Origin of the sequence: Comamonas sp. UBA7528, assembly GCF_002479375.1 — a bacterium.
Classification (GTDB): Bacteria; Pseudomonadota; Gammaproteobacteria; order Burkholderiales; family Burkholderiaceae_C; genus Comamonas.
On record NZ_DLMU01000009.1, the window covers coordinates 1 to 230,686 of the forward strand.

Below are 230,686 nucleotides of genomic sequence, written 5' to 3' on the forward strand. Positions count from 1 at the left end.
GTTCTACAACCCCATCCGCAGACATTCGTCTGCGGATGGCCTGTCTCCGATAGAGTTCGAGAGGCGCAATTCTGTGAGGCTTGCAGCTATCTAAAAAAAGCTGGTCGATTCAATCACAGCAGCCTGGGCAAGCCTTTGATCGAGCTGGTCTATCTGCGCGTGTCCCAAATCAATGGCTGCGCCTTCTGCCTGGAGATGCATGCCAAGGCGTTGCGCGCCGGAGGCATGGCACAGGCCAAGCTCGACAGCCTGGCCGGCTGGCGGGTCAGCGGCCAGTTCGATGCCAGGGAACGCGCGGCACTGGGCTGGACGGAATCCCTGGTCGATGTGGCCCACACCCACGCACCGGACTCCGACTTTGCATCGCTGCAGCCACACTTCAGCGATACCGAGATTTCCGACCTGAGCTTTGCGATTGCGCTGATGAGCGCTTTCAACCGCTTGGCCATCGGCATGCGCCAGTAGTAAATAGTCAGCGCACCTTCTTGTCCATGGGTGTGCTGCGGGAGCCAAACCCCGGTGCACAAAAGGCCGTGCAGTGCACGGTCTGCTCCCCAGCAAAAGCGAAAGCGGCTTGCGCGCAGACCCCATCTCCACACAGTGGACGGCATCGTGGCGGCCCATAGGGGCAGCCACCAAAATTCGTGCCCCTGCGCCGCGCGAAGTAGTTCTATTGCTTGGCTTTTACCCGGTCTTTCCCAACAGCAAGGTTCCGACGAAGGTGCCCCTACTCCGGCTCCTCGCCCTGATCCAGGCTCTCGGGCTGACCAGCCCGGGGGGCGGGCCCTGAACCTCTTCGCTGCCACACAGGCGGCATGGGTGCATGGGGCCTCCCTTATTTGAAATCCCGGCTCTCGGTGGCCAGCCGGCCGAGCAAATGCGACAAGTCGGCCATGCGCTCTGCGATCAGATTGCACACCGGCCCCTGGCGCTGCCATATCCCCTCCACCGCCAGCAGGCGCGAGCCCACCAGCACCTGCCGATACGCATCGCGCACGTCGCGCCAGACGATGACCTGGGTGCAACCATGCTCGTCCTCCAGCGACACAAAGACGGTCCCGTTGGCGGTCCCTGGCTGCTGCCGCAAAGTCACGATGCCTGCAGTCCGAACCCGCTGGCCGTTGGATAGACGGCGCAACTCCTGCGAGGTTTTGACCTTCCACCGCTCCATCTTGGGTCGCAGCAGCCGCATGGGATGGCTGCGCAGAGTGAGGCCCGTGGAGGCATAGTCCCAGACCACTTCTTCGCCCTCTGGCGCCTCAGGCAGCGCCAGCAAGGCTTCATCGAAGCGAGCCTCCTCCAGGAGCTCAGGCGCGGCATGCAAGGCCGCGGCCTCCCACACCTGCTGGCGGCGGTGTCCCGACAAGCTGGCCAGGGCCCCTGCTGCGGCCAGGCACTTCATCTCCTGCTGGTCCATGTGCGTGCGCCGGGCCAGTGCTTCGGCGCTGTCGAAAGGAGCCTTGCGGCGGTTCTCCTCGATGCGCCGGGCACTGGTGCGGCCCAGGCCCGAGATCATGCGCAGGCCCAGCCGGACTGCCGGCTGCAGCTTGCCGGTCTCTTCCAGCGTGCAGTCCACATCGCTGTGCATCACGTCCACGGGCCGTACTTCAACCCCGTGGCGGCGTGCATCCTGCGTCAACTGGCTGGCTGAATAGAACCCCATTGGCTGGCTGTTGAGAATGGCCGCCAGGAAGGCCGCAGGCTCGTGGCGCTTGATCCAGCTGGACGCATAGACCAGCAGTGCAAAGCTGGCGGCGTGACTTTCCGGGAAGCCGTATTCCGAAAAGCCCTTGATTTGCTCGAAGATGGATTCGGCAAAGTCGCGTTCGTAACCGCGCTCGGTCATCCCTTGCACGATCCTGTCGTAGTACTTCTCCAGCCCCCCTTTGCGCTTCCAGGCCGCCATGGCCCGGCGCAGGCCATCGGCCTCGCCAGGGCTGAAACCGGCGGCCAGCATGGCGATCTGCATGACCTGCTCCTGGAACACCGGCACTCCCAGCGTACGGCCCAGCGCCTCCTTCAAGGCCTCGCTCGGGTAGACCACCGGGTCCTTGCCCTGGCGCCGGCGCAGATAGGGGTGGACCATGCCGCCCTGGATGGGGCCCGGCCGCACCAGCGCCACTTCCACCACCAGGTCGTAGAACTTGCGCGGGCGCAACCGGGGCAGCATGGACATCTGCGCCCTGCTCTCGATCTGGAACACACCGATGGTGTCGGCGCGACAGATCATGTCGTAGGTGGCCGAATCCTCTGGCGGGATGTCCTGCATCGTGAACGCGCAGCCTCGGCGCTGACCGATGAAGTCCAGGGCCCGGCGGATCGCCGACAGCATGCCCAGGGCCAGTACGTCCACTTTGAGCAGCCCTGCAGCGTCCAGATCATCCTTGTCCCACTCGATGACCGTGCGGTCGTCCATGGATGCGTTCTCCACAGGCACCATACGGCACAGCAGGCCGCGCGTGAGCACAAAACCGCCGGTGTGCTGGGACAGGTGGCGTGGGAACCCGATCAACTGTTCGGTCAACGCGACCAACTGCTGCACGGCCAGGGAGCCCGCATCCATGCCCAGCTCTGCAAAACGCTCCTGCCGGATGCTGCGTCCATCGAACCACTGCTGTCCCTTGGCGATGGCGTCCACCACATCGAGATCAAAGCCCAGGGCCTTGCCCACATCCCGGATTGCAGAACGCGGCCGGTAGGAAATCACGGCCGCAGCCAGGGCCGCGCGGTCGCGGCCGTACTTCGCATAGAGGTACTGGATCACCTCTTCGCGACGCTGGTGCTCGAAGTCGATGTCAATGTCCGGGGGCTCATTGCGCTCCTTGGAAATAAAGCGCTCGAACAGCACGGAAGTGCGATCCGGGTCCACCTCGGTCACCCCCAGGCAGTAACACACCGCGCTGTTGGCGGCCGAACCGCGGCCCTGGCACAAAATGCCGCGCGAGCGCGCGAAGACCACAATGTCGTAGACGGTCAGGAAATACTGCTCGTACTTCAGCTCGCAGATCAGACCCAACTCGTAGGCGATCTGGCGTTGGACTTTCTCGGGGATGCCCGCAGGCCAGCGCCGGCCCGCGCCGTCATAGGTTGCCTGGCGCAGGTAGCTGGCCGCCGTGTGCCCTGCAGGCACCACTTCATCGGGGTACTGGTACTGGAGTTCGTTCAGGCTGAAGCTGCAGCGCGCCACCACGGCCAGGGTCTGGGCCAGCAGTTCCGCCGGAAAGGTCTGGGCCAGGCGCAGGCGGCTGCGCAGGTGGCGCTCGGCGCTGCGCTGCAGGGCGTAGCCGCATTCGGTCAGCGGCTTGCCCATGCGGGTGGCGGTCAGCACATCCTGCAGCGGTTTGCGCGAGCGCACATGCATGTGCACGTCGCCCACGGCCACCAGGGGCACGGCGGTCAGTGCCGCCAGCGCGCGCATGCGGTGCAGCCACAGCTCATCGTCCAGGCGCCGTACCAGGTCCACGCCGATCCAGCAGCGGCCCGTGAAGTGGGTCAGCGTCCAGCGGCCCATGGCCTCCAGTTGCGCATCGGTGGCCTTGCGCTCCGGGCACAGCAGCACCAAGCAGTCTTGCAGCTCCTGGCCGGTGATGCAGCCCAAGTCCAGGCGGTAAGTGCCTTTGTCCGAAGCGCGCCGCAGCTTGGTGATGAACTGGCACAGATTGCCGTAGCCGTTGAGGTTCTGGGCCAGCACCACCAAGGTGAAAGGCGCTTCGCCGGCATCGCGTGGCTGGATGCAGAACTGGGCGCCCAGCAGCAGGGTCAGGCCTTGCTGTCTGGCAGCCACATGGGCGCGCACGATACCTGCCAAGGAACATTCGTCGGTAATGGCCAAAGCACTGTAGCCCAGTTCCTTGGCGCGCTCCACCAATTCCTCCGGGCGGCTGGCACCCCGCAGAAAGGTGAAATTGGAGATGCAACGCAGCTCGGCATACACGGGAAGGACGTGTTGCATGCCGCCTCAGGCGTAGTGCCCATGCAGGAACCAGGCGGTCTCATCGCCGGCCAGGCGTGCCTGGAAAATCCACAGCAGCCCCGCATGCTCGCTGCGCGCGAGCCAATAGTCGCGCTGCACATTCAACGGCATCTCCCCGCTGTCCACCTGGTCGCGGTGCCACCAGCCACCTTCCACACGGTCCGGTCCCAGCAGCAGTTGCAGGGCGCCCTGGTAGACGGGCCTGTTGGCGCGCTCGACGAGACGCAAAGGTGTGCCCAGCATCCAGGTCGGTTGCGGCAGCTCGCACACCAGCTCCGGTTTGCTGGGGCGGCGCTGCTCGGCCGATAGCCACTGCTGCATCCATTCGGGCCTGTGGTCCGCAGACAGCACGGGCCGGCGCACAGCATCGTTGCCCAGCCGTGCCTGAATGCGTTCCAGAGCCAGCTTGATGGAGGAGCCTTTGCCCGCCGCCTCGGGAATCAGTGACCGGCTCTCTTCCACGATGGGCTCTACCTCGGTGGCCAGCAGCTCCAGATCGCCCATTGGCGCCAGAAGCTCAACCCGGGCCAGGTGCTCGGACAGCAGGCGCGAGAAGTGGTCGACGTTCTGTGTAGGCTCTGCCGTGCGGATGGTCAGCTCTCCGCTGCTGCCTACATCCCGTGTGCGCATGACATCGTGGCACCAGCGCAGCGTGAAGGCTGTCGCACCCAGTTGGCGGGCCTTCAGCCAACCCGCCATCTGCACAAGCAGACGCCGCACCCCGAACAACATGGCCGGCGCCAGTTCCACCCGCGACATCAGCTCCAGGCGCGTATGGAAAGCGTCCGGAGCCTCCACCCACCCATAGGTTTCAGGGCGCAGGCCATAGGCCTGGTCCATGGCTTCCAACAGGGCTTTGTCGAATCGGCGCACGATGCCTGCGCGCGGCAGGGCACGCACCTGGCCCAAGGTCCGGCACCCGACCCGCGCCAATGTCGGTTGGTGGCGCTTCACCGCTGTGATGCACTCCAGCAACAGCCGGTCCAGCAGCCGTTCCAAAGGCGCGGAAAATCCGTCGATACCCTTCTGGCGCGCAAAGGCCAGAGCGGCCATGCCGGTGGGCGCCCAGGCCACACTGGCACCGAGATCCCGGGCACCCTCTTCCACCAGGGCGTGCAGGCTTGTGACACCCCCAAACAAACGCAAACTGGCTTCCACTTCAATCAAGACCGCTTCCTCGTGCAAGGCCACGCGCGGCGTGAACTGGAGGGCCCAGACGGCAAGCTGCACAGAGTCAATGGGTGAGGTGGTGTCCGGAAGCTGTATGGGAATCAGAGCGGCCCAATGCATGAAACACCTCCTTCTGCAGCCCCCCTGGCGCCTGAAGTTCGCGCATGCGGGGGGGGATCACGGAATCCAGGTTGCCGGGGATCGCCTGCAGGTGCAGCACCTCGGTACACACCGCACCCCGGCGCTTCCGGATGCACACATCCAGATTCCAACTGGTACCCAGGGACAGCGATACCCGCAGCGGAGCTGCCGAGGCCTCGCCCATAGCCGTTTCCGGGCGAACCAGGAACACAGGGGCATCGCAATGGATGGCATGAACTTGCAGGCGGCGGATCTGCTCTTGGCGGGCCTGGGGCAGCCAGGCAATGACAGCACCAGCAGGCTCAGATTTCAGCAGCTGTTCTGTGACCCACAGACGCTCCTGCGCTCCCTTGGCGTCAATCCAGACCAACTGTTCGGGAGGCAGGCCCAGCTGGGCCAACCCCATCGCATGGGGAATCTGGGGCGGCGCGACAAGGTAGATACGCGCCCCCTTGTCTGCCAGCAGCCCTGGCAAGGCGGGACCCAGAAGCCGCCATTCGCACACCGCCGCTTGCGGCTGCAGCAGCTCGCACAGGCTGGCTGTGGGCCAGCCCTGTCCTGGCAGGGCTTTGTCCAGTGTTGCGTAGCCTGTGGGTACGGTCCGGCTGGCACCGGTGCTGACCTCGTTTCCACACCACAGCGCGTGTGCGATATGCGCAGGCAGCGTCCCCCGGTCAAAGCCGGGAGCCAGCAAAAGGCGAGCGGGTTTGGCGTAGTTCATGGCAAATGCTGTTTATACATACAGTATATTGAAATTTGCCTGCCAGTTGACGAGGGCGTTGAGGGGACATGGAAAGAACTTGGTACTGCTTCGCTTTCCGGAGCAGCTTGGCCTGCCCCAACCGGCCGTGGACCCGGCACGGAGAGCGACGCCACATTGCCCAAACCTGATGTGCTCTCGGGGGCATTGGTCCCCCCGCGGCCACGCACCCGCCCATGAAAAAGGCCGTGCAATGCACGGCCTGGTGGGGGTGAAGCAAGGGGCAGCCCCTTGCTGAAGCTAAAGCGGCTTACTCGATGATCACCACTTCCACGCGACGGGCTTCGTCGTTGCTGCCATCGGCCTGAGTCACTTCGGGCTTGCGCAGTTCCACATTGCCGGCGACCACGCCCTGGGCAATGATGGCCTGCTGCACGGCCTGTGCACGGCGCTTAGCCAGTTCGGCGTTCACTGCGGCGTTGCCGGTGGCGTCGTGGTAGCCCGACACCGCCAGCTTCTTGCCGCGCTGGGCGGCGATACGCACCACATCGGCCAGGGCTTCGTCGGCACCAGCGGCCAGCTCGGCGCTGCCGGTGGCAAAGTAGAACTTGACTACGCCTTCTTCCACGCGGATGTAGGCGCCGTCACCTTGCTGCACGGCACCCGCCGCCAGGGCCGGCGGTGTGCTTTGGCTGGCCACCGCAGAATCCACCACGGCCGGAGCAGCCGCAGTGGGCGCGCCCTTGGCTCCGGTGACCGAGCGGTACACCACCGCGCCGACGACGGTGCCGACCACCAGAAGCACCAGGGCAAAAATGATGCCGAGGGCAAAGCGCTGTTGGCTGTCGTCGTCCGATGTATTGAAGGCCATGAAATTCTCCAGAGGATGTTGTGTGTGATCGTGCGTTCTTGCAGCCCGAATGCGGTGCATGGCAGAGCCTGTCCAGCCTGCCGCAGCCACTCGGCCCGCTTGCGGGGGCCCATTCTAGAGGGAGTGCCGCCTACATATGTAGTGCGCCTGTAGCCGCTTCGTGTCCATCCAGTGGGTTTTGCTCTAGCATCACAGCCATGTCCGAAGTCCCTACTCTTCTGCCCACCGCTCCAAACCGTGATCCACGCACTTTTTTGGAGCGCACGCTGCAGCAATGGGGCGGAGAGCAGGATTTGTGGGTATTCGGCTACGGCAGCCTGATCTGGCGGCCCGAATTTGACTTCGCCGAACGGCGCGATGCCAAGGTGCACGGCTGGCACCGTGCGCTGAAGATGTGGAGCCGCATCAACCGCGGCACGCCCGAACGCCCCGGTCTGGTGTTTGCCATGCTGCCCGGAGGCAGTTGCCAGGGCGCGGCGTTCCGCATTCCTGCCCGGCAGGGGCATGAGACCCTGCATGCGCTGTGGCAGCGCGAGATGCCGCTGGCCACCTACGACCCACGCTGGTTGCAGTGCAGCACCCCTGAGGGCCCGGTGCGTGCCCTGGCCTTCACCCTGTCGCGGCACAGCCCCAGCTACTGCGGCACGCTGCCCCCCGAGCAGTACCAGCGCATCTTTGCCGAATCCGCCGGCATCTACGGCACCACGCGCGACTATGCCCTGGCCACCTACGACGGTCTGCAGGCCATGGGCATCCGCGACCGCGCGCTGGAACAGGTGCTGCACTGGGGCAAAGCCTGGGAAGACCACCAGCCCCCGGCCCCGCAGCAGGCCCGCACAGGGCACCAGCCCCGGGGGCGCTGAACGCCCACGGTTTCCCCATGGCGGGCATGGAGGGTTCTGTAGCGCTCCCCCCCTGACAACCCGCAGCCCACACCGCGGCCAGTGCAGGCCCCAGCACCGCGGCGGCGGCATATGCCATCTTGATGCGCATCAAACCCCGGGGCATCCCATCGGACAGCGCCCGGGCTGCGGCCGATAATCCGCAGCATGTCTGACACCCCCACTTCCGCTTCCGACGGCGCAGCCGACACCACCCAGGCCGACGCCGCGACCGCCGTAGCCGACACGCCCGTGCGCAAGCCACGCCTGGTACGCTGGCTCATCGGCCTGCCGGTGGCCTTCTTTGCCATCCTGATGGCCATGGGTTATCTGTTCAACACGCCCGAAACCGAAGACCGCTGGGTCGCGCGCGAAACCATCCGCCTGTGCTGGAAGGAAGTACAGAAACCGCCCAAGGAAGGCAAGCCAGTGCATTTCACCCAGCAATCCGAATGCGAGAAACTGGAATTCGACTTCAAAACCCAATATGGGGAAAACCCCTGATTCAAGGGCATGAAGGCGGGCGATCCGCTAGGCAGCATGCCGTTGCCGGCCGGTGGTGAAGTTGCAGCTTGTGCACCGCAGCATAAAACACCGTTCCGTAGTGTGGAAGCTGATGCTAAACTCAAGTCTTATACAAGAGTTGGGTTTGTGATCGCAGACCCGCTCTTGTGGTGCGCTACACAGATAGCGAGCCGGGCCTACCCGCTCGGTGCCAATACGCCACGCGCGCAGGCGCGGTTTTTGAACCCTAGACAACAGACCACAACATGTCTTCATCCTCCAAGATCATCTACACACTGACTGATGAAGCACCGATGCTGGCAACGTATTCGTTGCTGCCCATCGTGCAGGCGTTCACGCGCTCCGCTGGCATTGACGTCGAAACCCGCGACATCTCGCTGTCCGGCCGCATCCTGGCCCTGTTCCCCGAGCTGCTCAAGCCCGAGCAACGCATCGCCAATGACCTGGCCGAACTGGGCGAACTGGCCAAGAAGCCCGAAGCCAACATCATCAAGCTGCCGAACATCTCGGCCTCCATTCCCCAGCTCAAGGCCGCCATCAAGGAACTGCAAGGCAAGGGCTACGCCCTGCCCGACTACCCTGATGCGCCCGCCAATGACGTGGAAAAAGACGCCAAGGCCCGTTACGACAAGGTCAAGGGCTCGGCCGTGAACCCCGTGCTGCGCGAAGGCAACTCCGACCGCCGCGCACCGCTGTCGGTCAAGAACTACGCCCGCAAGCACCCCCACAAGATGGGCGCCTGGACAGCCGACAACAAGGCCCACGTGTCCCACATGGACGGTGGCGACTTCTACGGCAGCGAAAAGTCCACCGTGGTGGCCAACGCCGGCAATGTGCGCATCGAGCTGGCCACCGCCGCCGGTGCCACCAACGTCCTCAAGGCCACCACCAAGGTGCTGGCCGGTGAAGTGATCGACGCCTCCGTCATCAGCAAGAAGGCCCTGCGCAGCTTCCTGGCCGCACAGGTGCAAGACGCCAAGGACCAGGGCGTGCTGTTCTCCGCCCACCTGAAGGCCACCATGATGAAGGTCTCCGACCCCATCATCTTCGGCCACGTGGTCTACGCCTACTACGGCCCCGTGCTGGACAAGCACGCCGCTGCGCTGGCCGAGATCGGCTTCAACGCCAACAACGGCATCGGCGACCTGTACGCCCGCCTGGACAAGCTGTCCGAAGCCAAGCGCACGGAAATCGAAGCCGACCTGAAGGCACTGGCCGCAGACCGCCCCGCCCTGGCCATGGTCAACAGCGACAAGGGCATCACCTGCCTGCACGTGCCTTCCGACGTGATCGTTGACGCCTCCATGCCAGCCATGATCCGCGATTCCGGCGGCATGTGGAACGCCGAAGGCAAGCTGCAGGCCGCCAAGGCCGTCATCCCTGACCGCTGCTATGCCGGCGTCTACCAGACCGTCATCGACGACTGCAAGAAGCACGGCGCGCTGGACCCTGTCACCATGGGCACCGTGCCCAACGTGGGCCTGATGGCACAAGCCGCCGAAGAGTACGGCAGCCACGACAAGACCTTTGAAATCGCCGAAGCCGGCACCGTGCGCGTGGTGGACGACGCCGGTACCGTGCTGCTGGAGCAAGCTGTCGAAGCCGGTGACATCTTCCGCATGTGCCAGGCCAAGGACGCCCCCATCCGCGACTGGGTCAAGCTGGCCGTCACCCGCGCCCGCGCCTCCGGCATGCCCGCCGTGTTCTGGCTGGACGAAAACCGCGCCCACGACGCACAGCTGATCCAGAAGGTCACCACCTACCTGAAGGACCACGATCTGTCCGGCCTGGACATCCAGATCATGTCGCCCGTCAAGGCCACCCAGTTCTCGCTGGACCGCATCCGCAAGGGCCAGGACACCATCTCCGTCACCGGCAACGTGCTGCGCGACTACCTGACCGACCTGTTCCCCATCCTGGAACTGGGCACCTCGGCCAAGATGCTGTCCATCGTGCCCCTGATGAACGGCGGCGGCCTGTTTGAAACCGGTGCCGGCGGCTCCGCCCCCAAGCACGTGCAGCAGTTCGTGGAAGAAGGCTTCCTGCGCTGGGACTCGCTGGGTGAATTCATGGCCCTGGCCGCTTCGCTGGAACACCTGGCCGGCTTTGCCCAGAACCCCAAGGCCCAAGTGCTGGCCGACGCCCTGGACGCTGCCACCGGCCGCTTCCTGGACGAAAACAAGAGCCCCTCGCGCAAGCCTGGCGCCGGCATCGACAACCGCGGCAGCCACTTCTACCTGGCCTCGTTCTGGGCCCAGGAACTGGCCAAGCAAGGCAAGGACGCCGAGCTGCAAGCCGTGTTCAAGCACGTGGCGGAATCCATGGTGACCAATGAAGCCCAGATCGTCGAAGAGCTGAACGCCGTACAAGGCAAGCCTTCGGACATCGACGGCTACTACCGTCCCGACGAAGCCAAGACCGGCACCGCCATGCGTCCCAGCGCCACGCTGAACGCCATCGTCGACAAGCTGGCCTAAAGCCAGGTCTGCGCCCCGCCCTGTACAGGGGCGGTGGCGACTGCTACCAAAAACCGGCCGTCCCTTTGCGGGGGCGGCCGGTTTTTGTATGTCCGGGTCATCGCATCGGTCTGGCCTGCGCACAGTGCAGCCATCGTCAGGACTCTCGTGTGACGCGAATGCATGCGCCATGCACATGCACCACCGTGAGGCACAGAACTTGCTGCCTTCACACTAAAGCACTGCACGCCCCACCATGACTTCTAGCTTGGATTACCTGATTGCCGTTCGCCGCTGTGAAATGGGCGAACTGGAGCAACTGCTGCACACCAGCACCCTGGTGCGCCAGCTGGGTGCGCTCATCCATGCGCTGCAGGCCGAGCGCGGCCTGTCCAACATCGTGCTGGCCAGTGGTGGGCAGCGCGGTGCCAGCGTTCGGCTGGCGCAGATCCAGACAGCGGACCGCTGCACCGCACAGCTGCACCAGGCGCTGGTGCAGCTCGATCTGAATGCCTTCCAAGGCGGTCACGGCGCGCGGCTGTTCAACCATATCGCCTATGTGCTGCAGGGGCTGGACGCCTTGCCCGCGCTGCGCCAGCAGGTCAGCGCGCTGGCGCTGGCGCCCGATGCCGCCACCGCGGCCTATATCCGCCTGATCGCAGGCCTGCTGGCCGTGGTCTTCGAGGCGGCCGACAGTGCCACCGAGCCCGGCATTTCCCGCCTGCTGGTGGCCATGTTCCACTTCATGCAAGGCAAGGAACTGGCCGGCCAGGAGCGTGCCACCGGGGCCGCGGCCTTTGGCAGCGGCCGCAGCCAGGCCGCGCGCCAGCAGCACTGGCTGCATCTGATCGACGCGCAGGAGCGCTGCTTCCAGGTGTTTGCCGATTGCGCTCCCGCCACGCCATTGGCGCTGTGGGAAAAGATCCAGCACCACAACCCCGAGCTGCTGGTGATCGAGCGCATGCGCCGCATGGGCTGTACCGCCGCCACCGGCCAGGCGCTCGATGCCGAGCTGAGCACGCCCTGGTTCGAAGCCTGCACGGCCCGCATGGATGCCTTGTATGCCATCGAAGGGCAGCTGGCCGACGAGCTGCAGCAACGCTGCACCACACAGCTGCAGGCGGCCCGACAGGCGCCGGAGCCGCGGGCACTGTTGCAGCGCAGCGCCGGTGCAGGTGACGCCCCTGCCGTGCCCGACGGCCTGCCGGATTTCTTCCATGCACCAGCCCCCGAAGCCACGCTGCAACTGGGCAACAGCCTGGCACCGCAGCTGGGCCAGTCGGTGTTGAGCCTGGTACAGGAACAATCCCAGCGGCTGCAAGCCATGCAGGCCGAGCTGGAAACCGTGCGCTCCGCCCTGACCGAACGCAAGACGCTGGAACGCGCCAAAGGCCTGCTGATGGCGCACCGCCAGCTCAGCGAGAGCGAAGCACACAAGCTGCTGCGCCAGACCGCCATGAACCAGAACCGCCGCCTGATCGATGTGGCCGAGGCTGTGCTGGCAATGGCCGATCTGCTGCCGCCAGCGCAAGGCTGATCCGCGCGCACGCAAAGCCACACGCACCAACACACAGCAGCAACTGTGGCTGCCATCCTGCTGCAGCGCACCAAAACCGCGCTTCCTCCCGCGGAGATGCGCACTGCAAAGCACATCTCCGTGCCCCAGAGGCCCTGCTTCCCTGGGAGAACCGCCCGCCGGCAAGCTGGCACGGTTTCTGCATTCCTTGGCAGTGAATCCCGGCCAACGGCGGTCTGGAATCAGCCCCCACACACAGGACAACGGCGTCCCCATCCCCTGCACACCGCAGACGGATCGGGACGCCTTTGTGTTTTGCAGGTCTGGAAACAGCCTTTTGTGGGATCCGTCGTTCCGTTGAAAAAGCATTCGCCCCACGCACTGGAAGGAGCCGAACCATGGCACAGCACACCCCGGATACCGCTTGCACTCCCTTGTCCACCCCGACAGACACCATGGAAGCGGGCAGTCGCCGCCAGTTTCTGCGCCAGGCCGGCGGCATCGCCGCAGGCGCCGCCCTGTACACCCAGCTGGGCCACGGCGGCGTATGGGCCGCCGGATCGGACGCCCCGGAGAAGAAAGAGGTGAAGATCGGCTTCATCCCGCTGACGGACTGCGCCAGCGTGGTCATGGCCTCGGTGCTGGGGCTGGACCAGAAGTACGGCGTCAAGATCATCCCCACCAAGGAAGCCAGCTGGGCCGGCGTGCGTGACAAACTGGTCAACGGCGAGCTGGACTTTGCCCATGTGCTCTACGGCCTGGTCTACGGGCTGCACCTGGGGGTGAGCGGCCCCAAGAAAGAGATGGCGGTGCTGATGACGCTCAACCAGAACGGCCAGGCCATCACCTTGTCCAAGAAGCTGGCGGACAAAGGCGCGGTGGATGCCGCCAGCCTGGCCAAGCTGATGGCCAGCGACAAGCGCGAATACACCTTTGCCCAGACCTTCCCCACCGGCACCCATGCCATGTGGCTCTATTACTGGCTGGCATCGGCCGGGATCGATCCGCTCAAGGACGCCAAGGTCATCACCGTGCCGCCGCCGCAGATGGTGGCCAACATGCGCATTGGCAATATGGATGGCTTCTGCGTGGGCGAACCCTGGGGCCACCGCGCCATCATGGACAACATCGGCATCACGGCCGTGACCACGCAGGACATCTGGCAGGGCCACCCTGAAAAAGTGCTGGGCACCACAGCCGAGTTCGCACAGAAAAACCCCAACACGGCCCGCGCCGTGATGATGGCCATTCTGGAAGCCGGCCGATGGATCGACGCCAGCCTGCAGAATAAGCTGAAGATGGCCGAGACCATTGCCGGCAAAGCCTATGTGAACACCAGTGTGGACGCCATCAACCAGCGCATCCTGGGCCGCTACCAGAACGGCCTGGGCAAGACCTGGGACGACCCGAATCACATGAAGTTCTTTGCCGACGGCGCGGTGAACTACCCCTACCTCAGCGATGGCATGTGGTTCCTGACCCAGCACAAGCGCTGGGGCCTGCTCAAGAGCCACCCTGATTACCTGGCCGTGGCCAAGCAGATCAACCGCATCGACCTGTACAGCCAGGCCGCCACGCAGCTGAAGGTGAACGTGCCCAAGGACAGCATGCGCAGCAGCAAGCTGATCGACGGCGTGGTGTGGGACGGCAAGGACCCGCCAAGTACGCCGACAGCTTCAAGGTCAAGGCCTGAGCCACTGCCCCCTTCATTGATTTTTCAGGAGAAGCACCATGGTCAGTGCCATTTTTCATTCACCGCGCGGTGATGCAGCGCCGCCCCAGGGCGCCATCGCTGCCGTGGCCGCCAACGACGCTACCCACGGCTCCTCTGCCACGGCAAATACAGGCACCGCTGCCGGGGCCAATCCCCCTGCCGCCAGCGCCACGCCGGCCCCACCTTCACGCCTGCGCCAGCAGTTGACGGCACTGGCGCAGACCGTGCTGCCTCCCGTCATGGGCCTGGCCCTGCTGGTGGGCCTGTGGTCGCTGGTGTCGGGAGGCACAGGCCAGGCCATTCCCGGCCCGCTGGAAACCTGGCAGCAGGCGGTCGAAGTCTTCAGTGACCCGTTCTATCGCAACGGCCCGAATGACCAGGGGGTGGGCTGGAACGTGCTGGCCTCGCTGCAGCGCGTGGGCCTGGGCTTCGGGCTGGCGGCGCTGGTGGGGATTCCGCTGGGCTTTGTGATCGGGCGCTTCCGCTTTCTGTCCCGCATGTGCAACCCGCTGATCAGCCTGCTGCGCCCGGTCTCGCCGCTGGCCTGGCTGCCAATTGGTCTGTTGGTCTTCAAAGGTGCCAACCCCGCTGCCATCTGGACCATCTTCATCTGTTCCATCTGGCCAATGGTCATCAACACCGCGGTGGGCGTGCAGCGCGTCCCCCAGGACTACATGAACGTGGCCCGCGTGCTGAACCTGAGCGAATGGAAGATCGCCACCACCATCTTGTTTCCCTCGGTGCTCCCCTATCTGCTGACCGGTGTGCGCCTCGCCGTAGGCACGGCCTGGCTGGTCATCGTGGCCGCCGAAATGCTGACTGGCGGCGTGGGCATCGGCTTCTGGGTCTGGGACGAGTGGAACAACCTGAACGTCAAGAACATCATCATCGCCATCTTTGTGATCGGCATCGTGGGCCTGCTGCTGGAGTGGGCGCTGGTGAAACTGGCTTCGGCCTTTACGTTTGAAGAGGTGAAAGCATGAACCACCCCACCCTGCACAACCCGTCGCTCTCCACCAAGTTCATCCAGATCCAGGGCGTGGAGCAGACCTTCACCACGACCAAAGGGCTGTTCCCTGCGCTGCGCGACATCAACCTGAACATTGCCAGGGGCGAGTTCGTGAGCCTGATCGGCCACTCTGGCTGCGGCAAATCCACCTTGCTGAACCTGATTGCCGGGCTGACCACGCCCACCGCCGGCAACCTGCTGTGCGCCAACAAGGAAATCAAAGGCCCAGGTCCCGAGCGCGCCGTGGTGTTCCAGAACCATTCGCTGCTGCCCTGGCTGACCTGCCATGCCAACGTCCATCTGGCCGTGGAGCGAGTGTTCGGAAAACAGGAAACCAAGGCCCAGCTCCAGGCCCGCACTGCGGCCGCGCTGGAACTGGTGGGACTGAGCCACGCGGCGCACAAGCGGCCGGGCGAGATTTCCGGCGGCATGAAGCAGCGCGTGGGCATTGCCCGGGCACTGTCCATGGAACCCCAGGTGCTGCTGATGGACGAACCTTTTGGGGCACTGGACGCCCTCACCCGCGCAAAATTGCAGGACGAGTTGCTGGACATCGTGGCCCGCACCCGTAGCACCGTGGTCATGGTGACCCATGATGTGGACGAGGCGGTGCTGCTGTCCGACCAGATCGTGATGCTCACCAACGGCCCCGCTGCCACCATTGGCGAGGTGCTGAAGGTGCCGCTGGCACGCCCGCGCAACCGCGTGGCACTGGCCGAAGACCGGGACTACCAGCACTGCCGCAAGGCGGTGATCGATTTTCTCTATACCCGCCAGGGCCATGTAGAAAAAGCGGCCTGACCCGTCCGCAGACACAGGGCGCCGCAGGCGTGCACTGCGGTGGTCCACGGCACACGCTGAACGCACCACCACGGTGCGTTGCAACACCGGGTGAAGCACCCGCTGCCTGGCAGGTTCCTGGCGCCAGCTGGCACAGAACCTGCTTGAAATGGACAAGGCCACCGTTGGCCCGCAGACCTGCTATGCAATGGCGCACAGAAGGTCGCACAAGACAAAGGCGTCTTTTCCCCGCAGCACCCCGCTGCCCGGAAAGGACGCCTTTTTTGTTTTCGAACCTGGAATGAAGCAACCACCCACGGGGGCACGATGAAAAAATCCCAACTGGTTCTGGTAGGCAACGGCATGGCCGGTGTGCGCGCGCTGGAAGAGCTGCTGAAGATTGCACCGGATCTGTATCAGATCACGGTCTTCGGCGCCGAGCCCCATCCCAACTACAACCGCATACTGCTCTCGCCCGTACTGGCTGGCGAACAGACGCTCGATGAAATCGTGCTGAACGACTGGGCCTGGTACCAGGAACACGGCATCCACCTGCACACCGGCTGCACGGTGACCGAGGTGGACCGGGTGCGCCGCGTGGTGCATGGTGTGGATGCGGCGGGCAACACCATCAGCGCTCCTTATGACCGCCTGGTGCTGGCTACCGGCTCCAACCCCTTCATCCTGCCGCTGCCCGGCCATGATCTGCAGGGCGTGCTGGCCTACCGCGACATCGCGGACACCCAGGCCATGATCGACGCGGCTGCCCGGTATCGCCATGCCGTGGTCATCGGTGGCGGCCTGCTGGGACTGGAAGCGGCCAACGGCTTGATGAAGCGCGGCATGCAGGTGACGGTGGTGCATGCCAGTGAATGGCTGATGGAGCGCCAGCTCGACGATGTGGCCGGCCGCATGCTGCAGCAGTCGCTGTCCGAGCGGGGCATGCAGTTCCTGATGCAGGCCCAGACCCAGGAGCTGCTGGCCAACGACACCGGCCGCGTGCGCGCCGTGCGCTTCAAGGATGGCAGCGAAGTCCCGGCTGACCTGGTGGTCATGGCCGTGGGCATCCGCCCCAACACCGCCCTGGCCCAGCGCATGCACCTGCATGTGGACCGCGGCATTGTGGTCAGCGACACGCTGCAGACCGTGACCGACCCGCGCATCTACGCGGTCGGCGAATGCGCCGCCCACCGGGGCGTGGCCTACGGTCTGGTCGCCCCGCTGTTCGAGCAGGGCAAGGTGCTGGCCAACCACCTGGCCGAATGGGGCATCGGGCGCTATCAAGGCTCGCTCACCTCCACCAAGCTCAAGGTCACCGGTATCGACCTGTTTTCGGCAGGCAACTTCCAGGGCGGTGCGGATACCGAGGAAATCGTGCTGCGCGACCCCTATGCCCCCGGCGGCGGCGTCTACAAGAAGCTGGTGATCCAGGGCGACAAGCTGGTGGGCGCCTGCCTGTATGGGGACACCGTGGATGGCAGCTGGTACTTCAAGCTGCTGCGCGAAGGCCGCTCGGTCGCCGACATCCGCGATCGGCTGATGTTTGGAGAGTCGAACATCGGCGACACCGGTCACGAAGGCCACAGCAAGGCATCGGCCATGGCCGACAGCGACGAGGTCTGCGGCTGCAACGGCGTGACCAAGGGCGCCATCTGCAAGGCGATCAAGGACAAAGGCCTATTCACGCTGGACGAGGTGCGCAAGCACACCAAGGCCAGTGCCAGCTGCGGCTCCTGCACCGGGCTGGTGGAACAGATCATCATGTTCACCGCCGGCGGCGACTATTCCAGCACGCCCAAGAGCAAAGCCGTGTGCGGCTGCACCGACCACGGCCACCAGGCGGTGCGCGACGCCATCACCCAGCATCACCTGCTGACCACGGATGCGGTCTTCCGCTTCATGGAATGGCGCACGCCCAATGGTTGTGCCACCTGCCGCCCGGCCGTGAACTACTACCTGATCAGCACCTGGCCCAAGCAGGCGCAGGACGACCCGCAAAGCCGCGCCATCAATGAGCGCAGCCACGCCAACATCCAGAAAGACGGTACCTACAGCGTGATTCCGCGCATGTGGGGCGGCGAAACCACGGCCGACGAGCTCCGCCGCATTGCCGATGCGGTGGACAAATACCAGATTCCTACGGTCAAGGTCACAGGCGGCCAGCGAATCGACCTGCTGGGCGTCAAGAAGGAAGATCTGCAGGCGGTGTGGAACGACATCGGCATGCCCAGCGGCCACGCCTATGCCAAGGCGCTGCGCACCGTCAAGACCTGCGTGGGCAGCGAATGGTGCCGCATGGGCACGCAGGACAGCACCCAGCTAGGCAAGGACCTGGAGCGGGCCATGTGGCGCATGTATGCGCCGCACAAGGTGAAGTTCGCCGTCAGCGGCTGCCCGCGCAACTGTGCGGAATCGGGCATCAAGGATGTGGGCATCATCGGTGTGGACAGCGGCTGGGAGATGCACATCGCCGGCAACGGCGGCATCAAGACCGAGGTGGCGCATTTCTTCACCAAGCTCAGAACGGCCGAAGAGGTGCTGGAGTACACGGGCGCCTTCATGCAGCTCTACCGCCTGGAAGGCTGGTACCTGGAGCGCACCGTGCACTACGTGAGTCGCGTGGGCCTGGACTACGTGAAGCAACGCATTCTGGAAGATGCCGCCGGCCGCAAAGCCCTGTGGGAGCAGCTGCAGTTCGCCCTGGATGGCGAACCCGACCCCTGGTTCGAGTTCGACAAGGCCCATGTGGATGCCCGCCAGTTCCAGCGCGTCATCCCCATCCTCCCGGCCCTGTCACCGCAGGCGGCCCCCACCCAGACCGCCAGCGTGTGATGCACCGCCCCGGCAGGCCTTCATGAATCCCCCATCTACACCAGCAGATCCGAAAGGAATAGCAATGACCACCTGGCAAGCCATCTGCGCCGTCCACGACATCCCCGTGCTGGGCGCGCGCCGCGTCGCCCGGCCCCAGGGGCTGGACGTGGCCTTGTTCCGCAATGCAGAGGACGAAATCTTCGCCCTGCTCGACCGCTGCCCGCACAAAGGGGGGCCGCTGTCACAGGGCATGGTGTTCGGCCGCAGTGTGGCCTGCCCGATGCACAACTGGACCATTGGCCTGTGCGACGGCCAGGCCGCGGCGCCCGACGAGGGCTGCACCCCCGCTTTTGCCGTGCAGGTGCGCGACGGCCAGGTGTTCATGGATGCGGCCGAGCTGGCCACCAAGGCCACCGACCTGACACGCCCCATTGCCGGACCGGCCCGCCGCTGCGGCCAGGCTGCCAGCAACGCCGCCTGAACACAGAGCCACTCTCAAGCACGGCGGCGTGTACAGGTCCAGCTGCACACGCCGCCCCACACACCGGAAAGCCCACGCCATGGCCGAAACCCGTTCCACCTGCCCGTACTGCGGCGTCGGCTGCGGTGTGATCATCCAGTCCAAAGGGTCGCAGATCACCGGTGTACGCGGCGACCCCCTGCACCCCGCCAACCACGGGCGCCTGTGTACCAAGGGCAGCACGCTGCACCTGACCGCTGCCCCTGCGCTGGCCAGGCAGACCCGTCTGCTGCAGCCGCTGCTGCGCGCCGGGCGCGGGCAGGCGCCCCAGCCCACAGACTGGGACACCGCACTGGACCTGGCGGCCAACCGCATGGCCAATACCGTGCAGCAGCACGGGCCGGATGCAGTGGCCATTTACGCCAGCGGCCAGTTGCTGACGGAAGACTATTACGTTTTCAACAAGCTGGCTAAAGGCCTGCTGGGCACCAACAACCTGGACACCAACTCCCGCCTGTGCATGAGCAGCGCCGTTGCGGGCTACAAAGCCACCTTGGGCGCCGATGCCCCGCCGGCCTGCTACGACGACCTGCAGCACGCCCGCTGTCTGTTCATCGTGGGCAGCAATGCGGCCTGGGCCCACCCCATCCTGTTCCGGCGCATCGAAGATGCCAAGGCCGCCAACCCACAGCTCAAGATCATCGTGGCCGATCCGCGCCGCACCGAGACAGCCGAGATCGCCGACCTTTTCCTGCCGCTGCAGCCCGGCACCGATGTGCAGCTGTTCCACGGCATGCTGCACGCCATGCTGTGGGAAGGCTGGCTGGACACGGACTACATTGCATGCCACACCAGCGGGTTCGATGCCCTCAAGGCCCTGGTGCGCGAAGCCACCCCCGAACGCGTGGCACGCGACTGCGGCCTGGACATGCAGGATGTGCTGCAGGCTGCGCGCTGGTTTGCACTGGGAGGAGAGGACGGCAGCACCACACCGCGCGCCCCCACGCTCAGCCTGTACTGCCAGGGCCTGAACCAGAGCAGCAGCGGCACCGCCAAGAACGCCGCACTGATCAACCTGCATCTGGCCACTGGCCAGATCGGCAAACCGGGTGCCGGCCCGCTGTCGCTGACCGGCCAGCCCAATGCCATGGGGGGACGCGAAGTGGGAGGCATGGCCAATTTGCTCAGCGCCCACCGCGATCTGGCCAATGCGCAGCACCGTGCCGAAGTGGCTGCCTTCTGGGGTGTGCCCAGCGTGCCGGCCAGTCCCGGCAAGACCGCCATCGAACTGTTTGAAGCCGCTGCCGACGGCCAGATCAAAGCCCTGTGGATCGCCTGCACCAACCCCGCTCACAGCCTGCCGGACCAGGCCACCGTGCGCCGCGCACTGGAGCGTGCGGAGTGGGTGATGCTGCAGGACGCATTCGCTACCACGGCCACCGCCGCCTACGCCGACCTGCTGCTGCCCGCCACCACCTGGGGGGAAAAGCTGGGCACCGTCACCAACAGCGAACGTCGCATCTCCCGTGTGCGCGCCGCCGTGCCGGCGCCGGGCCAGGCCCGCCACGACTGGCAGATTGCCACGCAGATCGCGCAGCGTATCGAGGCCCGCGTGCGCCCCGGCCAGCCCAGCCTGTTCGCCTATGACACCGGCGACGCCGCGGCAGGCGCCGAGCGGATCTGGAACGAGCACCGCGATAGCACGCGCGGGCGGGACCTGGACATCTCCGGCCTGTCCTGGCCACTGCTGGAATCCGCAGGCCCGCAGCAGTGGCCGCTGCCCGCCGGTGCGCAGGCTGGAACGGCACGCCTGTATGCCGACGGCATCTTTCCCACCGCCGACGGGCGCGCCCGCTTTGCCGCCCAGCCCTACCGCCCTGTCGCCGAGCAGCGCAGCGCGCGCTTTCCATTCAGCCTGAACACCGGCCGCCTGCGCGACCAGTGGCATGGCATGAGCCGCACAGGCCAACTGGGCCGCCTGTTTGCCCACCAGCCCGAACCCGTGCTGAACATGCACCCGCAGGACATGGAACGCAGCCGTCTGCAGCCCGGCCAACTGGTGGCAGTGCGCAGCCGCCATGGCCAGATCGTGCTGCCGGTGCAGGCCGATGCCGGCCTGGGTCTGTCCCAGGTCTACCTGCCCATGCACTGGGGCAGCGAGTACCTGAGCGGACGCGACGCCCAGGGCCAGGCCGTGGGGGGCGTGAACGCACTGACCACCCCTGCGTTCTGCCCCCAGTCCAAGCAGCCGGAGCTCAAGCATGCCGCTGTCAGCGTGCAGGCTGTGGATCTGCCCTGGAGCATGCTGGCCCGCGTCTGGCTGCCTCCGGAGCACGTCTTCACCGCACGCCAGCAACTGGCAGCCTTGCTCCCTGCGTTTGACTTCGCCAGCTGCGTGCCTTTTGGCGAAAACGGCGCACTGGAACAGGCCGCCGGCGCCCGCCAGGGCCTGCTGCTGCGCGCAGCATGCGCCACGGCGCCCGATGCGACCCTGTTGCAGCACGTCCGCCAACTGCTGCAGTTGGAGGGGCCGGAGCTGCTGCACTACGCCGATGCACAACGCGGCCACAGCCGCACCTTGCGCCTGCGCGCCGGCAGCGGGGACACTGCGGGCCAGACCTGGCTGGACGGCCTGCTGCTGTGCGGCGACACCCGTGCCGGCGGCTGGCTGTCGGCTTTGCTGGACGGCGATGCCCCGCTGCAACTGAGCAGCCGGACCTTGCTCAGCCCCGGTGCCGAGCCACCCAGCGGCCTGGCCAGTGCCCGCAGTGTGACGGTGTGCAGCTGCTGGGGCGTGGGTGAACACGCCATCACCCAGACCCTGCACGACTGCCGCGGCAGCGACGCCCAGCGCCTGGAACAGCTGCAAACCCAGCTGAAATGTGGCACCCAGTGCGGCTCCTGCCTGCCGCGGCTGCGCCAGCTGGTGCGCGACAGCGCTGCGCACGCCCTGCCCGCCTGACCACGCCTCCCCGATATCCCCTACCCGCCCAGGACACCCACAATGAACCGCTCCCGCACCACCACCATCGCCCCCCGCCCCGCCCTGACCGGCTGCTGCACCCTGGTGGGCGCTGGCCCGGGCGATCCGGAGCTGCTGACCATCAAGGCGCTCAAGGCCATCCAGGCGGCCACCTTGCTGCTGGTGGACGATCTGGTCTCCCCCGCCATCGTGGCCCATGCCGCGCCCTCGGCCCGCGTGGTGCATGTAGGCAAACGCGGCGGCTGCCAGAGCACGCCCCAGGCCTTCATAGAAAAACTGATGCTGATGGCGGTGCAGGAAGGAGAGAACGTAGTGCGCCTCAAAGGCGGCGATCCCTTCATCTTTGGCCGAGGCGGTGAGGAAGTGGAGCATCTGCGCGCCGCAGGCGTGGAGGTGCAGGTCATCAATGGCATCACGGCGGGGCTGGCGGGGCTGACCAGCCTGGGCGCGCCGCTGACCCACCGCGACCGGGCCCATGGCGTGGTGTTCATCACCGGCCACGCCAAGCCAGGAGACGCTGGCACCGACTGGCGCCAGCTGGCAACTACCGCCCAGGCGGCCAAGCTGACCCTGGTGGTCTATATGGGGGTGGCGGCTGCCGGGCAGATTGCGGCCGAGCTGTGCGCCGGCGGTCTTGCGGCCGACACTCCGGTGGCGGCCATCCAGCACGCCAGTCTGCCGCAGCAACGCCACGCTCTGACCTGCCTGGCCGACCTGCCCTCCACCCTGGCACGCGAACAGCTGGGCAGCCCCTGTGTGCTGGTAATTGGCGACGTGGTGCGCGGCGTGCAGGAGCTGGCGTTGACCCCGGCCTTGCCGCTGCAGGCCCTGGGCTGATGGAAAGGCAGGGGTATCCCCCTGTTTCGTGGCGGCCCGTGCACACCGCTGCGGCCAGCGCGCCCACTTCCGCTAATATGGCGTGCTGGCCCGGCCGGTTCCCCTCTTCCACACCGGCATCGGCTGCCCTCGCAGCCCCAGGGCTCTCATTTCATTGACCACCCACTCCCCCCGCAGAATGCCAAGCTACCAAGAGCTGCTCGACCAAAAAGAAGAACTGGACCGCCTGATTGCCCAGGCACAGAAGAAAGAATCCGCCGAAGCCCTGTCCACCGTGCGCCAGCTGATCAAGGAATTCGGCTTTACCGCACAGCAGGTCTTCCCCTGGGCCGAAGAGAAGAAGGCCAAGGTCGCCGTCAAGTACTACGACCCCAACACCGGCTCCAAATGGACGGGCCGCGGCAAGCCTCCCAGCTGGATTGCCGGCAAGGATTACAGCCAGTTCCTGCTGCCTACCCAACAGCCTGCGGAAACCAAGCCGGAAATCCTGCTCTGGTAACCCGGCCCTGCGCCTGATAGAACGGCTGCCTTCCCAGGCAGCCGTTTTTCATGGTGCGAGCCCTGCCATCCCGGATGGCCTGGCTCGCTTTTTTCGCCTTACTGCTTTTGCAGCATGTAGTCCACGGTCAGGTTCGCCAGCGCGCGCACGCCGTAGATCAGGCCGGACTCGTCCACATAGAAATGCGGCGAATGGTTGGGGGCCGCCTTGGCCGGTTCGGTCCCCTTCGGGGTCACGCCCAGGTTGAAGAACAGGCCCGGTGCTTCCTGCTGGTAGAACGAGAAGTCTTCCGATGCCGACGCCTTGGGCATCACCCCGTAGTTGCCGCTGCCGGCCACACGCTGCAGGGTGGGCGCCATCTGTGCCGTCAGATCGGGCGGGTTGACCACCGCGTTGTACAGCTCCACCACCTTCACCTTGGCCGTGGTGCCGGCACTTTCGGCAATGTTGGTGGCCGTGGTGCTGATGCGCTGGTGGATGTCTTTCTTCATGCCTTCGTCATAGGTACGCACGGTGCCGGTCATCGACACCGTATCCGGCACGATGTTCATGCGGTTGCCGCCGTGGAATGTGCCCACGGTGATCACCGCCGGTTCCAGCGCGATATTGGACTGGCGGCTGATGATGGTCTGCAGCCCCATCACGATCTGCGAACCGGTGACGATGGGGTCGATCCCCTGCCAGGGGCGAGCTCCATGGGTCTGTTTGCCCTGCACATCGATCCAGAACTGGTCGGCTGCGGCCATGGCCGGGCCTGGGCGCCAGGCAATCCAGCCGGCCGGATAGCTGCTCGAGACATGCAGGCCAAAGACAGCATCCACCTTGGGGTTCTGCATCACCCCTTCCTTGATCATCTGCTTGGCACCCCAGATCTTCTGTCCGTCGGGCTCGAAGGTAGCGGGCGTTTCTTCGGCCGGCTGGAAGATGAACTTCACGCTGCCTGGCAACTGGTCCTTCATGCCTGCCAGCACTTCGGCCGTGGCCATCAGGATCGCCACATGTGCGTCATGCCCGCAGGCGTGCATCACGTCCACTTCCTTGCCCAGGAACACGCCTTTGGCCTTGGAGGCGAACGGCACATCCACCTGCTCCTTTACCGGCAGGGCGTCCATGTCAGCACGCAACGCCACCACCGGGCCGGACTTGCCACCCTTGAGCAGCCCTACCACACCGGTCACTGCCACGCCGGTCTTCACCTCCATGCCCAGTTTGCGCAGGTGTGCAGCCACCAGAGCGGCGGTGCGGGTTTCCAGGTTGCCCATCTCAGGATGCTGGTGGATGTCACGGCGCCAGGCGATCAGTTGCTGCTCGATGGCCTTGGCACGGGTGTCGATCTGGGCCTGCAGGGCCTGTGCCGAGGGGTTGGAAGCAGCGGGTACAGCAGCAACTGGCGCCACGGGGCTTGCATTCTGGGCCTGCGCCAGCGGCGCGGCAGCCCACAAGCAGGCCGCCAGCAAGGCGGATGTGGCCGCAGCCACTGCGGTGCGCGGCCATGCCATGGAGGGGGAAGCAATCATTGGTGTCTCCTGTTGTTATGGGGTGTGTCTGCGTTGACCGGCCGGACCACAGCGGGCTGCGGCGGCGCAACATCCCACCATAGCGCGGGACCAGGCGCTCCCGCAGGACGCGCTGTCCGCCGCGCGACTGTCCCGTGCGCTGCACGCCTCCTCTGGGCAACGCAAGCCCCCCCTCATGGACTTACACGCTGGCAGGGGTCAACAGGAGATGTCGCTCCACCAGACCCGACGCACCCACAGTGCCGGCGCCAATGCCTGCGCATGAACATCCGCCCCTTCACCCACAAAAAAAAGGAACTCCGCAGCGTTCCTTTTTTGGGGGTGTGTCGGCAGTCGAAATTACACGTTCACCATCTGCTCGATGATCTCGTCGCCAAAGCGCGAGCAGCTGACCTGCTGGGCGCCGGCCATCAGGCGGGCAAAGTCATAGGTCACCTTCTTGCTCAGGATGGTGCGCTCCATGCCTTCGACAATCAGGTCGGCCGCCTCGGTCCAGCCCATGTGGCGCAGCATCATTTCGGCGCACAGGATCATGGAGCCGGGGTTCACATAATCCTTGCCGGCGTAGCGCGGTGCCGTGCCGTGGGTGGCTTCGAACATGGCGATGGTGCCGGACATGTTGGCACCGGGGGCAATGCCGATACCGCCCACCTGCGCTGCCAGCGCGTCCGAGATGTAGTCCCCGTTGAGGTTCATGGTGGCGATCACCGAGTACTCCACCGGCCGCAGCAGCACCTGCTGCAGGAAGGCGTCGGTGATGGAATCCTTGATGACGATGTCGGCGCCGGTGTTCGGGTTCTTCACACGCATCCAGGGGCCGCCATCGATAGGCTCCGCACCGAATTCCTTTTGTGCCAGGGCGTAGCCCCAGTCACGGAAAGCGCCTTCGGTGAACTTCATGATGTTGCCCTTGTGCACCAGGGTCACAGAAGGCTTGTCGTGGTCGATGGCGTACTGGATGGCCTTGCGCACCAGGCGCTCTGTGCCTTCGCGCGAGATGGGCTTGATGCCGATGCCCGATGTATCGGGGAAACGGATCTTCTGCACCCCCAGTTCCTTGTTCAGAAAATCGATCAGGCGCTGGGCGCGGTCGGACCCGGCTTCAAATTCGATCCCGGCATAGATGTCTTCCGAGTTCTCGCGGAAGATGACCATATTGGTTTTCTCGGGCTCGCGCACCGGCGACGGCACGCCACGGAAATGGCGCACCGGGCGCAGGCAGACGTACAGGTCCAGTTCCTGGCGCAGCGTGACATTCAGCGAGCGGATCCCTCCCCCCACCGGCGTGGTCAGCGGCCCCTTGATGGACACCGGATGGGTACGCACCGCCTCCATGGTCTCGGCCGGCAGCCACATGTCGGGGCCATACAGACCCACGGCTTTTTCGCCCGCATAGATTTCCATCCAGTGGATCTGGCGCTTGCCGCCATAGATCTGGGCCACGGCGGCATCCACAACCTTGCGCATCACCGGGCTCACGTCCACACCCACGCCGTCACCCTGGATAAAGGGGATGATGGGCTGGTCGGGCACATTCAGCGTCTGGTCGGCGTTGACGGTGATGTTCTGGCCAGCGGGTGGCACCTGGATGTGCTGGTAAGCAGTCATGTCGTGAAGGTCTCCGGATAATGTGATGCAGCGATTGCAAATGATTCTATCGACTGCACCCACGCTTTCGCGCGAACTGCCGACTTTGGCGTGGCACGGGGATGACAGTGCGCAAACCTGGCTGGCAGCACACTTGCCGCCCCCCCCCTGCACCATGGCGCACAATGTGGCGCATGTTGGCCGCCGCTTGGCGGAGTCCAGACTGTTTTTGACGAGAACCCTGATGCGCCATCCCGTCCCCTTGTTGATGTCCCCACTGCGCCGCCTGGGCGCGCTGTGCCTGCTGGTCCATGCCCTGGCCAGCCCGGCCCTGGCCCGCACCGAAGCGCCGGCGGCGCCCCAGGGCCAGCCCCAGATGAATCTGCCACGCACGGAAATGCACATCGGTATGTACCGTATCGATGCCCAGGTGGCCCACACCTACGACACGCGCCAGACCGGGCTGATGTACCGCCAGAGCATGCCCTCCCAGGAAGGCATGCTGTTTGTCTTTTCCCAGCCCGGCGTGCAGTGCTTCTGGATGCGCAACACCGTGCTGCCGCTAACGGCGGCCTTCGTCGCCGACGACGGCACCATTGTGAATCTGGAAGACATGAAACCCATGACCGAGACTTCGCACTGCTCGGCACGGCCGGTGCGCTTTGTGCTGGAGATGAACCAGGGCTGGTTTGCCCAGCGCGGGATCAAGGCGGGCACCAAGATTCTGGGTGAGGCCTTCCGCCCCTGACGTTCTGGAGGGACGTCCTCCATCTCCTTTTGCCACCAGCCAAAGGCCAGCGGTGGAGACGCCGCGCAAAGTCCCTGGTGAACCGAGCAAGCGCCGTGCGACAGACGTCAAGGGTCGGTCACCAAGCGCTGCGTGTGCCGCTCAGAACGATAGGACCTTTGGGCATGCGCACTCCGGTGCCGGGGTGCGCAAACAGGATGGTGCGCCCCCCCTCGGACAGCACGCGCTCGAACACAATGCTGCCATTGCGGTGCAGGTTGACCCACACACCCGGCTGGTGGTCGGACTCCTTGCGGCAAGGGTCACCATCCAGGTTCTGCCAGCCGTGCTCGGCGCACAGGCTGCGGGTCACTACATGGTGTGGCATGCGCCGCGAGGAATCGTGCTCCTGGTTCACCTGCAACCAGGAGGTCTGCAGGCATTCATGGGCCCCCTGCAAGGTGCTGCAGCGGGGCAAATGGGCAATGCGGGCAAACAATGCCTGCAACAAGAACTCGTACGAATGCCGCATGTCTGACCTCCCAGGGGCGGCTGCATCGTGGTGCTGCCGCTTTTTGTAAGCATTCTCTTACAGCCGAAATGCGATACCCTCAGCACACCCTCATATCCTTGGTACAGCAGGGGCATGGAGCACTTTCGTACAGATGGCATGAAGGGCATGAAGCAAAAAAGCCTCCTTTAGGAGGCTTTTTTGCTTCATCTTTGCTGCCCGAAAGCTGACCGGAGCGGGGACGCCAGGCGCCCCCTGCGGTGAGTCTGCGGACAGGCTAGCGTGCCATCAGGCCGCGAAGTTGGCTTCGGCAAACTTCCAGTTCACCAGCTTGTCGAAGAAGGTTTCGACAAACTTCGGACGGGCATTGCGGTAGTCGATGTAGTAAGCGTGTTCCCATACGTCCACGGTCAGCAATGCCTTGTCGCCGGTGGTCAGGGGGGTGCCGGCAGCGCCCATGTTGACGATGTCCACGGAACCGTCGGCCTTCTTCACCAGCCAGGTCCAGCCGGAACCGAAGTTGCCCACGGCCGAGGCCACGAAGGCCTTCTTGAAGTCGGCGTAGGAGCCCCACTTCTGGTTGATGGCATCTGCCAGAGCGCCGGTGGGCGCAGCACCGCCATTGGGGGTCATGCAGTTCCAGAAGAACGTGTGGTTCCAGATCTGGGCTGCCTGGTTGTAGATGCCGCCCGAAGACTTCTTGATCACGTCTTCCAGCTCCATGTTTTCAAACTCGGTGCCCACTTGCAGTTCGTTGAGCTTGACCACATACGCATTGTGGTGCTTGCCGTGGTGGTACTCCAGCGTTTCCTGGCTGTAAGCAGGAGCCAGGGCGTCGATCGCGTAAGGCAGTGGGGGCAGAGTGCGTTCCATGGTGGTGTTCCTCGTGGTTGGATGTTGTGGTGTTCTGCAAGCGCTGCCGCACCCAGGTGCATGCCAGACGCTTGACCGCAGCCGCGGCAAGGCTGGCATGGCTTTGATGCAGCGCAAACCAGCTTCAGCTCACTGTGCATTGTAGAAAGAAGCGCGACCCTGTTGCGGTATTCGCGCACACACGGTGCGCGTTTTGTGTTGCCGGGATGCATGGCATCGCCTGTTTTGCTCTACAGTGCGCGCCACCTTGTCCAGGCGGCGCCGGATCACAGCAGCTTGGGCTGTGTGACAGTCACATCGACGCTGCCATCCGACAGGTGTGCCTTGAGCGCTGCCCCCACAGGAGCGTCCTCCACCCGGGTGACCGCGCGGCCGGTGCTGTCGGTCAGCAGGCTGTAGCCGCGCTGCAGCACGCGGCGCGGGTCCAACAGGTCCAGGCGGTGTGCCAGCTGCGTCAGGTGCTGGCGGCGCTGCAGGAGCTGGCGCTGCAGCATAGGCATCAGATTGGCCTGCTGCGCCGCAACCACCTGTGTGTGCTGCTGAACCTGCAACAGCACCGCATGCCGCAACTGCTGACCCAGGCGCTCGCAGCGCAAGCGCTGCTGGGCCAGATTTCCCGAAGGGCGGCCCAGGCGCTGGGCCGCCAGATCCAGGCGCTGGCCCTGCCGGTCCAGCCAGCGTTCCATGCCGCCCTGCACACGCGATTCCAGCTGGTCCAGCGCGGCCAACCAGGCATCGCGCGGCTGGGCCACCAGCTCGGCAGCCGCCGTGGGCGTGGGCGCCCGCAGGTCGGCACAGAAGTCGGCAATGGTGAAATCGGTCTCGTGCCCCACGCCGCTGACCAGCGGCACCGGACTGCGCACCACAGTGCGGGCCAGCAGCTCGTCGTTGAAGGCCCACAGGTCTTCCATGGAGCCGCCGCCGCGCACCAGCAAGATCACATCAATCGGCGGCTCGCCGGCACGTGGATGCAAAGCCCGTGCGTAGAGCTGTTCCAAGGCCGCTACCAGCGAGGCTGGCGCCGCCGCTCCCTGCACCAGCGCCGGAGCCAGCACCACCGGGATGTGCGGCACACGCCGCTGCAAGGCCGTGGCCACGTCGTGCAACGCCGCCGCGCCGGGCGAAGTGACCAGGCCGATGCCGCGCGGCATCACCGGCAGCGGGCGCTTGCGGTCGGCATCGAACAGGCCCTCTCCCTCCAGCTGGGCCTTGAGGCGCAGGAACTGCTCGAACAAAGCCCCTTGCCCGGCACGCTGCAGGCTTTCGACGATCAGTTGCAGATCGCCACGCTGCTCGTACACGCCCAGGCGTCCGCGCAATTCCACCAACTCGCCGTCGCGTGGACTAAAGGCCAGGGAGCTGGCGGCGCGGCGAAACATGGCGCAGCGGATCTGGCCTACCGTGTCCTTGATCGAGAAATAGCAATGCCCACTGGCGGCACGGGAAAACCCGGTGATTTCTCCGCGCACTGTGACTGGATTGAAACGTGCTTCCAGCGCATCGGCCACCGCACGGCACAGTGCGCCCACGGACCAGACTGTAGGAGAAGCAGAGGGCTGATAAGGGTCAAACATGGCGCGGCCTCAACTTGCCAGCGGGGCAGAAAGTCGTGCATATCCACAGCGGAACACATTTGCCTTCTGGCCGATGTTTGCACAGAAATCTTCCATGAGCACTTGCAGAAACATCTCTAGTCAATTGAATTTAAATGGTTTTAAAAATTTTTCCGCAATGCAGCAGATTCACACAAGCTTCACATTGCCTGCGGCAGGTGTTCCGGGGCATCGCTTCCCCACAAAGTTATCCACAGCATTTTCTGTGCTATAGGCGCGCAGGCGAAACTTCCGCGGGCGTAAATGCCCGCTGCGGCGCGTAGGACGGGGCCGCACTGCGCCATAATGGCCCGCTGCTGCCCATCATGCGGAAAGAAGAAACCTTGCTCTCGATCATACAAGCCGCAGGCTGGCCGATCTGGCCCCTGATTGCCTGCTCCATTCTGGCCCTCGCCCTGATCATTGAACGCTTCCTGGCCTTGCGCGATGCCAAGGTCGCACCACCCCAGTTGCTGCAGGAAGCCATCTCCGTCACTCACAATGGCCTGCCCGGCGAGCAGACCGTCACCCAGTTGGCGCAGAACAGTGCCCTGGGCGAAGTGCTGGCCAGCAGCCTGCAGCTGCTCACGCGCAACCCCCATGCCAGCGATGAAGACGTGCGCGCCACGCTGGAAAACACCGGCCGTGCCGTGGCCCACCGCCTGGAAAAGTACCTGGGCGCGCTGGCCACCATCGCCTCGGCAGCGCCCCTGCTGGGGCTGCTGGGCACCGTGATCGGCATGATCGAGATCTTCGGCTCGCAGTCGGGCGGCGGCGCCGTAGGAGGCGGCAACCCGGCCCAGCTGGCACACGGCATCTCGATCGCGCTGTACAACACGGCCTTTGGCTTGATCGTGGCCATTCCCACCCTGATCTTCTGGCGCTATTTCCGTGCCCGCGTGGACAGCTTCCTGCTGAGCCTGGAGCTGTCGTCCGAACAGTTTGCACGCCATCTGGCACAGCTGCGCGCCTGAGCAGCGCCCTTACCGAAGCAAAGACCGCCCCATGGCACTGAACTTCCGCCCCCGCCGCACCGAAGAGCCGGAGATCAATCTGATCCCCTTCATCGATGTGCTGCTGGTGGTGCTCATCTTTCTGATGCTGTCCACCACCTACAGCCGCTTCACCGAGCTGCAGCTGACGCTGCCCGTGGCCGACGTGGAGCAGCAGCGCGACCGCCCGCGCGAGGTGCTGATCGCCGTCACTGCCGAAGGCAACTATGTGATCGGCAAGCAGGCGCTGGCCGATCGCAGCGTGGACGCTGTGGCAGCAGCCCTGCGCGAGGCCGCCAAAGCAGGCAGCGACAGCATCGTCATCATCAACGCCGACGCGGCGGCCCCCCATCAGGCCGTGGTGACGGTGATGGAGGCCGCACGCCGCGCCAGCCTGTCGCAGATCACGTTTGCCACGCAAACGTCTGCCGGAGCGAAGCGCTGAACGTGGCCCGCGCCTCCCTGGACGCACCACTGCGCCGCCTTGCTCTAGCCCTTCACGAATTCGTGCACATGGCATCCCCGGCACCATCCACTCCCTTATATCCAGGCAGCAGCGCCGGCGGCAGTGCCCGGCGCGCAGCCTGGCTGCGCCGCACCTGGCAGCGCCGCGGAGTGCTGGCCTGGACGCTGCGGCCGCTGTCGCTGCTGTACGGCGCCCTGGCCGCCCGCCAGCGCCGCAGCGATGCCGCCCATGCCGGGCACGCGGGGCTGCCCACCATCGTGGTCGGCAATGTGATTGCCGGCGGTGCGGGCAAGACACCAGTCACCCAGGCCATCGTCGGCCACCTCCAACGCAGTGGCTGGACGCCGGGCATCATCTCGCGCGGCTATGGCCGCAACACCCGGGATTGCCGTGCGGTGTTGCCGCAGTCCGCTCCCGAGGAGGTGGGCGACGAGCCCCTGCTGCTGGCGCGCAGCACCGGCGTGCCGGTGTTTGTGGCCCCACAGCGTCTGGACGCCGCCCGTGCGCTGCGCGCGGCACATCCGGAGGTGGACATCCTGGTGTGCGACGACGGCCTGCAGCACACGGCACTGGCCCGGGATGTGGAAATCTGCGTCTTCCACGATGGCGGCATCGGCAATGGCTGGCAGTTGCCGGCCGGGCCGCTGCGCGAGCCCTGGCCCCGCCCCGTGGATGCGGTGTTGCACACCGGTCCGGCGCCGGAACACACCCCGGCCAGCCAGCCGGTGTTCGCCATGCAACGGCAGTTAGCGCCCTACGCCCTGCGCTCCGATGGCCGCCATGTGCCGCTGGCACAGCTGACGGACCGCCCGCTGCACGCCCTCGCTGCCGTGGCCCGGCCCGAACGTTTCTTTGCCATGCTGCAAGACCAGGGTTTGCAGCTGGAACATGCCCAGGCCCTGCCCGATCACTACAATTTTGAGAGCTGGCAGCGGCCTGCGGATGCAGACGCGCTGTTGATCTGCACCGAAAAAGACGCCGTCAAGCTGTGGCCGCTGCAGCCCGACGCACTGGCCGTGCCGTTGGAGCTGGACATTCCACAGGCTTTTTTTGACCTGCTGGACCAGCGCCTGACCACCGCCCGCCTATCATCGGCAGCTGTCAACAGCCCCCGGCCCGCCGCGCCCTGAGCCCTTTTCGGCGCCTGGCAACGCACAGCGCCTGCCTCTTTTACCGAATAACGAAAGCACACGCCATGGATCCCAAACTGCTTGAACTGCTGGTCTGCCCTGTCACCAAGGGCCCGCTGCGCTACGACGCCGAGCGCAAGGAACTGGTCTCGCGCAGCGCCCGCCTGGCCTACCCGGTGCGCGACGGCATTCCCGTTCTCCTGGAAAACGAAGCCCGCACGCTGAGCGACGAAGAACTGGAAGCCTGAATTTCCCTGGAAAGCCCTGCCGCCATGTCTTCTGCCGCTCCGTTCACCGTCCTGATCCCGGCGCGCCTGGCCTCCAGCCGCCTGCCCAACAAGCCGCTGGCCGACATTGCCGGCCTGCCCATGGTGGTGCGCGTGGCACGCCAGGCTGCGCAAAGCGGCGCGACCCGCGTCGTGGTGGCCGGTGACAGCCCCGCCATCCTGCAGGCCTGCGCCGAACACGGCGTGCAGGCGGTGCTCACGCGCGAAGACCACCCCAGCGGCAGCGACCGCCTGGCCGAGGCCTGCACCGCGCTGGGCCTGGATGGCGACGACATCGTGGTCAACGTGCAAGGCGATGAGCCCCTGATCGATCCGGCATTGGTCGGCGCCGTGGCCCGCCTGTTGCAGGATCGCCCGCAGGCCAGCATGTCCACCGCAGCCCACCCCATCGAGGCCCTGGCGGACTACCAGAACCCTAATGTGGTGAAAGTGGTGTGCAATGCGGTGGGGCTGGCGCACTACTTCAGCCGCGCCCCCATTCCCCACCACCGCGACCAGAATGGCACCGCCTGGTGGCAGGCCGCGCAGACCGGTGCCAGCGCAGGCTATGGCCCACTGCGCCACATTGGAATTTACGCATACCGGGCAGGGTTTTTGCGCCAGTTTCCGCAGCTCACACCTGCTCCGACCGAGCAGGTGGAGGCGCTGGAGCAGCTGCGCGCGCTGTGGCACGGCCACCAGATCGCCGTGCATGTGACACAGCATGCGCCCGGCGCTGGCGTGGATACGCCCGAAGACCTGGAGCGCGTGCGCGCGCTGCTGGTCGGTCGCTGAACTGTCACAAAGCGCAAAATGAGAGCGGTTTATGCTCACATTTCAATGATTTGCATGCAAAAGCCTCTTCAAATCCTGTGAGCATCGGCATGCAAAGCTCTCATTTTTGCTTTTCCCGAAAAAAGTCTTCTACAAGATCGCAAGTCACTCTTGCACAAGACCAGCGGGCAGCCCGGCACCAGCTTGCTGGCGGCACGCCGTGCACCGCCTCGGTGCTGGCAGGCGCATGGCATGCCGTCAAGCGGTGCAGCCCCGAGCGCCGTGTAAGCGCCTGTCAGGTGCACGCGTGCTATCCTTGCCCGCGAAAAAACATATGCCGGTCCGCCATCCACCCAGCTTGAAGCTGGGTTTCTTGTGCCGGACCGCTGCCACGCTTTCATACATCCCGAGGAATTCCATGAAACTGATCTTGTTGGGCGCACCTGGCGCCGGCAAAGGCACGCAAGCCACTTTCATCTGCCAGAAATACGGCATTCCACAGATCTCCACCGGCGACATGCTGCGCGCCGCTGTCAAGGCCGGCACCCCCCTGGGCCTGGAAGCCAAGGCCGTGATGGACGCAGGCCAGCTGGTCAGCGACGACCTGATCATCAATCTGGTCAAGGAACGCATCGCTCAGGCTGACTGCGCCAACGGCTTCCTGTTTGACGGCTTCCCCCGCACCATCCCCCAGGCCGATGCCATGAAGGCCGCCGGCGTGAAGCTGGACTACGTGCTGGAAATCGACGTGCCGTTCGACGCCATCATTGAGCGCATGAGCGGCCGCCGCAGCCACCCCGCTTCGGGCCGCACCTACCACGTCAAGTTCAACCCGCCCAAGGTCGAAGGCAAGGACGACGTGACTGGCGAGCCCCTGGTGCAGCGCGAAGACGACAAGGAAGAAACCGTCAAGAAGCGCCTGGATGTGTACAGCAACCAGACCCGCCCCCTGGTGGACTACTACAGCAACTGGGCCAAGGCCGACGCCGCAGCAGCCCCCAAGTACCGTGCCATCAGCGGCACGGGCACCGTGGAAGAGATCACCGCCCGCGCACTGGGCGCCCTCGCCTCCTGATCACCCGGATCAGTGGCAGAACCGCTGCGCAGCCGACACCTGCACAGCGGCCAAAAGAAAAAAGGCTGGTGGCAACACCAGCCTTTTTTCATGTGCACACAATAGCTGCCAGCCTGGACTGCGGACACCTCCAGAGCCCGGTGCGTCAGGGCATGCTGTCCACCCGCCGGTCCTGCGCGCGCCCCGCATAAAACCGCATCTTCTCGACATACATGGCCTGGTCGGCGCGGTGCACCACCGCCTCCATGCTGGCACCTTCCCGCCCGCAGGCATGGCCCATGGCCAGATGGATGGTCTGTCCGGGGTAGAACTGGTTATTCAGCTCCAGCAGCGACAGAATGCGCTCCTGCATGGCCTGTGCGCCACGCTCGTCGCTGCCGGGCAGCAGCACCATGAATTCATCGCCGCCTATGCGGGCCGCGCAGGCCGGTGCATCTACCGCCTTGGTCAGCACCTCGCCGATGCGACGCAGCATGGCATCTCCTGCCGCGTGGCCGTGGTCGTCGTTCACGCCCTTGAGGCCATTCATGTCGATCGCAATCACCGACAGCGGCCAAGGCCCCTTGCGCGAAAGACGGTTGAGTTCTTCCGTATAGAAGGCCCGGTTGCGCAACTGGGTCAGCACATCGTGCTTACCCAGGTATTCCAGGTAGGACTCGGCCTTTTTGCGGGCCGTGATGTCAACCAGGGACAGCAGCACCAGGTCCCAGTTCCGGATGTGGCTGTTCATGATGGCGAATTCCATGTGGATGTGCAGCACATCGCCGGTCAGCGAATAGTTCACCACCTCGCGCTGCTGCACCAGCTTGCCATCCCACAGATCCTGTAGTTGCTCGGCAAAGGAGTCGTACATCTCCCCGCGAAACACCTGGGCCAGGTTGTGCAGCAAATTGGCTTTGCTGCTGGCGCCGAACATCTCCAATGTCTGCTGGTTCACGTCGATCACGCGGATTTCCTGCATGCAGCGGGTGACGAACTCAGGGTGCACCTTCAAGAACGTGCGGAAGTCGCGAATGCCACGCTCGCGCACCTCGTCCAGCAGTTGCTTGACCGCGCTGAAGTCCTCCACCCACAGCGAGACCGGGGAATGGGCAAACAGATCCCGCGCATACTGCTCGCTGGCCTGCAGACGCTGCGTGCTCATCACCTCGGCGGTGACGTCTTCCAGCGACACCAGCACACGGCTCCAGCTGTCTTCATAGCCGGGCAGCACGCGAAAACGCACCTGAATGTCCATGCGCCGGCCATCCAGCGCATAGTTCACCGAGCGGTTAGCAAAGCTCAGCTGTCCGTCCCACAGGGCCAGCAGTTCGGCGACGATGCTATCGTGCATATCGCCGCGAAATACCTCATCCAGGCGGTTTTGCAGCGTGGCCTGGTCAGGGGCCTTGAAAAGCTCCAGCGTGTACTGGTTGACGCGCAGCACCTGGAAGCACTGGCTGCACTGCTGCACACGCCGGGGGTCTTCGCGCAGAAACTGCTGCAAATCGGTGACGCCCGCGGCGCGCCATTGCGCGAACAACTGCTTGAGCCCGCTGTAATCCTCCATCCACAGGGATATGGGGGCGAGGTCAAACATGTCCTCAAAATCCAGGCCGCTCGCGAGAGAATTGGTCACCACTAACACCTCCGTGCGCGATTATTGCCTACCGCGCCGGGTGCACATTCCTCTTATCTACCGGTTGTAAGTTTTTGTGAGGATTTCGTGCGCAGCACACGACAGCCCCGTCCAGCCAGCGCTGTGGAGCGACGTGCAGACCCGGGCTGTGCGAGATCTGCTGCACCCGCCCGAACTTCGGGCTAACGGTCCGTGCGCGGCCAGCCCATCAACTCCAGCATCAGGCTGGTGCGCGCCTTCACGGCAGACAAGGCGCTGACACGACTGTCATCAGCGTCTTCGGCCTGCACAATGCGCCCGCGCTCGCAACGTGTGCTGCGGCGCACCGCCAGGCCCCGGCTTTGTGCCACTTCGAGTGCGGCATCCAGCGCTTGGTGGGTGGTACCGTTGCCCGTGCCAGCCACCACCAACCCGCGTACGCCAGCTTTGCACAGCGCTTGGACCACGGCCTGCATCACCGGGCCGCTGCAGCCTGCATGGCTCAACAGAATTTCCACCTGGGGCCATTCGGCAGGCGGGCGCAGCGCACCCACCGGCGGAATCTTCGGTGCCGACAGAGCAGCCCCGTCCACGGCGCCGGCCCAGCGCACCCGCCCCTCCTCCACCCAGCCCAGCGGGCCGCTGTCACCGCCGTCGAATGCATCCACCCGGTAGGGGTGCACCTTGCGCACCTGGCGGGCACTGAACACCATCCCAGCCACCACGGCCAGCACACCGCGCCCTGCAGCACAGGCATCGGCCACGCTGATCACCGCATCCCGCAGATTGCCCGGGCCATCGGCTGAAATGGCGCTGGCCGGACGCATGGCACAGGTCAGGACCACGGGCTTGGATGGCTGCAGCACACACTGCAGAAACCAGGCGGTTTCTTCCAGTGTGTCGGTGCCATGGGTGATGACAATGCCACCGACATCAGCGCGCTCCAGGAGCAGGCTGCAGCGCACGGCGAGCGCATGCCAGGTGGCGTGGTCCATGTCCTTGCTGTCCAGCTGGGCCACTTGTTCGGCCTGCAGTGGTGCATTTGCAACGCGCTCCAAATCCGGCACCGCCTGCAGCAGCTGCGCCACACCCAACTGGGCCGGACGGTAGCCCACATGGGCGCCCGCATGGTCTGCCACCCCGGCAATCGTGCCGCCGGTCCCCAGAATGACGATGGTCTTGCCACTTTCCACTTGCAGTCCTTTGCAAACTGGTCAAAAATACAGGTACTGGATGAACACACAGTATTCATCCCCACCGATCAAGGAATGCCCATGGACCACCCCAAGCTCACCCCCCGGCAGCAGCAGATTCTGGATCTGATCCAGTCTGCCATCAGCCGCACTGGCGCGCCCCCGACCCGGGCCGAGATCGCCAGCACACTGGGCTTCAAGTCGGCCAATGCCTCCGAGGAACACCTCAAGGCCCTGGCCCGCAAGGGCGTGATCGAGCTGGTCAGTGGCACATCACGCGGCATTCGCCTGTGTGTGGACACCGTGCGCAGCATCAACGCAGCCCGCGGCAACATCTTTGCACTACCTCTGACTGCCATGCAGCCGCTGCTGCTGCCGCTGGTGGGGCGCGTCGCTGCGGGATCGCCCATTTTGGCGCAAGAACACATCGACCAGACCTATTCGGTGGAGGCCAGCATGTTCGCCCACAAGCCCGACTACCTGCTGAAGGTGCGCGGCATGTCCATGCGGGACGCCGGCATCCTGGACGGCGACCTGCTGGCCGTCCAGTCCACGCGCGAGGCCCGCAATGGCCAGATCGTCGTGGCCCGCCTGGGTGACGACGTCACCGTCAAGCGCCTGCGCCGCACTGGCTCGCAGATCGAACTGCTGCCCGAAAACCCCGACTACCCCGTCATCCAGGTCAATCCTGAGGAGCCCTTCGCCATCGAAGGGCTGGCCGTAGGCCTGATCCGCAACTCGGCGCACATGTAAGCGCAGAGACTTTCGGTCTGGTCGCGCAGTGACGCCCTGGGCGTTGCCACCACTGCGCCAGGCCTTTGACAACGGAAGCGCCGCCCAGCCCGCTTTCGTCACCACTACAGCGCTCTCCCACGGCCCGCGCGGCCGTGCAGAGACTGCTTTGTCCTGAATTTCTCTCTCCAATCAGGTGTGTGCAGCCTGAGGGAGTAGGTTTGCCCGGAAAACTGCACGACAGAAAGCGAGCTCCTCCATGCGCCTGTTCACCACTACCAGCACCCCGGCCGGCTTCACCCTTACTGCCCCGTTGTCCATGCCTGCCCATCGCCGCTCAGTTCTGGGCGGTCGTCGTGCGGCAGCGTCTGCTGCATCCACCGCAGCATCCGGCGCCCGTGCGCAACGGAACACCCCGGATCCCGCGTTCACCACGCTCCGCTTGCTCGGCGTGAGCGGCAGTACAGCCAGCGCCAATGACAACCGCTATTTCAGCGTGGCCATGGACGACAAGGTACGCGTCCTGCGCCGTGATGTGGGCGATCGCGCCCGCATAGTGCTCAGCGGCCGCATGGCCGATGTCTGCGCCGCCCTGGAGCACATGAGCCGCGCCGAAACGGTGTCCCTGGCAGGCTGAAGCCGCATCCGCCCTGCGCCATGCCCGCATGGCTGCCGTGCGTCGTGGTCTGCGGCTGTGTACCTGCCCCCTCCCTGAGCACAGCGTCCTGCACTTGCTCTCTCAGGCTTGTACCCCACTTGCTGCGAGTACCACACTGCCGCATGCAGGAGGCACAATGGCGGGATGAGCCAGATTTCTGCAAACATCGCCGACCTGCGCAAGAGCTACGAGCGCGCAGAACTCAATGAAGAAGCGTCCAAAGCCGATCCCCTGGCGCAGTTCGACCAGTGGTTGCAGGAAGCCGTGAGCGCACAGGTGGCCGAACCCAATGCCATGACCGTCGCCACGGTCGGCAATGACCTGCGCCCCAGCACACGCATCGTGCTCATCAAGGGCTATGACGCACGCGGCATCGTCTGGTACACCAATTACGACAGCCGCAAAGGCAACGAGCTGGCGGGCAACCCGTTTGCGGCATTGCAGTTCCACTGGGTGGAGCTGGAGCGCGTGGTGCGCATCGAAGGCCGGGTCGAACGCGTCAGCGATGAAGAAAGCGACACCTACTTTCACAGCCGCCCGCTGGACTCCCGCATTGGCGCCTGGGCCAGCCCGCAAAGCCAGGTCATTTCCGGCCGCAGCGTACTGGTAACCAACGCAGCCAAATATGGCGCCCAGTTCCTGCTCAAGCCCCCGCGCCCCCCGCACTGGGGCGGCTTCCGTCTGGTGCCCGACCGCTGGGAATTCTGGCAGGGCCGCAAAAGCCGCTTGCATGACCGCTTGCGCTACCGCGCCGAAAGCGGGCCAGACGACAGCCTGGTCTGGGTGCGGGAGCGTCTTGCGCCCTGAATGGCGCTTTTTAGACCCAAACCGCTCAAGTCCCCGCCGCAGATGCCGATACAACACATATCGGTGTACGCGCCAAGTCTAGGTGGTGCCCCCAAGCCCCGGCGCTCGCGCACCCGGGGCTTTTTTCTGCGCCGAAGCCTGTGAGTAGCAGCCCTGTGCTCCTGCCACCAGGTACACCGCCGCGCACTCCCCCTGCTGCGACAGCGGGACGCCCGCTCGGCACTGATCTGGCCCTGGTGCCACGCGACCCAACGCACAGTTCAACGAAGCAATAAAGGGTCCGCACAGGCTACTGCGGCAGATGGACAAGGTCAAAGAGCAGCGCCCCCGGACCTGCCAAGGCCTGAATGCCAAGAATTTCCCGGAGACAGACAATGCCCTGCGGCATCTGGGCAAGCCAGTCATTTGATGATCAGCCGCCACCCAGAGTCGCCCATATCTCTTTGAGACGCGCTGCTTCCCATTGCAACACGGCTGCGCTGCAGCGCCACGGCCATCGCCGCCAAGGCTTGCGGTCACCTACCCCCAGCGCTGCAATACCGTCAGCACCACCGGCAGCGTGACCAGGGCCAGCGCGGTGGAAACCGCAATGCTGGCCGTGACTTCGTCCTCGCCCACTTCGTAGCGCTGGGTGAACAAAAACACATTGGCGCCCACGGGCAAGGCCGCGGCCAGCGCCATGGCGGCCATCGCCGGGCCGCGCAGACCCAGCAGCCAGGCACAGCCCAGGAAGACGGCGGGATGCACGATGGTCTTCACCACGGCAATGCGCAGCGCAGCAGTCAGATTGCCGTGCACCCGGCCATAGGCCAGCGTCACCCCCACCAGCAACAGCGACATCGGGCCCAGCGCCTGCCCCATCAGCTGCAGCGGCTTGTCCACCACCTCGGGCACCGGCAAGCCGGTCTGGGCGTAGAGCACGCCGGCAATGATGGGCAGCGGAATCGGGTGCAGGATGCTGTTCTTCACCGCCTGGGCAATCGTGCGGCCCATGCCGCGTGCGTCCGCTTGGCCTGCCCGGCTGGCCTGGCGCGCGGCGGCCAGTTCAAAAATGATGGTGCCGCTGGTCAGCAGCACCAGGGCATGCACGGAAATCAGGGTGAACAGCGTGACCAAGCCCTGCTCGCCATAGGCCAGGCCCATCAGCGGGATACCGATCATCACCGTGTTGCTGAAGGTATTGGCCAGCGCGCGCGCAGCGCCCAGCGTGGTGAAGCCCTGCACCAACATGGTGGCGGCAAACACCAGGGCCACAGCCAGAAAATACACCCCGATGGGAGCGAAATCCAGATCCGTCAGCTTCACCTGCATCATGGTGCGAAACAGCAATGCCGGCGTCAGCACATAGAACACCAGATTCGACAGATCCCGTACGGCGGCGTGGCGCACCCACTGCAGCTTGGCCAGGACGATGCCCAGGCCAATCATCAAAATCACAGGCAACAGGGCAGAGAAAGCGGGAGAGTTCACCAAAGATTCCTGAAAAACAACGCAGCAGCGCCCCGCCGAAAACCGCCAGGACCGACACAGTACCTTCACCGCATCTGCACAAAGCGTGCCGGCCGCAAAGTCGCAGTCTTCCCACGGAGCAATGCGCAAGCAACGCTACGGTGCTTGTGCTGCGGCCCGCATGATAGGCCACGGCAACCCCCTGCGAAGGCAGGATGCTTCGGGATCTGCAACCTTCGCGGCAGCCAGGGGTCCACGACTTCCCCGGACAGCCACAGCGACTTTGGCGACCTTACCGCCCAAACTGCGCATCATTCCTATTTATAATCATTGTTGATTTTTATCACCAACTCTCTTTCTGCCGTGCCGCCGCCTGCCCTGCTGACCACAGCGGCCTGAACGCAGCCTCTGCCCTTCTCTTCCATGTCCTCTCCCCAATCTCCCCGCACGGCCGGTGTGAGCTGCGCCGTGGCCGCTGCCGCCGCACTGGCCTGCCTGCCCGCCGCCGTCTACGCTCAATCCGCCGAACCCGTGGTGTCCACGCTGGACTCGGTCACCGTCACCGGCAACTGGCTGGACAACCCCAACCAGGAAAAGGTGCTGGAGCATGCCGGCGCCCGCACCATCGTCGACCAGCAGCGCATCGAGGAAAGCGGTTCCGCCAGCGTGCGTGATGTGCTGCGCCTGGTGCCCGGCGTGCAGGTGCAGGACAGCAACGGCACGGGGGGCAGCGATGTTTCGCTGAACATCGGCGTGCGCGGGCTGACCTCGCGCCTGTCGCCCCGCTCCTATGTGCTGATGGATGGCGTGCCCGTCTCCTACGCACCCTATGGCCAGCCCCAGCTGTCGCTGGCGCCGGTCTCGCTGGGCAATCTCAGCTCGGTGGACGTCATCCGTGGTGCAGGCTCGGTGCGTTTCGGGCCGCAGAATGTGGGCGGCATCATCAACTTCGTCACCCGCGCCATCCCCAAGGAATTTGAGGCCGATGCCAGCGTGGGCGCAGAGTTCTACAGCCACGGCGGCAACGTCAAGACCACGCCCAGCCTGTTTGTGGGCGGCACCAACGCGGCCGGCCTGGGCGGCGCGCTGCTCTACTCGGGCACGCACGGCAGCGGCTGGCGCGCGGGCAATGACAAGACCGACATCGACGATGTGCTGCTCAAGGGCAGCTACCGCCTGACGGGCCAGGACAATCTGACCGCCTCGCTGCACCACTTTGAAGGCAAGGGCCGCATGCCGGGCGGCCTGACCACGGCGCAGTACGCGGCCGACCCCTTCCAGAGCACGCGCAGCTACGACCAGTTCACCGGCCGCCGCACCGACGGCTCGCTCAAATACACCCACAACGACGGCCGCAACAACATCGAAGTGCTGGCCTATTACGTGGATTCCTTCCGTGGCAGCTACATCGAGCAGGAAAACGGCAGCCAGCGCCGCCTGACCGCGGCCCCTCGCAACTACAACTACCTGGGCCTGGAGCCGCGCTATTCACGCATCTTCGAAGCCGGCCCTGTGGTGCAGGAAGTCAGCGTGGGCTACCGCTACCTGAAGGAAAAAAGCTCCGAAGTGGCGCTGCGCACGGCCTACTACACCTCGGGCACTGAAGGCAATGCCATGGACCTGCCCATGAACGCGTACCAGAACAGCCATGGCGGCACCACGGCGCATGCCTTCTATATCGACGACCGCATCGATATCGGCAACTGGACCATCACGCCCGGCGTGCGTTTCGAGCGCATCCGTTCCTTCAACCACGTGAACAACCTGGGCGCAGGCGGAGTGGTGACCAGTGCCATCACCCCGGAATCCGAGGCCGATGAATGGCTGCCCACCCTGTCGGTGCTCTACCGCATGAACGACCGCTGGTCCGTGTTTGCCAACGCCGGCAAGTCCTTCGGGCCGCAGCAGTATGCGCAACTGGCGCAAAGTGACCGCGGCCTGCACCCCGAATCGGCCAAGACCTATGAGATCGGCACGCATTTCCAGGGCGAGCAATGGGGCGGCGAACTGACGCTGTTCAACATCGACTTCGACAAGGAATTGCTGCTGACCCGCGTCGGCGTGGACGGCATCTGGACCGACCTGGGTGCCACCCGCCACCGCGGCCTGGAATCGGCCCTGCGCTATGACTTCGGCAAGGCCTTCCCCGCCCTCAAGGGCCTGTCGGCCGGCATGACCTATACCTACACGCAGGCCTCTTCACAGGCCGGCGACTTTGCGGGCAAGGACCTGCCGCTGTACTCGCGCCACACGGCTTCGCTGTCGGCACGCTACAGCGTGGACCGCTGGACCTTCAACGCCGACCTGAACGCGCAGTCCAAGCAGCGCTCGCCAGGATCGGGTACGCAGTACATCACGCAGGAAGACGCCTCCGGCCGCCTGGGCGATGTGCCCGGCTATGCCACCGTCAACCTGCGCACCGGCTACCAGATGGGCAAGGAAGCCCACAACCTGCGCCTGGCTGTGGGGGTCAAGAACCTGTTCGACCGCCGCTACTACCTGCGCTCCACCGACAACAACGGCGGCAAGTACGTCGGCATGCCCCGCACGCTTTACGTGCAGGCCACGCTGCCGTTCTAAACCGGGGCTGCTGCAAGCATGACTGCACTGCGTTCTCTGTGGCTGCGGCTGCACCGCTGGCTGGCCCTGGGTCTGGGCTGGATACTGGTGCTGGCCGGCCTGACCGGCGCCCTGCTGGTGGTGGCCCAGCCGCTGGACCGCCGGCTGCATGCCGAGCTGTTCACCACCCCAGCGCCTTCCGGTACGGCAACACCCGCACCCACCTCCCTGGCGCCGCTGTACGCCCGCTTGCAGCAGGAATTTGGTGACAAAACCACGGTCAGCTTCCGCCTGCCCCAGCACCCCGGTGACAGCCTGTGGGCCACGGTGCGCGGCAGCTGGAGTGGCACGCTCTATCTCAACCCCTGGACCGGACTGGAACAAGGCCGGCGCAGCGCCACCGAAGGCTTTGCCAACACCCTGTTCAAGCTGCACAGCAGCCTGCTGCTGGAATCCACGGGCAAGGCCATCCTGGCCTGGGTGGCCCTGGCCTATCTGGTGCTGCTGGTCACCGGCCTGGTGCTGTGGTGGCCCCGGCACTGGGCCCAGGCCTGGCGCGTGGAACTGCACAAGAACCTGGCCCGCTTATTGTTCGATCTGCACCGGGTGGGCGGCGCCGCACTGGGCCTGCTGCTGGCCGTCTCCGTGGCCACCGGCGCCTACATGGCATGGCGCCCGCTGGGCGAGGTGATCAATGCCTTCACAGGTGCCAGCACCGTGGAGCCCCCCAAGCTGCCCAAGCTCCAGATGGATCCCGGCCCTCTGCCGTCGGTGGATGCGCTGCGGGAAACTGCACAACGCGCCCTGCCCGAGGGCCAGCTGCGCATGCTGCAGCTCCCTGCCGCGCCCACCAAACCGGTGCGGGTGCGCTTTCTGGTGCCGGGGGAACCTCACCCCAATGGCGTGAGTTCGGTCTGGATGGACCCGCGCACCGGCCAGGTGCTGGCAGTGCGGCGCTGGAACGAGGTCGATCCGGGCGCCGCCGCCGTGGCCGTGATCTACCCGCTGCACACCGGTGAGCTGGGCGGCTGGGCGCTGGAAACCGCCGTCGCCCTGGGCGGCCTGGTGCTGGCCGGCCTGGGTATTAGCGGCCTGTGGCTGTGGTGGAAGCGCCGCCAGGCTCGGCAACGTACCCAGAAGACCCAGGCAGCGGCTCAGCGCCTGCGGTCACAGGGCTGAGTCCACACAGCCATCGCCATAGGCAGCCCGCCGCTGCCATGTCCACGCACTCGCCACAGCGCCCCCTGAAGACAACGGCCATCCGCGTATCCGGATGGCCGCTGTCTTCAGGCCTGCAGGGCACCACCCAGCCCTTGCCCTGTCAGTTGGGTAATCAGCGCCCGCGCAGCGGCAGATTGCCGGCGGTGCGGCGCGTAGACCACCGAAAACGGCCGGCTGCGCCCGCGCAACTGGGGCAGCACTTCCACCAGACGGCCATCGGCGATGCGGCTGTGCACAATGAAGTCATAGCTCTGGCAGATGCCCATGCCCTGCTCTGCCAGTGAAACCACCCCCAGCACATCGTCCGACACCGTGACGGCGGCCTCGGGCAGCCATTCCACATCCTGGCCCTGCGCACGAAACACCCAGGGCGCCAACCTTCCGGTACGCGGCATCACAAAAGGCAGACAGCGGTGCTGCGGCAGATCGGCCAGCGTACGCGGCACCCCCATCTGCTGCAGATAGGCCGGTGCCGCCACCAGGCACAGCGGCGCATCCTCCAGCTTGCGCGCCACCAGACCGCTGTCCGGTAGCGGCCCCAGGCGGATCACCAAGTCAAAGCCTTCGGCCGCCAGATCCACATTGCGGTTGGTGATGTTCACCTCGATGCGCACCTGCGGGTACTGGGTCGTGAACGGCTGCAGCAGCGCCGGCAGCCGGTAATGGCCAAAACTGGTGGGCACGCTGATGCGCACACGGCCGGCCAGAGCCTCGGCGTCGCCCTGGGCATCGCGCTCTGCATCGTCCAGCAAGATGAAGGCCGCACGGACCTGTTCCAAATAGAGGCGTCCGGTGTCCGTCAAGCTCAGACGGCGGGTGGTGCGATGCAGCAACTGGTGGCCCAGCCGCGCCTCCAGCCGCGCCACGGCACGGCTGAGCACCGATGCCGTCGACGCCAGACTCACAGCGCCCGCCGTAAACGAGCCCTGCTCGGCCACCGCCACAAAGGCCTCTACATCCGCCACATGGTCAAAGCGTCGCGCCATTCATCTTGTCTTTCAAAGAACAAATCAAATTCCTGAAAGCTAGTTTATCTCCTTGAAAGCAATCAATACAGTCCATTCCATCGTTCACCAAGGATCAGCCATGCACACCATCCCCGTCCTTACAGCCGCCACAGCAGCCAGCTCTGCCTCGTCCGCCGGCCGCCCGGTCCTGTTCGTTCTGACCAGCCATGCCCGCAAAGGCCACACAGGCGAGCCCACCGGTTTTTACTTGGCCGAAGTCACCCACCCACTGCAGCAGCTGGAAACGGCAGGCATTCCAGTGGAATTTGCGTCCATCCAGGGTGGAGAGCCGCCGGTGGACGGCCTGGATCTGCAGGACAGCACCAACGCCCACTACTGGGCCGATGCGCAGTTCCGCCGCGCCATCCGCACCACCACACGCCTGGAGGATGTGGACCCCGCGCGCTATGCAGCCATCTTCTTTGCCGGCGGCCACGGAGCGATGTGGGACTTCGCGGACAACAGCGCCGTCCAACGCGTGGCGCGCGCCATCTATGAAGCCGGCGGTGCCGTGGCCGCCGTGTGCCATGGGCCGGCAGCACTGGTCAACGTCACCCTCAGTGACGGCAGCTATCTGGTGGCCGGCAAGCAAATGGCGGCCTTCACCGACAGCGAAGAGCGCGCCGTGCAGCTCGAACAGGTCGTGCCTTTTCTGCTGGCCAGCACGCTGGTGCAGCGCGGTGCCCAGCACCTGTCTGCCGCCGACTGGCAGCCCCAGGTGGTGACCGACGGCCGCCTGGTAACCGGGCAGAACCCGCAGTCGGCCACCGGCGTGGGCCAGGCCCTGCGCGATCTCATACAGGCGTGCTGAACTCGCGCGCTGATCCCATGCATGCCATTCCCCCGCATCCAGCTACCACGCTGCCCCGAAAGTCTTTCATGCCCCGCCACTCTCGTCTGCCGAGCACTGCCGCCATGGCCTTGCTGCTCCACATGTTTTCCATTGTTTCTGCCGTCCACGCAGCGGCACCGGACCAACCACCGACAGCCACCGCCACACTGGAACGCTGGCGCAGCTACAGCGGCGTGACCTGGGAGGCGACTGCGACTTCCCGCGCAGATGCTGTACCCGCACCATCGCCCCATTCCGTCGGCGCACCCATTGCCGGCATCCATTTCGACGGCCAGGGCCAGGCCTTTGTCAGCACACCGCGCCTGGTATCGGCCCAGGCTCCGGCCACCCTCAGCCGCCTGGACACCCTAGCCACCAGCGGCTCGGCGCGCCTCACGGCCTTTCCGTCCGTGTCTGCCAATGCCGTGCAGGCCGTGCCACAGCAGGCGCTGCGCAATGTGCTGGGCTTTTATGTGGACCAGCGCAACGGCTGGCTGTGGGCCCTGGACATGGGCTTTGTCGCCGGGGAAGCCCTGGCGCCCGAAGGGGCGCAGAAAGTGCTGGTCATCGACCTGGCCAGCGGCCAGACCGTGCGCCGCATTGCCCTGGATGGCGTGGCCGACCGCAGCGGCAGTTTCTTGAACGACATCGTGGTGGATGAAGCCCGGCGCGTGGCCTATATCTCCGACAGCGGGCTGCGCAGCGCGCCCCGGAACCAGGCCGCGCTGATCGTGGTGGACTTCGCCAGCGGCCAGGCCCGGCGCTTGCTGCACCGCCACCCAGCGCTGCTGCCCGAGCCCGGTGTACGGGTGTTTTCCCATGGCGAAGAAGTCTGGCCCGGCAATCCGCTGCAGCTGGGCATCAACGGAATTGCGCTGTCGCCCGACCAATCCACGCTGTACTGGACGGTGACCACTGGCCGCCACGCCTATGCCATTCCCACTGCCGCGTTGCACGACACCGCAGCCACCGATGCGCAGCGCGCCGCGCAGATCCAGAACCTGGGCGATGTGGGCGGCAATACCGACGGCATTGCCACCGACGCCCAGGGACTGCTCTACATCACCGATGTGACACGCAACGGCATCGTGCGCTACGACCCGCATCGCCGCAGCATGTCGCTGCTGGCGGCCGACGACGGCGTCCGCTGGCCGGATACTGCCACCCTCACGCCGGATGGCGACCTGCTCTTCACCGCCAGCAATCTGAACCAGCATTTCGCAGGCGCCGTGCAGCCCGGGCAGGAACGCTATGACCTGTGGCGGCTGAAACTCTCGCCCCACCGTTGAACGCAAACCACCGCTGCAGCTTCCCGATCAGTCTGGCCATAAAAAAAGCGGCGCCCAGCGCCGCTTTTTACACAAGGTGATCACCTCACCATTTATCGTCTTTCTCAGCTGCCGCAGGCGCAGCGCTTGGCTTCACAGGCGCTGCTTTCGCCGGGGCTGCCTGTGATTTGGTTGCCGAGGAAGATGCCCCAGCAGGGGCAGCGCTGGCAGAAGCAACAGCTTGCTTGAGTTCATTGCGCAACTGCAAACCACCTTCCGGAATGCCATCCAGATCGGTACGCATATTCTCCAGGTGCCCATAGGAAAGATTCGGAGTCACACGGTCAATGACCAACTCGCAGCAAGGCGACTCCATCCGTCCCAGACTTTGGCCGGTTTGTGGATCTTTCATCTCCTTGCCAATGACCGCCATGGCGTAACGTGCTCCTTCGCGGATGGATTGTCCGCCCTGGCTCAATACGACGTTCGTACCATCGCGTGCCACCACCATGACGGGAAAAGTCCGCTGCAAGATGGAGCCCACTATCGCCTTCGCCGCTTCATCGGTCATGTCTGCGAGCATCTTGTCGCCGTCCACACTGGCACCCAAGGTGGTCGCCGCACGGTCTGGCGCTGCGCCCCGCAGTGAGTCGGATACGGTGACCTGGCGTGTGGCCACATTCACCATCTTCTGCGACAAGGACCAGCCGCCTGAATAGCTCACCAGTTCGCGGTCGCTCGTCCGCAACTGGCGAGCGTGGCGGTTGTAGGCAAAGGTATTGACACGGGCACTCCACACCAGATCGGCACTGGCGGCCTGTGACAGCTTGGCCAGTTCGGCGCTGGGTGCTTGCCCGCTCGAAATCATGTCCAGCTCTTGCTCGATTTCGGGACTGAACTCACGGTCCAGCACCGCAAAACGACCTGTCTGCACAAGCGCATCACTGATGCGCTGACGCAATGCGGCAGCCACCTGGGCCGATGGCACGGAACGGTCCCCCATCGCCAGATGCTGCTGGCCAAACGTAACAGGACCGATCACCACCTTGAGCTTTTGCATGTCTGCAGAAGGCTTGAACTTGGCGATACTGGCTTCGATCGTGGCCTTGTAGAGCTTGGGCGGCAGCAGCGATGGCTCTTCCAGACTTACCACTTTCAGGTTCTGGATCACGCCACCAGATTTTTGCTGAACCAGTTCGGCAAATGCATTCGCGCGCAGCGAAGCGCTGTCCTGGTTCAAGCTGACATCCAAGCCATATTTGGCCGTGACACTCTCTGTTTGCACAACGGCACCGTTGACTTGCAGCAAAGCCATCTTCATGGCCTCGGCCATTGCTTCACCCGCAGTTTTTCCCAGTCCCGTGGCCGTGGTGCTCACGCTCTCGAGCTTGCCGACATCAGGGACAGTAGGCGCAACCGAACTGCTTGCGGGGGAACTGGTGGAGGCCGCCGTGGCATGTGTCTCTTCAGACTTTGGACCACAACCGGCAACCACCATCAGGGCCGACAGGGCCCCGATGAGGTAATAACGCATAACTGCTTTCTTCGGGTTCCGTCGTCAGTCAATCACAGCAGGCTGGTGGCTTCTGCCGGCACTTCAATGCCATTGCTCTTGGCGAAGTCCACAGCGTTCTTCAGCGCTTTCAAGACCTCGGTCGTGGAAGTGGGAAACTTGGTGACCACGTAGCTGGCAGCACCCAGGGAAGGCAGCTGCGTCAGCGGAGCGCTCTTCAAGCCATCACCCATGGCCGAGACATCCTTGCCCAGGCCGGTGTAGCGGACCACACCCTTGGCCAGGCTCAGCAGACCCTGGGTGTAAGTGGCCTTAGCTGCTGCATCCAGCGCAGGCTTTTCTGCCAGCTTGGCAGCGATTGCGCCGCCGGTATCCCCCACGGCAGTGGCGGCCTTGGACGCGGCATCCTTGTCAAAGGTCGAGCCCGACGCCAGTTGCTGCGCAACGGCTTCGGCATCGGCGGCGGTGGCCTTCAGGCCCAGAGCTTCGCCCATCTTGGAGTTGGCTTTGAGCACATCCACGTTGGCTGCCACGAAATTCTTCACCAAAGTGGTTTGCTGGCCACCCAGGTCCGCAGCCGGAGCGCTGGACTTGCTGCCGCCGAAGCTGGGAATGCCGAACTGTGCAGAGGCGGTGTAAGGGGTTGCCAGGCCTGCACACACCACAGCAACAGCAGTCAAAATTTTCTTCATTGCAATCTATCTCCTGAATCAAGAATCAAACAAACATCTGGGAAAAACAGAAATTAGCGCACACCCAGATTAGTGAGCTGGCTGGTGAGTTCGCGCGCCGCATTGTTGGCGGCAAGCTTGAGGGCGTTGTTGCGGGCTTCGTCCTCTGTCGGGCCTACACCGGCGTACTGCACCGGGCCGACGGAAGCCAGGGTGTCGGGAATGGGCTGGCTGATATCCAGCAGCTTGGCGTTGACGGTGACCGCCACACGCATCAAACCGGTGTTGCCATCGGTGTCGGCAAGCCCTACATCCAGCGTACCCAGTGCCACGTAGGGAATCTGTGCGGCACGCATGCCGCTGACCAGCGATGCCAAAGTGGCAGGCTTCAGGTCCATGCCGGACTTGTAGTCGTTTTCGACGGTGGCCACTTTGAACTTGCCGTCCGTATATGGCTCCACCATGGCAGCTTCAGACACCTTGAATCCCGCACGGGTGAAGTTGGAGGTGAAAACCTGCGTCAAATTGGCACTGGGCAACAAACGGAAGGTCGATTCGCTGGCGCGCCGCGTCGTGCTACCGCCCGTTTCGATCGACGCTGAACGCTGAAGAGAGCCGTTCACGGAAGTCGATGTGGACGCATTGGTCTGGATCTGGCCGCGACCAAAGGACTCCCCTTCCGAGCCCTTTTCGGAAACCTGGACGTTGCCCTTCAAATCGGCCTTCTGGTCTACACGCTTGTACACACGGTCGTCAAAGCTGCGGGTACTGTCCACCTGACGGGACACAAACATGAACGCCAGTGGCGACCGCGCTGCAGTGCCACCTTTGACCACGGCCGAATTCGATTTCACTGCATTGCGCAGGTTCGCCACGTTGAGCGCCACGCGCACGGCAACCGTGTATTGTTTTTTGTCCTTGTTTTCTTCTTCTGCCAACACCGTCGTGTCGAGAATGTAGCGATCTGGCGCAGCCAGAATTTTGTCGCGAATCGCATCGAAGTTCTCGGCCTCGGACTGACCCGCTTCCGCGTAATAGAACTCCACCGCTTTCAGCTGTGCTGCCGAAGTGGCACGCGCTTTATCGTCTGCAGACGCCGACCACCCTTGGTAGCTTACGGTGGCTTTCCCCTTGGCCTGCTGAACCTGGGCCCAGGAACTTCCAGCAAACAAGGCAATAGATGACCAGACCAATAATTTTTTGATTACTTGCATAAATTCATCAACTTGATAGTTTTCTCGATTTGGCTGTCAATATCAGAGGCAGAAGCAGCCGTCTTTATCCATGGATTGCTTTTCCCGGCAATGGCTTCCGAAAGCTTGACAAACATTCCATTGGCAGAATCATAGTACGCGGGGAAATCGTCGACATAGGTTTGCGAAGCCGGTACCACTTTGGTTTCACCATTCTTCAACGAAGTCTGCAAGTACACGGCACCGGAAACTGGCTCATGGATCCGAATATCAGCGTACGTGCCATAGACGTAGGAAGTTCCGCCAGCACTTTGGCTGAATTTTATTTTCTTGACGTTTTTAAAATCAACTTCGATTTCGTAATCCGGCTTCGGTAGCGTGAGATTGAAAACTTCTCCGTCCATGACTTGCATGGACATCACATTCCCTACGGCATAGCCTTTGGTATATGGAACCAGGGGCACGCCCACACGGGTGGAAATGGCCTCTGACACCAAATCAGCAGCCCAGGTTTCCTTGGCTCCGGGTGTCGACTTCAAGTAATCAGGCAGAACTGCGGCCATTTCGGCAGAGAGGCTGGCGCGGCTCACCTGCACATAGCGGCTCACTTGCTCTGGCAGTGTGGCGCCAGCCATTGCGCTGGCGTAACGGCCATAGATACCGAGCTTGTTGTCACTGCCCTCATAAACCAAACGCACGCGTTCCAGAATTTCCTGAGGACTGGGGTCGTGCTGGAAGTTGTCTACATAACCAAAGCTGATTGGATATGCGCGCACCACATTCATCGACTTGAAGTCGAAGAACAAGGCCTGACCTCGCAGCAGAATGAAAAGCTTGCGAATATTCCCAAAATGCTCCACCGAAACAGTTTCGGAGCTCATGACCAAAGAGGCGACCAGCGCTTGATCACTTCCCTTCAAATCCCCAACAGGCTGGGTGGATAAATTGAAATTCTTTGGCTTATTCACTGCAACGTACTCATACGTTCTTTTGAACAAGCTGCTTTTCGCCGCCTTCAATTGCTTGTCGTATTGCAACGAATAGGGAAACCGCTGCGCCAAACCTGCAGCCTCCCCAGCAAAAGCGACCCCTGCAAAAGCGACATCTTTTGTTTGGCCGATGGAGCTTTGCACCATGACCACCAATCCAAGTGCTACTCCCCAGCACTTGAACATCTTCAAAGCTTCCATTGATACCCCGCACTTATTTTTAGCCGCGAAGTATACATGCCCAGCTTCTCTCATACCCAATTTGGTGCAAGGAGCACGGCACCGAAAAAAGACTTCTCCCAAAAATCACATGTTTGTTAGTATTTACACTCGTTAAAATGTTTGGTGAAATTAGGCTAAAAATAAATTTAATTTATTCGCATGGATTGTCGCCTCCAAATCACCTCGCGGTACAACACAGCAAAACGTCCGCCGCGCTGATTCAGAAGCAGAGCGATGTCGGCGTCCATACCCACAGCATTGCCACCAGCTCTTTGCGCAGGTGCTCCACATGATCCATATGACCTCAACGACATCGTTCGATACGACCAGCACCGCGGCAGCGCATCTTTGCGGACTGCCTGCAATCTGACCCCGCATTTCGCAGGCATCGCGCAGCCCGGGCAGGAGCACTACGAACGGTGGCGCTTGCGCCTGCCAAAGGCTCTGCCTGCAGGCCCCGGAACGGCCAGCCGCACCACGGCCCGGGCGCGCAGGCTGGTTCGCCACACTCACCACTCGTGACCACGGCCGCCGGCATGTGTGGCGGCCGTGGTCAGCAACAGGCTCAGAAGTCCATCTTCACGCCCAGGGTGATGTTGCGCCCCATCAGCGGCGCTGCATCCTTAATGAAGCTGGTGTGCGCATAGGCCAGGCGGTTGGTCAGATTGCGCCCCTGCACGAACAACTCCAGCGGCTGGCCCTGTGGCGTGCGCAGGGTGTAGCTGACGCCCGCATGCAGCAGACCGTAGCCCGGCGTAGACGACTCCAGCGGTGCCACGCGCGACTGGCGCGCCGCCTGCACCCACTCCACATTGCCTTTCCAGCCCTGCCAGCTGGCCTGCAACTGGGCCCCCAGGCGGGCAGGCGGAATGCGTGGCAGACGCGTGCCATCGGCCCGCTCGGCCCGTACGGCATCGCCCCACAGACGCAGCGCCCAGGTGGCATTGAAACGGTGGCGCAGCTCGGCCTCCATTCCAGTGAAACGTGCATCCGCCTGGCTGTATTCCAGCAACTGGAAGCCGTCGTGCACATCCAGCGTGCGGCCATAGATATAGCCGTCCACCTGGTGGCGGTACAGACTTACGCCCCAGGTTGTGTCACCCGCCGTCTTGCGCAGGCCCAGGTCCCAGGCGCGGGAATTTTCCCGGCCCAGCTGGCTGTTGCCGCGTTCATAGGCGTTGGTGGCCAGGTGCACGCCGTCCGAGAACAGCTCTTCGGCCGTCGGCATGCGGCTGGCATGCGTGTAGCTCAAGCTGGCCTGCCATCCGGGCTGGAAGCGCCAGACCGTGCCCAGCGAGACCGAGCTGCCGCTGTGCTCTCGCTCTTCACCGGACTCCAGTGCGCGGATGCGCTGGCGGTCATGGCGCAAAGCACCCTGCAGTGTCCAGTCCCCCAGCTGGTAGCGCTCCAGCCAGAACATGCCCCAGCTGCGTGTGTCCGTGGGCTGTACCGTGGCCTCTTCCCCCTCCGTGCTGAAGCGGCGCTGGGCACTTTGCACCCCAAACACGCCGCTCAAGCCGGCCAGGCCCGGGATGGGCTGGTGCTCCACCTCCAGCCGCAGATCGTGGGCCCGGTTGCGGAACTTGGTGGCGACTTCGCCTTCGTCCAGTTCTTCGTGGCCATAGCGGGTCTGGCTGGCCGTCAGCCGCACCGCCGCAATGCCGGCCACGGGATTGCGCCAGGCACCACGCAGATCCCAGCGGTTGCTGCGCATGTCCACCGTGGGAATGTCGGCCCCATCGCCGTGGTCATGGTCATGGTCGTGGTCGTCATGGCAATGCAGGTGGTCGCTGTGGGCATGGCAATCCACATGCTCGTGGCCTGGCAATCCATAGCGCGCCTCCTGGCGCGTGTAGGCCAGGCCCAGGTAACCCTCGCTGCCCACCCAGCTCAGGCCCACGCTGCCGGTTTCTCCCTTGGAGAAACTCCCCCCCACGCGCGAGCCGCCGTCCCAGCCGCGGCCCACGCGGTATTCCTGGGCATTGCGGCCCATGCCTTCCACATGCACCACCAGCGGGCCCTGTCCACCGGTCAGCGCGAACGCGCCCGTCTTGCCACGGTCGGCCGAGCTGTAACGGGCCTGGGCGCTGCCCTGCACGCCGTTTTCCGGCGCCGCCGTAGGAATCTTGCCGTCCAGCACATTCACTACCCCGCCCACGGCACCGCCGTAGAGCAAGGCGGACGGGCCACGCAACACGTCGATCTGCTCGGCCAGCATGGAGTCGGCCATGACCGCATGGTCCGGGCTGACGTTGGAAGCGTCTTGCACCGCACTGCCGCCGCTGAGCACCTGCACGCGCGGTCCATCCATGCCGCGGATCACCGGGCGGCTGGCACCTGCGCCGAAATGCGTGGCCTGTACGCCAGGCTCGCTGGCCAAGGTCTCGCCCAATGTGGCGCTGCGGCGAGCTTCCAGCGCCTCGCCTTCCAGCACCTGGACTGGTGACGCCAGCGCCGATTGCTCCAGAGACCAGGAGCTAGAACGGATTTCCACTTCATGTAATGTAGATTCATTACCAGATGTGGGCTTTGCTGTCACCGCATCGGCGCCCTGCGCAGCCACAGCGGTGGACGCGGGTGCCACCGTGCTAGCTTCTGCGGATGGCGTCTGTGCCTGCGCAGCCGCGGTGCCTATCGCCAGGCACCAGCAGGCAAACGCCACGCTGCGCAAACGGCTGCGCCCTGTCCCCAGCGGCGCCGTCCAGGCAGGCTCGGCAACGGCTGCAGCCGTGGTGGATGAATGAGCCCGGGGCTGGGCCGAATGGGTGGATGCACTCAAAACGTTCATGGGGGAACTTTCCCTCTGCACTCCCCTGCTGCAGCGGCGCACAGCACCGTATGGCCTGCATGCACAGACCGACTGACTGCCGCAGTGGGAGCTCGCGCGGCCTTTCTCAGTCAGGCAGCGCTTTTCATATGGTCCGCAGTCCCATGCGCACTGCGTGCACACAAGCTGCTCTGCTTTTGAACGGTTCTGATCCAAGCCGTAGACCGGCGCGGCATGCGCGCTGCGCAACCAACAGGCGCAAGGGGCCGACAGCCGTCCTGGGGAGGCGGAACATGCGCCGCAGCACACGCCATCCACAGCAGGAACAGGCGTTGCGGATGCTTCCAGATGCACCAGTCGGATCAGAAACCAGGGGGCAGGTGCATCCCGGGCGGCCCCCGGGCCAGCGGAGCCCACCAGCGCTGGGAAGCCAGGGCATGCACTGGCGCAGCCAGAGAAACAGCGGTGGCCCAGCATGCGGGCAGCCAGGGAAGATAGGCAAGCGGCGCCTGGCCGTGCGCCAACTGGTCCAGCGCCTGGCAGTCCAGGCTGCCATGGTGACCAAACAGCGACTGCACGGTATGGGATACCCCATCCGGGGACGGTGCTGACAACGATGGTGCTGCCGTGGCAACGGCAGGCGCAAGGCCGGCACCAGGGATGTGCACCACCTGGTGCATGCGCGCCACCAGCGGTGCCAGGCACAGCGCCAGCAGCAGCCAGACTGCCAGCCAGCGGCGCAATGGCGGCGCTGCAGGGGTACCGCCCATGGAATGCGCGGCCTGTCGACGCATCACACGCCCTCCCATGTGCGCTGCCGCCTGGAGGTGGCACAACGCAGGAGCTCCCACGTGCACAGGCCCACAACCCCCTTTGACAGGGAGCACGGGCATCTGGCTCGGTAGGCAAGCATGCAGCGCATCACGCAGCGTTCATTCCACCCGCAGGCTCAATGGCTGTGGCGCATGCCGCAGTTCTTGCCCAGGGCCAGGCCTTTGCAGGCCAGTTGCAACTGCTTTTGGCACTGGTCTTCGCCTTTGCCGGCTTCCAGGCATTGGGCAGCCTGGGCATGGGCACGTGCCATGGCCTGGTGGCGCTCGATGTCTTCGCGCGTGTGTGCATCCAGCACCGGCTGGCCCGTGGTTGGCTTGGGGGGTGCTTCGGCCGTCACTGGCACAGGCTGTGGCGTGCGGGCGGCCGGCTGGGCCTGAACGCCCGCTGCCACCGTGCCGATGAGGGAAAAAACTGCGGCACAGGCCAGAAGACGGAATTGCATGGTGCTTCTTTCGGGAGAGGGGGTGGATGCCAGCGCAATGCCGGCCATGGAACTGGACTCAGGCGGCGCTGCACGGTGTGCACAGGCCTTGCAACTGCACAGCCTGCAGCTGCCCCACCGCGGCCTGCTCCAACGCAGCCGCCAGGGCCTGTACCGAAGCCTGTACGGCGGGCGCGGCGTTGTCCACGGGAAGATCCTGCGCACAGCGCAGGCAGTGAAACTGCACCGGCGCGCGCGGTGATACTGGCGCCGGCGCAGCGCCGACCTGGGCCCGCCCTGCATCGCTGCGCCATTGAAAGCGGGTGATGCGGTCATCCTCCACCCGGCGCTGCAGCAGCCCGGCCTGGGTCAGCCGGTCCAGTGCGCGAAACACAGTCACCCGGTTGACCGCCACACCCAGCCGGGCCAGCGCAGCCTCCACCTCGGCGGCCGACAGGCGGCTGGCAGCCTGGCTGCGCAGCAACGCCACCAGCGCACGCGTGGCACGGGTGGCCCGCATGCCGGGCGGCAAGGACAATTCCACGGAAGAAGCTGGGCGGGGCATGGGCACACTCAAGACACACTGCAATTGCAGCGGGGTTGCAATATTAACGCAATTCAATTGCAATACAGAGCATCCCCACCGGATTTCTGCCTTCGCCCTCGGCCAAGTTCTCTGCTGGTGCCACCCACTGCCAGCGGTAAGGTGACGCCCTCTCAGTCCGGCTTCACATAGCGGCCGAAGGTGGCCAGCAGCTTGTGCACCTTGGGTGCCACCACATAGGCGCAATAGCCCTGCTGCGGATTGCGGGCGAAATAATCCTGGTGGTAGGCCTCGGCCGGCCACCAGCTGCGCAGCGGCTCGACCTCGGTCACCACCGGCGCCCCGAAGGTCTTGTCCTGTCCGAATTCGCGCAGCAGATCCTGCACCACCTGCTCCTGCGCCGGGGTGGTCACATACACGCCGCTGCGGTACTGCGTGCCGACATCGTTGCCCTGGCGGTTGAGCGTGGTGGGATCGTGCGTGCCAAAAAAGATCTCCAGCACCTGGCGCAGACCAATCACCTGCGGGTCGAACACCAGTTTCACGGCCTCGGCATGGCCCGTCGTGCCCTCGCACACCTGCTCGTACCGTGGATGGTCCACATGGCCGTTGGCGTAGCCACTTTCCACATCGATCACGCCCTGCACTCGGTCGAACACGGCCTCGGTGCACCAGAAACAGCCACCGGCCAGATAAATGGTTTCAGTCATGCCGCTGTTGTACACCAGCCTCAGCCGGCCTCCAGGTCTTGCCCTGCATCAAGTACGGATTTGCCTGCCGCCACCGCCGCCGCGGCAGTGTTTGACAGCGGTGCGCTGCCTTGGCTACATTAATGACCAATCAGTCATTAACTGGATCCATACCCACCCATGCCCGACAGCAGCACCGACGCCCCACGCCGCAGCCGCCGCAAAGAAGCGCGTCCGGGTGAGTTGCTGGAAGCGGCGCTAACCCTGTTTCTGGAAAAAGGCTATGCCGCCACCCGCGTGGAGGCCGTAGCCGCCCGCGCCGGCGTGTCCAAGGGCACGCTGTTTCTGTACTTTCCCAGCAAGGAAGAGCTGTTCAAGGCCGTGGTGCGCCACAGCATCAGCGGCTGCTATGCCGACTGGCAGCTGGAGCTGGACCGCTACCAGGGCAGCAGCGCCGCCCTGCTGGCCCGGGCCTTCGAAGTCTGGTGGCAGCAGATCGCCAGCACCCAGGCCGGCGGCATCTGCCGCCTGATGTGGGCCGAGGCAGCACATTTTCCGGAACTGGCCGCGTTCTACCGCCACGAAGTAGATGAACCCGGCCACGCCATGCTCGAACGCATCCTGCAGCGCGGCATGGACAGCGGTGAATTTCGCCCCATGCCACTGGGCGAAGCCTTGTACCTGGTGCTGACGCCGATGACCTTCGTGATGCTGTGGCAACCCACGGGCACCGTGTGCCTGCCCATGGACCATGGGCTGACGCCACACAGCTATTTGCTTTCCCAATTTCGCAACTGCTTGCGCGGGCTGCTGCGCGAACCGGTGGAGGCCGACACCCTGCCCCTGCCACAGTTGCACTCCACTCCGCCCCTCCACACCACAGACATATGAGCTTGCTGCGCAGATCCTGGTTGCTTGGGGGCCTGATCGCCCTGGTCGTTCTGGCTCTGGGCTTCAGTGCCTGGCGGGCGGTGGTGGCCAAACGCCAGCAGCAGCAAGCCCTGCAGGCGCAGCAGCAAGCCCCCGCCGCCGTGCTGCAGGCCGGCGCAGCCGACTGGACCACGCTGCAGGTGCGCACATTGCCGCTGCAGGTCCCCGTCAGCGGCAGCCTGTCTGCGGTGGACAGCGCCCTGGTCAAAAGCCGCGTGGCCGGTGCGCTGCAGGACTTCACGCTGCGCGAAGGCGACAGCGTGCGCAAAGGCCAGGTGATCGCCCGTGTCGACGCCACCGACAGCGAGGCCCGCTACCGCCAGGCCCGGCTCCAGGCCGATGCCGCCCAGGCGCAGGAAGCCATCCAGTTGCGCCAGCACCAGAACAACCAGGCGCTGGTGGACCGGCAGTTCATCTCGCCCACCGCCCTGGCCACCTCCGAAGCCAGCCTGCAGGCAGCCCGTGCCAACACGGCCGCCGCCCGCGCTGCAGCCGATGCCGCACGCAAAACGCTGGACGACACCGTGCTGCGCAGCCCCATCGACGGGCAGATTGCCCGCCGCTTTGCCCAGGATGGCGAACGAGTGAACGTGGAAGCCCAGGTCGCCGAAGTGGTAAACCTGTCCGCGCTGGAACTGCAGGCTCCGCTGCCTCCCCAGGATTCGCTGCGGGTGCAGGTCGGCCAGACGGCCCTGCTGACGGTGGAAGGTGCCAGCACACCGGTCACGGCCCGGGTGGTGCGCATCAGCCCCAGCGCCCAGAGCGGCAGCCGCGCCGTGCCGGTCTACCTGCGCGTGCAGCCCGTGGCCGGCTTGCAACTGCGCTCCGGCCTGTTTGTGCAAGGGCTGATCGCCACCGGCACGGTACAGACCCTGGCCCTGCCATTGGATGCCGTGCGCAACGACCAGCCCCAGCCCTACATCCAGACCGTGGTGAACGGCGCCGTCGCACACCAGACCGTGCAGTTGGGCGCCCAGGCCCTGCCGGAAGGCACCGACAGCACCGCGCTGTGGGTGGCCGTCCAGGGCGCCAGCGCAGGCAGTGCCGTGCTGCGCGGCAGCATGGGGCCTTTGCCGGTGGGCACCCGCGTCCAGTTGCTACCGCCGGGCACGCCCGATGGGCCTGACGCAGCCTCAGCACCGGCTGCGGCCCCCTCCATCGCAACCACCGCGCCCGCACGCTGAAAGCCCGCCATGTGGTTCACCCGCGTCAGCCTGCGCAACCCGGTTTTCGCCACCATGGTGATGCTGGCCTTTGTGGTGCTGGGACTGTTCTCCTACCAGCGGCTCGCGGTGGACCAGTTCCCGGACATCGACTTCCCGGTCGTGGTGGTCACGGTGGAATATCCCGGTGCTTCGCCCGAGATCGTCGAAAGTGAAGTCACCCGCAAGATCGAGGAAGGCGTCAACACCATTGCCGGCATCAGTTCGCTCACCTCGCGCAGCTACCAGGGCCGCTCGGTGGTGATCGTCGAATTCCAGCTGTACGTGGACGGACGCCGCGCCGCCGAAGATGTGCGCGAAAAAGTGGCCTCCGTGCGCCCCACATTGCGCGACGAGGTCAAAGAACCGCGCGTGCTACGCTTTGACCCGGCCGACGCCGCCGTCTGGACGCTGGCCGTCCTGCCCGATGGCCCACAGCCACCCTCTCCCGTGCAACTGACCACCTGGGCCGACCAGGTGCTGAAAAAACGCCTGGAAAACGTGCGCGGCGTGGGTGCCGTCAACCTGGTGGGCGCCACCAAGCGCGAAATCAATATCTACCTGGACCCGGCGGCACTGGACGCCTATGGCATCACCCCGTCCCAGGTGGTGTCTGCCGTGCGCAGCGAAAACCAGGACCTGCCGGTGGGCGCCATCCGCTCGCTGCAGCAGGAACGGGTGGTGCAGATTGACGCCCGCGTGCGCAACCCCCAGGACTTTGTCGACCTGATCATCACCCGCAAGAACGGCGCCGCCATACGCCTGGGCCAGGTGGCGCGCGTGCACGACGGAGCGCAGGAGCTCGAATCGCTGGCGCTCTACAACGGCCAGCGCACCCTGCTGCTGTCGGTACAAAAAGCGCAGGAAGAAAACACCATTGCCGTGGTCAAGGGCCTGGACGCAGCGGTGCTGGCCATCCAGGCCGAGCTGCCGCCGGGCTTTCGCCTGGAAAAAGTCAGTGATTCGGCCCGTCCCATCCAGGTGGCCGTGGACAACGTGCGCCAGACCCTGATCGAAGGCGCCCTGCTGACGGTGCTGATCGTCTTCCTGTTCCTCAATTCCTGGCGCTCCACCGTCATCACCGGGCTGACACTGCCGATTGCGCTGATTGGCACCTTCTTCTTCATGCACGCCTTCGGCTTCACCATCAACATGATCACGCTGATGGCGCTGTCACTGTGCGTGGGCCTGCTGATCGACGATGCCATCGTGGTGCGCGAAAACATCGTGCGCCATGTGCAGATGGGCAAGACCCCTTTCCAGGCCGCGCTGGACGGCACCCAGGAGATCAGTCTGGCCGTGCTGGCCACCACCCTGTCCATCGTGGCCGTCTTCCTGCCGATCGGCTTCATGGAAGGCATCATCGGCAAGTTCTTCCACGAATTCGGCATCACCATCGTCGCGGCAGTGCTGATTTCGATGTTTGTCAGCTTCACGCTGGACCCCATGCTCTCCAGCATCTGGCACGACCCCAGCATCCACAGCGCCGGCCAGGGGCCGGACAAAAGCCTGTATGGCCGCACGCTGGGCCGTGTCACCCATGGCTTCGAACGCGCCACCGAAGAGCTGGCCCGGCTCTACCAGCGCATCCTGGGCTGGTCGCTGGCCCACAAGCTGTGGACACTGCTGCTGGCCCTGGGCATTTTCATCGGCTCCATCCTGCTGCTGCCGCTGCTGGGCACGGAATTCGTTCCCAAGGCGGACTTTTCGGAAACCACGGTCAAGTTCAGCACCCCCCAGGGCACGTCCCTGGAAGCCACCGAGGCCCGTGCCCACCAGGTGGAGCAAGCCATCCGCGCCCTGCCCGAAGTGCGCTACACCGTCACCACCATCAACAGCGGCAATGCCCCCAGCAAGAGCGACGCCTCCATCTACATCCGGCTGGTGGACCGCAAGCAGCGCAGCCGCAATGTGGAAGACATGGGCCGGACGCTGCGCCAGACGCTGCAGCAGATTCCGGGCATCACCGTCACCCATGTGGGCCTGCTGGACCCGGTGGGCGGTCAAAAGCAGATCGAGTTTTCCATCATGGGGGCCGACCTGACCGAACTGGACCGCCTGAACCAGCAACTGCTGCCCCAGTTGCGGCAGATCCCCGGTCTGGTGGACCTGGACAGCAGCCTCAAACCCGACCGCCCCATGGTGGACATCCAGGTGCGGCGCGATGCCGCGTCCGATCTGGGCCTGTCCGTGGGCAGCCTGGCCACCGCACTGCGCGTGCTGGTGGCCGGCGAAACCGTGGGCAACTGGCGCGCAGCCAACGACGAAACCTATGACGTCAACGTGCGCATGGCGCCCGATGCCCGCACCCAGCCCAGCGACCTGGCGCGCCTGCCGTTTGCCCTGGCGGGCACCGATGGCAGCACCCAGATCGTGCGCCTGAACCAGGTCGCACAGCTGGTGGACTCCACCGGCCCCGGGCAGATCAACCGGCGCGGGCTGGCGCGCGAAGTGCAATTCACCGCCAACGTCGCGCTGCGCTCGGCCGGGGAAGTCTCCGGCGACATCCGCCGCCTGATGGACAGCGCCGCCCTGCCGCCCGGCTACCGCTGGGAATTTGCCGGCTCCACCAAGAACATGAACGAATCCTTTGCCTATGCCCTGTCGGCACTGGCACTGGCCATCATCTTCATCTACATGATCCTGGCCAGCCAGTTCAAGAGCTTTGTGCAGCCGCTGGCGTTGATGACCTCGCTGCCGCTGACGCTGATCGGCGTGGCCCTGGCGCTGCTGATGTTCCGCTCCGCCATGTCCATGTTCTCCATCATCGGCGTGGTGATGCTGATGGGCCTGGTCACCAAGAACGCCATTTTGCTGGTGGACTTTGCCATCCGCGCACGTGCCCCCCACACCGGAGAGGACGGCCAGCCCCACCCCGGCATGCCGCGGGAAGAAGCCCTGCTCACCGCCGCCCGCGTGCGCCTGCGCCCCATTCTGATGACCACGCTGGCCATGGTGTTCGGCATGGTCCCGCTGGCTTTTGCCCTGTCCGAAGGCTCGGAACAGCGCGCCCCCATGGGCCAGGCGGTGATCGGGGGAGTCATCACCTCCTCCCTGCTGACCCTGGTCGTGGTGCCGGTGATGTACTGCTACATGGACGATCTGGCGAACTGGGTGCGCCGCAAGCTGGGCAATGCCCCGGCAAACCCCGCCCAGGAACCTTAGAATCGAAGATTTTGCGATATAGCCATCCCTTGTGGAGGAGACCCCCGATGACATTGCCCTATAACCGCCCGGTTGATACCTCTGACGCCAACGCTACGGCCCGCTTCCACATGGTCCAGCAACAGATCCGACCCTGGGTGGTGCAGGATGTGCGTGTGATCGAAGCTCTGGAAACCGTGCGCCGCGAAGACTTCGTGCCGCCGGCCTCGTACGAACTGGCCTTCATGGACGTGGAAATCCCCTTGGGCGTGGCAGGTCAGACCATGCTGTCGCCCAAGGTCGACGCCCGCATGGCCAACGACCTGGCCATCCAGGCCCATGAGCGCGTGCTGGAAATCGGCACCGGTTCCGGCTACAGCGCCGCCCTGCTGGGCAAGCTGGCCAAGGAAGTGGTGACCCTGGAAATCAACCCCGAACTGGCCGAGATGGCCCGCGAGAACCTGGAATCCGCCGGCGCCACCAACGTCACCGTGCGCGTGGCCGACGGCTCCAAGGACCTGCTGGCCGAAGGCCCGTTCGATGTGATCGTGCTCAGTGGCTCGGTGGAAGTGCTGCCCGAAGCCCTGCTGGACCACCTGAAAGACGGCGGCCGCCTGGGCGCCATCGTGGGCCAGTCGCCCATGATGCGCTTCACCCTGGTCAAGCGCCACGGCAACGAGCGCATCACTACCGAACCCTGGGACATGGTCGCTCCCCGTCTGTCCGGCTTTGCCACGGCAGAACGTTTTGTGTTCTGAGAAGAGTCAGACCTATGTTCACCCGCGTCTCTCCCACGCAATTGAACGACTGGCTGGCCCAGCACCCCGGGGATCCGCTTCCCCTGGTGCTGGATGTGCGCGAACCCTGGGAATTCCAGACCGCGCACGTCACCGCCGAAGGTTTTGAGCTGCTGAACCTGCCCATGGGGCAGATTCCGTCGCAACTGGCCGCGCTGGATCCCGAGCGTCCCACCGCCTGCCTGTGCCACCATGGCATGCGCAGCATGCAGGTGGCGATGTTCCTGGCGCAGCACGATTTCGGGCAGGTGGCCAACATCGAAGGCGGCATCGACGCCTGGTCCCTCCAGCGCGACCCCAGCGTACCGCGCTACTGACAGACTGCCTGCCTCCCGACCTGTTCGCCTTTTCCTGTCCCCCGCCCCATCCTGAGGAGCTCCATGGTTCGCAATTTCCGGCACTCTCTGACGCACTGCGCGACCTTGGCAACCCTGCTGGCGATGGGCCTGGCTGCAGCCCCTGCCAGTGCCCAGAGCCTGGTGGAAATGGTGGAACTGGCCCAGGGCTTTGATGCGCCCTGGCTGTCCAGCCGCGCCGCACTGGATGCGGCCGAACACAAGGGCGCCCAGGCCAAGTCCGGCCTGCTGCCCAGCGTAGGCGCCCAGGCCGGTGCCAACTACACCCGCACCGAGCTGCACCCCAACATTCCCGGCGTGCTGGGCAGTGCGCACCAGCAAAGTGCGGCCATCCAGGCCAGCCAGCCGCTGTACCGCCCTGCCAACACCATCGCCTACCGCCAGGGCCAGCGCAATGTGGAGCTGGCCCGCGCCCAGCTGGATGCCGCCACGCAAGACCTGCTGGTGCGCGTCAGCCAGGGCTACTTCGACGTATTGGCCGCCCAGGACACGCTGACCACGGTGCAGGCCCAAAAGCGCGCCGTGCGCGAGCAGCTGGAATTCGCCCAGCGCAATTTCGACATCGGCGCCGCCACCATCACCGACCAGCGCGAAGCCCAGGCCCGCCACGATCTGGTGGAGGCCCAGGAAATCGCCGCCACCAACGACCTGCAGGTCAAGCGCCTGGCGCTGGAGCAGCTGGTGGGGAAAAGCCCGCTGCAGCCCCGCCCCCTGGCCCAGCCCGTGCAGCTGCCCGCCGTGCAGCCAGCCACGGTGGCGCCCTGGGTGGAGCAGGCCGAAAACGACCAGCCCCTGGTACGCCAGGCACGTCTGGCCCTGGACATGGCCGAGCTGGAAACCCGCAAGGCCGAAACCGGCCACCTGCCCACTGTCGATCTGCAAGCCAGCTACGGCGTGCAGCGCAACCCGGATGGCACGACCACCATCCCCATCAAGAACCGCATCCACCAGGGCCAGGTGGGCGTGACGCTGAACATGCCGCTATTCGCTGGCTTTGCCGTGCAAAACCGCGTCAAGGAAACCCTGTCGCTGGAAGAAAAAGCCCGGGCAGACCTGGACAACGCCCGCCGCCAGAGTGCCCAGGCCACGCGCCAGGCGTTCTATGGCGTGCAATCGGGCACTGGCCAGGTCAAGGCGCTGGAAGCGGCCGTCGCCTCCAGCCAAAGCGCGCTCGAAGCCAACCAGCTTGGCTACCAGGTGGGTGTGCGCATCAATGTGGACGTGCTCAACGCCCAAAGCCAGCTTTACCAGGCCCAACGCGACCTGGCCCAGGCGCGCTACAACGTGCTGGTCGGCCAGCTCAAGCTGCGCCAGGCCGCCGGCCAGTTGCAGATGCAGGACATCCACGGCCTGAACCAGCTGATCGCCCGGCCCTGACGGCCGCAGCGGCCATGACCATGGCCCGCTGTGACACTGGCGGCACCACACGCTGATGTCAATCCAGTGCCCGCGCTGACTGTAGGTATGCCGCGTGGTTCACCACGCCCACACAGCCTGTCAACAACGCCGTCTCGATACGACAGTCCCCTTATTGGAGAAGGCTGCGCACCGTGCCGCAGCGGCCCCGCGTACGCCTTCAGCCCGGCACGCCGTGCGGCCAGGCCAACGCCAGCACGGCCTGTGCCGTGGCCTGGGCAGCGCCGCGGTGGGTGGCGGCAAAGGCCAGGGCCTGCTGCTGCATGGCCGCCAGTTGTGTGCCGTTCTGCACCAGCGCCGTGGCCTGCTGCACGGCCACCTCCATATCGTCCACCCGCAGTGCAGCACCGGCGCTACAGGCCTGCTCCGCCGCTTCGGCAAAGTTGAAGGTGTGCGGCCCCAGCAGCATGGGACAGCCGCAGGCCGCCGCTTCGATCAGGTTCTGACCGCCCAGGCGCTCAAAACTCCCTCCCAATAGACCGGCATGGGCCAGGGCGTAGTACAGCGGCATCTCTCCCATGCTGTCGCCCAGCCAGACATCGGCTGCGGCGGGGGCATGCGCGCTGCCCTCTCCGGTCCAGCGGCTGCGGTGCGACACCGTCAGCCCTGCCTGTTCAATCAATTGCTGCACTTCATCAAAGCGCTGGGGGTGGCGCGGCACGATCAGCCACTGCACTGGCATGCTTGCACCCTGCCCTTCGGCACGCAGGCGCTGCACGGCAGCCAGCCACAGCGCCTCTTCACCTTCGCGGCTGCTGGCCAGCAGCAGCACGGGCCGTTCGCTGGCCGCGCGCCAGACATGGCCCTGCGCCAGTTGCTGGGCATCCGGCACCGTATCGAACTTCACATTGCCAAAGACCCCGCTGACCTGCACGCCCAACTGGCGCAGGCGTGCAGCGTCATCCTCGGTCTGGGCCCAGATGGCGGCCAGCGACCGGTAGGCCGGCTGCGACAGCGCGGCCCAGCGCCGAGCGCCGGCCAGGGATTTGGCATTGAGCCGGGCATTGGCCAGCGCCACCGGCACGCCGGCTTCGCGGCAGGCGGCCAGCAGGTTCGGCCAGATCTCGGTTTCCATCAGCACGCCCGCCACCGGCTGGAACTGCCGCACAAAGCGGCGCGTGGCGCCCAGGCTGTCCCAGGGCTGCCAGACCTGGATGTCGCCAGGTCGCAGCAGTTTTTTCCCTTCCGCCCGGCCGGTGGCCGTGCCATGCGTGAGCAGCAGCTTCAAGCCTGGGTGCCGGGACCGCAGCGCCTGCAACAGAATGGCGGCAGCGCGGGTCTCGCCCAGGGAAACGGCATGCACCCACAGCCACTGCCCCCGGCCTTCGGCCCCCAGGTCGGCGGGCTGGTAGTGGCCGAAGCGTTCGGGAACGGCCTCGGCATAGCCGGGTTCCTGCTGGGCGCGGCGGCGCAACTTGCGCCGCAGCAAAGGCTGGGCTGCCCAGGTCAGGGCAGCGTACAGAGAGCGAACCAGGGTCACGGGCGGCTTCGGACGGTCAGAGACAGGACAGCGGGCGCACAGCCGCCCTCAGTGGGCCGACGCGCCCAGCTGGGCATCGGGCTTGACGCGGCGCAGCAGCGCCAGCATCTCGCCTTCGATGCGGTGCAGCGCCTCCTGCGTCTGGCCTTCAAAGCGCAACACCAGCACGGGCGTCGTGTTGCTGGCACGGATCAGGCCGAAACCGTCCGGCCAGTCCACACGCAGGCCATCGATGGTGCTGATCACTGCCGGGGCGCTGAAAGCGCTGGAAGCCAGCTGCTGCAGCTCGACGGACAGGCGGTGCGGTTCACCCTCCTCGCAGGCCACATTCAGCTCGGGGGTGGAGAAACTGGTGGGCAGCGCATTCAGCACCGCGCTGGGGTCGGCGCTCTTGCTCAGGATCTCCAGCAGGCGTGCGCCGGCATAGGTGCCATCGTCAAAGCCGTACCAGCGCTCCTTGAAGAAGATATGGCCGCTCATCTCGCCGCCCAGGGGCGAATCCACTTCCTTCATGCGGGCCTTGACCAGGGAGTGTCCGGTCTTCCACATCAGGGGCTCGCCGCCGGCCGCGCGAATGGCGGGCGCCAGGCGCTGCGAGCATTTCACGTCGAACAGAATCGTCCCGCCAGGCACGCGCGAGAGCACATCCTGTGCAAACAGCATCATCTGGCGGTCGGGGAAAATGGTCTGGCCATCCTTGGTCACAATGCCCAGGCGGTCGCCGTCGCCGTCAAAGGCCAGGCCCAGTTCCGCGTCGGTGTCGCGCAGCGCCTGCACCACATCGCGCAGGTTCTCGGGCTTGCTGGGGTCGGGATGGTGGTTGGGAAAATCGCCATCCACTTCCGAAAACAGCTCGATCACCTCGCAGCCCAGCGCGCGGAAGATACCCGGGGCGGACGCACCGGCAATGCCGTTGCCGCTGTCCACCACCACCTTCATGGGGCGCGCCAGCTTGGCATCGCCCACGATGCGGGCGCTGTAATCGGCCAGCACATCCACATGGCGGATGCTGCCACCGGGCTGCAGCTGCCAGGATTCGGCTTCCATGGTCCGGTGCAGGGCCTGGATTTCTTCGCCATAGATGGCCCGGCCGGCCAGCACCATCTTGAAACCGTTGTAATCCTTGGGATTGTGGCTACCAGTGACCTGGATGCCGCTTTCGCACAGCGTGGCCGCCGCAAAGTACAGCATGGGCGTGGTGCACATGCCGATATCGATCACGTGCAGACCGACATCCACCAGCCCTGCCATCAGCGCACCACTGAGCGCGGGACCGGACAGACGACCGTCACGGCCCACCGCCACGGTCTTCTGCCCCTCCGACAGCGCTGCCATGCCAAATGCACGGCCCAGTGCGCGGGCCACTTCCTCGTTCAGGGTACTGGGGACAATGCCCCGGATGTCATAGGCTTTGAAAATCGAAGGTGCTGCGTGCACGGTGGCGTCCTTGTATTTCGGTGCAGTTTGCCCCGCCCTGTCGGCGGGCTGCCGGGGCGGTAAAGCCCGGATTGTAGGCTGCGCGCCACAGCCCAGATCCCAAGCACCGGCCTGCAACACACTACATTTGGTTACCTGGGGCAAGCCCCGAGGGAAACCCCACCCAGATCAATGCATGATCGCGCGTCCACACCTACAGTCGCCCGCGTGACGCCCCAGGCGGCACACCACACAGAACGACAAGGCGAATGATGCAGCAGAGGGAGGAAGGCGCGATGTACACCTGCGCGCGAACCACGCGGAAGGCCCATCCATGAGCGCTTCCGACCGCAATCCACAACCCGTCCCCGCTGCCGCCGCGCGCGGTGCATCTGCGCTGTGGACTGCCCGCACGCTCTGGTCGCTGGCCATGGTGGCCGCCCTGCTCATCCCCTGGCTCTGGCATCTGCTGGGCCTGCCTTCCAGCCTGGGCCAGGTGCTGCGCCTGCCCGCACTGGACTGGTTGCACCTGTCCTGGCTGACGTCGCTGACGCTGATGGTGCTGGCCGCCCAGCGCCTGCTGCCGGCCGCTGCAGCCCACGCCCAGCATGGCGATGCGCATGCCACCCGCATGGATGCCCTGTCGGCGGCCTACCGCATGCTGCCCGACCCGGCCGGCATCACCCGCGTGGTCGATGGCCATTTTCTGGACGTGAACCCCGCGTTCTGCCAGATGATGGGGCTGCCGCTGGAGCAGGTCATAGGCCGAACCAACTACGAGCTGGAAATCTACGCCACCGCCCAGGAGCGACCGCGCCTGCTGGAGCACCTGAACCGCCATGGCTGTGTGGACCGGATGCCCATCTGCGTGCAAAGCCTGCCCCTGGGACGCACCGTGACCGGCCTGATCTCGGCACGCATCCTGCCCATTGCCGGCGAAGACTGCATGATGTTTGTCTTTCGCGACACCAGCGAAGAAAAACGCACCCACGAAGAACTGCATGCCGTCAACGGCCTGCTGCAGCAGGCGGGCCACCTGGCACAGCTGGGCGTATGGGAGGACACCAAAGGCTCGGGCCTGGTCTACTGGTCCGAGGTCTGCTATGACATCCATGGACTGCCCCGCAACGCGCCGCTGCCGCGGGAGTACATCAACACCTTTGTGGCTCCCGCCTGGCGCGGGCTGATGCGCGACAAGATCAAGCACTGCCTGCGCACCAAGAGCGACTGGAGCGCCGAGATCGAAATCATCCGTGCCGACGGCCGCATGGCCTGGATGCGTTCGCGCGGCGAGGTGATCCTGGACGCCCAGGGCCAGGTCACCGGCCTGCGCGGCGTGATGCAGGACATTGACGGTGCCAAGCGCATCCAGGAAAGTCTGCGCCAGTCCGAAGTCCGGTTTGAGCGCATCTTCGAGCTGGTCTCCACCCCCATGGCCCTGGCCCAGTGCCATGACGGCAGCTTCAAGACCATCAACACCGCCTGGGAAGACCTGTTCGGCTACACGCGCTACGAATGCATGGGCAAGAACGCCGAATCGCTGGGCCTGCTGCCCCCCGGGCGCTGGAAGGAAATGCCCCATGGCGACGCCGCCCACCAGGAAGCGCGCCTCACGGCCCGTGACGGCCGCCCGCTGACGGTGCTGTATTCGCTGCGCCGCACCCATTTCTTCGACGGCGACTACTGGCTGGTGTCGGTACTGGACATCACCGACCGCAAGGCCGAGGAAGAGCGCCTGCGCGAGAGCGAGGCCCTGATTGCGCTGACGCTGTCCGCCGCCGCGCTGGGCCGCTGGGACTGGAACCTGGCCACCGGCATGATCTCGGGCGACACCCAGTGGCGGCATCTGAACGGCATCGAATCCAACCACACGCCCGCCGCCCTGGACGGACGCATGGACCGGCACTGGACCGAGCTGCTGGCCACCAGCGACATTCCCAGCATCAATGCCGAGCTGCTGCGCCACATTGACGAGCCGGGGGATGCGCCGTTTGACGCCACCTGGCGCACCTCCGAGACCGAACCCGGCCGCTGGCTGCGCAGCGTGGGCAAGATCGTCGATGTGGACGGCCATGGCCGCCCCGTGCGCATGCTGGGAGTGACCCAGGACGTGACCCACCAGCGCGAACAGACCCATGTGCTGGAGCAGATGGCCCATTTCGACGCCCTGACCGGTCTGGCCAACCGCCTGCACCTGACGGCGCGCCTGAAAGACAGCACCCGCATTGCCCGCCATGACGCCGGCCAGCTGGGGGTGGTCTATATCGACCTGGACGGTTTCAAGCCCATCAACGACCGGCTGGGCCACGATGTCGGCGACCAGCTGCTGGTGCAGGTGGCCAAGCGCCTCAAAAGTGCGCTGCGCTCCCAGGACTGTGTGGCCCGCCTGGGCGGGGATGAATTCGTCATCCTGCTCAACGGGCTGGAAAGCCGACCACACTGCGAAGCCCTGCTGGAACGCATCATGCAGCGCCTGGCCGCCCCCTACATCCTGGGCGCAGACACGGCCCGCATCACGGCCAGCATGGGCTACACCCTCTACCCCGAGGACGATGCCGACGAAGACACGCTGCTGCGCCATGCCGACCAGGCCATGTACCAGGCCAAGCAGTCGGGACGCAACTGCGTGCGTGCCTTCGACTCCGTCACCGAACGCCAGATGCGCGCCCAGCAGGCCGACACCCTGCGCGTACGCGAAGGGCTGGAGCGCGGCGAATTCACACTCTATCTGCAGCCCAAGGTGGACATGGTGCGCAACCGCCTGGTGGGCGTGGAAGGACTGGCACGCTGGAACCACCCCACACGCGGCGTGCTGGCCCCCGGCGCCTTCCTGCCGCTGGTGGAAGGCTCTCCGCTGGACATCCCCTTCGGCGAATGGGCCGTGCGCGAGGCCATCCAGACCATTGCCCAGCTGCGCGCCCAGGGCCTGGAAGTGCCGGTCAGCGTCAACATCTCGGCAGGCCATCTGCAGCAGCCCGGGTTCGCGCACTGGCTGATCACCGAGCTGACCCTGCACCCCGAAGTTCCGGCCCGCCTGCTGGACCTGGAAATCACCGAAAGCGCGGCCTTGCAGGACATCACCCACGTGGCCAAGGAGCTGGAACAGCTGCGCGCCGTGGGCATCACGGTCTCTCTGGACGACTTTGGCACCGGCTACTGCTCGCTGACCTATCTGCGCCAGTTGCCGCTGGACACGCTCAAGATCGACCAGAGCTTTGTGCGCGACATGCTGGACGACCAGAGCAACCGCACCATCATTCAGGGCGTGGCCGGTCTGGCCGCCTCGTTCGGCTACCAGGTGATTGCCGAAGGCGTGGAAACACGGGAGCAAAGCCTGCTGCTGCAGACGATTGGCTGCGCGGTCGGCCAAGGTTACTTCTTTGCCCGCCCCATGCCGGCGGCGCAGCTGCCGCAGTGGCATGCGCTATGGCAGGCCAGCGCCATGGCGGCCGACACGCTTCCTGCCTGAAGCCCCCACGCTGCCTCCCTGCGCTCTCCACGCACCACCGCCTGCTGGGGTCATGGTGGGCACATGGCCCTGCAGGCGGTGGCAGATTCGCTGCGCCAGAGTAAGTCCAAAACGCAAGGTGCAGCGTGCACATGCATCCGGCAGGGGGATGGCCGGAGGAATTCCCCCCGTGCACAACGCGCCGCGCTGGCGCCATGGCCGCGACCATTGCAGACCTGCCGATAGAGTCCATGCACACCACCAGCAGGTGAAGCGCGACGTGCCCTGACAAAAAAGCCCCGGACGCAATGCCCGGGGCTGGCAAGGCGTCGCAGGCAACGCCAGAGTGCAAGGGAGTTTCAGCCCTGCTGGACCAATTCCTTGACCTGCTGCAATGCGCCCGGGTCTTCCATGGTCGTCAAATCGCCGGGGTCACGGTGCTCGGCCACGGCCTGCAGCGCGCGGCGCAGCAGCTTGCCGCTGCGCGTCTTGGGCAAGGTGGTGACAAACAGCACGCGCGACGGGCGGGCCACGGCCCCCAGCAGGCCGTCCACCTGCTTCATTACCTCGGCTTCCAGCTTGTTGCGCTGCTCGGCGGTTTCCACGCTGCGCGGGTCACGCACCACGGCAAAGGCCATGGCGGCCTGGCCCTTGAGCTTGTCGGCCACCCCCACCACCGCCACTTCGGCAATCGCCGGATGGCCGGAGATGCTCTCCTCGATCTCGCGGGTGCCCAGGCGGTGCCCGGCCACATTGATCACGTCATCGGTGCGCCCCAGGATGAAGTAATAGCCGTCGGCGTCGCGGATCCCCCAGTCGAAGGTGCTGTAGACCATGCGGCCGGGAATGCTCTTCCAGTAGGTGTTCACAAAGCGCTCGTCGTCACCCCACACGGTCTGCAAGCAGCCCGGTGGCAGCGGGCCTTCGATGGCCAGCACGCCCTTCTCATGGGCACCGGTCAGCTCCTGGCCCGTGGCCTCGTCGATCAGCTTGACGTTGTAGCCGTACACCGCCTTGCCGGGGCTGCCAAAGCGGCTGGTCTGCTTTTCCACGCCGTTGCACAGCGTCATGATGGGCCAGCCGGTCTCGGTCTGCCAGTAATTGTCCACAATGGGCACGCCGATGGCGCTGCTGATCCACTGCGCCGTGGGCTCGTCCAGCGGCTCGCCGGCCAGCCACAGCGCCTGCAGGCTGGACAGGTCGTACTTGGTCAGAAAGGAAGGATCCTGCTTTTTGAGCACCCGGATGGCCGTGGGCGCCGAGAACATGTGCGTGACCTTGTACTTCTCGACAATACTCCACCAGATGCCGGCGTCCGGGCGCACCGGCAGGCCTTCGTACAGCACCGTGGCCATGCCGGCAATCAGTGGAGCGTAAATGATGTAGCTGTGCCCCACCACCCAGCCGATGTCGCTGGTGCAGAAATAGGTATCGCCCGGCTTGCCGTGGAAGATGTGGTCCATGCTGGACGCCAGGGCTACGGTGTAGCCGCCGGTGTCGCGCTGCACCCCCTTGGGCTTGCCGGTGGTGCCGCTGGTGTACAGGATGTAGCTGGGGTCGGTGGACTGCACCCAGGTGCAGGGGACCTGGGCATCCAGGTGCAAGGCGCGCAGCGCGGCCCAGTCGTGGTCGCGGCCGGCCTGCATCTGCATGGGTGCCAGACCACGGTTGACCATCAGCACGGCAGCGGGCTTGTGGCTGCTCAGCTGCAGCGCCTCGTCCAGCAGCGGCTTGTAGGCCACCACACGGCCGCCGCGCGAGCCGGCATCGGTGCTGACAATGACCTTGGGCTGGGCGTCGTCAATGCGCGAGGCCAGCGAACCCGAGGCAAAGCCACCGAACACCACCGAGTGGATAGCTCCCAGGCGCACGCTGGCCAGCATGGCAAACACGGCCTCGGCCACCATCGGCATGTAGATCTGTACGCGGTCGCCCTTTTGCACGCCGAACGACTGCAGCACGGCAGCCATGCGCTGCACCTCGGCATGCAGCTCGCCATAGGTGTAGGTGCGCTCGGTATCGGTTTCGGTGGAAATGGCGATCAGCGCGGGCTGGTCCTGGAGCGCCGGCAGATGGCGGTCCAGCGCGTTGTGGCACAGATTGGTCACGCCATCGGGAAACCAGCGCGCAAACGGCGGGTTGCTGTAGTCCACCACTTCGGTGGGGGCAACTTTCCAGTCCACCAGCTTGGCCTGCTCGGCCCAGAAGGCATTGCGCTCGGTGTCGGAAATCGAGCGGGCGTGGAAATCTGCAAACGTGGTCATGGTTGTTGTCTCCTGCTTCGGGCGCCGCCTGCAGCAGGCGGCCTGTAGTTCTGCATTCATAATTATGAAAACACCCTCTTGCAGCCAACTGACACGCCAGCCGACAGGCTCGGAAAGCCACAACCGCAGCGAACCCGCCGCTGGCCCCTCTGTCCGGCACCTCCCCTGGTGGTTCAGCCGGAAACCGGGGGACGATCCACCATGGGCGGTCCGTGCCCCAAAACCGTGCAGCCTCGGCGGCTTGCGATGCGCCCCATCACCACGGACGCAAAAAACCGCCCCTCGGGGCGGTCTGGTGTGCAGGCAGCAGAGGCACCGCCGGGTCTTGGCGTCTGCCCAGCGATGGGTCTTACTTGACCAGCGCCAGCATGTCCTTGAACGCCGGGTGCTCGCAGCTGCGCAACCACTCGAATGCCACCATCTCCGTGGTCACCAGCTCGGCACCTGCGCCGGCCAGGCGGTCAAAGGCGGCATCGCGGTTGCGTTCGGTGCGCGAGCTGCAGGCATCGGTCACCACCCACACATCCATCTCTTCTTCCAGCAGCTCCAGCGCAGTCTGCATCAGGCAGACATGGGCTTCGCAGCCGGCGATGACAATGGTGCTGCGTTCCATCTCCGGCTGGGCCTGGACCGGCTTTTGCAGGTGCTTGGGCAGGCTGCGCGCATTGCGGCCTTGCTGGGGCTTGGCGGGCGGGCGCAGCCATTCGAGCAGGCCATCGGGCACGGCGCTGAAACTCATCTTCTGCAGCGTACGGTCGCACAGCTCCCGCACGGCAGGCACATTGCCGCCCAGGCGGCTGGGGTTCTGTTCGGTGCCGAACACCGGCACCTCCATCAGCCGTGCCAGCTGGGCCAGGCGCACGGCGTTGGCGGTGACCAGGGCGTGCTCGTGGATCACGGGCATCAGCTTCTCCTGGTAGTCCACCAACACCAGTTGGCAGTCGTCGGCATCAAGCAGCATGGTTCTTCCTTCTTTCACTCTCTATATAGGTATGCGTATGAAGCGGGCTAGCGCTTCAGCGATGGCCCCGATTGTCGCAGTTCGCCGCGCAGCTCTGCTGCAGGCTTCCCCTGCTCCGTATTCCCCTGCAAATTTTGCGGGCATGCAGATTGCTTGTCTCCACTGAATTTCGCGTCGATTCCAGCTTGTTTCATATCAAAAACAGATGTACAGGCTCCGAATCATGACTTTTATGCCTGTTGGCATGCAACATTCGTGTTACCCTCTGCCCCCATGTCCAAGTGGTTGCCTGTCCTCCTACTCGCCTGTGCCGGTGTCGGCGCACACGCCGCCCCCGCCTCAGACAGCGCCAGTTCCGATGAACTGGGCCGTTTTCTGTCGCAGCGCGGCTTTGTGTCGCAGATCCAGAACGCCGGCCACCAGGTCGCGGACAAGACCAGCCAGTTGCTGACCACCGCCATGGGCCTGATCGGTGTGCCCTACCGCCGTGGCGGCACCTCGGAAGACACCGGCTTCGATTGCAGCGGCTTTGTCCGTGCCATCTACCAGAAGACCGCCGGCCTGACCCTGCCGCGCCGTTCCGACGAACAGGCCGCCGCCACCGCCACCATCAAGAAACAAGACCTGAAGCCGGGTGATCTGGTGTTCTTCAACACCATGCGCCGCGCCTTCAGCCATGTCGGCATCTACGTCGGCGAAGGCAAGTTCATCCACGCTCCCCGCACCGGTGCCTCGGTGCGCGTCGAAAGCATGGAAAGCAAGTACTGGGCAACCCGTTTCAACGGTGCCCGCCGCGTGGAAACGCAGGACAGCAACACCGTGGCTGGCCTGGCACCGCAAAGCTGATACACGCAGGCAGGCTGCCCGGCAGGCCTTACAAAGAAAAAGGAGCTTCAAGCTCCTTTTCTTATGTCTGCAGCACGGGGCTGTGCGGCGGAGTATCGCATATTCGTTGCAGGCCATTGGCCTGCACTCAACGTGTGCACGTCGCTTCGGGCTGCGCCGTAGACAACACGGGCTTCAGCCCCCCGCCCTGCGCGGCCAGTGTGACCCGATTGCGGCCGCGTTCCTTGGAAGCATACAGTGCCGCATCGATGCGCTGCAGCAGGGACTCCTCCGCCTCCCCCAACTGCCAGATGCCAACCCCCAGGGAAATGCTGCAGTGACCCGCATTCGGCACCGAGTACCCCTGAACGGAACTCCGGATGCGTTCGGCCAGCTCCTGCGCCACCTCCAGCGTCACATCCGGCAGGATCACCAGAAACTCCTCCCCGCCCCAGCGCACCACATAGTCCGTGCTGCGCACCGACTGCAGCAGCACAGCAGCCACATTTTTCAGCACCAGGTCGCCGGTGCGATGGCCCCAGCTGTCATTGATGCGCTTGAAATGGTCCAGGTCACCCAGAATCAGGCCAAAGCCCTGACCGGACGCCAGGGCATGCATCTGGCAATGCTGCAACTCATACTCGCCGGCATGCCGGTTCAGCAAGCCCGTCAGCTTGTCGCGGGAGGCCTGCTCGCGCAAAACCGTCTCGCGCTGCACCTGTGGCGTGATGTCTTTGGAAACCCCCACATAGTGGCTGATCTCGCCTGCGCTGTCGTGCAAGGCGGCAATACTTTGCTCGGCGTAGTACAGGCTGCCGTTCTTGTGGCGGTTGATGAAGGTGCCGCGAAAACCCTCGCCCCGGAGCAGACAGGCTTGCAGCGCTTCATAGAACCCCGGCTCGTGCATGCCCGAGCGCAGCAGCATGGGGCTTTGCCCCAGCAGTTCGCTGCGGCCATAGCCCGTCAAGGCCTCACAGGCCTGGTTTGCATACACGATCACCCATGCCTCATCGGTGATCAGGATGGCGTCGTTCGATGCATTCAAGGCCTGCGCCAGCAGATTGCGCTCTTTGTCGGCCTGCACCCGCTCCGAGACATCGCGCTGTACCGAGACAAAATAGCGGATCTCCCCGGCCCCATCGCGCACCGGCGAGATGTTCCACTCCAGATGGTAGGCCTCGCCGTTCTTGCGGTAGTTGATGGCGGCCCCTTCGAAGAACACGCCCTGCTCCAGGCAATGGCGCAACCTGTCCAGCACCGCCCGGTCGGTCGCAGGTCCTTGCAGCATGCGCGGGGACTGGCCCAGCAGCTCGGCCTCGGAATACCCCGTCATCGCGCACAGCGCCGCATTGCAGTACACGATCACCGGTCCGCCGCCGCCGCGTTCGGCGTTGGTGATCATGACGGCGTTGAACGACTGCTCCAGGGCCACTTGCAGCAGATCGCTTTTGAAGGCGGGGAAAGTGTGCATACATCAATCACCAGACAGCTGTTGCCCAACCGGGCAGCACACTGTAAGCGCAATCCCACGCCTTGGCGATTTTTATGGCGAACGGCTGCTGCCGTCTCTGTGCAGGCAGCGCGGGCCGCTCAGACAACGCGCAGAGCCACCGCCTCGCGAGCCAGCGCAGTGATGCGGCGCCAGTCACCCTGCTCCATCGCCTCCACCGGCACCAGCCAGGAGCCACCGACGCAGACCACGTTATTCAGCGCCAGAAACTCCCGTGCATTGCCCGGCGAAATACCGCCCGTGGGGCAAAACCGCACATCGCCAAACGGCCCCTGCCAAGCTTTGAGCATGGCCGCGCCACCGGCCTGCACGGCGGGGAAGAATTTCAGTTCGTTGAAACCATCGGCCTGGGCGGCCATGATTTCGCCGCTGGTGGCCACGCCGGGCAACAGCGGCAGCTGGAGCTCCTGGCAGGCCCGGCCCAGCGCGCTGGTATAGCCCGGACTGACCGCGAAACGCGCACCCGCATTCGCACAGGCCTGCGCATCGCCCGCGCTGCGGACCGTGCCGGCGCCCACAATGGCCTCCGGCACCGCGCGCGCAATCGCCTCGATGCACGACAGCCCCTGGGGTGTGCGCAAAGTGACTTCCAGCACACGCACCCCACCCGCGACCAGGGCCTGGGCCATGGGCACGGCATGGGCAGGGTCGTTCAGCACGATGACCGGGATGACCGGGCCATCCTGCATCAGCTCCAAGGCAGTCAGTCGTTGTTGATCCATGTGCAGGCTCCCTCTTCTGCGCTGAGCGCATGGCGCCGGAATCCGGCAAACAGTTCGCGGCCGAATCCCCGGCCATTGGCGTGGCGCAGCGCCTGCGGCATGCTGGCCACGCTGCGCTGCTCCCACTCGTCTTCGCTCACCAGCACAGCCAGCGTGCCGGCCACGGCATCCAGGCGCACCAGATCCCCGTCGCGCATCCGTGCCAGCGGACCGCCCACACAGGCTTCCGGTGAGACATGGATGGCGGCGGGCACCTTGCCCGATGCGCCGCTCATGCGGCCGTCGGTCACCAGGGCCACCTGGTAGCCCTTGCCCTGGAGCACGGCCAGCGGTGGCGTGAGCTTGTGCAGCTCGGGCATGCCGTTGGCGCGCGGCCCCTGCCAGCGCACCACGCAGACCACGTCGCGGTCCAGCTCGCCGGCCTTGAAGGCCTGCTGCAAATCGTCCTGTGAATCGAACACGCGTGCAGGCGCCTCGATCACATGGCGGTTCTCCGGCACGGCGCTGACCTTGATCACGCTACGCCCCAGGTTGCCGGACAGCAGCTTCAAGCCGCCCGTGGCACTGAACGGTGCGTTGGCGGGACGCAGCACGGACAGGTCGCCGGACACGGCGGCCTCGTGCCATGCCAGCTGCCCGTCCTGCACGATGGGAATGCAGGCGAACGCCTTCAGGCCCGGCCCGCGCACGGTCAGCACATCGCCATGCATCAGCCCGGCCTGGAGCAGCTGGCCGATCACATAGCCCGGCCCACCTGCGGCCTGGAACTGGTTCACATCGGCACTGCCATTGGGATAGACGCGGGCCAGCAGCGGCACGACCGCCGACAGTTCGGCAAAGTCGTTCCAGTCGATGGTGATGCCCGCCGCACGCGCCACCGCCACCCAGTGGATCAGGTGGTTGGTCGACCCGCCCGTGGCCAGCAGGGCCACCATGGCATTGACGATGCAGCGCTCATCCACCACATGGCCGATGGGTGCGAAGCGCCGGTTCTTGCTGATGTCCAGCACCGTGCGCATGGCTTCGCGGGTGAGCAGTTCGCGCTGGTCATCGCCAGGGTTGATGAAGGCCGTACCCGGCACATGCAGCCCCATGGCTTCCAGCAGCATCTGGTTGCTGTTGGCGGTGCCGTAGAAAGTACAGGTCCCCTCGCCGTGGTAGGCAGCCGATTCGGCGGCCAGCAGCTCTTTGCGCCCCACCAGGCCCTGGGCAGCCTGCTCCCGGACCTTGGCCTTGTCGCCATTGGACAGGCCCGAGGTCATGGGACCCGCCGGTACGAAAACCGTCGGCAGGTGGCCAAAATGCAGGGCGCCGATCAACAGCCCCGGCACGATCTTGTCGCAGACACCCAGCATCAGCGCCGCATCGAACACATCGTGGGACAGCGCGATGGCAGCTCCCATGGCAATGGCGTCCCGGCTGAACAGACTCAGCTCCATGCCCGGCGCCCCCTGGGTCACGCCATCGCACATGGCCGGCACGCCGCCCGCCACCTGGGACGTCGCACCCAGTCTGCGGGCTTCGTCCTTGAGGATGTCTGGGTAGTGTGCCAGCGGCGCATGGGCCGACAGCACGTCGTTGTAGGCCGTGACGATGGCGACATTGGGCGCCTTTTCCTCCACGATGCGGATGCGGTCTCGGCCGGGAATGCCGGCAAAGGCATGGGCCACATTGGCACAGCCCATGGATTGGGCGCCAGGCGGCCTGGCGGCCATGGCGTCCACCTGTTCAAGGTAGGCGGCGCGCGACGTGGCGCTGCGCGCACGGATGCGGCGCGTGACCTGGTCGACAATGGGGTGGATGGTACTCATGCGTGGTTCCTGCGATGCGCTCGGTGGCGCCTCTTCTCTCGTTCATGGGTGTCCAGGACACGGCCCCCTGCCGCGTCCTGAACCACCCGGTGCGCCTTACTTGGCTGCGCGTGCCTGCTTGACGGCGGCCTGCACCTCGTCCCAGGTGCCTTGGCCCACGGTCTTGGCAATGCCGGTGTTCACCGCAGTGAGCTTGTCACGCATGCGGCCGGCTTCAGCGGCAGGCAGTTCGTTGACCTGCATGCCCTTGGCCTTGATGTCCGCCAGGGCCTTGGCGGCTTCCTCGCGGGTGTCCTTGCGCTCGAACTCGCGGCTCTTGACGGCGGCATCCTGCAGCACCTTCTTTTCGGCCGCGCTCAGGGTGTCCCACCACTTCTTGCTGACGGTGACGATCCAGGGGCTGTAGACGTGGTTGGAGACCGTCAGGTACTTCTGCACTTCATAGAACTTGCTGGACAGCACCGTGTTGAACGGATTTTCCTGGCCATCGACGGCCTTCGTCTCCAGCGCCGTGAACAGCTCGGAGAACGGCAGCGGCACGGCATTGGCCCCCAGGGCTTTGAAGCTGTCGAGGAACACATTGTTCTGCATCACACGCAGCTTGACGTCGGCCAGGTCTTCCAGCTTGGCAATGGGGCGCTTGTTATTGGTGAGATTGCGGAAACCATTCTCCCAGTACACCAGGCCCACCATGCCCTTGGGCTCCAGCGTGCCCTTGACCTTCTCACCCACGGGACCGTCGAGCACCACGTCAGCCTCCTTGACGTTGCTGAACAGGAAAGGCGTGTCCCACACCGCCATCTCCGGCGACAGACCGACCAGGGTGGCCGTGGAGCCCACCATCATCTCCTGTGCGCCGCCGATCAGCGCCTGCTGCATCTGCGTGTCCGAGCCCAGCGAGGCATTGCCGATGGCCCGCACCTTCATCTTGCCACCCGTCGCCTTCTCCACCTCCTTGGCAAAGAAACGGACCGCGCGGCCTTGGTTGGAGTCATCCACCAGGCCATAGCCGAAGCGCACGATGCGCGGCTTGAAGTCCTGGGCCAGGGCCTGGCCGGTAGCGGCCAGCGTGGTGACGGCGGCCATCAGGCTGGCCAGTGCAAAGGGAATACGCATGTTCATCTCCTTGGGTTATAGGTCGTCGGTGAAATGGGAAAGACGTCGTCAGTGCATCCAGCGCAACGGGGCCAGGATGATTTGGGGGAAGAGCACAAAAAGCACTGCCAGCAGCACGTAGACCATCAGGAACGGGTTGGTGCCTTTGATTACAGTCTCCATGCGCAGCCGGCCCACACCCGCAACCACGTTTTGCACCGTACCCACTGGCGGGGTGATCAGCCCGATACAGCCCACGTAGATGAACATGAAGCCGAAGTAGATGGGATCGATTCCGGCCTTGACCGCCAGCGGCGCACAGACGGGGCCGAAGATCAGGATGGTCGGCGTCAGGTCCATGGCGGTGCCCACCACCAGCAGGAACAGCATCATCGTGGCCATGAACAGCACCGGATTGCCCAGCAGGCCGGAGAAACTGTCTGCCAGCATATTGGGCAGGTCCGCCAGCGTGATCATGTAAGCCGTCACCGTGGCCGCGCCGCACAGGAACATCACCACGGCCGTGGTCTTGGCCGCGGCCAGGAAGACGGCGTACAGCCGGCCCCAGGTCATTTCGCGGTAGATCACCATGGACACGAACAGCGCATAGACCGCCGCCACCACGGCCGCTTCGGTGGGGGTGAACACACCGCCTTTGAGACCGCCCAGAATGATGACCGGCATCATCATGGCCCAGAAGCTCTGGGCCAAGGCTTTCAGGCGCAGCCCCCAGGGCATGCGCGGGCCCCGCGACAGGTCATATTTGCGGGCAATGGACCACCAGGCAAAGATCAGGAACAGGCCCATGATCAGACCCGGCACCACCCCGGACAAGAACAGCTTGCTGATCGAGGTGTTGGTGGTCACGCCATAGATCACAAAAGGCATGGACGGCGGGATGATGGGCGCGATGATGCCGCCCGATGCCAGCAGCCCGGCGCTGTAGCTGTCGGGGTACTTCTGGTCCCGCATCATGGGCAGCAGGATCGTGGCCAGCGCTGCGGTGTCGGCGATGGCCGAGCCGCTCATCGAGGCCAGCAACACCGCCGCGCCGATGGCCACATAACCCAGACCGCCTCGGATATGGCCTACGTAAGCGCGCGCCAGGTCGATGATGCGGCGCGACAGACCGCCCGCGTTCATCAGCTCGCCCGCCAGGATGAAGAAAGGCACGGCCAGCAGCGGAAAGTTGTCGAAACCGGCCTGCAGATTCTGCGCAAGCAACTGCGAATCGAAGAAATCCAGGTGCCACATCAGCGCCACGCCCGTGAGCACCAGCGCCTGGGCGATCGGCATGCCGATCACCATGCCGCCGATCAGCACCGCCAGAAAGATCAGGGTCACAACCATGGTGTGTACTCCTTACTCGACCGAAGTCTCGGCATGGTCTTCAGCCGGCGCACCGCGGCGCAGGTCGCGCAGGGTCACCGCGATCAGGCCCAGGGCCAGCACCAGGGTGGCCGCCGCGCCCAGCGCCAGCGGGTAGCCGAGCACCGTGCTGAAACTGTTCAGCCCAGCCTGGACCTGGTCCCAGGAGCCCGACAGCAGCAGGCCCATGCATGCCAGGACCAGCAACTGCGACAGCCAGAACAGCACCCTGCGTGCAGCAGGTCCCACGCGCGAGGTCACCAGGTCGAAACCCAGGTGGCTGCCTTCGAAGGCAGCGACGATGGCACCGATGGCCACCAGCCAGACAAAGAGCAGGCGCGAAATCTCTTCGTACGACACGATGCTGGTGTGAAACACATAGCGCAGCACCACATTGACGAAGACGGCAATGACCATGCCGGCCAGCGCCAGCACCATCAGTGCCTCGGCCAGCCGCTGAAGGCGCGGCTTGGGGCCGGCTGCGGGGGAATCTGTTTGCATGTGGGGTCTCTTGATGTTGTGTTTATGTTGTCAGGTGGTCAGTGCATGGGGCCGGCCCAGCCAGGTCCGGGTGCGTTGCACGATCTCGGCCAGCGGCAGCGTGGCATCCACGCAGAGCACGGCGCCCTCGCCTTCGGGACGCTCCAGGGTCGCAAACTGGTTGGCCACCAGTTCCGGCGAGAAAAAATGTCCGGAGCGATCCTGCACACGCTGCAGCGCGGTGTCGTAGCCCAGGTCCAGGAAAACAAAGCCCACCGCACCGCTCGGGCCGGCATCGCGCAGGCGGTCACGGTATTTGCGCTTGAGCGCCGAGCAGGTCAGCACCACACCGGGACCGGGCGTAGCAATGGCCGAGTCCAGCAGGCACGTCAGCGTGTCCAGCCAGCCGCTGCGGTCTTCGTCGGTCAAGGGCGTGCCGGCCTGCATCTTGCGAATGCTTTCTTCGGCGTGGTAGGCATCCCCTTCATGCAGCGTCCAGCCCAAGGCATGCGCCAGCGACTGGCCCACGCTGGACTTGCCGCAGCCGGAGACCCCCATGACGACCAGCGCCTGGGGATTGCTTTCTGGGTGATTGACTCGGATAGCGCTATCCATGATCTTGCAAAAAAAGACAGGCCAGGGCCTGCCTTGGATTTCGGTATTCTTCCCAGCCCGGCTGCGGGTTTACGCGCAGCAACCAAGGTCTCGGGATGATTTGGTTAGCGCTATCATAACCTTCACCCCGACAGCCTCCGACCTAGGACATTCCCTTGGCCCGACACCCTCCGCCCGCTTCCCCCCCCGCTTCTGCCGAGCCTGCCCACCACCGCACCCGGTCTTCGCGTGCCAGCGGCCGCGTCACGCTCAGCGATGTGGCCCAGGCTGTCGGCGTCAGCCCCATGACGGTCTCGCGCGCGCTGCGCGGCGAGCGCCGCGTGGACCCCGCACTGGTCGAGAAAATACGGACCAGCGCCACACAGATGGGCTATGTGCCGGACCCGGCTGCGCGCGCCTTGGCTTCGCAAAAAAGCGCCCAGGTGCTGGTATTGGTTCCCATGCTGTCCAACACCCTGTTCGTGGACCTGATCGAGGCCGTGCACAAGGAACTGTTCGCTGCGGGCTACCACGCCCTGATCGGCGTGACCCACTACGACCGGGCCGAGGAAGAGCAGCTGTTGCGCACCTACCTGCCCATGCGCCCTGCGGGCCTGCTGCTCACCGGCTTTGACCGCAGCCCCACCGCACGTGCACTGGTGGCCGCCAGCAAGGTCCCTTGCGTGCATCTGATGGAACTGGGAGATGGCTCCGGCACGCCCAGCGTCGGGTTTTCACAGGCCGATGCGGGCGCCACCATCACCCGGCATCTGATGGAACGCGGCCACAGGCGCATCGCCTTTTGCGCCGGCCAGCTGGATGCACGCGTGATGCAGCGCGCCACCGGCTACCGCCGTGCATTGCAGGAGGCCGGCCTGTACGACCCCTCTCTGGAATTGCTCTGGCCCCGCCCCACGTCCATGGCGCTCGGCGCAGAACTGCTGGACGCGGCGCTGCAGCTGGAGCCTTCCCCCGATGCCCTGTTCTTCTGCAACGACGACATTGCCCAGGGCGCCTTGCTGGAAGCCCTGCGCCGGGGACTGCAGGTGCCGCAGCAGATCGCTATTGCAGGGTTCAATGACCTGCCGGGCAGCGACCAGATGGTGCCCCCACTGACCACCATACGCACGCCGCGCAGCCATATCGGCACCGAAGGCGCACGCATGCTGCTGCAGCTCATACGGGGCGAAGCCGTGGACCACCCCAGCGTGGATCTGGGGTACGAACTGGTGGTGCGGCAAAGCAGCTGAGGCAGCCTGGCTGCACAGGCGGTACGCAGTGGCTGCGGCAGCGACTGCAGCCCGTCACGGGCGCCAAACACCACACCGTTGACCGGCCCCGGGTGCCGGACAGGACGACCGTTCACAGCGTTTGAATCAGGCGCTGCCTCAGTGCGTGCGCCGCATGGCTCAGCACGCGGTCCCGCCGCTGCAGCAGACCCAGGGTACGCCACACATCGGGAGCTGCCAGCGGCACTCCGCAGATGCGCAGATGGTCCTGGCGCAGAGCCAGCTGCGGCACCACTGCCAAGCCCAGGCCGGCCTCCACCAGGGCCAGAGCGCCAGTGACATGGTTGCACTCGTGCCAGGCCACGGGTTGTTCGGGCAGCCCGGCCATCACCTGGTCCAGCAAAAGCCGATTGCCGCTCGTGTGAGACACGGAGACCAGGCGCTTGCCCGCCAACTCCGCCCACTCCACCTGGCTGCGATCGGCCCAGGCGTGGTCGCGCGGCATGGCCAACACATAGCGCTCGCGCGTCAGCGCCTCGAAGCGCAGGGCAGGCTCCTGGCTGCCCGTGAAACTCAGGCCGAAATCCGCTTCTCCGCGCAACACCGCCTCCACCACCTGCTGCGCGCTTTCGTCCATCACACGTACCTGCACATCGGGCTGCTCCTGCGCGAAGGCCTTCAGTACGGGGGGCAGCAGACTGGTGGCTGCCGAAGGAATGCAGGCCACCGCCACACGGCCACGGCGCAGCTTCACCTGGTCGTCCACACGCTGCACGGCCTCATCCAGCATGGCCAGAGCTCGGCGTGCCTCCTGCAGGAACTCATGACCCACATCCGTCAGCGCCACATGCCGTGTGGTGCGCTCCAGCAACCGTACCCCCAGCACGGACTCCAGCCGCTCCACACGCCGGCTCAAGGCAGGGGGTGAAAGGAACAACGCCTCCGCAGCCAGGCGAAAACTGGCTTTCTCCGCCGTGGTCACGAAGGCGACCAGCTCTCCCATATCGAATTTGATGCTCTGCACGCAACAGTCCTTCCAAAAGTTGCAATTCACAGAATAACACCCGCTGCATAGGATGGCGCCCTTGAAAACGCTGGCACCGGCCAGCACGCAATGGAGACAAAAAATGTACCAACGCAGACTGGTCGCGGGCGGTGCCCTGGCAGCCGTTCTTTCCCTGGCCGCAGGCCCTGCACAAGCCCAGGCCTTTCCTCCCAAGAAGCCCGTGACCATGGTGGTCGGCTTCGCAGCCGGAGGCTCCGCCGACATTGCAGCGCGCGTCATCGCCAAGAAGCTGGGCGAGAACATCGGCCAGAGCGTGGTGGTGGAAAACAAACCCGGCGCGGGCGGCAACCTGGCGCATGCACAGGTGGCCAATGGCCCGTCCGATGGCTCGGTGCTGTTGTTTGGCTCCATCGGGCCGCTGAGCATCGCACCCCATTTCATGAAAACCGGCTACGACCCGCTCAAGGATCTGGCCCCCATCACCATGGGCGTGAACTTCCCTAACGTGCTGGTCGTGCCTGCCAGCACGGGCATCAAGACACTGGGCGAGTTCGTGGCAAAAGCCAGGCGGGAACCCGGCAAGCTCGACTTCGCGTCCACGGGACCGGGTTCCGCCTCGCACCTGGCCGGTGAACTGCTCAACGATGTCGCCAGGATAGACACCCTGCATGTGCCCTACAAGGGCGGCGCACCCGCCCTGCAGGACGTGCTGGGCAACCGGGTCACTTCCTTCTATGCAGCGCCGCCCACCGCCCTGCCCCACATCGAGTCCGGCAAGCTGATCCCGCTGGCCACCACGGGGCTCACGCGTCCGGCTTACCTGCCCAACGTGCCCACTGTGGCCGAGAGCTTTCCGGGCTTCAACGCCACCAACTGGTACGCCTTCGTGGCGTCTGCCAAGACCCCCAAGCCCCTGCTGGACCGCTGGAACACCGAGCTGGTCAAGGTGCTGAACACCCCCGAAGTACGCGACAACCTGCTCAAGCATGGCCAGACCGCCGCGCCTGGCAGCCGCGAGGAACTGGGACAGTTCATCGCCGCCGAACATGCCAAGTGGGGACGCATCATCCGCGAGCGAAAGATCACAGCCGACTGATTCCCGCGCCGGGCGGCCGCCACGGCCGCCATCCCGAACCCGACACACAAAAAATACAGGAGACACACCATGACCGCCATCGCCACCCACCACAACCCTTCTCACCTGCGCCGCCGCACCCTGGGCGCGCTGCTGGGTGTCGCCCTCTGCGCAGGCCTCGCCCTGAGCACCGCTGCGCCCGGTACGGCGCATGCGGACGAGATCCGCGTCGTGACCTCTGGCGGCTTCTCGGCCGCCTATGACCAACTGGTACCGCTGTACGAGCAAGCCACAGGGCACAAGGTCATCACCTCGCGCGGCGCTTCCATGGGCAACGCATCCGACTCCATTCCCAGCCGTCTGGCGCGCGGTGAGCAATTCGACGTGATCATCCTCGCGGATGCAGCCCTGGACCAGCTGGCCGCGCAAGGCAAGGTGGAAACCGGCAGCCGCGTGGACCTGGCACGCTCCATGATCGGCATGAGCGTGCGCAAGGGTACGCCCAAGCCGGACATCAGCACAGTGGGGGCGCTCACACAGACCCTGCTGGACGCCAGATCCATCGCCTACTCGGCCAGCGCCAGCGGCACCTATCTGGCCAACGAACTGTTTCCGCGCCTGGGTGTGGCCGAGCAGATCAAAGGCAAGGCCACCCGCATCCTCAGCGAGCGCGTCGGCGCGGTCGTGCTGCGCGGCGACGCCGAAATCGGCTTCCAGCAGGTCAGTGAACTGCTGCCGTTCAAGGAACTGGACTTCGTCGGTCCCTTGCCCGATGAAGTCCAGCAGCGGGTGTTCTTCTCCGCAGGCGTGGCCGTCGGTGCCCAAAGCCCCGCCACAGCACGCCACCTGATCAGCTTCCTTGCGGCACCGGCAGCAGCACCCATCGTGCGCAGCACCGGCATGGAGCCGGCAAAGAAGCCTTGACCACCTGAGCCGCCGCGCTGCTCCTGTTTGGCACGCGGGAGGGGCCCGTTTTCTCGGTACGGCGCTGCGCAGCCCGCACTAGGCCCTTGCCTGGTGTCTCTGGGTGGAGACGCGCCAGTCCATGTCAAAGGCCGCGGTGGCTGCACAGCGCCATCTGCCGATGCGCCCCGACGGGCCCAGCCGCGGCCCCCGCGCAGGGGCCAGCCCCCCTTTCATCCGTCTCGGCATACCGAGCTCCAGCATCCTTTGCAGCACGTCTGCGGCGACGGGGTAAACACGCCGTTGCCGTGTACCGCTGCCCGGCCCCTTCATTTTCATGTCCATGAACACCCCAACCCTGCTCCTGGCCACCCTGGCAATCGCACCGCTGTCGGCGCTTGCACAATCCAGCCTCACGATCTACGGCATTGCAGACACCGGAGTGCGCTACACCAGCGGCCTCACCGCGTCCAACGCCGCCAGTGCCGCCTCCAGCACCGCCGTTTCCAGCGGCGTCAACACCACCAGCCGTGTCGGCTTCCGTGGCCGCGAAGAGCTGGGCGGTGGCCTGTACGCCCTGATCAACCTGGAGACCGGGCTGAACCTCGACACCGGCACCCCCATCAGCTCCAACAAATTCTTTGACCGCGCGTCCATCGTGGGCCTGGGCGGAGGCTGGGGCCAGGTCACGGCCGGCCGCCAGACCAACCTGCTGGCAGACGCCATCAGCCCCGTCGATCCCGCTGGCATGCGCTTCGCCTCCTTCAACCCCAACATCGCCACCGCTGCGCTCAGCAGCCACGGACTGGGGGTGGAGTACGGCAGCGCAGGCTCAACCACTGGCTCCTACCGGCTGGACAACTCCCTCAAATACACCGGCCGCTTCAGCAGTCTCACCGCACGTGCCATGTACAGCTTTGGCGAAACCGCACAAGGTGGCGCAACCCGTTCCTCCACCGGCGCGGGCCTGGCCTATGGCACACCGACCTGGACGGTCTCAGGGGCCTACCAGCGCTTCCAGACAGCAGACCAATGGGCGTTGAAGGCGGCCACCCTGGGCGCCTCCTACCAATGGGAGCGCCTGCGTTTTGCACTGAACACAGCGCGCAGCGAGGCCCAGACGTCTGCCTCCAGCAGCCACACGGTGCAGCGCGTGCACTCTGTGGGAGTCACCTGGTCACCTCACCACACACTGGACCTGACGGCCTCCCTGTACCGCGTGGAGCGCGAGCGCAGCGGCTGGCGGCCGGACGGCTACCACCGCGCCCTGCTGTTTGCAGAATACAAGCTCTCGCACCGCAGCAAACTCTATGGAGAGCTGGACCGCACCCGCTGGAGCGGAAGATTCCAGGGCGGGCAGAACAAGGAGGCGGCGACGGGGATCACTGCGGGGCTGGTGCACAGCTTCTGAACGCAGTTGCAGCCACGGCCTGCGTCCGCAACTGCGATCGCAGCCGGGCATGCACTGCCCGCATGTACCGGTATCCACCCGGATGCCTGCCCCGGAATCCTGTCCAACCCCAGGAGAAAATCCTGGCTGTCGCTGATTTCACGGTAAAGGAGTGCCCTCGTCCCTTGTCACAGCAGCACGATGTCGTACTGCTCCTGGCCCATACCGTTTTCGGACTGCAGCGAAATGGGCTTGCCGATGAAATCCGACAGCCCCGCCAGATGCTGGCTTTCCTCGTCCAGGAACATGTCCACCACCTTGGCATTGGCCACGATGCGGAACTCCTTGGGATTGAACTGGCGCGCTTCGCGCAGGATTTCCCGCAGCACGTCGTAGCACACGCTGCGCACGGTCTTGACGCTGCCCTTGCCCATGCACTGCGGGCAGGGCTCGCACAGCATGTGCGCCAGCGATTCGCGGGTGCGCTTGCGCGTCATCTCCACCAGACCCAGCTGCGAAAAGCCCCCGGCCATGGTCTTGACCCGGTCGCGCCCCAGTTGCTTGCGGAACTCGGCCAACACCTCCTGCTGGTGCTCCTCGCGCACCATGTCGATGAAGTCCACGATGATGATGCCGCCCAGGTTGCGCAGGCGCAGTTGGCGGGCAATGGCCTGTGCCGCCTCCAGATTGGTCTTGAAGATCGTGTCGTCGAAGTTGCGCGCACCGACAAAGCCGCCGGTGTTGACGTCGATCGTGGTCAGCGCCTCGGTCTGGTCCACGATCAGATAGCCCCCGGATTTGAGGTCCACACGCCGGCCCAGCGCCTTGGCAATTTCCTCGTCCACGGAATACAGATCGAAGATCGGCCGCTCGCCCTTGTACAGCTGCAGCTTGGGGACCGAGCTGGGCATGTACTCCTTGCCAAAGCCCATCAACGCCGCAAACTGTTCCTGCGAATCGATGCGGATGCTCTGCGTCTGCTCCCCCACCAGATCGCGCAGCACCCGCTGCAGCAGATTCAGGTCCTGGTGCAGCACCGACATGGGCGGCAGGCGCACCGACGCATCCTTGATGCGTGCCCAGGTCTTGCGCAGGTAGGCAATGTCCTCGCCCAGCTCGCCATCACTGGCGTCTTCACCGTTGGTGCGCAGGATGAAGCCCCCGCCACCGCCTTTTTCCTTGGTTCCCACCAGGGCCTGCAGACGGCCGCGCAGCGCATCGCGCTCTTCCGAAGGTATTTTCTGCGACACGCCAATATGGTCGTCCTGCGGCAGGAACACCAGCAGCCGCCCGGCAATGCTGATCTGGGTGGACAGGCGCGCACCCTTGGTGCCAATGGGGTCCTTGATGACCTGCACCATGATGGACTGGCCTTCGAACACCTGCTTCTCGATCGGTACCGGCGGCTCGTTCTTGCGCGCGAACATGGGCGCATCACCGTTTTCCTGGCGGTGCCACACATCGGCCACATGCAGGAAGGCGGCGCGCTCCAGGCCGATGTCGATGAAGGCGGACTGCATGCCCGGCAGCACGCGCGACACCTTGCCCAGATAGACATTGCCCACCAGGCCGCGTTCCAGCGGGCGCTCGATGTGCAACTCCTGCACCGCGCCACCTTCGATGATGGCGACCCGGGTTTCCTGGGGCGACCAGTTGATCAGAATGTCTTGTTGCATGGGGAGGTAACTTCCAGGAAATCAGAACCAGATCCGCCGCACCGGCCATGTGCCAGACGCTGCAGCCAATCTCAAACAATGCGCCATCGTGCCGTTCAGAGCGGCCAGCCCGCCTGCCGCAGCAGCTGTGCGGTCTCGTACACCGGCAGACCCATGATGCCCGAATAGCTGCCCGCCATGTGCGCCACATGCGCCGCAGCCAGCCCCTGGATGCCGTAGCTGCCGGCCTTGCCCCTGGGCTCGCCGCTGGCCACATAGGCAGCGATCTGCGCGTCCGTCATGGCCGCGAACGTGACCTGCGAAATGGACAGCGCAGCCCGCCGCTGCCCACCGTCCTGCAACGCCACGGCAGTCAGCACCTCGTGCGTCTGGCCGGCCAGCTGGCGCAGCATCCGGGCCGCGTCGGCCGCATCAGCCGGCTTGCCCAGAATCTGCGTGCCCAGGGCCACCGTGGTGTCCGAACACAGAATCGGCGCCTGCGCCAGCTGCCGGCGCGCATGGCGTGCCACGGCAGCGTCAAGTTTCAGGCCGGTGACACGCACCACATAGTCACGCGGGGTTTCACCGGGCAGCAAGGCCTCGATGGCCTCGGCATCCTCGGCCACATCGCCCTGCACATTGGGCAGCAGCAAGACATGGCGCACCCCTATCTGCTCCAGCAACTGGCTGCGGCGCGGGCTTTGCGAGGCAAGGTAGAGATAAGGCAATGCAGTCATGGGCTTCAAGTGAAATTGGCAGCTTCATGGCACCACAGAAGCGCAAGAAGCTATTAAATCCATAGTACCACGCAGCCGACGGCATTGCATGTCAGGATGATCCCCGCCACGCCATGCACCGCAAGGGACGCCTGACATGGTCGGGCCATGCCTCCCCGCTCACCCATCTCCAGGCTGGCTGGTGCCCCTATTCCGACCCGGCAGGTGGCTTACCCCCTTCCCATCCGCCGCCACCTTGTGCAGCATCAAGCCCGGCAGAACACAAGCCGCTATGGTGGGTTTGCATTTTTTCAATCGCAACAGCCTTGTTCCTGCCATCAGCGGCACGGATAATAGACTCATTCAATAGCAAACAACTATTGAATTAACAAAATCGATTGCTAATGCCTTTAGGTATCTGCCGTCCCAGTCACGTTGAAACGGAGAACCCCATGACCACAGAATCCAAGTGCCCCTTCCATGCCGCCAACAGCGGCACCGTTGCGGAAGGTGGTGGCGCCAGCAACAAAGATTGGTGGCCCAATCAGTTGCGTGTGGACCTGCTGAACCAGCACTCCGCCAAGAGCAATCCCATGGGCGAGGACTTCCACTACGCCGACGAATTCAAGAAACTGGACTATGAAGCCGTCAAACGTGATCTGCGCACGCTGATGACCGATTCGCAGGACTGGTGGCCTGCCGACTTCGGCCACTACGGCCCGCAGTTCATCCGCATGGCATGGCATGCCGCCGGCACCTACCGCGTGCAGGACGGCCGCGGGGGTGCAGGCCGGGGTCAGCAGCGCTTTGCCCCGCTGAACAGCTGGCCCGACAACGTCAACATCGACAAGTCGCGGCGCCTGCTGTGGCCCATCAAGCAGAAGTACGGCAACAAGCTGTCCTGGGCCGACCTGATGATCCTGACCGGCAACGTCGCCCTGGAAACCATGGGCTTTCGCACCTTCGGTTTTGCCGGTGGCCGGGTCGACAGCTGGGAACCCGACCAGGACGTGTACTGGGGCGCCGAGAAGGAATGGCTGGCCACCAGCGACAAGCCCAACAGCCGCTACAGCGGTGACCGCGACCTGGAAAACCCGCTGGCCGCCGTGCAGATGGGCCTGATCTATGTAAACCCCGAAGGTCCGGACGGCAATGGCGACCCCATCTCCGCAGCCCGCGACATTCGCGACACCTTCGCCCGCATGGCGATGGACGATGAAGAAACCGTGGCCCTGATCGCCGGCGGCCACACCTTCGGCAAGACCCACGGCGCCGGCCCGGCAAGCCACGTGGGAGCCGATCCCGAAGCAGGCGCACTGGAAGCACAAGGACTGGGCTGGCACAGCAGCTACCAATCCGGCTCGGGCCGTGACGCCATCACCTCCGGCCTGGAAGTGACCTGGACCCAGACTCCCGCGCAGTGGAGCAACTTCTTCTTCGAAAACCTGTTCAAGTTCGAATGGGTCCAGGAAAAGAGCCCGGCCGGCGCCATCCAGTGGGTCGCCAAGGACGCTGGCGATGTCATCCCCGACGCGCACGGCGGGCCCAACAAGAAGCCCACCATGCTGACAACCGACCTGTCGCTGCGCCTGGATCCCGCCTACGAAAAGATCTCGCGCCGCTTCCTGGAGAACCCGCAGGCATTCGCCGAAGCCTTTGCCCGCGCCTGGTTCAAGCTGACCCACCGTGACATGGGCCCGCGTGCCCGCTACCTGGGCCCCGAAGTGCCGAAGGAAGAGCTGATCTGGCAGGACGTGATCCCCGCCGTCAAGCACCCGCTGGTGAACGACGCCGACATCGCCGCCCTCAAGTCCAAGCTGCTGGCCTCGGGCCTGACGGTATCGCAACTGGTGGGTACGGCCTGGGCTTCGGCCTCGACCTTCCGCGGCTCGGACAAGCGCGGCGGAGCCAACGGTGCCCGCATCCGCCTGGCCCCGCAAAAGGACTGGGCCGCCAACAACCCGGAGCAACTGGCCAGGGTGCTCGGCAAGCTCGAGGAAATCCAGCGCGAGTTCAACAAGGCCGCGGACGGCGACAAGCGCATCTCGCTGGCCGACCTGATCGTGCTCGCTGGTAACGCCGGTGTCGAACAGGCCGCTGCCGATGCCGGCGTGAAGGTCACCGTGCCCTTCCACCCCGGCCGCGGCGATGCCACTGCCGAGCAGACCGATACCGATTCGATCAAGTACCTGGAACCCAAGGCCGACGGCTTCCGCAACCACCTGCAAGGCCAGTTTGCCGCGCCGGCGGAAGCACTGCTGATCGACAAGGCCCAGTTGCTGACCTTGACAGCACCAGAGCTGACCGTGCTGATCGGTGGCCTGCGCAGCATCAACATCAACACCGACGGCAGCAGCACCGGCGTGCTGACCCAGACCCCCGGCAAGCTGACGAACGACTTCTTCGTCAACCTGCTGGACATGGGCACGCAGTGGAAAGCCACGCCGGACGGCCATTACGAAGGCGTGGACCGCAAGAGCGGCGCCCCCAAGTGGACCGGCAGCCGCGTGGACCTGGTGTTCGGCAGCAACTCCATCCTGCGCGCGCTGGCCGAGGTCTATGCGGAAAAGGGCAACGAGCAGAAGTTCTACCGGGACTTCGTCGCCGCCTGGGCCAAGGTCATGGACCTGGACCGCTTTGACCTGAAGAAGTGATCTGGCCAAGCGGTGATCTCTGGGTCGCTGGATCAATGGATCCAGTGCCCCCAGGATCCATGAAGGCAGTTCCCAGCTCCCGCCGGGGCCTTGCCCGCCACAAAAAAGCGCCCTCCAGGGGCGCTTTTTTGTGTCCCGTTGCAGGCCCTGCCTGCTGGCTCAATTCGGCAGTGGCTCGTCGTCCATCGGCGCCAGCTGGGCATGCAGGATGGTGAAGTACAGCGTCACATCGCCCTGTTGGTCGATGAAAGTGCCCATCGCGCGCTGCAGGCGGGCTGCAATGCACAGGCACTCGGTGGCTTCGGGGCGGCCGCCGGTGATGCGGGGCGTGGTCAGCAGCGCCAGGCCGTTGGCGCGGCCAAAGTCGTGCACCACTTCCAGCGCTTCGCCGTGCTGCTTGGGAATCGCCTCGTTGCCCCAGCTCCACAGAAAGCTGCCTTCGGCCTCGCTGGTGGTGCCCACCAGGCACACCGTGGCCACCACCTCGTGCAGCGGCCCCTGCAGCACCAGGGTGGCGGAATCCAGGTCCCAGCGGTACTCGGGCGCCCCCACCAGGCCCAGCTTGCGCGGCCATTCAGCATTGCGCGCCACCATCATCTCCACCGCTTCACGGCTCCATGCGGCCCAGTCGGTCGGGGTCTGTTCGGTAGTGGGGACTGCACTCATTCGCTCTATCCTGCGTATTTTCTGGAAGCCCCGGATTGTCGGCCAAGTCCCGGGCACTGCGGAAGGATGGGGTTTTCAACGCCTGCTTCAGCGCATGCTCCATGCCGCAGGGACGGCGGGCCGTCCTTGCGGGCGCGGCATCAGCCTGCGGAGCGCACCTCATCCGCCGCCACCGCACCGTCCCTGCGCAGCAGGTAGATGTCCATGATCCAGCCGTGCTCCTGGCGCGCCTGCTGGCGCCTGCTGCTGATGACCTGCTTCATGGCGGCCAGTGGCCCCTGCAGCAGGATCTGCTGCGGCATCCCCAGGTACGCCCCCCAGTAGATCACGGCGCCCGGCTCCGTCACCTGCTCGTAGGAACACTGGCCGTCCAGCATCACGACCAGGGTATCCACACCCTGCGGCCAGCCGTTCTCGCGCAGCTGGCGGCCGGTGGTCACCTGGAAGGGCGCGCCGATGGCATTGAGCGCAATGCCATGCGCGCTGCACAGCACCTGCATCGACGTGATGCCCGGCACCACCTGCACCTGCCCGGAGCCCAGCCCCAGGCGGGACGCAATCCGCAGCGTGCTGTCATACAGCGCAGGATCCCCCCAGACCAGCAAGGCCACGCGGCCCGTGCCCGCCGGCAGATGGGCATGCAGGCAGTCCTGCCAGCGCCGGGCAATCGCGTCATGCCACTCGTCCACCTGGCAGCCATAGTCCTCGCCCTGCTGCCGGCGCAGCGGCATGTCGAAGTGCGCTATGCGCGCGTCGCTGATGGACAGCTCCTGCAACAGCGCCAGGCGCACCTCCGCCAGCTCGGCCTTGTTGTCTTCCTTGTGCGGCAACAGAATCAGATCGGCCCCACGGATCGCATGTTCCGCTTCGCGCGTCAGGTGCCCGGGGTTGCCCGTGCCGATGCCCACCAGAAACAGCTGCAGCATCAGGCCCCCTCGGTGCCCACCGGAAAGCGGGGCTCATCGCCGCGCGGGCGGTAACGGCGGTCGTAATCGTTGGCATACAGGCGGCTCAGGCCGAAGTCCTGCTGGCTCAAGCTGGGGCCCACCAGCATCAGCGCGCTGCGTTGCAGGGCATTGCTCTGCGCCGCTGCGGCCAGTTCGCCCACCCGGGTGCGCACAATCAGCTCGTCCGGCCAGGAAGCGCGCCACACAATGGCCGCCGGGCAGTCCGCGCCATAGTGCTGCAGCAATTCCCGCTGTACCTCCTCGGCCACATGCACCGACAGGTGGATCGCCAGCACGGCACCCGTGGCCGCAAAGGCCGCCAGCGTTTCGCCGCTGGGCATGCTCGACGCCCGGCCCGAAGTGCGCGTCAGCACCACCGACTGGCAGGACCCCGGCAAGGTCAGCTCCGCTTCCAGCGCCGCCGCCACCGCGCTGAAAGCCGGCACGCCGGGCGTGACGGTATAGGGAATCTCCAGCGCCCGCAGGCTGCGCAACTGCTCGCCCATGGCCGACCAGATGCTCAGGTCGCCCGAATGCAGGCGCGCCACATCCTGCCCTTGTGCATGGGCCTGCTGCATCTCGGCCACGATCTCTTCCAGCGACAGCGGCGCCGTATTGACCAGGCGCACCCCTGGCGGGCAATGCGCCAGCAGCTCGGTCGGCACCAGCGAACCCGCATACAGGCAGACCGGGCAGGACGCCAGCAGATCGCGCCCGCGCACGGTAATCAGATCGGCAGCGCCAGGACCGGCGCCGATAAAGTGAACTGTCAAGAATGAACTCCGGTTGGGAAGGGAGGGGAAGACAGGCCGCCCGCGGCAATCGCCAAGGTGGCGCACCGGTCTTCGGAAACAATGCGGGGCACCAGCAAGCCGCCTGCGGCAGCTTCGCCCGAGGTGGGCGCGGCATGGGTTTGCGCGGCATGCAGGGCCAGGGCTTCGCACACGCTGCCGGTGCCAAAGCGCTGTGCCACGCGCGGCGACATCGACGGCGTGACGATGTGCGCAATCTCGGCGGCGTCCACCACCAGCCACTGCACCTGCGGCCAGCAACCAGCCACCCAGCGCTGCAAGGCCTGCCACGCGGGGGTGGCCAGCCGGGTCTTCAGCACCGCACAGCAAATGCCTTGTGGCGGCAGCGGCAGTGCCACCTGCTCCCAGCAGTTTGCAAACGACTGCGGCTGGGCATCGGACGTGAAGCCCCAGCCCATGCACCAGTGGGTGGCGTGGATCGCGTGCGTCACGGGCAGCTCCATGACCACTGCACCAGCGGACGGGCGGCATGCCAGGACTGCATGCTGCCCAGCGGCCGGGCCTCGCTCCACTGCAGCTGCAGCAGCTGACCGCCATGGCTGCGGTGCAGCTCCATCAGCAAGGCCTGGGTTTCCAGCGCCACGGCATTCACCACCAGACGCCAGGGATGCGCCAGCCGCGCGCGCAGCGCCTGGAAAAGCTCCAGCGTGAAACCACCACCGACGAACACGGCCTGCGGCTGGGGTTGCAAGCTGGCCAGCGCAGCCAGGGAATCCCCCTGCACCACCTGCAGTGCCACGGCATAGCGCGCAGCGTTGTGGGCAATATTGGCCACCCGCCCGGCATGCTGCTCCACGCACACGGCCGTGCCGCCGGCCAGACACCATTCCACGGCAACCGAACCCGATCCGGCTCCCAAATCCCACAGGCACTCCCCCGTGCGCGGGGCCAGCGCCGCCAGCGTCATGGCCCGCACCGGGCTTTTGGTGATCTGCCCATCATGCGCAAACGCATCGCATGCACGGCCGGCCACCTGCGGCAGACCCTGCCCGCCACGGGCCTCGAAAGCAGCCGCCACAGGCGCCACCAGCGGCTGCTCCATCAGTTGCGGCGCCAGCACGCTGGCCATGCCGGTGCGCACCGTCTGCGCATCGCTGCCGGCATTCGACACCAGCCACAGGGGGCTCTCGCCCCAGTCCTGCCCGGTCAGCCAGGCTGCCAGCCGGTGCGCTGCCGGCGCATCCCGCAGCAGGCAGATAAAACGTTCGCCCTGCGCCAACAACGGCGTCAGGCTCTCCAGGCTGCGGGCATGCAGGCCCAGGCAATGCACCTGCTCCTGCGACCAGCCCAGCTCGCCCGAAATCCACGAAAATGTCGACGGCTGCGGATGGTTGCGCCACTCGCCGCGCTCCAGGTGCCTCGCCACCGAAGCTCCGCCACCAAAGTGAAAGGGATCCCCCGACACCAGCATGGCGACCTTCTGCTGGCCGCGCAGTTCCAGCAACGGCGCCACGCTGAACGGCACCGGCCATGCGCGGCCACGCTCTCCCACCTGGGCCAGCGCCAGATGCCGCGGGCTGCCGAACACCACCGCGGCCTGCTCCAGGTCCTGCACGGCCGCAGCGCTCAGACTCTGCAGTCCCGAGGGATGAATCCCGATAATCGAAAGCCACGGATAGGCCATGACCCAAGTTCTCCTGTTAGGCGGCACTTTTGATGCCTACACACTGTCCACCCGGCTGCATGCAGCGGGCATTCCGGCCGTCTACTCCTACGCCGGCGCCACGCTGAGACGGCGCAGCTCTCCCCTGCCCACCCGCGTGGGTGGTTTTGGCGGCGTCCAGGGCCTGGTGGACTATCTGCAGCAGCACCGCATCAGCCATGTGATCGATGCCACCCACCCGTTTGCCGCGCAGATGAGCCGCAACGCCCTGGCAGCCTGCACGGCGGCAGGCGTTCCCCTGCTGTCGATGGAGCGCCTCGCCTGGTCCGCCCAGCCCCAGGACCGCTGGACGCCGGTGGCCGACATGGCGGCAGCGGCCCAGGCACTGCCACCGCAGTGCCGCAATGTGTTTCTGGCCATCGGCCGCAAGCAGCTCGCCGCTTTTGCCGGCCAGGCCAACACGCACCGCTTTGTGCTGCGGGTGGTCGACCGCCCAGAGGAGGCCCTGCCCCTGCCCGCCGCCAGTTACGACCTGGTGGTGGCGCGCGGCCCGTTTGCGCTGGCCGACGAAATCGCCCTGCTCCAGCGCCATGCCGTCGACTGCATCGTCAGCAAGAACGCCGGCGGCGCTGATACCTACGCCAAGATCGAAGCCGCCCGGGCGCTGCAGATCCCCGTGGTCATGGTGGACCGCCCGCTGCTGCCCGCTCGCACGCAGTGCCAGACGCCGCAGCAGGCCATGGACTGGCTGGCCGGCCAGCGCTGAGCGGCGGGCGCCGCCTTCAGCCATGCGCCGGCGCTCCATAGCTGCGCGGCGTGTAAACATGCCGACCCACCTGGCGAGTCAGGCTGTTGCCCACGATGACGACCGTGCGCATATCCGCCATGTCCGGCGTCACCTGCTGCAACTGGCACACCCGCAGGGTCTCGTCTGGCCGGCTGACATTGCGCGCAAAGCAGATCAGGCGCTCGGGCTCGCAGTGCGCGGTCAAAACCTTCAAAGCGCGCACAAAGCCCTGGGGCCGCGACTTGGAACAGGGGTTGTAGAACGCCATGGCAAAGTCGGCCTGTGCCGCCAGCCGGATCCGGCGCTCGATCACTTCGGCTGGCTTGAGGTTGTCCGACAGATTGATGGTGCAGAAATCATGGCCCAGCGGAGCACCCAATCTCGCGGCCGCCGCCAGCATGGCCGTGATGCCGGGCTGCACGTCCACCTCCACGGCCTCCCAGCGCAGCTGCTCCTCGGGGCTGGCGCCTTCCAGCACCTCGAACACGGCGCTGGCCATGGCAAACACGCCGGGGTCGCCGGACGAGAGCATCAGCACCTTCCTGCCCTCGGCCGCCACATTCAGCGCCTGGCGGGCGCGGTCCAGTTCTTCGCGGTTGTCGCTGGCATGCAGGCGCACATGCTCCAGCCCGCTCAGCCGCTCCACATAAGGGAAATAGCCAAAAGCATCGCTCGCACCGGCAATCGACTGCCGGGCCTGCTCCGTCAGCAGCGCCGCATCGCCGGGCCCCAGGCCCAGCACGCACAACTGCCCCGTGCCGGCGCCCTTGCCCGCATTCTGTGTGGCTTCCATCTCCATGCGGCTGCGCTCACATGTCATTGGCGGGGCGGCGGCCATTGCCGTGCACGATCACAATCGCAAAGTACGGGCAGCGCTCCGGCGCATCGCGCAGCGGCATCACCTGCTCGTCGCTCATGGTTCCGTTGATCACCAGCCACGCCTGGTCCAGCTTGCCCTGCTCCGTCAACAGCGAACGGATGCGGTTCAGATGGCGGCCGACCTTCATGATCACCAGCGCATCCGAGCGGGCCATGTGGGCGCGCAGCGGCTCATCGGGCAAGGTGGCCGGCAGCACGCTCATCACATCGTCGCCCCAGGTCATGGGCATGCCCGTGGCATGCCAACAGCCCACCATGCCGGGGATGCCGGGCAGCACCTCGACCGGCACCACGCCTTCCTGCTGCAAGCGCACATACAGGTGCATGAAGGAGCCGTAGAAAAACGGATCGCCCTCGCACAGCACGATCACATCCTCGCCGCGCGCCAGCTCGGTCAGGCGCGCTTGCCAGCCCAGATAGAAATCCGACAGCTGCGCGATATAGCGCGGGTCGTCGTGCGGGATCTCGGTGGTCAGCGGGTACTCCATCGGGTACTCCGTGACCTCGGCATGCAGCATGCCGTTGACCAGCTGCCGGGCCTTGCCCGGGTGGCCCCGCTTGCGGAAATAGGCGACATGGCGCGCATTGCGCAGCAGACGGTCCGCCTTTACGCTCATCATGTCCGGATCACCGGGGCCCAGGCCCACGCAGATAATTTTGCCGCTGTTCATCACGTGCTTCACTCCACCGCCGTCGCCAGCGCGTTGACGGCAGCCACCGTGATGGCAGAACCGCCCAGACGCCCCTGCACAATGGCGAAAGGAATCTGTCCCCATGCGCGCAGTGCATCCTTGGACTCGGCAGCACCCACAAAGCCCACGGGGCAGCCGATGATGGCTGCCGGACGCGGGCATGCCGGGTCCTCCAGCATGTTCAGCAGGTGGAACAGCGCGGTCGGCGCATTGCCGATGGCCACCACCGCGCCGTCCAGGTGTTCGCGCCACAGCTCCAGCGCGGCGGCACTGCGGGTATTGCCCATGGCCTGGGCCAGCCCGGGCGTGCGGGCATCCTGCAAGGTGCAGATGATGGCATTGTCGGCAGGCAGGCGCTTGCGCGTGATGCCTTCGCTGACCATGCGCGCATCGCACAGGATGGGGGCACCGCGCTGAAGTGCCGCTTCTGCGGCCTGCGCAAAATCTGCGGAGAAATGGATGTCCTGGGCCAGGCTCACCATGCCTGCGGCATGGATCATGCGGCAGGCCACCCGCTCCTCCAGGGGCGTGAAGCGGGCCAGATCGGCCTCGCTGCGGATGATGCGAAACGATTGCCGGTAAATCTCTTCACCGTGCATTTCATAGTGGTAGGTCATGAAGTAGTGTGTGGAGTTCTGCAGGCAGTGCCGACCCGGCCCGGTAAGGGAACTGGCCCCTGGGACGGTCAGGCTGCCCGGCAGAACCGGCATGGAGCCAGACCCCGTCCGTTGCGGACGGGCTGGCAAAAATCAGTGAGGTGGCATCGGACGACAGCGCGCAGAACTTGGCGCAGCCGCTGACGTGCAGATGCCCGCGCTCGGGCACGTGGGACGCCAACTGCAGCGCCATGTCCTGTGCCGGCACATGGGCCTGCGCACAGCGCGGGCTTCCGGTGCAGGCCGACACCCGCAGGCGGGCATCCGCGGCATCGGTCATCCAGTGCTGTGCATCCAGACGGGCAATGCACGACGGCGCGTCCGCCGACATCAGCAGCAGCGAACGCCAGGGCGTGACGCGGATTTCCGTGTCGGCCGCCAGGCTGGCCGCCAGTGCCTGCATCGCCAGGGCATCGATGCGCCCCAGCGGCACCCCCAGCACCCAACCTTGTGCCAGTGGGCCCGGCAGCACCGGCGCTGGGGCGGGCGGCTGCGCGCCCTGGCGCACTGCATCCTGCAAGAGCGTATCCAGCGGCAAAGACGACAGCAGCGCCGGCAGCCGGGTGGGCGGTTTACCGGAAACCGCCATCCGCGCACGGGCGAACCAGGTGGCCATGTGGATCGCGGCATCGACAAGCTGCTGCACATCGCCAAAGCGGTACCAGTCGGCGGCATCGCCCAATGCCAGGCCATAGCCGCCGCCGGCATCCGCCCAGACCCGCAGATCGGAGGCCACACCGCACAGGCTGCGCGCCGCATCGTCCACCAGCAAGCCGAACTTGCTGGGCAGCGCGGCCATGCCCTGGCGCTCCAGCACACTGGGGCACAAGCGCTCCACCACCGCACGGCCCAATAGCATGGCGAGCTGGTGGGTCCGGTCATGGGTCTCGTAAAAAGGGGTGCAATGCACGGGGGGCGCCAGATCGGCATCCGCATCCGCCGGAATCAGCCGGGCCGCGACCAGCTGCGCCAGCAGCGCAGGCAGGTCCGCATCCGCCACCCCGCGCAGCTGCACATTGCCCAGCCGGGTCAGCTCGATCTGGGGATGCGCCAGGGACAACGCCCAAGCCGCCAGCGCGGCCCACTGCGCCGCGCTGATGGAGGCGCAGACCGGGCGAACCCGGACAATCCAACCGTCTTCCGACCGCATGGGCTTCCATGCCGTGGGGCACCATCCCTGAACCTTGATGGAATCAGCCATGGTGCGTAGCGCCCCCATCCAGAGCCGCTGCCTGCACCGTCACACCCAGAAGCTCTCGCGCCATGCTGTATCCGCAGTCGGTCAGGCCGATACCCGGGCCGGACGATTGAAATCTGCAGAGGGGATGGAAGATGGAGGTGATTGGCAGCGCGGATGTGCGAGCCCATCAAGCCACATGCACTCCCGCTGCGCCTTGTTCACGCCAGGCCGGTCTCCGGACTTACAGAGCTCAACCCATGGGGGTTGACAGCTGGACGCGCCTTCCCGCTTGCGCAGTGGCTGTCATTGCAGCAAGCAATGACGGGCGTCCCCATTTCTCTGATTACCGTTGCGGGTGCAGTGCAGGAATGGTGGCGAACCACGCACCTGCTTCTCGTTTCATTTCCTTGCGCGCAGTGCGCGGCGAAACACCTGGGATCAGCGCAGATTTTACGCGATATCTGCCACCCTCCTGAAAACTCCACCCCAGTATCGGCCGTCGCTGATGCAACGCAGCAAATCACCGCTTTTTTCCGACGGCCACGGACTGCCGCGCCCACCACCAGTGCCTGCGGCGCTCAGCCGGCGCTGGCAAAAAGCTCCGCTCGTACCCACTCCCCGCGCCACATCGCCGCCAGCCGCTGGCAACGCCGCAGCGCCACCGCATCATTTTCAAAGTCGATGATGCAGCAACGGTCCACCCCCTCGGGGCGCACCGGCAGCGGGTCAAACCGCCCATCCGTCAGCAGCCAGACCGTGGCCCGGGTACCGGGCGGGCAGCGTCGCAGCGCGCCCTCCACGGCATCGACGGCAGGCTGGATCGGCGTTCCACCACCGCCGCGCAAGGGTGCAATCCAGTCGGCATTGAAGGCTCTGGCTTTCGCCGGCGGCTGCAGCCACCGTGCCTGTTCGCCCGCAAAGCCGATCACCGCCATATCGTCGCGATCGCGGTAGAACCGTTCGGTCAGGGCCAGCAAGCACCCTTTGGCCCAGGCCAGCTTTTCCCCGCGCAGCATGGACGCCGACAGATCCAGCAATACCAGGTGCAAAGTCTTGCTCCCCACGGGCCGGCGGCGAAAGCGCAGGTGCTCGGGCTGCAGTGTCCCGGCCCCCTTGGAGGCCAGCGTGGACACCCAGTCCAGACGCCGCCCGGCCGCCCCGTTCAGCCGCCCCTTGCGAGAGGTATTGCCACCGCGCCCCGCCTTGGCCTTTCCGGCCAGTCCCGCCACCGCGGAGCGCGTCAGGCTTTTTTTGGCGGCAAAGGCTTCAGCGCCTTGACCGTCTTCATCGCCACCAGTTGGGGGGGCGGCATGGCGCCCCAGGCATCGGCCGGGGTGCCATTGTCCGGCGACGGATCCGCCGATGGTGCCGCCCCGTTGCCGGACTGGCCGGACGGAGCACCGCCGGCTGCCTGCGAGGCAGGCGCCGGTGACGGAGGCGGCGCCTGCGCCTGTTCTTCGGAGGCCGGTGGCTGCGCCGGCTCGCCCGATGGGGGCGATGCAGGTGGCGCTGCCTGGGTACGCCGGTGGGCCAGCGCCAGTTCCGCCACCGCTTGCACATCTGCCGGCGTGACAGCACTGCGGCCGTGCAGCGCCGCATGGGCCCGTGCCGCGCGCAGCATCACCAGATCCGCCCGCACCCCTTCCACCCCAGCGTCCTGGCAGCGCTGGGCGACATCGTCGTGCACGGCATCGGTCCACGCCACAGCCGCCACGCGCTCGCGCGCCAGCTTCACCCGCTGCGCCAGATCGGATTGCGCCGCAGCGTGCTGCTCCACAAAGGCCTGCGGACTGGCATCGAACGCCATGCGCGTCTTGACAATGGCCTTGCGCACCGCGGCACTGGGCACATTCTCCAGCCGCACAAACAGCCCAAAGCGGTCCAGCAGCTGCGGGCGCAGTTGGCCCTCTTCCGGGTTCATGGTACCCACCAGGGTGATGCGCGCATCGTGCTGGTGCGACACGCCGTCGCGCTCCACCCGGTTGATGCCGCTGGCGCTCACGTCCAGCAGCAGGTCCACCAGCGCATCGGCCAGCAGATTCACCTCATCCACATACAGGATGCCGCCATGGGCACGCGCCAGCAATCCTGGGCGGAACACCACCGCACTGCGCTGCAGCGCGGCTTCCAGGTCCAGGGACCCGGCCAGCTGTTCCTCGGTCGCCCCCAGCGGCAGGTTCACAAAGCGGCCGGCCGGCAGCAAGGCGGCCAGCGCCCGCGCACTGGTCGACTTCGCCGTCCCGCGCGGGCCTTCCACCAGCACGCCGCCCAGCAACGGGTCCACGGCCGCCAGCAGCAAGGCCGTCTGCAGCTGCGGCTGCCCCTCGATGGCAGTGAACGGAAAGCCCGCCGCCTGCACGGACGGGGCGGATTCGGTGGACGAGATCATCGCTTCTCCAACAATTGTTCTGCGGCCAGCAACTGCTGCTCCAGCAGTGCCTGGTAGTCCCCGCTGTCTTCCCACAGACCCCGGTGGATGGCCTCCAGCAGCCGCTCGCACATGCCATGAAAGGCTGCGGGATTGTGCTGCTGCAAAAAGTCGCGCGTGGCGGCATCCGCCACAAAGGCATCGGTCACGCGCGCGTACTGGTCGTCGCGCACCACACGGGCCGTGGCGTCAAAGGCAAACAGATAGTCCACCGTGGCAGCCACCTCGAACGCACCTTTATAGCCATGGCGCTTGATGCCGTCGATCCACTTGGGGTTGGTGACGCGGGCGCGCACCACCCGGCTGATTTCTTCCTGCAGCGTGCGCATGCGCGGGGCATCCGGGTTGGCATGGTCGCCAAAGTACAGCGCCGGCTGCTGGCCGCGGAAATGCCGCACCGCCGCGGCCATGCCGCCTTGAAACTGGTAGTAATCGTCCGAATCCAGCAGATCGTGCTCGCGGTTGTCCTGGTTGTGCACCACCAGCTCGATCTCGCTCAGGCGCTGGACAAAGCGCTCCGGCAGCGCCGTCCCGTCGTCCTTCTGCCCATAGGCATAGGCCCCCCAGTTCCGGTAGGCCGTGGCCAGGTCTTCATCGCTGTCCCAGTTGCGGCCATCGATCAGCCCCTGCAGACCCGCGCCATAGCTGCCCGGCTTGGCACCGAACACGCGCAGCCCCGCCTGGTGGCGGGCCACCTCCTCGCTCAAGCCTTGCGCCTGCAGCTCGGCCGCCTCCTGCAGCACCCGTGCGCGAATGGGGTTGGTGTCGGCATCCTCGTCTTCCAGGCTGGCCACTTTCTGCACCGCGGCATCAAACAGGCGGATCACATTGGTGAAGGCATCCCGGAAGAAGCCGGACACCCGCAGGGTCACATCCACGCGCGGGCGGCCCAGCACGCTCATGGGCAGCACCTCGAAGTCGCTGACACGCCAGCTGCCATCCGCCCACTTGGGCCGCACGCCCAGCAAGGCAAAGGCCTGGGCAATATCGTCCCCTCCCGTGCGCATAGTGGCCGTCCCCCACACCGACAGGCCCAGTGCACGCGGGTAGTCGCCATGCTCCTGGGTGTAGCGCTCCACCAGCAACTGGGCGGATTTGAGCCCCAGCGTCCAGCTGGTGGGCGTCGGCACGGCGCGCGTGTCGACCGAGAAGAAATTGCGCCCCGTGGGCAGCACGTCCGGGCGGCCGCGCGAAGGCGCCCCGCTGGGACCGGCCGGCACAAAACGGCCTTCCAGCCCCCGGCACAGCTGCAGAATCTCCTGCGGGCCACAGGCCTGCAAGCGCACGCGCAGGTCGTGCTGCACCCGTTGCAGCACCTGCCGGGTCTGCTCCCAACCCGCCTCCAGATCCATGCCGGAAAGCCCGGGCTGCTCCAGCAACTGCAGCGCCAGCAGTTCCAGCCGCTCGCGGGTGTCGCCCGCATGGCGCCAGGCCTGGCCGTCCACCGCCGCCAGTTGCTGCGGGCGCGGCCCGGTCCAGGGTTGTTCCCAGGCCGCATCCAGCGGATCGAAAACCGTGCCCGGCAACAGATCGTGCGCCAGGGCGCGGATCAGGCTGTTGTTCGCCCCCTGGCCGTTGCCCACCGGGTGGCGGGCCAGTGCCAGCAGGGTATCCCGCTCCAGGCGCCCCTGCGGGGACTGGCCGAAGACATGCAGTCCGTCGCGGATCTGGCTTTCCTTGAGCTCGCACAGATAGGCATCGGTCTTGTTCAGCAACTGCTGCTCGTCCGCCTCGGTGCGGGGCGCAGCCACCCCCAGGTCCTGGTGCAGATCGTGCTGCACGATATGCGCCAGAATCTGCTGGCGCAGCAGCTGGGCGCGCCGGCGGTCCAGCGTCACCGCCTCGTAGTACTCGTCCACCATGCGCTCCAGGTCGCGCGTGGGGCCATAACTCTCGGCCCGCGTCAACGGCGGCATCAGGTGGTCCACGATCACCGCCTGCGCCCGGCGCTTGGCCTGCGCCCCCTCTCCCGGGTCGTTCACGATGAAGGGGTACAGGTGGGGCATGGGACCAAACGCCAGGTCCGGCCAGCAGGTCTGCGACAGCGCCACACTTTTGCCCGGCAGCCACTCCAGGTTGCCGTGCTTGCCCACATGCACCATGGCATCCGCCTGCCATGCGCTGCGCAGCCAGTGGTAGAAGGCCAGGTAGTAATGCGGCGGCACCAGATCGGGGTCGTGGTAGCTGGCCATGGGGTCCAGCTGGTAGCCGCGCGCCGGCTGAATGCCCACAAACACCTGCCCGCAGCGCAGTCCCGCCACCATGAAGCGCCCCTGGCGCAGCATGGGGTCGGACTCGGGCGGGCCCCAGCGCTGCACCACGGCCTGCTGGTTCTCCGGCGGCAGGCTGGCAAAGAATGCCTGGTAGCCGGCCAGGTCCAGGCTCTGCTGTGCAGGCCGCACACTCCAGGAATCGGGATCGTTGGTAATGCCTTGCTGCAGCTGCTGCATCAACGCATCGCCATCCGCGGGAATCTGGTCCAGCACATAGCCCTGCTGCTGCAGCGCCTGCAGGATGTGGATGACGGAAGCCGGCGTATCCAGCCCCACGCCGTTGCCCAGACGGCCTTCCTGCGTGGGGTAATTGGCCAGGATCAGGGCCAGGCGCTTGTCGGGATTGGCTTTGTGGCGCAAACGGCACCAGCGCTGCGCCAGCGCCACCACAAAATCCAGCCGCTCGGCATGGGCCTGGTACTGCACCACATCCGACTGCGTCAGCTCACTGCGGTGCGACAGCCCTTTGAAGCTGATGGCCCGCGTGATGATGCGGCCGTCCACCTCGGGCATCGCCACATGCATGGCAATGTCGCGCGGCTGCAGACCGTGCGCATCGTCCAGCCAGCTTTGCTGGTTGCTGCCGGACATGATGACCTGCAGCACCGGAATATCGCCCGCCAGCGCATGGTCGCCCGGTGTTTCCAGCGACGACTGCGCAAACGAGGTGGTGTTCAGGATCAGCGACACCTGGTGCGCACCGCACAGCTGGTGCAACAGGGCCAGGCTGGTCGCATCCTTGAGCGACAGCAGCGCCAGCGGCAGCGGGTTCATGCCCTGCGCCAGCAGCTGCTGGCACAGCTGGTGGAACACCTGCGTATTGCCCGACTGCAGGTGCGCGCGGTAGAACACCACCATGACCACGGGCGCGCCCACCTGCCACTGCAAAGGCCCCGGCTCCAGCCAGTGCGCGGCCGTCGCCGCGTCGTGGTCGGGATGGTAGACCGCAGCGGACGGCAGCGCGCGGGGCGCCAACGCTGGCTGCGCCCCCTTCAGAAAGCTGTGCCACAGATAGCGGAACATCTCGCGCGCATTGGCCAGCCCGCCTTCGCGCAGATAGCGCCAGATGCTGCGGCATTGCTCCACGGAGGCCGTGCTTTTTTGCAGCAGGTTCAGGTCTTCCGTCGTATCGCCGGAAAACATCACCAGCACAATGCCGTTCTGGCGGCACACCTCGCGGATGCGCTCCGTGCCATAGGGCCAGTAGCTCTCGCCGCCCAGGTGGTCGATCACGATCACGCGGGCATGCTGCAGCACCTCGTCGACATACAGGTCCACCGAGGCCGGCTGGCGCAAATGCATCAGATTGGCCAGCCGCACCGTCGGCAGGCGTTCGCCGTCCCGTCCCTGCTCCAGGCCCTGCTGCGCGGCGCTGGCCTGCAGCTGGCCATAGGCCTCGGCCAACAGGGCCAGCGTGGTGTCGGCCGCACTGAGCACCACCACATCGGCCGGCGACTGGCCCAGGCTGGAGACAAAGGCTTCGTCATCGACAAAGCCGCCGGGCTGGACGGCGAGCAAATGCATCAGAGCGCTCCGGCGGTCAGACCGTTCAACGCGGCGCGGATGCGGTCCTCTTCCAGATCATGGCCGATGAAGACCAGGTGGGTCTTGCGTGCCTCGTCATCGCGCCAGCGGCGGTCGAAATAGCTGTCAAAGCGCTTGCCCACGCCATGCATCACCAGGCGCATGGGCTTGCCTTCCAGGGACACAAAGCCCTTGACGCGGTAGACGGTGTTCTCGGCCACGATGTCGGCCAAGCATGCCAGCAGCGCATCCCGGTCCACCTCGGGCAGCTCGATCACCACGGAGTCGAACGCATCGTGGTCGTGCGCGTCGTGGTGGTGTTCCTCGCCTTCACCATGCTCGTGGTGGCCCACCCGCTCATGGATGCTCTCTTCCGAGGCACTGGACAGACCCAGCACCACCCCCAGGTCGATCTGGCCGTGCTCGGCCGCCACGATCTTCACCTGGGCCGGCACCTCCTCGCGCACGATGGCCTCCACCTTGGCGCGGTCCTGCGCGCTGGCCAGGTCCAGCTTGCTCAGCACCACCAGGTCGGCCGAGATCAGCTGGTCTTCAAACAGCTCGTGCAGCGGGGATTCGTGGTCCAGATTCGGATCCTGCTTGCGCTGGGCATCCACGGCCGCCGGGTTGGCCGCAAACTGTCCGGCAGCCGTCGCCGGCACATCCACCACCGTGATCACGGCGTCCACCGTGCAGGCGTTCTTGATTTCAGGCCAGTTGAATGCCTGCACCAGGGGCTTGGGCAGTGCCAGCCCGCTGGTTTCGATCAGGATGTGGTCAATATCGTCGCGCCGCGCAATCAGCTGGCGCATGACCGGGTAGAACTCTTCCTGCACGGTGCAGCACATGCAGCCGTTGGCCAGCTCGTAGAGCTGACCGCTTTGCGGGTTGGCTTCGTCTTCACAGCCGATGCCGCAGCCACGCAGAATCTCGCCATCGATCCCCAGTTCGCCGAACTCGTTGACGATCACCGCAATACGGCGGCCATTGGCGTTTTGCAGAATGTGGCGCAGCAGCGTGGTCTTGCCACTGCCCAGAAAGCCGGTAACGATGGTGGCGGGGATCTTGTGGTGCGTACTCATGGTCAAAAACTCCTGTGCTCCGAAGAAAAAAGAAAGCTGCGGCCTCAGTGCCCGCTGCCAGTGAAAGAGGTGCAGGCGCGAGGGGAGCGCAGTGCAGCAGCAGGCCCCGACGCGGCCATGCGGCAGTGGGCGCCCAGGCCGAACGGACGCTGCGCGGCACAGGTCAGAGGGTGAATACGTCCGCCTTGCCCGGCAGGCCGTGCCATGAAGGCCTTTGCAGCGAAGCGCGCAGCCATGCGCACGCCCTGCACAGACGTTGGGACAGGCATGCGCCGGGCATGCCGATGTGTGAACGGTTGAACCATGCTCTCCCCGAGCTGTCACGCGACAAAAAGCATGCGATGGGGAGGATGTGCGTGCGACAGACCTGGGTCGCACCAGAAGCAGGTGGAAAGGGCCGGTCAGCAAACAGCCCACACCCCGTGGCATACCACTGCAATCAAACAGGTCGGTATTCTGGCTCGCCGTCATACCGCCCACACGGCCTTCCCAGGTAGCGCACCCAGTGGCATCGACGTGTGGCGGTCAGGCTTACAGCAGCGGGGGCTGCGCCGGAATGCTTCCCACCCGAAGGCGAAGGTCACCGGACTTCCCGTTTCACCCGGCATGGGCTGTGCCATGCAGGGCTCCTGTTCAAAGCGCAAATTATAGGAGCGGCAACCCACCCTTCGCGCAACGGGGGCAGCTAAGTGGACACTGGAGCGGGCAGCGCAGGCGGCAGCAGGCACTGCATATGGATGGTCTGCCAGACCGGCTCGGCCTCGCGCTGCAGCACCGCAAACCCATTGCGTTCCCAGAACTCCAGCGCCCCCGGCAAAAAAGGGTGGGTGTGCAGATACAGCACCTGGACTCGGTGGGCCTGTGCATGGGCCTGCAGCGTGGCGAACAACGCCTGTGCCAGCCCTTGCCGCCGCCACGCCGGTGCCACAAACAGGCGCACCACCTCCACCACGGACTGCGGCCCGAAATCCAGCTGCGCAAACCGGCCATCGTAGGCACGGTAGGCGATGCTGCCCACCACAGCGTGCTGCGCATCACGGGCCGCCCACATCCGCCCGCCCCTGTCCCCGTATACCTGCGCGAAATGCCGCAGGTCCGCCGGCGTGTCCTGGGCAGACACACGTGCACCGAACATCTGCACGCGTGCGTCGCGCAGAAAGCCGTCCACCTCCTGCAGGCGCTCGACCGGCTGGATGGAAATCAGATGGGACAAGGACGGGGACAAAGACAGGGTCATGCCAGACTCGAAACCGCTATGCACACAAGCTGCGTCAGCGGGTACCGCTACAAAATCAGCTACATTACCCGAACTTTGGTTCCGCAAGGACATGCGCCGGCACACGCTGGCCGCATGAGGGAATCCAGTGCAGACCGCGCCCCTGGCGCCGCCCGCAAAATGGAACTGCCCCCGCAACTGTAGGCAATGAGCCCGCGACCGACACACCACTGAACGCCAGTTTGGGAAGGTGGTCGCGAGGCGCCGATCTGCCAGTCAGGAGACCTGCCCAAGCACCAACCATTCATTGCCGGCGGGGTGTCCGGGAAGTGAGCCATTTCTCGTGACTCTGTCGTTCCGGCACTCCAGGGGGCCGCACGCACAGCGTGGGTTGTGCCTTGTCTTCCAGTGATCCTTGCCCATCCTGGAAAGACGAGCCTGATGCTGATCCGAAGCCTTGCCTGCACCGCCCTGCTGGCCGCCACCTTCACTGCCTACGCCACGGACTACCCCCTGCAGGTGCAGAACTGCGGCCACACCGTCACCTTTGACAAGGCCCCCGCATCGGCCGTCACCATAGGCCAGGGCGGCACCGAGATGCTGTATGCGCTGGGCCTGGGCGACAAGGTGGCCGGCACCGCACTGTGGTTCAACCCGGTGCTGCCGCATTTCAAGGCCGTCAACGACAAGGTGCCGCGCCTGTCCGACAACATTCCCAGTTTCGAGTCGGTGATCGGCAAGCGCCCGGCGCTGGTCGTGTCGCAGTTCGAATGGATGGTCGGCAAGGACGGCGTGGTTGGCACCCGCGAGCAATTCCACGACCTGCGCATCGCCACCTACGCCATGCCCACCGATTGCGAAGGCAAGAACAACCTGGTGGGATCGGACGGCACACGCACGGCCGGCTACGACGTGAAGTCGCTGTACAAAAGCATTCACCAGCTGGCCCAGATCTTTGATGTGCAGGCGCGCGGCGACAGCCTGGTCAAGGACCTCGGCACACGCCAGGCCCAGGCCATCGCCAAGGTCAAGGCCTCGGGACTGCAGAACCTGTCGGCTGCGCTGTGGTTCTCCAGCTCCGATCTGGCGGCCGACCCTTACATGGCAGGCAAGAACGGGGTGGCCGGTTACATGATGCAGTCCATGGGCCTGCGCAATGTCGTCGGCTCCACCGAAGAATGGCCCACCGTGGGCTGGGAAACCATTGCCAAGGCCAACCCCTCCATTCTGATCATTGCCCGCATGGACCGTCGCCGCTTCCCTGCCGACGACTACCTGAAGAAGCTGGAATTCCTGAAGCAGGATCCAGTCACCCGCCACATGGATGCCGTCAAGAACCAGCGCATCGTCATCGTCGATGCGGATGCCCTGCAAGGCTCGATCCGCCAGGTGGACGGCATGGAGCAGATTGCCGAGGCCGTGCTCCGCCTGCAAGGCGCCACCAAGTAAGAAGGCAGTCCGCCCCGTGCAGCCCTGCACGGGATGGCGCGTATTTCCATGCACGCAGAGATTGCACGCCCCCGCACAGACGCCCACACCGCTGGCGCCAGGCTGCTGCGCACGGCCGGGGTGGTGGCGGCCGCCGCCGCCCTGCTGCTGACAGCGGTGGTGCTGGGCATTGCCATCGGCGAGACCGACATCTCTGCGCACACCGTCTTCCAGGTACTGGCCCACCAATTGCTGGGCCAGCCTCTCTCCGCCGTCGACCCCATCACCCAGGGCATTGTCTGGAACTACCGGCTGCCACGGGCGCTGGTGGCCGCCGGCTGCGGCGCGGGCCTGGCCATTTCCGGGGTGATCCTGCAGTCACTGCTGCGCAACGCGCTGGCCGAGCCGTATCTGCTGGGCATCTCGGCAGGCGCCTCCACCGGTGCGGTGCTGGTCACCGTGGCCGGCCTGGGTGCAGGCGCCATCTCCATGACCACCGGCGCCTTCTTCGGTGCCGTCTGCGCCTTTGCCCTGGTTGCCCTGCTGGCCCATGCCGCCGGCAACGGCGGATTGCGCAACAGCGGGCAGATCGTGCTGGCAGGCATTGCCGGATCACAGCTTTTCAACGCCCTGACCTCGCTGATCATCACCAAGTCCGGCAGCGCCGAACAGGCGCGCGGCATCATGTTCTGGTTGCTGGGCAGCCTCAGCGGCGTGCGCTGGCCGGATACGCTGCTGACCGCCACGGTCGCCGGCACCGGCACCTTACTGTGCCTGCTGCATGCCCGTGCGCTGGATGCCTTCACCTTCGGCAGCGAATCCGCTGCCGCACTGGGCATTCCGGTGCGCCGGGTGCAGCTGACACTGCTGCTGGCGGCCGCACTGATGACGGCCGTGATGGTCTCCATCGTGGGAGCCATCGGCTTTGTAGGGCTGGTGATACCCCATGCCGCGCGGCTGCTGGTCGGCGTCCGGCACCGCCGCCTGATTCCCGCCAGCGCACTGATTGGCGCAGTCTTTCTGATCGCCGCCGATGTCGTCTCGCGCACGCTGATCGCCGGCCAGGTCCTGCCCATCGGCGTCATCACGGCCCTGGTGGGCGCCCCCGTGTTTGCGGTCATCCTGCTCAAGTCACAGGGGCGCCGGACATGAAGACGCCCCCTGTACCCATGGCATCCACGCCGCCCGCCATTGCCCTCCAGGCGCACCAGCTTAGCTGGCATGCCCAGGGCACACCCATCGTGCAGAACGTCTCGCTGCAGGTGCACTGCGGGGAAATGCTGGGCCTGATCGGCCCCAACGGCTCGGGCAAATCCAGCCTGCTGCGCCTGCTGTCCGGCCTGCTGCGCCCGCAGACCGGTGAAGTGCGGCTCGGGGAGCAGGCCCTGCACCGGATGCCGCGCCGCAGCGTTGCCCGCCAACTGGCGCTGGTGGCGCAAAGCGCGCACACCCAGGATGCCATCACCGTCTGGGATGCGGTGGAGCTGGGGCGCACCCCCTGGCTGTCGGCACTGCAGCCGCTCTCTGCGCGGGACCGGGACATCGTGCACCACGCACTGGAAGCCGTGGGCCTGCAGGACAAGGCGCACCGCACCTGGCACACCCTCTCGGGCGGCGAGCGCCAACGCGCGCACATTGCCCGCGCCCTCGCGCAGCAACCCGAAGTGCTGCTGCTGGACGAACCCACCAACCACCTCGACGTCCACCAGCAACTGTCGCTGATGCAGCTGGTGCAGCACCTGCCCACCACCAAGGTGATTGCGCTGCATGACCTGAACCAGGCCCTGGCATGCGACCGGCTGGCAGTGATGCACCAGGGCCGGCTCGTGCACCTGGGCCATCCCGACGAAGTGCTCACGCCGGAACTGCTGCAGACCGTCTTCCAGGTACAGGCCCACAGCCTGACCGACCCCCTTGACGGCAGCCGCGTGCTGCGCCTGCGGCCGTTGACCACCCCCTTGCCCTGAAAGCCTTGCCCATGACCGCTTCCCTTGCCTCCCGTCTGGCCGCCCTGTCGCTGTGCTGCTGCGCCGCCAGCGGGGCCAGTGCCGAAACCTTCGAAGTCAAGATGCTCAACCGGGGGCCCCACGGCGCCATGGTCTACGAGCCCGAATTCATCCAGGCTGCTCCCGGCGACACCATCAAGTTCCTGGCAACCAGCAACGGCCACGACGCCGTCTCGATTGCCGGCATGGCACCGGCCGGCGCCACCGCGTTTCGGGGCAAGGTCAACGAAGAGATTGCCGTCACCCTGACCCAGCCCGGTCTGTATGGCATCAAGTGCCAGCCCCACTACGCCATGGGCATGGTCATGCTGGTGCGGGTGGGCGACGCTCCGCTCTCCCAATTGGTGGTGCCGCAGGACGTGCCGGAGCAAGCCCGCCAGCGCTTTGAAGGCATTGTCTCCCGCGCCACGGCCGCTGCCAGATAAACGCCGCAGGCATCCGCACGGCGCACCCATCGTTCACAACCCAGTCCATCCTCCTGCGCACGCTGCGCCGGCCACCATTCCCATCCATCCAGCCCCTCCATGCGCCGACCTACCGCTCCCCACCTTTTCAGCCTGGCCCTGCTCTGCACCACCGGCGCCGCCTGTGCCGGCGCCCAGGATGACGCCACCGGTTTCACCGAGGGCAGCAGCCTGACCATGCTCAACCGCGTGCTGAGCGAACAACTGGACTACCAAAAAGGAAGCACTTTCCGTGCAGCCAACGGGGTGCGCGGCCAGACCCAGGCCCGGGAATCGGGCTATGGACTGATGCTGAACTACCAGTCCGGCTACACACGCGGCCTGGTCGGCGTGGGGCTGGACGCCCACGCCTACGGAGCCCTCAACCTGGGCACCGAGGCAGACAGCGCGCGCGCCACGCCGCGCTACGTCGCCAAGGACGGCCAGGACATCGCCGACCGCTTTGGCCGCGCCGGTGCCGCCCTGAAGCTGCGGGTGTCTTCCACGGAACTGAAGCTGGGGGAGATGCGCACCAAGAACCCCATCTTCAGCTCCTCCGACACCCGCCTGCTGCCCGAAAGCAACCGGGGCTGGCAAATCACCAGCAGCGACATTGCCAATGTCACCTTGCAAGCCGGCCGCTTTACCCGCTGGGCGGACCGCAATGCCCGCAGCAATGGTGGCAAGCTGCTGGCCAACTATTCCGGCGTGAACGGCGACGCCTTCAGCTTTCTCGGCGGCGCCTGGAACACCCCGGTTCCCAATCTATCGCTCAGCAGCTACTACGGCCGCTATGAGGACCACTGGAACACCTGGTACCTGGGCAGCTTCTACAAGCTGCCGCTGGCAGACCAGCGCAGCCTCTCCTTCAACCTGAATGTCTACCGCAGCACCGACACCGGCAAGGCGCGGGCGGGCGACATCGCCACCACCACCTGGAGCCTGCTGGGCAGCTACGCCTTCGGCCCCCACAAGCTGGGCCTGGGCTACCAGAAGGTCAACGGCGACAACCCCTTCGACTATGTGAACCGGGGCTCCATCTGGCTGGACAACGCCATGCAGCTGTCCGACTTCAACGGCGCGCAGGAAGCCTCGTGGCAGCTCCAGTACCACGTGGACCTGGGCAGCCTCCTCACCCCTGGCCTGAGCGCCGGCGTGGCCTATACCCGGGGCTCCGGCGTCGACAACCGCCGCCTCAACAGCGTCTACGCCAACTACCTGGGCTATACCGGCACCGGCGGCAAACACTGGGAGCGCGATCTGGTGCTGCGCTACACCGTGCAGCAAGGCAGCGCCAAGGGCCTGTCGCTGCAGCTGCGTTATGGCGTGCACCGCACGAACAAGGCCCAGGGTGAAGCCAACATCGACCAGATCCGGCTGCAGGCGGAGATGCCGGTGACCATCTTCAAGTAAGGCCGTACGCTGGCCCGGGCTGGCGGCCAGCGCTCCCCGCACGGCTTGCCCTTTTCTGTTCATTTGAGATAATCAAACCATCCAAATGAGCAAAACCCCGCCATGACCCGTGCCACCCAGTCTGCCAGCCCTGCCTCCCCCAGGTCGCCCCGGACCGGCGCACCGGCCCGCGTCCCGGTGCGTGCGGCCACCCGCCGCACAGGCCCTCGGGCAGGCGCCGCCACGGGCCCGTATGCCGACGCGCTGGCCATGCCGGTGCAGGACCGCATTGCCGTCATCCGCCAGGGCCTGCGCGCCCAGGACGTGTCGGACATGGCGTCCGCCCTGCAGCTCAGCGTGGACCGCACCATCCACATCCTGGGCTTCCCCAAGTCCACGGTGCTGCGCAAGATCAAGGGCGCCGAGGTGCTGGACAGCGACCAGAGCGAACGCCTGTTCCAGATGCAGCGCCTCATCGGCATGGTGCAGCAGATGGTGCAGGACTATGGCGACCCCCAGGGCTTCGACGCCGGCCAATGGCTGGGCCAATGGCTGGAACAGGCCAACCCGGCACTGGGCGGGGACAAGCCCGCCAACTACCTGGACACCGCATCGGGCGTGGCGCTGGTGGAATCGCTGCTGCACCGCATGATCTCCGGCGCCTATGCCTGAGGCCGCCACCCCGCCGGTGTCGGTCTGGCGCATTGCCACCCAGGGCCCGGCCTGGAAAGCCACCGACCTGGATGGCAAAGGCATGGCCATCCATGGCGGGCGCTGGAACCGGCCCTCCGTGCCCATGGTGTACTGCGCCAGCTCCATCGCGCTGGCCTGCCTGGAAACCGTGGTGCACCTCAACGCCAGCGGCCTGCCCCTGCGCCGCTACCTGATCGAGGTGCAGATTCCCGCCGCCGTGTGGGCCACCGCCGAAACCGCCACGCCCCCGGCCCGCTGGAACGCACGCCCGGACAGCCCCAGTGCGGCCGACTACGGCTCCCGCTGGGCGCGCAGCCTGCGCAGCGCCGTGCTGCGCGTGCCCTCGGTCATCATTCCGCAGGAATTCAACTACCTGCTCAACCCTGCCCACCCGGATGCGGTCCGGATCACCGCCGTGGACCACGGGCGTTTTGTCTACGACGGGCGGCTGCTGGGCCGCTAGCCACAGTCCGTCTCCGCCTTCCGCCCACGGTCGCCCGTTCATGCCCGGATCGCTGCGACTGCGGCGCTTCACAACACTTGCTTGCGCCTTTTGCATATGCAGCGCATGGCCCGCCCCCGCAATACCGCTAGATTCCCAGGTGGGCGCCCTGTCCTTGAGCATGCCGGGCTGCGCCGGTGCGCACTCCGCCAGGACAGTCCCCGCCCCATCTGCAGGAAGGAACCACCCTGTGCTGCGCTTGCTCACCGCCTGCCTCGTCTCCCTGTGCCTGAGCACCGTCTACGGCTTTTTCCACGAAGCCGTCCGGCAAGACCCGTCCCACGCCACAAACGATGCGCAGCAAGCCCCGAACCAGCTGCTCGCGCAAGTGAAAGCCTTGGAAGAATCTCCCCTCTCCAGGGACATGGCCGCATGGGCCCGGCACGTGCCCGGCCCACCGCCCGAGGACCTGCTGCGCATCCATGAACTCGTGGACAGCCTGCGTGCCGACCCGCAGGCCGCCCGCCACACCTGGGCCGAATGGAAGCAGAAATACGCCGCCCTGTGCAAAGAGCGGATCGACCCGCACCTGCCAACCGAGCTGCAATGCGGTCAGGTCCATTAGCAGCAGTGCCGACACACGCCTTCTGGCACCGGTCGGCCCCGCCAGAACCTGTCCACTCGCCGGCCAGTGCGCGTCAGCGCTCTGGCAGCGCTGACGCAGCACATGGCGATCCAGCCAACCTGGCTCAGGCCTGCGGGCCCAGCTTGGCCAGCGCGGCCTTTTCCTTGACGGTGGATTCCTGGGCAAACTGCTTGTAGCGCGCGCTGTCCATGTAGATGGGCAGCATCTCGAAGCGCTGCAGCATGGCCTGGTAGCTCTCCATCTCCATGGCCTGCTTGAACGCGTCGTGCAACCGGGCCTGCACATCCTTGGGCAGGCCCTTGGGCGCCACCAGGCCAAAAGGCGAATACTGGGTGGTGGGCAGGCCCAGCTCGATCAGCGTGGGCGTCTTGGGCAGCGTGGGCAGGCGCTTTTCGGTCCACACGTTCAGCGCCACCATGCGGCCCTGGTCCACATAGGGAATCACGGCGCTGGTATCGGCCGCCACCATCACCTCGCCGGACATGGTGGCGCGCATCAGCTCGGCCGAGCCCTTGTAGGGCACATGCACCACTTCCAGGCCCAGTTGCTGGGCGATGATGGCCGACGTGACATGCGGCGAGGTGTAGGTGCCGGTGTTGCCAATGGTCAGCTTGCCGGGATGGGCCTTGGCCCAGGCCACCACGTCCTGCCAGCTCTTCAGGCCCGACTGGGTGCTGGCCACCATGCAGAACGCATAGCCGGTCACATTCAGGATGTAGCTCAGGTCTTCCACCGGGTTCCACTTCAGGCCGGTGGTGAAAGGCAGGCGCATCACACTCATCGGCAACTGGGCCAGGGTGTAGCCGTCGGCCTGGGTGGACTGCAGCTGGGCCGCAGGCAACGAGCCGGAGGCGCCCGGGCGGTTTTCCACAATGACGGGCTGGCCCAGCACCTTGCTCGCGTTCTCTGCCAGCTGCCGCATGGTCAGATCGGTCGGCCCCCCGGCCGGGAACGCCACCACCAGCTTGATGGCACGGGTGGGAAAGGGCTTGCTGGCCTGCGCCAGCGATGGAGCGGTGCCCAGCCAGGTGCCGGCCACGGCCGACACGCCCGCCTGCAGAGCGGTTCTGCGCGAGATACTCATTTTCTTTGTCTTCCTAATAGTTATTTGGTGACAAAGAGTGTAGAAATCGATACCGATTACGCAGTGACGCCTAGGCGACAAGACCTGCGTGAGCACCGGCTATCAGCACCCCGACAGTGCGCGAGGCTTCCACATGCAGGCCTCCCACACCAGAGGGTCAGCACGGAAGGCGGCGGTTTTCGCAGTTCCGCAGCAGGCATAAAGACGCCAGGACGCCATGGCGCCCTGGCGAATCTCAGTTGCCGATATGCACGGTCAGCGCCACCAGGCGCATCACAAAGGGCCGCACCACCATCACACAGCAGAAAGCCACCGGCATGGCCAGCATGTAGGCCTGCAGCACGCGCGACCAGTAACCGGCATCGAAACCACTTTGCACCCCGACGATGGTGGCGCACATCAGGAGCGCCATGATCAGCGACATGTAGAAGGCAAACACCACCGGCACAAAACGGCGGTGCAGTTTCCAGCGGGACGGGGTGGAAGACGAAGGAGTGGTCATGCGCATATTGATTGATTTAATCAACAAATTATCGCATTGAAATGTTGACTAAATCAACATTTATCCTGTTTTTACACCCCAACTGGCAACCAGGCTTCCATGCTGCCCGGCAGACACCTGCCGCTGCACTGGCACAGCGGTCGCGCTCTGCCTCTCTCAGGCCATCGCCGGCTCGGCCTGCAGGGCGCTGCAAAACGCTGGCACCTGGCTGACCCAGCCAAAGAAGGTCTCCACGTTGTACGCCGTGGCCTGCTGCATGCTGTCGCCCCCCAGCGCATGGGTGGCATCCTCCAGCAGCACGCTGAAATACTCCAGGTGGAAGGCGTCACGCAAGGTGCACTCCACGCACACATTGGTGGCAATGCCGGTCATGAACAGGGTGTTGATGCCCCGTGCACGCAGCACGCTGTCCAGCTGGCTGTGAAAGAAGCCGCTGTAGCGCACCTTGGGCACCACAATGTCTCCGGGCTGGGGCTGCATGCAGTCCATCAGCGCATAGTCCCAGCCGCCCTTGGCCAGGAACCGGCCCGCCAGTTCGGGCTTTCTGCGCATGGTCTTGAGCGCATTGCTCTTGTACCAGTTGGGCGATCCGGGGCCGCCCGCCTCCACATAGTCGGCGTCCCAGCCGTTTTGCAGAAACACCACCAGCATGCCCGCCGCGCGTGCGGCGCTGATGGCCTGCAGGATCTTGTCAGCCGCCGCCTGCGCGCCGGCCACGCTGAACCCCGCCTGGTCGACATAGCCGCCCGCCGAGGCATAGGCGTTCTGCATGTCCACCACGATCAGCGCGGACTGCGCCGCAGCAAACGCCACCGGCTCCGGCCGCGCTGGCAGCACGCACGGCGCCGGGCTGCCAGCGGCGCGCGGGGCGCCCACCGGGGTGGTGGAAGTCAAAGTCACATGCTGGAGGGTCATGGCAGGCATTCGCAAAGTGGAGGGAGAGATCAGCCTGCGCCGCTGCGGCCCAGGCCCTGCCCTGTGCATTGCACAAAACATACCTGCGGACTACGCGCCCGCTGCGCCCTGCAGCCGCCCGCGTCACCTGCAGGACAGCGCCGGCTTATCCATCCAACCTGCCTCGCATCCACCAATGGCGCACACATACCGCTATTTAAACAGGAGCATCCGGAGGGACACCAGGGAAACCGTCACCAGGCGCCAGACCGCCACCGCACAAGGCCCGTCCAGCGTGCCGCATGCCGCGCACTGGCGGCTGCGGGATTTCCACGAGGCCCAACTCCCCAAAACGGTGCGCCAGCACGCCAACAATGGCTGGGCCTGCTGCAAGGCAGGCGCATGACAAAACATCCCTCTCTCGGAGACACACCCCTATGCAACGCTTGCGCCCCACTGCCATGGCCCTCGCCGTGGCGCTGTCCACCACCTTGCTGGCGGGCAACGTCCTGGCCCAGGCCAAACCCACGGTGCAGTTCATCGCCACCGGCGGCACCATCGCCATGAAGATCGACCCGGTCAAGAACGCGCCGGTGCCGGCCATTTCCGGCGACGACCTGCTGGCCACCGTGCCCGATGTGGGCAAGTACGCCCAGATCCAGGTGAACAACCTGTCCAATGTGCCGTCGGACTATATGGACCCAGCGCGCTGGGTCCAGCTCAGCGCCGCCGTGCAGGCCGCACTGGCCCGGCCCGAAGTGGCGGGCGTGATCGTCTCCCACGGCACCGACACGCTGGAGGAAACCGCGTTCTGGCTGGACCTGACCGTGCAGTCGCCCAAGCCCATCGTGCTGATCGGCGCACAGCGCAATGCCTCGGTGTCGGACTTTGATGGCCCGCGCAACCTGCTCAACGCCGTGCGCATTGCCGTCGATCCGCAGTCGCAGAACAAGGGCGCCATGCTGGCGATGAACAACCAGATCAACGCCGCACGCTATGTGACCAAGACGCACACCGCCAATGTCGAAACCTTCCGCTCCGGCGAATACGGTTTCCTGGGCGAGGTCTACCCCGACCGCGTGATCTACGGCAGCGCGCCCGTGCGCCGCCAGCACATCGCCATCCAGGCCCAGACCATGCCCGAAGTGGAAATCTTCCCCATGTACGGCGGCGCCAACGGCCAGGCACTGCGCCAGGCCGTGGACCGGGGGGTCAAGGGCATCGTCATCGACGCGCTGGGCATGGGCAATATGAATGTCCCCATGCTGAACGCCGCCAAATACGCCATCGGCAAGGGCGTGCCCGTGGTGGTCACCACCCGCGTGCACAACGGCCGCGTCATGCCCAGCTACGGCTTTGAAGGCGGCGGCAAGACCTCCTTTGACGCCGGCGCCGTCATGGCCGGCGACCTGAAAGCACCCAAGGCACGCATTCTGCTGATGCTGGCCCTGCAATCCGGCCAGGCGCAGCGCGAACAGCTGCAGGCGCTGTTCGACCAGTAAGCCCCACGCGCACGGCTATCCCATCGCGGTCCACTGCGCCAAGGCCGCGATGGCAGCGATGGCAGCGATGGCAGCGATTGCGGCCATGCCGGTAGCGCCTGCGCGTGCAGACCCTCAGCCCCCCATGGCCCCGGCCATGAAAAAAGCCAGCGGCAGTGCGCTGGCTTTTTGGTTGGGATGGGGGGTTCCGGCAGACGGCGGTCCCTGCCCCTGCCCTCAGACTGCGGAGGCTGCCTTGGGCAGCTTGCCCTCGCGCAGCAGCGCGCCCACCAGTTCCACCCAGTAGCGCACGCCTAGCGGCAGATTGGCGTCGTTGAAGTCGTACTTGGGGTTGTGCAGCGAGGCACTGTCTTCCCCATTGCCCAGCCAGATGTAGACACCGGGGCATTCCTGGGCCATGAAGGAGAAATCCTCCGAAGCCATGCTCGGCACCATGTCGCGGCGCACCTTGCCATCGCCCAGCACGCCGTTCAACACCTCGGCACAGACTTCGGCGTGCTGCGGGTTGTTGATGGTGGCCGGGTAGCTCACGCGGTAATCCAGCTTCGCTTCCAGACCGTGCAGCGCGCAGGTCGCATTGATGGCATCGCGAAAACGCTGCTCGATGCGCGCGCGCTGGGCCATGTCAAAGCAGCGCACGGTGCCGCGCAGCTTGATGGCTTCGGGCATCACGTTGTAGGTGTCACCTGCGTTGAAGCTGGTCACGCTCAGCACGGCGGGCTTGTGCACCTCCTGCTCGCGGGCAATCAGCGCCGGCAACTGGGTCACCAACTGGCAGGCGGCCAGCAGCGCGTCCTTGCCCAGGTGGGGCATGGCGGCGTGGCAGCCTTTGCCGATCAGCGTGAGGTCAAAAATGTCGAATGCCGCCATCACGGCCGTGCTGTGGACCGCCGCCGTACCCACCGGCAGACCGGGCCAGTTGTGCATGCTGTAGACGGCCTCCATGGGAAAGCGCTGGAACAGCCCGTCCGCAATCATGGCGCGGGCACCGCCTTCGTTCTCTTCCGCAGGCTGGAAGATGAAGTGCACGGTGCCGGCAAAGTCCGGGTGGGCCGCCAGCGTCTTGGCCGCGCCCAGCAACATGCTGGTGTGGCCGTCGTGCCCGCAGGCGTGCATGCGGCCCGCGTGCTGCGAGGCATGCTCGCAGGTGTTCAGCTCGGTCACGTGCAGCGCGTCCATGTCGGCGCGCAGGCCGATGGACGGGCCAGCGCCAAGCGCCCCCTTCAGCACGGCCACCACCCCGGTGCCGGCCAGCCCGGTGTGCACTTCCAGGCCGAAGCTCGTCAGCAGCTCGGCCACGCGGGCACTGGTACGGTGCTCCTGGAAAGCGGTTTCCGGATGGCGGTGAAAGTCATGGCGCCAGGCTTGCAGCTCTTGCTGACCCGGCCATTGAATGGTTTGCATGCTCTGCTCCTGCGGTGCTTACAGCGTATGCACAAAGGTCTGGGCGATCATCGTCGCGGCCAGGAACACGCCGGCATTGGCCAGCAGCGACACCACCACAATGCGCCAGCCCAGGCGGCGGAAGGCCGGGATGTCCTTGGCCAGCGACAGGCCGGCAAAGGTCAGCATGGGGGTGATCATGGCCAGGAAGTTGATCTTGCCGGTCAGTGCGGCCACTTCGGCTGCATAGGGCGTGTGGGGGAAGGTCAGCGCCATGGCGATGAACGAGATCCAGCACACGGCAGGCAGCTTGCGCTTAGTACCCACGTAGATCAGGTCGCCCACCAGCACCGCCAGGATGATGATGACCACCCCCGGCAGGGCATCCAGCACGGGAATGCCGTAGCCGATGCGGTTGCCGATCAGCACCATCGCGCCCACCAGCACCCACGAAGCCAGGCGCATGCCCAGGCCCAGCACGGGGCCGTGCACCACTTCTTCCTCGGCATCGTCCGCAGCGGCCTTGGCTTCTTCCACGGCCACGGCCTTGCGGTTGCGGCCCAGCAGCGGTTCCAGCACACGGTAGGCGTACACGGCCACAGGCAGCGAGATGAACAGCGTCAGGTAGGTCCCCACCGTGGTGGCGATCAGGTTGGCGGCAGCGGCGAAGGTGGCGATCTGATCGCTCATCTCGGGATGCTGCGCGGCAATGGCGCCCACGGCGGCGGCCGTCATCGAACCCGAACCCACGCCCGCGCCCATGCCCAGGGCCAGCGGATGGAAGATGTTCAGGCTGGAAACAAAGCCCGCCAGCAGCGAGATGAAGATCGCGCCGATCAGCGTGCCGGTGATGTATTCGGCCAGCACGCCGCGGCCTTCGGGCGAATCCATGCCGAAACGCTCACCGATGATGGCCAGACCCGGCTCACGGCCGATGGAGAACGTGGCACCCACCGCTTCGCGCTTGATACCCAGCAGCAGCGCCACCGGCATGCCCAAGGCAATGCAGCCCACCAGATTGCCCAGCTCCTGCAGCACCAGGCCCCAGCCCACCTGGGCCAGTTGCGGCAGCGAGCCGCCCACCAGCAGGCCCAGCTTGGCGATGAACAGGAACAGCGCCGACGACAGAATCGCCGCCGCCAGATGCTGGCTGTGCAGGCTGACCTGCAGCGGCGCCGGCATGCGCTTGCGCAGCAGACCGAGCACCAGGCCGATCAGCAGCGCCCAGATCATCGGCAGCAGCACCACCTTGCCCACGCCCAGGGCAATGGGCAATGGGCCCAGCCATTCGGACAAGGCCGCAATCACCAGCGCCAGCACAAAAATCTGCACCACGCTACCCATGTTCATTGCTGCCTTGGCTGGCCGCATCGCTGTACTCATCAATGTCTTTCTCTGCGCTGCAGCCCACGTTGTGCCGCGCAATGGATGGCTCGAAATGGCAGACCCAGCCGGCACCCCAGCCCCTGCCCATACGGGCGCCGAATATAGCAATGCGTTTATTGCATGTGGTTTTGTTTTCTGTTCTAAAAAAAAGAACATTAGTATTACCACGCATCAATCTACGCCCCTGGTGACCTCCATGCAAGCCTTTCAAGACTCCCGTGCACGCTATCTTTTTGAAGCGGTTTCCTGTGGTTCCGTGCGCGCTGCGGCCGAAAAACTGGGCATCGTCCCCTCCGCCGTCAGCCGCCAGGTCAGCCTGCTGGAAGAAGAACTGGGCCTGGCCCTGCTGGAGCGCCACCGCACCGGCGTCGTCCCCACCGAGGCCGGCCAGCTGATCCTGGACTACCACCGCCAGCAGACCGCCCACCAGCACGACATGCTGGCCAAGGTGGATGCGCTGCGCGGCCTGCACAGCGGCAGCGTGAGCGTGGTCAGCGGGGAAGGCTTTGCCCAGGAGCTGATCGACGGACCGATCCGCCAGTTCCGCCAGCAGCACCCCGGGGTCAGCGTCTCGCTGGAGATCTACGGCACCACCGAAATCATGCGCCGCGTGCGCGAGGACGAGGCCGAGATCGGCCTGGTCTACTACCCGCCGGCCGACAGCCACATCACGGCACGCGGCGCGGCGCGCCAACCCATGCACGCCATCGTCCACCCGCAGCACCCGCTGGCCGATGTGCCGCACACCACGCTGCAGGCGCTCACGCAGTGGCCCATCGCCCTGCTGCAAGGGGTCTACGGCATCCGCCAGCTGGTGGAATATGCCGAGCAGGCGGACAAGATCCGCCTCTCCCCTGCCCTGACCAGCAATCTCATCAGTGTACTGATCAGCTTTGTCGCCACCAACCAGGGCGTGACCTTGCTGCCGCCCTGTGCCATCACCACCGAACTGGCCCAGGGCCGGGTCCGCGCCGTGGCCGTCAACAGCACGCCGTTCCAGCAGGCAGAGATGCAGCTGATCACCCGCACCGGCCGCTACCTGTCTCCGTCCGCCAACCGCTTTCTGCAGTACTGCATGCAGGGCATGCAGGCGTTTCACACCGGGGAATAAGCGCAGCCCCGCGACAGCAGCCCGCTAGCTTCGCTCAGCCCGGCTCAACACCCGCAGCCTTGCCCCACCAGCCCTAGCTGTCTGCCGGGCACAAAAAAAGGCCAGACTGACAAGCCTGGCCTCGGAATGGTCAGCGCAGCGCTGCACAGCAGGCCGCCAGGCATGGCGGCGCACTGCGCACGGCGGCAGCGGTCCGCCTCAGTCTGCGGTGCAGGCTTCCAGCGCCGGGTAATCGTTGTAGCCCGTGGCATCGGGGCTGTAGATGGTGGCACCGTTCAGTGCATTCAGCGGCGCGCCCTGGGCAAAACGGGCCGGCAGGTCGGGGTTGGCAATGAAGGTACGGCCGAAGGCCACGGCGTCGGCCGCGCCGCTGGCCACCACGGCTTCGGCCTGCTGCTGGGTGAAGCCGTCATTGGCAATGAACGTGCCCTTGAAAACCTTGCGCATGTGCTGGCCGATGGGCAGCACGCCGTCCTTGAGCTCCTCGCGCGAGAAGATGAAGCCCAGCTTGCGCGCCGCAACCTGCTCGGCCACATAGGTGAACAACGCCACCGGGTCGCTGTCGCGCATGCTGTGCGTGTTGCTCATGGGGTTCAGGTGCACGCCGATACGCTCGGCCGGCCATTCCTGGGCCAGCGCATCCAGCGTTTCCAGCAGAAAGCGCGCGCGGTTCTCAATGCTGCCGCCGTACTGGTCGGTGCGCTGGTTGCTGCCGTCGTGCAGGAACTGGTCGAACAGATAACCGTTGGCGGCATGCACTTCGATGAAGTCAAAACCGGCCGCCTTGGCATTGCGCGCAGCCTGCACAAAGTGCTGCACGATGCCGGCAATCTCGGCCGTCTCCAGCGCGCGCGGCACGGCATAAGGGCGCTTGGGGCGCAGCACATTCACTTCGCCTTCGGCGGCAATGGCACTGGGGGCCACGGGCTGCTGGCCATCCAGCAGCTCGGGGTCCGAAATGCGGCCCACATGCCACAGCTGCAGCGCAATCTTGCCGCCTTCGGCGTGCACGGCCTCGGTCACCTGCTTCCAGCCCGCCACCTGCTCGTCCGACCAGATGCCCGGCGTATTGGGGTAGCCCACGCCCATCGGCGTCACGGACGTGGCTTCCGTCAGGATCAGCCCCGCGCCGGCACGCTGGCGGTAGTGCGTCGCCTGCAGTGCACCCGGCGCACGGCCGTCGAAGGCACGCATGCGCGTCAGCGGGGCCATCACCACGCGGTTGGACAGGGTGACAGAGCCAATGTGGAAAGGAGTCTGGAGTGAGGTCATAAGGGCCAATCGAAAGAGAATGTCCGCCCGGCAGCGGCCAGGGAATGCATGCCACCGGCATGCCAGCTCAGCACCGCCGGACCGGGGGACATGCGGGCCGGTTTGCTGCATTGCAATAGGCGCAGGCGGCTTTTCTGCATCTTTTGCGCTTTCCCCTCGGTACGCCCTGCCGCAGGCACCTCCATCTCCCCTCCGTTGCCCTCTCGTGCCCTTGGGCACCGAAGACTCCGGAAGCCAGCGCAGCCGCCCTACCAGGCAGTCACCCTGGCGTGGCTCACGCTCAGAAACTGCCCACCCAGGTGCCCAGGGCAATCACCAGTACCAGCGCCGGCAGCGGGAACAGCATGGTCACCGCCGCAATGTCGCCATAGGACTGGCGGTGGTTGAGCTTGCAGATCGCCAGCAGGGTGATGATGGCGCCGCAGTGCGGCAAGGTATCCATGCCGCCAGCCGCCATCACCGCCACCCGGTGCAGCAGCGCAGGGCTGATGCCGGCGGCCTGGGCCATGGCCAGGTAGTCGGCACCCAGGGTCTGCAGCGCAATGCTCAGCCCGCCGGACGACGAGCCGGTGATCCCCGCCAGCACATTCATGGCCACGGCTTCGGACACCAGGGGATTGCTGGACACCTGCAGCACCGCATCGCGGATCAGCGCAAAACCGGCCAGCGATGCAATCACCGCGCCATAGCCCACTTCGGATGCGGTGTTGAACAGCGGCAGCATGAAGCCGAACACGCCCTGGTTGACCGTGTCCTTCAGGTTGTGCCACCGTCCCAGGCGCAGCAGCACCAGCGCCGTGCAGGCCGCAATCAGCGCAATCACCAGCGCCCACAGGCCCACCAGCCGGCTCGGGTCCAGCGCCGGAAAGCGTTCGCTCACAAAACCCAGGTCCACGCGCGGAAACACGCCATAGGTGAACAGCGCGTTCACGCCTATCACCAGCAGCAGCGGCAGCAGTGCCATCCACAGCGGAATCTGCGCGTGGCGCGCGGCATCGGCCGCCTGCTGCTCGGGCGTCTGCGCCGCATCGGCACTGCCTTCGTCGTGGTCGCCATAGCCTTCACCAACGGCCTTGGCGGAGGCCGCCCGCCGGCCCAGCCACCACAGACCGCCCGCCAGAATCAAGGCCGCGGCCAGAATCCCCAGGCCCGGCGCCGCAAACACATTGGTGCCGAAGTACGGAATGGGCATGGCATTCTGGATGGCGGGCGAGCCCGGCAAGGCCGTCATGGTGAAGGTGAACGCACCCAGCGCAATCGTGGCCGGGATCAGGCGCTTGGGAATCTGCGCCTCCTCAAACAGGTTGCGCGCAATCGGATAGATGGCAAAAGCCACCACAAACAGCGACACCCCGCCATAGGTCAGCAGCGCGCAGGCCAGCACCACGGTCTGTATGGCGTACTGCTTACCCAGGGTGCGCACAATCCAGTGCGCCAGGGTACTGGCCGCGCCCGAATCGGCCATCAGCCGCCCGAACAGCGCACCCAGCAGGAACAAGGGCAGAAACTGCAGCGCATAGCCGCTGAGCGCGGCCATGAAGGTGTCGGTATACAGCGGCAGCAACCAGCGCCCGTCACCCGACAGCACCACCGCCACCGCCGCCATCAGCGGCGCCAGCAACAGCACCGTCACGCCCCGGTAGGCCAGGAACATCAGCAGCGCCAGCGAAACGGCCACGGCCAGCACGCTCAGCATGGGCGCCCTTTCGGCCAAAGCCCGGCAGCAGCGCCGGTGGGGATGCGGTCAGCGGTACACGGCATGGCCTCTCCTGTCCTGCGAAAGCCCGCCATGCCAACAGCAGCATGGAACCGGCCCCCACGGGAAACAGTATGCCCGACGCATGCTGCACTGCACAACACTGCGTACCGGTGCGACGGAAGCACCGCTGTCTTCTGGTCCTCCGACCCGGCACCTTGCTTACTCTCGCAAGGGCATCGGTGCACGCCAGCATCCAGCAGCGCCTGCCACAGCGCGCAATCCGCACTCCGGCAGTCCGCTACTGCGCTAGCCTGTACGCTCTCGCTTTTGTAACAACGAACGTGACATGAGCGATTCCACCCTGCCCGCCTGCCCCCAATGCGGCCTGGACCACACCTACCCCGACGGCGCCCTGCTGATCTGCCCCGACTGTGCCCATGAATGGCCGGCCCAGGCCGACGCCGCGGCCGATGAAGACAGCGGCCCGCGCGTCATCAAGGACGCCAACGGCACCCCGCTGGCCGACGGCGACAGCGTGCTGCTGGTCAAGGACCTGAAGGTGAAGGGCTCCTCCACCGTCATCAAGAAAGGCACCAAGATCAAAGGCATCCGTCTGGTCTATGACAACGGCGACCACGACGTGGACTGCAAGACCGACCAGGGTCCGTTCATCCTGAAGTCGGAGTTCCTGAAGAAGGCGTAAAGCCACCGCCTTTTGCGCCGTCCCGGAGTCCCGGGATGCACAAGGCGCGGCCCTGTGCCACAGGCCAGGGCCGCACAACCCCTGCAGGGGCCATCAATCCCGCACGAACGACACCGGGAAGCTGTACTCATACAGCGGCACCTGGGCCAGGGCCTGGCGGGCATGGGCTTCGGGGTTGCCCACCATCGTCCAGCTCTTGCCGATGCGGGCCGTGGCGCGCTGGCCGCGCTCATAGCGGCTCCAGTGCTGTACACCGGCGCGCTCGGAACTGGGGTTGCCGCTGCGGGCAAACTGCCCCCAGATGGCGCCGATGCGGTCGCGCACCTGCAGTTGATCGGGGCTGTCCTGCACCAGGTTGCGGGCCGCATCCAGCGTGCCGAAGATGAAAGGCACTTCGGACGTGTGCGCCGCCCCCAGCGCGCCCTGGCGTGCGGGCGATGTCCAGTCGAACGCATAGGCATGCACCGGCGCACCGCCCAGGTCGGCCTGGCGGTCAGCAAAGGCCAGGGTGGGCAACTTGTAGTTGTAGTCGCTGGCCACCGCAATCAAGCGCTGCGACGGGGTGCTGCCCGGGTACTGGGCCGCGTAGCTCTGCAGCAGCTCCCTGCTGGCCTGACCGGACAGGCGCAGGAACTTCTGCACCCGTGCCTGCAGCTGGGCCTCGCTGATCGCAAAGTTGGCGGGATTGCCAGCCAGAAAGAACGTGGCCTCCTGCTGGGCATAGCCCACCAGCACCGGCACCTGGGCCGCCAGCGGCGTGCCCACGGGATCGTAGGGCTCCTGGGAAAACACCACGCCATCCAGCGTGGGGCGGAATTCGCTCACGCCACCGGTCTTGGCCAGCAACTTGCCGTAGGCGGCCACGATCTGCTCGGCCGGCAACTGCTGGATGCGTGCGGCATTGGCACGGTCCAGGCCCAGTTCCTGCAACAGGCCGTGGCTGGCCTGGGCCACCTTCTCGCGGCTGGCCAGACGCCACAGGCCCGAGCCGCTTTGCACAATGGCCTTGTGAAACAGGCCCTTGGCGGCCGGCGCGCCCAGCAGCGCCGTGACCTTGGCCGCGCCGCCGGACTGGCCAAAGATGGTGACATTGCCTGCATCGCCCCCAAAGCGCGCAATGTTCTCGCGCACCCAGCGCAGCGCCAGCACCTGGTCCAGCACGCCCACGTTGGCCGACTCGGGCGCAAAGCCCGGTGCATCGATCAGCAGGGAACCGAACACATTCAGCCGGTGGTTGATGGAGACCACCACCACATCCTGCGCTTGGGCCAGGTGGCTGCCGTCAAAGCCAGGGGCCGTACCGGCACCGGTGGCAAAGCCACCACCGTGCAGTCACAGCAGCACCGGGCGCTTCTTGCCATCGAGCGCCGGGGTGAACACGGCCAGCGACAGGCTGTCTTCGCTGGTGACCGCCGTAGGCCAGTACCAGGCAAACTCCGGCACCGGGGGCACGGCAGGCTGCGGCGCGCTGGCACCATGCGCGGTGGCATCGCGCACACCCGCCCAGCCCTGCTTGGCCACCGGGGGGCGAAAGCGGTTGGCGCCACCGGTGTTCTCCCCATACGGCACACCCTTGAAGGCAAAGCCTTGCGCCGTGCGCAGGCCGCGCAGCTTGCCAGCCGCGGTCTCCACCACGGGCACCTGCGTGCCCGCCGTGCTGGCGCAGGCCACCAAGCCACCGGGCAGGCTGATCACGGCACCGGCCTTCAGGCCGGACAGCAAAAATTCACGCTTGTTCATCGCACTCACACTCTCGCTCCTGTCATTGCCGTGTGCGGGGGTGCACCCGGTCAAGGAGCGCGACTCTAGGTGCCAGGCAGCAGAACGCCAACAAAGCTTTGCGCATGAGCTCACACGAAAAAAGCAGATGCCGTCCCGCCGAACCAGACCGTGACGCCGGCGTGAACGCCGCCTGCCCTCAGCCGCTGTAACGCAGGCCATCGACTGATCGCCCCCTGGTGCAGGCGGCACAGTCCATTGCCATCAATGCCGTCCACTGGCCAGACCATCCCCCGCCGTTGCTGCGCATCAAATGATATTGAATATCATTTACACGTATACTCGCCCCCACGTGGTCACCGGTCGCCCTGACCGGCATGCGCCACGAAGACGCCGCCCTCCCTCCCTGATCTGCCCCGTGGTCGCACACTATTACCGAGAGCTGCTGAGGTTCCTGCAAGGGACGGTCAGAGACCGCGATACGGCGGCAGACCTGGCGCAGGAAAGCTATGCCCGCGTGCTGGCCGTGCAGCAGTCTGGCGAAACCATCACCGAGCCGCGCGCGCTGCTGTACCGCACCGCGCGCAACTTGGTGATTGACCAGTACCGCCGCAGCGAAGTGCGCGGCGCCTACGCGGCGACAGACGGCGATGCCGCCACCGACGCAGCCGACTGGACCGCCGGCCCCGAAGCGCTGGAACCAGAAGTGGCCGCCATGTCGTCCCAAACGGTCGATGCGCTGCTGGCCGCCATCGGCGAGCTGCCCTTGCGCTGCCGCGAGGCCTTCATCCTGCACAAGTTCGACGGACTGTCCCAGGCCGAAGTGGCGCGCCAGATGGGCATCTCCGTGACCATGGTGGAACGCCATATCAAACTGGGCATGCAGGCGTGCCGGGCCCGCCAGGAACAAATGCAGGGCAGTGCCCCCTCCGACCCGTCCACGGCTGCGCCCCGGAGCAAGCCATGAGAATGTGCGACTTCTTTGCTTTTCCGGCGTTGGGTTTTGGCAGACTCGTGCGTCTACCTTTCTATGGCCCCTGGCTTTTTGCATCCGCATGACTGATCGCACCATTGCCCAATCACCCCACAGCGACCTCGATGCCGAGGCCCTGGAGTGGTTTGCGCGCTACAGCGATGCCCCGGATGCGGCCTACGCCAACGCAGATTTCCGCCAGTGGCTGGCCGGGCACCCCGACCGTGAAACCGCTTTCACCCGCTGGCGGGCCGATTGGCGGCAGCTCGATGCCCTGCCGCCATCGGGCGTTGAACAACTGCGCCTGCAACTGAAGAAAGACCTGGCGGAGTCCGCCCAAAAGGCCCACGCCACAGAACGCCCATCGCCCTGGTGGTCCGCGCTGATCCCGCGGGCCATCCCGCACGCGGCCCTGTCCGCCGTGGTCATGGCGCTGGTGGTCGGCAGTGGCTATATGGCCTGGGACCATTGGCAGCAGCAACCCGTGTTCGCGCAGATGTACCAGACCGAGCGCGGGCAGCAGCTGAGCGTGCAGCTGCCCGATGGCAGCCAGCTCAGGCTCGATACCGCGACACGCGTCGAAGTCAGCCTGTACCGCCAGCGCCGCGAGGTGAAGCTGCCGGAAGGACAGGCAGTGTTCGAGGTGCACAAAGATGCCTCCCGGCCCTTCGATGTGGTGGCAGGCAGCACCAAGGTGACGGTGGTGGGCACGCGCTTTGCCGTGCGCAACACCGCAGGCAGCCCGGTGCGCGTCGCCGTAGAGGAAGGCAAGGTGCGCGTGAGCCCGCTGCCATCGGCTGGCGGCAACGCGCCGGAATCGGCTGCCGTGCTGCTGACGGCCGGCCAGCAGCTTGCCAGCGCCGATGGACACCTGGGTCCCGTGGGAGCGATTGCCGCAGCCGGCATCGCCCCGTGGCGCGACGGCCGGGTCAACCTGGAGAATGTGCCGCTCTCCGCAGCCTTGGCGGAATTCGAACGCTACGCCCCCACGCACATGGTGGTGCGCGACCCGGCAGTCGGCGCGCTGCGCCTGTCCGGCACCTTTGACCCGCAAAGACTGACCCATTTCCGCTCTGCCCTGCCCAAGGTGCTTCCCGTGCGTCTGAAGGAAAACGGGGACCTGACGGAAATCGTGGCAAGCCACTGACACCCGCCCTGGGCACCACCACGGCCCGGGTTGCAACATGGGCCCGCGCGACACGTTTAAAAAAAATTGCGGCATACAGGTTGGGATTTTGCAGCGCCATGCGTCTCCCTGAGAACGATTCCTGTTTCGTGTCTTTTGGAGAAAGTTCGCATGTCCCGTTTCCGATTCCATCTTGCGCCGCTGGCAGCGGCCGTCACCCTGCTTCTGGCAACCACCGCCGTCCAGGCGCAATCGGGCAGCACGCCCGCCACACAGGCCGCGCCGGTGGACATCCAGATCACCGCGCAACCGCTGTCGCAGGCGCTGGTCGTGCTCGCGCGCCAGGCACACCTGGAATTGATGGTGCAGCCCGCCCTGGTCGAAGGCCGTAACGCCCCTGCCGTGCAAGGTCGCTTCACCGTGCGCGAAGCCCTGAATCGCCTGCTCGCAGGCAGCGGCCTGTATGCCGAAGTGGAGGGAACCTCGGTCGTGGTGCGGCGCCTGTCGCAAAGCTCGGGCGCCGCCACCCTGCCGCAGGTGACCGTCACAGCCCAGGAAGAGCGCAGCGCCACCACCGAAGGCACGGACTCCTTCGCCGCGCGTGCGGTGAGCATCAACAAGGGTGACCAGGCGCTCAAGGACATCCCCCAATCCATCAGCGTGCTCACGCGCAAGCAGCTCGATGAACAGGGCATCACGGACCTCAAGCAGGCCGCCAACATCGCCACCGGCACCGTGGGCGTCACCGGTGTCGGACAGGGTATGGTGCTGGCGGCACGCGGCTTCCAGATCGACAACTGGCAATACGACGGTGTTGCGATTCCCCGCAACATGTACTCGCTCGGCAACTGGGCTTCGGAAGGCATGGCCTTCTATGACCGGCTGGAAGTCCTGCGCGGCGCATCGGGCCTGCTGCAGGGTACCGGCAGCCCCGGTGGTGCCGTCAACCTGGTGCGCAAGCGCGGCCAGGCCGAAAAGACCGTGACGCTGACCACCCGTGCTGGTTCCTGGGACCGCTACGGCGTGCAGCTGGACGCCGGCGGCCCGCTCAACGCCGAAGGCACGCTGCGCGGTCGCGCCGTCGTGGACGAAGCCCGCAGCCACTCCTTTGTCGACTATGTGAACGATCGTTCCCGGTCGCTGTATGCGGCGCTGGACTACGACATTAGCCCGGATACCACCGTGGGCCTGGGCGTGAGCCAGCTGGACAGCAAGGGACGGCCCTTCATCTACGGCGTGCCTCTGGCGGCCGACAGTCGCGATGTGGGTCTGTCCCGCTCCACGTTCACCGGCGCCTCGTGGAACCGTTCCCACCTCAAGCAGACCACGGTCTATGCCGATCTGAACCACCGCTTCAACGCGGACTGGAAGCTCAAGGTCTCGGCCCTGAAGATGAACGAGAACAGCAACTCCACGCACCAGCGCATGCATGGCACCGTGGCAGCGGACGGCAGCGGAATGACCTACGCGGACTGGATCACCCGCTTCGACACCGACAAGGTCGGGCTGGATGCCTTTGTGAACGGCCGCTTCGATGCCCTGGGGCTGCGCCACGAAGTGACGCTGGGCGCGGACTATTCCAAGTACACCTCCAACGACAAGTACACCCGCAACTTCACATCGGGCGGCAACCTCTTCGACATCGACCACAACCGCCCCAAGCCCACCGAGGAAAGCCTGCTGGCGGCCGGTGGCCGGCAATCCGTCTCCTCCTACGATGTGCATCAAAAAGGCATCTACGCCAGCTGGCGCGCACAACTTACCGAGCCTCTGACAGCCATCGTGGGGGCCCGCGTCGCCTGGTATGACCTGTTCTACCAAGCATCGTTGTTCGACACCCGCGAAGCCATGCACACCTCGGGCGAGGTCGTCCCCTACTTCGGCCTGGTGTACGCGCTGACCCCCCAGTGGTCGGCCTACGGCAGCTACACCAGCGTGTTCGAGCCGCAGTCGGCACGCACCGCTGCGGGCAAGGTGCTGGAACCCGTCATCGGTTCGAACTACGAGCTAGGCATCAAAGGCGAGCTGATGGACAAGCGCGTCAACACCTCGCTCGCGGTATTCCGCTACGACCACAAAAACCGCGCCGTCGACGACATCGCATCCGGCTTTGCCTGTGACGGCTGGTACTGCTCCACGGCATCCGGCAAGGTGCGCAGCCAGGGTGTTGAAGCCGAGGTGAGCGGCGAGGTGCTGCGCAATCTGCAATTGATGGCGGGCTACACCTTCAACACCACCAAGTTCCTGAGCGACCCCGACAACCAGGGCAAGGTCTTCAGCACCTGGACCCCCAAGCACATGCTGCGCGTCTGGGCGTCCTACCGCCACACCGGCGACTGGAACCGCCTGACCACCAGCGCCGGCTTCACCACGCAAAGCCACACGCTGGACTACGACCGCGAGAACGACATTCCCGGCTTCACCACCTGGAACATGCGACTCGCCTACCAAGCCACGCCCGAGATCAACATCGCGATGAACCTGAACAACATCTTCGACAAACGCTACATCGTCCCAGGCTACACCGGCTACACCGGTGCCACCTACGGCGATCCACGCAACGTCATGTTCACCCTGAAATACACCCCGCGCTTCTGACCACGCATGAAGGGAATCGGGCCGCAGAAGGGAACACCTTCTGCGGCCTTTTTTCTTGGCGCTTTCAAATCCCCCTCCCCACCGGCACGCACACCGGCTGCCCGACACCACCTGCACCGAAGACCCAGCACGCCGGGCGCCATGCCACGCGTAGCCCACGCCCTTGCGCCCTTGCGCCCTTGCTCCCTGGCCCTCGGAAGATCCGGGGCCATGCACAGACCATAAAAAAAGGCAGCCCGCAGGCTGCCTTTTTTTGTTCCAGGCCCTAAGGCCTGATTGCTTCGCTTACTTGCGTGCCGGCGGCACATCCGTGCACGAACCGTGCGCCACTTCCGCAGCCATGCCGATGGACTCGCCCAGCGTCGGATGGGGGTGGATGGTCTTGCCAATGTCCACGGTATCCGCGCCCATTTCGATGGCCAGCGCGATTTCACCGATCATGTCGCCCGCATGCGTGCCGACCATGCCGCCGCCCAGGATGCGGCCATGGCCGTGGGCTTCGGGAGAATCGTCAAACAGCAGCTTGGTGAAGCCTTCGTCGCGGCCATTGGCAATCGCGCGTCCGGACGCAGCCCAGGGGAACAGGCCCTTCTTGACCTTGATGCCTTGGGCCTTGGCCTGGTCTTCGGTCAGACCTACCCATGCCACTTCGGGGTCGGTATAGGCCACGCTCGGAATCACGCGGGCATTGAAGGCGGCAGATGCCAGCTCCTTGTTGCCCTGCAGTTCGCCGGCGATGACTTCGGCCGCCACATGCGCCTCGTGCACGGCCTTGTGTGCCAGCATGGGCTGGCCCACGATGTCGCCGATCGCAAAGATGTTGGGCACATTGGTGCGCATCTGGATGTCGACGTCGATGAAGCCACGGTCGGTCACCGCCACACCCGCCTTGTCGGCGCTGATCTTCTTGCCATTGGGCGTGCGGCCCACGGCTTGCAGAACCAGGTCGTAGGTCTGGGGTTCGGGCACGGTGACGCCGTCCTTGGCCGGCTCGAACGTGACCTTGATGCCTTCGGGCGTTGCTTCGGCCGCCACGGTCTTGGTGTTGACCATGATGTTGTCGAAGCGCGGCGCGTTCATCTTCTGCCAGACCTTGACCAGGTCGCGGTCCGCGCCCTGCATCAGGCCGTCCATCATTTCCACCACGTCCAGGCGTGCGCCCAGCGTGCTGTAGACGGTGCCCATTTCCAGGCCGATGATGCCGCCACCCAGAATCAGCATGCGCTTCGGAACTGCCTTCAGGTCCAGCGCGCCGGTGGAGTCCACCACACGCTCGTCCTTGGGCATGAAGGGCAGATGCACGGCCTGCGAGCCTGCCGCAATGATGGCGTTCTTGAACTGAACCACCTTCTTGCTGCCGGTCTTATCCTGGCCGTCACCCGTGGTTTCTTCCACCTCGATGTGGTTGGCCGACACAAAGTTGCCGTAGCCGCGCACGATGGTGACCTTGCGCATCTTGGCCATCTGGCCCAGGCCGCCGGTCAGCTTGCCGATGACTTTTTCCTTGTGACCGCGCAGCTGGTCGATGTTCACTTCCGGAGCGGCAAACTTCACGCCCGCCACTTCCAGGTGCTTGACCTCATCCATCACGGCCGCCACGTGCAGCAGCGCCTTGGAAGGAATGCAGCCCACGTTCAGGCACACGCCGCCCAGCGTCTTGTAACGCTCGACCAGCACCACCTTCAGGCCCAGGTCGGCCGCGCGGAACGCTGCCGAATAGCCGCCAGGGCCACCGCCCAGCACGACCACGTCGCAGTCCAGGTCCACGGTGCCGCCAAAGTTGGCGGCCACGGGGGCCGGTGCGGCCGCAGCAGCAGGGGCAGCCGGAGCTGCAGCCACAGGGGCCGCGCTCGGTGCCGGTGCAGCCGCCGGGGCCGGGGCCGCAGCAGCGCCATCGCCCGCTGCTTCCAGCGCGACGATGACCGAGCCTTCAGCGACCTTGTCACCCACCTTGACCAGCAGCGACTTGACCACGCCCGCGTGGCTGGATGGAATCTCCATGGAAGCCTTGTCGGACTCCACGGTGATCAGCGACTGGTCCACGGTGACGGTGTCACCGGGCTTGACCAGCAGTTCGATCACACCCACTTCGGCGAAATCGCCAATATTGGGGACCTTGATATCAATGGTTGCCATGTACCAGTCTCCCTTTACAGCAGGATGCGGCGGTAGTCGGCCAGCACCGCGCCCAGGTAGGCGTTGAAGCGGGCAGCAGCCGCGCCGTCGATCACGCGGTGGTCGTACGACAGGCTCAGCGGCAGCATCAGGCGGGGCTGGAATGCCTTGCCGTCCCACACCGGCTGGATGCTGCCCTTGGACAGACCCAGGATGGCCACTTCCGGCGCATTCACGATGGGGGTGAAGTCGGTGCCGCCAATGCCGCCCAGCGACGAGATGGAGAAGCAGCCGCCTTGCATGTCGGCCGCGCCCAGCTTGCCGTCACGGGCCTTCTTGGCCAGCTCCGACATTTCCTGGCTGATCTGCATGATGCCCTTCTTGTCGGCATCCTTGAGCACCGGCACCACCAGGCCATTGGGCGTGTCTGCCGCAAAGCCGATGTTGTAGTACTGCTTGTAGACCAGGGTGTCGCCGTCCAGCGAGGTGTTGAACTCGGGGAACTTCTTCAGCGCTGCAACCACGGCCTTGATCACAAAGGCCAGCATGGTCACCTTGATGTCGCTCTTGGCCTTGGCGCTCTCGGCGTTGGTGCTCACGCGGAAGGCTTCCAGCTCGGTGATGTCCGCCAGGTCGTTGTTGGTGACGTGGGGAATCATCACCCAGTTGCGGTGCAGGTTCGCGCCCGAGATCTTCTTGATGCGCGACAGGTCCTTGCGTTCCACGGCACCGAACTTGGCAAAGTCCACCTTGGGCCAGGCCAGCACTTCCAGGCCGCCCACGTTGCCGCCGGACGACTTGGCCGGTGCAGCAGCCTGCTGCGCCAGCGTTTGCACGGCGCCTGCCATCACCGACTTGGTGAAGGCCTGCACGTCGTCGGCCGTGATGCGGCCCTTGTTGCCGGAACCCTTCACTTCGGCCAGCGGCACGCCCAGTTCGCGGGCGAACTTGCGCACCGAAGGCGATGCGTACGGCAGGCTGCCGGTCGGCGCCACCGTGGGGTTGTGGGCAGGCACTGCCACGGCGGCAGCGGCCACGGGGGCAGCTGCAGCGGCGGGAGCCGCCTGGGCAGGTTCTGCAGCCGCAGGCGCCGCCGCAGCGGGTGCGGGGGCAGCAGCCGGAGCCGCTGCTGTAGAGGCCGCAGGGGCCGCAGCGCCCTGCACCGTCATCTGACCGACCACGTCGCCCACATTCACGGTGTCGCCAATTTTCAGCGTCAGCGCGGTGATGGTGCCGGCGGCCGGCGACGGGATTTCCATCGATGCCTTGTCGGACTCCACGGTGAACAGCGACTGCTCGGCGGTCACGGTGTCACCCACCTTGACCAGCATCTCGATCACGGCCACATCCTTGAAGTCGCCGATATCGGGGATCTGGATGGCCAGCGTGCTGGAGGCCGCAGCCGCAGGCGCCGCAGCAGGGTCTGCCTGTGCGGGTGCTGCCGGTGCCTCAGCAGCCACCGGGGCAGCAGCAGGCTGTGCCGCCGGTGCAGGCGCTGCTGCAGCGGGGGCAGGAGCGGAAGCGGCATCGGCCGTCTCCAGCACCACCACCACCGAGCCTTCGCTGATCTGGTCGCCCAGCTTCACCTTGACTTCCTTGACCACGCCAGCATGGCTGGAAGGGATCTCCATGGAGGCCTTGTCGCTCTCCACGGTCACCAGCGACTGCTCCACCTTGATGGTGTCGCCCACGTTGACCAGCACTTCGATCACGCCCACGCTGTCGAAGTCACCGATGTCCGGAACCTTGATTTCTGTCATTGCCATTGTCTGTCTCCGGTCGTTTTAGGCGTACAGCGGGTTGATCTTGTCGGTCTTGATGCCGTACTTGGCAATGGCTTCGGCCACCTTGGTGACGGGCAGCTTGCCTTCGTCGGCCAGCGACTTGAGCGCGGCCACGACGATGTAGTGGCGGTCGATCTCGAAGTGCTCGCGCAGCTTGCGGCGGAAGTCCGAACGGCCGAAACCGTCGGTACCCAGCACCTTGAAGGTGCGGCCCTTGGGCATGTAGGGGCGGATCTGCTCGGCGTAGGCCTTCATGTAGTCGGTCGACGCGATCACCGGACCTTGCGAGCCTTGCAGCTGCTGCGTCACAAACGGTACCTTGGCGGTTTCCAGCGGGTGCAGCATGTTGTGGCGCTCGGCGTCCTGGCCGTCACGGGTCAGTTCGTTGAACGACGGGCAGCTCCACACGTCGGCCGCAATGCCCCAGTCCTTTTCCAGCAGCTCTTGCGCAAAGAAGGATTCGCGCAGGATCGTGCCCGAGCCCAGCAGCTGCACGCGCTCGCCCGATTGCGGCACCTTCTGGCCGGGCTTGCACAGGTACATGCCCTTGATGATCTGCGCTTCCGTGCCGGCGGTCAGGCCGGGCATGGCGTAGTTTTCGTTCAGCAGCGTCAGGTAGTAGAAGACGTTTTCCTGGTTCTGCACCATGCGGCGCAGACCGTCCTGCATGATCACGGCCACTTCGTGTGCGAAGGTGGGGTCGTAGCTGATGCAGTTGGGGATGGTGTTGGCCAGGATATGGCTGTGACCGTCTTCGTGCTGCAGGCCTTCGCCGTTCAGCGTGGTGCGGCCCGAAGTGCCGCCCAGCAGGAAACCGCGCGCCTGCATGTCGCCCGCAGCCCAGGCCAGATCGCCAATGCGCTGGAAGCCGAACATCGAGTAGTACACATAGAACGGGATCATGATCCGGTTCGAGGTGCTGTAGCTGGTGGCCGCAGCAATCCAGCTGGCCATGCCGCCGGCTTCGTTGATGCCTTCCTGCAGGATCTGGCCGGCCTTGTCTTCGCGGTAGTACATGACCTGGTCCTTGTCGACCGGGGTGTACTGCTGACCGTGCGGGTTGTAGATGCCGATCTGGCGGAACAGGCCTTCCATACCGAAGGTACGGGCCTCGTCCACCAGGATGGGCACCACGCGGGGACCGATGTCCTTGTCGCGCAGCAGCTGCGTCAGGAAACGCACATAGGCCTGCGTGGTGGAGATCTCACGGCCTTCGGGCGTGGGTTCCAGGATGGCCTTGAAGGTGTCCAGCGCAGGGGCGGTGAACTGTTCGTCGGCCTTCACACGGCGGTGCGGCAGGTAACCGCCCAGGGCCTTGCGGCGCTCGTGCAGGTACTTCATTTCCGGGGTGTCGTCGGCCGGCTTGTAGAACGGCAGGTCGGCGATCTGGCTGTCCGGAATGGGGATGTTGAAACGGTCGCGGAAGGCCTTGATGTCTTCGTCCGACAGCTTCTTGGTCTGGTGCACGGTGTTCTTGCCTTCACCGATCTTGCCCATGCCGAAGCCCTTGACGGTCTTGACCAGCAGCACCGTGGGCTGACCCTTGGTGGAGTTGGCGGCTGCAAAGGCGGCGTAGACCTTCTGCGAATCGTGGCCACCGCGGCGCAGGTTCCAGATTTCGTCGTCGCTCATGTGCTCGACCATCTTCAGCGCGCGCGGATCGCGGCCGAAGAAGTTCTTGCGCACAAAGGCGCCGTCGTTGGCCTTGAACGACTGGTAATCCCCGTCGTTGCACTCCATCATGATCTTCTTGAGGACGCCGTCCTTGTCCTTGGCCAGCAGCTCGTCCCAGCCCTTGCCCCACAGCAGCTTGATCACATTCCAGCCGGAGCCGCGGAATTCGCCTTCCAGCTCCTGGATGATCTTGCCGTTGCCGCGCACCGGGCCGTCCAGGCGCTGCAGATTGCAGTTGATGACGAACACCAGGTTGTCCAGGTTCTCACGTGCGGCCAGGCCGATCGCGCCCAGGGATTCCACTTCGTCCATTTCGCCGTCGCCGCAGAACACCCAGACCTTGCGGTTTTCGGTGTTGGCAATGCCACGGGCGTGCAGGTACTTCAGGAAGCGCGCCTGGTAGATGGCCATCAGCGGGCCCAGGCCCATGGACACCGTGGGGAACTGCCAGAACTCGGGCATCAGCTTGGGGTGGGGGTAGCTGGACAGGCCCTTGCCGTCCACTTCCTGGCGGAAGTTCAGCAGCTGGTCTTCGGAGATGCGGCCTTCCAGATAGGCGCGGGCGTAGATGCCGGGCGAGACGTGGCCCTGGATGTACAGGCAGTCACCACCGTGGTTTTCGCTCTCGGCGTGCCAGAAGTGGTTGAAGCCGGCACCGAACATATTGGCCAGCGAGGCGAAGGAGCCGATGTGGCCGCCCAGATCGCCGCCTTCCGGTGGGTGGTGGCGGTTGGCCTTGACCACCATTGCCATGGCGTTCCAGCGCATGTAGGCGCGCAGACGGCCTTCCAGGTGCAGATTGCCGGGGCAGCGGGCTTCCTGCTCGGTCTCGATGGTGTTCACATAGCCGGTGGTGGCCGAGAAAGGCATGTCCACGCTGTTCTCACGGGCGTGTTCCAGCAGGTCTTCGATCAGCTTGTGGGCGTATTCGGCACCTTCGCGGTCGATGACAGCGGAGAGTGCGTCCATCCACTCACGGGATTCCTGGGTGTCGATTTGGGGCTGGGCGTTGGCGCCGGCCTGGGGGTCGGTCTGAGCTGTCATGGTTGTCTCCTGGTCAATGGGCTACAGGGTCATTCGGGGCCTCAGAAGTCCGGTGGCGGGCTGGAGGGCTTCCGATGCAGGCGTTGGCTGAACAGCAACATCCTCGCACCAGGCACACAGCGCCCACAGGCCTTTGCGGCTTGTTAGCGGGGCGAGTGTCGCATATTTTTTTCATATTTCAAATGGTGCTTTTTGATTTCGCAATGCGAAAAAATGCTGCAATTGCACATCCCTACGCTTCCCTCTGAAACCTGCGGCGAGCACCGGGGAAGTCCCAGGATTCACCTACACTTTAGTCATGCATTCGCACCCCGATCCGTCCGCATCCGGCCCTGACTCGATTTCTCCGGGTTTCTACGAATCCGCCCCACCCGTGCAATGGTGGCGCACTTGGTGGCGCAGCCTTTCGCCCACGCGCCAGGACCGTTTGGCGGCGCTGGCACCCATGGCGGCCGTGGCACTGTTCCTGGCTGCAATCCTGGTGGCTTTCTGGTATTTACGCGCAGAGGAAGTCGACCGCGAGCAGGAAGCCCTGCGCCGCGACGTGGAATACGCCCAGCAGCGCCTGCGTCTGCGTCTGCTGGAGCGCCAGGAGCAGATCATGCGGCTGGCGCGCGATGCGGCCAATGCCGAAATCGGCCCGGCCGAATTCGGCAACCGCACCGAAGTGCTGATCACCCAGTACCCCGAGCTGCAATCCATCAGTTGGGCCACCGTGGACGGACAGATTCTGGCCACCCATGCCGCGCCCACCGTCTCCAGCGAACAGCTGCGCCAGGTCGGCGAAGTGCTGCGCACCGGCGAGACGGCCGACGCCTTCCGGGCCGTGAAGATGCAGCTGCAGCCGGTCTATCTGCAACCGCACAAGGAGGCCGGCGAGGTCAGTGCCCCCATGCTGCAGTTGCAGGTGCCGCTCAACAGCTCGGGCGAATTCGGCGGCGCGATCCTGGCCGAGTACTCGGTGGACAGCCTGCTGCGCTACGGCATCCCCACCGAGGTGCTGGCCCGCTATGCCCTGAGCCTGCGCGATGACCGCGGCCAGGTCCTGGCCGGCACGCCGCTGGTGCCGCCGGGGCAGCCTGCGCACCGGATGGGCATGCGCCCCCAGGCCAACCAGTATGAAGTGGCCGTGGGGCCGGTCGGGACGTCGCTGGTGCTGCATGCCCAGGCCTACCGGGCCTCGCTGGGCATGGTGGGCAGTGCCCTGTTCTGGCTGGTGGGCACGCTCAGCGTGATGACGGCCTGGCTGCTGCTGGCCACCTGGCGCCACACGCGCCGGCGCATGCGCACCCAGGAAGCCCTGGTGGCCGAAACCAATTTCCGCCGCGCCATGGAAAACTCGGTGCTGACCGGCATGCGCGCGCTGGACCTGCATGGCCGCATCACCTATGTGAATGCCGCCTTCTGCCAGATGACCGGCTGGAGCGAGCAGGAACTGGTGGGCCAGATGCCCCCCTACCCCTATTGGCCCGACACCGATTACGACACGCTGCGCGCCAAGCTGCACGACGAGCTGGCGGGCAAGACCATCCACGGGGGCTTTCAGGTGCGGGTGCGCCGCAAGAACGGCAGCCAGTTCGATGCGCGCCTGTACGTATCTCCGCTGATCGACGCCCATGGCCAGCACACGGGGTGGATGTCCTCCATGACCGACATCACCGAGCCCAACCGCATCCGTGACCAGTTGGCCGCCTCGCACGAGCGCTTCACCGTAGTGCTGGAAGCGCTGGACGCCTCGGTCTCCGTGGCGCCGCTGGGCAGCACCGAGGTGCTGTTTGCCAACAAGCTCTACCGCCAGTGGTTCGGCTCCGACGCCGAAGGCCACCTGCGGCTGGTGGAACAGGCCGGCGTTCCCAGCGCCCGCGCCCACCAGCAAAGCAATATGGACGACGAGGACGGCCTGATGGGCCTGCCCACCGAAGAGCTGACCAGCTCGGTGGCCGGCAACGCCGAAATCTTTGTGCCCGAGCTGGGCAAATGGCTGGAAGTGCGCTCGCGCTACCTGAGCTGGGTGGACGGCCGCCTGGCCCAGATGGTGATTGCCACCGACATCACCCCCCGCCGCCTGGCCGAGGAACAGAACGCCCGCCAGGCCGAGCGCGCCCAGTCCGTGAGCCGCCTGATCACCATGGGCGAGATGGCCTCCAGCGTGGCGCACGAGCTGAACCAGCCCCTGACCGCCATCAGCAACTACAGCAGCGGCATGCTCACCCGGCTGGCCAATGGTTCGCTGACCGAAGACCAGATGAAGTTCGCACTGGAGAAAACCGCCCACCAGGCGCAGCGTGCGGGCCAGATCATCCAGCGCATCCGCTCCTTCGTGAAGCGCAGCGAGCCCAACCGCGCCCAGGCCAACGTCAACGACATGGTCGAAGAAGCCGTGGAGCTGGCCAACATCGAACTGCGCCGCCGCAATGTGAGTCTGAACCACCATGTGGCGGCACGCCTGCCGGCGGTGATGGCCGACCGCATCCTGATCGAGCAGGTCCTGGTGAACCTGATGAAGAACGGTGCCGAATCCATCGACCTGTCCGACCGTCCGTCCGGAAAGCGCAGCGTCGAATTGCAGGTGCGCCCCACCATGCAGGACGGCAAGGAAGGCGTGGAATTTTCCGTGACCGACAGCGGCAAGGGACTTCCACCCGAAGTGCTTGATCGCTTGTTCGAAGCCTTCTTCACCACCAAGCAGGAAGGCATGGGCATGGGCCTGAATCTATGCCGCAGCATTGTGGAGTCCCATCACGGCCGGATGCGTGCGGAGAACCTCTACAATGGTTCAGAGGTCGCCGGCTGCCGGTTTTCATTCTGGCTCCCGCTGGCGTCCCCCAAGGACAGTGAGACACCCCCTCAGGCAAACAATCCAAATCCAAGGACACCTGTATGAACATGACCCCGAAAAAAGGCACCGTGTATGTAGTCGACGACGACGAGGCCGTCCGCGACTCGCTGCAATGGCTTCTCGAGGGCAAAGACTACAGAGTGCGCTGCTTTGAATCGGCCGAAGCCTTTCTGGCCCGCTACGACCCGCGCGAAGTCGCCTGCCTGATCGTCGACATCCGCATGAACGGCATGACCGGCCTGGAACTGCAAGACCGCCTGCTCGAGCGCAAGTCGCCCCTGCCCATCGTCTTCATCACCGGCCACGGCGATGTGCCCATGGCCGTGAACACCATGAAGAAGGGTGCGCTGGACTTCATCCAGAAGCCCTTCAACGAAGACGATCTGCTGGGCACGGTGGAACGCATGCTGGACCACGCCCGCGAAGCCTTTGCCGACCACCAGCAGGCCGCCAGCCGCGACGCACTGCTGTCCAAGCTGACCGGCCGTGAAGCCCAGGTGCTCGAGCGCATCGTCGCCGGCCGCCTGAACAAGCAGATTGCCGACGACCTGGGCATCAGCATCAAGACGGTGGAAGCCCACCGCGCCAACATCATGGAAAAGCTCAACGCCAACACCGTGGCCGATCTGCTGAAGATTGCACTTGGCCCTACCAGTGCAGCCCCCAAGGTCTCGGCGTAAAGTAATTCCTTTAGCCGCAGCTGCCAGCGCTTGTGCACCAAGCCCTGGCAGCATTTTTTATTGAAGACAAGCAATGACAGCCCAACTCATCGACGGAAACGCCCTCTCCCGCCAACTGCGCACCGAAGTGGCAGCGCGCGCGGCCACGCTCAAGGCCCAGGGCACCACGCCCGGTCTGGCCGTGGTGCTGGTGGGTGACAACCCGGCGTCCCAGGTCTATGTGCGCAACAAGGTCAAGGCCTGCGAAGAGGCGGGCTTTCATTCCGTGCTGGAAAAGTACGACGCCTCCATGACCGAAGCCGAGTTGCTGGCCCGCGTCGAAGCGCTGAACAACGACCCCAGCATCCACGGCATCCTGGTGCAGCTGCCCCTGCCCAAGCACATCGACGACCACAAGGTCATCGAAACCATCTCCCCTGCCAAGGATGTGGACGGTTTCCACGTGGCCAGCGCCGGCGCGCTGATGGTGGGTGAAGTCGGCTTCAAGGCCTGCACCCCCTATGGCTGCATGAAGATGCTGGAATCCATCGGCATGAAGGATCTGCGCGGCAAGCACGCCGTGGTGATCGGCCGCTCCAACATCGTGGGCAAGCCCATGGCCATGATGCTGCTGGCCGCCAACGCCACCGTCACCATCACCCACAGCGGCACCGCCGACCTGGGCGCCATGACGCGCCAGGCCGATGTGGTGGTGGCCGCCGTGGGCAAGCGCAACGTGCTGACGGCCGACATGGTCAAGCCCGGCGCCGTGGTGATCGACGTGGGCATGAACCGCAATGACGAAGGCAAGCTCTGCGGCGACGTGGACTTCGACGGCGTCAAGGAAGTGGCCGGTTTCATTACCCCCGTCCCCGGAGGTGTCGGCCCGATGACGATTACCATGTTGCTGGTCAACACCATGGAAGCGGCCGAACGCAGCGCTGCCCAGTAAGCTGCTGGATGCACCTGGCCCAAGCCCCTGCCCACCCTGTGTCGCAGGGGCTTTTTGCTGGTGGGAACTTCGGTATGAAAACGGGCTCTTAATTCGCTACAGTGCTGCACAATCAGCTATCAGCAAGATAGCTACCCTACACCTTGAAACATTGCCAGTTGGCACAAAATGCAAGCCATGACCAACGCCCTGCTTGAATCTTCCGGATTGCCGCGGTTCGACCGCATCACGCCCGCCGATGTCGGCCCCGCCATCGACACCCTGATGCAGCAGGCCGATGCAGCGCTGGAAACCGTCACCGCACCGGACTTTCCCGCCGAATGGAACGCCATCGCCAAGGTGCTGGATGTGGCCACCGAAAAGCTGGGCATGTCCTGGGGGGCGGTCAGCCACCTCTCCAGCGTCGCCGACAGCCCCGAGCTGCGCGCCGCCTACAACGAGGCCCTGCCCAAGATCACCGAGTTCTGGACCCGCCTGGGCGCGGACGAACGCCTGTACGCCAAGTACAAGGCCATCGACACCGCCACGCTGAACGCCGAACAGAAGAAAGCCCATGCCAACGCACTGCGCGGCTTTATGCTGTCCGGTGCCGAACTGCAGGGCGCCGCCCGCGAACGCTTTGCCAAGATCCAGGAACGCGCGGCCGAACTGGGCCAGAAGTTCAGCGAGAACACGCTTGACGCCACCGACACCTGGGCCTACTACGCCACCGAAGCCGAGCTCGATGGCGTGCCCGCCGACGTGGTGCAGGCCGCCCGCTCCGCCGCCCAGGCCGAGGGCAAGGAAGGCTACAAGCTCACGCTGAAGATGCCCTGCTACCTGCCGGTGATGCAGTTTGCCAAGAGCAGCGCGCTGCGCGAGAAGGTCTACCACGCCTATGTGACCCGCGCTTCCGAGCAGGCCGAAGGCGAGGCCGTGAAGTTCGACAACACGGCCATCATCAAGGAAATCCTGGGCCTGCGCCTGGAAGAAGCCAAGCTGCTGGGCTACCAGAACTTTGCCGAGGTCTCGCTGGTGCCCAAGATGGCCCAGTCGCCCCAGCAAGTGATCGCCTTCCTGCGCGACCTGGCCCGCCGTGCCCGCCCGTTTGCCGAAAAGGACGTGGCCGACCTGCGTGCCTTCGCCAAGGACGAGCTGGGCATTGCCGACCCGCAGCCCTGGGACTGGACCTTCATCTCCGAAAAGCTCAAGGAAGCGCGCTACGCCTTCAGCGAGCAGGAAGTCAAACAGTACTTCACGGCACCCAAGGTGCTGGCCGGCCTGTTCAAGATCATCGAATCGCTGTTCGACGTCTCCATCCGCCGCGATGAAGCCGCCGTCTGGAACCCCGCCGTGCAGTTCTACCGCCTGGAGCGCGCCGGCAAGGTGGTGGGCCAGTTCTACCTGGACCAGCCGGCCCGCGCCGGCAAGCGCGGTGGCGCCTGGATGGACGATGTGCGCAGCCGCTGGCTGCGCCCCGACACCGGCACCCTGCAGACGCCCGTGGCCCACATGGTCTGCAACTTCGCCGACGGCGTGGACGGCAAGCCCGCCCTGCTGACGCACGATGACGTGATCACCCTGTTCCACGAATCCGGCCACGCGCTGCACCACATGCTCACGCAGGTGAACGAGAAAGACGTCTCGGGCATCAACGGCGTGGAATGGGACGCGGTGGAACTGCCCAGCCAGTTCATGGAGAACTTCTGCTGGGAATGGGAAGTGCTGCGCCACATGACCGCCCATGTGGACACCGGCGGGCCCCTGCCCCGCGCCCTGTATGACAAGATGATTGCCGCCAAGAACTTCCAGGCCGGCATGGGCACGCTGCGCCAGATCGAGTTCTCCCTGTTCGACATGCTGCTGCACGCCGAGCACGCACCCGACGCCGACTACTACGCCCTGCTCCAGCAGGTGCGCGACGAAGTGGCCGTGCTGCCCACCACGCCGTACAACCGGGGCACCAACACCTTCAGCCACATCTTTGCCGGCGGGTACGCCGCCGGCTACTACAGCTACAAATGGGCCGAGGTGCTGAGCGCCGACGCCTATGCCGCCTTCGAGGAAACCCAGGGCGCCGACGGCACGGCCAGCCAGACCACCGCGCAGAAGTACCTGCACAACATCCTGGAGATGGGTGGCAGCCGCAGCGCCATGGACAACTTCAAGGGCTTCCGTGGCCGCGAACCGCAGCTCGACGCCCTGCTGCGCCACCAGGGCATGGCCGAAGTCGCCACCACAGCCTGACCGCCGGCCACTCCGGCATTCGGCCACCAGGGCGTGCTCTCCACCCGGGAGCGCGCCCTTTTTCATGGGCCGCGCAGCGGACACCCCTGGGCGCCATTGCACCGACCCCGCCCGACAGGACTTGCCGCCTGCACGCCGTCCATTCCTCCCGCTCCCTCTGCCCCTCCCGCTCCCGCCATTCACACCGGGTAACACCTCCGGGCCCCACCGCCCGGTGCATGCGCTTGACTTTGCACGGCAATCCCCGTGCAATCGTGCAACGGGCCTGCCGCGCTGCGGCACCCCAGCATCGATCGCCGCCAGCGCACCTGCCAGCCGCTGTGCCCGGGGCAAGCGCCCCGCCGCCCAGCGCCAGCCCATGGGCGCAAGGCCATCGGTTTTTGCAGATCCCGTCACCCACTACAAGGAGCCGTTCCATGTCCCTTCGCCTTTGCACCACCCTGGCCCTGATCACCACCGCTGCGCTGGCGGCCTGCTCCAGCTCGCCCCATGATCCGCTGGCCACCGGCGCAGTGGCCCAGGCCAGACTGCAACCCACACAGGGCAGCAGCGTGCAGGGCACGGTGCGCTTCACCACGCAAAAAGACGGCAGCGTGCGCGTGCAAGGCTCGGTGCAAGGCCTGGCCCCCAACACCGAGCACGGTTTCCACGTGCATGAAAAAGGCGATTGCTCCGCCCCCGACGGCACCAGCGCGGGCGGCCACTTCAACCCGAACAACGTTCCCCATGCCCGCCACGGCAGCGGCCATGCCGGCGACCTGCCCAGCCTGCGCGCGGACGGCACGGGCACCGCCAGCTTCGACTTCAGCAGCCGCAGCATCACCGTGGGCCAGGGCCCCACCAATGTGGTGGGCCGCGGCGTCATCGTGCACAAGGATGCCGACGACTACACCACCCAGCCCACCGGCAATGCCGGCGCCCGCCTGGCCTGCGGCGTGGTGGTGGCCGCCAAGTAAGCGCACCGCTCTCGCAAAGAAGCCCCTGGACCTCGCGGTCACAGGGGCTTTGCGTTGGCGGCTGCCATGGGCACCCTGGCTAGGGCCATCTCGATGCGCCCCAACAACGTCGTTCAGCCCGTCCAATGGACTGACGCCGCTCCGGTGCAACCCACTTCGATTCAAGACGATGTTGCTGCCAGATCGCGGGTGCCTGCAGCTTCAAGATGCTGCACCAATAACTGCGAAGCGGGACTCAACTCCTGTATGGGCCGTGAGCACACCACAAGCTGGCGCAGTGCCCAGGAGTCGGTCAATGGCACATGGCGGAGGCCATCGCTTGCACCACGCAGCAGCCTGTCGGGTAACACGGCCAGGCCCAACCCTGCACGCACGCCGCGCAGCACGCTGTCGATGGTGGTGACGTTCATGCGATAACGGATCGCACGTCCCACATGCAGGGCAGCCTGGTCAAGGCGCTGTCGCAGCGCGGTGGAAGCAGGCATGCCAATGTGGTCGAACTCCAGCGTGTCCTCAAAGCTGCATTGGCTGCGGTGCGCCAGCACGCTGTGCGGAGCCATCACTGCCACCAGCCGATCCTGCATGTAGGGGCGTACATACAGGCCGTCAAGCGCCTCCTGATCCCAGCACAGCCCCACGGCCGTGTGCCCGCTGCGCAGGCTGCGAACGATTTCACGGCCATTGCATTCAGTCACGCTGACATCGATCTGCCGGTGTGCTGCATCCGCCAGAAAGTCTGCAATGTCGTCTGGCAACTGACCCAGGATGGCCGACAGTGTGGCCATGATCCGGACCTCGCCCTTGACGCCGGATGACAGACCGGAAAGCTCTTGCACCGCGTGGTCAGCCCGCTCAAGTATGGCCTTGGCATGGCCAAGCAGGACCTCGCCTGCAGCGGTAGGCAGCACACCACGCCTGTGCCGCGCCAGCAGCACGACACCCAGTTGAGCTTCCAGCTGTTGCATACGTTTGCTCACGGCCGATCCCACCACGTGATGCTGCGCTCCGGCCTGCGCCAGGCTGCGGGTGGCACATACGGTCACAAACAGCCGCAAATTACTGAGATCCAGGTCGCGCATAGGCAGGAAGGCAGGGAGAAAAGTTCTGAAAGTTCCGAAATGGAATCACAGGCACTCAATTATTACCGCTTCAGATTCCAATTTGGAACACTTAAAGTCGGCCCCCTTCCTCCCTGCAGAGGCCCGCACCTCCAAGTCGCCCTTGCGCTCATGGGCGCCGCTGCCCTGCCTTCCACTGTCTTTGCCAGACCATTTATGACTTCTTCGGCTTCTCTGACGCCGCCAGCCCGTGTAGGGCGAGGCGGCCTGTTTGCATTCACCCTTCTCGCTGCTGCGACGATCGTGCTCGGGGCGGCCCTGCTGGTCGCTGGCGCACGCCTGCTGGCGGTGGGCGGTTCACCCTTCTATGCCCTGGCCGGAGCCTTGCTTGTGGCAACAGGTGCCCTGCACCTGTTGCGAAAGCCACTGGGCTTTTGGCTGTTTGCCTTGCTTTCGGTCGCGACCTATCTCTGGGCAATCTGGGAATCGGGCAGCAACGGATGGGCTTACATCCCCCGCCTGGCGTGGTTGATTGCAGTCAGTGTCCTGTGGCTGGCGTGCTGGCCCATCGCGCGGCATCTGTTACCCACCATCCGTCCACGCGCATACGCCGTCGTTCATGGCGCCCTGCCCCTGGTCATGCTGCTGACCATTCTGGTGCCCATCCAGTTTCCCTCGGACGTGCAGTTGGCCGCTACAGGCCCGGCCCCACAGCGCCCGGCCACGCCCTTCAGCCGCACCCAGGTGACCTCGCCCGACGGCAACGTGGCGGCCAGCCATGACGAGACCAACTGGACAGCCTATGCCGGCTCCAATATGGGCAACCACTACTCCGCAGCGGCCCAGATCACGCCAGCCAACATCAGCCAACTGGAAAAGGTCTGGGAGTATCACCATGGTGACGTCAAGCCCGCCGGCAGCAAGGTCGCCTACCTGAATGAGGCCACGCCGCTCAAGATCGGCGATTTGCTCTACACCTGCACCCCCACTCAGGTCATCGTGGCCGTGGAAGCCACCACGGGCAAGGAACGTTGGCGTTTCGACTCCAAGGTCGATCCGGTCTACCTGAAGGGCGGCGGTGCCAATTGCCGTGGCGTGGCCTATTTCGAGGTCCCTGGCGCCCAGCCGGATGCGGCGTGTGCGCGCCGCGTGATCTGGGGCACCACGGACGTGCGCCTGGGTGCAGTGGACGCTGCCACCGGCCAGCCTTGTGAAGGTTTCGGCCAGGGGGGCTTTGTGGATCTCAAGCCAGGCCTGGGCAAATTCCGCCCCGGCTCGACAGCCATCACCTCTGCCCCCACCATCATCCGCGGCACCATCATCACGGGAGGACAAGTCATCGACTCCGATGTGCGCCCAGCCCCATCGGGTGTGGTGCGTGGCTATGACGCCATCACCGGCAAGCAGCGCTGGGCCTGGGACCTTGGCCGTCCCGGCGTCAACACGCCCGCGCCCGCCGGGGAAACCTACACGCTGAGCACCCCCAACTCCTGGGCACCGCTGTCGGCAGATGACGAGTTGGGCCTGGTCTACGTCACCACGGGGAATGCGGCCGGCGACTTCTACGGCGGCACGCGCACGGAGCTGGAGGGCGCCTACAGCTCTGCCCTGGTGGCGCTCGATGCCTCCACAGGCCAGCCTCGCTGGCATTTCCAGACGGTGCACCACGACATCTGGGACTACGACCTCAGTCCACAGCCCAACCTGGTGGACTTCCCGACACCCGAAGGCGTGCGCCCGGCAGTGATCCAAGCCACCAAGTCCGCACAGATCTTTGTGCTGGATCGTGCCACCGGCAAGCCTCTGGTGCCCGTGACCGAAGTGTCCGTGCCTCAAACCGACGTACCCGGCGAGCGCACCGCCGCGACCCAACCGATGTCTCTGGATATGCCCAACACCATGGGCCGCCCCAGCAAGGCGCATGAGCTCCTGACCGAAGCCAGCACCTGGGGACTGACGCCGTTTGACCATATCCAGTGCCGCATCGACTTCCGCCAGGCCCACTACGAAGGCCAATGGACGCCCGCACGTGTCGACCAGCAGACGCTGGTCTACCCCGGCCACCATGGTGGCCTGAACTGGGGCGGGGTCATGGTGGACCTGCAGCGCGGCCTGCTGCTTGTGAACAATCAGCGCCTGCCTTATATGCAGAGCCTGGTTTCCCGCGAAAAGCTGGATGCCATGGGCGCGAAGTCCTTCCAGGAGGCCCCTGGCAAGACCAAGGGCTTCCGTGTACAGCAAGGTCAGGCGTATGGCGCGTCCAAGGGGCCGTGGATGTCGGCGTTGAACCAGCCCTGCATCGCCCCACCTTGGGGTTTCCTGTCGGCCATCGACCTGCGCACGCGTGAAGTGGTCTGGAGCCGCCCTTTCGGCACGGGCTACGACAGTGGCCCCTGGGGCATTCCTTCGCGAACCAAGTGGGAGATCGGCACCCCCAGTGATGGCACTGGCGTGGCCACAGCCGGCGGTGTGACCATCATCGGTGCAGCACTGGACCAGTTCATCCGCGGCTATGACAGCGAGACGGGTGCATTGCTGTGGGAACAGCGTTTGCCCGCAGGCAACCAGGCATCGCCCCTGACCTTCATGGCAAACGGGCGCCAATACGTGGTCGCCGTGGTCGGTGGACATGAACGCATTCCCACCAAGCTGGGAGACAGCATCATTGCGTGGGCACTCCCGCAAAGATAAGCGCTCCTGCCGCAGCCAGCAGCTGCAGTGAAAAAGCCACCTGAGGGTGGCTTATTAAATTGCTATTGCTATTGCTATTGCTATTGCTGTTGCCTCGCGCTGCCCGCAATGAATGACGCGGAAATGGATGAAGCTGAAATGGCATCGTTCGTCCAAGCCGGGTTTCTGTCTGGTGGCCTGGCAGCGTGTCAGACGTCCCTCCATCGGCATGGCCTGCTTCGCTCTCCACGCCCCGGGTCGTCCCGCTCGATGTGAAGCACCCACTGGACCCGCGAGCTGTCTCGCACCTCGGCCTCGTCGGGCAGCGTCCCGCGTTGGAACCACAGCGCCATAAAAAAACCCGGTACCTTGCGGTCCGGGTTTTGTCTTGCAGGCTGGACAGATACCATCCACCCGTCGCAGCCATCGCAGCGGGCCGAAGTCTCCTGTCTGCCCCCACTGCCGGCTGGATCGCTGACTCAGTAGCTGATGGTCTTCACGCCTTCGGCCGTGCCCAGCAGGCAGATGCTGGCCTTCTGGTGGGCAAACACGCCCACGGTGACAACACCGGGCCACTGGTTCACATCGGATTCAAACGCCAGCGGGTCGGCCACGCGCAGACCGCGCACGTCCAGAATGTGCTGACCGTTGTCGGTAACCAACGGTTGGCCGTCCTTCAGGCGCAGCGTGGCGGTACCGCCCAGGGCGGCAAAGCGGCGGGCAATCTGCTGCGCCGCCATGGGAATCACTTCCACCGGCAGCGGGAACGCGCCCAGCGCATCCACCAGCTTGGAAGCGTCGGCAATGCAGACAAAGCGCTCGGCCATGGCCGCCACGATTTTTTCGCGCGTCAGCGCAGCGCCGCCGCCCTTGACCATATAGCCGTTGCCGTCGATCTCGTCGGCGCCGTCGATGTAGACCGACAGGCCTTCGACTTCGTTCGCGTCGAACACCGTGATGCCCAGCGCCTTCAGGCGCTCGGTGCTGGCCACGGAGCTGGACACCGCACCCTTGATCTGGTCCTTGATGGGGGCCAGCGCGTCAATGAACTTGTTGACCGTGGAGCCCGTGCCCACGCCCACGATGTCGCCGGGCGTCACATAGTGCACAGCGGCCTGGCCGACCAGGGTTTTGAGTTCATCTTGGGAGAGAGGTGCAGTAGAGGTCGTCATGGGGGAAAATCCGGGTAATCCTCGAATTATCCCTATGTCGCTTATCCCCTACGCCCTAGTCCGCCCCTTCCTGTTCAACATGGACCCCGAAGCCGCCCACGACTTCACCATGAACACCCTGTCCCGTGGCCAGAACACCCCGCTGCAGGCGGTGTGGTCCAACGAAATGGTCAGCGACCAGGTCACCCTGGCCGGCCTGACCTTCCCCAACCGCGTGGGCATGGCTGCGGGCCTGGACAAGAATGCGCGCTGCATCGACGCGCTGGCCGCCATGGGCTTCGGCTTTGTCGAAGTGGGCACCGTCACCCCCAAAGGCCAGCCGGGCAACCCCAAGCCACGCATGTTCCGCATTCCGGCGGCCAAGGCCCTGGTCAACCGCCTGGGCTTCAACAACGACGGGCTGGATGCCTTCATCGCCAACGTCAGGCAATCCACCGTGCGCCGCCAGGGCAAGCCCATGCTGCTGGGCCTGAACATCGGCAAGAACGCCGCCACCGCCATCGAAGACGCCACCAGCGACTACCTGACCTGCCTGGAAGGCGTCTACCCCCACGCCGACTACGTGACGGTGAACATCAGCTCGCCCAACACCAAGAACCTGCGCGCGCTGCAAAGCGACGAGGCATTGGACAGCCTGCTGGGCGCCATTGCCGAGCGCCGCGAAGCACTGGCCGCCGCCCAGGGCCGGCGCGTGCCGATTTTCGTGAAGATCGCCCCCGACCTGGACGATGCCCAGGTCGAGGTGATTGCCGCCACGCTGCGCCGTCATGGCATGGACGGCGTGATTGCCACCAACACCACCATCAGCCGCGATGCGGTCAAGGGCATGCCCCATGCCGAGGAAGCCGGCGGCCTCAGCGGCGCCCCGGCCTTTGAAGCCAGCAACCGCGTGATCCGCCTGCTGCGCACGGCCCTGGGCAAGGAATTCCCCATCATCGGCGTGGGCGGCATCATGCGCGCCGAAGACGCCGTGGCCAAGATCCAGGCCGGCGCCGATGTGGTGCAGATCTACAGCGGCCTGATCTATGCCGGCCCCGAGCTGGTGGTGCAATCGGCCCGTGCGCTGCGCGCACTGGGCACCCAGGCCCGCTGACACCGCGCACAGGCACGCGGCCCCGCGACCCGGCCTGCGCGGGCCAGACAGAAAAAAAGCCCATGGCACCGTGCCATGGGCTTTTTGCATGGGGGTCGCAGCCAGCAGTCTGCGCGGCCACCACAACGGGCGCAAAGCCCGTGAACGTCAGCGCCGCAGCTTGGCCAGCAGCGGCAGCACAGCCACGCCCACGCGCATGATCTTGCGTGGCCCCACCAGCAAGGCCGCCCCCACCAGACCGGCGGACGCCAGCGGGTGCAGGCGGACAAAGGTCAGCACCCGGTCGATCAACGGCGCATCGGGCGACACGGCCGACGCCTGGGCGCGCAGCGCCGCCACCTGCTGGTAGGTCGCCTTGCGGGCGGCCAGCCGGTCACGCTGCTGGGCAATGCGCTGCAGCACCGCCCGCTCTTCCGGGCCAGCCTGCTCCCAACGCGATTCCTTCACCAGCAGCGCCTGGGCCGGGCCGGTGACCACGGGCTTGGTCTTGGTTTCGCTCACAGCTTCTCCTTGATGCTCTGCCAGTCTTTGGCCAGTTCGGCGCGGGTCTGCATGAACGGCGAGCGCGACTTGCGCAGCGCCGACAGCAGCGCCCACAGCACCCCACCCCAGGCAGCCACCCAGACGGCGGCAATCACCCAGGCCACGGTGGCACGGTCCGGGCTGTTCCAGAACTGGATCAGGATGGCCAGCGACAGCAGCACCATGACCACCACCGTCAGCCCCCCCAGGGCAATGGCCAGCACCAGAATGGACTGCAGCCGGTTGCGCTGCAGTTTCCACTCCAGTTTGGCCAGCTCCACACGGTCTTCGGAGGCGATGGCGGCTTCGATCACGGCAGCCCGATAACGGGCGACCAGCGTATCCAGTCCCAGGGCAGACAACCAGTTCACAGTGGACGTTTCCTTTGGTGCGAGTGGACAAAAAGGCGATGCGGGTGACCGGACTGACGACCGGTCACCGATTCCGCTCAGCGGCGGGCCAACAGAAAGCCCACCAGCGCGCCGACTGCCAGCGCAGCACCGGCCACACGCCAGGGTTCGTCGTGGGCGTAACGGTCGGCAGCGATGGCCGCGTCCTTGGCCTGGCGGGCCGCTTCCTGGGCAGCGCGCACGGCAGAGTCGCGGGCGTGGCTGATGCCGTCGTCCAGGCGTTGGCGCAGCACGTGGATATCGGGCACGGCATCCAGTTCCTTGCTGGCCAGCAGACCGCGCAGGTCGGTGACCAGCTTTTCCAGATCGGCTTGGGCGGTGGAGACGGTATCGGAGACGGAGAACGACATAGCGAGCACCTTTCTAGTTCGACAAATAAAGCACCGGCAGCGTGCCACCGGTGGAAACGGAGGTGGAACCATCTTAACGAATGCCAAGACCGTCACCAAGCTTTGGCATAGCAGCGAGATCAATTCCCGCCAGCATTGCCGCGCCGTCGGCCCGTTTTCAGACGGCTGGCGCCAGCTGCGCCACCTGCTCGGCCACAGCCAGGCAACTGGTCAGACCCGGCGATTCGATGCCAAACAGATTGATCAGACCCGGCGCCGCATGCTGCTGCGGGCCCTGGATGCAGAAGTCGGCCGAAGCCTCGTGTGGCCCGGAAATCTTGGGGCGGATGCCTGCATAGCCGGCCACCAGGGCCCCCTCGGGCAAGGCCGGCCAATACCGGCGCACCTCGGCATAAAAACCATCGCCGCGCGCGGGGTTGACCACCAGCTGGTCCGGATCGTCCACCCACTCGACATCGGGGCCGAACTTCGCCTGGCCGCCCATGTCCAGCGTCAGGTGCACGCCCAGACCGGCGGCCTCGGGCACGGGGTAGATCAGGTGGCTGAAAGGCGCCCGGCCGCTCAGCACAAAGTAGTTGCCCTTGGCGTAATAGGCGGTGGGAATGTGCTGCGCCGCCAGGCCTTCGAAGCGGCGCGCCAGATCGGGCGCCCAGTAACCGGCGGCATTCACCAGCAGCGGGGTCTCCAGCTCGGTGCCGTCCTGGGTGCGCACCAGCCAGTGGCCGTTGTCCTGCAGCACGGCGCGCTCCACGGTGGCGTGGAAGGCCACCATGCCGCCGGCATTTTCCAGGTCGCCCTGCAGCGCCAGCATCAGGCCGTGGCTGTCCACAATGCCGGTGCTGGGCGAATGCAGCGCGGCCACACATTCCAGCGCAGGCTCCAGTTCCCGGGCCTGCTCGCGTGTCAGGTGCACCAGGTCGGTGACGCCATTGGCGGCGGCCTTCTGGCGGATGGCTTCAAGCTGCGGCACCTGCTCGGGCGAGGTGGCCACGATCAGCTTGCCGCAGCGCTGGTAGGCCACGCCGCGCGCATCGCAGTAGTCATACAGCATGTGCTTGCCCTGCACGCACAGCTGGGCCTTGAGCGAGCCTTGCGGATAGTAGATACCGGCGTGGATCACCTCGCTGTTGCGCGAACTGGTGCCGGTGCCAATGGCCTCGGCCTGCTCCAGCACCATCACCTCCCGTCCCTGCAAGGCCAGTGCACGCGCCACGGCCAGGCCCACGACACCCGCGCCGACCACGATACAAGCTACCCGATCCACCATTTCTGCTCCTGTTGTTGCTCTGTGTGCTGCACTGCAGCTTTGTCAGGATTGTGCGTGCTTTTTGACAGAAAGCTGCACAAAAACATCGGTGGTCTGCTCTGTTTTCTGCAGTGCATTCGGAGGGCAGTCAGTCCGCATCGCTCATGTTCGTGGTTTGTTGAGTTCTGGCTACAAACCGCTTTCATGGGATACAAAAGCCCATTTTTTTGCGCTTTCGCCTTGCGACAGAACTCCTACAGTCACACCCAATCGTTGATTGTCTGGGAGTTTGTTATGGATCTGTCTTTCGCCACCGCCGTTCGCAATGCCAGCAATGCCTGGGGAAACAACCGCGTTACCGATGCAGCCACCATGGCCGAGCTGACCAAGCGCCAATTCAACCAGCAGGAGCTGAACAAGGCGCTGTCTGGCCCCACTGCCGGACAGATGGCAGTGATCCAGCCCGAGCTGGCGCGCTATGGTCAGGTGGGCACGCGCCTCAACCTTTTCGCCTGAACACTGGGGCCGCTGCATCGCTCCCGCCAGCGCAGACCGGCTTTCCCCGCCTGCACTGGCAACGGCCCCACTCTTGGTTTTTTGCGAGAACCACCACCATGCCTGACAGCATTTCTTCACCGGTACCGGCCACAGCCACTCCCGATCCCCTGGTCGCCACCCTGGCACAGGCACGCAAACGGCTGCTGCTGACCCAGGCCGACCTGGCAGCCCAGGCCGGCCTGTCGCGCATGACCGTGCAGCGACTGGAAAGCAATGGACTGGACCCACGCCTGTCCACCCTGCATGAAATGGCCCGTGTACTGGGCTATGAGCTGCTGGCCATCCCCCAGGCGGCGCACGCCGATGTGCATGCCGCGCTGGCACGCCATCTGCCGCCAGCGGCCGGCCACACACCTCCCTGATTCCGCACCCGCGCGCCATAGGTCTGCGCGCAGGGTCACCCTACGCTTTCCCCTATCGCCGCTTCAGCGGCTTTCGGTGTTCTCCCGCACCCAGGCGCGGCAGTGGATGCGCTGCTCGCCCAGCCCCTGGCCGCCCAGGCGCATCACATCGCCGTCCTGCAGAAAGCGGGGCACGGGCTTGTGCCCCAGGCCCACGCCGGCCGGCGTGCCGGTCAGCACGATGTCGCCCGGCTCCAGGGTCATGAATTCCGAGATATAGGCCAGCACCCGCGGCACCTGGAAGATGAAGTGGCTGGTGTGACCATCCTGCATCACCACGCCGTTGAGCTCCAGCCACAGCGCCAGGTTGTGCGGGTCTTCCACCTCGTCCGGCGTCACCAGCCAGGGGCCGACCGGCGCAAACCCGTCATGGGACTTGCCCTTGTCCCATTGCCCGCCCCGCTCCATCTGCCAGGCACGCTCGGAAATATCGTTGGCCAGCACATAGCCCGCCAGGTACTCCATGGCCCGCCACTCGGGCACATGCTGCATGCGCTGACCGATCACCAGGCCCAGCTCCACCTCCCAGTCCACCTTGTGGGCCTGGGGCGGCAGCAGCAGATCGTCTTCGGGACCGCACAGCGCCGAGGCGGCCTTGAGGAACAGCACCGGCTCTTCCGGCGGCGCCAGACCGGCTTCCCGCGCGTGGTCGGCATAGTTCAGCCCCACGCAGACGATTTTGCGCACCTGCCCCACCGGGCAGCCCAGGCGGGGTTGCCCCGGCACCTGGGGCCACTGTTGCCAGTGCGCCTGCTGCAAGGCCTCCAGCGCGGCCGGCGCCAGCGCGTCCCCCGCCCAATCGTCGGTCCAGGCCGACGCATCGCGCAGCACCCCCTGGGCATCCAGCAGACCCGGTTTCTCTTGCCCAGGCGGGCCATAACGTAGCAATTTCATGGCGGTATCTTGGTTGCCGCCGGCCGTCCCATGACCGGCTTCTGCACTGCAGCATTCTTGCCGAACCCTGATGCACCCAAGCCACTGTTTGAAGATGCAGCGCATCGCAGAACGCGGTTGTGGACTAGCATGTCCGACAAGCGCACCAAATGTATGTTCATTTACATTTGAGTAACTTTTTTAACCCATAGCTATACACAACAATTTCAATCAGCCCCGCCACTAACATAGTCGACATGCTGTCCACCTTTGAAACTCGCTTTTCCACGCTGCTGAAAAAGCTGGAAGCAGCCCCCAGTTGCGACAATGCGGAAGCGGCATTCACGCTGTTCCGTGATCTGTGGGTCGCCAGCAACGAGGAACACGCCAGCCCCAGCAGCGTGCTGGAGTACCTGCGCAGCCGCCGCTTCTGTGCCGAACATGGCTGGCAAGGCCTGAGCACCGGTGTCTGCTACGTGGACAACAGCGAATCCCCGGATACGCGGCTGTATCTGCACCAGGATGGCAGCATCGTGATACAGCGCCTCACGCCGGACAGCAGCACCATCCTGTTCTCCAAGCCAGGGCGCCGCAAGAAGACCGAACAGGCTGCATCGGTGCCGGCCGGCGCATCCCACGACATTGACCATTGAACCGCACGGGGCGAGCCTAGCGTGCGCCCATGGCGCGTGCCAGCTGCAGGCTCAGCCCAGCAACGCAGGCAGCAGCGTGGCTGCCGGCCCCTGCAGCACGGCATCGGCAAGCCGGTCCAGCTCCGTGGGCGCGGTGTTGACGATCACCACGCGCGCCCCCGCATCCCGCGCCTGAAACACCAGACCCGCCGCCGGGTACACCACACCGGCCGTGCCCACCACCAGCATCACATCGCAACTTTGGGCCGCCGCTTCGGCCGCATCCAGCGCCGCCTGGGGCAGGCATTCGCCAAACCACACCACCCCGGGACGGCGCAGATTGCCGCAGTACGGGCAGGCGGGTGGCTCGGTGGCGGTCAGCGCGGCAGCCTGCAAGGCGGCAGCGCACTGCGGACAGCCAGGCTCCAGCCAGCGGTCGGCAAACAGATCGCCGTGCAGGGCCACCACACCGGCGCTGCCTGCGCGCTGGTGCAGGCCATCCACGTTCTGGGTGACCAGAGTCAGCCTGCCCGGGTGCTGCGCCACAAAGCCCGCCAGCGCATGGTGGGCGGCATTGGGCGCCACGGCCGACACCAGATCCCGCCGGTGCTGGTACCAGCGCCACACGCGCTCGGGATGGGCGCGAAAACCGGGCTCAGAGGCCATGTCTTCTGCCCGGAACTGCGCCCAGTAGCCGGTCTGTGCGTCACGGAAGGTGGGCACGCCCGATTCGGCACTGACACCCGCGCCGGTCAGCACGCACAGCCGCTGCGACTGTGCGATCCAGTCGCGTACAGCCTCGATGGCATGGTCAGGCTCGGCGGCAGGCATGGGATACGTAAGCAGCTGTGAAAAATCCTGAGATCCTGCCCTCTGTTCCGCCGCAGGCGGAGCAGAGACGGGGTGGGCTCAGACCGGCTTCGGAATGCGCTGGCGCAGTGCCTCGTACAGGCATACGCCGCTGGCCACCGACACATTCAGGCTTTCCACTGCGCCCTGCATGGGAATGCTGACCAAGGCATCGCAGGTCTTGCGGGTGAGCTGGCGCATGCCGTCGCCTTCGGCACCCAGCACCAGGGCCGTCGGGCCGGTCAGGTCCATCTGGTAGAGGTGCTTGTCGGCATCGCCGCTGGTGCCAATCACCCAGATGCCGCGCTCCTTGAGTTCGTTGAGCGTGCGCGCCAGGTTGGTCACCATGAAGTACGGCACCGTCTCGGCTGCGCCGCTGGCCACCTTGGCCACGGTCGCGTTGATACCGGCCGCATGGTCCTTGGGGGCGATCACGGCATGCACACCGGCGCCGTCGGCCACCCGCAGGCAGGCGCCCAGGTTGTGGGGGTCGGTCACGCCATCCAGCACCAGCAGCAGCGGGGCCTTGACGCCGGACTCCTCCAGATCGTCCAGCAGCTCGTCCAGCGTGCGGGTGTCCCGGACCTCTTCCACGCGCGCCGCCACCCCCTGGTGGCCATGGCTGCCAGCCAGTTTGGCGATGCGCATGGCATCGGCTTCGATCAGACGGGCACCAACCTCTTTGGCACGCTCCAGGAACTGGCGCATGCGCGCATCGCGGCGCGCGCTCTCGTAATAGATTTCAATGATGGATTGCGGCGCGGTCTTCAGGCGCACGCCGACGGCATGGAAGCCGAAAAGCACTTTGGGGGACGACATAGGAGGGGCATTATCCGGCCAAGCCAATGTCCGAGGAGAAGACAGGCCGCTGCGGCAGGCCGTCTGCGGCCATGCAGCCTGCGCAAATGCCCACCCCCGACCGCGTCCTGACACCCGCTGTCGGCCGGCCCTACCAAGCAATGCCCAGCCCCTCCCCATGCCCGCAAGCACCTTGCAAACACCGGGTTTTCCCCTGGAGCCTACACTCACCGGGTCGCCGGATGACCCCGAAGTGGGCATTCGCGGCCACCTCTGCCTGGCTCGGCCACCCTCCGTGGTGACTGGTTCCGGCAGACCCTGGGTACCGGCCTTTGAATGTTGCTGCATGGCGGCGAACTTCAAAGGCCGGTTTCATTTTGCACGCGGACGCCTGCACAGGCGCCGCCCGGTTTTCTTTCCACCATGATGTTTCAACCCCTGCTGCACTGGCTGCGCCGCACCGGCCTGGTCATGCAAATCGTGATCGGCCTGGTCCTGGGCATTGCACTGGCCCTGCTCTGGCCGCAGGCTGCGCTGTCGGTCGGCCTGCTGGGCACCCTCTTCATCTCGGCCCTCAAGGCCGTGGCACCGGTGCTGGTGCTGGTGCTGGTGACGGCCGCCATCGGCAACCACCGCCCCGGAGAAGTCACCCTGCTCAAGCCCGTGCTGTGGCTGTATGTGGTGGGTACGCTGGCGGCATCCTTTGTGGGGGTGGGCGCCAGCATGCTGTTTCCCTCGGTGCTGCATTTCAAGGATGCGGCCACCGGCGTGGCTGCGCCCGGCGGCATCGGCGAGGTGTTGATGGGCGTGCTGCTGAGCGCCGTGGACAACCCGGTCAATGCGCTGCTCAAGGCCAACTACATCGGCATTCTGGTGTGGGCCATCGGCCTGGGTGTGGCGTTGCGCCATGCCAGCTCCACCACGCAGAAAGTGGTGTCGGATCTGGCCCAGGGCGTGACCTTCATCATCCAGGCCGTGATCCGCTGCGCGCCGCTGGGGATTTTTGGCCTGGTCGCCGCCACCGTGGCCGCCACCGGCCTGGAGGCACTGGCCGGCTACGTCCGGGTGCTGTGCGTGCTGCTGGGCTCCATGCTGTTCGTGGCCCTGGTGGTCAACCCCGCCATCGTCTGGTGGAAGATCCGCCGCAACCCCTACCCGCTGGTGCTGATGTGCCTGCGCGAAAGCGGCGTGACGGCCTTCTTCACCCGCAGCTCGGCCGCCAACATCCCCATCAACCTGGCCATCGCCAAGCGCCTGAACCTGGACGAAGGCACCTACAGCGTGGCGATTCCGCTGGGCGCCACCATCAACATGGCCGGCGCTGCCATCACCATCAGTGTGCTGACGCTGGCCGCCGCCCACACCCTGGGCATTGCGGTGGACATGCCCACGGCCCTGCTGCTGTGCGTGGTGTCGGCCCTGTGCGCCTGCGGTGCTTCGGGCGTGGCCGGCGGCTCGCTGCTGCTGATTCCGCTGGCATGCAGCCTGTTCGGCATCTCGAACGACATCGCCATGCAGGTGGTGGGCATCGGCTACATCATCAGCGTGCTGCAGGACTCGACCGAAACAGCGCTGAACTCCTCCACCGACGTGATCTTCACCGCCGCGGTCTGCCTGTCGGAAGACGGCCATGCACCCGAACCTGCATCCGCACCAGCATCTGCCGCGGCATCCTCGGAAACCGCCACGGCAGCAGAGGCTGCAGGTCAGCGCACCTGAACCACCCCGTGCCTGTGCCGAGCGCGGCACAGGCCAGGCGCCCAGCCGCCGTGCTCAACCCGGCTGCTCGAGCACGCCCAGCTCATCCGCCGCCACCGCGCCGGCGGCGATGGTGATGCGCCGCTCGCAGCGCGCGGCGATACCGCGGTCGTGGGTCACCAGCACCAGGGTCGTGCCCTGCTCGCGGTTGAGGGCGAACATCAGCTCCATCACCGCTTCGCCGGTGGCAAAGTCCAGGCTGCCCGTGGGCTCGTCGGCCAGCAGCACGGCGGGGCGCACCACAAAGGCGCGGGCCAGCGCCACGCGCTGCTGTTCGCCGCCGGACAGCAGCTTGGGGTAGTGCTGCAGGCGCTGACCCAGGCCCACGCGCTGCAGCATCTCGCTGGCCTGCACGCGTGCGCCGCGCACGCCGGCCAGCTCCAGCGGCAGCATCACGTTCTCCAGCGCCGTGAGATTGCCCATCAACTGGAAGCTTTGAAAGACAAAGCCGACCTTCTGCGCCCGCAGCGCAGCACGTGCGTCCTCATCCAGCGCAAACATGTCCTGGCCCTGCAGCCGCACCGTGCCGCGCGACGGCACGTCCAGCCCCGCCAGAATGGACAGCAAGGTGCTCTTGCCCGAGCCGGATGCACCCACAATGGCAACGGTTTCCCCGGGCTGCAGCGTGAAATCGATATCCCGCAGAATGTCCAGCGTGCCGGACGAATCCGACACGGATTTGAAAAGATGCTCTACCGCGATCAAGGGCTGCCGGGAAATCGTCTCAGTCATGAAAAAACCTCAGGAAAAAGCCATGCACCCTTTGCACCGCCACCGTCGCCACTGTATCGCGCTTGCGGGCGCAGCCGCCGCGCTGTGGCTATCGCCGGCGCTGGCACAGGGCAAAACGACCGCCCGCAAAATCCTGATCCTGGGCGACTCGCTCAGCGCCGAATATGGCCTGGCACGCGGCACCGGCTGGGTCACGCTGCTGGAGCAGCGCCTGGCGAAACAACACCCACATGCCAGTGTGGTCAACGCCAGCATCAGCGGCGAAACCACCGCCGGCGGGCGCTCGCGCCTGCCGGCACTGCTCAAGCAGCACCAGCCGCAGATCGTGGTGATCGAGCTGGGAGGCAATGATGCGCTGCGCGGTCTGCCGCTCAAGAACACCGAAGAGAACCTGCGCCTGATGCTGCAGGTCAGCAAGGAAAGTGGCGCCAAAGGCCTGCTGGTAGGCATGCAGATGCCCCCCAACTATGGCGCCAGCTATGGGCGTGACTTTGCCCAGATCTACACCCGGGTGGCGCAGGACACCCGCACACCGCTGGTGCCGTTCTTTCTGAAAGGTGTGGCCGACATTCCCAACGCCGCCGCGCTGTTCCAGGCCGACCGCATCCACCCCCGTGCCGAAGCCCAGCCGCTGATGCTGGACAACGTCTGGCCCACCCTCCAGGGCCTGCTGGGCTGAACCCTGCGCCATCGGCGCGCACAATGACAAAGGCCGGGGGTGACGTCACGTCACCACCCGGCCTTTGTCCTTCACCACCACGGGCGTGCTGGCTGCGCAGCACCACCCACCCCACGCCGCACCACGGCAGCTTCAGGGTATGGTGGGGCGGCGCGCGCTCAGTTTGCAGTCGGTTCGGCCCCGTCACCCGCAGGTGCAGGCGCACCGCCCGCATGGGGGGCATCCGTGTCCGAATGCTTGCGCTGGGCCTTCTCGCGCAGTTTTTCTTCTTTTTTCTGCTTTTTGGCCAGCTCGCGCTGTCGTTTCTCGTATCCGTAGTTGGGTGTAGCCAATGCGTTCTTTCGTTATCAATGGAAGTTGTATGGGTGGATATTGCACCAAGTTGCCCGGCAGCGGGCTGTAGCCCATCTTAAGGCACTGGCTCGGGTGCTGGTGTTGCGGGCGGTGTGTACGGTAACGCGACCACCGCGCTGCGGTAGGCATGCCAGCTGGCACAGCCCAGCAACGGCCCCACCAGCAACAGCGGCAACCCCCACAGCACCAGAAAGGACGCGCCCACCAGAACTGCAATCAGCGCGCCCCAGACCAGCATCATGCCCAGATTGCCCAGCACCACCTGCATGCTGGTCAGACCGGCCGTCAGCGCGTCCGTACCCCGGTCCAGCATCATGGGCATGGACACGGCGGTGGTTCCGAACACCAGCAGCGCAAAAGAGCCTCCCACCGCCGCATAGACGGCAATGAACTCCCAGTTCTCCGGCCGGAAGATGGCCTGCAGCACCCCGGTGGTGGACGGCATGCCGGTGTCGAAGAACACCGCAAACACCACCAGCGACGCCCGTCCCCACAGCAACTCCAGCACGATCAGCACCAGCACCAACATGCCCATGCCGCCCAGATTGCGGTCCCAGGCGGTGATGGAACGGCCCAGATCCGGCGCCTCACCCCGCTCCAGCCGGCGGCTGGTGTCGTACAGCCCCATGGCCAGAAACGGCCCCAAAAGCAGGCAACCGCTGGCCATGGACATCACATACTCCGGGCTGGCGCTGAACACCCAGGCCAGGCACAGTGCCATGCCCCAGAAGCACAGTCCATAGAACAGCGCCACGCCCCAGGCACGCCGCACATCCCGCGCGCCGGCCCCCAGCCAGCGCCAGGGGTCCCCCCAGTGCAGGGTTTGCAGTTGCACGGGTGGCGCGGCACCGGGCGCCGCTGCGCCGGACTCAGCCGGGCCGGGCCGTTCCTGGCCGTGCCGTTCCTGGCCGTGCCGTTCATTGTGGGAATCCTCAGCGGGAGACAGGGGCATGGCACACCTCCTCAAGGCACAGGCCTTCCCGCACTGTCCACGGGGAATGGCCGCTGACACACAGGGCTGTACCCACCTTAATCGGCCCGCCTTGTGTCCGCACTACGAAAAAACGCTAGTGCGCAATACCGCACCGCTGTGCCGTCATTCCTGCATGCATCGCGCCCCACGCAACAGCGTCGCGTCAGCCGCAGGATGGCAGGGCATGCCCAACCGCCACCCTCACCGCATCGCACCCGCTGCATGGCATGGCTGGGTGGCACAGACCAAGGGCCCCCACCTTCTCCGCGGAGCCCCAAAGAAAAAGGGAACCCGAAGGGTTCCCTTGCACCATGCCGCCCACCGGGCAGCGAAAGCGGCGGAAATACTCAGTCCACCAGACCCACGAACACGTGCTGCACGTCGTCGTCGTTCTCCAGACCGGCCAGAAAGGCCTGCACTTCTTCCTGCGCTTCGGCGGACAGGCTGCCCATGCTGACGGGGTTCTTGGCCTTGTAGCCCAGCTTGGCGGACAGCACCTTGAAACCTTGGGCCGGCAGGGCCTTGGCCACGGTGTCCAGGTCGGTGGTGTCGGTGATGAACAGGGTCACGCCCTCTTCTTCACCGGCTTCAAAATCCTGGGCGCCGGCTTCGATGGCGGCCATTTCCACGTCAGCGCCGCCTTCGGCTTCGCCTTCGATCATGCCCACATGGTCAAAGTCCCAGGCCACGGCAGTGAGCTGGCCCTTGCGGAAGCACACGCGCATATTGGGGGCGGTGCGATTGGGGTTGTCGGTCAGGCATTCGACCATCACCGGCACGCGCTGGGGGCCGTAACCTTCGAACAGCACGCTGGAATAGTTCACCGCATCGGCGCCAGCGCCGGAGCCCTTCTTGATCGCACGATCCAGCGTGTCCTTGGGCATGGAAGCCTTGCGGGCCGCTTCAACAGCCATGCGCAGGCGCGAATTGGAGCCGGGGTCGCCGCCGCCCAGACGGGCCGCGACGGTGATTTCCTTGACCAGTTTGCCAAACAGCTTGCCTTTGGCATCGGCGACCAGGGCCTTGCCCTTGGCTTTCCATTGCGCGCCCATGGGTGCGATTCCTTTGTATGCAGGGGTATAGAGGGGAACAACAAAGGCGCGTCCAGGAATTCCATGGCCGCGCCTTCGATCGAGCGCCGCAGCGCTCTGTGCAGCCGACTTTATACACCCGCTGGCCCGGTGCAGGCGTGTGCTGCCGCAGCGATCCCCGGCGGCGACTCGGATTTTTTGCCGCGGCGTCTGTAAAACCGAGCGCCGCCCATGACCCGGCAGGCGTATTCCCGGGCAAGCCGCAGGCGCAATCCGCAAGGCGCCCACCGCGTGGAAGCCACAATGGGCCGACCTGCGTCCTGCGACATACCCTGTGCTTTTGGAGTGCCCATGACCCATCCCCGCCCCTTTCCCTGCTCGCTTTCTCACCCTTCTCGCCCCGCGTCCCGGCCCTTTTCTCCCACCGTTCTCCAGCCGGGCTACTGCCTGCGCCTTCTGCTGCCCGCGCTGGGCCTGGCTGGCGCCCTGGGTGGCAACATGGCCCTGGCCCAGCCCGCGGGGCCGTCCACGCCGGCGACCACGCCCACATCTGCCGCCGCGCGGGCACTGCAGGCGGTGACGGTGGCCCAGGGGCTGGAACACCCCTGGGCGCTGGCCTTTCTGCCCGATGGCCGCTACCTGGTGACCGAGCGCCCCGGCCGCATGCGGGTGGTGCAAAGCGATGGCCGGCTGAACCCGCCGCTGGCCGGTCTGCCCGCCGTGGTGGCGCGCGGCCAGGGGGGGCTGCTGGACGTGGTACTGGACAGCGACTTTGCCCAGAACCGCCAGCTGTATTTTTGCTACAGCCAGCCCGGCACCGGCGCGGATGCCGGCAAGAACGGCACCGCCCTGGCCCGTGCCACGCTGAACGCCGACGCCACCGCCCTGCAGCAGGTGCAGGTGATTTTCGAGCAGCAGCCCAAGTACGACAGCGCCCTGCACTTTGGCTGCCGCATCCTGGAGCGCATGGTGAACGGCAGGCCGGACGGCAGCCTGTTCCTGACACTGGGCGAACGCTCCAGCTACAAGGAAGAGGCACAGAACCTGCGCAGCCACCTGGGCAAGATCGTGCGCGTGGGCAAAGACGGCAGCATCCCCGCCAACAACCCCTTCGTTGGCCGCTCCGATGCCCTGCCGGCCATCTGGAGCTGGGGCCACCGCAGCCCGCAGGGTGCCGTGCTGGCCCCCGACGGCCAGCTGTGGATGCACGAGCACGGTCCCCAGGGCGGCGACGAAGTCAACCGCATCCAGCCCGGCAAGAACTACGGCTGGCCGGTGATCACCTATGGCGAGAACTACGGCGGCGGCAAGATCGGCGCCGGCATCACCCGCCAGAACGGCATGGAACAACCGCTGCACTACTGGGTGCCCTCGATTGCACCGTCCGGGCTGGCCTGGGTCAGCAGCAACCGCTATGGCGCGGACTGGCAGGGCTCGCTGGTGGTGGGCGCGCTCAAGTCGCGCATGCTGGAGCGGCTGAAGTTCGATGGCGACCGCCTGGTGGCCCACGAAAAACTGCTCCCCGGCCTGGGCCAGCGCGTGCGCGATGTGCGCCAGGGCCCGGACGGCTGGCTGTATGTGCTGACCGACGCCCCGGATGGGCAGTTGCTGCGGCTGACGACGCCGGCACAGTAAGAGCGTGAAGGGGCGCGCCGGTGCCCCCCATCATCCGCAGCCGCCGCAGGGACGCCCCCCGCGTTCACGCCGGCTCCAGAATCCCCTGGCGCAGCAGGCGTTGTGTTTCCTGCGCCGGCACGGGGCGGCTGAGGATGTAGCCCTGGGCCGCATCGCAGCCAGCGGTCTTCAGGTAGACCAGCTGGTCGCGCAGCTCCACGCCTTCGGCCACCACCCGCATCTTCAGGTTGTGTGCCAGCGTGATGATGGACGTCACCAGCACCCCGGCCTCGGGGCTGGAACGGATGTCGTCCACAAACGACCGATCCAGCTTGATGGTGTCGATGGGCAGGTGGCGGATCTGGCTCAGGCTGGAAAAGCCGGTGCCGAAGTCGTCCAGGCCGATGCGCATGCCCATGCCTTCCAGCTGGTTGAGCACGCGCACCGCCAGGTCCACGGGCTCCACCAGGCAGCTCTCGGTGATTTCCAGCTCCAGGTCGCTGGCACGCACGCCGTACTGCTGCAGGTAGGTGGCCATGCGCGTGGGAAACGCGGTGTCGCGCAACTGCAGGGCCGAGACATTGACCGCAATCGGCACCGTGTCGAGCCCCTGCTGGCGCCAGGCGGCCGCCTGCTGACAGCATGCGCGGATCACCCAGTCCCCCAGCTCGGCGATCAGGCCGTTCTTCTCGGCCAGCGCAATGAATTCTCCGGGATAGATCAACCCGAAAGCCGGGTGCTGCCAGCGCACCAGGGCTTCAAAACCTTCGATGCGGCAGTCCTCCAGCCGCACCTTGGGCTGGAAATGCAGCACCAGCTGTTCGCCGGCAATCGCCTGCGCCAGCTCGCGCTCCAACTGCCAGCCGCGGTCGTCTGCCGGATTGAGCTGGGTGTCGTAATAGGTGGCACGCCCACGCCCCGCGCGCTTGGAGGCGTACATGGCCATGTCCGCATGCTGGCACAGCGTGGCTACGTCATGGCCGTCGCGCGGGAAGAAGGCAATGCCGATGCTGGGGCTCAGCTGCAGGTTGTGCCCGTCCAGGCCCACATAGGGCTGGCTGAGCTGGGCCACCAGCTTGGCGGCCAGCTGGTCCATGTCGGCCAGTTGCTCCATGGCGGTGACCAGTACGGCAAACTCGTCGCCCCCCATGCGGCCAATGATGTCGCTGCCGCGCACCAGGGAGCGCAGGCGCTGGGCCACTGCCTGCAGCAGCAGATCGCCCACATGGTGGCCCAGGCTGTCGTTGATCTGCTTGAAGCGGTCCAGATCCAGGTACAGCAGCGCGTAATGCTTGGGGCTGCGCCGTGCCAGCGCCAGGTGGCTGGCCACCAGCTCGTTGAACATGCGGCGGTTGTGCAGGCCCGTCAGGTGGTCGCTGCCGGCCAGCTCCAGCGCACGGATCTTCTCTTGCTCCAGTTGCTCGATCAGCGACTGGTTCTTGGCATCCGCCACGGACAGCGCCTGGAACAGATGGTGCTGCCGCCCCAGCACCCGGGCCAGCGCCAAGGTGGCCAGCAAGGTGATGGCGGTCAGCAGCGCCAGCAAACCCCATGCACGCCGGCTGTTGGCACGGTGTTCGGCCAGCAACTGGGGCACATCCTGGCTGACGACCACGGTGAACGGGGTGCCGGCGCTGCGCCGCCAGCTGACCAGATGCAGTTGCTGGTCATCCAGCCGCAGCCGGCCGTGCCCCTGCACACCGGGCTGCTGGGCCAGCAGCGCCTGACGCTGACCGGGCGGCGACGCCAGCAGCGCATGGTCCTGCAAGGCCGCCAGCACGCTGCCATCCGGCGCCAGCACCTGGATGTGGGTGCCAGTGTGCATGTCCGCTCCGCGGTACGGGCCCAGAAAATGCACCAGATCGATGGCCTGCAGCAAAAAACCGCCCTGCGACGGCACCTGGCTCAGCGCATCCCCCTGCGCAGCCCAGGCCGGCGGCATGCCCAGCAGCAAGGACACGGGTCGCACATTAGGCGTGTCGGGAACGAAGTCCTTGCCCCCGGGCAACACCGGCAGCACCTGCACCTGCCGCGCCACCGGGCTCTGCTGGCGCGCGGCACTGCGCAGCAGCGCCGGATCCACCAAAGGCAGCTGCGCCATGCCGTCCTGCACCGGCATGGAGCTGAGCAGGCGCTCGCCCTGCGCATCCAGCACGGCAAAGCGCAGCAAAGTGGGATCGGCGGCCTGCATGGCCAGCAGGCGGCGGCGGGTCTGGGCCATCTCCTGCGGTGCACCGTCCAGCGCCTCCGCTGCGACCAGGGCCATCAGATGGCCTTTGTCCACCGCCTGCACCAGGCTTTCCTGCAGGCTGGCCGCCACGGCCGCCTGCTGGCTGAGGGCTGCCTCCCACAGCTGGTCCTCCTGCGACTGCAAGCGCTGGGCGGTGAACCACCAGGACAGCGCCAGCGCGGTCAGCACCAGCACCGGTGGGGCCCAGCGCAGCAGCGGCCAGCCGGAGATGGCGCCCCCCACGCGGCCCAGCGCCGCGCCATAGAACCCGCGGTGCCCGGCCCACAGACGTGCGGCGACAGGGAAAGAAGATGAAGCAGTGGTCAAGATCACAAAGGGAACGTTGCGCGTGCGCCGATTGTGAAAACTTCTTGTTACAAGCTGGTGACGATCGGTAATCCCTGTGCGCCGCGCGACAATGGTGGCATCCAAGATCGATGACATCTGCCTCGAGGGAGAACTTCCATGCTCAACGCCTTGTGGCTGGGCTTTTTTGTGATTGCCGCCGTGGCCGCTGCCGCGCAGTGGCTGTTGGGCGGCCAGGCCCAGGTGTTTGCCGACATGGTGCAGGCGCTGTTTGCCATGGCCAGGCTGTCGGTCGAGGTGATGGTGCTGCTGTTCGGCACGCTGACGCTGTGGCTGGGCTTTCTGCGCATTGCCGAACAGGCCGGGGTGGTGCAGTGGCTGGCCAAAGTGCTGGGCCCGCTGTTTGGCAAGCTGATGCCCGAAGTCCCGCGCGGCCACCCGGCGCTGGGCCTGATCACGCTGAACTTTGCCGCCAATGGCCTGGGGCTGGACAACGCCGCCACGCCCATGGGGCTCAAGGCCATGCAGGAGCTGCAGACGCTCAATCCCCGGCCCGACACCGCCACCAATGCACAGATCCTGTTCCTGGTGCTCAACGCCTCGTCGCTGACGCTGCTGCCGGTCACCATCTTCATGTACCGCATGCAGCAAGGCGCGCCCGATCCCACGCTGGTGTTCCTGCCGATTCTGCTGGCCACCAGTTGCTCCACCCTGGCCGGCCTGCTGGCCATCGCCTTGGTGCAGCGCCTGCCGCTGTTCAGCCCGGTGGTGCTGGCCTATCTGCTGCCGGTGGCCCTGGGCCTGGCCGGCTTCATGGCGCTGCTGAGCACGCTCAGCGCTGCCGCGCTGGCCAGCCTGTCGGCCCTGCTGGGCAATCTAACCTTGTTCGCCCTGATCCTGCTGTTCGTCTGCCTGGGGGCCTGGAAGAAGGTCGCCGTGTACGACAGCTTCATCGCCGGAGCCAAGGAAGGGTTTGACGTGGCCAAGGGCCTGCTGCCCTATCTGGTGGCCATGCTGTGTGCCGTGGGCGTGTTCCGTGCCTCCGGCGCACTGGGCTATGCACTGGACGGCATCCGCTGGTGCGTGGACCTGCTGGGCATGGACACCCGCTTTGTGGATGCCCTGCCCACGGCCCTGGTCAAACCGTTTTCCGGCAGCGCGGCACGGGCCATGCTGATCGAGACCATGCAGACCCAGGGGGTGGACAGCTTTGCTGCACTGGCCGCGGCCACCATCCAGGGCAGCACCGAAACCACCTTCTATGTGCTGGCCGTGTATTTTGGTGCCGTGGGCATACAGCGTGCACGCCATGCCGTGCCCTGTGCGCTGATCGCCGAGCTGGCCGGCGTGGTGGCGGCCATCGTGGTCTGCTACCGCTTCTTTGGCTGAGCAACTTCCTCCGGACGGGCTGCCGGCCGGGAGTTCCCCTGGTGCCGCAGTCTTGGGGCGCAGTGTGTAGTGCGTGGGTGCGGATCCCGGGGGAGGCCCCGCCGTCACCGTCCACGCCGCCGCCGCTGCTCCACCCTTACTTGCCCCCGCCGAACAGGGAGCGTTCCTGCTGCCGCTGGCGGCCCACCTCGGCGGCATTGCCACAGTCGGCCGCAATCCACTGGGCGGCAGTGGTGATGATCAGCTGGCCCTGCGCGATTTTGAGCTCGGTGCGCGTGCTCAGCCGCTCGGGCGTGATGACCGATGCCACATGGCTGCCCTGCCCTGGTGGCTCGGTACATTTCAGCTGGCCGCGCACGAAATCGGCACCGCGCTCCTGCAGCGTGAAGGTGCAGCCCTCCTGCTGCTGGCGCTCGACCAGCCGTGCCAGCTGGATCTGATCGGGCGGCACGCACAGCAACTGGCTGCGCCCCCGGTCCACCACCACGCCGGCGCTGCGCAGGTTGTCCTCCAGCATGCGGCGCACACCGGGCTCCATGCCCAGCAGCTGGGTTTCCAGCTGCTGGTTGATCTTCTGCATGTCCACCGTCTGCCCGCTGCTCTGGCGCAGCTGCGACTGCCGGCCTTCGAACTCCCACAGCCCGGGGCGCACCGTCTGGGCCTGCGCCTGGGCCAGCACCGTGCCCAGGCAGACCGCCCCTGCGGCCAAGCGCCATCCCGTCGCGCCAAGCGGCCGCACGGCCATGGCCATGCGCGGCAACCACGTCAGGAACAAAGGACAGGACATGGAAACCGACTATAGAAAATGCGGGCCTCCAAGGGAAATCCTATAAGACAAATGGCCGAACCGGCGTGGCCCTGCCCCCACACCCCGCAGCGGATGGCCCTGGGTGGCCCTGGATGGTTTGGGGTCGGCAGTGGCGCTGGGGCATGCCTGCCCGCTCACATCTCCGGGACGATGCTTTCGGCGTAGTCGTACAGCATGCCCAGGATCTCCTCCCCCTGCTCGCTCGCGTTTTCCGACAGATCGTCGATCTGGGCAAACATCTGCTCGGCCGTGCGGGCACCGCCCTGGCCTTCCACCAGGAAGGCGGTACGCAACTGCTCCCAGCGGGCCTGCTCCTGCGGGTTCAGCGTCTGCGGCCAGTTGCGGGCGCGCCAGCGGAACACCAGCTCGGGCAGGCGCTTGTCGTCAAAGCCCATGCGGCTGACCGCCAGCTCCTGCGGGTTCAGGCCGCGCAGCTGGTTCAGATGACGGCGGTCATTGGGGCCGACAAAGCCGTTGTACAGATCCTGGTCCACATCCTGCGGGCCATGTCCGTCCTGGCGCTGGTACACCTGCTTCCACAGCGCACTCATATCGGGCAGCGCGCGCGCGGCCACCGCATGCGCGATGCACTGCGCCATGTCCAGGCCCCATTGCACCGCCATCTCAGGCGACAGCGTCTTCAGATTGCGCACCACCATGGGGGACTTGTTGATGTGGATGCTCTTGATCGGCAGGCGCTGCACGCCTTCCGGCAGATCCGCCTGGCGCGTGAACAGACGCAGGCGCAGCTGCTCGGCATCCAGGCTGGCCAGCTCGGACGGATCGGCCTGCAGGTCCCAGCAGATCACCTCGTTCTTGTTGGTCGGGTGCTGGGCCAGCGGCCACATCATGGCGATGCAGCCGCGCTCGGGGCGGATCATGCCGCTGACGTGCAGAAAAGGCCGCGCATCGACCTGTACGGCGGGCAGGCCCATCTCGTGCAGCACACGGTCCTTCTTGCGCAGCGCAAAGGCAAATTCAAACAGCTTGGGCTGGGCCTGGCGGATCAATCGCGCCAGAGCAATGGTGGCGCGCACGTCGCTGAGGGCGTCATGGGCCTGTTCGTGCAACAGGCCGTTGGCACGGGCCAGGTCCTCCAGCTTGAAGCTGGGGCTGCCGTCTTCCTTCTTCGGCCACTGGATGCCGTCCGGGCGCAGCGCGTAGACCATGCGCACCACATCCAGCAGGTCCCAGCGGCTGCAGTCGTTCTGCCATTCCCGTGCATAGGGGTCGATCAGGTTGCGCCAGAACAGAAACCGCGTCACCTCGTCGTCAAAGCGGATGGTGTTGTAGCCCACGCCCACGGTGCCCGGCTGGCTGAACGCGGCTTCGATGCGGTTGGCAAACTCCACCTCGGGCACGCCCTCCTCCAGGCATTGCTGGGGAGTGATGCCGGTGATCAGGCAGGACTGGGGATCGGGCAGGTAATCCGGGGCCGGCTGGCAGTAGAACATCAGCGGCTCGCCGACTTCGTTGAGCTCCATGTCGGTGCGGATGGCCGCAAACTGCGCCGGGCGGTCATAACGGGGGTTGGCACCGAAGGTCTCGTAGTCGTGCCACAGGAAAGTGAGGGAAGCGGATTCAGCCATGGTGGCGAGTATGCCTGCAAGCGCACGCGCCCCCGGCCTGCCAGGCGGTGCGATGCAGCTTGCCGGGTCTGTGCGCCCGATCGCGCTGCACCGTGTCGGGGATCTGCAACGCCCTGGGCCGCACAGACCCGCCCAGACCGCCCCAGCAACTGCGGCAGGCTCCCACCCTTCTCAACCGCCCCCGGCCCCCAGCCCCTGCGCCAGCGCCTGCAAGGCCTGCCCCACATCGGCCTGTAGCTTGGCCGCCAGCAGCGCATCGGCCCGCGTGCGCCCCTGGTTGATGGCCAGCACCGGCAGTCCGGCAGCGGCAGCCGCCTGCACAAAGCGAAAGCCCGAATACACCATCAGCGAAGAACCGGCCACCAGCACCCCATCCACCTGCGCCAGGGTGTCCAGACCGCGCTGCACCCGCTCGCGCGGCACGCTCTCGCCAAAGAACACCACATCGGGCTTGAGCACCCCGGTGCGGCAGTGCGGACAGGGCGGAATACGGAACTCGGCGAACGGCAGTCCGTCCAGATCGGCATCGCCATCCGGCGCAGTACGGGCCTGCAGTTGCACCCAGGCGGAATTCAGGGCCTCCAGCGCCCGCTGCCAGTCGGCCCGGGCAAAGCGGTGGCCGCAGTCCATGCAGCGCACCGTGTCAATGCGGCCATGCAGATCCAGCACCTTGCGGCTGCCTGCGGCACTGTGCAGGCCGTCCACGTTCTGGGTCAGCAGCAGCTGCACATGGCCGGCATCTTCCAGCGCCGCCAGCGCATGGTGGGCGGCCCCGGGCAGGGCATGGCCCATCACCCGCCAGCCCACCAGGCTGCGCGCCCAGTAGCGCTGGCGCACCAGCGCATCGCCCATGAAAGCCTGGTAGGTCACGGGTTGCGGGCGCTTCCACTGCCCGGCCTGGTCGCGGTAGTCCGGAATGCCCACCTCGGTGCTGCAGCCCGCGCCGGTGACCACCAGCCAGCGCGGGTGCTGGCGCGCCCAGTCCAACAACTGCGCCGGCGTCACGGCGGGCACATCGACGGGCTGGTCTCTCAAAGCGTAATGCATGGTGCGCTACAGCAAGGGGGAACACAGCCGCGCGGCGGAATCGAACAGCCGCTGCCAGAACGGCTGCGGCCGGGCATAGCCCACGCGGCGCGCCAGCTTCAGGTCTTCCTGGAACTGGGTGGCCAGCTTGCCGTTGAAGGCCTCGCCATAGGCAATGGCACAGACCTCGTAGTTCAGGCGAAAGCTGCGGTTGTCGAAGTTCGCCGTGCCGATGATGCCCATGAAATCATCCACCAGCATGGTCTTGGAATGCAGCATGCTGGCCTGGTACTCGAACACCTTCACGCCGCAGCTGATTAGCTCGTCGAAATAGGAGCGCGCAGCAGCGGTCACCAGCCGCGAGTCGGACTTTTCGGGCACCAGCAGACAGACATCCACCCCGCGCAGCGCCGCATTGGTCAGCGCCAGCATGCTGGCCTCGGTGGGCACAAAGTACGGCGTGGTCAGCCACAGGCGCTTGGCCGCGGCATGGATGGCCGCCACATGCACCCGGTGGATGGCTTCCATGCTGCTGTCCGGGCCGGACGCCATGATCTGCACCACCTGCTTGCCCTCGGGCAGCTCCGGCAGGATGTTTTCGAAGTCGCTGGGTTCGTTGCGGCGGTTGTAATCCAGCGCATAGGCCCAGTCCTCCAGAAACACGGTCTGCAGCCAGTTGACCACCGGGCCCTGCAGACGCACATGCACGTCGTGGTAGGCACCGGGCAGGATGCGGCGGTCTTCCTCGTCCGTGATGTTGACGCCGCCGGTGTACCCGATGCAGCCGTCAATGACCACGATCTTGCGGTGGGTGCGGAAGTTGATCACCGGCCGCACCCGGCGGCCCAGCTTGGTGGGATGAAACAACGCGAACTCCGCCCCCGCCTCCTCCAGCGGCTGGTAGTGCTGGCGCCCCAGGTTCTTGGAGCCCAGCGCATCCACCAGCAGCCGCACCTTGACGCCGGCGCGGGCTTTTTCCTGCAGCAGCGCCAGCAGCGCCAGCCCGGTCCTGTCGGGCTCGAAGATGTAGTACTCCAGATGCACATGGTGGCGGGCCGCGCGCACCGCGTCCATGATGGAGTCAAACGTGGCCGCCCCGCCCACCAGCAGCTCCACCTCGTCAGCCGTGCTGATCGGGAAATGGGTGGACGCCGTGACCAGCTTCACCACCTGCTGCAGCCGGTCCGGCGCCTGGGGCACTTTCTCGCGCAAGCGGGCAATGCTGCTGCGCGCACGCGACTTGCGCCGGCTGCGCAAGCGCCGCAGCCGCTGGCGCTTGAGCCGGCGCGGCCCCAGAAAGTAGTACACGCCAATCCCGACCACCGGGATCACCGCCATGGACAACAGCCAGCTCAGCGTGGCCACCGGCGCGCGGCGCTGCAGCAAGATCCAGACCCCGACCACCACCACATACGCCGTCCAGACCACGGACAGCAGCAGCATCAGGTTGTGGTGCGTGAGGTACGACGCAATCCAATCCACACAAAGCTCCCAGGAGACAGGCGCAGGGCACGCCCACAAGACCAAAGCGGCGCAGGCAGACTGCACCGTGGCAGGCCAGAGTATGCCGACAAATCCGCCGCGCCAGTGTCAGCACCGTGCCGGCACGCCTGCCAGCCCCGCCGCGCAGGCAGGCATAAAAAAACCGGCAGACCTGCTGCCGGTTTTGTAGCACCTTATGTGCACGGGATCTGCATCAATCCGCTGCAGCCGCCTCTTCCGGCTCGGCCGGCTCCGACTTGCCGCGCTCCTTCTTGGGCAGCGCAGAGATGTCCAGTTGGACATCGCCCTTGCCTTCGTTGGCGTCGGCAATCCAGTCCACTTCCAGACGGCCACCGTCGGTCAGGCGGCCGAACAGCAGTTCGTCGGCCAGCGAGCGGCGGATGGTGTCCTGGATCAGCCGCTGCATCGGGCGGGCGCCCATCAGCGGATCGAAGCCCGTCTTGGCCAGGTGCTTGCGCAAGGTGTCGGTGAACGTGACTTCCACCTTCTTCTCGGCCAGTTGCTGCTCCAGCTGCAGCAGGAACTTGTCCACCACGCGCAGGATGACCTGCTCGTCCAGCGGCTTGAAGCTCACCGTCGCATCCAGGCGGTTGCGGAACTCGGGGGTGAACAGGCGCTTGATGTCGCCCATTTCGTCTCCGGCCTGGCGCGGGTTGGTGAAGCCGATGGTGGCCTTGTTCATGGTCTCGGCACCCGCATTGGTGGTCATGATGATGATCACGTTGCGGAAGTCGGCCTTACGTCCGTTGTTGTCCGTCAGCGTGCCGTGGTCCATGACCTGCAGCAGCACGTTGAAGATGTCCGGGTGCGCCTTCTCGATTTCATCCAGCAGCAGCACGGAGTGCGGCTTCTTGGTGATGGCCTCGGTCAGCAGACCGCCCTGGTCGTAGCCCACATAGCCGGGAGGTGCACCGATCAGGCGGCTGACCGCATGGCGCTCCATGTACTCGGACATGTCGAAACGGATCAGGTCCACACCCAGGATGTAGGCCAGCTGCTTGGCAGCTTCCGTCTTGCCGACCCCGGTGGGGCCGGAGAACAGGAAGGAGCCGATCGGCTTTTCCGGCTTGCCCAGACCCGAGCGGGCCATCTTGACGGCCGACGCCAGCACTTCCAGGGCCTTGTCCTGGCCGAACACCACGCTCTTGAGGTCGCGCTCCAGCGTCTGCAGCTTGCTGCGGTCGTCGTTGGAGACATTGGCCGGCGGAATGCGGGCGATCTTGGCCACGATCTCTTCGATCTCGGCGCGGCCGATGGTCTTCTTGCGCTTGCTGGCCAGCTGGATGCGCTGGGCGGCACCGGCTTCGTCGATCACGTCGATCGCCTTGTCCGGCAGATGGCGGTCGTTGATGTACTTGGCCGACAGCTCTGCGGCAGCCTGCAGCGCGGCCGTGGCGTACTTCACGCCGTGGTGCTCTTCAAAGCGGCTCTTGAGGCCCTTGAGGATATCCACGGTTTCCTGCACGGTCGGCTCGACCACATCAACCTTCTGGAAGCGGCGAGACAGCGCGGCGTCTTTTTCGAAGATGCCGCGGTACTCCGTGAACGTGGTCGCGCCGATGCACTTGAGCTGGCCGCTGGACAGCGCCGGCTTGAGCAGATTGGAGGCATCCAGCGTGCCGCCCGATGCCGCACCGGCACCGATCAGCGTATGGATTTCGTCAATGAACAGGATGGCATTGGGCTTGTCCTTGAGCGACTTGAGCACGCCCTTGAGGCGCTGCTCGAAATCACCGCGGTACTTGGTCCCTGCCAGCAAGGCTCCCATGTCCAGCGAATAGACATTGGCTTCGGCCAGCACCTCGGGCACCGTGCCCTCGGTGATGCGCCATGCCAGGCCTTCGGCGATCGCCGTCTTGCCCACGCCGGCCTCGCCCACCAGCAGCGGGTTGTTCTTGCGGCGGCGGCACAGGATCTGGATCGTGCGCTCGACTTCGTACTCGCGCCCGATCAGCGGGTCGATCTTGCCGTCCTTGGCCGCCTGGTTCAGGTTCAGCGTGTACTGCTCCAGCGGCGAGGCCTTTTCATTGCGCTCGCTGCCCATGCCCTCGTCGCCGTCCATGGGCGTGTCCGCCTTGGCCGGTTCCGGAGGTTCGCTCTTCTTGATGCCGTGGGCAATGAAATTGACCACATCCAGGCGCGTCACGCCCTGCTGGTGCAGGTAGTACACGGCATGGGAGTCTTTTTCGCCGAAGATGGCCACCAGCACGTTGGCGCCGGTCACTTCCTTCTTGCCATTGCCTGTGGACTGCACATGCATGATGGCGCGTTGGATCACCCGCTGGAAGCCCAGCGTCGGTTGTGTGTCCACTTCCTCGGTGCCAGCCACCTGAGGCGTGTTGTCTTTGATGAAGTTGGTGAGCGAAGCACGCAGGTCATCGATGTTCGCAGAGCAGGCACGCAAGACTTCTGCCGCGCTGGGGTTATCCAGCAGGGCCAGCAGCAGGTGCTCCACCGTGATGAATTCGTGGCGCTGCTGACGCGCCTCGACGAATGCCATGTGCAAGCTGACTTCCAGTTCCTGGGCAATCATGTAGTGGCTCCTTTGCGCTTGCCAGTTGTGTGAATCTACTCTGAAATCGGGGCGATCGGCAGTTATTCAATAGGCTCGCTGACCGCTTGCAGCGGATGGCCGGCCTTGTTGGCTGCCTGTAACACCTGTTCCACCTTGGTGGAGGCCACGTCGCGGGAATACACACCGCACACGCCGCGTCCGTCCAGGTGGATCTTGAGCATGATCTGGGTGGCCGCCTCGCGGTCTTTGCCAAAAAATTCCTGCAGCACCACGATCACAAACTCCATCGGGGTGAAATCGTCGTTGAGCATCACCACCTGGTACATCGGTGGCGGGGCGACCTTCTGGGTACGCCGCTCCAGCACGACCGAACCACCGCCCTCTTCGCGTGGAAGCTGGGGCTTGGGAGGTTGGATAGGAGGTTGTTCGGTAGCCATGGAATTCATTGTAGCGACGGCTTCGGGCGTATTTTGAGTCGCCTTCAGGCCAAAAACAGAGGGACGACATGCAAGCATTTGTAGGACAGCACAAGCTTTCCTACCAACGGTTGCATGGCATACAGATAAGGCCAATGGTAGCGCCGGCAAGATGGCCGTTTTCTTACTCGTAGACGACCGTGCTGTGCCCGCTACCCGCCTCGGCACACCAGGCCGCCAGCGCCGCATCGCTGGGGAAAAACCGGCTGTCATCGCCCAGTTGCAGCTCGACCAGCGCCGCGCCCAGTTCAGACTGGCAGCGCACCCCCAGGCGCACCTTCAGGCCGTGCTGGATGCTGCCGTGCTCGGTGTCCTCCCGTTTGGCGGGGAATTCACGCAGCAGGCGCTGGACATCGGGCATTTTTTCGGTGGTGCTGACCTGCAGGTAGCGACCAAAACGGCAGCGGGCATCGGCCAGGCCCCACACCTTCTGCACCTTGGCACGCAAGCCGCCACTGAAGCGGTCCTGCTGCACCCGTGCCGTCAGCACCACAAACTCGTCGTCTTTCAGCAGGTCCTTGTGGGCATTGAGCGTGGCTTCGTCCACCGAAGCCTCGATCACGCCGGACTTGTCGTCCAGCTTGAACAGGCACAGCTTGCCCCGCTGGCCGTTGATCACGCGCAGATCGCTGACGATGCCCACCAGCACCTGCGGCTCGCGGCTGTCCCCCAGATCGGCCAGCGGCGTGCGCACAAAGCGGCGCACCTCCGCCTCGACCTCGTCGAACAAATGGCCGGACAGGTAGAAGCCCACCGCGGTTTTTTCCAGGGTCAAGCGCTCCTTGATGCCCCAGGGCAGCACCTCGGCCAGCGGCGGCTCCTGGGTGCTGGAGCCCACAGCGTCGTCGCCCATCATGTCGAACAGGCCGCCCTGGTTGGCATTGGCCAGCGTCGCATTGGCAAATTCGAACGCCGTGTCCACCGACGCCGACAGCGCCGCGCGGTCGCGGTGGATGGCGTCGAACGCGCCGGCCTTGATCAGCGCTTCCAAGGTGCGCTTGTTCAGGCGCGAGCGGTCCACCCGCACGCAGAAATCGAACAGGCTGGTGAACGGGCCCTTGATGTGGCCGTTCGGCCCCACGCCCTGGCCGTCGCGCGCCGCGATGATGGCTTCGATCGCCTGCTGGCCCGTGCCCTTGATGGCGCCCAGGCCATAGCGGATCACCTTGTCGGTCACCGGCTCGAAGCGGTAGACCCCGCGGTTCACATCCGGCGGCTCGAAGGTCAGGCCCATCTTCAGCGCATCTTCGTACAGCACCTTGAGCTTGTCGGTGTCGTCCATTTCCACGGTCATGTTCCCGCAGAAGAACTCCGCCGTGTAGTGCACCTTGAGCCAGCCCGTGTGGTAGGCCAGCAGCGAATAGGCGGCCGCGTGCGACTTGTTGAAGCCGTAGCCCGCGAACTTCTCCATCAGGTCGAAGACCTCGTCGGCCTTGTCCTGGCTGATGCCCTTCTTGGCCGCACCCTCGCGGAAGATGCCGCGGTGCTTGACCATCTCCTCGACTTTTTTCTTGCCCATGGCGCGGCGCAGCAAGTCGGCGCCGCCGAGCGAGTAGCCGCCCAGCACCTGGGCCGTCTGCATCACCTGCTCCTGGTAGACCATGATGCCGTAGGTCTCGGCCAGCACCTGCTCCACCAGCGGGTGGGGATATTCAATCTCTTCGCGGCCGTGCTTGCGGGCCACGAAGGACGGAATCAGGTCCATGGGGCCCGGGCGGTACAGGGCGTTCAGCGCAATCAGGTCCTCCAGGCGCGAGGGCTTGGCGTCGCGCAGCATGCCCTGCATGCCGCGGGATTCAAACTGGAAGACGGCTTCGGTCTTTCCTTCCTGGAACAGCTTGTAGGTAGGGTAGTCGTCCAGCGGGATTTCTTCGAACTTGAAGTTCTCCTGCCCCTTGTGGCGCTTCATGATGAATTCGCGCGCAATCTCCAGGATGGTCAGCGTGGCCAGCCCCAAGAAGTCGAACTTCACCAGGCCGATCTGCTCCACATCGTCCTTGTCGTACATGGCCACGGCCGAATCGCTGCCAGGTTGCTGGTACAGCGGACAGAAGTCGGTCAGCTTGCCGGGCGCAATCACCACGCCCCCGGCGTGCATGCCGATGTTGCGGCACATGCCTTCGAGCTTTTGCGCCATCTCGATCAGCATCTTCACGTCTTCTTCTTTTTCCAGACGTTCGGCCAGTGCCTGCTCATCCACCGCATAGGTGTACTTGTCGTTCTCCTTGCGCGGATTGGGCGGGTACTTGAGCGTGACGTGCAGGCCCGGCTTGTTGGGCACCAGCTTGGAGATGCCGTCACAGAAGGTGTAGCTCAGGTCCAGCACCCGGCCCACGTCGCGGATGGCCGCGCGTGCGGCCATGGTGCCGAAGGTGGCGATCTGGCTGACGGCATTGCGGCCGTAGCGGTCCTTGACGTAATCGATCACGCGGTCGCGGTTGGCCTGGCAGAAGTCCACGTCAAAGTCAGGCATGGACACGCGTTCGGGGTTCAGAAAACGTTCGAACAGCAGGTTGTAGTGGATGGGGTCCAGGTCGGTGATCTTCAGCACATAGGCGACCAGCGAGCCAGCGCCCGAACCACGGCCCGGCCCCACCGGGCAGCCATTGTTCTTGGCCCAGTTGATGAAGTCCGCCACGATCAGGAAGTAGCCCGGGAACCCCATCTTCAAGATGATGCCCAGCTCGAACTCCAGCCGCTCCACATACTGCGGGCGGGCTGCCTGGCGCTTGGCCTCATTCGGGAACAGCAGCTGCAGACGCTCTTCCAGGCCCTCGTACGAGGCCTGGCGGAAATAATCTTCGGCCGGCATGCCGTTCGGCGTGGGAAAGTCGGGCAGAAAGTTCTTGCCCAGCAGCAGCGTCACGCTGCAGCGGCGGGCGATTTCCACCGTGTTTTCCAGCGCCGAAGGCACATCGGCAAACAGCGCCTGCATCTCGGCGCTGCTCTTGAGGTACTGCTCCCGGGTGAAGCGCTTGACGCGCTTGGTATTGCCCAGCACCTCGCCTTCGGCAATGCACACCCGCGCTTCATGGGATTCGAAATCACCGGGCTTGAAAAACTGCACCGGGTGCGTGGCCACCACCGGCAGGTTCAGCCGGGCCGCCAGCTGCACGGTCTGCGCCACCAGGCTTTCGTCCTCCGGGCGACCGGCACGCTGCAGCTCCAAGTAGAAGCGGTGCGGAAACAGGCTGGCCATGCGCAGTGCCTCGCGCGCGGCCCCGTCCTTGTCGCCGCGCTGCAGGGCCTGGCCCACCGGGCCGGCGTTGGCGCCGGACAGCAGGATCAGGCCCTCGCCCAGCTCCTGCAGCCATTCCCATTTGCTCTGCGCCTGGGCCTGTCCGCGCGGCACATTGCCGGTCCAGCCCCGGGCCAGGATTTCCGACAGATTGTGGTAGCCCAGCTTGCTTTGCACCAGCACCAGCACACGGGGGCCGGGCGCACCGCCCTCGCCTTCCATGATCAGCTCGGCACCCAGAATGGGCTTGACCCCTTTGCCCCGTCCGGATTTGTAGAACTTCAGCCCGCCGAACATATTGTTCAGGTCGGTGATGGCCATGGCGGGCTGCCCGTCGGCAGCCGCCGCCTTGATGGCATCGTCAATACGGCAGGTCCCGTCGACGACGGAAAACTCGGTGTGCAGGCGCAGGTGAACAAACATGGACGCCATTGTAGGAAGGCCCGGCAGCCTCCACGCCGACACCGTGTCATAACCTGCGGCGAAGGGGCCCTTGGCCTGCCGCTACAATGCCTTCCAACCAGTGGCCCGCAACGGTGCCCTTGCCAGAAACTTATGTACACATCTCCTGTCCGCATGCTGTCTTCTCTGCCCCGTCACCGCCTGCCCCTGTTTGCCGCCCTGCTGGCTGCCGGCCTGCTGGCCGGCTGCAACACGACCAAGGAAGACCCGACCGCCAAGTGGACGCCCGACCGCATCTACACCGAGGCCAAGGAAGAGCTCAATGGCGGCGGCTACGACAAGGCCGTGCCACTGTTTGAAAAGCTGGAAGGCCGCGCTGCCGGCACCCCTCTGGCCCAGCAAGCCCAGATCGACAAGGCCTACGCGCAATACAAGGCGGGCGACAAGGCCCAGGCCATTGCCACGCTGGACCGCTTCATCAAGCTGCACCCTGCCAGCCCGGCCCTCGACTACGCGCTGTACCTGAAGGGTCTGGTCAATTTCAACGAAAACCTGGGCCTGTTCTCGTGGCTGTCGCGCCAGGACCTGTCCGAACGTGACCAGAAAGCCGCCAAGGATTCGTTCGAAGCCTTCAACGAACTGGTCAACCGCTTCCCCGATTCGCGCTACGCCGCCGACTCCCGCCAGCGCATGACCTATATCGTCAACTCGCTGGCCCAGTACGAAGTGCACGTGGCGCGCTACTACTACTCGCGTGGTGCCTATGTGGCCGCCATCGCCCGCGCCCAGACCGCCATCACCGAATACGAAGGCGTGCCCGCCATCAAGGAAGCGCTGGAGATCCTGGTCAACTCCTACGACAAGCTGGGCATGGACCAGCTGCGTGACGATGCCAAGCGCGTGCTGGAAAGCACCTACCCCGCCACGGCCGAAACCACGGCCCAGCGCCGCAAGAGCGCGCCCTGGTGGAAGTTCTGGTAAGCCCCGCAGGCTAGCCAGCCCCTGTGCCCACCCCAAGCCCATGCCCTTGTGCATGGGCTTTTTTCATGGGCTTTTTGCATGCTGCATGGTTCTTGGTGTCAGGCGCATTGCGTGGTCACACGTGGTCATGGGAACACCGTTTGGGATAAGCCCTCTGCACGGCAAGACCGTGGCCTGGCGGCGCGCCACCAGCGCCTCGGTTTTTGAGACCTTGAGCACTTGACTGCTTGCGCCCCGGCGCGGGGCCACATTACAGCGGTGCCGGGTTGCGCAGTTCCTGCAAGGCCTCTTCCCACGCGGCCTCTGTCCCCAGACGGCGCATGGGCGGCAGCGCTTCCACCATGCTGCGGCCATAGCCCTTGGTGCGCAGCCGGATATCGGTCACCACCAGGATGCCGCGGTCGGTTTCGGTGCGGATCAAGCGCCCCGCGCCCTGCTTCAGGGCCAGTGCCGCCTCGGGCAGCACATAGTCGGCAAACGGGTTGCGGCCCAGCTGCTCCAGCTGGCGCGAACGTGCCTCGACCAGCGGATCGTCCGGCGGGGGAAACGGCAGCTTGTCGATCACCACCAGCTGCAGCGCATCCCCCGGAATGTCCACCCCTTCCCAGAAGGTGCTGGACGCCACCAGCACGCAGCCGCGTCCGTTCACCGTACCGGCGCGAAAGCGCTCCATCAGCGCATGCTTGGAGCCCTGCCCCTGCACCAGCACATCCATGGGCTCCAGCAGGCCAAAGCGTGCCCGCAGCTGGCGCCCGATCTGCTCCAGCGCGCGCAGCGTGGTGGTCAGCACCAGGGTGCGTCCTCCCAGGGCTGCGGCACCGTCCCCGGCCAGCTGGGCCACGGCATCGCTGTGCTTCGCATCGCCGGGCAGCGGAAAGCGCTCGGGCACATACAGCGCCGCCTGGTGTACGTAATCGAACGGGCTGTCCACCCGCAGCACCTGCGCGCCGTGCAGACCGCAGGGCTCGGTGAACCAGCGCAGATCGTCCCCCAGGCCCAGGGTGGCAGAAGTGAAGATCCAGGCCGTGTGGGCAGCCGCAGTGTCCGGTGCGGTCGCCGTGATCGCAAGCGGGGCCGGCTGCGCAGCAGGTGCGGCCGGCAGCACGGTATCGCTGCCCTGCTCTGCCGGCTCCACCAGCTCAGCCTCGCCCTCGTCTGCGGCCGGTTCTGCGCCCTCCGCCCAGGCACCGCCGGGTGCCAGGTCCGCATCGCTGAAGGCACGCACTTCCAGCGCAGGGTGGCCGGCCATCAACTGCCCGCGCACCAGGCGGGCAATGCTCAGCGGGGATTCCGTCAACCGCAGGTGCTGGCGGCCCACATCCAGCCAGCGCACCGCATCGTCCGGGGCCGGCCGCACAAAATGCGCCAGCCGCTGCAGCAGCAGCTGGCCGCGCTCCTGCAGGTGCACCAGGGCCGGTGCCATCTCCAGCACCCCGGCCAGCGCCTGCACCACGGCGCGCAAGGCCTGCCCCAGGTGCACCGTGGCTGCACGCCACTGGGCAGCATCCAGCGTCTCCGGCGCCAGCCCCTGCCAGCGCAGGCGCGGCTGCGCGCTGTGGTGCGTGCTGGCAACCAGACGCCAGTCGCGCACGGCCTGCTGCACGCGCGCAGCCAGCACCAGCCAGTCCGCCATGCCCCGGGCATGGTCGCTGGCGTCCTGCATCACATCGCGCGCGTAGGCCAGCAGCTGGTTGCTGCTGAGCACTAGGCCGGCAAACTGGATCCCGGTTTCGTTCAGCTGGTGGGCTTCATCGATCACCACCACACCCGCCTGGGGCAGCAACTGCGCCATGCCGGATTCGCGCACCTCCATGTCGGCAAAGAACAGATGGTGGTTGACCACGGCCACATCGGCCTCCAGCGCCTGCTGGCGCGCGCGGTTGACATGGCAGGCCTGCCAGTGCGCGCATTCGCGGCCCACGCAGTTGTCGCGTGTGGAAGTCACCAGCGGAATGACCTGCGAATCCTCGGCCAGATCGGGCAGCTCGGCCATGTCGCCGCTGCGTGTGGAGCGCGACCAATCTTCCACCCGCGCCACGGCACGCAGCACCTGGGCATCCAGCGGCTGCTTGCCCAGACGCACCTGCAGCAGGCGCTGCTGGCACAGATAGCTGCTGCGCCCCTTGAGCCGTGCCATGCGCAGCGGCAGACCCAGGCTTTGCACCAGGCGGGGCAGATCGCGCGCAAACAGCTGGTCCTGCAGCGCCTTGGTGGCCGTGGAAACCACCACCCGCTTGCCGCTGAGCAGCGCCGGCACCAGGTAGGAATAGGTTTTGCCCACGCCCGTGCCGGCTTCCACCACCAGCACGCCGCAGTCGGCAATGGTCTGCGCCACGGCCTCGGCCATGGCGGTCTGTCCGGCGCGAGGATGGAAGTGCGGCTCCGCCCGGGCCAATGCCCCGTCGGCCGCAAACACGGCGCGCACAGCGTGCATCAAGGGTGAGGTCATGCCTGCGCCCCCCACCGCTGGAGCCTGCCTGTGCCATGCCGCCCGGCCCAGGCAGCGGATCCCGACAGCCCCGCCTGCTTACACCGCAGCAGCGGCATGGAGGGAGAAGTCACAGGCGCGCCAGCCGCTCTCATCGGGGAAACCGCTGCGCGCCGGCCCGTGCGCTCAGGGCGTACCCGGCACGGGCAAGGGTGCGCCCTTGCGGTCGGCCACGGCCTTGTCACGACGCGCCTTGGCCTTGGCCGCTTCTTCCTGGGTCTGCCTGGCCGCTTCCTGCGCCTTGCTACGGCGTTCGGCCTCAGCCTGCGCATGTTCGGCCTGCTGGCGTTGCTGCGACTGTGCCCGTTGCGTCTGCGTCTGCGCACGCTGCTGGGCCTGCGCATCGATGGTCGCGCGGTCGTGCGCCACATCCTCCTGGGTGCGCTTGGGCGCCGGCTTGGCGGGCTGCGTCAAGGGCTGGCGCGGCGTGGCCTGGATGGCCGGCTGCTGGCGCGGCTCCTTCATCTTCTGGTCGATGCTGCGCAGGCGTTCTTCCGTCTTTTCCCGGCGCTCGGCATCGTTCAGGCGCAGCTCGCGTTCGCGCAGCGGCTTTTCCTGCTCACGCGCCTGGCTGCGCAGCTGACGCAGGCAATCCTCCACCGCAAACTTCTGGTAGCAGGCGGCTTCCAGCGGTTTCTGGCGCTCGGTCAGCGCGCGGCGCTGCTGCTCGATCTCGTGGCGCTCGGCCTCCCGCTGCTCCTTGCGGTGCTGCAGGGCCGCAGCGCGTGCCGCGTCCTCTTCCGGCAAAGGCGCGGCCGGCGTAGGCTGTGCCAGTGCGGCGGTGGCCGAAACGGCCACCACGGCGGCCAGCAGGTGGGGCAGGAACATAGAAGCGCGTGTGTGCATGGTGTGTCAGTCAGGTCAGACCGGTATCGACCTCGCGCCGCTCGAGCGAGAGGAATTCCTGGGACTGCATTTCGTTCAAGCGAGACACTGTACGCGGAAATTCGTGGGCCAACGGGCCTTCGGTGTACAGCTGCTCCGGCGGCACGGCGGCCGACAGAATCAGTTTGACGCGCCGGTCGTACAGCACGTCCACCAGCCAGGTAAAGCGGCGCGCAGGCGACGCCATGTTCACCGGCATGAACGGCACGTTCGACAGCAGCACGGTATGGAACTGGGTGGCGATCTCCAGGTAGTCGTTCTGCGAGCGCGGCTCCATGCACAGCTCGCGGAAATCGAACCAGATCACGCCACCAGCACGGTGCAGCGGCTTGAGCTCGCGCGACTCGATCATGAACACCGGCTTTTCTTCCGGCACTTCAGCCAAGCGCTTGAAAGCCTCTTCCATGGCGGCATCGGCCTCCGGCCCCAGCGGACAGTGGTAGAGCTGCACCATCTCCAGGGTGCGGCGGCGGTAGTCGGTGCCGTTGTCCACATTGACCACATCCATGCGCTCGTTCAGCAGGTCGATGGCGGGCAAGATGCGATCGCGGTGCAGGCCGCCAGGGTACAGGCCGTCGGGCGTGAAGTTGGACGTGGTGACAAAGCCCACTCCGTTCTCGAACAGCGCCACCAGCAGGCGGTACAGGATCATGGCATCGGTGATGTCCGCCACGTGGAATTCGTCAAAGCAGATCAGCTTGTAACGCTTGGCGATCTTCGCCCCCAGCGCATCCAGCGGGTTCTGCGTGCCCTGGAGCAGGTGCAGCTCGCGGTGCACTTCGCGCATGAATTCGTGAAAGTGCAAGCGCACCTTGCGCCGGATGGGCACGGCATTGAAAAAGCAGTCCATCAGAAAGCTCTTGCCGCGCCCCACCCCGCCGTACATATACACCCCACGGGGAATTTCCGGCTTGGAAAAGATTTTCTTGATCGCGTTGGAACGCCGGGATTTGTAGGCTGCCCAATCGTCCGCACAGCGCTGCAGCGCATCCACCGCACGCAGTTGCGCGGGATCGGCCGTAAAGCCTTTGACGGCCAGCTCGGCCTCGTACGCTTGTCTCACATTCACCATCCACCTCCAACTCGGACCCGCGGCTCAAGCATGCTGCTGCGCAAGGCCCAGTTGCGGGTTGAAAGAGGCGAGGGGGTCCCGACGCGAAGCACCACCGGCGGGCAGGGTCTGAGCAGAGGGGGCGAAAAAGTCTTTCGCCAAGGCTTGCAGCTATCATGTCGAGCCTGCGACATGCCGTCTATTCTATAGCGGCCCGCAGCATGCCCTGCCGGCCTGCAGATATCTCTGCACGCACCTTCGCCCTGCCTGCACTCCCCCACCTGCGTCCCCCTTGCTCCCCAGCCTTCCCATGCCGTCCGTTGCTCTTTGCGCCCCCCTGCTGCGCACCCTGGGCAGCATGGCGCCCTGCCTGCTGCTGGCCACCATGGGCAGTGCCCTGCGTGCCGGAGAACAACCCCAGGCCTGCGCCCCGGCCACCGTCGCAGCCGTGGCACGCTGGGCCGGCGTCCAGGGCAAACTGGTCAGCTGGGACCAGCCCGATGGACTGATTGCCGCGGCCAGTTGCAAGGCCATGCCCGATGCACCGGACACCACGATTGCCGCCATCGCCTTCGACACCTTTCTGGAAGGCCAGACCCGCGGCAACGGCAGCAAGCTGCAGATCATCGCCCTGGTCGAAGCCGACCGGGTGGTGGCCGCCCACCGCTCGCAGATCGAAGAAGACGCCACCACCGCCGTGGGCCGCTACGACATCGACACCGGCCGCTACCACCTGCGCCCCGGCGTACGCGCCTTCGGCACCGTGTTCCACAGCGATGCACTGGGCTCCCGCTGCCCGGACGCTGCCGCCTATCAGGAGCTGACGCTGTGGGTGCGTGAAGGCCGGCACCTGCGCCCGGTGCTCGGCACCAATCTGCGCGGCTGGGTCAACATCGTGGGCACGCCCTGCATCCTGAACGAGGATCTGCACCGCAGCGAACATGCCGAGCTCACCGTCTCCGTGGAGAAGACCAGCAGCCATGGCTTTGCCGACCTGGCCCTGAACGCCCGCATCGTCCACAGCGAAATCCATGGCAACGCGGGCGAGAAAACCCGCCAGCGCCGGGCGCGCACCGTGCTGCGCTATGACGGCCAGTCGTACGGCAGCGACATGTTCCGCACCTTCTGGTATCCGGCAGACCTGCGCTAAGGCCGGTCTGCACGCGCTTTGCGCCCGCCGCCGCAGCGGCCTGAGGCCCCTGCCTCCGGTTGTGGCCTGCACCGCGTGCCGGTGCGGGATTGGCCTGACCACGCCGGGGATGCACCTCCACTGCCCCATCCAGCGCACGCCAACCACATACACAAAAAAAAGCTGCCTGCACCCTCTCGGGCACAGGCAGCGGTCTGAACGGTCAGCCGTGCAAACGGCTCACGGCCATCAGAAGTTCAGCGTGCGCTTGTCCACCGCCAGAGCCGCTTCCTTGGTGGATTCGGACAGCGAAGGGTGAGCGTGGCAGATGCGGGCGATGTCTTCGCTCGAAGCCTTGAACTCCATGGCCACCACGGCTTCGGAGATCAGCTCGGACACCATCGGGCCCACCATGTGCACGCCCAGGATCTCGTCGGTCTCGGCATCGGCCAGGAACTTGACCATGCCGGTGGTGTCGCCCAGCGCACGGGCGCGGCCGTTGGCCAGGAACGGGAAGGTGCCGGCCTTGTACTTCACGCCGTCGGCCTTCAACTGCTGCTCGGTGCGGCCCACCCATGCCACTTCGGGGCTGGTGTAGATCACGGACGGCAGGGTCGCGAAGTTCACGTGGCCGTGCTGGCCCGCAATGCGCTCGGCCACGGCCACGGCTTCTTCCTCGGCCTTGTGCGCCAGCATGGGGCCGCGCACCACATCACCCACCGCCCACACGCCGGGCAGGTTGGTCTTGCAGTCGTCGTCCACCACGATGCAGCCGCGCTCGTCCAGTTGCAGACCCACGGCTTCGGCGTTCAGGCCGATGGTGTTGGCAGTGCGGCCGATGGAGACGATCAGCTTGTCCACGTCCAGCGTCTGGGCTTCGCCCTTGGCGTTGGTGTAGGCCACGCTCACGCCCTTCTTGGACGACTTGACTTCGCCGATCTTCACGCCCATCTCGATCTTCAGACCTTGCTTGTCGAAAGCCTTCTTGGCTTCCTTGGCGATCTGCTCGTCCACCACGGGCAGGAAAGTGGGCATGCCTTCCAGCACGGTCACTTCGGTGCCCAGACGACGCCAGACCGAACCCATTTCCAGGCCGATCACGCCGGCGCCGATCAGGCCCAGCTTCTTGGGGGTCTTGCCCAGGCGCAGCGCGCCGTCGTTGGACAGGATGTTTTCTTCATCGAAAGGCACGCCAGGCAGGGCACGGGCATTGGAGCCGGTCGCCACCACGATCTGCGCGGCAGTGATGGATTCCTCTTCCTTGCCGGCCACCTTGATCTCGTAGCCGCCTTCCACGGTGCGCACAAAGGAGCCGCGGCCGTGGAAGAAAGTGACCTTGTTCTTCTTGAACAGGTACAGGATGCCGTCGTTGTTCTGCTTCACGATGGCGTCCTTGCGGGCGATCATCTTGGGCACATCGATATCGACCTTGCCGGTGGAGATGCCGTGGTCCGCGAAGTGCAGATTGGCGTGTTCGAAGTGCTCGGACGACTGCAGCAGCGCCTTGGAAGGAATGCAGCCTACGTTGGTGCAGGTACCGCCGGGAGCAGCGCCGCCGGCGGCATTCTTCCACTCGTCGATACAGGCCACGGTCTTGCCCAGCTGGGCGGCACGGATGGCGGCGATGTAGCCGCCAGGGCCGGCGCCGATCACGATAACGTCAAATTGCTTGCTCATGTCTCAAATCTCTTGTCTACAGGTGCTGAAAAAAACCCACCGTGGGCGTGTGGCCGAGGGTGGGTTTCGTCGAGGTGTGAACCCGGTGTGAATTACAGGTCGAACAGCAGGCGCGAAGGATCTTCCAGCGCTTCCTTCATGGCCACCAGACCCAGCACGGCTTCACGGCCGTCGATGATGCGGTGGTCATACGACATGGCGAAGTAGTTCATGGGGCGCACCACGACCTGGCCGTTTTCGACCACAGCGCGGTCCTTGGTGGCGTGCACGCCCAGAATGGCGGACTGGGGCGGGTTGATGATGGGGGTGGACATCATCGAGCCGAAGGTGCCGCCGTTGGAGATGGAGAAGGTACCGCCGGTCATGTCTTCGATGCCCAGCTTGCCGTCAGCCGCCTTCTTGCCGAACTCGGCAATCTTCTTTTCGATGTCGGCGAAGTTCATCTGGTCGGCGTTGCGCAGGATGGGCACCACCAGGCCACGGGGCGAACCCACGGCGATACCGATGTCGAAATAGCCGTGGTAGACGATGTCGTTGCCGTCCACCGAGGCGTTCAGCACGGGGTACTTCTTCAGTGCGTGCACAGCGGCCTTCACGAAGAAGGACATGAAGCCCAGCTTCACGCCGTGTTCCTTGACGAAGTCGTCCTGGAACTTCTTGCGCAGTGCCATCACCGGCGCCATGTTCACTTCGTTGAACGTGGTCAGGATGGCATTGGTGGATTGCGACTGCAGCAGACGCTCGGCCACGCGGGCGCGCAGACGGGTCATGGCCACGCGCTGTTCGGGACGGCCCGACAGGTCTTCCTTCAGCGCAGGCGCAGCCACCTGGGGCAGCGCAGCCTTGGGAGCGCCGGTCGGGATGGTGGCGCCAGCCTTGATGGCGGACAGTGCGTCACCCTTGGTCACGCGGCCATCCTTGCCCGAACCAGCCACATTGGCAGCGGACAGGTTGTTTTCGGCCAGCAGCTTGGCAGCAGCGGGCATGGCCACATCACCCTTGTTGCCACCCGCGGCAGCAGGGGCGGCCACGGGGGCAGCAGCAGCGACGGCAGCGGCCGGAGCGGCAGCAGGTGCAGCAGCGGCACCGGCCACGGCTTCGGTGTCGATCTTGGCGATCAGCTGCTCGGCGATGACGGTGGCGCCATCACCTTGCACGATTTCAGCCAGCACGCCAGCGGCGGGTGCGGGCACTTCCAGCACCACCTTGTCGGTTTCGATCTCGATCAGGATTTCGTCCACAGCGACGGCCTCACCGGCCTTCTTCTTCCACGTCAGCATGGTCGCCTCGGCGATGGACTCGGACAGCTGGGGAACCTTGACTTCAACGATTGCCATTTTGAATTCTTTCCAAAGATGTTTTTGTGTACCCCTGCCGTACAGGCAGGGGTTGTCCCTGTATTACTTGGTCAGGACAAAGCCCTTGAGCTTGCTGAATGCACCTTCCACCAGAGCCTTTTGCTGCTCTTGGTGCAGGTGCGAGTAGCCCACCGCCGGCGAAGCCGAGGCAGCGCGACCCGAGTAGCCCAGCTTCTGGCCTTCGGCCATGTTCTCGTGGATGTTGTGCTGGATGAAGAACCAGGCGCCCTGATTCTGTGGCTCGTCCTGGCACCACACGATGTCGGTAGCGTTGGGGTACTTCTTCAGCTCGGCAGCGAAAGCCTTGTGCGGGAAGGGATACAGCTGCTCGACGCGGATGATGGCCACATCGTCGCTTTCCTTTTCGACACGCTTCTTCACCAGGTCGTAGTACACCTTGCCCGAGCAAGCGATCACGCGCTTGACCTTGGCGGCGTTCTTCACCACGTTGGCATCCTGCTCGGCGATCACGGTCTGGAAAGCACCCTTGGTGAATTCAGACAGCGGCGACGTGGCGTCCTTGTTGCGCAGCAGCGACTTGGGCGTGAAGATGACCAGCGGCTTGCGCAGCTTGCGCACCATCTGACGACGCAGCACGTGGAAGATCTGGCTGGCCGTGGTGGGCTGCACGATCTGCATGTTGGTGTCGGCAGCCAGCTGCATGAAACGCTCCAGGCGGGCCGAGCTGTGCTCGGGGCCTTGGCCTTCGTAGCCGTGCGGCAGCATCAGGGTCAGACCGTTGACGCGGCCCCACTTCACTTCACCGGAGGCGATGAACTGGTCGATGACCACCTGGGCGCCGTTGGCGAAGTCGCCGAACTGGGCTTCCCAGATCACCAGGGTGTTGGGATCGTTGGAGGCATAGCCGTATTCGAAGCCCAGCACTGCCTCTTCGGACAGGATGGAGTCGATCACGGTGAACGGAGCCTGGTTCTCGGCCACGTTCGACAGCGGGATGTAGGAACCTTCGCTCCACTTTTCACGCTTTTGATCGTGGATCACGGCGTGGCGGTGGGTAAAGGTGCCACGGCCGCTGTCCTCACCGGACAGACGAACAGGATAGCCCGAAGCCACCAGCGATGCGAAAGCCATGTGCTCGCCCATGCCCCAGTCCACGTTCACATCGCCACGGCCCATGGCGGCGCGGTCGTCATAGACCTTCTTCACCAGAGCGTGGGGATTGACGGTGTCGGGCAGCGTGGTGATCTTCTCGGCCAGGCGCTTCCATTCAGTCAGCGGGATGGCAGTGTCACCGGCATCGGTCCACTTCTGGCCCAGGAACGGGCTCCAGTCCACAGCGTACTGGCTCTTGAAGTTGGTCAGCACCACTTCCTGGGTGTGACGGCCTTCGTCCATGGCAGCGCGGTAGGCCTTGGCCATGTCGTCGCCCAGCGACTCGCCCAGACCCTGGGCACCCAGCTTGTCGGCGTACAGCTTGCGCGTGCCGGGGTGGGCAGCGATCTTCTTGTACATCAGCGGCTGTGTCAGCGCGGGGGTGTCCTGCTCGTTGTGGCCCAGCTTGCGGAAGCAGACGATGTCCACCACCACGTCCTGCTGGAATTCCATGCGGTATTCCAGTGCCAGCTGCATGCACAGTGCCACGGCTTCGGGATCGTCGCCGTTCACGTGCAGCACGGGAGACTCCACCATCTTCACGATGTCCGTGCAGTAGGTCGTGGACCCCTTGTCGCGCGGGTCGGAGGTGGTGAAACCGATCTGGTTGTTGATGATGATGTGGACCGTGCCGCCAGTGGAATAGCCACGGGTCTGCATCAGCGCCAGGGTTTCCTGGTTCACGCCCTGGCCGGCAAAGGCGGCATCACCGTGCACCAGCACCGGCAGCACTTGCTTGCCGTGCGGGTCAGCGCGACGGTCCATGCGCGAGCGCACCGAACCTTCGACCACGGGGTTGACGATTTCCAGGTGGGAAGGGTTGAAGGCCAGCGACAGGTGCACGGGGCCGCCTGCGGTGGACACATCGGAGCTGAAGCCCTGGTGGTACTTCACGTCACCAGCGGTCAGCTCTTCGGGAGCGGTGTGATCGAACTCGGCGAACAGGTCCTTGGGCATCTTGCCCAGGGTGTTGACCAGCACGTTCAGACGGCCGCGGTGGGCCATGCCGATCACCACTTCCTGCACGCCCGTCTGGCCGCTGGCGTTGATCAGCTCGTCCATGGCGACGATGAAGGACTCACCGCCTTCCAGCGAGAAGCGCTTCTGGCCCACGTACTTGGTGTGCAGGTAGCGTTCCAGGCCTTCGGCTGCGGTCAGGCGGTCCAGAATGCGCTTTTTCTTGGCGGCATCGAAGACGGGCTTGGAGCGGATGGTTTCCAGCTTCTGCTGCCACCAGCGCTTTTGCACCTGGTCCGTGGCATACATGTACTCGACACCAATGGTGCCGCAGTAGGTTTCGCGCAGAGCGTTCATCAGCTCGCGCAAGGACATGGTTTCCTTGCCGAAGAAGGTGTTGCCTACGTTGAACACGACTTCCTGGTCGGCATCGGTGAAGCCGTAGAACGCAGGTTCGAGTTCGGGAATATCAGGGCGCTCGGTGCGCTTGAGCGGATCCAGATCGGCCCAGCGCTGGCCCACATTGCGGTAAGCGGCAATCAGCTGCTGCACGGCGGTGCGCTTGCGGCCCAGCTCGGAATCGGCGCCGGAGGCCTGGACCACCTTGGTACCGCCTTGCTTGGCGCGTTCCGCGAACGCATTGATCACGGGCAGGTGGGGGACGTCCTTGGCATTGGTGCCATCGGCGGCAGGCACATGCTGCAGCGCATCGAAGTATTCACGCCACGAATCCGGCACGCTGCCGGGGTTGGCCAAATAATTTTCGTACATCTCTTCGACATAGGGCGCGTTGCCGCCGAAGAGATAGGTGTTGCCTTGGTAGGCTTGGTAAACAGATGGCTGATCGCTCATATTCCGCTGACCTCCGCTTTCCTGGGGAAAGCCTTAGCTGGTTGGTAAACCTTCCGCGACACGGCTGTACCGGATGGCGGATGCGACTGTGGCTGGGGAAGGGCCTGTTGTTGCGTCCGTCATTGTGCCACCGAATGCCATGCCGTTCCGAAAGGCGGTCACAGCTTAAACGCTGCCTGCTTCGCTTACATTCCCATATCCCCTTAGTCTGCAGGCTTGCCTCCATACACATGCGCTCGGAAAACGCCAACAAGTACACCTTTGCGCTGCTGCTGGCAGCTGTCACCCTCGGGTTCCTGACCATCCTCTGGCCTTTCGTGGGCGCGGTGTTCTGGGCTGTGGTGCTGGCAATCCTGTTCCAGCCGCTGAACCGCCGCCTGCTGGCCCGCATGCCCCGGTACCCGAACTCTGCCACCCTCCTCACCTTGCTGCTGTGCCTGCTGGTAGTCATCCTGCCGCTGATCGCCATCTCCCTGTCGGTGATCCAGGAAGCCGCGTCCGTCTACCACCGCATGAGCTCGGGCCAGATGAACCTGGTCACCTATATCCAGCAGATCAAGGCCGCCTTGCCGGACTGGGCCCTGGACATCCTGGACAGGCTCAACCTCAGCACCCTGACGGAAATCCAGCAGCGCCTGGCGGTGGTGGCCGGCGAAGCCGCCAAATCCTTTGCCACCAAGGCCGTCAACCTGGGCCAGGGCACCCTGAGCTTTGTGGTGGGCTTTGGCATCATGCTGTACCTGCTGTTCTTTCTGCTGCGCGACGGCACCAAGCTGGCCGCACGCATCCGCGACGCCATTCCGCTGGACCGCGAGCACAAGGCCCAGCTGCTGAGCAAGTTCACCACCGTCATCAAGGCCACCGTCAAGGGCAATCTGGCCGTGGCCGCCGCCCAAGGCGCATTGGGCGGCCTGATTTTCTGGATCCTGGACATCGACGCCCCGGTGCTCTGGGGCGTGCTGATGGCCTTCCTGTCCCTGCTCCCGGCCGTGGGCGCAGGACTGATCTGGGGCCCGGTGGCGATTTACTTCCTGGCCACCGGCAGCTGGAGCCAGGGCCTGATCCTGACCGCCTACGGCATTTTGGTCATCGGTCTGGTCGACAACATCCTGCGCCCTTTGCTGGTGGGCAAGGACACCAAGATGCCCGACTACGTGGTGCTGATCTCCACCCTGGGCGGAATGTCCCTTTTTGGCCTGTCCGGTTTTGTTGTCGGCCCGGCCATTGCCGCCCTTTTCATGGCCACCTGGGATATTTACGCCCCGCCTGCCGCCGAAAACACGCCCAGATAGTTACACCTGATACGCGGGCTTATCACCGCACAGATGGAAATACCCTCTCCACCAGGCCGACCTCGGGACTTCCCTAGGTCGGCTTGTCTTTTTGTGGTCCACAGTCTTATTTGCAGCCTGGGCGTACTGGAAAGCCCAGAGCAGCAATGGAACCGGCAGCCATTCGCAGGAATACATAACCTACATAAAACACGGCGTGCAGCAATCCCGAGAAGAGTGACCGAGAACCTGAACTCCTGCGTCTTATATAAGTTGCCGGACCTAGAATGCGCCCCACAAGCGTCAAGTTAAAAAAGGTAACCCATGGTGCAATTCTCCAGACGCCAGTTCATGAAAGTGACTGGTTCGAGTCTGGCGGCATCCAGCTTGGCAGTGATGGGCTTCTCGCCCACCGCCGCCCTAGCGGAGGTCCGTCAGTTCAAGCTGGCCGCCGCCACCGTCACTCGGCAGACGTGTACGTACTGCTCGGTCGGCTGCGGCATTTTGATGTATTCCTACAGCGATGGCACCAAGAACGCCAAGCTGTCGGTCATGCACGTCGAAGGGGATCCGGACCATCCGGTGAACCGCGGCACGCTGTGCCCCAAGGGCGCATCGCTGCTGGACTTCGTGCACAGCCCCAACCGCCTCAAGTACCCCGAATACCGCGCCCCCGGCTCGACCGAGTGGAAGCGCATGTCCTGGGATGAGGCTCTGACCCGCGTCGCCAAACTCCTGAAGGAAGACCGCGACGCCAATTTCGTTGAAAAGAACGAAAAGGGCCAGACGGTGAACCGTTGGCTCACCACCGGCATGCTGGCCGCTTCGGCCTCCAGCAATGAAGCCGGCTACGTTACGCACAAAGTGGCCCGTTCGTGGGGCCTGCTCGCACTCGATAACCAAGCACGTGTCTGACACGGCCCGACGGTGGCAGGTCTTGCCCCGACGTTTGGCCGTGGAGCGATGACGAACCATTGGGTCGACATTCGCAACGCGGACGTTATCTTGATCATGGGCGGTAATGCCGCCGAAGCACACCCCTGCGGCTTCAAGTGGGTGACCGAAGCGAAGGAGCACAACAATGCTCACTTCATGGTGGTCGATCCGCGCTTCAACCGCTCGGCATCCGTGGCCGATTTCTATGCCCCCATCCGTTCGGGCTCAGATATCGTGTTCCTGGGTGGTGTGATCAACTATCTGCTGACCAACGACCGCATCCACCACGAATATGTGAAGAACTACACGGACTTCACGTTCATCGTGCGCGAGGACTTTGCGTTCGACGAAGGCATCTTCTCGGGCTACAACCCCGAAAAGCGCACCTACGACAAGTCCACCTGGGACTACGAACTGGGTGAAGACGGCTTCGTGAAGGTCGACCCCACGCTGCAGCATCCCCGCTGCGTGTACCAGTGGCTCAAGCGCCACTACGCCAGCTACACCCCTGAAAAGGTGGAAAGCATCTGCGGCACGCCGAAGGAAAAGTTCCTGCACGTGGCAGACAAGCTCGCCTCGACGGCGGAAGCCGGCCGTGTCGCCACCATCATGTACGCCCTGGGCTGGACACAGCACACCACCGGCGCACAGATGCTGCGTACCGGCGCCATGATCCAGCTGCTGCTGGGCAACATCGGCATCGCTGGCGGCGGCATGAACGCGCTGCGCGGCCACTCCAACATCCAGGGCCTGACGGACCTGGGCATTCTGTCTGCTTCGCTGCCAGGTTACCTGACGCTACCGAACGAAGCCGAACAGGAGTACGACAAGTACATCGCCGCGCGCACGCCCAAGGCACTGCGTCCGGGCCAGATGAACTACTGGTCGAACACGCCCAAGTTCCACGTCAGCCTGATGAAGGCGTGGTGGGGCCCTGCTGCGACCGCAGAAAACAACTGGGCGTTCGACTACCTGCCCAAGCTGGACAAGCAGTACGACATGCTGCAGGTCTTCGACCTGATGAACCAGGGCAAGATCAATGGCTACATCGCTCAGGGCTTCAACCCCCTGGCGGCGTTGGCCAACAGCAACAACGTGCGCAACGGCCTGAAGAAGCTGAAGTTCCTGGTGGTCATGGATCCCCTGACCACCGAGACTTCGGAATTCTGGAAGAACCACGGCGAATTCAACGACGTGGACTCCGCTTCCATCCAGACCGAGGTGTTCCGCCTGCCAACCACCTGCTTTGCCGAAGAAGACGGCGCTGTCGTCAGCTCTTCGCGCGTGCTGCAGTGGCACTGGAAGGCCGCCGAGCCCCCGGGAGAGGCCAAGACCGACATCGCCATCATGTCGGCGCTGCACCTGCGTCTGAAGAAGCTGTATGAGACGGAAGGCGGCAAGTTCCCCGACCCGATCACCAAGCTCTACTGGCCGTACGCACAGCCCGCACACCCGTCTTCCGAGGAAATCGCCAAGGAATACAACGGCCGTGCACTGGTCGACCTGACCGATGCCGAAGGCAAGGTCATCCGCAAGGCGGGTGAACAGCTGGCAGGCTTCGGTGAAATGCGCGACGACGGCTCCACCCTGGGTGGTTGCTGGATCTGGGCCGGCAGCTGGACGTCTTCGGGCAACCAGATGGCCCGCCGCGACAACAGCGACCCCACGGGCATCGGCAACACGCTCAACTGGGCCTGGGCCTGGCCGGCCAACCGCCGCGTGCTGTACAACCGTGCATCCTGCGACCGCGAAGGCAAGCCGTTCAACCCGAACCGCGTGCTGATCAAGTGGAATGGCAAGAACTGGGCTGGCGCCGACGTGCCCGACATGGGCCCGACCATGCCGCCCGAAACGACCAACCCGTTCATCATGAACCCCGAAGGTGTGGCACGTCTGTTCGCACGCAAGGGCATGAACGAAGGTCCGTTCCCCACCCACTACGAGGCGTTTGACAACCCGCTCGGCTACAACCCCATGTACCCGAAGAACAAGCTGGCTGTCATCAACCCTGCCATGCGCATCTTTGACTCCGTCAAGGATTCCGCCGGCACGGCTGCCGAGTACCCGCACGTGGGCACCACCTACCGCCTGACCGAACACTTCCACTACTGGACCAAGCACGTGCACCTGAACAACATCGTTCAGCCCGAGCAGTTCGTGGAAATCGGCGAGGCGCTGGCCAAGGAGCTGGGCATCGAGACCGGTCAAAAGGTCAAGGTGTCGTCCAAGCGCGGCTTCGTGAAGGCTGCGGCCGTGGTGACCAAGCGCATCAAGCCGATGCAGATCGACGGCAGGACCATCCACCACGTGGGTGTGCCTATCCACTGGGGCTTCTCGTCCCAGGGCCGCAAGGGCTACATGGCCAACAACCTGACCGCCTCGGTCGGTGACGGCAATAGCTTGACCCCTGAATCCAAGACCTTCCTCGTGAAGGTTGAGAAGGCTTAAGGAGTAGCTGATGTCTTCAACCATGTCCCTTGATATCAAGCGCCGCTCCGCGACGACCACCCCTGCCCCCAGTGCGCGCGAAACGCACAGTGGCGAGGTGGCCAAGCTGATCGACGTCTCCAAATGCATCGGCTGCAAGGCGTGCCAGACAGCCTGCATGGAGTGGAACGATCTGCGCGACGAAATCGGCACGGCAGCAGCCGGCGTCTACGACAACCCGACCGATCTGACCGATCAGTCGTGGACCGTGATGCGGTTCACCGAGTACGAGAACGAAGCGACCGGCAACCTCGAATGGCTGATCCGCAAGGACGGCTGCATGCACTGCGAAGACCCCGGCTGCCTGAAGGCCTGCCCTTCCCCCGGGGCCATCGTGCAGTACAGCAACGGCATCGTGGACTTCCAGCAGGACCAGTGCGTCGGTTGCGGCTACTGCGTCACCGGCTGCCCGTTCAACATCCCCCGCATCTCGAAGAAGGACCACAAGGCGTACAAGTGCACCCTGTGTTCCGACCGCGTGGCGGTGGGTCGCGAGCCGGCCTGCGTCAAGACCTGCCCGACCGGCGCCATCATGTTTGGCACCAAGGAAGCCATGAAGGACCAGGCCGCCCACCGCGTGGTCGACCTGAAAAACCGTGGCTTTGACCAGGCAGGCCTGTACGACCCGCAAGGCGTGGGCGGCACCCACGTCATGTACGTGCTGCACCATGCGGACAAGCCCTCCCTCTACAAAGGCCTGCCGGACGATCCCAAGATCAGTCCCATGGTCGCACTGTGGAAGGGCGTGGCCAAGCCGCTGGCCATGGCCGCACTGGGTGCCGCTGCCGTGGGCAGCCTGTTCCACTACATCACCAAGGGCCCGAACGACGTGTCCAAGGAACTGGAAGATGAAATGGAACGCAAGGACGCCGAAGCGCTGAATAAGGAGTCTGGCAAATGAAACGCAATCCCCGCGACCTCGTGCGCTACAACGCATCGGAGCGCGCCAACCACTGGGTGGTCGGCATTTGCTTCATCCTGCTGGCCCTGTCCGGCCTGGCGTTCTTCCACCCGGCGTTCTTCCCGCTGACCCAGCTGTTCGGCGGCGGTCCGTGGAGCCGCATCCTGCACCCCTACATCGGGGTGGTGATGGCGCTGTTCTTCGTCGTCATGGCCTGCCGTTTTGCCAAGCTCAACATCGTGGAACCCCGCGACATTGACTGGCTCAAGAACGTCAACAAGATGATCGACGGCGACGACCACAACATGCCCGAACAAGGCAAGTACAACGGCGGTCAGAAGCTGTTGTTCTGGGGCCTGGTCATCGGCATGGCGCTGATCACCATCACCGGCGTGCTGATGTGGCGCGCCTGGTGGAACCTGCCGGTGGGCGTGGTGCGTGCCGCTTCGGTGGTGCACGCCATTGCGGCCGTGTGGATGATCGGCCTGATCATCATGCACGTATATGCGGCTATTTGGACCCGCGGCACCATCCGTGCCATGCTCTATGGCACAGTCACCCGTGCCTGGGCCAAGCAGCATCACCGCGGCTGGTATCGCAAGATGACCGGCGACAACGACTAAAAAAACAGGGGCACTCCTCCTCAGCCCCTCCTCATTGACGCTTGTTGACTGCCGCCGGCTGCCTTCACGGGCCGCCGGCGGCCTTCATTGAGAACCACACAAATGCAGCAACGTATCCTCCAACCCGGCGAAATCGAAACGCTGGACAAGACCTCCTTCCCCCGCATCCTGCTGCCGCAGGTCGCCAGCCTGTTCGGCGAACGCGCGGCCCGCCTGCGCCAGCTGGCCGACGGCAACCCGATCGCCGACTACCTGCTGTTCGCCGCCAAGATCGTCGATGCCCAGCAGGCCGCCGCCAGCAGCGTGGAACTGGCCCCGTTGGACACCAGCACCATCGAACGCGCCCAGCAGCACTCCATGCCGCTGCTGCCCGCCGCCGAACACGTGGACCCCGCCTGGCACGCCGTGCTGCACAGCATGCTGGAGACCCTCTCCAGTGCCGAAGGCCTGCCCGCGCCGCTGCAGCCGCTGATCACCGAACTGCGCAACCTGCCGGACACCGAGCGCAACGAGATTGCCACCCGGCTGCTGCAAAAGGAAGTGGCGGCACGCCACATCGGCATGGCGCCGTTCATCATGGCCGCGCTGCAGGTCACCTACGCCCGGCGCGCCGCCGCGCTGAACGCCGCAGACGTGCCCTACACGGACCCGGCCAGCATCTGCCCCGTCTGCGCCAGCGAACCCGTGGCCAGCGTGCTGCGCATCGGCGGCAAGGCCAACGGCCACCGCTACCTGCACTGCGGCACCTGCTGCACCGAATGGCACATGGTGCGCGTCAAGTGCTCGCACTGCGAATCCACCAAGGGCATCCACTACGAAACCATCGAAGGCAGCAAGGACGTGGTCACCGCCGAAACCTGCGATGAATGTGGCACCTACCGCAAGGTGGTCAACCAGGAAAAAGACCCGTTCGCCGAGCCCCTGGCCGACGACCTGGCCAGCCTGATGCTGGACCTGCTGATGAGCGAGCAGACCCGCTTCCAGCGCGCCAGCGCCAACCCGCTGCTGTATGTGGCCGTGGCCGAAGCGCAGGACGCAGACCAGCCCCAGGACGGGCTGATCGATCCGGCACAATAAGCCCCAGTCTGCGGCCGAAGCGCCTGACAAGGCTGCGCTCTCCCGCACACCACGCCGGGCCGCCCCGTGGCGGCCCGTTTTCATTTTCCCGATTGCACCTTGCCGAGACTGCCTGTGGCCGCACCAACAGCACCCCACGCTACCGCCCCCCTGGACCCCGCCCGCCTGCCGTCGGTGGACCGCCTGCTGCAATCGGCCGCATTGCAGCCCCTGCTGGCCGACTACGGCCGCATCGCCACCACCGACGCCGTGCGCCAGGTGCTGGAAGAGCTGCGCCAGCAACTGCGCGCCGGCACCGCGCTGGCCCCTGAAGCCGTGGCCACCGCCGCGCTGGCAGCGCAGATCAGCCGCCAGTTGGGCCAGCTGTTCGCCCCTCGCCTGCGCAGCGTCTACAACCTGACCGGCACCGTGCTGCACACCAACCTGGGCCGCGCCCTGCTGCCCCAGGCGGCAGTGGATGCCGTGGTGCAAGCGCTGACCACCCCCGCCAACCTGGAATACGACCTGGCCACCGGCGGCCGTGGCGACCGCGACGACCTGGTGGAAGCGCTGATCTGCCGCCTCACCGGCGCCGAAGCGGCCACCGTGGTCAACAACAATGCCGCCGCCGTGCTGCTGACCCTGTCCACGCTGGCATCCGGCAAGGAAGTGGTGGTCTCGCGCGGGGAGCTGGTGGAAATCGGCGGCGCCTTCCGCATCCCCGACATCATGGGCCGCGCCGGCTGCAAGCTGGTCGAGGTCGGCACCACCAACCGCACCCATGCGCGCGACTACGAAGGCGCCATCACCGCAGACACGGCCCTGCTGATGAAGGTGCACACCAGCAACTACGCCATCCAGGGCTTCACCAAGAGCGTGCCCGACGCCGAAGTCACCACCATCGCCCACGCCAAAGACCTGCAGATGGTCGTGGACCTGGGCAGCGGCACCCTGGTGGACCTGCGCCAGTGGGGCCTGCCGCACGAGGTGACGGTGCGCGAAACCATCGACGCCGGCGCCGACGTGGTCACCTTCAGCGGCGACAAGCTGCTGGGCGGCCCCCAGGCCGGCATCATCGTCGGCAAGAAGGAGCTGATCGCCAAGATCAAGAAGCACCCCATGAAACGCGCCCTGCGCGTGGGCAAGCTCACCCTGGCCGCGCTGGAACCCACACTGCGCCTGTACCTGCACCCCGAGGCCCTGGCCCAGAACCTGACCACACTGCGCCTGTTCACCCGCCCGCAGGCCGACATGCGCGCCCAGGCCGAACAACTGGCCCCCATGCTCCAGCACGCCCTGGGCGCCAGTTGGACGGTGGACACCGCCGAGCTGCACAGCCAGATCGGCAGCGGCGCCCTGCCCGTGGACAACCTGCCCAGTTGGGGCCTGCAGATCTACCCGGCCAGCGGCAAGCAGGCCGGCCGCCAGTTGCAGCAGCTTGAAGCGCGCCTGCGTGCCCTGCCCCGCCCCATCATCGGGCGCCTGCATGACGATGCGCTGTGGCTGGACCTGCGCTGCCTGGAAGCCGGCGCCCTGGACGGCTTCATCGCCCAGTTCTTCCTGCTGCGCACCGATGGCGCCGCCCAGGCCCATATGACAGACGCCCAGCCCTGACCCCCCGGCTATTTCCGCCAGCGCTGCCAGCGTGCCCACGACACCATGGCACCCTGCCAGCCTGTGCGCCCCCCATTGAGACATTGAACCAGCACCGCACAGACGGTGCGGAAAGCAGAGAGACCCATGATCATCGGCACCGCAGGCCATATCGACCACGGCAAGACCACCCTGGTGCGCGCCCTCACCGGCGTGGAGACCGACCGGCTGAAGGAAGAAAAAGCGCGCGGCATCTCCATTGAGCTGGGCTACGCCTACAGCCCCCTGCCCAACGGCGATGTGCTGGGCATCATCGACGTGCCGGGCCACGAAAAATTCGTACACACCATGGCCGCCGGCGCCGTGGGCATAGACCACGCCCTGCTGGTGGTGGCGGCCGACGACGGCGTCATGCCCCAGACCCTCGAGCACCTGGAAATCCTGCAGCTGCTGGGCGTCAAGCACGGCACCGTGGCCCTGACCAAGGCCGACCGCGTGCTGCCCGAACGGCTGGATGATGTGCGCGCCGAAATCCAGGCCATCCTGTCGGTCACCGCACTGGCCGGCAGCCCCATCTTCCCCACCCATGCCGTGCAGGCCGACGACCCCGGCGTGGCCGCCCTGCGCGACCACCTGCAGGTGCAGGCCCAGCTCATGCCCGCACGCGCACAGGACGGGCTGTTCCGCCTGGCGGTGGACCGCGTCTTCACCCTGCCCGGTCAGGGCACCGTGGTCACCGGCACCGTGTTCAACGGCCGTGTGAACGTGGGCGATCAACTGCTGCACTCGGCCAGCGGCCAGTCGGTGCGGGTGCGCAGCATCCACGCCCAGAACCAGGCCAGCGACACCGGCGTGGCCGGCCAGCGCTGCGCCCTGAACCTGGCCGGCATCGCCAAGGAAGACATCCAGCGCGGCGACTGGATTCTGGACGGCCGCCTGCTGCAGGCCACCGACCGCATCGACATCCGCCTGCACCTGCTGGCCGAAGCCCCACCCCTGGCGCAGTGGACACCGGTGCACGTCCACATCGGCACCCACAAGGGCACCGCCCACGTCGCGCTGCTGCAGGACCAGCCCATCGAACCCGGCACCGAAGTGCGCGCCCAACTGGTGCTGGATACGCCCGTGTTCACCCTGCCCGGCGACCGCCTGATCCTGCGCAACGCCCAGGCCAGCCGCACCATCGCCGGCGGCATGGTGGTGGACCCCTATGCCCCGGCGCGCAAGCGCCGCAGTGCCGAACGCACGGCCTACCTGGATGCCCTGGAGCAACTGGTGGCTACCGCCAGCCCGGCTGCCCTGATTGCCCAGGCGCCCCACGGCCTGCCGCTGTCCCAGCTGACCCGCCTGACCGGGCGCGCACTGGACGACGCCGCCCTGCCCGGCACACTGCGCCTGCCCATGGCGGATGGCGACGCCCTGCTGCTGGACGCCGCCCGCTGGCAGCCGCTGCGCGCGCGCGTGCTGGACACGCTGGAACGCTTTCACGGCAAGAACCCAGACGAGCCCGGCATCAACGCTGCCCGCCTGCGCCGCATGGCCCTGCCCGGCCTGGTGCACAACCAGCACGACGCGCTGTGGGCCGGCCTGGTGCAGGCGCTGCAGCAGGACGGCAGCATCACCGCCAGCGGCGCCTGGCTGCACCTGCCCGGCCACAGTGTGCAACTCACCGCCGCCGAGCAAACGCTGTCGGAACAGCTGCTGCCGCTGCTGCACGCCGGCCGCTACGACCCGCCCTGGGTGCGCGACCTGGCCGCCGACACCGGCACCAGCGAAGAAGCCGTGCGCCAGCTGCTGCGCAAGCTCGCCCGCCAGGGCCAGCTGTTCCAGGTGGTCAAAGACCTGTTCTACAGCGCCGCGCGCATGGACGAACTGGCCGACATCGTCCAGCAACTGGCCGCCCATGCCGCCCATGGCGAGGTCGAAGCCCGCGCCTTCCGTGACGCCACCGGCCTGGGCCGCAAGCGCGCCATCCAGATCATCGAATGCTTCGACCGCCTGGGCTACACCCGCCGCGTGCGCGACGCCCACGTGCTGCGCCCGGACGCACAGTGGAACCGCAGCCGCTGACCGCTCAGGGAGGATGGTGGCGCTGCGATGGAGAGGGGCTGGGCTGGGCTGGGCTGGGCTGGGCTGGGCTGGGCTGGGCTGGGGATGAGATGGAGATAGCGATGCAGCTGTGCAGCAGGAGCTGGGACATCCCCTGTGCCCCACATCGCCACCACCTGCGCTGCACACAGGCTGTAACACGGTAGAATCGCCGCTTTCCTCCCAAGGAAGGCAATCGTGCCCGGTGGCGCGGCCGGGCTTCAAACCCGGTGAGGGGTGTCAGTCACTCCTGGGTTGGTTCGACTCCAGCTGCTTTCCGCCAGAACACTGGTTCGCAAGAACCCAAGAAGCCCCAGCCTTTACCGCTGGGGCTTTTTCATTGGCCGACCGGCCCTAGGTGTGAAAGCTGGCACGCCACGCTGCGGCAGCTACGAAGACAAACCTTTGTAGGTGGTGGGCCGCAGCATGCCAAACACCTAGCGGAGCACAGAATCTGCAGCGTGCTGGAACTGCTCGGGCAAAGCTGCATGCCGCTGGTGATGGCCTCGCCCCCAAAGCAGCAGATCGCATGCACCTGCTCTTTCGAACGCCCGGTGACAGACTTGGCGCCTCTGGTGAAAGCCGTCAGCCACTTTGCCCAGCGGGCGGCAGAAAAGCTGCGTGCCCAGCCGCCGTGCTGGTGTTTGCGCACAGCAGCCCGTTCAGGGCCAACGATCCCCCGGTTTTCGGAATGCGCCACCGTGCAGCTGAGCCAGCAGATGCGGGATCAGCCTTCACTTCTCCCGAGAAAGCCGAGCCAGCAGGTAGTTGGCCATAGCGTGCTGATGGAGGCATTGGCACGCATCAACCGGCGCTGGGGCAAAGGCGCCGCGGTGATTGACAGTGCGTGGCCAGTGAAGGGCTGGCACCAGAGTCAGCCATGGGACCAATAACGGTCACCCTATAAAAGAGACAACGTAGCAAGTCCCTACGCTCAGACGCAACTCGAAGTCGCTTTCCCCTCCCAGCTTGAATTCACCATTGAGCGACCTGCCGCCACCAGGCCATCGAGCCAATCTTGGTGCCCGTTAATCATCGGGTTCGGCTTCGCTTGCGCTAGTTCCTGCGCAGGCTTCCCGACCTGCGTCTCCTGCGTGAGGATACGCACTCGTGATCCCGACAGATTCTCCAGCAGCCACGCATGGTGAACGTCCAAACGATCCTCCTGCGTTGAACCTGCCCAACCGTGCCAAGCAATCCGCGCCGCCTGCCCAATGACCGGAGCGACGCACTCGACAACCTGTGCTTCGACCGAAAAACCAAACGTCTCGAAGTAGAACCTGTCCCCAGCCGCAAGCACGGGGCCATTCCCGTCGTGGAAGCGGGTGTTCGCGGCGTTCTTGTAGTAGGTAGGCCAGAGGTGCGGAGTCGCCAGGAGTGACCACAGTTCCTCAACGCTCAGACCCGCAACGATCACTTCATTCGAACAGAAGTTATCGGTAAATCCTGGTACGTATCCCTTGGGCCAAATGATGTCGCTCATGGTGTATTTCCTGTCTTGGTGATTCGATGTTGAAACTGTATTCATCACCAAATATGAAATAAACAACCATAGAATCAATTCATTAATTACACCATTGAACAAATGAACCGGACATTTGAGTCAGTGCAGGTCGGCAGCATCGACCTCTTTTGCAAGGCCGCGGAGATGGGCAGCTTTTCTGCCGCCGCAGAGTCTCTTGGGCTCGCTCCAGCCTCGGTCAGTCGCTCCATCAAACGGTTGGAGGAGCGCCTGGGCGTACGGCTTTTCTCGCGGACAACGCGCAGTGTTCGGCTCACTCCTGAAGGAGACATCTATTGGCGCGAATGCCGCCAAGCCCTTGAACAGATAGCGGAAGCCGAGCGAGCAATCACAGGAACTCAAATGGAGCCAAGTGGGACGCTGCGCATCAGCGTTGGCACGCTCTACGCGCACTACCGTCTTCTGCCAGTGCTGCCCGAATTCACCGCGACCTTTCCGCAGATAGACATCGAGCTGAGCCTGTCCAACAAGGTGACCGACATGGTGGACGAGGGTTATGACCTCGCGATAAGAATAGGGACACCACCAGACTCAAGGTTGATCGCACAGAAGCTGGAAGACGCCACAGTCGGAGTCTTCGCAACCCCTGGATACCTCGCGCAGCACGGGACCCCTCAAACCCTCGAGAGCCTGACCAGCCACCAGTGCCTTCAGTTCATTCTGCCGACCACCGGGCGGCCCATGCCCTGGATTTTGCGAACGCCAGATGGTGACGACCTCGATCACGTCCTCGCTAGCGGCCGACGCGTCCTGGACGATGCTTCCGGCGCGGTCGCTTGGGGTATGGCAGGTGGTGGCATCTTCCAGACATATCACTTCATCGCCGCGCCCGCGGTGGCCCGTGGCGAATTGATCGAGGTTTTGCAAGCCTACGGTGGGCGATCACGCCAGTTCTCCATCACATTCCCGCAGAACCGCCACCTCTCAGCAAGGGTGCGCGTCTTCGTCGACTTCATGCTCCAGCGGCTGCGCATAGCTTGAGGCCTGTCCCCAATATCGAGCTGCGGAAGACCTCGCACTCGGAGTGCCTGACCAACGGAAGGGCTAACGATCCTCGTTTTTCGAAATGCGCCACCGCACCAGAGGCGGCGTACACGCCCAGTTACCAACCGCTCCCGCATCCGGCGCACGACTCGCATATACTGTATGCATGTACAGTAACCGTTTCCTAGCCGGCATGCCCGTGCCCGCCACCATCACCGCCATGCCACTGCCCATGCTGGCAGCGCCTGTGCGCGGCGGCCGTGCCAGTGCGGCGGAACGCGGTGCGGTCATGCACCTCGACCTGGCCACAGAAATGGCGCAGCACCCGCAGTCCATCTACATCCTGCGGCAGACGGGTGACAGCATGGAAGGCGCCGGCATGTTCGACGGCGATATGCTGGTGGTGGAAAAGCACCTCCAGCCCGCGCACGGCGACATCGTGGTGGCTCAGGTGAATGGCGAATTCACCTGCAAACGCCTGCATGTGCGCGACGGGCAGTTCGTGCTGCACCCGGAAAACCCGGCGTATCCGGACATCCATCCCCAGGAGGGGCAGCACATCGAGATCTGGGGCGTGGTCTCCAGCAGCGTCAGGCGCTTGCACACGGCGTGAGGGCTTGAGGATTTAAGGGCGTCGTGCCCTGTCCGCGCCAATGTGCGCGCCTAGGCGCTGCAGCTTGCCGTTGCTGACCTATGGCACCCCCACGGACAGCGCCACTGCAACACACCGTAACCTCCCCGGCACCGCATCGGCAGGATGTAATTGGCGGTCATCCATCAGTTCCACCACCCGCGCTACCGCCTATCCAGAAACTCTGTTCTGCATTGCAAAACAAGGGCCTGCGGCACGCTGGATGCATGTCCAGACACCCGCATCCCAGGCCATCCAGAAAGCCGTCAACAGCTATCAAATACACAGCATCCTGGCTGCATTTCACCTGCACTCTGCCCACGTGCCTTGGCGAACAATTGTCGATACCATTTATCCGAATACCGACGGGTCGCGCACAGAGAGGGTTCGGTGTCGCGCACAGGGGGATAGAAACAGATCATGCTGGATTTGACGACGGTGTCGATGATGATCGTTCTGTCCTCGGTCACCCTCGCGGCGCTGACGGGTTTCTGTGGCAGAAAATTCTGGAACGACGGTGGCAGCCAGCTGACACTGGGCCTGGTGCTGTTCGGCGTGGGCTTCAGTGGCCTCAGCTTCATGAACTCGCCGCTGCGCCCTCTGCTGTCCGGCATCGGCTATGTGGCATTTGCCAGCGGCATCTGCGCCAGCATTGCCAGCCTGCACCGCTTCTACCGCATTCCGCTCACCACCGCCTGGCTGTATGTGCTGCCGGTGTGCACTGCCGTGGTCTATGTGCTGCTGCTGGATCCGGCCCAGGTCGTGGCGCGCACGCGCACGGTCTGCGGCATGCTGATCCTGCACAACCTGTGGATGGCGCAGGTGCTGCTGCGCCGCTACCACCATCTGGGGCGTGGGGAATGGGTGTTCATGGCGGGGGTGGCGCTGCTCACCTCGGCCCTGGTGCTGCGCATGCTCTCGCCCCAGCTGTCGCTGACCGTGCTGTCCCCTTCCAGCACCCGCAGCAGCTCGTCGCTGCTGCTGTCCTATGCCGTACTGTTCATCGCCCTGCACCTCAAGGCCATCGGCTTTCTGATGATGGCCCAGGCGCGGGCAGACCAGCAGTTGCTGCGCTTTGCCAACGAAGACAGCCTGACCGGCCTGCCCAACCGCCGCACGGTCATGCAGGCCCTGCAGCAGACACTGGACCAGCCTCCCCGCAAGCGCCAGCCCCTGGCCGTGCTGCTGATGGACCTCGACCATTTCAAGCGCGTCAACGACCAGTGCGGCCACCCGGCGGGCGACCAGGTGCTGGCGGGCATGGGGCTGATGCTGCGCGAGCAGCTGCGCCCGCACAGCGTGGCGGGCCGCTATGGCGGTGAAGAGTTTGTCGTGGTCTGCCCGGACACCACGGCCGAACAGGCCGTGCAGCTGGCCAACCGGCTGTGTGAAGCCGCCCGCAACCAGCTGCGCGCCCACCATGCCAAGTGCAGCTGGCCGGTGACCATCAGCGTGGGGGTCAGCGCCCTGGCCGCCGACAGTGCGGACGCGCGCAGCACGGTGCTGCTGCACCAGGCCGACCAGGCCCTCTACCAGGCCAAGCACGCCGGGCGCGACCGGGTCTGCCTGTTTGGCGCGCCCGCTTGCGATGAGGCAGTGAACAGCCTGGACCTGCTGGGCCAGGGCCTGGGGGTGCTGCACTTTCCGGAACGCTTTGTGCGCCCGCACAGGGACGACGCAGCCGAGCGGTAGGCGCCTGCGCATCGCCCGGCTGGCGCGCGAAAAATACGTGGCAAACACACGGCAAACGTGCGGAAAGCGCGCTTAGGAGGCACAGCCACCTGGATGCGCAGCGCTGCCGCGTACCGCCAGCCCAACAGCACTTCACCGACCGCGTACCGAGACTGCGTCCACACCGAAACCGGAACCACTAAGCCAACCCCTAACGCTGCACCCGGTAGTGGTAGCCATAAGCCGGCACAAAGCCCAGGCTGGCATACAGCTGCTCGGCCACTCGGTTGCCGCCGCGCACCTGCAGGTCCACCTGCTGCGCACCGTGGGCCGCCACCCAATGCAGCAGGCTGCACACCAGTTGCCGGCCCAGGCCCTGCCCCCGGCATTCCGGGTCCACCACCACGTCGTACAGGCCCGCGGCGCCACGCTCCAGCACCGCCAGGCCCCAGGCCACGCTGCGCCCGCCTTGCTCCACCGTGGCATAGGCGCACTGCCCGCCAATGCCATCCACAATCCGCTGGTGCCAGGGCTGCTGGTGGGGCACCAGCCCGCTGGCCTGGGCATAACCGGCCAGCCAGGCCGGTGTGCAGCCAGGCTCCACGGGCACGGCGCTCAGGCTGCGGTCCGCAGCTGTGCAGTCGCGCAGCAAAAAGCGGGAAGGCTCCACCAGGGCATAGCCGCGCGCAGCCAGCAAGGCATCCCCCTGCGCATCCGCCAAAGGGGACAGGCGAAAGATGGCGGGCAGCTGCTGCCGCGCATACCAGGCTTCTATGGCCTGCAACAGCCCGCCATCCAGCATGGCACCGGCCTGCAGGGCGTTGGCCGAGTTGGCACGCTTGGTGTAGCCGCCGCTGCTGCGCAGCAGCCAGTCGTCCATCACCGCCGTGCGCACCGCCGGCCAGGCATTGAAGCTGCGCTGCTCCAGCCGCGCCACGCTGGCCGTGCCGGCCCCGGCCACCAGGGGCAGGGAACAGTCCGAACCGGCAGGAACGGACGAAGCATCTGGAACGGGTGAAGCGGGCGGCGCACCGGCCGCAGAGACAGAAGCATGCATACGCAAAAAGGCAGCAGAAAGCAGCAGCAAAACGAACCGCCGCCACCCAGACTTTTGGGTCGCCGGCCCGGCTGCCGATAATAGAGGGAGTCGCCGTTGGCGCGCCACACCCCTGCCTGCAGCCGCGTGTGGCCCACCGGCCCTGTTGGACCCTGCCCGCCTGGCCTGCGCCACGGGCTTTTTACAAGCTGCCATGACCGCCACCACCCCAGCCTCCACCACCGCCCCTGCAGTGCCCCGTTTGACTTCGCTGTCCCATGGCGGTGGCTGCGGCTGCAAGATCGCCCCCGGCGTCCTGTCGGAACTGCTGGCCAAGAGCAACCTGCCCAAGCAGTTCTTCCCTGACCTGCTGGTAGGCACCGAGACGGCCGACGACGCTGCCGTCTACCGCATCAACGACGAACAGGCCATCGTCGCCACCACCGACTTCTTCATGCCCATCGTCGACGACGCTTTCGACTTTGGCCGCATCGCCGCCACCAATGCGCTGTCCGACATCTACGCCATGGGCGGCACCCCGCTGATGGCGCTGGCCATTGTGGGCATGCCCATCAATGTGCTGCCGCACGATGTGATCGCCAAGATCCTGGAAGGCGGCGAATCCGTGTGCCGCGACGCAGGCATCCCGCTGGCCGGCGGCCACTCCATCGACTCGGTGGAACCCATCTACGGCCTGGTGGGTATCGGCATCGTCAACCCCAAGCACATGAAGCGCAACGCCGACGCCAAGGCCGGCGACGTGCTGGTGCTGGGCAAGCCGCTGGGCGTGGGCATTCTGTCCGCCGCGCTCAAGAAGAACCTGCTGGGCGACGCAGGCTACCGCGCCATGGTGGCCGCCACCACCCAGCTCAACCGCCCCGGCATGGAGCTGTCCAAACTGGACGGCGTGCACGCCCTGACCGATGTGACCGGCTTCGGCCTGCTGGGCCACAGCCTGGAGCTGGCCCGCGGCGCAGGCCTGACCGCACGCATCGACAGCCGCACCCTGCCGGTGCTGCCGGGCGTGGCCGACTTCGCCGCGCAAGGCGTGTTCACCGGCGCCTCCACCCGCAACTGGGCCAGCTACGGCGCCAGCGTGCAGCTGGCCAGCGGCACCAGCGACGCCCAGCGCGCCCTGCTGACCGACCCGCAAACCTCCGGCGGCCTGCTGGTGTCCTGCACCCCCGAGACCGTGCAGCAGGTGCTGGACCTGTTCGCCCGCCATGGCTTTGCCGATGCCGCCGTCGTAGGCCGCATGGAAGCCGGCGCCGCGCAGGTCGTCGTCGACTGAGCCCGCAGGGCCTACGGGGTCCACAAGGGCCACAGGGCTACAGGGCGGCTACAGGCCAAGGGGGAGACCCTGTGTCACTGCACTCCCGCACACCGGCACCTTCGGGTGCCTTTTTTGTGCCCGCAGCCACCGCCGTCGCTTTGACACGGCATTTTGCCGATGTGACGCCGCGCCTGTGCCTGACTGCCCGGACGCAGGCGCACAATGGCAGACTCCTCCCGGGCAAGCCTTGCCCCCTCACCCCATCTCCCCCTCATCTGGTTGGACTATGTTGAATTCCCGCGTCGCCGTCCTGGGCGCCGGCATGGTGGGCGTTGCCACCGCCCTGGAACTGCAGCGCCTGGGCGCCCAGGTCACCCTGATCGACCGGCGCGATCCGGGCCAGGAAACCTCCTACGGCAATGCCGGCGTCATCGCCCGCAGCTCGCTGATGCCGTTCAACCACCCCGATCTGTGGAAGTCGCTGCCCGCGCTGCTGCGCAACAACACGGCCTCGTTGCGCTACAACACCGCGTTCATGCTGCGCAACCTGGGCTGGGGCCTGTCCTACCTGCGCCATGCCACCCACAGCGCGTTTGAGGAAAGCACCACCGCGCTGGACGCGCTGATCCGCCTGTCCACCACCGAACACCAGCGCCTGCTGGCCGAGGTGGGGGAAAGCCGGCGCCTGCGTGACAACGGCTGGCTGTTCCTCTACCGCAGCCAGGCCGCCTTCGACGGCGGCCAGCTGGGCCGCGACACCATGGACCACTTTGGCGTGCGCACCCAGGTGCTGGATGCCCCGGCCCTGCACGCGCTGGAACCCGTGCTGCGCCCCTCCGTGTTCACCAAGGCGCTGTGGGTGCAGGACACCTATTCCGTCGACAGCCCCGGCCAGGTCACCGCCGCCTACGCCCGGGCCTTTGCCGCGCGCGGTGGCATCGTCAGCACCCGGCAGCTGCAGACCCTGCAGCGCAATGGCGAAGGCTGGGATGTGCTGGACGACAGCGGCCAGGCCAGCTACTTTGACCAGGTGGTGGTGGCCCTGGGCCCGTGGAGCAAGCAGTTCATGGGCCGGCTGGGCATCCGCGTGCCCATGGCCTTCGAACGCGGTTACCACATGCACTACGCCGCAGACCCCGCCAGCCCGGCGCGCCTGCAGCGCCCGGTGTACGACACCGGCGGCGCCTATGTGCTTTCGCCCATGGAGCAAGGCCTGCGCCTGTCCACCGGCGTGGAGCTGAATGACTGTGAAGCCGCCCCCCGCCCCGTGCAGCTGGAGCTGGCCGAAACCGCCGCCCGCCAGGCCCTGCCGCTGGGCGCCCGCCTGGAGGCTGCGCCCTGGATGGGCAGCCGCCCCACGCTGCCGGACTGCCGCCCCATCATCGGCGCCATGCCCGGCCGCCGCAATCTGTGGCTGGCCTTCGGCCACCAGCATGTCGGTTTTTCCACCGGCACCGGCACCGCCAAACTGCTGGGGGCGCTCATGACCGGGCAGCCCGCTCCCATCAACGCCCACCCCTTCCGCGCCGAACGCTTCCTCTGACCCGCCCCGCGCCGCCGCAGGACATGCGGCCCTGGCCAGCACGACCGGAGAAACCTCTCCGGTAGTCTTTGGAAGACGGCCAGTCTCAACGTCTAAAAGTATGGAGGGCTTCGAAGGTGCTCTCCAGGCTCAAAAGCTTTCCCAATCGTTTTTGCTGCCATCCGCATCAACAAGCTGGGGCTGTTTAACAGGGGCTTTAGAGAAACCAGAGGCTTCAATACGCGCAGGCTTCGTATTGTGATTTCTAGGAACAGCCAGAAATTGCCCTGACGGCAGGGATGATGGAGCACGCACTGGATTCAGATGACTGACTGGCTGGGTGTGGTTTTCGCTCAGCGTAAAAACCGAAACTGCCTTGACAAGCTCTGCTGCCTGGTTGTTCAGTGCATTTGCGGCGGCAGCCATCTCTTCCACCAGCGCAGCATTCTGCTGGGTGGCCTGGTCCATCTGTGTGACTGCTTCGCCAATTTGGTTCACGCCCGCGCTTTGTTCACTGCTCGCCGCGCTGATTTCGCCCATGATCTCTGTGACGCTGCGTATCGCCTGAACGACTTCAGTCATGGTGACCCCGGCCTTGTCCACCAGGACGCTGCCTTGCCCCACGCGCTCCACGCTTGCGGTGATCAGTTCCTTGATTTCCTTTGCTGCATCTGCGCTACGCTGCGCCAGACTGCGCACTTCGCTCGCGACCACAGCAAAACCGCGCCCTTGTTCACCGGCTCGGGCGGCTTCCACAGCCGCATTCAGTGCCAGAATATTCGTCTGGAATGCAATTCCGTCGATGACGGAAATAATGTCGGAAATCTTGGTGCTGCTGGCATTGATGCTTTTCATCGTCTCAATGACTTCCGAGACCACCTCACCGCCTTGGGCCGCAACAGTTGATGCATTGACCGCCAGCTGGTTGGCTGCCCGTGCATTTTCTGCATTTTTCTGCACCGTGGAACCCAGCTCTTCCATGGAAGCAGCTGTTTGCTCCAACGCCGAAGCTTGTTCCTCCGTGCGTGCCGACAGATCGTTGTTGCCAGAGGCAATCTGAGAGCTGCCGGATGCCACGCCTTCAGCATTCTGGCGTACCAGGCTTACGGTATTCGCCAGGCTCTTTTGCATCTGCTGCATCGAACGCAGCAGCTGACCGGTTTCGTCATTGGAGTCTACCGAGATGTGAGTGGAAAGATTGCCGCTGGCGATCTGATCCGAAACCGCAACAGCATGTCTGAGCGGGCGGACGATCGAAGCAATGATACTTATCGCCATGACGATGGCCGCCAGGATCGCTGCCACTGCGGCAATCAAAATATCGCGCGTGAGAGCTTCAGCGCTCTCTTCCGCACGTTGCCCAGCCTCTTTGGCTCGCTTCTCCTGCAGCTCCATCTGCGCGGTGATGTCAGCTTGGTAGGCGCGCTGTGCAGGTCTCAGGTCCTGCTCCAGAAACAAGGTTGCTTCCTGCATCTGACCTTGCTCAACCAGCGACAAGAATTGGTTACCCGATTTCAAGAATGCTGTACGAGTCACCTGCATTTTTTCCAGAAGAGATATCCCTTCAGTGGAGTTTATTTTTCCTTCTATTATTTTAAATTGCTTCTCAACCTCAGATCTAGCTTCTGTGATTCGAGCAAGTGCTGACTTTTTTATATCAGGCGCACTGAAAATGGCAAGATTGCGATTCTGAATGGCTTGTTCATTGACTTGGTCAAGAATCGTATTTAAAGCCTTGTTCAGCGGGACGCGCCGTTGCAACACGTCAGATAATTCAGCGCGCTGGCTAGCAGAACGCCAAATGCCTATACCGCCTAGCGAAGCCAAAAGCAGGACCATAATGCTAAAAGCCAGGGCCAATCTTTGCGAGATTTTCAATTTTTTCATCTTTTATATCAAAGATATATTAATCCATCTTATGCCCATCAAATACATATAGATAGGCAATAGATTGAATCAATGGTTTCCTATTCAATGAGGTGGGGGACAGCATGACTGCAAAACCACCTAAACCAAGAATAAAAATATCAACACCAGACCGCAATGGGCACACTTTCAAAGGAATGGCTACTTCAAATTATCAATCAATAATTTCATAACCAATGTCACAGCAGAAAAGCGCCATATGCACGACACAGTGTCGCAGGCAAAGATTATTTGTTTGACTTGAAGCGCGCGAGCTTCCACCAGGGATACGTAGAACGCGATAAATCTCTAGGATTTAAATTCCACGACATCAATGGCGCGGATTCATCTGACGTCATGCCAAATGTGAAGCAACAAAGATGACTGCTTATCTTCATAATTAAGCTTTATTAAATAATTAAGCATGGAAACATAAAGATCATCACAATTATTCGATATCTATTCGAATAATTGGCAAGATGCTTTATGCACGATTAATATTTCAATAAACAGAAATAATTACCAAGATAAAAAATTACATCTTACAAATGTATACAAATTTTATTCCCCTACATGATTGCTGTCAGCTTCTGTAAGTTTTGAAGGATCTCGCGCCAGCAGCGTTGGCGCTGTCCACGCCCTGCATCAGTCGCGCTCACACAGCAGATTCCTACAGGGCAAGCCTTGCTCCTTTACTCTTCTGCTTGGACCATCTTGCATTCCCGCGTCGCCGTCCTGAGCGCCGGCATGGTGGGCGTTGCCACCTCCCTGGAACTGCAGCGCCTGGGCGCCCAGATCATCTTGATCGTCCGCTGCGATCCGGGTCAGGACACCTCCTGCGGCAACGCCGGTGTCATTGCCCGCAGCGCGCTGATGCCGTTCACCCTGCGGAAGGCGCTGCCCGCGCTGCTGCGCTGCAGACCAGCGCCTGCTGGCCAAAGTGAGGGAAAGCCGGTGCCTGCGCAACAACGGCTAGCGGTTCCTCTACCGCAGCCCGGCTGCCGCAATCTGTGGCTGGCCTTCGGTCACCAACACGTCGGTTTTTCCACCGGCACCGGCACCGCCAAACTGCTGGGGGCGCTCATGACCGGGCAGCCTGCCCCCATCAACGCCCACCCCTTCCGCGCCGAACGCTTTCTCTGAACTGACCCGCGCCGCCGCAGGACATGCGGCCCCGGCCAGCACTGCCGGCAAGACCTCTGCGGTAGTCTTCGGAAGACTACCGTTCTCAACGGCTCTCCAACAAAAAACGCCTCGCAAGGAGGCGTTTTTTGCGCGGTGACATATCGCTCAGTTATCCAGCGTGATATTGGCGAACTTCACCAGTTCGGCGTATTTGCCCATATCGTTGCGGATGACCTGGGCAAGACTTTCCGTGCCATTGGCAGGCGGAGTGCCTGCGGCTTCCATTCTTTGGCGGATGGCGGGATCGGCCAGGCCGGCCTGCACCGCTTTTTGCAGGCTGGCGACGATATCTGCAGGCACGCCCTTGGGGGCTGCCAGCGCAAACCAGCCGCTCAGGGCATAGCCTTTGAGCGCAGGATGCTCCGCCAGCGCGGGCACGTTCTTCAAGCTGCTGATGCGCTCGGCCGTGGTGGCGCCCAGGATCTTGATCTTGCCCGATTGCACCAACGGGGCCGAGGCCATGGGCGAGAGAATGGCAAAGTCCAGATTGCCGCCGCCCAGATCGCCGGTCATCGCGGGCGAACCTTTATAGGGAATATGGACCAGGTGGACGCCGGCCGTCTTCTTGATCAGCTCGCCCGAAAAATGGGGCGTGGAGCCAATGCCAGGGCTGCCATAGCTGTACTTGCCAGGGTTGGCCTTGACCAGCTTGATGAATTCATCCATGTTCTTGACCGGCACATGGGCGCCCGCCACCCACAGATTGGGCGCCGAAGCCGTCAGTGCAATTGGCGTCAGGTCCACCGCCGGGTCGTACTTTTGTGCCGCGTTGACAAATTTGGTGCCCGCCATCTCGTTGCTGGAGCCCGCCAACAAGGTGTAGCCATCGGGCTTGGAAGACACGACACGCTGGGCGCCCACCACACCCGCGGCGCCGGGCACGTTCTCGATCACCACGGTGGTGCCCAGCTGCTTGGCCAGGATATCGCCAATCACACGGCCCACCATATCGACCGAACCTCCGGGCGCATAGGGCACCACGATGCGAATGGGTTTGTTGGGATAGGCGGTTTGCGCATGCAGCGCGCCGCCCAACAGGGCTGCGGTGCAGGCGAACAAGGTGCGTCGTGAGAGTGCGGCGGGGCTCAGATTCATGGCGTCAATATGCAACGGGAACAAAAAGCAATCTTTCAACGATGTTATACAGATTGCTCAACAAACATTAGAAATTGTCATCCATTCCTCCAATACAGGAATAAGGGAAAACCAGTAAGTTCGGAGCAAGATTCGGGCCACGCACCGCCCTTCCCCGCACGCAGCCCCCCTCTGCACCGCGTTACCAGAGCGTCTTGCGTTCCGCCCTTGCAGGGGACTGCACTCTCTTTTCCTTGTTGAACAATCTCGCATGCCTTGTCCTTGGTGCCGCGGACGCCACCTGTCCACGAAGGCGCACCCGCATGGCTTGGTGCCATCGCTGCCATACGTCACGGGCATGCCGGTCACGCAGGCGCCACCAGCACGCCATGCCGCTGCCTAGGCCCAGGGACGGGGGGAGGTCTTTTCAAGGAATTCCGGTGCGCCACACGAACCGCATGCCGTTCAGGGCGGCCCCATCACCCACGCCGGGCTTGCGCGCTCCACCTTGGCGGAAGGTGAGCAGGCTGGAATCAGGGGCTGTAGGGGCTGCTGCAGTTCTTGCCACCGTGCTTTGCCAGCGGGTGGTCTTTCCATGGGGTCACCATCAATGCGTCTGCCGGCTCTCAACGGGCAGTGACGTAGGAAGCCCAACGCGGCGCAATGGGGCGCAATCACGTCCCATGCCCAAGGCACGACCCACAAGTCGCGCCCTGGGCAAGGTCCACCATGGCTATCGGATATGCGCGATCACGGCGCCCAAAGCCTGCGCAGTGCCCGGCTGCGCAGCCAGCGTGATGCGACCACTCTTGTGGGCCGCCACCTGCATCTCCATCTTCATGGCTTCCATCACGGCGATCACATCGCCTTCCTGGACTTTATCGCCATCCGCCACCTTCCAGGCATGAAGGTTGCCCGCGATCGGCGAGCTCACAGCATCAGGATCCACCTCTTGCTGGGCCGCGGGCTGGGCGACCGCCGATGCCGGGGCAGACAGCCCCTGCAGCAGCATGGCAGGCAGACCCAGTTGTACGCGGCGTCCGTCGATCTCCATGGCCGTACGCAGCAGGCTGGTGTCGACCGCAGGCTCGGCGCGGGCGGCCGCAGCCAACGGCTCGGCAAACTCGGTCTCAATCCAGCGGGTGTGGACCTTGAAGCCGTCCGCCCCCACAAAATCACGCTGATGGAGCACAGCCTTGTGGAAGGGCAGCACGGAGGCCACGCCCTCAATCTGAAACTCGGCCAGCGCGCGGCGCGCACGGGCCAGGGCCTGCTCGCGCGTTGCGCCAGTGACGATGAGCTTGGCCATCATGGAATCGAAACTGCCGGGAATCACCGAGCCAGTTTCCACACCCGAATCCAGGCGCACGCCTGGGCCGGAAGGCGGTGCAAAGCGCGTGATCAGACCTGGCGTGGGCAGAAAACCGCGGCCCACATCTTCGGCATTGATGCGGAACTCGATGGCATGGGAGCGTGGTGCCGGCGTTTCCGTGAAAGACAGTGGCAGGCCATCGGCCACGCGCAACTGCTCCTGAACCAGATCGATGCCGGTGGTCTCTTCCGTCACCGTATGCTCCACCTGCAGGCGGGTGTTCACCTCGAGGAAGGAGATGGCGCCATTGCCGCTGAGCAGAAACTCCACCGTCCCGGCGCTGATGTAGCCCGCTTCAGAGCAGATGGCCTTGGCTGCGCTGTGAATGCGTTCACGCTGCGCATCGCTGATAAAGGGCGCGGGCGCCTCCTCCACCAGCTTCTGGTTGCGGCGCTGCAGCGAGCAGTCGCGCGTGCCCAGCACCACCACATTGCCATGGGTGTCGGCCATGACCTGTGCCTCGATATGGCGCGGCTTGTCGAGAAATTGCTCCACAAAGCATTCGCCACGGCCAAAGGCCGTCACAGCTTCGCGCACAGCGGATGCATACAGCTCGGCCACCTCGTCCATGCGCCACGCAATCTTCATGCCGCGGCCGCCGCCGCCAAAGGCAGCCTTGATGATGATGGGCAGGCCATGCTGCTGGGCAAAGGCCAGCACTTCGTCGGCATCCTTGACGGGATCGGGCGTGCCAGCCACCAGGGGTGCGCCGACCTTGAGCGCAATCTTGCGGGCCTCGACCTTGTCACCCAGCTTGGCAATGGTGTCCGGGCGCGGGCCTATCCAGCTCAGCCCCGCGTCCAGCACGGCCTGCGCAAAGGCTTCGCTCTCCGACAGAAAGCCATAGCCCGGGTGCACGGCATCGGCCCCCGAACGCTTGGCAATCGCAATCAGCTTGGCAATGCTCAGATAGGTGTCGGCGGGTTTGTCGCCATCGAGGCCATAGGCTTCATCGGCGCAGCGCGCATGCAAGGCGTCGATATCGGCATTGGCATAGACGGCCACGGACTTCACACCGTAATCCGCACAGGCGCGCGCAATGCGCACGGCGATCTCGCCACGATTGGCAATCAGAACTTTGGTAATCATGGAAGGTCCTCACAAAGTGGGTGTGAGTTCTTCAAAAGAACGAACAGGGTTGAAACGAATCCAGGCCCCTACGGGGATCTGCCCCGCAAGATCCAGATGGTGAAGCGCCACACAGCCAATGACGGGGTACCCGCCAGTCAGGGGGTGATCGGCCAGAAACAGCACGGGCTGACCGCTGGCTGGCACCTGAATGGCACCCAGTGGCGTGCCTTCGCTGGGGAGCTCGCTGCTGATGGCACGCGTCAGGGCCTGCTCGCCAGCCAGGCGCAGACCCACGCGGTTCGACTGGGGCGTGACCTGCCAACGCTGCCCGGCCAGCAAGGCCACTGCCTCGGCAGTGAACCAGTCCGTGCGCGGGCCCAGCTCCACATCCAGCACAACTTCGCCGCCTGCGGCCGGCAGGTTCTGCACCGGCAACGCCGTATCGGCCACCACGGTCTGCTGGGCCGGTTGAACGACCAGCAACTGGCCGCTGCGCAAGGCCGGCGGTCCGACATGGGCCAGGGTATCCGTGGAAGCGCTACCCAGCACGGGGGCCACCTCATAGCCGCCACGCACCGCCACATAGCAGCGCGCACCGGCCGTGGGCTGGCCAATACTCAGCACGTCGCCATCCGCCAACGCGATCGCGGCATAGCGCGGCACCTGCCAGCGCTGGCCCTCGGCCGTGGTGATGCTGATGGGCGCATCCGCGCCTGTCACGGCCACCACGTTGTCGCCAACGCTCTGCAGCGACAGGCCTCCACCAACGGTTTCCAGCACCGGCACCTGGCTGGCATTGCCAACCAGGCGATTGGCGGTCTTGAACGCCGCCTGGTCCATGGCCCCCGAGGCCGAAACCCCTTGCCCGGCCTGGCCATGGCGACCCAGGTCCTGGAACAGCGTGAGCAGGCCCGTGGCGCGCACGCGCAATGCACTGCCCTTGACAGTGGTAGCTGCCTGCTCCGGATGGAGCTCAGACACTTTGCTGTCTGGAATCTCATCAGACATAGCATCCGATGCGCTTTTTTGCGTGGCAGCATCGACGAACTGCACACGATAACCGGGTTGCAGCAGTGCGGGCAGATCGCGCGCCAGATCCCACATGGCCGTATCCGTGACGCCAATGATCTGCCAGCCGCCGGGGCTGGCCTGCGGATACACGGCGCTGAAGGTGCCTGCCAGCGCCACGGCGCCCGCAGGCACCTTGGTGCGCGGCGTGGAACGACGCGGCACATTGAAGATGGCATCGCCGCCGCTGAGGTAGGCAAAGCCCGGCGCGAAGCCGGTGAAAGCCACAGACCACTCGCAGCCCGTGTGGCGGCGCACCACTTCTTCGGCGGTGATACCCAGTATCTGCGCCACCTCGGCCAGATCCTCGCCCTCATAACGCACAGGAATCTGCACCAGCACGTCCGAGCGCTGCACACTGCCGCTCAGATCGCAGCCCGCAATGGCCTTGACAAGCTCTGCCGCAGTGATGAGATGGGGCGCGAACTGAACCAGAATGGTGCGCGCAGCCGGCACCAGCTCCTGCACGCCAGGGATGGATTTGGCCTGCAAGGCGCCCAGCAGCAGCAATGTCTGCTGCAGGTCGGCCAGCTCCACCAGAATGGCCTGGCGATGGACGGGAAGGAATCGCATGGCACTCATCCCGCAGCGCCCACGAAAGAGGCAATCTGCACACCTTCTTGCTCAAAACGCTGGCGGATGTTGCGAGCAATGGCCACGGCGCCGGGGCTGTCGCCGTGCACGCAGATGGAGTCGGCCTCCACACGCACCAGGCTACCGTCCATGGCCTCGATGACACCGTCGCGCACCAGGGTCAGCATGCGCTGGGCAATCAGGTTTTCGTCATGCAGCACGGCACCAGGCTCGCGGCGCGAGACCAGCGCACCCTCGGGCGTATAGCCGCGGTCGGCAAAGGCTTCTGCCACCACGCTCAAACCCGCATCGCGGGCCCAGCCAATCAGCGGGGAACCTGCCAGCGCCATCAGCACCAGCGAGGGATCGACCGCCTTGATGGCGTTGATCACGTCGGTGGCCTGGCGTCGATCCTGGGCAATGGTGTTGTAGAGCGCGCCGTGCGGCTTGACATACCGCACCGTCGTGCCCGCAGCCTGGGCCAGGCCCTGCAGTGCGCCGATCTGATAAATCACATCAGCCACCAGATCGGCACTGGCCACATCCATGTTGCGGCGGCCAAAGCCGGCCAGATCGCGGTAGGCCACATGGGCGCCCACGACCACATTGCGCGCCTTGGCGGCCTTGAGTGTGGAGAGAATCCCCGCAGCATCGCCGGCATGAAAGCCGCAAGCCACGTTGGCACTGCTGACGATGTCCAGCATGGACGCATCGTCGCCCATGCTCCAGGCGCCAAAGCTCTCGCCCAAATCGCTGTTCAAATCCATTTTCATCGTTTCTGTCCTTGTACCTGGTGCCAATCAAGGGCCGGTCTTGAGCATCGGCCTGGCCGCACCCCATCGCGCACGCCAGGCCTGCGAGGCCGGGCAAAGACCGCCTCGCAGCGCAGGCATCGCCTCCCCATCAGGAAACTGCGCAGCGGCTTAGCGGTTTAGCGGCTCAGGGGCTCTTTCTCAATGCAGCTGACCTGCGTTTTCCTGCAAGTCCTGCTCTACCGTCATCGCTGTATGGATGGCAGCACGAATGCCCTGCACCTGAAGCTCCAGCGCCATGCTGGCCATGCCGGGCTGGCGTGCGGCCTGCAGCGGCAGCGCGGGGATGTGAATAAAGCCGCCGCGCACGCCGGGGGCCGCGCGGCGCGACAGCCTGTGCATCAGGGCATAGAACACGTGGTTGCAGACAAAAGTGCCTGCCGTGTTCGATACCGAAGCCGGAATTCCCGCATCGCGCAGATGCCGCACCATGGCCTTGATAGGCAGGGTCGAGAAATACGCCGCGGGCGCACCGGACACCACAGACTGGTCTACGGGCTGCTTGCCCGCGTTGTCCGGAATGCGTGCATCGTCGATATTGATGGCCACGCGCTCCGGCGTGATGTCGGAACGTCCGCCGGCCAAGCCCAGGCTGATGATCAGCGAGGGCTGCAGGCTAGCCAATGCCTCATCCAGCGTCGCCATGGCTGCGCCGAACACGCAGGGCAGCTGCACGGCATGCACCACCCCATCCGCAATCGGCTCGCCGTCCAGCGCGCGCGCCACCTCCCACGAAGGGTTGACGCTGTCTTTATCGAAAGGCTCAAAGCCGGTCAGCAGGATTCGCTTGGCAGGTGCAGTCATGGCAACTCTCTCTTCTTATCGGAACATCAGGAAATTGAGCAGGAACACATTCACGATCAGCAGCGTGATGGCCGTCGGAACCTGCGCGCGTATGACGGCATTCTTGTCAATTTCCAGCAGTGCTGCGGGCACCAGGTTGAAGTTGGCCGCCATGGGCGTCAGCAAGGTGCCGCAGTAGCCCGACAACATGCCCACCGCCGCCATCACGGCCGGGTCGCCGTGGTAGACGCCCACCAGCACCGGCACGCCCACACCGCCCGTCATCACCGGAAAGGCCGCAAAGCCATTGCCCATGATCACGGTGAACAGCGCCATGCCGATCACATACACGGCCACGGCCACAAAACGCACATCCATATTGATGTAGGTGGTGGTCACATAAGCCACCGCCTTGCCCACGCCGGCGTCCGAGAACACCAGGCCCAGCATGCCCAGCATCTGCGGCAACACCAGGGCCCAGCCCAGGGCGTCGATCAGGCGATGCGACTCGCGCAGGCCCTGCGCGGGCGTCTCGCGTGTCATCTTGCAGGCCAGCACCAGCGCAATCACGCAGCCAATGCCCAGGCTGACCAAGGTGCTGTTCTTGGGGTCGATCAAGGGAACACCGCCGAAGACCAGATGCTTGGCCGACAAGGTACCCACCATGGTGATCAGCGGAATGGCCAGCGCCGGCACGAACAGCTTGTTGCCCAGGCGCTGGGCGCTTGCCAGGTATTGCGCATCGGTACGCGGCTGGTGCTTGCCGCCCATCACGCCGCCGAAACCTGCGATCAGGGCCATGACGACCGCGACCGCCCCCACCCAGGCGGGAGGCAGCAGATCACCGATGAGGAACACCAGCGCATACAGCGCCCAGAACAGGCCAGCCGAGAAACGGCGCGGGTTGCTGCTGTCGCGCAGCGTCATCATGGCCGTCACCGCCAGCACCAGGCCGACAAGGTAGTACAGGTATTGGATGGTGATGGTCATGCCGACTCTCCCTGGGCAACTTTCTTTTCTGCAGCAATGTCACGCGCTAGTTGCTTGTCCAGGCGGTGCAGGCGGAAGGCATGGATAGCAAATGCAGCCGTGGCGGTGGGAATGCCCCACAGCGCAACGTGAATCGGCTCCACCTCGATGCCAGCCTCCTTCAGGAACGTCGTCATCAGCACGATCGCACCGAAGGCCACGAAGATGTCTTCACCAAAGAACAGGCCCACGTTGTCCGTGGCAGCCGACATGGCCCGCAGTTTTTCGCGGACCTTGCCAGACAGCTTGCCGTAGCGGTTTTCCGTCGCGCCTTCGGCCATGGGCGCCAGCAGCGGGCGCACCATCTGGGGATGACCGCCCAGGCTGGTCAAGCCGATGGCAGCGGTCAGCTGACGCGCAGCCAGATAGACGATCAGCAGGCGGCCAGCTGTCGCCGACTTGATGGAGCTGATCCAGTTCTGCGCATGCTGGCGCAGGCCATGGCGCTCCAGCAGGCCGATCACGGCCAGTGGCAGCAGGATGATCAGCGGCAGATTGCGCGTCTTGATGAAGCCGGCCCCAATGGCGGCCAGTACCTTGTCCAGCGGGAAGCCCGCCGCAAATGCGGTGCCTATGGCGGTCACGATGACCACCAGCATGGGGTTAAAGCGCAGCGCAAAGCCCGCAATGATGATGAGCACGCCAATCAGCGGCCACAGGTTGAGATCTACAGGCATCAAGCCTCCGGGGAATCACGCCCATACCAGCTGCGCGGTGGGCTATAGGTACTACGCCAAAGGCGGGAGTCCTCTCGGAATCCCGCCCAGCTCTTTGAAAGGCTTCGCCCTCTGCATCAGAGGGTGATATCCATTCTATTGTTGAACAATCAATTGATATTGATAGGACAGACGTGATTTTTTTGCAGAACAGCCACATAAATACATAGTAGAAACCCTCATTTTTGTCACACGTTGCGGCGTTGTTCTTGTCTTTGGAACGCCCTTTCCACTCGCAAGCAGAGAACGCCCCAGCCAAGGCCGTCTCTGCATGCAGCCATCCAGATACAGCGAGCGCAGCCAGTCAGCACCCTCCAGAAAGGCGAAATGGGTGTGGGTGGGAGCGGATGGGTGCCATGCGTGCGATGCTGGGTGAAACGCGCAGCAAGCACCGCGTGGGCAAGCCGACGCGCTCCAAGTGGAACTGCCGGTCCTCGGGCGGGACACGCTCGCACCGGGCACCACTTCGGCAGTTGCAGGACGGGAACGCCAGGCTCCAGCGCATGTACGCCGACCTGGCGCTCCTGCATCCAATGCGCAGTCCGTGCCATGGCTTCGCGCTGCGGCACCACAGCGCCCACTGCCTGCGGCGCTCAATGCCCCCTGCACCGCCGCAGGGCATGCCACCACCCTGACCTGACGCAACAGGCTTGCCGCCTTGTTTTTTCGCTATGCTTTTACGCATGAGGAGAAACAACGTGAAGTGGATGGGCCACTGCCTGGTGGGCATGGCACTGGGCATGGGCAGCGCGGCTGCCTGGGCGGATTCCACGGCGGTGGCCCTGTACGCGCCCAAACAGGTGGGCGGCTGGGGCACCGGCGCCACGCAGGCCGACGCCGAAGCAGCCGCCCTGGCCGTCTGCGCGCAGGCACACGCCCGCTGCGCCATCCGCTACACCGCCGCCGTGGCCGTGGCCACCGATTCGGAAATGCTGGCCAGCAGCATCAGCTACCGCAGCCGTACCGAAGCCGAACGGGAAGCGCTGGCAGGCTGCGGCGAGCCGGCCTGTGAAATCGCCGCCACCGTGGAGGCTCCAGGCCTGTACGCCCTGTTCACGGTGCACCAGGGCGAAGACATGGTCGGCCTGTACCTGCGCCACGGGCTCACCAGCCAGGAACAGGCCATCACCCAGGCCCAGCAGCAGTGCGAGCAGCGCGACGGCCTGCGCTGCACCCTCAGCCGCTGGGGCGCCATCCGGGGCGAGCTGCCCGGCACCGGCACACCGCGCGAAATCTACGCCGTGCAGACGGACGCGGACTGAACAAAGGCGCCCAAACAAAAAGCACCTCCCTGGGAGGTGCTTTTTTCA

Annotated in this window: 180 protein-coding genes, 1 tRNA gene, 3 pseudogenes and 3 riboswitches; of the genes and pseudogenes, 87 read left to right on the forward strand and 97 right to left on the reverse strand. The window is 65.2% G+C overall.

Annotated features, from left to right (window positions below; all coding sequences use genetic code 11):
* Positions 1 to 108: 108 nt before the first annotated feature.
* A pseudogene (locus tag B3349_RS11215) lies at positions 109 to 465 on the forward strand (carboxymuconolactone decarboxylase family protein); the annotation flags it as partial.
* A gap of 370 nt (positions 466 to 835) precedes the next feature.
* Here the strand turns inward: B3349_RS11215 and B3349_RS11220 are convergent.
* The 4 genes from B3349_RS11220 to B3349_RS11235 form a co-directional block, all read right to left on the reverse strand.
* Positions 836 to 3,952, reverse strand: a complete 3,117-nt coding sequence (locus B3349_RS11220) for an error-prone DNA polymerase (RefSeq protein WP_291588671.1) — start codon at positions 3,950 to 3,952, stop codon at positions 836 to 838.
* A 6-nt stretch (positions 3,953 to 3,958) separates the two neighbouring features.
* Positions 3,959 to 5,263 (reverse strand): Y-family DNA polymerase, encoded by a 1,305-nt coding sequence (locus B3349_RS11225; RefSeq protein WP_291588672.1) that lies wholly within the window; start codon positions 5,261 to 5,263, stop codon positions 3,959 to 3,961.
* Complete coding sequence (gene imuA, locus B3349_RS11230) at positions 5,208 to 6,005, reverse strand: translesion DNA synthesis-associated protein ImuA (protein WP_291588673.1); 798 nt, start codon at positions 6,003 to 6,005, stop codon at positions 5,208 to 5,210. The genes B3349_RS11225 and imuA overlap by 56 nt, the downstream gene beginning before the upstream one ends.
* A 289-nt stretch (positions 6,006 to 6,294) precedes the next feature.
* The gene (locus tag B3349_RS11235; RefSeq protein WP_283337705.1) at positions 6,295 to 6,855 is read right to left on the reverse strand and encodes an OmpA family protein; all 561 of its coding nucleotides are present in this window, start codon (positions 6,853 to 6,855) and stop codon (positions 6,295 to 6,297) included.
* Positions 6,856 to 7,052: 197 nt separating this feature from the next.
* Here B3349_RS11235 and B3349_RS11240 point away from each other — a divergent pair, with 197 nt between their 5' ends.
* From B3349_RS11240 to B3349_RS11295, 12 genes and pseudogenes are all read left to right on the forward strand, one after another.
* Entirely contained in the window at positions 7,053 to 7,718 is a 666-nt protein-coding gene (locus B3349_RS11240; protein ID WP_291588674.1) for a gamma-glutamylcyclotransferase, read from the forward strand.
* A gap of 186 nt (positions 7,719 to 7,904) precedes the next feature.
* The gene (locus B3349_RS11245) at positions 7,905 to 8,240 is read left to right on the forward strand and encodes a hypothetical protein (RefSeq protein WP_291588675.1); all 336 of its coding nucleotides are present in this window, start codon (positions 7,905 to 7,907) and stop codon (positions 8,238 to 8,240) included.
* A gap of 266 nt (positions 8,241 to 8,506) precedes the next feature.
* Entirely contained in the window at positions 8,507 to 10,738 is a 2,232-nt protein-coding gene (locus tag B3349_RS11250; protein ID WP_291588676.1) for an NADP-dependent isocitrate dehydrogenase, read from the forward strand.
* 235 nt (positions 10,739 to 10,973) lie between these two features.
* On the forward strand, positions 10,974 to 12,254 hold the full coding sequence (locus B3349_RS11255; protein ID WP_291588677.1) for a nitrate regulatory protein: 1,281 nt from the start codon (positions 10,974 to 10,976) through the stop codon (positions 12,252 to 12,254).
* Between the two features lie 434 nt (positions 12,255 to 12,688).
* Positions 12,689 to 13,926 (forward strand): annotated as a pseudogene (locus B3349_RS11260) (ABC transporter substrate-binding protein).
* 38 nt (positions 13,927 to 13,964) lie between these two features.
* Positions 13,965 to 14,930, forward strand: coding sequence for a nitrate ABC transporter permease (gene ntrB / locus B3349_RS11265; protein ID WP_291588678.1), 966 nt, complete (start codon positions 13,965 to 13,967; stop codon positions 14,928 to 14,930).
* On the forward strand, positions 14,927 to 15,757 hold the full coding sequence (locus B3349_RS11270) for an ABC transporter ATP-binding protein (RefSeq protein WP_291588679.1): 831 nt from the start codon (positions 14,927 to 14,929) through the stop codon (positions 15,755 to 15,757). Before ntrB ends, B3349_RS11270 begins: the two co-directional genes overlap by 4 nt.
* 306 nt (positions 15,758 to 16,063) lie before the next feature.
* Positions 16,064 to 18,568: a nitrite reductase large subunit NirB gene (gene nirB / locus B3349_RS11275; RefSeq protein WP_291588680.1), complete on the forward strand. Its 2,505-nt coding sequence runs from the start codon at positions 16,064 to 16,066 to the stop codon at positions 18,566 to 18,568.
* 64 nt (positions 18,569 to 18,632) lie between these two features.
* Positions 18,633 to 19,031, forward strand: a complete 399-nt coding sequence (nirD, locus tag B3349_RS11280) for a nitrite reductase small subunit NirD (RefSeq protein ID WP_291588681.1) — start codon at positions 18,633 to 18,635, stop codon at positions 19,029 to 19,031.
* A 79-nt stretch (positions 19,032 to 19,110) separates the two neighbouring features.
* A complete protein-coding gene (locus tag B3349_RS11285; protein ID WP_291588682.1) occupies positions 19,111 to 21,972 on the forward strand; it encodes a nitrate reductase in 2,862 nt (953 codons plus the stop codon).
* A 42-nt stretch (positions 21,973 to 22,014) separates the two neighbouring features.
* Positions 22,015 to 22,830 (forward strand): uroporphyrinogen-III C-methyltransferase, encoded by an 816-nt coding sequence (gene cobA / locus B3349_RS11290; protein WP_291588683.1) that lies wholly within the window; start codon positions 22,015 to 22,017, stop codon positions 22,828 to 22,830.
* Positions 22,831 to 23,008: 178 nt separating this feature from the next.
* Entirely contained in the window at positions 23,009 to 23,329 is a 321-nt protein-coding gene (locus B3349_RS11295; RefSeq protein ID WP_066531909.1) for an H-NS histone family protein, read from the forward strand.
* A 98-nt stretch (positions 23,330 to 23,427) separates the two neighbouring features.
* Here the strand turns inward: B3349_RS11295 and B3349_RS11300 are convergent, their stop codons facing one another.
* Positions 23,428 to 24,828, reverse strand: coding sequence for an amidohydrolase (locus B3349_RS11300; protein WP_291589205.1), 1,401 nt, complete (start codon positions 24,826 to 24,828; stop codon positions 23,428 to 23,430).
* Between the two features lie 357 nt (positions 24,829 to 25,185).
* Positions 25,186 to 26,454: an NADP-dependent isocitrate dehydrogenase gene (gene icd / locus B3349_RS11305; RefSeq protein WP_291588684.1), complete on the reverse strand. Its 1,269-nt coding sequence runs from the start codon at positions 26,452 to 26,454 to the stop codon at positions 25,186 to 25,188.
* A 223-nt stretch (positions 26,455 to 26,677) separates the two neighbouring features.
* Here icd and B3349_RS11310 point away from each other — a divergent pair, with 223 nt between their 5' ends.
* Positions 26,678 to 27,181 (forward strand): DUF192 domain-containing protein, encoded by a 504-nt coding sequence (locus B3349_RS11310; RefSeq protein ID WP_414646883.1) that lies wholly within the window; start codon positions 26,678 to 26,680, stop codon positions 27,179 to 27,181.
* A 118-nt stretch (positions 27,182 to 27,299) separates the two neighbouring features.
* Here B3349_RS11310 and B3349_RS11315 read toward each other — a convergent pair whose 3' ends face one another.
* From B3349_RS11315 to xseA, 3 genes are all read right to left on the reverse strand, one after another.
* Positions 27,300 to 27,692, reverse strand: coding sequence for a hypothetical protein (locus B3349_RS11315; RefSeq protein WP_291588685.1), 393 nt, complete (start codon positions 27,690 to 27,692; stop codon positions 27,300 to 27,302).
* A 267-nt stretch (positions 27,693 to 27,959) separates the two neighbouring features.
* Positions 27,960 to 28,544, reverse strand: coding sequence for a superoxide dismutase (locus B3349_RS11320; RefSeq protein ID WP_066531943.1), 585 nt, complete (start codon positions 28,542 to 28,544; stop codon positions 27,960 to 27,962).
* Between the two features lie 266 nt (positions 28,545 to 28,810).
* The gene (gene xseA / locus B3349_RS11325) at positions 28,811 to 30,118 is read right to left on the reverse strand and encodes an exodeoxyribonuclease VII large subunit (protein ID WP_291588686.1); all 1,308 of its coding nucleotides are present in this window, start codon (positions 30,116 to 30,118) and stop codon (positions 28,811 to 28,813) included.
* A 362-nt stretch (positions 30,119 to 30,480) separates the two neighbouring features.
* Here xseA and B3349_RS11330 point away from each other — a divergent pair, with 362 nt between their 5' ends.
* The 6 genes from B3349_RS11330 (at position 30,481) to adk (ending at position 34,839) form a co-directional block, all read left to right on the forward strand.
* Positions 30,481 to 31,110, forward strand: a complete 630-nt coding sequence (locus B3349_RS11330) for a MotA/TolQ/ExbB proton channel family protein (protein ID WP_218332234.1) — start codon at positions 30,481 to 30,483, stop codon at positions 31,108 to 31,110.
* A 37-nt stretch (positions 31,111 to 31,147) separates the two neighbouring features.
* Positions 31,148 to 31,573 (forward strand): ExbD/TolR family protein, encoded by a 426-nt coding sequence (locus tag B3349_RS11335; RefSeq protein ID WP_291589208.1) that lies wholly within the window; start codon positions 31,148 to 31,150, stop codon positions 31,571 to 31,573.
* A 68-nt stretch (positions 31,574 to 31,641) separates the two neighbouring features.
* Entirely contained in the window at positions 31,642 to 32,724 is a 1,083-nt protein-coding gene (gene lpxK, locus B3349_RS11340; RefSeq protein WP_291588687.1) for a tetraacyldisaccharide 4'-kinase, read from the forward strand.
* Between the two features lie 65 nt (positions 32,725 to 32,789).
* Positions 32,790 to 32,972, forward strand: coding sequence for a Trm112 family protein (locus tag B3349_RS11345; protein WP_066531949.1), 183 nt, complete (start codon positions 32,790 to 32,792; stop codon positions 32,970 to 32,972).
* A 24-nt stretch (positions 32,973 to 32,996) separates the two neighbouring features.
* Positions 32,997 to 33,785 (forward strand): 3-deoxy-manno-octulosonate cytidylyltransferase, encoded by a 789-nt coding sequence (kdsB, locus tag B3349_RS11350; protein WP_291588688.1) that lies wholly within the window; start codon positions 32,997 to 32,999, stop codon positions 33,783 to 33,785.
* 397 nt (positions 33,786 to 34,182) lie between these two features.
* A complete protein-coding gene (adk, locus tag B3349_RS11355; protein ID WP_280010375.1) occupies positions 34,183 to 34,839 on the forward strand; it encodes an adenylate kinase in 657 nt (218 codons plus the stop codon).
* Between the two features lie 145 nt (positions 34,840 to 34,984).
* On the opposite strand, the gene B3349_RS11360 is transcribed toward adk, so the two are convergent.
* Both B3349_RS11360 and B3349_RS11365 read right to left on the reverse strand, forming a co-directional pair.
* Positions 34,985 to 36,418 carry a sensor domain-containing diguanylate cyclase gene (locus B3349_RS11360; RefSeq protein WP_291588689.1) on the reverse strand — a complete coding sequence of 478 codons (1,434 nt, stop codon included), beginning with the start codon at positions 36,416 to 36,418 and terminating at the stop codon, positions 34,985 to 34,987.
* Positions 36,419 to 36,639: 221 nt separating this feature from the next.
* Complete coding sequence (locus tag B3349_RS11365; RefSeq protein WP_291588690.1) at positions 36,640 to 37,629, reverse strand: asparaginase; 990 nt, start codon at positions 37,627 to 37,629, stop codon at positions 36,640 to 36,642.
* Positions 37,630 to 37,710: 81 nt separating this feature from the next.
* On the opposite strand from B3349_RS11365, the gene lexA reads away from it, so the two are divergent.
* The 3 genes from lexA (at position 37,711) to pdxH (ending at position 39,826) form a co-directional block, all read left to right on the forward strand.
* Complete coding sequence (gene lexA, locus B3349_RS11370) at positions 37,711 to 38,382, forward strand: transcriptional repressor LexA (protein WP_291588691.1); 672 nt, start codon at positions 37,711 to 37,713, stop codon at positions 38,380 to 38,382.
* 238 nt (positions 38,383 to 38,620) lie between these two features.
* Entirely contained in the window at positions 38,621 to 38,998 is a 378-nt protein-coding gene (locus B3349_RS11375) for a hypothetical protein (protein ID WP_291588692.1), read from the forward strand.
* 165 nt (positions 38,999 to 39,163) lie between these two features.
* Positions 39,164 to 39,826, forward strand: coding sequence for a pyridoxamine 5'-phosphate oxidase (pdxH, locus tag B3349_RS11380; protein ID WP_291588693.1), 663 nt, complete (start codon positions 39,164 to 39,166; stop codon positions 39,824 to 39,826).
* Between the two features lie 519 nt (positions 39,827 to 40,345).
* Here the strand turns inward: pdxH and B3349_RS11385 are convergent.
* Entirely contained in the window at positions 40,346 to 41,296 is a 951-nt protein-coding gene (locus B3349_RS11385; protein ID WP_291588694.1) for an AEC family transporter, read from the reverse strand.
* Positions 41,297 to 41,698: 402 nt separating this feature from the next.
* Between B3349_RS11385 and B3349_RS11390 the strand changes: the two genes are divergently transcribed.
* Together B3349_RS11390 and B3349_RS11395 are read left to right on the forward strand one after the other, a co-directional pair.
* Positions 41,699 to 43,855 (forward strand): TonB-dependent receptor family protein, encoded by a 2,157-nt coding sequence (locus B3349_RS11390; RefSeq protein WP_291588695.1) that lies wholly within the window; start codon positions 41,699 to 41,701, stop codon positions 43,853 to 43,855.
* Positions 43,856 to 43,873: 18 nt separating this feature from the next.
* Positions 43,874 to 45,013 (forward strand): PepSY-associated TM helix domain-containing protein, encoded by a 1,140-nt coding sequence (locus B3349_RS11395; protein ID WP_291588696.1) that lies wholly within the window; start codon positions 43,874 to 43,876, stop codon positions 45,011 to 45,013.
* Between the two features lie 107 nt (positions 45,014 to 45,120).
* Here the strand turns inward: B3349_RS11395 and B3349_RS11400 are convergent, their stop codons facing one another.
* Positions 45,121 to 46,041, reverse strand: a complete 921-nt coding sequence (locus B3349_RS11400; RefSeq protein WP_291588697.1) for a LysR family transcriptional regulator — start codon at positions 46,039 to 46,041, stop codon at positions 45,121 to 45,123.
* Between the two features lie 100 nt (positions 46,042 to 46,141).
* Between B3349_RS11400 and B3349_RS11405 the strand changes: the two genes are divergently transcribed.
* Together B3349_RS11405 and B3349_RS11410 are read left to right on the forward strand one after the other, a co-directional pair.
* Positions 46,142 to 46,873, forward strand: coding sequence for a type 1 glutamine amidotransferase domain-containing protein (locus tag B3349_RS11405; RefSeq protein WP_291588698.1), 732 nt, complete (start codon positions 46,142 to 46,144; stop codon positions 46,871 to 46,873).
* Positions 46,874 to 46,941: 68 nt separating this feature from the next.
* Positions 46,942 to 48,183 carry an L-dopachrome tautomerase-related protein gene (locus tag B3349_RS11410; RefSeq protein ID WP_291588699.1) on the forward strand — a complete coding sequence of 414 codons (1,242 nt, stop codon included), beginning with the start codon at positions 46,942 to 46,944 and terminating at the stop codon, positions 48,181 to 48,183.
* 85 nt (positions 48,184 to 48,268) lie between these two features.
* Here the strand turns inward: B3349_RS11410 and B3349_RS11415 are convergent, their stop codons facing one another.
* The 9 genes from B3349_RS11415 to msrA all read right to left on the reverse strand — a co-directional run bounded on the left by B3349_RS11415 (position 48,269) and on the right by msrA (position 58,026).
* A complete protein-coding gene (locus B3349_RS11415) occupies positions 48,269 to 49,696 on the reverse strand; it encodes a CsgG/HfaB family protein (RefSeq protein ID WP_291588700.1) in 1,428 nt (475 codons plus the stop codon).
* A gap of 32 nt (positions 49,697 to 49,728) precedes the next feature.
* Entirely contained in the window at positions 49,729 to 50,367 is a 639-nt protein-coding gene (locus tag B3349_RS11420) for a hypothetical protein (protein WP_291588701.1), read from the reverse strand.
* Positions 50,368 to 50,420: 53 nt separating this feature from the next.
* Positions 50,421 to 51,560, reverse strand: a complete 1,140-nt coding sequence (locus tag B3349_RS11425; protein ID WP_291588702.1) for a hypothetical protein — start codon at positions 51,558 to 51,560, stop codon at positions 50,421 to 50,423.
* Positions 51,551 to 52,729 (reverse strand): hypothetical protein, encoded by a 1,179-nt coding sequence (locus B3349_RS11430; RefSeq protein ID WP_291588703.1) that lies wholly within the window; start codon positions 52,727 to 52,729, stop codon positions 51,551 to 51,553. The genes B3349_RS11425 and B3349_RS11430 overlap by 10 nt, the downstream gene beginning before the upstream one ends.
* Positions 52,730 to 53,315: 586 nt before the next feature.
* The gene (locus tag B3349_RS11435; protein ID WP_291588704.1) at positions 53,316 to 55,244 is read right to left on the reverse strand and encodes a TonB-dependent receptor; all 1,929 of its coding nucleotides are present in this window, start codon (positions 55,242 to 55,244) and stop codon (positions 53,316 to 53,318) included.
* Between the two features lie 635 nt (positions 55,245 to 55,879).
* On the reverse strand, positions 55,880 to 56,287 hold the full coding sequence (locus B3349_RS11440) for a hypothetical protein (protein WP_291588705.1): 408 nt from the start codon (positions 56,285 to 56,287) through the stop codon (positions 55,880 to 55,882).
* Between the two features lie 179 nt (positions 56,288 to 56,466).
* Positions 56,467 to 56,793, reverse strand: coding sequence for a hypothetical protein (locus tag B3349_RS11445; protein ID WP_291588706.1), 327 nt, complete (start codon positions 56,791 to 56,793; stop codon positions 56,467 to 56,469).
* Between the two features lie 58 nt (positions 56,794 to 56,851).
* The gene (locus B3349_RS11450; RefSeq protein ID WP_291588707.1) at positions 56,852 to 57,337 is read right to left on the reverse strand and encodes a transcriptional repressor; all 486 of its coding nucleotides are present in this window, start codon (positions 57,335 to 57,337) and stop codon (positions 56,852 to 56,854) included.
* 152 nt (positions 57,338 to 57,489) lie between these two features.
* Positions 57,490 to 58,026, reverse strand: coding sequence for a peptide-methionine (S)-S-oxide reductase MsrA (gene msrA / locus B3349_RS11455; RefSeq protein WP_066533297.1), 537 nt, complete (start codon positions 58,024 to 58,026; stop codon positions 57,490 to 57,492).
* A 159-nt stretch (positions 58,027 to 58,185) separates the two neighbouring features.
* On the opposite strand from msrA, the gene B3349_RS11460 reads away from it, so the two are divergent.
* The 6 genes from B3349_RS11460 (at position 58,186) to B3349_RS11485 (ending at position 65,811) form a co-directional block, all read left to right on the forward strand.
* A complete protein-coding gene (locus B3349_RS11460; RefSeq protein ID WP_291588708.1) occupies positions 58,186 to 58,896 on the forward strand; it encodes a TetR/AcrR family transcriptional regulator in 711 nt (236 codons plus the stop codon).
* Entirely contained in the window at positions 58,893 to 60,119 is a 1,227-nt protein-coding gene (locus B3349_RS11465; RefSeq protein WP_291588709.1) for an efflux RND transporter periplasmic adaptor subunit, read from the forward strand. The genes B3349_RS11460 and B3349_RS11465 overlap by 4 nt, the downstream gene beginning before the upstream one ends.
* A gap of 9 nt (positions 60,120 to 60,128) precedes the next feature.
* Positions 60,129 to 63,302: an efflux RND transporter permease subunit gene (locus B3349_RS11470; protein ID WP_291588710.1), complete on the forward strand. Its 3,174-nt coding sequence runs from the start codon at positions 60,129 to 60,131 to the stop codon at positions 63,300 to 63,302.
* A gap of 47 nt (positions 63,303 to 63,349) precedes the next feature.
* Positions 63,350 to 64,039: a protein-L-isoaspartate O-methyltransferase family protein gene (locus B3349_RS11475; protein WP_291588711.1), complete on the forward strand. Its 690-nt coding sequence runs from the start codon at positions 63,350 to 63,352 to the stop codon at positions 64,037 to 64,039.
* A 14-nt stretch (positions 64,040 to 64,053) separates the two neighbouring features.
* Positions 64,054 to 64,395, forward strand: coding sequence for a rhodanese-like domain-containing protein (locus B3349_RS11480; protein WP_218332216.1), 342 nt, complete (start codon positions 64,054 to 64,056; stop codon positions 64,393 to 64,395).
* A gap of 63 nt (positions 64,396 to 64,458) precedes the next feature.
* Positions 64,459 to 65,811: a TolC family outer membrane protein gene (locus B3349_RS11485; RefSeq protein WP_414646885.1), complete on the forward strand. Its 1,353-nt coding sequence runs from the start codon at positions 64,459 to 64,461 to the stop codon at positions 65,809 to 65,811.
* 199 nt (positions 65,812 to 66,010) lie between these two features.
* On the opposite strand, the gene B3349_RS11490 is transcribed toward B3349_RS11485, so the two are convergent.
* Positions 66,011 to 67,330: a 3-deoxy-D-manno-octulosonic acid transferase gene (locus B3349_RS11490; protein ID WP_291588712.1), complete on the reverse strand. Its 1,320-nt coding sequence runs from the start codon at positions 67,328 to 67,330 to the stop codon at positions 66,011 to 66,013.
* A 48-nt stretch (positions 67,331 to 67,378) separates the two neighbouring features.
* Positions 67,379 to 68,767, reverse strand: a complete 1,389-nt coding sequence (locus B3349_RS11495) for a phosphomannomutase/phosphoglucomutase (RefSeq protein WP_291588713.1) — start codon at positions 68,765 to 68,767, stop codon at positions 67,379 to 67,381.
* A gap of 313 nt (positions 68,768 to 69,080) precedes the next feature.
* Here B3349_RS11495 and B3349_RS11500 point away from each other — a divergent pair, with 313 nt between their 5' ends.
* A complete protein-coding gene (locus B3349_RS11500) occupies positions 69,081 to 72,215 on the forward strand; it encodes a bifunctional diguanylate cyclase/phosphodiesterase (RefSeq protein WP_291588714.1) in 3,135 nt (1,044 codons plus the stop codon).
* 338 nt (positions 72,216 to 72,553) lie between these two features.
* On the opposite strand, the gene B3349_RS11505 is transcribed toward B3349_RS11500, so the two are convergent.
* Together B3349_RS11505 and B3349_RS11510 are read right to left on the reverse strand one after the other, a co-directional pair.
* On the reverse strand, positions 72,554 to 74,518 hold the full coding sequence (locus tag B3349_RS11505; protein WP_291588715.1) for a propionate--CoA ligase: 1,965 nt from the start codon (positions 74,516 to 74,518) through the stop codon (positions 72,554 to 72,556).
* A 289-nt stretch (positions 74,519 to 74,807) separates the two neighbouring features.
* Positions 74,808 to 75,419 (reverse strand): isochorismatase family protein, encoded by a 612-nt coding sequence (locus tag B3349_RS11510; protein WP_291588716.1) that lies wholly within the window; start codon positions 75,417 to 75,419, stop codon positions 74,808 to 74,810.
* Positions 75,420 to 75,692: 273 nt separating this feature from the next.
* On the opposite strand from B3349_RS11510, the gene B3349_RS11515 reads away from it, so the two are divergent.
* Positions 75,693 to 76,265, forward strand: coding sequence for a C40 family peptidase (locus B3349_RS11515; RefSeq protein WP_291588717.1), 573 nt, complete (start codon positions 75,693 to 75,695; stop codon positions 76,263 to 76,265).
* 127 nt (positions 76,266 to 76,392) lie between these two features.
* Here the strand turns inward: B3349_RS11515 and B3349_RS11520 are convergent, their stop codons facing one another.
* The 7 genes from B3349_RS11520 to B3349_RS11550 form a co-directional block, all read right to left on the reverse strand.
* Entirely contained in the window at positions 76,393 to 77,715 is a 1,323-nt protein-coding gene (locus B3349_RS11520; protein ID WP_291588718.1) for a sensor domain-containing diguanylate cyclase, read from the reverse strand.
* A 119-nt stretch (positions 77,716 to 77,834) separates the two neighbouring features.
* Positions 77,835 to 78,476 carry a bifunctional 4-hydroxy-2-oxoglutarate aldolase/2-dehydro-3-deoxy-phosphogluconate aldolase gene (locus tag B3349_RS11525; RefSeq protein WP_291588721.1) on the reverse strand — a complete coding sequence of 214 codons (642 nt, stop codon included), beginning with the start codon at positions 78,474 to 78,476 and terminating at the stop codon, positions 77,835 to 77,837.
* Positions 78,458 to 80,287, reverse strand: coding sequence for a phosphogluconate dehydratase (gene edd / locus B3349_RS11530; RefSeq protein WP_291588723.1), 1,830 nt, complete (start codon positions 80,285 to 80,287; stop codon positions 78,458 to 78,460). Before edd ends, B3349_RS11525 begins: the two co-directional genes overlap by 19 nt.
* Positions 80,288 to 80,383: 96 nt before the next feature.
* A complete protein-coding gene (locus tag B3349_RS11535) occupies positions 80,384 to 81,403 on the reverse strand; it encodes a TRAP transporter substrate-binding protein (protein WP_291588726.1) in 1,020 nt (339 codons plus the stop codon).
* Positions 81,404 to 81,451: 48 nt separating this feature from the next.
* Entirely contained in the window at positions 81,452 to 82,732 is a 1,281-nt protein-coding gene (locus tag B3349_RS11540) for a TRAP transporter large permease (RefSeq protein ID WP_218332210.1), read from the reverse strand.
* A gap of 12 nt (positions 82,733 to 82,744) precedes the next feature.
* Complete coding sequence (locus tag B3349_RS11545; protein WP_291588728.1) at positions 82,745 to 83,251, reverse strand: TRAP transporter small permease; 507 nt, start codon at positions 83,249 to 83,251, stop codon at positions 82,745 to 82,747.
* 30 nt (positions 83,252 to 83,281) lie between these two features.
* Positions 83,282 to 83,845: a gluconokinase gene (locus tag B3349_RS11550; RefSeq protein WP_291588730.1), complete on the reverse strand. Its 564-nt coding sequence runs from the start codon at positions 83,843 to 83,845 to the stop codon at positions 83,282 to 83,284.
* 155 nt (positions 83,846 to 84,000) lie between these two features.
* Here B3349_RS11550 and gntR point away from each other — a divergent pair, with 155 nt between their 5' ends.
* A complete protein-coding gene (gntR, locus tag B3349_RS11555; RefSeq protein WP_291588731.1) occupies positions 84,001 to 85,074 on the forward strand; it encodes an HTH-type transcriptional regulator GntR in 1,074 nt (357 codons plus the stop codon).
* Positions 85,075 to 85,186: 112 nt separating this feature from the next.
* Here the strand turns inward: gntR and B3349_RS11560 are convergent, their stop codons facing one another.
* On the reverse strand, positions 85,187 to 86,077 hold the full coding sequence (locus tag B3349_RS11560) for a LysR family transcriptional regulator (RefSeq protein ID WP_291588732.1): 891 nt from the start codon (positions 86,075 to 86,077) through the stop codon (positions 85,187 to 85,189).
* Positions 86,078 to 86,180: 103 nt separating this feature from the next.
* Between B3349_RS11560 and B3349_RS11565 the strand changes: the two genes are divergently transcribed.
* The 3 genes from B3349_RS11565 (at position 86,181) to B3349_RS11575 (ending at position 89,448) form a co-directional block, all read left to right on the forward strand.
* The gene (locus B3349_RS11565) at positions 86,181 to 87,155 is read left to right on the forward strand and encodes a Bug family tripartite tricarboxylate transporter substrate binding protein (protein ID WP_291588734.1); all 975 of its coding nucleotides are present in this window, start codon (positions 86,181 to 86,183) and stop codon (positions 87,153 to 87,155) included.
* Between the two features lie 69 nt (positions 87,156 to 87,224).
* Positions 87,225 to 88,058: a substrate-binding domain-containing protein gene (locus tag B3349_RS11570; protein ID WP_291588736.1), complete on the forward strand. Its 834-nt coding sequence runs from the start codon at positions 87,225 to 87,227 to the stop codon at positions 88,056 to 88,058.
* Between the two features lie 322 nt (positions 88,059 to 88,380).
* Positions 88,381 to 89,448, forward strand: coding sequence for a porin (locus tag B3349_RS11575; RefSeq protein WP_291588738.1), 1,068 nt, complete (start codon positions 88,381 to 88,383; stop codon positions 89,446 to 89,448).
* Positions 89,449 to 89,615: 167 nt separating this feature from the next.
* On the opposite strand, the gene rng is transcribed toward B3349_RS11575, so the two are convergent.
* Together rng and B3349_RS11585 are read right to left on the reverse strand one after the other, a co-directional pair.
* Positions 89,616 to 91,103 (reverse strand): ribonuclease G, encoded by a 1,488-nt coding sequence (gene rng / locus B3349_RS11580; protein ID WP_066532119.1) that lies wholly within the window; start codon positions 91,101 to 91,103, stop codon positions 89,616 to 89,618.
* Between the two features lie 95 nt (positions 91,104 to 91,198).
* The gene (locus B3349_RS11585; RefSeq protein ID WP_291588740.1) at positions 91,199 to 91,819 is read right to left on the reverse strand and encodes a Maf family protein; all 621 of its coding nucleotides are present in this window, start codon (positions 91,817 to 91,819) and stop codon (positions 91,199 to 91,201) included.
* Between the two features lie 431 nt (positions 91,820 to 92,250).
* Between B3349_RS11585 and katG the strand changes: the two genes are divergently transcribed.
* Positions 92,251 to 94,452, forward strand: coding sequence for a catalase/peroxidase HPI (gene katG / locus B3349_RS11590; RefSeq protein WP_291588742.1), 2,202 nt, complete (start codon positions 92,251 to 92,253; stop codon positions 94,450 to 94,452).
* 159 nt (positions 94,453 to 94,611) lie between these two features.
* Here the strand turns inward: katG and B3349_RS11595 are convergent, their stop codons facing one another.
* The 5 genes from B3349_RS11595 to cbiT all read right to left on the reverse strand — a co-directional run bounded on the left by B3349_RS11595 (position 94,612) and on the right by cbiT (position 98,501).
* Positions 94,612 to 95,118, reverse strand: coding sequence for a DUF6882 domain-containing protein (locus tag B3349_RS11595; RefSeq protein ID WP_291588744.1), 507 nt, complete (start codon positions 95,116 to 95,118; stop codon positions 94,612 to 94,614).
* Between the two features lie 140 nt (positions 95,119 to 95,258).
* A complete protein-coding gene (cobF, locus tag B3349_RS11600; protein ID WP_291588746.1) occupies positions 95,259 to 96,044 on the reverse strand; it encodes a precorrin-6A synthase (deacetylating) in 786 nt (261 codons plus the stop codon).
* Positions 96,044 to 96,838: a precorrin-4 C(11)-methyltransferase gene (gene cobM / locus B3349_RS11605; RefSeq protein ID WP_291588748.1), complete on the reverse strand. Its 795-nt coding sequence runs from the start codon at positions 96,836 to 96,838 to the stop codon at positions 96,044 to 96,046. The genes cobF and cobM overlap by 1 nt, the downstream gene beginning before the upstream one ends.
* A complete protein-coding gene (locus B3349_RS11610) occupies positions 96,835 to 97,308 on the reverse strand; it encodes a cobalamin biosynthesis protein (protein ID WP_291588750.1) in 474 nt (157 codons plus the stop codon). The genes cobM and B3349_RS11610 overlap by 4 nt, the downstream gene beginning before the upstream one ends.
* On the reverse strand, positions 97,305 to 98,501 hold the full coding sequence (gene cbiT / locus B3349_RS11615; RefSeq protein ID WP_291588752.1) for a precorrin-6Y C5,15-methyltransferase (decarboxylating) subunit CbiT: 1,197 nt from the start codon (positions 98,499 to 98,501) through the stop codon (positions 97,305 to 97,307). Before cbiT ends, B3349_RS11610 begins: the two co-directional genes overlap by 4 nt.
* Between cbiT and B3349_RS11620 the strand changes: the two genes are divergently transcribed.
* On the forward strand, positions 98,500 to 99,246 hold the full coding sequence (locus B3349_RS11620; protein WP_291588754.1) for a cobalt-precorrin-6A reductase: 747 nt from the start codon (positions 98,500 to 98,502) through the stop codon (positions 99,244 to 99,246). The two genes, cbiT and B3349_RS11620, sit on opposite strands and share 2 nt — an antisense overlap.
* Positions 99,247 to 99,262: 16 nt before the next feature.
* Here B3349_RS11620 and cobJ read toward each other — a convergent pair whose 3' ends face one another.
* The 9 genes from cobJ to B3349_RS11665 all read right to left on the reverse strand — a co-directional run bounded on the left by cobJ (position 99,263) and on the right by B3349_RS11665 (position 111,218).
* Positions 99,263 to 100,066 carry a precorrin-3B C(17)-methyltransferase gene (cobJ, locus tag B3349_RS11625; RefSeq protein WP_291588756.1) on the reverse strand — a complete coding sequence of 268 codons (804 nt, stop codon included), beginning with the start codon at positions 100,064 to 100,066 and terminating at the stop codon, positions 99,263 to 99,265.
* A 10-nt stretch (positions 100,067 to 100,076) separates the two neighbouring features.
* Positions 100,077 to 100,817, reverse strand: a complete 741-nt coding sequence (gene cobI / locus B3349_RS11630) for a precorrin-2 C(20)-methyltransferase (protein ID WP_291588757.1) — start codon at positions 100,815 to 100,817, stop codon at positions 100,077 to 100,079.
* 8 nt (positions 100,818 to 100,825) lie between these two features.
* The gene (locus tag B3349_RS11635; RefSeq protein WP_291588759.1) at positions 100,826 to 101,455 is read right to left on the reverse strand and encodes a precorrin-8X methylmutase; all 630 of its coding nucleotides are present in this window, start codon (positions 101,453 to 101,455) and stop codon (positions 100,826 to 100,828) included.
* On the reverse strand, positions 101,439 to 102,695 hold the full coding sequence (locus B3349_RS11640; protein ID WP_291588761.1) for a ferredoxin-like domain-containing protein: 1,257 nt from the start codon (positions 102,693 to 102,695) through the stop codon (positions 101,439 to 101,441). Before B3349_RS11640 ends, B3349_RS11635 begins: the two co-directional genes overlap by 17 nt.
* Positions 102,696 to 102,883: 188 nt before the next feature.
* Positions 102,884 to 103,125, reverse strand: a riboswitch (cobalamin riboswitch).
* 127 nt (positions 103,126 to 103,252) lie between these two features.
* Positions 103,253 to 103,903 (reverse strand): vWA domain-containing protein, encoded by a 651-nt coding sequence (locus B3349_RS11645; RefSeq protein ID WP_291588763.1) that lies wholly within the window; start codon positions 103,901 to 103,903, stop codon positions 103,253 to 103,255.
* 11 nt (positions 103,904 to 103,914) lie between these two features.
* Positions 103,915 to 105,063, reverse strand: coding sequence for a magnesium chelatase ATPase subunit I (locus B3349_RS11650; protein WP_291588765.1), 1,149 nt, complete (start codon positions 105,061 to 105,063; stop codon positions 103,915 to 103,917).
* Complete coding sequence (cobN, locus tag B3349_RS11655; RefSeq protein ID WP_291588767.1) at positions 105,060 to 108,899, reverse strand: cobaltochelatase subunit CobN; 3,840 nt, start codon at positions 108,897 to 108,899, stop codon at positions 105,060 to 105,062. Before cobN ends, B3349_RS11650 begins: the two co-directional genes overlap by 4 nt.
* Positions 108,899 to 109,981, reverse strand: a complete 1,083-nt coding sequence (gene cobW, locus B3349_RS11660) for a cobalamin biosynthesis protein CobW (protein ID WP_291588769.1) — start codon at positions 109,979 to 109,981, stop codon at positions 108,899 to 108,901. Before cobW ends, cobN begins: the two co-directional genes overlap by 1 nt.
* A gap of 429 nt (positions 109,982 to 110,410) precedes the next feature.
* A riboswitch (cobalamin riboswitch) is annotated at positions 110,411 to 110,629 on the reverse strand.
* A gap of 37 nt (positions 110,630 to 110,666) precedes the next feature.
* Positions 110,667 to 111,218 carry a GNAT family N-acetyltransferase gene (locus B3349_RS11665; protein ID WP_291588771.1) on the reverse strand — a complete coding sequence of 184 codons (552 nt, stop codon included), beginning with the start codon at positions 111,216 to 111,218 and terminating at the stop codon, positions 110,667 to 110,669.
* A gap of 59 nt (positions 111,219 to 111,277) precedes the next feature.
* Positions 111,278 to 111,504, forward strand: a riboswitch (cobalamin riboswitch).
* A gap of 134 nt (positions 111,505 to 111,638) precedes the next feature.
* On the opposite strand from B3349_RS11665, the gene B3349_RS11670 reads away from it, so the two are divergent.
* From B3349_RS11670 to B3349_RS11705, 8 genes are all read left to right on the forward strand, one after another.
* Entirely contained in the window at positions 111,639 to 112,646 is a 1,008-nt protein-coding gene (locus B3349_RS11670; RefSeq protein ID WP_291588773.1) for an ABC transporter substrate-binding protein, read from the forward strand.
* Positions 112,647 to 112,694: 48 nt separating this feature from the next.
* On the forward strand, positions 112,695 to 113,777 hold the full coding sequence (locus B3349_RS11675) for a FecCD family ABC transporter permease (protein WP_291588775.1): 1,083 nt from the start codon (positions 112,695 to 112,697) through the stop codon (positions 113,775 to 113,777).
* 17 nt (positions 113,778 to 113,794) lie between these two features.
* Positions 113,795 to 114,592 (forward strand): ABC transporter ATP-binding protein, encoded by a 798-nt coding sequence (locus B3349_RS11680; protein ID WP_291588777.1) that lies wholly within the window; start codon positions 113,795 to 113,797, stop codon positions 114,590 to 114,592.
* A gap of 11 nt (positions 114,593 to 114,603) precedes the next feature.
* Positions 114,604 to 115,056, forward strand: coding sequence for a pseudoazurin (locus B3349_RS11685; RefSeq protein ID WP_291588779.1), 453 nt, complete (start codon positions 114,604 to 114,606; stop codon positions 115,054 to 115,056).
* A gap of 99 nt (positions 115,057 to 115,155) precedes the next feature.
* Positions 115,156 to 116,487: an OprD family outer membrane porin gene (locus tag B3349_RS11690; RefSeq protein WP_291588781.1), complete on the forward strand. Its 1,332-nt coding sequence runs from the start codon at positions 115,156 to 115,158 to the stop codon at positions 116,485 to 116,487.
* Between the two features lie 102 nt (positions 116,488 to 116,589).
* Positions 116,590 to 117,138 (forward strand): Xre family toxin-antitoxin system antitoxin, encoded by a 549-nt coding sequence (locus tag B3349_RS11695; protein WP_291588784.1) that lies wholly within the window; start codon positions 116,590 to 116,592, stop codon positions 117,136 to 117,138.
* The gene (locus tag B3349_RS11700; RefSeq protein ID WP_291588787.1) at positions 117,131 to 117,622 is read left to right on the forward strand and encodes an RES family NAD+ phosphorylase; all 492 of its coding nucleotides are present in this window, start codon (positions 117,131 to 117,133) and stop codon (positions 117,620 to 117,622) included. The genes B3349_RS11695 and B3349_RS11700 overlap by 8 nt, the downstream gene beginning before the upstream one ends.
* Positions 117,623 to 117,851: 229 nt before the next feature.
* The gene (locus B3349_RS11705; RefSeq protein WP_291588789.1) at positions 117,852 to 118,226 is read left to right on the forward strand and encodes a hypothetical protein; all 375 of its coding nucleotides are present in this window, start codon (positions 117,852 to 117,854) and stop codon (positions 118,224 to 118,226) included.
* A 124-nt stretch (positions 118,227 to 118,350) separates the two neighbouring features.
* Here the strand turns inward: B3349_RS11705 and B3349_RS11710 are convergent, their stop codons facing one another.
* The 3 genes from B3349_RS11710 to B3349_RS11720 form a co-directional block, all read right to left on the reverse strand.
* Positions 118,351 to 119,325 carry a Bug family tripartite tricarboxylate transporter substrate binding protein gene (locus tag B3349_RS11710; RefSeq protein WP_291589212.1) on the reverse strand — a complete coding sequence of 325 codons (975 nt, stop codon included), beginning with the start codon at positions 119,323 to 119,325 and terminating at the stop codon, positions 118,351 to 118,353.
* A gap of 241 nt (positions 119,326 to 119,566) precedes the next feature.
* On the reverse strand, positions 119,567 to 119,833 hold the full coding sequence (locus tag B3349_RS11715) for a DUF2798 domain-containing protein (protein ID WP_291588791.1): 267 nt from the start codon (positions 119,831 to 119,833) through the stop codon (positions 119,567 to 119,569).
* Positions 119,834 to 119,989: 156 nt separating this feature from the next.
* Complete coding sequence (locus B3349_RS11720) at positions 119,990 to 120,748, reverse strand: isochorismatase family protein (RefSeq protein ID WP_291588792.1); 759 nt, start codon at positions 120,746 to 120,748, stop codon at positions 119,990 to 119,992.
* Between the two features lie 416 nt (positions 120,749 to 121,164).
* Here B3349_RS11720 and B3349_RS11725 point away from each other — a divergent pair, with 416 nt between their 5' ends.
* Positions 121,165 to 122,229 (forward strand): asparaginase, encoded by a 1,065-nt coding sequence (locus B3349_RS11725; RefSeq protein ID WP_291588794.1) that lies wholly within the window; start codon positions 121,165 to 121,167, stop codon positions 122,227 to 122,229.
* Positions 122,230 to 122,445: 216 nt separating this feature from the next.
* Here B3349_RS11725 and B3349_RS11730 read toward each other — a convergent pair whose 3' ends face one another.
* Positions 122,446 to 123,633, reverse strand: coding sequence for a M20 aminoacylase family protein (locus tag B3349_RS11730; RefSeq protein WP_291588796.1), 1,188 nt, complete (start codon positions 123,631 to 123,633; stop codon positions 122,446 to 122,448).
* A gap of 18 nt (positions 123,634 to 123,651) precedes the next feature.
* Entirely contained in the window at positions 123,652 to 124,995 is a 1,344-nt protein-coding gene (locus tag B3349_RS11735; protein ID WP_291588798.1) for a DUF3100 domain-containing protein, read from the reverse strand.
* Between the two features lie 199 nt (positions 124,996 to 125,194).
* Here B3349_RS11735 and B3349_RS11740 point away from each other — a divergent pair, with 199 nt between their 5' ends.
* Positions 125,195 to 126,109 carry a LysR family transcriptional regulator gene (locus tag B3349_RS11740; protein ID WP_291588800.1) on the forward strand — a complete coding sequence of 305 codons (915 nt, stop codon included), beginning with the start codon at positions 125,195 to 125,197 and terminating at the stop codon, positions 126,107 to 126,109.
* 198 nt (positions 126,110 to 126,307) lie between these two features.
* Here the strand turns inward: B3349_RS11740 and B3349_RS11745 are convergent, their stop codons facing one another.
* Both B3349_RS11745 and B3349_RS11750 read right to left on the reverse strand, forming a co-directional pair.
* Positions 126,308 to 127,381, reverse strand: a complete 1,074-nt coding sequence (locus B3349_RS11745) for an alkene reductase (protein ID WP_291588802.1) — start codon at positions 127,379 to 127,381, stop codon at positions 126,308 to 126,310.
* A gap of 280 nt (positions 127,382 to 127,661) precedes the next feature.
* Positions 127,662 to 129,077 carry a GntP family permease gene (locus B3349_RS11750; protein ID WP_291588804.1) on the reverse strand — a complete coding sequence of 472 codons (1,416 nt, stop codon included), beginning with the start codon at positions 129,075 to 129,077 and terminating at the stop codon, positions 127,662 to 127,664.
* Positions 129,078 to 129,426: 349 nt separating this feature from the next.
* Here B3349_RS11750 and B3349_RS11755 point away from each other — a divergent pair, with 349 nt between their 5' ends.
* Positions 129,427 to 129,783 carry a zinc ribbon domain-containing protein YjdM gene (locus tag B3349_RS11755; protein ID WP_291588805.1) on the forward strand — a complete coding sequence of 119 codons (357 nt, stop codon included), beginning with the start codon at positions 129,427 to 129,429 and terminating at the stop codon, positions 129,781 to 129,783.
* Between the two features lie 93 nt (positions 129,784 to 129,876).
* On the opposite strand, the pseudogene B3349_RS11760 reads toward B3349_RS11755, so the two are convergent.
* A pseudogene (locus tag B3349_RS11760) lies at positions 129,877 to 131,724 on the reverse strand (carboxylesterase/lipase family protein).
* Between the two features lie 196 nt (positions 131,725 to 131,920).
* Between B3349_RS11760 and B3349_RS11765 the strand changes: the two are divergent.
* From B3349_RS11765 to B3349_RS11775, 3 genes are all read left to right on the forward strand, one after another.
* Positions 131,921 to 132,469: a sigma-70 family RNA polymerase sigma factor gene (locus B3349_RS11765; RefSeq protein WP_291588807.1), complete on the forward strand. Its 549-nt coding sequence runs from the start codon at positions 131,921 to 131,923 to the stop codon at positions 132,467 to 132,469.
* Positions 132,470 to 132,557: 88 nt separating this feature from the next.
* On the forward strand, positions 132,558 to 133,622 hold the full coding sequence (locus tag B3349_RS11770; protein ID WP_291588809.1) for a FecR family protein: 1,065 nt from the start codon (positions 132,558 to 132,560) through the stop codon (positions 133,620 to 133,622).
* Positions 133,623 to 133,772: 150 nt separating this feature from the next.
* Positions 133,773 to 136,199, forward strand: a complete 2,427-nt coding sequence (locus tag B3349_RS11775; protein ID WP_291588812.1) for a TonB-dependent siderophore receptor — start codon at positions 133,773 to 133,775, stop codon at positions 136,197 to 136,199.
* A gap of 285 nt (positions 136,200 to 136,484) precedes the next feature.
* Here the strand turns inward: B3349_RS11775 and lpdA (B3349_RS11780) are convergent, their stop codons facing one another.
* The 3 genes from lpdA (B3349_RS11780) to aceE are packed head-to-tail and all read right to left on the reverse strand — an operon-like array spanning position 136,485 to position 142,816.
* The gene (gene lpdA, locus B3349_RS11780) at positions 136,485 to 138,335 is read right to left on the reverse strand and encodes a dihydrolipoyl dehydrogenase (RefSeq protein ID WP_291588813.1); all 1,851 of its coding nucleotides are present in this window, start codon (positions 138,333 to 138,335) and stop codon (positions 136,485 to 136,487) included.
* A 14-nt stretch (positions 138,336 to 138,349) separates the two neighbouring features.
* A complete protein-coding gene (gene aceF, locus B3349_RS11785) occupies positions 138,350 to 140,080 on the reverse strand; it encodes a dihydrolipoyllysine-residue acetyltransferase (RefSeq protein ID WP_291588815.1) in 1,731 nt (576 codons plus the stop codon).
* Between the two features lie 18 nt (positions 140,081 to 140,098).
* Positions 140,099 to 142,816 (reverse strand): pyruvate dehydrogenase (acetyl-transferring), homodimeric type, encoded by a 2,718-nt coding sequence (gene aceE / locus B3349_RS11790; protein ID WP_291588817.1) that lies wholly within the window; start codon positions 142,814 to 142,816, stop codon positions 140,099 to 140,101.
* A 298-nt stretch (positions 142,817 to 143,114) separates the two neighbouring features.
* Here aceE and B3349_RS11795 point away from each other — a divergent pair, with 298 nt between their 5' ends.
* From B3349_RS11795 to B3349_RS11815, 5 genes are all read left to right on the forward strand, one after another.
* Positions 143,115 to 145,700, forward strand: a complete 2,586-nt coding sequence (locus B3349_RS11795; RefSeq protein WP_291588818.1) for a PAS domain-containing sensor histidine kinase — start codon at positions 143,115 to 143,117, stop codon at positions 145,698 to 145,700.
* On the forward strand, positions 145,697 to 146,335 hold the full coding sequence (locus tag B3349_RS11800) for a response regulator transcription factor (RefSeq protein ID WP_291588820.1): 639 nt from the start codon (positions 145,697 to 145,699) through the stop codon (positions 146,333 to 146,335). Before B3349_RS11795 ends, B3349_RS11800 begins: the two co-directional genes overlap by 4 nt.
* 73 nt (positions 146,336 to 146,408) lie before the next feature.
* The gene (gene folD, locus B3349_RS11805; protein WP_291588822.1) at positions 146,409 to 147,266 is read left to right on the forward strand and encodes a bifunctional methylenetetrahydrofolate dehydrogenase/methenyltetrahydrofolate cyclohydrolase FolD; all 858 of its coding nucleotides are present in this window, start codon (positions 146,409 to 146,411) and stop codon (positions 147,264 to 147,266) included.
* Between the two features lie 177 nt (positions 147,267 to 147,443).
* Complete coding sequence (locus tag B3349_RS11810) at positions 147,444 to 149,492, forward strand: M3 family metallopeptidase (protein ID WP_291588824.1); 2,049 nt, start codon at positions 147,444 to 147,446, stop codon at positions 149,490 to 149,492.
* Between the two features lie 416 nt (positions 149,493 to 149,908).
* Positions 149,909 to 150,448, forward strand: coding sequence for a superoxide dismutase family protein (locus B3349_RS11815; RefSeq protein WP_291588826.1), 540 nt, complete (start codon positions 149,909 to 149,911; stop codon positions 150,446 to 150,448).
* Between the two features lie 161 nt (positions 150,449 to 150,609).
* Here B3349_RS11815 and B3349_RS11820 read toward each other — a convergent pair whose 3' ends face one another.
* Positions 150,610 to 151,527 (reverse strand): LysR family transcriptional regulator, encoded by a 918-nt coding sequence (locus tag B3349_RS11820; protein WP_291588828.1) that lies wholly within the window; start codon positions 151,525 to 151,527, stop codon positions 150,610 to 150,612.
* A gap of 195 nt (positions 151,528 to 151,722) precedes the next feature.
* Here B3349_RS11820 and B3349_RS11825 point away from each other — a divergent pair, with 195 nt between their 5' ends.
* The gene (locus B3349_RS11825; RefSeq protein WP_291588830.1) at positions 151,723 to 154,197 is read left to right on the forward strand and encodes a membrane-bound PQQ-dependent dehydrogenase, glucose/quinate/shikimate family; all 2,475 of its coding nucleotides are present in this window, start codon (positions 151,723 to 151,725) and stop codon (positions 154,195 to 154,197) included.
* A 458-nt stretch (positions 154,198 to 154,655) separates the two neighbouring features.
* Here the strand turns inward: B3349_RS11825 and rpiA are convergent, their stop codons facing one another.
* Positions 154,656 to 155,348: a ribose-5-phosphate isomerase RpiA gene (gene rpiA / locus B3349_RS11830; protein WP_291588832.1), complete on the reverse strand. Its 693-nt coding sequence runs from the start codon at positions 155,346 to 155,348 to the stop codon at positions 154,656 to 154,658.
* 34 nt (positions 155,349 to 155,382) lie between these two features.
* Between rpiA and B3349_RS11835 the strand changes: the two genes are divergently transcribed.
* Positions 155,383 to 156,441 carry a quinone-dependent dihydroorotate dehydrogenase gene (locus B3349_RS11835; protein WP_291588834.1) on the forward strand — a complete coding sequence of 353 codons (1,059 nt, stop codon included), beginning with the start codon at positions 155,383 to 155,385 and terminating at the stop codon, positions 156,439 to 156,441.
* A gap of 147 nt (positions 156,442 to 156,588) precedes the next feature.
* Here the strand turns inward: B3349_RS11835 and B3349_RS11840 are convergent, their stop codons facing one another.
* The 4 genes from B3349_RS11840 to B3349_RS11855 all read right to left on the reverse strand — a co-directional run bounded on the left by B3349_RS11840 (position 156,589) and on the right by B3349_RS11855 (position 158,990).
* Positions 156,589 to 156,942, reverse strand: coding sequence for a hypothetical protein (locus B3349_RS11840; protein ID WP_291588836.1), 354 nt, complete (start codon positions 156,940 to 156,942; stop codon positions 156,589 to 156,591).
* Positions 156,939 to 157,334 carry a phage holin family protein gene (locus tag B3349_RS11845; RefSeq protein ID WP_291588838.1) on the reverse strand — a complete coding sequence of 132 codons (396 nt, stop codon included), beginning with the start codon at positions 157,332 to 157,334 and terminating at the stop codon, positions 156,939 to 156,941. Before B3349_RS11845 ends, B3349_RS11840 begins: the two co-directional genes overlap by 4 nt.
* A gap of 77 nt (positions 157,335 to 157,411) precedes the next feature.
* Positions 157,412 to 157,723 (reverse strand): DUF883 family protein, encoded by a 312-nt coding sequence (locus tag B3349_RS11850; protein ID WP_066532311.1) that lies wholly within the window; start codon positions 157,721 to 157,723, stop codon positions 157,412 to 157,414.
* Positions 157,724 to 157,880: 157 nt separating this feature from the next.
* Positions 157,881 to 158,990 (reverse strand): NAD(P)/FAD-dependent oxidoreductase, encoded by a 1,110-nt coding sequence (locus B3349_RS11855; RefSeq protein WP_291588841.1) that lies wholly within the window; start codon positions 158,988 to 158,990, stop codon positions 157,881 to 157,883.
* Positions 158,991 to 159,263: 273 nt separating this feature from the next.
* Between B3349_RS11855 and B3349_RS11860 the strand changes: the two genes are divergently transcribed.
* Positions 159,264 to 159,485, forward strand: coding sequence for a hypothetical protein (locus tag B3349_RS11860; protein WP_098066152.1), 222 nt, complete (start codon positions 159,264 to 159,266; stop codon positions 159,483 to 159,485).
* A 98-nt stretch (positions 159,486 to 159,583) separates the two neighbouring features.
* Positions 159,584 to 159,889, forward strand: coding sequence for a type II toxin-antitoxin system RelB family anti-toxin (gene relB / locus B3349_RS11865; protein ID WP_291588845.1), 306 nt, complete (start codon positions 159,584 to 159,586; stop codon positions 159,887 to 159,889).
* A gap of 63 nt (positions 159,890 to 159,952) precedes the next feature.
* On the opposite strand, the gene B3349_RS11870 is transcribed toward relB, so the two are convergent.
* Complete coding sequence (locus tag B3349_RS11870) at positions 159,953 to 160,822, reverse strand: fumarylacetoacetate hydrolase family protein (protein WP_291588846.1); 870 nt, start codon at positions 160,820 to 160,822, stop codon at positions 159,953 to 159,955.
* 236 nt (positions 160,823 to 161,058) lie between these two features.
* On the opposite strand from B3349_RS11870, the gene B3349_RS11875 reads away from it, so the two are divergent.
* Positions 161,059 to 161,454 (forward strand): hypothetical protein, encoded by a 396-nt coding sequence (locus B3349_RS11875; protein WP_291588847.1) that lies wholly within the window; start codon positions 161,059 to 161,061, stop codon positions 161,452 to 161,454.
* A gap of 51 nt (positions 161,455 to 161,505) precedes the next feature.
* Here B3349_RS11875 and B3349_RS11880 read toward each other — a convergent pair whose 3' ends face one another.
* Positions 161,506 to 162,264 carry an SIR2 family NAD-dependent protein deacylase gene (locus B3349_RS11880; protein WP_291588849.1) on the reverse strand — a complete coding sequence of 253 codons (759 nt, stop codon included), beginning with the start codon at positions 162,262 to 162,264 and terminating at the stop codon, positions 161,506 to 161,508.
* A gap of 78 nt (positions 162,265 to 162,342) precedes the next feature.
* On the reverse strand, positions 162,343 to 163,101 hold the full coding sequence (gene rlmB, locus B3349_RS11885; protein WP_280010709.1) for a 23S rRNA (guanosine(2251)-2'-O)-methyltransferase RlmB: 759 nt from the start codon (positions 163,099 to 163,101) through the stop codon (positions 162,343 to 162,345).
* A gap of 405 nt (positions 163,102 to 163,506) precedes the next feature.
* On the opposite strand from rlmB, the gene sstT reads away from it, so the two are divergent.
* Positions 163,507 to 164,799: a serine/threonine transporter SstT gene (gene sstT / locus B3349_RS11890; protein ID WP_291589214.1), complete on the forward strand. Its 1,293-nt coding sequence runs from the start codon at positions 163,507 to 163,509 to the stop codon at positions 164,797 to 164,799.
* A gap of 54 nt (positions 164,800 to 164,853) precedes the next feature.
* Here sstT and B3349_RS11895 read toward each other — a convergent pair whose 3' ends face one another.
* Positions 164,854 to 165,570: an ABC transporter ATP-binding protein gene (locus tag B3349_RS11895; RefSeq protein ID WP_291588852.1), complete on the reverse strand. Its 717-nt coding sequence runs from the start codon at positions 165,568 to 165,570 to the stop codon at positions 164,854 to 164,856.
* Between the two features lie 22 nt (positions 165,571 to 165,592).
* Here B3349_RS11895 and B3349_RS11900 point away from each other — a divergent pair, with 22 nt between their 5' ends.
* Positions 165,593 to 166,249 (forward strand): arylesterase, encoded by a 657-nt coding sequence (locus B3349_RS11900; protein ID WP_291588854.1) that lies wholly within the window; start codon positions 165,593 to 165,595, stop codon positions 166,247 to 166,249.
* A 409-nt stretch (positions 166,250 to 166,658) separates the two neighbouring features.
* On the opposite strand, the gene B3349_RS11905 is transcribed toward B3349_RS11900, so the two are convergent.
* On the reverse strand, positions 166,659 to 167,555 hold the full coding sequence (locus tag B3349_RS11905) for a DUF2189 domain-containing protein (protein WP_291588857.1): 897 nt from the start codon (positions 167,553 to 167,555) through the stop codon (positions 166,659 to 166,661).
* A 368-nt stretch (positions 167,556 to 167,923) separates the two neighbouring features.
* The gene (locus B3349_RS11910; protein ID WP_291588859.1) at positions 167,924 to 168,628 is read right to left on the reverse strand and encodes a YebC/PmpR family DNA-binding transcriptional regulator; all 705 of its coding nucleotides are present in this window, start codon (positions 168,626 to 168,628) and stop codon (positions 167,924 to 167,926) included.
* 477 nt (positions 168,629 to 169,105) lie between these two features.
* Between B3349_RS11910 and B3349_RS11915 the strand changes: the two genes are divergently transcribed.
* Positions 169,106 to 170,242: a PQQ-dependent sugar dehydrogenase gene (locus B3349_RS11915; RefSeq protein WP_414646890.1), complete on the forward strand. Its 1,137-nt coding sequence runs from the start codon at positions 169,106 to 169,108 to the stop codon at positions 170,240 to 170,242.
* Between the two features lie 64 nt (positions 170,243 to 170,306).
* Here the strand turns inward: B3349_RS11915 and B3349_RS11920 are convergent, their stop codons facing one another.
* Complete coding sequence (locus B3349_RS11920; protein WP_291588862.1) at positions 170,307 to 172,778, reverse strand: putative bifunctional diguanylate cyclase/phosphodiesterase; 2,472 nt, start codon at positions 172,776 to 172,778, stop codon at positions 170,307 to 170,309.
* A gap of 138 nt (positions 172,779 to 172,916) precedes the next feature.
* On the opposite strand from B3349_RS11920, the gene B3349_RS11925 reads away from it, so the two are divergent.
* Positions 172,917 to 174,146: a spore maturation protein gene (locus B3349_RS11925; protein WP_291588863.1), complete on the forward strand. Its 1,230-nt coding sequence runs from the start codon at positions 172,917 to 172,919 to the stop codon at positions 174,144 to 174,146.
* A 136-nt stretch (positions 174,147 to 174,282) separates the two neighbouring features.
* Here the strand turns inward: B3349_RS11925 and B3349_RS11930 are convergent, their stop codons facing one another.
* The 7 genes from B3349_RS11930 to dnaE all read right to left on the reverse strand — a co-directional run bounded on the left by B3349_RS11930 (position 174,283) and on the right by dnaE (position 185,724).
* Positions 174,283 to 174,933, reverse strand: coding sequence for a DUF3617 domain-containing protein (locus tag B3349_RS11930; protein ID WP_291588864.1), 651 nt, complete (start codon positions 174,931 to 174,933; stop codon positions 174,283 to 174,285).
* Positions 174,934 to 175,088: 155 nt separating this feature from the next.
* Complete coding sequence (gene sbcB / locus B3349_RS11935; protein WP_291588866.1) at positions 175,089 to 176,543, reverse strand: exodeoxyribonuclease I; 1,455 nt, start codon at positions 176,541 to 176,543, stop codon at positions 175,089 to 175,091.
* A 171-nt stretch (positions 176,544 to 176,714) separates the two neighbouring features.
* Complete coding sequence (locus tag B3349_RS11940; RefSeq protein WP_291588867.1) at positions 176,715 to 177,590, reverse strand: NAD-dependent protein deacetylase; 876 nt, start codon at positions 177,588 to 177,590, stop codon at positions 176,715 to 176,717.
* Between the two features lie 6 nt (positions 177,591 to 177,596).
* Positions 177,597 to 179,051, reverse strand: coding sequence for a cardiolipin synthase (cls, locus tag B3349_RS11945; protein ID WP_291588869.1), 1,455 nt, complete (start codon positions 179,049 to 179,051; stop codon positions 177,597 to 177,599).
* A 214-nt stretch (positions 179,052 to 179,265) separates the two neighbouring features.
* Positions 179,266 to 181,605 carry an ATP-dependent Clp protease ATP-binding subunit ClpA gene (clpA, locus tag B3349_RS11950; protein ID WP_291588872.1) on the reverse strand — a complete coding sequence of 780 codons (2,340 nt, stop codon included), beginning with the start codon at positions 181,603 to 181,605 and terminating at the stop codon, positions 179,266 to 179,268.
* A 62-nt stretch (positions 181,606 to 181,667) separates the two neighbouring features.
* The gene (gene clpS, locus B3349_RS11955) at positions 181,668 to 182,033 is read right to left on the reverse strand and encodes an ATP-dependent Clp protease adapter ClpS (RefSeq protein WP_066532383.1); all 366 of its coding nucleotides are present in this window, start codon (positions 182,031 to 182,033) and stop codon (positions 181,668 to 181,670) included.
* 154 nt (positions 182,034 to 182,187) lie between these two features.
* Entirely contained in the window at positions 182,188 to 185,724 is a 3,537-nt protein-coding gene (gene dnaE / locus B3349_RS11960; RefSeq protein ID WP_291588875.1) for a DNA polymerase III subunit alpha, read from the reverse strand.
* Between the two features lie 165 nt (positions 185,725 to 185,889).
* Between dnaE and bamD the strand changes: the two genes are divergently transcribed.
* The gene (bamD, locus tag B3349_RS11965; protein WP_291589216.1) at positions 185,890 to 186,684 is read left to right on the forward strand and encodes an outer membrane protein assembly factor BamD; all 795 of its coding nucleotides are present in this window, start codon (positions 185,890 to 185,892) and stop codon (positions 186,682 to 186,684) included.
* 250 nt (positions 186,685 to 186,934) lie between these two features.
* On the opposite strand, the gene B3349_RS11970 is transcribed toward bamD, so the two are convergent.
* The 3 genes from B3349_RS11970 to zapE all read right to left on the reverse strand — a co-directional run bounded on the left by B3349_RS11970 (position 186,935) and on the right by zapE (position 191,126).
* Positions 186,935 to 189,133: an ATP-dependent DNA helicase gene (locus tag B3349_RS11970; RefSeq protein WP_291588878.1), complete on the reverse strand. Its 2,199-nt coding sequence runs from the start codon at positions 189,131 to 189,133 to the stop codon at positions 186,935 to 186,937.
* 165 nt (positions 189,134 to 189,298) lie between these two features.
* Complete coding sequence (locus B3349_RS11975) at positions 189,299 to 190,018, reverse strand: hypothetical protein (RefSeq protein ID WP_291588879.1); 720 nt, start codon at positions 190,016 to 190,018, stop codon at positions 189,299 to 189,301.
* A gap of 10 nt (positions 190,019 to 190,028) precedes the next feature.
* On the reverse strand, positions 190,029 to 191,126 hold the full coding sequence (zapE, locus tag B3349_RS11980) for a cell division protein ZapE (protein ID WP_291588881.1): 1,098 nt from the start codon (positions 191,124 to 191,126) through the stop codon (positions 190,029 to 190,031).
* Positions 191,127 to 191,418: 292 nt separating this feature from the next.
* On the opposite strand from zapE, the gene B3349_RS11985 reads away from it, so the two are divergent.
* Positions 191,419 to 192,258 carry a PA3715 family protein gene (locus B3349_RS11985; RefSeq protein ID WP_291588883.1) on the forward strand — a complete coding sequence of 280 codons (840 nt, stop codon included), beginning with the start codon at positions 191,419 to 191,421 and terminating at the stop codon, positions 192,256 to 192,258.
* A 228-nt stretch (positions 192,259 to 192,486) separates the two neighbouring features.
* Here the strand turns inward: B3349_RS11985 and lpdA (B3349_RS11990) are convergent, their stop codons facing one another.
* The 3 genes from lpdA (B3349_RS11990) to B3349_RS12000 form a co-directional block, all read right to left on the reverse strand.
* Positions 192,487 to 193,914 carry a dihydrolipoyl dehydrogenase gene (gene lpdA, locus B3349_RS11990; protein ID WP_291588885.1) on the reverse strand — a complete coding sequence of 476 codons (1,428 nt, stop codon included), beginning with the start codon at positions 193,912 to 193,914 and terminating at the stop codon, positions 192,487 to 192,489.
* A gap of 92 nt (positions 193,915 to 194,006) precedes the next feature.
* Positions 194,007 to 195,251 carry a 2-oxoglutarate dehydrogenase complex dihydrolipoyllysine-residue succinyltransferase gene (gene odhB, locus B3349_RS11995; protein WP_291588887.1) on the reverse strand — a complete coding sequence of 415 codons (1,245 nt, stop codon included), beginning with the start codon at positions 195,249 to 195,251 and terminating at the stop codon, positions 194,007 to 194,009.
* Positions 195,252 to 195,314: 63 nt separating this feature from the next.
* Positions 195,315 to 198,194, reverse strand: a complete 2,880-nt coding sequence (locus tag B3349_RS12000; RefSeq protein ID WP_291588889.1) for a 2-oxoglutarate dehydrogenase E1 component — start codon at positions 198,192 to 198,194, stop codon at positions 195,315 to 195,317.
* Positions 198,195 to 198,424: 230 nt separating this feature from the next.
* On the opposite strand from B3349_RS12000, the gene B3349_RS12005 reads away from it, so the two are divergent.
* From B3349_RS12005 to B3349_RS12045, 9 genes are all read left to right on the forward strand, one after another.
* Positions 198,425 to 199,486, forward strand: a complete 1,062-nt coding sequence (locus B3349_RS12005; protein ID WP_291588891.1) for an AI-2E family transporter — start codon at positions 198,425 to 198,427, stop codon at positions 199,484 to 199,486.
* Between the two features lie 303 nt (positions 199,487 to 199,789).
* The gene (gene fdnG / locus B3349_RS12010; RefSeq protein WP_291588893.1) at positions 199,790 to 202,849 is read left to right on the forward strand and encodes a formate dehydrogenase-N subunit alpha; all 3,060 of its coding nucleotides are present in this window, start codon (positions 199,790 to 199,792) and stop codon (positions 202,847 to 202,849) included.
* A gap of 10 nt (positions 202,850 to 202,859) precedes the next feature.
* Positions 202,860 to 203,789 (forward strand): formate dehydrogenase subunit beta, encoded by a 930-nt coding sequence (gene fdxH / locus B3349_RS12015; protein ID WP_066532413.1) that lies wholly within the window; start codon positions 202,860 to 202,862, stop codon positions 203,787 to 203,789.
* Positions 203,786 to 204,412, forward strand: a complete 627-nt coding sequence (locus B3349_RS12020; RefSeq protein WP_291588895.1) for a formate dehydrogenase subunit gamma — start codon at positions 203,786 to 203,788, stop codon at positions 204,410 to 204,412. The genes fdxH and B3349_RS12020 overlap by 4 nt, the downstream gene beginning before the upstream one ends.
* Before the next feature lie 102 nt (positions 204,413 to 204,514).
* On the forward strand, positions 204,515 to 205,489 hold the full coding sequence (gene fdhE / locus B3349_RS12025) for a formate dehydrogenase accessory protein FdhE (protein ID WP_291588898.1): 975 nt from the start codon (positions 204,515 to 204,517) through the stop codon (positions 205,487 to 205,489).
* 99 nt (positions 205,490 to 205,588) lie between these two features.
* Positions 205,589 to 207,082: an L-seryl-tRNA(Sec) selenium transferase gene (gene selA, locus B3349_RS12030; RefSeq protein ID WP_414646887.1), complete on the forward strand. Its 1,494-nt coding sequence runs from the start codon at positions 205,589 to 205,591 to the stop codon at positions 207,080 to 207,082.
* Between the two features lie 126 nt (positions 207,083 to 207,208).
* Positions 207,209 to 209,131, forward strand: a complete 1,923-nt coding sequence (selB, locus tag B3349_RS12035) for a selenocysteine-specific translation elongation factor (protein WP_291588900.1) — start codon at positions 207,209 to 207,211, stop codon at positions 209,129 to 209,131.
* A 205-nt stretch (positions 209,132 to 209,336) separates the two neighbouring features.
* Positions 209,337 to 209,432, forward strand: a tRNA-Sec gene (locus B3349_RS12040).
* A 178-nt stretch (positions 209,433 to 209,610) separates the two neighbouring features.
* Complete coding sequence (locus B3349_RS12045) at positions 209,611 to 210,042, forward strand: DinB/UmuC family translesion DNA polymerase (protein WP_291588901.1); 432 nt, start codon at positions 209,611 to 209,613, stop codon at positions 210,040 to 210,042.
* 41 nt (positions 210,043 to 210,083) lie between these two features.
* Here the strand turns inward: B3349_RS12045 and B3349_RS12050 are convergent, their stop codons facing one another.
* Entirely contained in the window at positions 210,084 to 210,632 is a 549-nt protein-coding gene (locus B3349_RS12050) for an SRPBCC family protein (RefSeq protein WP_291588903.1), read from the reverse strand.
* Between the two features lie 102 nt (positions 210,633 to 210,734).
* Here B3349_RS12050 and B3349_RS12055 point away from each other — a divergent pair, with 102 nt between their 5' ends.
* The 3 genes from B3349_RS12055 (at position 210,735) to B3349_RS12065 (ending at position 213,978) form a co-directional block, all read left to right on the forward strand.
* Positions 210,735 to 211,652: a LysR family transcriptional regulator gene (locus B3349_RS12055; protein WP_291588905.1), complete on the forward strand. Its 918-nt coding sequence runs from the start codon at positions 210,735 to 210,737 to the stop codon at positions 211,650 to 211,652.
* A gap of 169 nt (positions 211,653 to 211,821) precedes the next feature.
* Positions 211,822 to 212,268: a LexA family protein gene (locus B3349_RS12060; RefSeq protein ID WP_291588906.1), complete on the forward strand. Its 447-nt coding sequence runs from the start codon at positions 211,822 to 211,824 to the stop codon at positions 212,266 to 212,268.
* Between the two features lie 438 nt (positions 212,269 to 212,706).
* On the forward strand, positions 212,707 to 213,978 hold the full coding sequence (locus B3349_RS12065) for a GGDEF domain-containing protein (protein WP_291588908.1): 1,272 nt from the start codon (positions 212,707 to 212,709) through the stop codon (positions 213,976 to 213,978).
* Positions 213,979 to 214,168: 190 nt separating this feature from the next.
* Here B3349_RS12065 and B3349_RS12070 read toward each other — a convergent pair whose 3' ends face one another.
* The gene (locus B3349_RS12070; RefSeq protein WP_291588910.1) at positions 214,169 to 215,014 is read right to left on the reverse strand and encodes a GNAT family N-acetyltransferase; all 846 of its coding nucleotides are present in this window, start codon (positions 215,012 to 215,014) and stop codon (positions 214,169 to 214,171) included.
* Positions 215,015 to 215,207: 193 nt separating this feature from the next.
* Here B3349_RS12070 and selD point away from each other — a divergent pair, with 193 nt between their 5' ends.
* On the forward strand, positions 215,208 to 216,284 hold the full coding sequence (gene selD / locus B3349_RS12075; protein WP_291588912.1) for a selenide, water dikinase SelD: 1,077 nt from the start codon (positions 215,208 to 215,210) through the stop codon (positions 216,282 to 216,284).
* A gap of 268 nt (positions 216,285 to 216,552) precedes the next feature.
* Complete coding sequence (locus B3349_RS12080; protein WP_349682189.1) at positions 216,553 to 217,809, forward strand: NAD(P)/FAD-dependent oxidoreductase; 1,257 nt, start codon at positions 216,553 to 216,555, stop codon at positions 217,807 to 217,809.
* 129 nt (positions 217,810 to 217,938) lie between these two features.
* Here the strand turns inward: B3349_RS12080 and B3349_RS12085 are convergent, their stop codons facing one another.
* Positions 217,939 to 219,675, reverse strand: coding sequence for a methyl-accepting chemotaxis protein (locus tag B3349_RS12085; protein ID WP_291588915.1), 1,737 nt, complete (start codon positions 219,673 to 219,675; stop codon positions 217,939 to 217,941).
* A 702-nt stretch (positions 219,676 to 220,377) separates the two neighbouring features.
* Here B3349_RS12085 and B3349_RS12090 point away from each other — a divergent pair.
* The gene (locus B3349_RS12090; protein WP_291588917.1) at positions 220,378 to 220,836 is read left to right on the forward strand and encodes a hypothetical protein; all 459 of its coding nucleotides are present in this window, start codon (positions 220,378 to 220,380) and stop codon (positions 220,834 to 220,836) included.
* Between the two features lie 147 nt (positions 220,837 to 220,983).
* On the opposite strand, the gene B3349_RS12095 is transcribed toward B3349_RS12090, so the two are convergent.
* From B3349_RS12095 to B3349_RS12130, 7 genes are all read right to left on the reverse strand, one after another.
* Entirely contained in the window at positions 220,984 to 221,973 is a 990-nt protein-coding gene (locus B3349_RS12095) for a Bug family tripartite tricarboxylate transporter substrate binding protein (protein WP_291588919.1), read from the reverse strand.
* 712 nt (positions 221,974 to 222,685) lie between these two features.
* Positions 222,686 to 224,410: an acetyl/propionyl/methylcrotonyl-CoA carboxylase subunit alpha gene (locus B3349_RS12105; RefSeq protein ID WP_291589222.1), complete on the reverse strand. Its 1,725-nt coding sequence runs from the start codon at positions 224,408 to 224,410 to the stop codon at positions 222,686 to 222,688.
* Positions 224,411 to 224,422: 12 nt separating this feature from the next.
* Positions 224,423 to 226,036, reverse strand: a complete 1,614-nt coding sequence (locus tag B3349_RS12110) for a 5-oxoprolinase subunit B/C family protein (protein WP_291588920.1) — start codon at positions 226,034 to 226,036, stop codon at positions 224,423 to 224,425.
* A gap of 5 nt (positions 226,037 to 226,041) precedes the next feature.
* Positions 226,042 to 226,809: a LamB/YcsF family protein gene (locus B3349_RS12115; protein WP_291588922.1), complete on the reverse strand. Its 768-nt coding sequence runs from the start codon at positions 226,807 to 226,809 to the stop codon at positions 226,042 to 226,044.
* 180 nt (positions 226,810 to 226,989) lie between these two features.
* On the reverse strand, positions 226,990 to 227,652 hold the full coding sequence (gene pcp / locus B3349_RS12120) for a pyroglutamyl-peptidase I (protein WP_291588924.1): 663 nt from the start codon (positions 227,650 to 227,652) through the stop codon (positions 226,990 to 226,992).
* A 15-nt stretch (positions 227,653 to 227,667) separates the two neighbouring features.
* Positions 227,668 to 228,621: a DUF979 domain-containing protein gene (locus B3349_RS12125; protein ID WP_291588926.1), complete on the reverse strand. Its 954-nt coding sequence runs from the start codon at positions 228,619 to 228,621 to the stop codon at positions 227,668 to 227,670.
* Positions 228,618 to 229,337 (reverse strand): DUF969 domain-containing protein, encoded by a 720-nt coding sequence (locus tag B3349_RS12130; protein ID WP_066532497.1) that lies wholly within the window; start codon positions 229,335 to 229,337, stop codon positions 228,618 to 228,620. Before B3349_RS12130 ends, B3349_RS12125 begins: the two co-directional genes overlap by 4 nt.
* A 722-nt stretch (positions 229,338 to 230,059) precedes the next feature.
* On the opposite strand from B3349_RS12130, the gene B3349_RS12135 reads away from it, so the two are divergent.
* Positions 230,060 to 230,638, forward strand: a complete 579-nt coding sequence (locus B3349_RS12135) for a DUF4189 domain-containing protein (RefSeq protein ID WP_291588929.1) — start codon at positions 230,060 to 230,062, stop codon at positions 230,636 to 230,638.
* The last annotated feature ends 48 nt before the right edge of the window (positions 230,639 to 230,686 follow it).

Excerpts from the sequence above, each read along its gene's own strand:
- B3349_RS11220 (WP_291588671.1), bottom strand. The coding sequence starts at position 3,952 with ATGCAACACGTCCTTCCCGTGTATGCCGAGCTGCGTTGCATCTCCAAT.
- B3349_RS11225 (WP_291588672.1), bottom strand. The coding sequence starts at position 5,263 with ATGCATTGGGCCGCTCTGATTCCCATACAGCTTCCGGACACCACCTCA.
- imuA (WP_291588673.1), bottom strand. The coding sequence starts at position 6,005 with ATGAACTACGCCAAACCCGCTCGCCTTTTGCTGGCTCCCGGCTTTGAC.
- B3349_RS11235 (WP_283337705.1), bottom strand. The coding sequence starts at position 6,855 with ATGGCCTTCAATACATCGGACGACGACAGCCAACAGCGCTTTGCCCTC.
- B3349_RS11240 (WP_291588674.1), top strand. The coding sequence starts at position 7,053 with ATGTCCGAAGTCCCTACTCTTCTGCCCACCGCTCCAAACCGTGATCCA.
- B3349_RS11245 (WP_291588675.1), top strand. The coding sequence starts at position 7,905 with ATGTCTGACACCCCCACTTCCGCTTCCGACGGCGCAGCCGACACCACC.
- B3349_RS11250 (WP_291588676.1), top strand. The coding sequence starts at position 8,507 with ATGTCTTCATCCTCCAAGATCATCTACACACTGACTGATGAAGCACCG.
- B3349_RS11255 (WP_291588677.1), top strand. The coding sequence starts at position 10,974 with ATGACTTCTAGCTTGGATTACCTGATTGCCGTTCGCCGCTGTGAAATG.
- ntrB (WP_291588678.1), top strand. The coding sequence starts at position 13,965 with ATGGTCAGTGCCATTTTTCATTCACCGCGCGGTGATGCAGCGCCGCCC.
- B3349_RS11270 (WP_291588679.1), top strand. The coding sequence starts at position 14,927 with ATGAACCACCCCACCCTGCACAACCCGTCGCTCTCCACCAAGTTCATC.
- nirB (WP_291588680.1), top strand. The coding sequence starts at position 16,064 with ATGAAAAAATCCCAACTGGTTCTGGTAGGCAACGGCATGGCCGGTGTG.
- nirD (WP_291588681.1), top strand. The coding sequence starts at position 18,633 with ATGACCACCTGGCAAGCCATCTGCGCCGTCCACGACATCCCCGTGCTG.
- B3349_RS11285 (WP_291588682.1), top strand. The coding sequence starts at position 19,111 with ATGGCCGAAACCCGTTCCACCTGCCCGTACTGCGGCGTCGGCTGCGGT.
- cobA (WP_291588683.1), top strand. The coding sequence starts at position 22,015 with ATGAACCGCTCCCGCACCACCACCATCGCCCCCCGCCCCGCCCTGACC.
- B3349_RS11295 (WP_066531909.1), top strand. The coding sequence starts at position 23,009 with ATGCCAAGCTACCAAGAGCTGCTCGACCAAAAAGAAGAACTGGACCGC.
- B3349_RS11300 (WP_291589205.1), bottom strand. The coding sequence starts at position 24,828 with ATGGCATGGCCGCGCACCGCAGTGGCTGCGGCCACATCCGCCTTGCTG.
- icd (WP_291588684.1), bottom strand. The coding sequence starts at position 26,454 with ATGACTGCTTACCAGCACATCCAGGTGCCACCCGCTGGCCAGAACATC.
- B3349_RS11310 (WP_414646883.1), top strand. The coding sequence starts at position 26,678 with ATGCGCCATCCCGTCCCCTTGTTGATGTCCCCACTGCGCCGCCTGGGC.
- B3349_RS11315 (WP_291588685.1), bottom strand. The coding sequence starts at position 27,692 with ATGCGGCATTCGTACGAGTTCTTGTTGCAGGCATTGTTTGCCCGCATT.
- B3349_RS11320 (WP_066531943.1), bottom strand. The coding sequence starts at position 28,544 with ATGGAACGCACTCTGCCCCCACTGCCTTACGCGATCGACGCCCTGGCT.
- xseA (WP_291588686.1), bottom strand. The coding sequence starts at position 30,118 with ATGTTTGACCCTTATCAGCCCTCTGCTTCTCCTACAGTCTGGTCCGTG.
- lpxK (WP_291588687.1), top strand. The coding sequence starts at position 31,642 with ATGGCATCCCCGGCACCATCCACTCCCTTATATCCAGGCAGCAGCGCC.
- B3349_RS11345 (WP_066531949.1), top strand. The coding sequence starts at position 32,790 with ATGGATCCCAAACTGCTTGAACTGCTGGTCTGCCCTGTCACCAAGGGC.
- kdsB (WP_291588688.1), top strand. The coding sequence starts at position 32,997 with ATGTCTTCTGCCGCTCCGTTCACCGTCCTGATCCCGGCGCGCCTGGCC.
- adk (WP_280010375.1), top strand. The coding sequence starts at position 34,183 with ATGAAACTGATCTTGTTGGGCGCACCTGGCGCCGGCAAAGGCACGCAA.
- B3349_RS11360 (WP_291588689.1), bottom strand. The coding sequence starts at position 36,418 with ATGTTTGACCTCGCCCCCATATCCCTGTGGATGGAGGATTACAGCGGG.
- lexA (WP_291588691.1), top strand. The coding sequence starts at position 37,711 with ATGGACCACCCCAAGCTCACCCCCCGGCAGCAGCAGATTCTGGATCTG.
- B3349_RS11375 (WP_291588692.1), top strand. The coding sequence starts at position 38,621 with ATGCGCCTGTTCACCACTACCAGCACCCCGGCCGGCTTCACCCTTACT.
- pdxH (WP_291588693.1), top strand. The coding sequence starts at position 39,164 with ATGAGCCAGATTTCTGCAAACATCGCCGACCTGCGCAAGAGCTACGAG.
- B3349_RS11390 (WP_291588695.1), top strand. The coding sequence starts at position 41,699 with ATGTCCTCTCCCCAATCTCCCCGCACGGCCGGTGTGAGCTGCGCCGTG.
- B3349_RS11395 (WP_291588696.1), top strand. The coding sequence starts at position 43,874 with ATGACTGCACTGCGTTCTCTGTGGCTGCGGCTGCACCGCTGGCTGGCC.
- B3349_RS11400 (WP_291588697.1), bottom strand. The coding sequence starts at position 46,041 with ATGGCGCGACGCTTTGACCATGTGGCGGATGTAGAGGCCTTTGTGGCG.
- B3349_RS11405 (WP_291588698.1), top strand. The coding sequence starts at position 46,142 with ATGCACACCATCCCCGTCCTTACAGCCGCCACAGCAGCCAGCTCTGCC.
- B3349_RS11410 (WP_291588699.1), top strand. The coding sequence starts at position 46,942 with ATGCCCCGCCACTCTCGTCTGCCGAGCACTGCCGCCATGGCCTTGCTG.
- B3349_RS11415 (WP_291588700.1), bottom strand. The coding sequence starts at position 49,696 with ATGCGTTATTACCTCATCGGGGCCCTGTCGGCCCTGATGGTGGTTGCC.
- B3349_RS11420 (WP_291588701.1), bottom strand. The coding sequence starts at position 50,367 with ATGAAGAAAATTTTGACTGCTGTTGCTGTGGTGTGTGCAGGCCTGGCA.
- B3349_RS11425 (WP_291588702.1), bottom strand. The coding sequence starts at position 51,560 with ATGCAAGTAATCAAAAAATTATTGGTCTGGTCATCTATTGCCTTGTTT.
- B3349_RS11430 (WP_291588703.1), bottom strand. The coding sequence starts at position 52,729 with ATGGAAGCTTTGAAGATGTTCAAGTGCTGGGGAGTAGCACTTGGATTG.
- B3349_RS11440 (WP_291588705.1), bottom strand. The coding sequence starts at position 56,287 with ATGGGCGGTACCCCTGCAGCGCCGCCATTGCGCCGCTGGCTGGCAGTC.
- B3349_RS11445 (WP_291588706.1), bottom strand. The coding sequence starts at position 56,793 with ATGCAATTCCGTCTTCTGGCCTGTGCCGCAGTTTTTTCCCTCATCGGC.
- B3349_RS11450 (WP_291588707.1), bottom strand. The coding sequence starts at position 57,337 with ATGCCCCGCCCAGCTTCTTCCGTGGAATTGTCCTTGCCGCCCGGCATG.
- msrA (WP_066533297.1), bottom strand. The coding sequence starts at position 58,026 with ATGACTGAAACCATTTATCTGGCCGGTGGCTGTTTCTGGTGCACCGAG.
- B3349_RS11460 (WP_291588708.1), top strand. The coding sequence starts at position 58,186 with ATGCCCGACAGCAGCACCGACGCCCCACGCCGCAGCCGCCGCAAAGAA.
- B3349_RS11465 (WP_291588709.1), top strand. The coding sequence starts at position 58,893 with ATGAGCTTGCTGCGCAGATCCTGGTTGCTTGGGGGCCTGATCGCCCTG.
- B3349_RS11470 (WP_291588710.1), top strand. The coding sequence starts at position 60,129 with ATGTGGTTCACCCGCGTCAGCCTGCGCAACCCGGTTTTCGCCACCATG.
- B3349_RS11475 (WP_291588711.1), top strand. The coding sequence starts at position 63,350 with ATGACATTGCCCTATAACCGCCCGGTTGATACCTCTGACGCCAACGCT.
- B3349_RS11480 (WP_218332216.1), top strand. The coding sequence starts at position 64,054 with ATGTTCACCCGCGTCTCTCCCACGCAATTGAACGACTGGCTGGCCCAG.
- B3349_RS11485 (WP_414646885.1), top strand. The coding sequence starts at position 64,459 with ATGGTTCGCAATTTCCGGCACTCTCTGACGCACTGCGCGACCTTGGCA.
- B3349_RS11500 (WP_291588714.1), top strand. The coding sequence starts at position 69,081 with ATGAGCGCTTCCGACCGCAATCCACAACCCGTCCCCGCTGCCGCCGCG.
- B3349_RS11505 (WP_291588715.1), bottom strand. The coding sequence starts at position 74,518 with ATGAATGCAGAACTACAGGCCGCCTGCTGCAGGCGGCGCCCGAAGCAG.
- B3349_RS11510 (WP_291588716.1), bottom strand. The coding sequence starts at position 75,419 with ATGCTGCTTGATGCCGACGACTGCCAACTGGTGTTGGTGGACTACCAG.
- B3349_RS11515 (WP_291588717.1), top strand. The coding sequence starts at position 75,693 with ATGTCCAAGTGGTTGCCTGTCCTCCTACTCGCCTGTGCCGGTGTCGGC.
- B3349_RS11520 (WP_291588718.1), bottom strand. The coding sequence starts at position 77,715 with ATGCACACTTTCCCCGCCTTCAAAAGCGATCTGCTGCAAGTGGCCCTG.
- B3349_RS11525 (WP_291588721.1), bottom strand. The coding sequence starts at position 78,476 with ATGGATCAACAACGACTGACTGCCTTGGAGCTGATGCAGGATGGCCCG.
- edd (WP_291588723.1), bottom strand. The coding sequence starts at position 80,287 with ATGAGTACCATCCACCCCATTGTCGACCAGGTCACGCGCCGCATCCGT.
- B3349_RS11535 (WP_291588726.1), bottom strand. The coding sequence starts at position 81,403 with ATGCGTATTCCCTTTGCACTGGCCAGCCTGATGGCCGCCGTCACCACG.
- B3349_RS11540 (WP_218332210.1), bottom strand. The coding sequence starts at position 82,732 with ATGGTTGTGACCCTGATCTTTCTGGCGGTGCTGATCGGCGGCATGGTG.
- B3349_RS11545 (WP_291588728.1), bottom strand. The coding sequence starts at position 83,251 with ATGCAAACAGATTCCCCCGCAGCCGGCCCCAAGCCGCGCCTTCAGCGG.
- B3349_RS11550 (WP_291588730.1), bottom strand. The coding sequence starts at position 83,845 with ATGGATAGCGCTATCCGAGTCAATCACCCAGAAAGCAATCCCCAGGCG.
- B3349_RS11565 (WP_291588734.1), top strand. The coding sequence starts at position 86,181 with ATGTACCAACGCAGACTGGTCGCGGGCGGTGCCCTGGCAGCCGTTCTT.
- B3349_RS11570 (WP_291588736.1), top strand. The coding sequence starts at position 87,225 with ATGACCGCCATCGCCACCCACCACAACCCTTCTCACCTGCGCCGCCGC.
- B3349_RS11575 (WP_291588738.1), top strand. The coding sequence starts at position 88,381 with ATGAACACCCCAACCCTGCTCCTGGCCACCCTGGCAATCGCACCGCTG.
- rng (WP_066532119.1), bottom strand. The coding sequence starts at position 91,103 with ATGCAACAAGACATTCTGATCAACTGGTCGCCCCAGGAAACCCGGGTC.
- B3349_RS11585 (WP_291588740.1), bottom strand. The coding sequence starts at position 91,819 with ATGACTGCATTGCCTTATCTCTACCTTGCCTCGCAAAGCCCGCGCCGC.
- katG (WP_291588742.1), top strand. The coding sequence starts at position 92,251 with ATGACCACAGAATCCAAGTGCCCCTTCCATGCCGCCAACAGCGGCACC.
- B3349_RS11595 (WP_291588744.1), bottom strand. The coding sequence starts at position 95,118 with ATGAGTGCAGTCCCCACTACCGAACAGACCCCGACCGACTGGGCCGCA.
- cobF (WP_291588746.1), bottom strand. The coding sequence starts at position 96,044 with ATGCTGCAGCTGTTTCTGGTGGGCATCGGCACGGGCAACCCCGGGCAC.
- B3349_RS11620 (WP_291588754.1), top strand. The coding sequence starts at position 98,500 with ATGACCCAAGTTCTCCTGTTAGGCGGCACTTTTGATGCCTACACACTG.
- cbiT (WP_291588752.1), bottom strand. The coding sequence starts at position 98,501 with ATGGCCTATCCGTGGCTTTCGATTATCGGGATTCATCCCTCGGGACTG.
- cobJ (WP_291588756.1), bottom strand. The coding sequence starts at position 100,066 with ATGGAGATGGAAGCCACACAGAATGCGGGCAAGGGCGCCGGCACGGGG.
- cobI (WP_291588757.1), bottom strand. The coding sequence starts at position 100,817 with ATGAACAGCGGCAAAATTATCTGCGTGGGCCTGGGCCCCGGTGATCCG.
- B3349_RS11635 (WP_291588759.1), bottom strand. The coding sequence starts at position 101,455 with ATGACCTACCACTATGAAATGCACGGTGAAGAGATTTACCGGCAATCG.
- B3349_RS11640 (WP_291588761.1), bottom strand. The coding sequence starts at position 102,695 with ATGGCTGATTCCATCAAGGTTCAGGGATGGTGCCCCACGGCATGGAAG.
- B3349_RS11650 (WP_291588765.1), bottom strand. The coding sequence starts at position 105,063 with ATGATCTCGTCCACCGAATCCGCCCCGTCCGTGCAGGCGGCGGGCTTT.
- cobN (WP_291588767.1), bottom strand. The coding sequence starts at position 108,899 with ATGCATTTGCTCGCCGTCCAGCCCGGCGGCTTTGTCGATGACGAAGCC.
- cobW (WP_291588769.1), bottom strand. The coding sequence starts at position 109,981 with ATGAGTACGCACCACAAGATCCCCGCCACCATCGTTACCGGCTTTCTG.
- B3349_RS11665 (WP_291588771.1), bottom strand. The coding sequence starts at position 111,218 with ATGACCCTGTCTTTGTCCCCGTCCTTGTCCCATCTGATTTCCATCCAG.
- B3349_RS11670 (WP_291588773.1), top strand. The coding sequence starts at position 111,639 with ATGCTGATCCGAAGCCTTGCCTGCACCGCCCTGCTGGCCGCCACCTTC.
- B3349_RS11675 (WP_291588775.1), top strand. The coding sequence starts at position 112,695 with ATGCACGCAGAGATTGCACGCCCCCGCACAGACGCCCACACCGCTGGC.
- B3349_RS11680 (WP_291588777.1), top strand. The coding sequence starts at position 113,795 with ATGGCATCCACGCCGCCCGCCATTGCCCTCCAGGCGCACCAGCTTAGC.
- B3349_RS11685 (WP_291588779.1), top strand. The coding sequence starts at position 114,604 with ATGACCGCTTCCCTTGCCTCCCGTCTGGCCGCCCTGTCGCTGTGCTGC.
- B3349_RS11690 (WP_291588781.1), top strand. The coding sequence starts at position 115,156 with ATGCGCCGACCTACCGCTCCCCACCTTTTCAGCCTGGCCCTGCTCTGC.
- B3349_RS11695 (WP_291588784.1), top strand. The coding sequence starts at position 116,590 with ATGACCCGTGCCACCCAGTCTGCCAGCCCTGCCTCCCCCAGGTCGCCC.
- B3349_RS11700 (WP_291588787.1), top strand. The coding sequence starts at position 117,131 with ATGCCTGAGGCCGCCACCCCGCCGGTGTCGGTCTGGCGCATTGCCACC.
- B3349_RS11715 (WP_291588791.1), bottom strand. The coding sequence starts at position 119,833 with ATGACCACTCCTTCGTCTTCCACCCCGTCCCGCTGGAAACTGCACCGC.
- B3349_RS11720 (WP_291588792.1), bottom strand. The coding sequence starts at position 120,748 with ATGACCCTCCAGCATGTGACTTTGACTTCCACCACCCCGGTGGGCGCC.
- B3349_RS11725 (WP_291588794.1), top strand. The coding sequence starts at position 121,165 with ATGCAACGCTTGCGCCCCACTGCCATGGCCCTCGCCGTGGCGCTGTCC.
- B3349_RS11730 (WP_291588796.1), bottom strand. The coding sequence starts at position 123,633 with ATGCAAACCATTCAATGGCCGGGTCAGCAAGAGCTGCAAGCCTGGCGC.
- B3349_RS11735 (WP_291588798.1), bottom strand. The coding sequence starts at position 124,995 with ATGAGTACAGCGATGCGGCCAGCCAAGGCAGCAATGAACATGGGTAGC.
- B3349_RS11740 (WP_291588800.1), top strand. The coding sequence starts at position 125,195 with ATGCAAGCCTTTCAAGACTCCCGTGCACGCTATCTTTTTGAAGCGGTT.
- B3349_RS11745 (WP_291588802.1), bottom strand. The coding sequence starts at position 127,381 with ATGACCTCACTCCAGACTCCTTTCCACATTGGCTCTGTCACCCTGTCC.
- B3349_RS11750 (WP_291588804.1), bottom strand. The coding sequence starts at position 129,077 with ATGCTGAGCGTGCTGGCCGTGGCCGTTTCGCTGGCGCTGCTGATGTTC.
- B3349_RS11755 (WP_291588805.1), top strand. The coding sequence starts at position 129,427 with ATGAGCGATTCCACCCTGCCCGCCTGCCCCCAATGCGGCCTGGACCAC.
- B3349_RS11770 (WP_291588809.1), top strand. The coding sequence starts at position 132,558 with ATGACTGATCGCACCATTGCCCAATCACCCCACAGCGACCTCGATGCC.
- B3349_RS11775 (WP_291588812.1), top strand. The coding sequence starts at position 133,773 with ATGTCCCGTTTCCGATTCCATCTTGCGCCGCTGGCAGCGGCCGTCACC.
- lpdA (WP_291588813.1), bottom strand. The coding sequence starts at position 138,335 with ATGGCAACCATTGATATCAAGGTCCCCAATATTGGCGATTTCGCCGAA.
- aceF (WP_291588815.1), bottom strand. The coding sequence starts at position 140,080 with ATGGCAATGACAGAAATCAAGGTTCCGGACATCGGTGACTTCGACAGC.
- aceE (WP_291588817.1), bottom strand. The coding sequence starts at position 142,816 with ATGACAGCTCAGACCGACCCCCAGGCCGGCGCCAACGCCCAGCCCCAA.
- B3349_RS11795 (WP_291588818.1), top strand. The coding sequence starts at position 143,115 with ATGCATTCGCACCCCGATCCGTCCGCATCCGGCCCTGACTCGATTTCT.
- B3349_RS11800 (WP_291588820.1), top strand. The coding sequence starts at position 145,697 with ATGAACATGACCCCGAAAAAAGGCACCGTGTATGTAGTCGACGACGAC.
- folD (WP_291588822.1), top strand. The coding sequence starts at position 146,409 with ATGACAGCCCAACTCATCGACGGAAACGCCCTCTCCCGCCAACTGCGC.
- B3349_RS11810 (WP_291588824.1), top strand. The coding sequence starts at position 147,444 with ATGACCAACGCCCTGCTTGAATCTTCCGGATTGCCGCGGTTCGACCGC.
- B3349_RS11815 (WP_291588826.1), top strand. The coding sequence starts at position 149,909 with ATGTCCCTTCGCCTTTGCACCACCCTGGCCCTGATCACCACCGCTGCG.
- B3349_RS11820 (WP_291588828.1), bottom strand. The coding sequence starts at position 151,527 with ATGCGCGACCTGGATCTCAGTAATTTGCGGCTGTTTGTGACCGTATGT.
- B3349_RS11825 (WP_291588830.1), top strand. The coding sequence starts at position 151,723 with ATGACTTCTTCGGCTTCTCTGACGCCGCCAGCCCGTGTAGGGCGAGGC.
- rpiA (WP_291588832.1), bottom strand. The coding sequence starts at position 155,348 with ATGACGACCTCTACTGCACCTCTCTCCCAAGATGAACTCAAAACCCTG.
- B3349_RS11835 (WP_291588834.1), top strand. The coding sequence starts at position 155,383 with ATGTCGCTTATCCCCTACGCCCTAGTCCGCCCCTTCCTGTTCAACATG.
- B3349_RS11850 (WP_066532311.1), bottom strand. The coding sequence starts at position 157,723 with ATGTCGTTCTCCGTCTCCGATACCGTCTCCACCGCCCAAGCCGATCTG.
- B3349_RS11855 (WP_291588841.1), bottom strand. The coding sequence starts at position 158,990 with ATGGTGGATCGGGTAGCTTGTATCGTGGTCGGCGCGGGTGTCGTGGGC.
- B3349_RS11860 (WP_098066152.1), top strand. The coding sequence starts at position 159,264 with ATGGATCTGTCTTTCGCCACCGCCGTTCGCAATGCCAGCAATGCCTGG.
- relB (WP_291588845.1), top strand. The coding sequence starts at position 159,584 with ATGCCTGACAGCATTTCTTCACCGGTACCGGCCACAGCCACTCCCGAT.
- B3349_RS11870 (WP_291588846.1), bottom strand. The coding sequence starts at position 160,822 with ATGAAATTGCTACGTTATGGCCCGCCTGGGCAAGAGAAACCGGGTCTG.
- B3349_RS11875 (WP_291588847.1), top strand. The coding sequence starts at position 161,059 with ATGCTGTCCACCTTTGAAACTCGCTTTTCCACGCTGCTGAAAAAGCTG.
- B3349_RS11880 (WP_291588849.1), bottom strand. The coding sequence starts at position 162,264 with ATGCCTGCCGCCGAGCCTGACCATGCCATCGAGGCTGTACGCGACTGG.
- rlmB (WP_280010709.1), bottom strand. The coding sequence starts at position 163,101 with ATGTCGTCCCCCAAAGTGCTTTTCGGCTTCCATGCCGTCGGCGTGCGC.
- sstT (WP_291589214.1), top strand. The coding sequence starts at position 163,507 with ATGTTTCAACCCCTGCTGCACTGGCTGCGCCGCACCGGCCTGGTCATG.
- B3349_RS11895 (WP_291588852.1), bottom strand. The coding sequence starts at position 165,570 with ATGACTGAGACGATTTCCCGGCAGCCCTTGATCGCGGTAGAGCATCTT.
- B3349_RS11900 (WP_291588854.1), top strand. The coding sequence starts at position 165,593 with ATGCACCCTTTGCACCGCCACCGTCGCCACTGTATCGCGCTTGCGGGC.
- B3349_RS11905 (WP_291588857.1), bottom strand. The coding sequence starts at position 167,555 with ATGCCCCTGTCTCCCGCTGAGGATTCCCACAATGAACGGCACGGCCAG.
- B3349_RS11910 (WP_291588859.1), bottom strand. The coding sequence starts at position 168,628 with ATGGGCGCGCAATGGAAAGCCAAGGGCAAGGCCCTGGTCGCCGATGCC.
- B3349_RS11915 (WP_414646890.1), top strand. The coding sequence starts at position 169,106 with ATGGCCCTGGCCCAGCCCGCGGGGCCGTCCACGCCGGCGACCACGCCC.
- B3349_RS11925 (WP_291588863.1), top strand. The coding sequence starts at position 172,917 with ATGCTCAACGCCTTGTGGCTGGGCTTTTTTGTGATTGCCGCCGTGGCC.
- B3349_RS11930 (WP_291588864.1), bottom strand. The coding sequence starts at position 174,933 with ATGTCCTGTCCTTTGTTCCTGACGTGGTTGCCGCGCATGGCCATGGCC.
- sbcB (WP_291588866.1), bottom strand. The coding sequence starts at position 176,543 with ATGGCTGAATCCGCTTCCCTCACTTTCCTGTGGCACGACTACGAGACC.
- B3349_RS11940 (WP_291588867.1), bottom strand. The coding sequence starts at position 177,590 with ATGCATTACGCTTTGAGAGACCAGCCCGTCGATGTGCCCGCCGTGACG.
- clpA (WP_291588872.1), bottom strand. The coding sequence starts at position 181,605 with ATGATTGCCCAGGAACTGGAAGTCAGCTTGCACATGGCATTCGTCGAG.
- clpS (WP_066532383.1), bottom strand. The coding sequence starts at position 182,033 with ATGAATTCCATGGCTACCGAACAACCTCCTATCCAACCTCCCAAGCCC.
- dnaE (WP_291588875.1), bottom strand. The coding sequence starts at position 185,724 with ATGTTTGTTCACCTGCGCCTGCACACCGAGTTTTCCGTCGTCGACGGG.
- B3349_RS11970 (WP_291588878.1), bottom strand. The coding sequence starts at position 189,133 with ATGACCTCACCCTTGATGCACGCTGTGCGCGCCGTGTTTGCGGCCGAC.
- B3349_RS11975 (WP_291588879.1), bottom strand. The coding sequence starts at position 190,018 with ATGCACACACGCGCTTCTATGTTCCTGCCCCACCTGCTGGCCGCCGTG.
- B3349_RS11985 (WP_291588883.1), top strand. The coding sequence starts at position 191,419 with ATGCCGTCCGTTGCTCTTTGCGCCCCCCTGCTGCGCACCCTGGGCAGC.
- lpdA (WP_291588885.1), bottom strand. The coding sequence starts at position 193,914 with ATGAGCAAGCAATTTGACGTTATCGTGATCGGCGCCGGCCCTGGCGGC.
- odhB (WP_291588887.1), bottom strand. The coding sequence starts at position 195,251 with ATGGCAATCGTTGAAGTCAAGGTTCCCCAGCTGTCCGAGTCCATCGCC.
- B3349_RS12000 (WP_291588889.1), bottom strand. The coding sequence starts at position 198,194 with ATGAGCGATCAGCCATCTGTTTACCAAGCCTACCAAGGCAACACCTAT.
- B3349_RS12005 (WP_291588891.1), top strand. The coding sequence starts at position 198,425 with ATGCGCTCGGAAAACGCCAACAAGTACACCTTTGCGCTGCTGCTGGCA.
- fdxH (WP_066532413.1), top strand. The coding sequence starts at position 202,860 with ATGTCTTCAACCATGTCCCTTGATATCAAGCGCCGCTCCGCGACGACC.
- B3349_RS12020 (WP_291588895.1), top strand. The coding sequence starts at position 203,786 with ATGAAACGCAATCCCCGCGACCTCGTGCGCTACAACGCATCGGAGCGC.
- fdhE (WP_291588898.1), top strand. The coding sequence starts at position 204,515 with ATGCAGCAACGTATCCTCCAACCCGGCGAAATCGAAACGCTGGACAAG.
- selB (WP_291588900.1), top strand. The coding sequence starts at position 207,209 with ATGATCATCGGCACCGCAGGCCATATCGACCACGGCAAGACCACCCTG.
- B3349_RS12050 (WP_291588903.1), bottom strand. The coding sequence starts at position 210,632 with ATGAGCGACATCATTTGGCCCAAGGGATACGTACCAGGATTTACCGAT.
- B3349_RS12055 (WP_291588905.1), top strand. The coding sequence starts at position 210,735 with ATGAACCGGACATTTGAGTCAGTGCAGGTCGGCAGCATCGACCTCTTT.
- B3349_RS12060 (WP_291588906.1), top strand. The coding sequence starts at position 211,822 with ATGTACAGTAACCGTTTCCTAGCCGGCATGCCCGTGCCCGCCACCATC.
- B3349_RS12065 (WP_291588908.1), top strand. The coding sequence starts at position 212,707 with ATGCTGGATTTGACGACGGTGTCGATGATGATCGTTCTGTCCTCGGTC.
- B3349_RS12070 (WP_291588910.1), bottom strand. The coding sequence starts at position 215,014 with ATGCATGCTTCTGTCTCTGCGGCCGGTGCGCCGCCCGCTTCACCCGTT.
- selD (WP_291588912.1), top strand. The coding sequence starts at position 215,208 with ATGACCGCCACCACCCCAGCCTCCACCACCGCCCCTGCAGTGCCCCGT.
- B3349_RS12080 (WP_349682189.1), top strand. The coding sequence starts at position 216,553 with ATGTTGAATTCCCGCGTCGCCGTCCTGGGCGCCGGCATGGTGGGCGTT.
- B3349_RS12085 (WP_291588915.1), bottom strand. The coding sequence starts at position 219,675 with ATGAAAAAATTGAAAATCTCGCAAAGATTGGCCCTGGCTTTTAGCATT.
- B3349_RS12095 (WP_291588919.1), bottom strand. The coding sequence starts at position 221,973 with ATGAATCTGAGCCCCGCCGCACTCTCACGACGCACCTTGTTCGCCTGC.
- B3349_RS12110 (WP_291588920.1), bottom strand. The coding sequence starts at position 226,036 with ATGCGATTCCTTCCCGTCCATCGCCAGGCCATTCTGGTGGAGCTGGCC.
- B3349_RS12115 (WP_291588922.1), bottom strand. The coding sequence starts at position 226,809 with ATGAAAATGGATTTGAACAGCGATTTGGGCGAGAGCTTTGGCGCCTGG.
- pcp (WP_291588924.1), bottom strand. The coding sequence starts at position 227,652 with ATGACTGCACCTGCCAAGCGAATCCTGCTGACCGGCTTTGAGCCTTTC.
- B3349_RS12125 (WP_291588926.1), bottom strand. The coding sequence starts at position 228,621 with ATGACCATCACCATCCAATACCTGTACTACCTTGTCGGCCTGGTGCTG.
- B3349_RS12130 (WP_066532497.1), bottom strand. The coding sequence starts at position 229,337 with ATGCCTGTAGATCTCAACCTGTGGCCGCTGATTGGCGTGCTCATCATC.
- B3349_RS12135 (WP_291588929.1), top strand. The coding sequence starts at position 230,060 with ATGAGGAGAAACAACGTGAAGTGGATGGGCCACTGCCTGGTGGGCATG.